Here is a 227080-nt window from a genome sequence, read left to right on the forward strand (position 1 = left end):
GTTCACCGGCTTTGTCGGCGGGAGCTACGAGTTTCTGCTGCAGCCTGGCGTTCGCTATCTGGATGCCCGCGTCCTGTTCCACTACTACGCGACGGGCATCACGCCGGCCATGGCGATAAAGCGCGTCGGCATTGGTTCGCAATATGCCGGCGCAACGACCGACAAGGACGGCAAGCCGTTCGACGGCGGCAAGACTTATAAGATTCACATGCCGCCAAACATTCCCGCAAAGGAATTCTGGTCGTTCGTGGCGTATGACAACCAGACGCGTTCGATGTTGCAGACGGACCGGCAATTCCCCAGCATCGGCAGCGACAAGAAGGACATCGTGATCAACGCGGACTCGTCGGTTGACGTCTGGTTCGGTCCGACGGCGCCGAAAGGCCATGAGGCCAACTGGGTCCAGACAGTGCCGGGCAAGGGTTGGAACGTCCTTCTTCGCCTCTACGGGCCTTTGGAGCCATGGTTCGACAAGACCTGGAAGCCAGGCGAGTTCGAACCTGTCGAGTGACGCTCAAATACGCCATGAACTCCAATGCCGGTCCGACTGGTGTGTCGGATCGGCGCGGCCGGAAAACATGAGTGCGCCGCCGGCATCAGCCGCGCCGCCTTGAGCCTTCTGGCTCGTGCGCATAGCAAGGATCAACAGGACTGCGGGAAGACGGAGCTTGATGTCAAGATCAGCGCCATCGGCACCATGGATATACGCGGGTCTCCTCGCCGCTCAGACCGCCGCGGCCCTGACCCTGTTCTGGATCGTGTTCCCCATCTTTCATGGCTTGGTCACCCACCTCGGCGAACGGCGGACGCTCGCTCTCTCGGACCAGGTGGGGTTGTTGTCAGCGCCGCGCTGCTCCATTGCTTCTACTGGATACGGTTGAAATGGGTGCCGGTCACGTCGCCGTTTCACAACGTCTTCGTGGCGCATCTGCTCTTCTTCGCCAGCCGGGTCAGCTTCTTCTTCGGCGGCGCGCTCTTCTCGGCCATCTTCTTCAGGCATCTGCCGGAACTCGACGCCTTACCGCCATTCGCTCAGGCGTGCGTGAAGAGCGTGTATGTGGCGGCGACGCTGTTCGGACTATTCTGCTACTCGCTCGAACTGGCTCGCTTCGGACAGGCCGTAGAGGATGGACCGCCAGAACGGGGCCGGTAGCTTCCACATCCGTCGTTGCGGCGACACGTTGAAAGCCGTCTCCTACGGTCCGTGTAACCGTAACATACTTCCCTTCTCACCCCCGAAAGCGCACCAGATGCGTGCGGGGGAGTTTCTCCGACGATCAATTGTTCACGATGGGGGAAGCATGTCGACCAGAACCAGACTGTTAGGAGGGGCGCTGGTCGCGTTCCTGGCGCTCAGCGGTGCGGCCCGTGCCGACACCATCAGCTTCGCCGACGCGGTGAGCACGCTCGCCAACGACTGCGGATCCGACATCAAGAAGTTCTGCAAGGGCCTGAACCTTGGAAGCGGCCGTATCCAGAACTGCCTCGAGACCCATGCCGCGAAAGTTTCGCCGACCTGTACGGCGACACTGGCGAGCGTCACCTCGTCCATCGGGCAGCGCCTTGCCGCCCAGTCGTCGTTCACCACAATCTGCAAGCACTATGTCGCGCAGTTCTGCAGCGGCGTGGTGGGGGAGGGCAACATTCTTTCCTGCCTGAACAAGGCGACGCGCGTGAACGAAGGCCAGTGCGGCCAGGCCATCACCGACGCCGGCTGGCGGTGAACGATGTTGAAGGGACACAGGATCATGAAGAGCTTTCGACTCGCAACGATGTTCGCCGCCGGGCTGCTGCTGGCAGCCGGCCACCCATTCGCCCAGGAACTGAGCGGCCCGCAGGTGGTGCGCACGCTCGACAGATTGCAGGGCGGAGCTCCGGCCATTGACCTCGCATTGCTTATGGAAGAAGCGGCGGCGAGTGCAGGCAAGGGCCTCGCCGGGCTTCCCGACTGGCAGAAGCTTTCGAAGCTGTCGCAGCTCATCGTCGAGATCGACTTCGAGAACGACTCCATCGCCATCGAACCGAAATCCTATCGCACCGTCGGCATGATCGCCGACGCCCTGCATCATCCGAACCTGCGGCGCTACAAGTTCCTTGTCGTCGGACACACGAGCTCGACGGGCGACGCCAAGCACAATCTGGACCTCAGCCAGAAGCGGGCGAACGCGATCACGGAGGCGCTGTCGACGACATTTTCCATCGCCCCGGATCGTCTGTTCGCGATCGGCGTCGGCGAGGAGTGGCCCGGAGATCCGTCGAATCCGCAGGCCGCCGACAATCGACGCGTCCAGCTCGTCAACCTCGGTCTCGTGAAGTAGCAACCAGGAGGATTCTCCATGAAACGCCATATTCGGATCGGCACAGTCGCCGTAGCCTGCCTGGTGTCGTGCGCAGGAGCGGCGTTGGCCGAAGACGCGATCACGGCACCCGCTTCCAAGACCATTGGAGCGACCGCGGCCGGGAAGATGGTGCCGTCGCTCGCCGTCCTCAATTCCGGCGGGGCGACGCTGGCCGACGGCAAGCTGACGATGACGGGGGTCACTCCGAACTCCATCGTGTTCGCCGACCGTCCAGTACGATCGGCCGGACATGTGCTCACGACCGAGTTCATCAAGGAATGGGACGAGGGCAAGGACAGCTTCGCCGTCGACCCGCCGAACGCGACGATCTCTGTCATGAGCAGCGATGGGACGGCTGTCGAAGATGCGGTCGTGGTCCTGACCAAGCCGAAGCTGGACGGCGGCACGCTGACCTTTGACGTCCAGGTTCTCGAGGGCGAACTCGCAAAGGCCAATGGCCCGGCTTCGCTTTTCATCGACATGTTCGTGGCGCGCGCCGGAATGGGGCGCGTCGGCGTGGTTGGCGTGGGTGCGGTCGGCTTCCATGGCGGCTGGTATGCGCACCCGGCGGCCCGCTACGGCGCCGCGGTCGCGACGGGCGCGGCCATCGGTGCCGCGGCGGCCTCCGCGCCATACTACTATCACCCCCCGTGCGGCTACTATCCGTATCCGCCCTGCTACTGAAATCGGAGCGGCATATCGCAATGAGGCTGGGGAGAAACAGCCGAGGCGGATGGAGGTCGGCTGCGGGCGTTCTCGCCGCCGTCCTCCTGGCCTATCTGCTCGTCTGCTACCTGGTGATGCCGGAGCTTTGGATCTTCCGTGACCGGAGTACGGTTGCCGATTTCAGCCGGATGGTCACGACCACCGGCGACGACATTCCGGGCGATCCAATCAACGTCGGGCTCGTCGGCCCGAAGCAGCAGGTGATCAGGGCCTTCGCCGCCTCGGGCTGGGATCCGGCCGACAGAGTAACATTACTCTCTTCGGTCGAAATCGGCCTGAGCGTGGTGCTCGATCGTCCGGATCTCGATGCGCCCGTCAGTCCGCTGTTCTTCGACGGTCGGAAACAGGATCTGGCATTCGAAAAGCCTGTCGGGCGAAGCGCGGACGAGCGCCACCACATACGTCTCTGGCAAACGGCGACGGTCGGCGCCGACGGCCAGCCGCTGTGGCTGGGCTCCGCCAGCTTCGACCGCGGCGTCGGCGTCAGCCACGACACCGGGCAGATCACCCACCATATCGGACCCGATCTCGACGCCGAGCGCGAGCTGGTGATCGGCGACCTCAAGGGCGCTGGGCAGATCTCCATGACCTACGAGCGCGCAGGCGTCGGTGCGACGAAAGATGGTCGCAACGGTGGCGGCGATCCGTACTTCACCGATGGTCGAATCCTTGTAGGGGTTCTGCCTGATATCGGCCGATAAGGCAGCAGCCTCCGACACTTCGATCGCCATCGTCGACGTCCCCTGCTTCCGCGTTCTTTATCCCCATGACGAGAGGATCGCGGCGACCAAAGCTGCCGGAGAATTTGAGGGCGGCAGCCGCCGGCGGTCTCGATCAGCTTGTCGCGGTCCCAGGATGTGGACGTTGCCGCGTGCGATTTAACGGCATACATGCCTCGAGAATGTGCAGCTCATTGGCGAGACCAGCCTGAACGCCGGAACTTCCTGAATCGGTGTCCGTTTCCCGGTGACCGTTATCATCAGGAGATACGAAAATGGCAACCACTTCGAGGGGCCGTGCTCAGGATCGCGCGAAGGTCGCTGGCGGACAGGATCACGAGGTTCGCTACGAGGCGAAAAAGGAAGGCGTTCCAAAGGAAACGGTCAATAGGGCCGTGAAGAAGGCTGGGAACTCTCGCAAAAAGGTCGAGGCGGAAATCGGCCGGCACTGAGCCGTGAAGCTTGCGACTTACAACGTCAATGGTGTCAACGGCCGCCTCGAAGTCTTGCTGAGGTGGCTTGATGAAGCCAAGCCGGACGTCGTCTGCCTACAGGAGCTGAAGGCCCCGCAAGAGAAGTTCCCGATCAAAGCGATCGAGGCAGCCGGCTATGGGGCGGTTGGCAGGGCCAGAAGTCCTGGAACGGCGTCGCCATCCTCACATGGGGAAGGAGCCGCATCTCACTAGAAAGGGGCTGCCCGGCGAGCCGGAGGACGAGCACAGCCGCTATATTGAAGCGATCGTCGATGGCATCGTAGTCGGTTGCCTGTACTTGCCGAACGGAAACCCCTATCCAGGCCCGAAATTCGACTACAAGCTCCGCTGGTTCCGCCGTCTCCACGACTACGCGGCCGAACTGCTCGAGCTCGGGGTGCCTGTCGTGCTCGTCGGCGACTACAACGTCATGCCCACCGAGTTGGACGTCTACAAACCCGAACGCTGGACGAACGACGCCCTCTTCCGCGTCAAGGTCCGGGAGGCCTACAAGAAGCTTGTCGGGCAGGGTTGGACGGAGGCGCTTCGCCATCTGCATCCAGGCGAGCGCATCTACACGTTCTGGGACTACTTCCGAAACGCATTCGCGCGCGACGCCGGCCTTCGCATCGACCACTTTATCCTAAGTTCGGAGGCAGCCAGACGGCTGACGAAGGCGGAGGTCGACAAGCACGTTCGCGGCTGGGACACAGCAGTGATCACGCCCCAGTATGGATCGAGCTTCAGGACGAGCTGGTCAAGAAGAAGAGGAAGACGAAGTGAGCCATGAAGATTGGTAAGGGAAGGATCCGCTGAAGCTGCCGGAGTCGTCGACAGCTTCGTGGTGAACGGCGCGAGGCAGGCTTGACGTCTTCAATGCGATCGTTGAGCAGGTGGGCCTCCTGCGCGAGGCGCTCGAACGCGATCCTGACCCGCCCGACGACGACGCCGCTCCAGGAGCCCGCAAACGATTGGCCGGGTGACGACGGGACTTGACGCCTGCTTAGTTGAAATCGCCGATCTTCCCGGTCTGGAAGAGTATGACGGGATCGCCTACCTCGCCCACCGCAGGATGTCCCTCCCGTTTCACGACGAGGGCGCCAGCGTGCGTCCTCGCAGCCTCCCTAGCTTCTTCGACAGCCCCTGCCTCTTCCCCGTGGAAAACCGTTTCCCATGCCCGGACCGGCTGCCCACTATCATCGAGATCGAATGCGAATATGCTGATCGAAGTGAACGCTCCGGGCATCGGCGAACTCACGCGGTGCCGCGTTGGGGCTTCTCGACCTGCTCGTCGATTTCCGCCTGCAGCTTCTTTCGGGCGTCGCCTTCGAACTTCGCGCGGACACGTTCCACTTCCTGGTTGGTCGCTTCGATGGGTTGGCCTGAATCGTCCGGAAGGCCGGGACCGCTCTGGGCGATTGTGGAATCCTTCGGGCGGTCATTGAGGCCGTTTGTGGTCTTTGACATCGGAAACTCCTTTCGGGAGCTTAACGACGACGAAGATCTATTGTTCGGCGAGTGACGAAAAAGCTTGCGGAAATCCGGTCTGTCGACACCACCAAAAGCGGCCTACTCTTAAGCCCGCAGAATAAGTAGCCGATGCAAGCCTAAGACGCGCATAGTTGCCGCCTCGCGTATGAGCCCTATAGACGCGACAAGCAGAATTGACTTGCAGATCATGATCGCCATCGTCAGCCATGAATGGCGCTATCGTGAAATCTTGAATGGAGGCTTGCACTCAGTTTGCTTCCGTGAACGTTTAAAACGTCGTCTGGTAGCCGTTTCATTTCACATCATTGGGGGCGCGTTTTATGGCTATGGGCAGACTTCGGATCAGCGCCCGTGTCCAAAGGAAGCTGAAAGGGAGCCTTTGGGCACCCCGCAATACGGCAAGAAGTGGATACAGATTGTCGTATGCGTTTGTGGTGTAATGCTTGAAGGAGAAGGCCATGACCAGCAAAAACGCCACTGATACCCATACCCGCCCCGATGAATGGCCGCGCGCCGGTCGCGGGCCAATCAGGTCAGCAGCGCATCGCGAACTTATGTGGTTTGCGAGGGCGAGCGCGTCGTCGGATACTACTGCCCATCGGGAGCGCTGACGGTCGCGGACGCGCCGGCAGCGATCCGGCGCAACATGCCCCACCCCGGTTCCCATGGCAGTCCTGGCCGTCTGGCTATCGATCGCAACTGGCTGGGAAAAGGAATTGGAGCCGCGCTGTTGCAGGAGGCGTGCAGCGTACCGGATAGGCAGCCCGTATCATGAGGTATCGCGGCCTTCTGGTTCACGCAATCTTCGATGAAGCCAACGCGTTCTAAGAGCATTTTGGATTTGCAGCGTCGCCCGCTTATGCCTGCAATGATCAAGCGGATCTACCCAAGGCCGGGAAACTCACTCCCACGTCCACGATCTCAGTCAGCAGCATGCACCTGAACGCCGCGGCAGAGCAGTCCCCAAGTCGGGCGTCGTTGGGCCTCCTGGGCATGAGCTTGCGTCATCGGATCGTTGCCGTCGTCTGGCTCGGGGCCGACAGGCGGCGGAGTCTCCCCAGGGTCTCGCTCAGGTTCGGGATTGCCGATCGGCGGCGCTGGCGGCGGAACGATGGGCTCGTTGGGTACGGACATGGTTTCCTCCTTGCTAACCGGGAGAACTCGCGTGTCCCTCGATTTATTCAAGAGGTGGTGGCGTGAAGAGATGCTTTTCTCGAGCAGCGAACCGATCGCCGCCGACGGGCTCGGGAAATGACCGAGTCCTCGATAGGGAACGGCAAGGGTCCGAGGTCAAAAAAACCAGCGCTCTTGCGGAGAGACGAATAAGACGATCCGAGGATCCTGCACGCAGTATGGTATCCGCGGCTCCATGGCTCGCCAATCGAGATATCGGTGAGTGAACATGGCGACGCAGCAGCGCAGGGGCTGGTCCGAAGGGCAATCGTGGTCATTCTTGGATGAAGGGGTATTTCGATGATGTCGGCGTTCCGGAATGATTCGGGGCGTTCGACTTCATCGCGAACATGTCGGCGGCCTTGTTGGCTTCAGCATGGCGGGCGAGGAGGCTGGCGAGTTTTACCCTGCCAAGGCCCAAGCTGACGCTGGCGATGCCAAGGCGCCCGAAGCGCGTTTATGTCCTCTCACTTATGCGGCCCGCGAAACGAGCTTTGGCATGCCAGGGGATCACGGAACGGTTCTTGCACGGTTACTAATATGTTTATCGTGGGGAGACCTAACGTCATGAAATGGCACAGATCCGGAGAGTTTAGTCCCTTGATGCTCGTTGTGAATGGGCCGGAAAAGTACAAACTTGTCGCAACCCTTTGGGAGGCCGCCAATATGCTGACGGCCTGCTGGCCCATCGACGATGGTGAAGAGTATCTCACGGCAATTAGGGCGTGCCGGGATGCACTTCATGGGGACGTCTCGGCCGAGGACGCACGAGAAGCGCTGATCCGTGCCGCCGACGAAGCTGGCATTCCGGTGATCACCGTCGTTCACTGAGCTTCGCTGCCGAATGAAATGAGTTCACGGGCGCCTTTCGTGACACAACCCTCTCCGTTCGCTGCATGCGCGGGGTCCATGCCGCTGAACATCACTTTCAGCCCGCGCTCGGCCAGCAGCTCTTTTGGCCTCTCCTTGGTGACAAGTGCCGGCTTCCGTTCCTTCAGTATTCCGCGTACATTCCGCCGGGTCGATGGCAGAAACGAAGGGAGCGCCTTTCCCGCAACCGCATGTTGTGCCCGCCGCATTTTACCGTGTCGCCGTCGCCGATGGTCAAAGATGCGCGGATGATCCGCCCAGCAACCATTGAACGCTATCTCCACGCTCGGCCGCCTCCCGCTTCCGCCCGAGTGCCTGTTCCTGCTCGTATGACTTGTGCGGGAAATGCTCGAAGCACCACCAGCGGGTCGCCCCGGCCGGAGAAGGACTGTTGCCCCAGCCACCCCACTCGGCGCATCCCTTTTCCTCGCAATAGTGGACATGCATTCGCGGCGCTTCCGTCAGTGGCCGTCTGTCGGTGTCGCTCATCTTTCCTCCTGGAGTTGCCAGCCGGCTTTCGGGACCGGCCACCCCTTCTGGGCCGCGCGGAAATCAGCCTCGGCTTCGGCTTTCTTCTTTGCTTCCATGATGCCCGCTGCCCAGACAGTGATGCGCATGCGGCCGGCTTTGAATACGAAGCGCCGTTCGGTCGTTTGCTTGCCTGCCGTGTATCCCGCGCGAAAGCAAGCGCGCGCGGCCGACAGACCAACGCTCTCGCGGAAAGCCCGCGGCTGCGACGACCACCAGTCCCGCAGAGCGGTTTCGAATGACACGGACGTTGGTTGGGGACGGTCAAGCATAGGTGTCAGCCCTGGTCTCGGGTTCGACACCGCGGATCGGCCATCGCAGTCGCTTTCGCTCATGGGTGATCTTGGGCATATCAGTCTCGATGGTAGCTCGGTCGCCAGCCGCGGGCCATGCCCCGGCTCATGGCGCCTTCGGTCAATGCCAACTGCCGGCGAAGGTGACGGATATCTTCCAGAAGGGTGTCTATGGCCGCGTGCGTATCGCCTCTGTGGTAGGCAATCACCTTTGCACGCTCATCGTCTTCCACGGCTTCGCCGATCGGCCGCTCTCGCATATCCGTGCTCCGTACTTCGGTTTTCAGAAGGGCTGCCGCGGCGCCTTATGTTCTTATTATGTTCTCATCTCCCTGCGAGTCAATAATCAATCTGGGTCAATTGAGTTTTCGCGCGCATTTAGACGGCGGCGACCATCTCTCTCACGGTGCCGACAACCCGACTATGATCATATGGCTTGCTGAAGAACCGGCCTTCGACTGGCAGGACCTCGTCATTTAGGTCATGGTGCCCTGATGTCACGATGATCTTGACAGGGGGCCATCGGTCCCGTACCGCCGCGGCGAGTTTAAGACCATCCATCGATCCTGGCATGTCTATATCGGTGAACATCAGCCGGATCTCTGCGTGGACATTCAGTATTTCTATCGCAGCGTCCGCGTCAGAGGCCTCGAAGACCGTGAACCCCTCATCCTCGAGCGATATCACAATGGCCAGGCGGACGAGAACCTCGTCCTCAACAACAAGAACCGCCGCGCCGATATCAGACACCTCAACGCTCTCCGTTCCGGCCGCCAGCATCTCTGGCATGGCCTCGAGCACGGTAACACTTGGGCGGCGGGAAGGATCCATCCTCCGCTGAAAATCGCCGATAACCCTCAAACGCTCTTCGAATACGCAGCCGCGATGCCGGACCCTTGGCGCTGCACTGAAAGCCTGATGCGGCGAACGCGATGTTCGGCGCCGTGCCTAATAACGAGACCAGTGCTGAGCCCACATAGCGTGTTCCATATCCCTGACGCGTCGGTGGCCGCACCGGCGGGCGCCGCCCGGATATTCTACGGAAGGTGGCCACGCCCAAACGAAAAACTCCCTCTGTTGTCAACACCGGATTATAAGGATTGAATGAAATCCTCCGCAGCGGCCTTCCCGCGTCCAATTATATATGCTTCAGGGCGCTCGGGGATCCGGCAAGACGACTGCTGCACCGCGGTTTTTGCGCGCCGGTGTCGAAGTGGCCGAAAGCTGCGTCTACGTGGCGCTGTCGCAGACGGCCGCCGAACTCAACGCCATCGCCTTGTCCCATGGCTGGACGCTTGATGGCATTCGTGTCGAAGAACTCGCGAGGCCTGGCTCGGTCGATGAGGCTGATGAGCGGAGCATCTTCATGACTTCCGATCTCAGGCTGAATGAGAGGCTGCCATCGAGGAACACAAGCCCCGCCGTCTCGTCTATGACTGTGCTTGAAATTCGGTTCATCTCTGGAGATTCGCCCCGCTGCCGCCGCGAACTTATTGCCTTCAAGGCACACCAGGCTCAGGCTTGAAGATCCAACTTACCGTTCCCAGATTGTCGGGATCAAAAAGCTTAGAAAGGAGACAGCGATGACAAGCACATTGTTTGACAGACCGCTCTTCGTTAAGCGGGGCCACCACATTCAGGAAGTGGCAAGCCTGGAAGACTTATTCGACCTGCTTGATGAATGGCCGGCGGAAAGACGAGGCATGACCTACGAGGTGCTGGTGAAAGCCTGCCGACTGGCAGCACAAGGGATTTTCCCGTTGAACTCCCTTCGTGAAAATGTTCGGCGGTATCTCATCAAGGAACGGGCTCTCGCAAACATTGACGAACTCCCCCTGGCCAAAGAGGGGGTCTTGCCCCGCAGCTTAACCTCCTAGACAGCGGCAATGCACAAATGTCGGGCCCCGGGAATCCAGGTAGGTCCTCGTTTACTTGTTGACAGGCTGGGGCTGGCTATCGTTGGCCAGCACGAGATTTGGCGGTATGTCCGGCCCCTCGTTTCCCGATAGGATGGCGGAGATGTAATTTAACGCGTTTTTCATGCCGTTCATCGTGTAGGGCTTTTCGATCGCGCCAAGCGCATCCACGAAATCGGGCGGCAATCGCTTGATGTTGCCTGTAACGAAGACGTAGGGAATGCCTGCAGCGGCTAAAGAGCGGCCGACTTCGATTCCCGTCGGTCCGTCCATCAGTTGAACGTCGACGAAAGCGAAATCCGGTTTTTGCGCAGCCAGCAGATCGTGCGCTTGTCTGCTATTCATCGCGATGCCCGCGACCTCGTGTCCGGCTGCTTCCACCTCGATTTCAAGCTCCATGGCGAGCAGCATCTCGTCCTCGACGATCATGACTTTCAATTCTCGTTCTCCTGATGTTCGTCGATCAGCAGCATGACCTCGACCACTGTCTTGTCGCCTTCGATCTTGCGTTCGACACTGGCTGCGAGTTGACGGGCCGATGCTTCCAGGAGAAGCCGCCCGAACTCGGCGGCTTCCGCGTCCGGCTCGACGGGAGTCGTCGTGTCCTCGACCCGGATCACAAAGTGGCCGTGCATCCGTTTTACGACGACGTGGATCGCGCCGCCGCCGTCGCTGAGACCCCTGTTGACCGCGTCCACCACGAGCTCGTTGACGATCAGCGACAGGGGTGTCGCCTTGACGGCCGGAACGAGGAGCGGCGCTAGGTCGAGCGTCAGCCGGATGTCATTCCGTCCGACGCCGCTGACAAGGTCGGTGACCAGCTCGCGGATGAAGTCCGCGACGTCGAATCGGGCAATGTCGTCGAGGGTGAAAAGTTTTCGCTGCACGGTACTCAGTGCTTCTACCCTGTTGAGCACCGACATCAGCGTCTGCTTCTTGACCGTGTCCTGCGTGAACCGCGCCTGCAGTTTGACGATCGACGCCATGGTCAGGAGATTGTTTTTGACCCGATGGTCGACTTCGTGGATGAGAAGGGTCTTTGCCAAAAGGGCTGATTTCAGTTCCGCCATATTCCTTGCAACTGCCTCTTCCGCTTGATGTCGGGCCAATGCAAGTTCCGCTTCACGGCTTTTGACGGTTGTGAAATCCAGCTGCGAGGCGAAAAAATAGATGATCCTTCCCTCGTCATCGCGCACCGGACTGATGAAAAGCGCGTTCCAAAAGGTGCTGCCGTCTTTTCGGTAATTGAGGATGTCGACGGAGATGTCTTGGCCTCGCGCGACGCTGTCGCGAATGTAACCTACCCTCCGCCTGTCTGTCTCCGGCCCCTGGAGCAGGCGGCAGTTGCGGCCGATGAGCTCATCATTCGAGTAGCCCGTCATTTTTTCGAAAGCCGCGTTGCAGAAGATGATGGGATTATCATGCTGAGCGGGATCAGTGACGATCATCGGCATGCGCGTCGCCTTGAATGCCGCCGCGAAGGGGTCTTCCTTCACGTGCCTAGCAATCAGCCGGTCGCCGGCGCGGCGAGCCTCTTTGTGATATCGATCGGTATCCTGCATGCGATGTTGATCTAGGTTTGGGAGACTTGACCTAGCGCTTTCCCCCACGGAGTCTAGTGGATTCGCCTCGATTTTTTTTAAGTCGATCTCAATCCGCGATCGCGTCAAGCGACATGTCTCCTGGCCGGTCTTGCTCCCTTTCCACCGTTGACTTGCCGCCCGCGAACTTTCAAGAATGACGAAAAGACCGAGGCCCGTTTCATGCACGAAAGTAATCCCGCTGTGCCCCATCAGGGCGAATTGGCCGCGCTCATCCTCCGCTATGATTGGGCAAACACCAGCCTCGGGCCGGTTTCGTCGTGGCCGATCCAGCTCAGATGCGCGGTTGATATAGCGCTTCCCTCGCGTGCCCAGATCGTCATGTTCTGCGGCCCAGAACTCATCGCCATATACAATGACGCCTATGCACCGACGATTGGAGCAAAGCATCCGGCGGCGCTGGGAAAGCCGGCAAAGGAAAACTGGGCCGAGCTGTGGGATGATCTGGAGCCGCTGCTGCGCAAGGTTTTGGAGACCGGCGAGACTGTCTTCGCCAAGGACAGGCCTTTCTATATCGAGAGGCATCACAAGCCGGAAACGGTTTATTTCGATATTTCCTATTCGCCGGTATTCGATGAAAACGGCAGGGTCCTGGCGGTCTTTTGCATCGTCAGCGAAACGACGGGTCGGGTCGGCTACGAGGCTAAGCTCAAACGCCTGGCATCGATCATTTCCTCCTCTGAAGACGCAATCCTCGGTATCGATCTCGCCATGATGGTGACCGACTGGAACGATGGAGCCGAAAAGCTCTACGGCTATTCATCCAGCGAAATTCTCGGCCGGTCGGTGACGGTTCTTATTCCAGATAATCGCGTGGACGAGGAGGCGCGCATCATCGCGCGCATCAAGGCCGGGGAGCGTATCGAGACCCATGAGACGATCAGGCGCCATAGGAGCGGAAAACTCTTGGACGTCTCCCTTACGGTATCTCCGATCTATGACGTAGAGGGACGCATCGTTGGCGCCTCGAAAATCGCGAGAGATATTACGGCGCGCAAGGAAGCGGAGCGGGTGCAGGAGGTTCTGATCGCCGAGTTGAACCATAGGGTCAAGAATATCTTGGCGACGGTTGCGGCGATCGCTCGTCAGACATTCGCGGGAGCGCCGGATGCCGAGGCGGCGAGGGCAGCTTTCGACGCCAGGCTCCAAAGCCTGGCGAGAGCGCATGATTTGCTCACCCATGGCAATTGGGAGGCGGCAAGCCTTGGAAATGTGGTTTCCGAGGCGCTGTCAGCGTATCCGGCGGAGCGTCTCGACATTAGCGGGCCGGATCTCAATATCTCGCCCAAAGCAGTGGTCGCGCTGGCGCTCATTGTACATGAGCTGGCCACCAATGCCGCGAAATACGGTGCCTTATCAGCCGAGTCGGGAAAAATCGCAGTGTCATGGAAGTTGGAAGGTTCACCCGACCCGTCGCTCATACTGCTGTGGAGTGAAAGCGGCGGCCCCCCAGTTAAGCCTCCCTCAAGGCGGGGGTTCGGGTCGCGCTTGATCGAGGCGATGTCCTCGGGACAGCTCAAGGGCCGTGCAGAACTTGCTTACGACGACGGTGGCCTGCGTTGCCTGATCAGCGCGCCTCTGGATGTGGAATGGGCAGACACCGATCACGAGGTTGCTGCCTCTGCTTAAAAACGGGCGTCCGGTGGCCAGGGGTCCCGGTTGCCGTTGACTGGGACTGGCGCGTATCGCGCCTCGGGCTTCACGCCGCCTTCAGATCCCGACCGGGCGCAATCGGCAGCTTCGCGCGCAGGGGTCGAATTTGGGGCAGGGACAATGACCTCGAACTGCTGTTCCCGCAAAAGCGCTGCGAACTGTCTTTGGAGTGGGCCTCTCGAATCTTCTCTTTTGCCACCTGCCATGGCATGCCGCCCGAGAACATAGCGAACCCCAATCAAGGACCGGATGCTGCTTCGCTTTCCAACCCAACAGGCTGCCGAGTTCTGCGGGCTAGGACCAAGGTCTGAGGAGGCCCGGTCTGAAGTCCTACTTCTGGAACACTTCCTCCATCCTGCGGTTTGGTCCCCAGCGGAATCAAACATACAAGGAGGAAAACAGATGAAGATCAAGGCACTAGGAATTGCCGCGAGCATCCTGTTGGCATCGACTTCTGCCTTTGCGCAGTCTTCGACGGTGACAGGTGCAGCAGGTGGTGCCGCAACGGGTGCCGTCGTCGGCGGCCCGGTGGGTGCTGCTGTCGGCGGCATCGTTGGCGGTGTGGCGGGTAGCGTCATCGATCCGCCGCCGCAGAAGGTGGTGACCTATGTTCAACAGGCTCCCGCCCCGACCGAGCGCGTCGTGGTGAAGGAGAAAGTCGTCGTCGGACAGCCTCTGCCGGAAACCGTGGTCGTCACGCCCATTCCCGATGACCCGAAGTACGCATACGCTATCGTTAACGATCAGCGTGTGATCGTCGAACCTTCCTCTCGGAAGGTCATCCAGGTCATTCAGTGACCTTCCGGGCGGCTTTGGCCGCCGCTTAACAATCAGGGCAAGCATGCGACGCATGAGAATGCGGGGCGGCATCGCGTGCCCAAACTTTGGAGATTGATCATGAAAAGCAACCATCTCGCCATGCTCGTGGCAGCGCTGTCCCTCAGCGTGTCGCCACTGGCCACGTTGCCAGCAGCAGCCCAGCAGGACACCAAGAGCGGCAGCCAGGCTCAGTCCGGTTCTCAGACGGGCACGGACGCCACTTCGCAGGCCGGCTCCAAGGCCACCGGAACTGGCACCGACTGCACGCCCGACGCGTCGGGTGCCTGCCCGCAAGGCAAGGGCCAATCTTCGCAGCAGAAATCGGACCAGGGTTCGGACATGAAAAAGAGCGCCGAGCAGCCTTCGACCGATAGTTCGACGAGCGGAAGTTCCTCCGGCAAGTCTTCGACGGAAGCCAAGCCCGGATCCCAAGACGCCAGCGGTGGCACCACGACCGAACAGACCCCGGCCGCCAAGTCCGGCAGCACCGATACCAGCGGCTCGGCTAAAGCAGGCACGAAGAGCAGCGCCGAAACCAAGCCCGCGGAGGGCACCGGCAAGGGCGCCACCACGCAAAGCGGCGATGCGTCCAAGCAGTCGACCGACCAGAACACGTCGACGACCAACAAAAGCTCTTCCGAAACCAACGTCAACAACAACGCCACGACGAACAATCAGACGTCCAACACCAAGACCAACGTCAACATTTCCGTTGAACAGCAGACCGAAATTCGCCAGGTGGTGAAAGAGGTTCATGTCGAACCAGTGAAGGAAGCGAACTTCACGGTTTCCGTTGGAACGACGATCCCGAAGAAGGTTCGTCTCGAACCGCTGCCGCCCCGCATCGTGAAGATCGTTCCGCAATACGAAAGCTACCGCTTCTTCATCCTTGCGGATGGCCGGATCGTTATTGTCGATCCCGATGCTCTCACGATCGTCTACATCATCGAGGCCTAACACGCGCTTCCCGGCGGCGTCCTTGCGCCGCCGGGGGCCGCAGGAGGGATCAATGATCCACCATGAAGACAAGGGATCGGGACCACCTTTCCCATAGTCGTCATCCTGGTTGCCATTGTCGCCCTTATCGGCGGCCTGGTTCTGTCTTCAGGCCATCAGCCGCCGGCACGAGTTTGAGTCCCCGCCAGTTCGACAGGTCGGTGATCTCATCTCACATGACGGAGGCGACGGCTTGCCGGTGTCTTTTCGCATTTGCGCGCGAGACCGAGCGTCGTGCTCAGCAATCCACTGGCACATCATCTTGTGAAGTAGACCATAGGGTTTAAGGGGCGGCGTCATTCTCGCGACTGCCGAACTGCCAATACCGACGCTGGCGCGCTTCGAGGAATCAAGCATCCAGCCCGTTCCGACTATTTATCGTGGTCCTTGCCGGCCAGGTTTATTCGATGATCTGGCAAAAACGCTGGACCTGAACAGGCAACAGGGCTTTGTGGCAAGGACCGCGGGCGATTTCGCGGAGAATGCCATGCCTGAATGCGTGGGGAAATATGTCAGGGAAGGATATGTCCAGACAGAGACCCATGGGGTGAAGGCGGAACTCATCCCAAACCGCTTGAACGACGCCTAACGGCGCAGAGTTGCTGCCACCAAATCGAAAGTCCACCCGACAACGCGCGAGTGGCACACCGCTTCGTTGCACTTCATCTAGCTTTGCATCAGAGTCATCTGAGTACATGATGAAGCCGTCAAGATAGGGGCGACTCATGAAGTGCATCTCTGAACTTTTGATGGGATTGGCGGGAGCGACCTTGGTCGTCATTAGCGCAGTTCAACCGGCGGAAGCTAACAGTGACAATGGCGAAGACCCATCTTGTGAAATCGTCAACCTTGCATACGCGGCAACCATGAACGCTACCCGGTCGAGCGTGACGGCTTATGCCGAGCAGGACGATGGATCTTTAGTGTTTATTGCCGATTTGCGAACCCAGTTAGGTACTAATTATCTGAAAGATTCAACGCGAAAGCAATGGATCCGTTACCCACAGACAAAGTGGGTTCCAGCGGACCGATTTGGTCCAAAAATAACTCACTGTGTATTGAAGGGTGATGAAAGTCACCTGGATCTCGCGGCAAAGCACTATTCAGTTATCCGTCATGAGGCACCGCATGTCTCTAAAGTGGATTTTTGGATTACGCATGACGATGGACGAATTGTAAAAATGCGAATTGGGCCGTGGGGAGTCAAGCTTAAGTCCGGACTAGGAGTAATTGAAATCCGGAAGTTCGATGATGAGGCATTGACCCCTCCGCTTTGATCCGCAGCCGCAACAGAGTTGCGCTTCCATTCGAACGGTATGTCCGATGCTTTTGTCGAAATCCTGAAGCGGAATTACATGCGCATATCAGTTCCACAGGACGTTGAAACAGCGCTCCAATCGCGCCGACGTCCAGTTTCCGTGAAAACCTTAAACCGCTGCGCCGGCACGTCTGAACTGGTGCTATGTGTAAATCATGTAATCGTCATATGTCGAAGCCCCGTTCGGCAACAACATCAACAATCACACGCTGTTCCAGAAGGTGGGGCCATAACGCCGCTTGCGTGCAACCCAACTCCCTCGACAGCGTTGGAGGTAACTATTTCTGCCTTCGAAACCTGTGGCATTTGCTACATTCCGTGAATATTTTCCGTCGGCACTGTCGATTTTCGCCTTGGCCGATCGTCCTTATCACAATGTGCTGGCACCGCGGTCGTGGCTTCAGCACGTCGTCGGGCAACAGAAGGAGCAATTGTCATGGATAATCAGCATCTCGTACCTGCCGCCGTGCTTGCGGCCAAGAACGGCGTCCGGTTCCCCAATGAGAGCGAGGCGTATCGCAGCGCCCGCGACGCGCTGCTGGCCGAAGAGATCGAATTGCGCCGGCACATCGAGCGCGTGGCAAGACAGCGCCGGGCGCTGCCGCCGGGCGGCGAGGTGACGAAAGACTACCGCTTCGAAGGCAGCGACGGGCCGATCTCCTTTAGCGAACTCTTCGCCGACAAGGAGACGCTGATCGTCTACAGCTACATGTTCGGTCCGCAACGCGAGCGCCCGTGCCCGATGTGCACTTCGCTGCTATCGTCCTGGGACGGCGAGGTGCCCGACATTCAGCAGCGCGCAGCCTTGGCCGTCGTCGCCCGCTCGCCGATTGAAAAGCTGCTCGCCTTCAAGAAGGAGCGTGGCTGGCATCACCTGCCGCTTTATTCCGACATGACGGACGATTACAGCCGCGACTATCACGCAATCGGCCAGGATGGCGGCGACGACGCGGCCTTCAACGTTTTCACGCGGCGCGACGGCACCATCCGCCATTTCTGGAGCCAGGAGATGGGCGGGGTGACGGCCGATCCCGGTGAGGATCCGCGCGGGGCGCCCGACCTGATGCCGCTCTGGACCGTCATCGATTCGACGCCCGAAGGCCGGCCGGCCGACTGGTATCCCAAGCTGTCTTATTAAGATCAGCCGCGTCCTACGCCGCCCGTCAGCCGGTGGAGCGGTTTCTGGAGGGCTCGGCCCATTCGATGCTGGTGACCGTGTCATCCGGCAGCGGCGGCGGATCGATGTCGTAGACATAGCCGGAGATCATGTCGGCGGCGCGTTCCGTCGCCTTGATCTTCGCCTCGGTTTCGGCGACCGCCTTGGAGATCGCTTCGATGCGGGCGCGGAACATGTGGGCAAGCACATCGCGGCCTGACTGTTTTTCGAGCCGTTCCAGATGCAGGCCGATTCGCGAGGCGTGGCGCTCGAGCTCGCTCTTGCTGAAACGCGCCTTGCGCAGTTCTTCGGAAAGGCTGTCCTGCATGACGGCGACGGGATCGAAACTTCCGGGCGCGCGCTCGTCGAGCACCGCGTCGGTGACGAGCTTCTCGATCATCACCAGCGCCTGCAATTCGGCCGCGTCGGCGAATTCGACGTCGTAGCCGGTGTCGTCGTAGACCTTGCGCCGTACCGGATCGAGAAGCAGCCCGTAGGCTTTCTGCAGATGGGCGAAGGCGTCCGAATCACCGCCCGAATCGGGATGGGCAACTTTTGCCAGGCGCCGATAGGCGGCCTTCAACTGCGCCTCGTCCGCATCGCGTTCAACGCCGAGAATATCGTATGGATCCGTCACGCCTGCTCCCTTGCTCCCCGCCACGTTGCGGGCAGTCTAGGTCTTCTTCCGCATCACAAGGGCGAAGTTTAGACCGAAACGAGGAATGACGTCCATGGCCCGAGATGGCGATGGTTTATGCCAATGCTTCGCCAAATCCTAGATTATTTAATGTTTTCAACTCGTTGTTCGAAGATCAGCCTGCGGTGATCGAAGCGAGATAACATGTGGCTTTGCCATCGATTTTTAGCACGGTGGCAGTCGCGTCCTCGATCAGCAGCGCATCGCCGGCCGCGAGCGCGCCGGTCTCGCCGCCCCGGCGGAATGAGAGTGCGCCGAAATGGCAAAGCAACAGGCATGTCGAGGGCGAAAGCGGCACGGACTTGCCGCCATCGACGTCGATGCGGATCAGCGTATGGGTAAGCCCGTTGCGGCGCGTCATCACGTTGAGATCGGTGATGGCTCCGTCCTCGAGCCTGGCCGCGACCGGGATATCCGCCGTGAAGGCCAGCGGATCGCTTGCCATTGTCAGAACCACGGGCTTGCTGCCTGCGACATCGAGCACCATGCCGTTGCCATCAAGGATTGCCAGCGTGCGGTCGATGCCAGGAAAGATCGAAAACGGGCCATCCTCTGCGACCGTTGCCATGCTGATGCGCCAGTCGAAGTCATTGATCGACGCGCCGGGCGGAAAGACGGCGATCTCCACCGTCTCTCCCTTGCCGTTTTTCCAGGGCATGCGTTTGTGATCGCCGGCGCGCAGGATCCTCACCGGGCTCAGTTCCCGAGAATGCCGGGCAGGCGCAGGCCCTTTTCCTTGGCGCAGTCGATGGCGATCTCGTAACCGGCATCGGCGTGGCGCATGACACCGGTCGCCGGGTCGTTCCAGAGCACGCGCTCGAGGCGTCTTGCGGCATCGTCCGTGCCATCGGCGCAAATGACCATGCCGGAATGCTGCGAGAAGCCCATGCCGACGCCGCCGCCGTGATGCAGCGACACCCAGGTGGCGCCCGACGCCGTGTTGAGCAGGGCGTTGAGCAGCGGCCAATCGGAGACGGCGTCGGAACCGTCCTTCATCGCTTCGGTCTCGCGGTTCGGCGAAGCGACGGAGCCGGAGTCCAGATGATCGCGACCGATGACGATCGGGGCGGAGAGCTCGCCTGTTCTCACCATCTCGTTGAAGGCGAGGCCGAGCTTGTGGCGGTCGCCCAAGCCCACCCAGCAGATGCGCGCCGGCAGGCCCTGGAAGGCGATGCGCTCCCTGGCCATGTCGAGCCAATGATGCAGGTGCTTGTTGTCAGGCAGCAGCTCCTTCACCTTGGCATCGGTCTTGTAGATATCCTCCGGATCGCCCGAAAGGGCCGCCCAGCGGAAGGGGCCGATGCCGCGGCAAAACAGCGGCCGGATATAGGCCGGCACGAAGCCAGGGAAGGCAAAGGCGTTTTCGAGGCCTTCATCCTTGGCGACCTGGCGGATATTGTTGCCATAATCGAGGGTCGGCACGCCGGCGTTCCAGAAGGCGATCATCGCTTCGACATGCTCGCGCATCGAGGCGCGCGCCGCTTTTTCCACGGCCTTCGGATCGGTTTCGCGCTTTGCCTTCCATTCGCCCATCGTCCAGCCCTTCGGCAGGTAGCCGTTGATCGGGTCGTGCGCCGAGGTCTGGTCGGTGACGATATCGGGGCGGATGCCGCGGCGGACCATCTCCGGCAGGATTTCGGCGGCGTTGCCGAGCAGGCCGACGGATTTCGCCTCGCCGGCCTTGGTCCAGCGGTCGATCATCTCAAGCGCTTCATCGAGCGTCTCGGCCTTGGCGTCGACATAGCGGGTGCGCAGGCGGAAATCGATCGAATCGGGATTGCATTCGACGGCAAGGCAGCAGGCGCCGGCCATGACGGCGGCGAGCGGCTGGGCGCCGCCCATGCCGCCGAGCCCGCCGGTCAGGATCCATTTGCCCTTGAGATTGCCGCCGTAGTGCTGGCGGCCGGCCTCGACGAATGTCTCGTAGGTGCCCTGCACGATGCCCTGGGTGCCGATATAGATCCATGAGCCGGCCGTCATCTGGCCGTACATGGCAAGGCCCTTCTTATCCAACTCGTTGAAATGATCCCAGGTCGCCCAATGCGGCACGAGGTTGGAATTGGCGATCAGCACCCGCGGCGCATCCTTGTGGGTGCGGAACACGCCGACCGGCTTGCCGGATTGCACGACCAGCGTTTCTTCTTCCGTCAGCGTCTTCAGCGTCGCGACGATGCGGTCGAAATCCTCCCAGGTGCGGGCGGCGCGGCCGATACCGCCATAGACGACGAGCTCGTTCGGATTTTCGGCGACGTCGGGGTCGAGATTGTTCATCAGCATGCGCAGTGGCGCTTCGGTCATCCAGCTCTTGGCATTGAGATCGTTGCCGCGGGGCGCGCGGATTTCGCGGATATTGTGGCGTGGATTGCTCATGGCGGTTCCCCTGTCGAGAGATCGTTATCGTTTCAGGCCTGGCGCAATCTGTTCGATGCGCACCAGAATGTTCTTGAGATGGACGCGAAGTCTGTCCGCCTTGGCGGCGTCATAGGCAAAGGGCGCCGCCTCGCTCTGCAGATGCGTCGATTGCGCGAGCTCCATCTGGATCGCGTGCACGCCGGTTTCGGGGCGACCATAGTGGCGTGTCGTCCAGCCGCCCTTGAAACGACCGTTGAGCACGCTGTCGTAACCCTCAGCGGCTTCGACGACGGTAAGCGTCGCCTGCTCGATGGCGCTGTCGCACGACTTGCCCATATCGGTGCCGATATTGAAATCCGGCAGCTTGCCTTCGAAGAGGAAGGGAATGTGGGAGCGGATCGAGTGGCAGTCGTAGAGGATCGCGACACCATGGATTGCTCTCACGCGCTCGATCTCGGCGGCAAGGGCGGCATGATAGGGAGCATGAAAGTCGCGCAGCCGCGCCGCGATATCGGCCTCGTCGGGAGCGGCGCCTTCCTTCCAGATCGCCTTGCCGTCGAAATCCGTTTCCGGCACGAGGCCGGTGGTGTTCTGGCCGGGGTAGAGACTGACGCCGGCCGGATCGCGGTTGGCGTCGATCACGTAGCGGTGGAAGGTGGCGCGCACGGTGGTGACATTGTCGAGCAGGCCGTCATAGAGCTGGTCAATGTGCCAGTCGGTGTCGGCCAGCATCCTGCCATTGTCGTTGAGCCGGTCGGCGATCTCGGGCGGCACCTCGGTGCCGGTATGGGGGAAGCCGAGGATGACGGGGGAGGTGCCTTGGCGACTTTCGCATGGGGCGGAGACTTTTTCCTTCATCATCATCTCAGCTCTCCAGAACCGGCAATATCCCAGAGGAAACCGAGGCGTTCAGCGCACCCGTCGCCACCAGTTCGGCGGCGGCGGCGAGGTCGTTTGCCATGTAGCGATCGACGTCGAGGCTCGCCACCTTGGTGCGGATGGCCGTGATCGCCTTGCCAAGCTCCGGGCTGGTCGACAGCGGCGCGCGCAGTTCGACGCCTTGGGCGGCGGTCAGCGCCTCGATGCCGATGATGCCGAACAGGTTCTCTGTCATGGCGAGCAGGCGGCGGGCGCCGTGGCAGGCCATGGAGACATGGTCTTCCTGATTGGCCGAAGTCGGGGTCGAGTCGACCGAGGCCGGGTGCGACATCTGCTTGTTCTCGGACATCAGCGCCGCTGACGTCACCTCGGCGATCATCAGGCCGGAGTTCAGGCCCGGCTTCTTGGCGAGAAAGGCCGGCAGGCCGTAGGAGAGAGTCGGATCGACGAGCAGCGCGATGCGGCGCTGCGAAATCGCGCCGATCTCGCAGACGGCGATCGCGATCTGGTCGGCGGCGAAGGCGACGGGTTCGGCGTGGAAATTGCCGCCGGAGACGACGGAATTGTCCGAGAGCACCAGCGGATTGTCGGTGACCGCATTGGCTTCGATCTCAAGCGTGCGGGCAACCGAACGCAACAGATCGAGGCAGGCGCCGTCGACCTGCGGCTGGCAGCGGATGCAATAAGGATCCTGCACGCGCTCGTCGCCCTCGATGTGGCTCTGGCGAATGATGGAGTTTTCGAGCAACGCGCGAAGTGCGGCCGCCGTGTCGATCTGGCCCTTATGGCCACGTAATGTATGAATATCCGGATGGAAGGGCGCCGACGAGCCCATGGCGGCATCGGTGGACATGGCGCCGGTAATCAGCGCGGCCTGCGCGGCGCGATGGGCGCGAAAGAGGCCGGCAAGCGCCAGCGCCGTCGAGGTCTGGGTGCCGTTGATGAGCGCCAGGCCCTCCTTGGCGGCGAGCACAACCGGTTTCAGCCCGGCCTTTTCGAGGGCTTGCGCCCCTGAAAGCCGTTCGCCGGCGAAGAAGGCTTCGGCCTCGCCCATCATCACCGCCGCCATATGGGCAAGGGGCGCAAGATCGCCGGAGGCACCGACCGAGCCCTTTTCCGGGATCAGTGGAGTGACGCCCTTTTCCAGCATGCCTTCGATCAGCCGCACCAGCTCCAGCCGCACGCCGGAGGCGCCGCGCCCGAGCGAGACCAGCTTGAGCGCCATGATCAGCCGCACGATGTTGTCGGGCAGTGGCGCGCCGACGCCGCAGCAATGCGACAGGATGAGATTGCGCTGCAAGGTGGTCACATCGGCGCTGTCGATCTTGATCGAGGCGAGTTTGCCGAAGCCGGTATTGATGCCGTAGACCGGCGCGTTACCGGCGGCGATCTCGGCGATGCGGGCAGCGGCCTTGGCGATCCCGGCATCGAAGGCGGGATCGAGCCTTGCCGGCGCACCGGTCCAGTAGATGGTTTCGAGATCCTTGAGCGAGACGGAGCCCGGGTGGAGCGTGATGGTCATCGACCGTTCCTTTCGCCCTTGAAGACGCGTGCGTGAAGCGGATTGAAGCCGATGCGGTAGACGAGCTCGGCGAGGCTTTCGATATTCCAGACGGCGAGATCGGCGGATTTGCCGGGTTCGAGTGTTCCCGTCTGGTCGAGCAGGCCAAGGGCGCGGGCGCCTTCGCGGGTGGCGCCGGCGATGCATTCCTCGACGGTGAGGCCGAAAAGCGTGGCCGACATGTTCATGGTGAGCAACATCGAGGTGAGCGGCGAGGTGCCGGGATTGCAATCGGTGGCGATCGCAATCGGCACGCCTGCCCGCCGCAGCGCCTCCACCGGCGGCTTCTGCTTTTCATGGATGGCGTAGAAGGCGCCGGGGAGCAGCACGGCAACGGTGCCGGCCGCGGCCATCGCCGCAACGCCATCTTCGTCGAGATATTCGAGGTGATCGGCTGACAATGCGCCATAGGAGGCGGCGAGCCTGGCGCCGCCAAGATTGGAGAGCTGCTCGGCATGCAGCTTGACCGGCAGGCCGAGCGCTTTGGCCCTGTCGAAGACGCGGGCGATCTCGGTGGTCGAAAAAGCGATGCCCTCGCAGAAGCCGTCGACGGCATCGGCAAGACCGAGGCCATGCATGTCGTCGAGACCGGGCAGGACGACATCATCGAGATAATCGCCGTTGCGACCCTTATATTCCACAGGCGTCGCATGGGCGCCGAGATAGCTGGTGGCGACGCGGACCGGACGGACATGGCCGAGCAGGCGAGCGCTCTGCAGCATCTTCACTTCACCGGTCCGGTTCAGCCCGTAGCCGGACTTGATCTCGATCGTCGTGACGCCTTCGGCAAGCAGCGTGTCGAGCCGCGGCAGAGCCTGCGCGACGAGCTCCTCGACCGATAGCGCATTGGTTGCCTTCACCGAGGAAACGATGCCGCCGCCAGCGCGTGCGATCTCCTCATAAGTCGCGCCTGCCAGGCGCATTTCGAACTCGCGGGCGCGATTGCCGCCGTGGACGATATGGGTGTGGCAGTCGACGAGACCGGGCGTTACCCAGCGGCCTTCGAGATCGACGATTTCGGAATGTTCGATGGCCGATGCCGGCAGGTCGCTTTCGGCGCCTGCAAAGGCGATGCGGCCGTTTTCGATCAGCACGGCGCCCTTTTCAACGATGCCGAGCCCTTCCTTGCCAGGCGCCAGCGTGGCCAGCCGCGCATTGCGCCAAAGCACTGGGCGGGTGTCGGCGGATGGGGCTTCGTCTGAAAAAATGTTCCCGGTCATCAGCTTTGCGCCTTTCCTTATGCCAAAACATGTATATACATAATCGACAGGTGACAAGAGAAATTTTGCGCGCTTTTCTGGAAAAGAAAGATCGGCGGCACGGCAAGAGGAGAGGGAAGGTCATGACCATACTTCACGCAGACACGGCGCTGACGCCGCAGGGTTGGCAGAAGGATGTGCGGCTGACGCTTAAGGCCGGGCGCATCGCGCGGGTCGAAATCGGCACTTCTCCCGAGCCCGGCGACGAGTGCCATGCTCTCCTCGTTCCCGCCATGGCAAACCTGCATAGCCACGCCTTCCAGCGGGCGATGGCCGGCCTTGCCGAAGTGCGCGGCCCGGCCAATGACAGCTTCTGGAGCTGGCGCACCGTCATGTACAAGTTTGCCCTGGCGATGACGCCTGATCATGTCGAGGCGGTCGCGGCCAAGCTTTATGCGGAAATGCTGGAGGCCGGTTTTTCCCGTGTCGGCGAGTTCCACTATCTCCACCACGACAGGGATGGGGGCACTTACGCCAATATCGCCGAGCTTGCCGAACGCATTGGCGCGGCAAGTCAAGAGACCGGTATCGGCCTGACACTGCTGCCGGTCTTCTATGCCCATTCCGGCTTCGGCGGCGCTGCCCCGATCGACGGCCAGCGGCGTTTCATCAATTCGCTCGAAAGCTTCGAAAGGCTGATGGAGGGATGCCGGGCAGTCACCGGCCGGCTCGACGGCGCCGAGCTTGGGCTCGCACCGCACAGCCTGCGGGCGGCGACACCGGAGGAGCTCACAAGGCTGGTGCCGATGGCCGGCGACGGTCCCATCCATATCCATGTCGCCGAGCAGGTGAAGGAGGTCGAGGACTGTATTGCCTGGTCCGGCGCGCGGCCTGTGCAATGGCTGCTCGATCATGCGCCTATGGATGAGCGCTGGTGCCTGATCCATGCGACGCACATGACCGAGGACGAAACGCGGCGGATGGCGAAAAGCGGCGCGATCGCCGGCCTTTGCCCGATCACCGAAGCCAATCTCGGCGACGGCGCCTTCGCCGCGCCGCTTTTCCTCGAAGAGGGCGGGCGTTACGGCATCGGTTCGGATTCCAACGTGCTGATCTCCGTGCCGGAGGAACTGCGCCAGCTCGAATATTCGCAGCGCCTGGCGCTTCGCGCTCGCAACGTCGTCGCGGCACCCCGCGGTTCGACGGCGCTTTCGCTGTTCACACATGCGCTTGCCGGCGGCGGTGCCGCATTGAAAACACCGGCAGGTCTCGTTGAGGGCCATCACGCCGATATCGTTTCGCTCGATGCCACGGCCGTTCCCTATCTCGCAGGCGACCAGATCCTCGACCATTGGGTGTTCGCAGGCGGCGTTTCCGTCGATTGCGTCTGGGCGCATGGCCGCAAGCAGGTGGAAGGTGGTCGCCATCTCAAGCGTAATGCCATCGACCGGCGCTTCGTGGCTGTCATGGGTGAACTGCTGGCCGTTTGAAAAAGAGCTTTTCCTGTCCAGGCATTCGAATTAGAGCAATTCCAGCAAGTGTGGAGCGGTTCGCGTCCGGGATTGCGTGAAAACAAAGAGATAGCGGGAGACCAAACGGAACGTGGCGATGAACCAAAGCAAGGATCCCACCTTGCACCAGCGCATCCTTAGCGACATCGAGGGCCGTATCGTCTCAGGCGATTGGCCGCCGGGGCACCGCATTCCCTTCGAGATCGATCTCGCCACGCAGTATGACTGCTCGCGCATGACGGTGAACAAGGTGCTGACCCAGCTTGCCAAGGCCGGCCTGATCGAGCGCCGCAAGAAGTCCGGCAGCTTCGTCACCCAGCCGCAGGCGCAATCGGCCATTCTTGAAATCCACGATATCAAGGCCGAGGTGCGGTCGCTGAACCTGCCCTATTCCTATGCGGTTTCGAAGAAGACGAGCCGCAAGGCCAAGGTGGACGACAGTCGAAGGCTGGAACTGCCTGTGGCGTCCTCCGTCGTCGAAGTCGTCTGCATCCACAATGCCGGCGCGCGGCCCTTTTGCCTGGAGGAGCGGCTGATCAGTCTTGCGACGGTTCCAGAAGCTGCCAATGCCGATTTCCTGACGACGGCGCCAGGCCCCTGGCTGCTGAACCAAGTGCCGTGGAGCACGGCCGAACATCGGATCCATGCCGTCTCGGCCAATGCCGAAGTGGCCGCAGTCCTGGACATCGCGCGCAATACCGCCTGTCTCGTCGTCGAACGCCGCACCTGGAGCAATGCTGGCCCGGTAACGCATGTGCGGTTCACCTATCCGGGCGATCGCCACGCGTTGGTGGCGCGTTTCACGCCGGCATCGTGATAGAGAGCGCGATCCAACCGGCTGGTGCCCGGTGACGAACCAGCTGGATCCGCCCATGGCCGGCTGTCGGAACTGCTGGGCATGAGGCCCGCCGGCAGCGTCACCGTCCGCCATGTGATCAGCAAGACCCCTTAAAATCAGTGGTACGTCGCGGAGGCGGCCAAAGTCATGCGTTCCTTCCGCCGGGAACGCGATCGGCCGCTGTTGGGTGGCTTGCGCCTCAAGCTCTGGCTGGGCTGGGTGATAATTTGCCGGGATTAGCTGACCGCGGCGGCGGTATCGAGGCGAATGGTCGAGCACAGCGCGGGAGACTGCTCAAAGCATACCGTGAAGGGGATTTCCGTTTGGATGGACGGGAAGTACCGACGACCGCGTCGTCGTCTCGATCAGCCGCTCGTACTCCTGCTCCGGCACCCCGTAGCAGCCGTGGGCGATCTCAATCAGCTTGTCGCGATCCAGGATGCGGACGTTGCCGCGTGTCGATTTGATGGCGTAGATGCCCTCAAGGATGTGCAGCTCATCGGTGACGCCCGCCCGCCTGACGCCAAGCATCAGCGCCAGGAATTCGTGCGTCAGTGGCAGATCATTGCCGTCGATGCGGTCGTGACACATGAGCAGCCAGCGCGCCAGCCGCTGATGCACGTTGAATTTGGCGGCGGCCAGCGCGCTGTGGGCAAGCTGCAATTCGCAAGTGTGGACATAACGCAGCAACAGTTGCCGCACCTCTGGGCGTTCAAGGATCGGAACAAAATGCTCCGTGGCCACCTGAAGCCCGTGGCCCGGCACCTGCATGAAGGTACTGTTCGGGGTTCGGTCGACGCCCAGCACAATGGGATAACCGGCAATCCCCTCGCGCCCGATGTGGCGGATTTCAACGCTTTTGCCGTCCGAGCTTTCCGCAACCATCGAGGCGAGGCCGCTTTCAAGAAAGCAGACATGCTCGATCGGCTTGCGCGGCAGCACGAGCGCGTGCTTGACCGGAAGATCGACGGGTTCCAGGAACGGCGCCAGACGCCCGAAGGCTTCCTCCGGAAACCGGCGCAGCAACCTATTCTTAGTCCCGCTCTGCCTGATTATTGTCATGATAGCACCGCTTTGGTGACCAACGCGACGCCACTCCTATGGTTCAGAGAGTTCACGCTCTGTCTGATTTTGACAATAAGGCGGCTTTTCAGCATCGACGCCGATGGACCTAGTTCAACTGAACCGCCGACCGGAAAGGAACGGTTGCGACCAACGAGCCGTCTTCGGTCCTGATCTCGAAAGTGTCTCCGTCCGTGGGATCGCCCATGCGGATCCTTTCCGCGACGATTTCGCGGGCGGCGGCCGTTGCTTCCTCGAACGCCAGCTCGGGCGTGGCTAGGTCAATGCCTTCCAGATCTTCATTGAAGACATCGTTCCTGCGGACGTGGAAAAAATACTTCGGCATCGTTTGCTCCATCAAGAAGGACCCCCTAGCCTCTCAAGCGGGAAGTTGTTCCTCCCGAACCGCGTCAGCGGGCCAAGGAGGTGTGCGGGAGTGGGTCGCGCGAACAAGGGAACGGTTGCTCGCTTTGTCGATAGCGGCGACGCTTGCTCCCTCGCCGATAGAATTTCGACTCAGGAGGCCGCGCAGAGCGTCACCCAAGGCGTTAGGTCAGAGGAACACCAAATACCTTGTCTCGGCGCGGCCAACCCCTGGGAGGGGTAGATCGCAAGAGTATTAGGGCGGCTGAGACTCGCGAATGAGTCTCCTTCTCTCGCGCTCCGACTTCCAAACCGCGCGCGCGCGATAGCGGTTCCCGTACCATTCCGCACCAATCGTTTCGCCGGGCTCCATGGGCGTGCAACCCCTTCGCGTAGCCGGCTCGGGCGAATATCCCTTCACTGGAAAACCTGATTACCTGCGACAAGGTGTTCTTGAGAGACCACTGTCTCGCTCCTGCCTGCACGGGGACATCAGACATGGCGCGGTACTTCTCCAATGTTCATGACGGCACCTTCTTGACGCGGTGAATGCCCGCATGCCGGCCGAACTCCGGCTCGGGGGTTCGGAGCACCCGGACCTCCCCATCGTCCGCGGCAAGCCGTCGATCGGCCACATAGCCAAGCCAATGGTATGCATGGGTTTCGAGCAGGGCCGAAAAGCTCTTTAGACCACGCGGCGGGAGCTCTTTTCATCCGGCGACACTTATAGAGGTGACAAGAAGCCCGGGATGCGGGCCACCAAGGATCAGCATGAGGTAACTCAAGAACACCGCATTGTCGCCGTTCACACGTGGCTGGATGGCCAGGTGCGCACCGACGGAAAACTCGACCCTTAAGGGTTATATCCCGTCGCCGAATGGCACGGGCTTACCACGCGCCGCGGTCATGGTGAACGAGAAGGCCAGCCCGATCCTTTAAGGAATGGATGCGGCCGCTGCTGATCCTAATTTCTTTATTGTCGCAACTTCCATATACAAGATGCTGGGCGTTCTTCATTCCTCGGACATCTTGCCGCTGCGCGCTTCCAGCCGATAACGGTGGCCGGGATAGACGAGGCGGGCGGTCGAGACCACCTGTTTTGCCGACCATGTGCGCCGGCGGATCGTCAGGCAAGGTTCAGTCTTCATGATGGTCAGGAGCTTGCATTCCCAGGCCTGCGGCATCGCCGCCTCGACAACGTGCTCGGAGCCGCTGAGCGGGGCTGCGGCCGTAAGATAGGCGTTCGGCGTCAGCGTCGAAAAATCCTGGTCGAGATATTCAGGCGCGGCCTCCGGATGGACGAAACGGTCCTCGATCTGCACGGGAACGCCGTTTTCGCTGTGGACGATCAGCGAGTGGAAAACGGCCGCGCCTATCGCAAGTTCGAGCGCGTCGGCAACCTCGGGAGAGGCGGCTTCCTGGGCGAGAACAACGACGGAGGCCTCGTGGACATGACCGCGTTCGGCGATTTCCTCGGCGATGTTGCGGACCTCGAACAGTGCCGAATAGCCCTTGCGTTCGGCGACGAAGGAGCCGACGCCCTGGATGCGGACGAGTTCGCCCTCATTTGCAAGTTCGCGCAGCGCCCGATTGGCGGTCATCTTGCTGACGCCGAGCTCGACGACCAGCTCGTTTTCCGACGGCACCCGGTATTTCGGCGGCCACTCGCCGCTCTGGATGCGGTCGAGGATCACCTGCTTGACGCCGGCATAGAGCGGGGTGCTATCATTTTCCGCCAGTTCGCGCTTCATCTCGCCGGGACGTTTCATTGCCTATTCCTTTTGCACGAATGCAATTCGCCACATAAAGCGACTTTCCCTCTTGCATAACACAAAATATCTCATATGGTACCATATACAACCTCCCAATCGGTCCTTGAAACAGAAATAGGACGGGAAAGGGCAAGCCGGCGAAGATCGGCCGTGGTGCCGCAAGGTCTGTTTCAACTCCAGAGGAGAATTGATCAATGAAATTCAGCGCAATCCTGTTTTGCGGCGTGGCGGCTTTTTCCGCCTTCACCGCCCCTGCCTTTTCCAAGGACTGGACAAAGGCGACCATTACACTTGAAGGTGCTTACGCGCCCTGGAACCTCACCAATGCCGACGGCACGCTTGGCGGCTTCGAACCCGAACTCGCAAAGGTGCTCTGCGAGCGCGCCAAGATCGAGTGCACGCTGGTCGCCTCCGATTGGGATGGCATGATCCCGGCGCTTAACGCCGGCAAATTCGACGTCATCATGGATGCGCTGTCGATCACCGAGGAGCGCAAGCAGGTGATCGGCTTCACCATTCCTTATGCCGCTACTCCTGCTGCCTTCGCCACCGCCAAGGACAGCCCGCTGGCAAAGGCCGCCGGCACCGGCGCCACGATCAAGATGACGCCCGGCCAGACCGGCGTGAAGGAGATCGACGCGCTGAAGACCGCCTTCAAGGGCAAGACCATCGGCATCCAGGCTGCGACCGTCTACGCCAAGTTCGTCTATGATAATTTCGGCGATATTGCCGAGATCCGCGAATACAAGACCGGCGCCGACCGCGACCTCGACCTGCAGAACGGTCGCATCGACCTCGGCTTCGACGACGCCGTCTATTTCGCCAACGCGTTTAAGGCGGCCAACGACACGCTCGACTTCACCGGCCCCGAGATCGTCGGCTCGATCTGGGGCGAGGGCGAAGGCCTTGGCGTCCGCAAGGCCGATACCGACCTGCGCGACAAGTTCAACGAGGCGATCAAGTCGACGCTTGCCGACGGAACCGTCAAGAACCTGTCGATGAAGTGGTTCAAGGTCGACGTCAGCCCGCAGGAATAAGCGTTTCGGCCGCATAAACCTGTCTCCGGCTTTATCGCCGGAGACAGCATGCTCGAACAGGATGTTTAGGCTGGGTCGGCCAAAATCTGAATCCTCTTCTAAAGAAAAGAGTTAGAGCATGATGTCGTCCGAAAGCCGCTCACACTTTTCGGCATCATGCTCTGGTGTCAATCCGCAAAACACTGCCACGGACGGGGAACGGACGATATGGCAAGCTTGGAACTGCTCGGCTTCGGCTCGACCGGATGGGGCGCGCTGCTCATTGCCGCCGCCTTGATGACGCTGGCCGTCACGGCCACAGCGCTGGCAATCGGCGCGGTGCTCGGCGCGATCGTCGCTGCGGCAAAACTCTCCGGTAATCTTGTCCTCGTCACGCTCGGCAATGTCTATACGACCGTGTTTCGCGGCGTGCCCGAGCTGCTGATCATCTATCTCATCTATTTCGGCGGCTCCTCGGCGGTCACCTCGATCGGCCAGGCGATGGGTTACGAAGGTTTCCTCGGCCTGCCCTCCTTTATCGCCGGCGCGCTTGCCGTCGGCATCATCTCCGGCGCCTATCAGGCGGAGGTGTTCCGCGGCGCTTTTCTCGCGATCTCCAAGGGCGAGCTTGAGGCAGCCTCGGCGATCGGCATGCATCGCGGCATGCGCCTTCGCCGCATCATCATGCCGCAGGTGTTTCGCCTCGCCATTCCCGGCTTAGGCAATGTCTGGCAGCTCAGTCTCAAGGATTCGGCGCTGATCTCCGTCACCGGCCTTGCCGAACTGATGCGCACCAGCCAGGTGGCGGCGGGTTCAACGCGGCAATATTTCCTGTTCTTCATCGCCGGCGGCTGCCTCTATTTGCTCCTGACCAGCCTTTCTGACCGCATCTTCAACGGGGCGGAGCGCCGCGCCAATCGCAGCATGCCGGCATCCGCCATGGGCCAGGCGTAAGGAGGCGACAATGGATTTCACCTTCATCGCCTCGACCTTGGTCACCCTGCTCAAGGCCGTACCGACGACGCTCATCCTGTTTTCGTTGTCGATTATCACCGGTGGCCTGCTGGCGCTCGTCATCGTCTGGATGCGGACCAGCGGCAACCCGGTGCTGTCAAGCTTCGCCAAGGGTTACATCTTCATCTTCCGCGGCTCGCCGCTGCTGATCCAGATGTTCCTGGTATTCTACGGCCTCGGCCAGTTCGGCTTCATCCGTTATTCCTTCCTCTGGCCATTCCTGCGCGAGCCGATGGTCTGCGCCGTGCTGTCGCTGGCGCTCTGCACCGCCGGCTACACGGCGGAGATCTTCCGCGGCGGCATTCGCGCCGTCTCGCCGAAAGAGATCGAGGCGGCGCGCTCGATCGGCATGTCCGGCTTCCTGCTGGTCCGCCGTATCCTGGCGCCGATCGCTTTTCGCCACGCGCTGCCGGCCTATTCCACCGAGATCGTGCTGATGATGAAGTCGACGGCGCTCGCAAGCCTCGTCACCGTCTGGGAGGTCACCGGCGTCGCCCAGCGGCTGATCTCACAGACCTACCGCACGATGGAAGTCTTTCTGTGTGCGGCGATCATCTATCTCGTCCTCAACTTCATCATCCTGCAGGGCATGGCTCTGCTCGAATATTCGCTCTCGCGACATCGCCGCGCGGCCCCGCAGGCGCTGAAGGCGTAAGCATTTTGACCCGATTGGAGCACCCATGCCAGGCGTAACCCGACTATCGGTCCGCAATATCCGCAAGAGCTTCGGTACGCACGAGGTGCTGCGCGGCATTTCCCTCGATGCTGAAGACGGCGATGTGATTTCGCTGCTCGGCGCCTCCGGTTCCGGCAAGTCGACCTTTCTGCGCTGCATCAACATGCTCGAAACCGCAAGCGACGGCGAAATCTGGGTCGACGGCGAGGAGATCCGCATGGTGCACAAGAACGGCCGGAGCAAGCCGGCCAGCCAGAAGCAGGTGGACCATATCCGCTCTGAACTCGGCATGGTGTTCCAGTCCTTCAATCTCTGGTCCCACATGACGATCCTGCAGAACGTCATCGAGGGCCCGATCCATGTGCTGAAGCGGCCGCGGGCCGACTGCATCGCCGAGGCCGAAGCGCTGCTCGAAAAGGTCGGTATCGCCGATAAGCGCCACGCCTATCCGGCCCACCTCTCCGGCGGCCAGCAGCAGCGTGCGGCGATTGCCCGGGCGTTGGCAATGAAGCCGAAGGTGATGCTCTTCGACGAGCCGACTTCGGCGCTCGATCCGGAGCTTGTCGGCGAGGTGCTGCGCGTCATGCGCGCGCTTGCCGAGGAGGGCATGACCATGCTCGTCGTCACCCACGAGATGAGCTTTGCCCGCAACGTCTCGAACCGTGTCGTCTTCATGCGCGAAGGGCTGATCGAAAGCAGCGGCAAGCCGGAGGAAATGTTCACCGGCGGCGCGACCCCCGCCTTCCGCCAGTTCATCGGCCATTTCGGAAGCGGTCAATGACGGTCACCATCGATGCAGGGCTCACCTGGCGCGAAGTCGCGCGCGTTGCGGCCGGGGAAGAGCTTGCGCTGTCGCCCGCCGCCTTTGCACGTGTCGAGCAGGCAAGCCGCATCGTTGCGCGCATCGTCGAGACCGGTGTGCGCGCCTATGGCATCAACACCGGCGTCGGGGCGCTGGCCGATACGGTGGTTGATCGCGCCTCGCAGAGCCTGTTGTCGCGCAGCATCGTGCTCAGCCATGCCTGCGGCGTTGGGCCGTTGCTTGCCGCCCGCGAGGTGCGCGCCATCATCGGCGCTGAGATCGCCAATTTCGCTCATGGCCATTCCGGGGTGCGGCGCGAGATCGTCGAGCATCTCACAGCCCTGTTGGAACATGATTGCATACCGGATGTGCCGTCCAAGGGCTCTGCCGGTTATCTCGTCCACAATGCCCATATTGCCCTTGTTCTGATCGGCGAAGGCAGCGCTCACCTGGACGGTCGGCGCATGAGCGGCCGAGAGACGCTTGCCGCGATCGGCCTCGAGCCCTTGGTGCTCGGCGCCAAGGAGGGCTTGAGCCTTGTCAACGGCACAGCCTGCGCCACCGGCCTGACCACTGTCGCGCTATCGCGCGCCGAACGGCTGCTCGACTGGGCCGATGCGATCGCGGCCCTGACGCTGGAAGCGGCGGGCTGTCAGATCGGCGCCTTCGACGAAGCCGTGCTGGCGCTGCGCCCATCGGCGGGAATAAAAAAAGTCGGAGCGAGCCTGCGCGCGCGGCTTCAGGGCAGCGGTCTTGTCGCCGCCGGCCTCGGCCGGCGCACGCAGGATGCGCTCAGCCTTCGTTCGGTGCCGCATGCCCATGGCGCCGCCCGCGATGTCTTCGACAATTCCGCCCGGGTCGTCGACCAGGAGCTTGCCTCGGTGACGGATAATCCGGCTGTCTCAGGCACGCCGGAGCAGCCGATCGTCTCCTCCGAGGCCCATGCGGTTGCCCCGGCGCTCGGGCAGGCGGCCGATAGCCTGGCGATTGCGCTCGCGCAGATCGGCGCGATCAGCGAGCGGCGCATGGACCGGCTGGTCAATCCGCTGGTGAGCGGCCTGCCGCCCTTTTTGGCGAGCGATGCCGGCAGCCATTCCGGCTTCATGATTGCTCAGTATACCGCCGCCGCCCTCAGCAACGAGAACCGCCGCCTTGCCGCACCGGCGGCCATGGACGGCGGGCTGACCTCCGGCCTGCAGGAAGATTTTCTCGCGCATCCGACAGCTGCCGCCGGCAAGCTGCTCGCGGTCATCGACAACGCCGAATATATCCTGGCGATCGAGCTGATGGCGGCCGCCCAGGCGCATGATTTCCTGGCGACGACGGCGCCGCGAGCCGCAGGCACGGATCTCGTCTATCAAGCCGTGCGGGAACGTGTTTCCCATTATGGTGACGAACGGCCACTCAACGGCGATATCGAGGCTGTCCGCAGCCTGATCCGCGAGACTGCGCCGCCGCTATAGTTGGCTGTCAGAACGGCTGAGTTTCGGAATTCTTCTTTGGCTTTTCGCCGGCCTCGAGACGCTTGAGGCACTGGAGATAAGTCGGGTAAAGCTGCTCCACCCGCGAGAGCGGCAGCATCCAGTCGCCTTCGTCGCCGGCGAATGTGATCTGCACGTCAGGCATTCCGGCAAAGGAATTCTTGATGATCTTCTTCAGCCCGGCGCTCCCCTTGCTGGCCGGGCCCCAGAGGCGAAGCGTGTTCTTGTCGAAGAAATCGGCAGCGATTACTTTCGTCACCGTACGATCGGTCAGCGTCACCTCGGTCTTCGTGCCGGCCGGAATGTCCCATGTGGTCTTTGCGACCAGCCAGAATGTCTCGGTCGCGCTCTGGCGGAATTCCATGGTCTTGCCGATCTCGCTGTCCCACAGCAGGCGGCAATAGGGATGCGGGCTCTCGTTGGAAAAGCCGACCGACCATTGTCTTGCGCCGCCCATCCATTCGGTCTCGCCGAAGGCAGAGACCGGCTGCAACAGGGCCGCCATCAGAACCATCACTGTCGGAATTTTCATCGCCGAACCATCTCCAACGCAATCGGCTCCAGCAATAGCAAAAGAAGGTTGAGCTTTTGCTACTACAGCGCCGCGGGTCTTTTCAGACACGCAAGGACGCTGTAGCAGTTTCAACTGCTGTTCCTGCTTGCCGCGTCTTGCTGTGAGTCGGATAGGATTCGGCTGAACGCCGCGGCGAACTGAACTGAACCGAACTGGCTATGATGTCTTGGCCATGGGCGGATGTTTCCACGTGCCGTCGAGCGCCTCGTTTTTTGGCCAGTAGAGGCGCATCGCGACGAAGAAGGGGCCTTTGGGCGCTGGCAGCCAATTCGGCTCCTTGTCCTTGCCCGGCGACCCATTCTGCACATAGAAGGTGTAGCCTCCATCGGAATCCTTCACGAATTGCGGCAGCATCGGCTTGTTGAGCAGGTATCGGTCGATCGGATTGGCGACCAGCAGGCTCGCCGGGAGATCATACATCGTCAGCGACCAGAAGGCGTGAACCGGCGGCATCTTGTCGGCTGCGAAGTGGACGGTGTAGCGGTTGGCGCCGTCGAGCTTCTGCCCCTCAGTGTCAATGGCGTAGACCGGGTACATCGCCTCCTGCTTTGAATTTCCGTAAATTCCGAGAACGGCCGCCGCCATGCGATACAGATAGTTGTTCTTGAGGTATTCGCGCGTGCCGAACATATCGCCCGAGGTCACCGTGCCGGCGTCGATCTGCTTATTCAATATCCCAAGATCGGCCCAGGCGTCGGCCATGCCCTGTTCCATGGCGGTCTTCATCCCGGGCGAGAGCGCAGCAACGTCTATTGTCTTGCCTGCACCGATCCCGATCTTGGCAAAACGCGCCATCAACTCGGTCTCGGATGGATTGAGCGAGCAGAACCGCAGGACGAAATTCAGGATGTTGAAAAACTCGAGCGACTTGCGCTCGTCGTCCGGCGAAACCGGCTTGATAAAGTCGATTGCGGGAGCGGCCGCAGGTGCGGGCTTGCCGAGAAACGACGAAAGCGGCTCAGCCTTGTAGCCATCCTGGATCTTTTTCACATTGTCCAAGTCGTCGGTGTTGAACAACTGCGTGCGATAAGCCCCAATAACGAGATCGGTCTCCGCGCGAAACACATTCTTGATGCCCGCAGGCATCTCGCCTTTCCACTCTGGGCCCGCGACCAGGAAGCTGCCGCCGTCGTTGCCGGTCGTGCGGCTGCCGGCATAGTCGAAGTTAAACGTATAAGCGTCGATGAGCTGAATGCTGAAATACCGGTCCTTCTCGATCACTGGCACGGTAAGGACCATCGGTTCAGCGCGCAGGTCCAGGCCAATCATGGAATAGGGCGTGTCGGAATTGGGCGTCTGGATTGCCGTATCTGCGGGCGTGTAGACGCGGGGGATGTTCTTGAGGTGGTTCCACGGAGCCTTGTATTCCGGGTTCTTGTCGTCGACGAAATAGGCGTATTGGATCCGGTAGCTGTCCACCGCTGGGAAGCCGTAGATATAAGCCTCCTTGGCGATTGCGCGAGCCTCCTCTGCCGTTACATCGTCGGCTGCGGCACCAGTGGAGCGAAGTCCCAAAAGACCTGCCGCTAACAATGAAGCCCTCGTGAAGTCGCGTCTGGTCAGCTGCATGACATCCTCCATCTGTTGAGATAGCCTACAACTGCGCACATCTTTTCAGACGCGCAAATATGGTTTTAACGCTTTGAATTTCTGTAGAATTTTGTTCTTAAATCGATTCCGATTTAAGAAACCATGCACTAGCGTGTCAGTTGCGGGGCGACGTTCGGTTGAATTCTCTAAACCACAGCCCGAGATAGGTACGCTACTGTACATTAGATTATTATAAATTACATCACATAAGGAGCGAGTGTCCGCCTTAAATAGCGGCCGTAGCTTAGGGCGGGGTCGAGCCTTCGCAGCATCATTGGCAAACGGCAGCTTATGGCGGCTTTGAGACTTTGGTCTAAATCTCATAATGGCGGGAAGTTGCCGTTCGTCGCCTATCCCGCAATCAATGGCTGTTGGCAGTTGATGCCAGATTAATAGGTCCTGACCCCAGAGCAAATTTCGCGATGGACGCCAGACAAGCCTATATTCACGAAGATTGGTAGATCCGAGCTCCAAGACGTTTGGGCGGAGCGCGTCGTCGGCTGCGGATTCACTTAGGAAAGAGGGACGTGACCGCGACGCGGAAGCCCAGTCCTTCCGGGCCATTGTCTGGAGCAGCCGCCCAATATCGTATGCCCGCCGTCAGGCTGATTGGCTGTTTGTCGATGGTGATCAGCTTGGCGACTGCGAAGTTGATCGGCACCGACCAGTCGTTTGCTTCCCAGTCATAGGTGGACTCGGTATTGAGCGAGAAAGTCCAGGCGTCCTTGGTGGTGTAGGAGATGAAGGGTTGCATGAACGTCGAACTCACGTCCCGACGATCACTCTGACCGGCAAATGACCAGATATGGTTGCCGAGCATGCCGTAGGTCCAGGGACCGTCCTGCTTGAGGACGACCGCGGTCGGACCCGCTCCCCATTTACCGCTTCCGAGAAGCTCATCCGTGCCCGTAGGAAGAAGGAACACGGGTCCTGCACCCCAGACCACGCCACTCTCGGTCGGCTTTGAAGGAGAGAGGAAGAAGCTCTGCACTGTGTCGCCGAGGCCGAATTGCGTGCCGGAGGGTCCGGCGATGTCGTTCTGCCATGTGACCGGCAGGATGGTCCTCGAAATGAGATTCCAGTCCTCGTTCAGAGAAAACGGAATGACAGGCTGGATGTTCATCGTTGCCTTGTCGCCGTCTTCGGGACCATAGCCGTGGTCGTAGTTGAACTGGAACGGCACGCTGATCAGCGAGGCGATTGGATTCGACAACTTCTTCGCAAGCTCTTCGCTCGACTGAGCGCTTGCCGTACCTGCCCAGAGACTGAGTGCCGCGACAACCAGTGCCATCCGAGAAGCGACGTTCGTCATCAATGCCTCCATGATCCGATTGAATTCAGCCCTGCGTTCTGCGAAGTGAAACGATATCCCCAGGATCGAGCCTTGCTGGAGACCGAACTGTGAGCCGCTGTCTTTTCACGGCAGCTCTCTGCTTCCTGGGGGACGTCGTTGTTCCGGCTCCTGGAGAACATCAGGTCTTTAATGGCGAGCATATCGGATGGATAATCGCCAACAGCACGAAGTTCGCCAGTCCGGGCGTTAGAACCGAATGGCGACCCCGAAGATCGGCCCCTGCTGGACGACGTCGAAGACGAACCCGTCATTGTCGTAATTGACGCCGAGTGCGCGATATCCGGCGACCGCCGAGATGCTGTCGTTGAACTTGTAGCCGAGGCCCAATGCCACGTCCCAGTCGAGGTCGGCGCCGCCGGCACCCACCAGACCCCATCCGGTGAGATAGATTTCCGGCGTGAAGAAGTAGTTTCCTCTGACGCCGGCGACGGCATCAACCCATGTGGCGCTGTCTTCGACATCCACTCCGGCCAGAATGCCGCCATTGAAGGAAATCTCGGTTTTGGCCGACCAGACCTTCATGCCGCCGACCACGTCGAGATGGCCATTTTGGTCTTCGAGCACGGCGTAACCGACGCCAAGAAATCCCGCGAAGGTCTTCGACGTCACATCGACGCTCTCGGCAAGGATGCCGGCAGGTGTGTCGGCGTCGGCACCGAGCTTGGTGTAGATCACGTCACCGACGATGCTGAAGCGATCATATCTTGCTTCGCCTGCCGCCATGAAAGCGAAGTCGAGGTTCTGGAGGATATCGCCGAAGTCCGCGTCGACATGAACTTCCGGAAGCCCGAACTGCCCAATGTCGCCGGATAAGCCGGCAGCCCAGAAATATGGAGCGAAGGTGAATTCCCAGCCGCTCTGGCTCTCGACTATTTTTGCTTCCGGCGTGAGCGGCGTGATATCGGCGGCGTTGCCGCCCGACGCTGCAGAAATGCCCGCCAGTAACAGAATGGCACGCAAGTATATGGCCTTCATGAGAATCCCCCGATCCCGTTTGTCGCCTCGGCACTGCTGTCCCGAGTCGGCACTGTGCAGCGAGAAGTAGATTTGGACAAGCTAAAATACCTATTTCCCGTTGATCGCCTGCTTCAGCTGCCCGATGAGGCCTGAAATCTGCGGGTCCTGAGGCCTCAATCGCGCCAGATCCTCCGCGTGTTTCAGCGCCTCCGGCAGCCGTCGAAGCTTGAGACTGTATTGGAGCGCCAGGCCAATGATGTCGGGATCTCCGCCCGTGGCCCAGCCGCCAAGCCTGTCCAGGGCGTCTCCCGTTCGGCCAGCGGAATCGAGGGCGACGGCAAAGGTCGTTTTGTACCGAGAGTTTGGCGGATCGAGCCGCACCGCTTCTTCGAGTTCGGCTATCGCCTCGGGCAATGCCTGCTTGCGTACCAGGGACAGCGCATGTCCGTAGCGCAGATCCGCGCGGTCGGGCGCCATCTGGATCGCTTCGGCATAAGTCTGCTCCGACCTCTCGTTTCGGCCGGTGGCGCGGTAGAACTCGGCGAGATTGATGCGCATTGTTACCAGCGTCGGGTCGAGCGAGATCGCCCGCCGGAAGGCGGCTTCGGCCTCGGCCGTCGCCTGCCGGGCGAACAGGAAGAAGCCATAATTGCTTTGTGTTTCCGCGACGTCGGCGTTCGTTTCGACATAGGCGCGCAGGTCCGCGACAGCGGCTTCGAAATTGCCTTGCTGATTGCCGAAGAGGTGCGGAGGAGTGCCGGCGAGTGCATTGGCGGCAGCAACGCGCACCGCACGCGTTTCATCGCCGAGCAGGGTGCCGATCGCATCCAGCCTCTGCTCCGGCGGAATATTGCCTGCCGCTTCCGCTGCACCGAGCCTGACAAGCGGATCTGCATCGGTTGCGGCTGTTCGAATGTCGGCGGTGACGTCGATGCCGCCAGTTCGGCTCATTGCGGCGATGGCGCTGCCCCTGACAATTCCTGCTTGGTTTTGGTCAATGACAAGGGCGCGCAGAGCCTCCGCCGCGGCTTGATCACGGTTCGCAGCTCCGGCGAAGGCATGGGCGATCGACGCGCGTTTGCGCCATTGCGTTCCGTACCATTTGTCCATCGTATCGGCTGCCCAATCATCGGTTTTGCCGACATGGCAGGTCGTGCATGCATTCGGCGTTCCAAGCGTTGCCGACAGGTCGGGCCGTGGGATGACGAAGGAGTGGTCGCGGCGCGGGTCGACCTTCATGTAGGTGCGTTCGGTCATGTGGCAGTTGGCGCATTGTGCTCCAGTCGAACCGGCCTGATGGCGGGTGTGCGCGGGAGTGTCGAACAGCCCGCTCGGATCCTGGTTGACGAAGCGCTCCGGCTTCGTCTCGGTATGGCATTGCGTGCACAGGGCATTGCCCTCCGCCTTGAGGCCGGCCTCGTGCGGCCGATGACAATCGAGACAGGTCACGCCCGCCCTTGCCATCTTGCTTTGCTGAAACGAGCCATATTCGAAGACCTCGTCGAGTATCTGTCCGTCCGGGAAATAAAGATCCTGCCGGAGCAGGGCAGGGGAGAAATAATCAAGAAAGGGCTTTCCCGGTTGATAGCCGTCCAGCAGTTTGGTGCGCCTGGCATGGCAGGCCAAACAGATGCCCGCATCGACTTTCGGCAGACCTGTATCCGGCTTGACCGAGGATGATGCGTTGCCCGATCGCGCCAAAGCCACGTGTTTTGCGCCCGGGCCGTGACAGGATTGACAGCCGATGCTGGTGGCGACGTAGGTCGACTTGTATTCGTTCGTCTGCGGTTGAAACCCCGCTTGGGGATCGGTCGAATGGCAATCGATACAGGTGCGGTTCCAGCGGTAGAAAGGACCTGTCCAATGATAGGTCGATCCGGGTTTGGCCGGGGTGCCGTTTCCGAGCCAGAACCACTGCCGTCTGGCTGTATCCCAGGCGATGTCGAGAGCCTGCAGCCGCCCTCCTCCAATGTCGACGAGGTATTGCTGCAGTGGTTCGTAGGCAAAGGTATATTTGACTTCGAACTCGGCCTGGCCGCCGTCCGCTCCCTCGGTGTTAACGAAGAAGCGGCCGGCGCGGCGGGTGAAGGTCGTGACGACGCCGTCATGTTCGAACCTGCTATTGTCGAAATCGCCACGCACCGTTCCGTTGTCGGCCAGTGCCATGGCCTTTGCATGGTGGGATTTCGAAAAAGCCGCCGCCTGATCGGCGTGGCAGGATGCGCACGTCCTTTCGTCCACGAAACCTTCGTGGATAGATATCTGCGGATCGGAGGCGGGTATCGAAATGTCGTCACTCGCAAGGCTGCGCCCGGCAAAGGCGAGCAACAGGAAGAACAGGAGGTGTGTTCCTCTCACCGCTGCTGATCGAACAGACGCTGCCACTCAATCACTCCCATATGACGTTTTGCAAGGTCCCGCCGCAGGTTGAACTCTCTGGCGTGAGGGCGCAGTCCTAGTCCTTGAAGACCTGCTTCCAGTCGGCCTTCATATCGACGACGGTCCAGCCGGTGATCGCGGCTGCATCGAGCGCCTTGTCGAGGCGGCCGAACTCTGTATCTCGGTCGTAGGCGTATTCACGCTCCGCATCGGTATGATGGATCAGCACGCCCAGCCTAGCAGGTGCGCCCGCCATGGTCGTCCATTGCAGCATTTGGAGATCTCCGTCGGAATTGCCGAAGGCGGCAATCGGCCGCCGGCCGATCTGCTGGTTGATTCCGACGGGTTTACCGGCCTTGTCGTCGATGAAATTGACTTCGGGGAGGCGAAAGAGGGTCGGCGTGTCGTCCTGCATCCTGAATTCGGTCTTGATCGACGAGCCGATAACCTGCTCCGGCGGGACACCGTAGACCTTCTCCACCCATGGCCGCATGAACTCGATGCCTCCGCCTGACACGATGAAGGTCTTGAAGCCGTTGGCGCGGAGATAGGCGAGAAGCTCGACCATCGGCTGATAGACGAGTTCGGTGTATGGCCGCTTGAATTTAGGGTCGCGCGCCGAAGCGAGCCAATCAGTGACGACCTTCTGGAAATCGTCGCTGGTCATTCCGGCATGCGTGGCCATGATAAGCTCGACGAGGCCCTTTTCGCCGGATGCCGCGAGCGTCTTCATATCGCCTTCGAGCACGGCCTTGAACGGCTGCGTTTGCTTCCATTCCGGATGCTGCGGAGCAAGCCCCTTCACTCGGTCCAGGGCGAACGCCAGCTGCGTATACATCGGATGCTCGACCCACAGGGTTCCATCATTGTCGAAAACGGCGATACGCGCCGCTTCCGGGACGAACTCGGCTGAACCCGGTTTTGTCACCTTCTCAACGAAGGAGATAATCGCTTGCTTCGGCGCAGTATCATTCCACGAAGGCAGTGCGTCCGTCTGAGCGACCGCCGCCGCCGCGGCAAAAAGCCATACTGCAGCGGCGAGCGCGACGCCGCGGGAAAAATACCGGAAATTACGTGCCGAAATCATCGCAAATCCTCCACGACTAGCTTGCAGCAATCTAAAACTCGGAACTATACGGCAGCCCCGGATCGCTCCGGGGCTGCCAAAGACTTAGTTTCCGGTCGGCATAGGAATGCTCACGCCTTCCTTTGCCAACGATTCTCGGATCCACTGAAAACGACTGTAGTCCGATAGCGTGATGGGACCATTGTAGGTCAGGCTCTGGGGTTTGCGAGGTGGGTACTCCACGTAGGTGGCCATGATCTTCTTCAATTCTTCGCCCATGACGACGCCCATCCAGGTCCGCTCGGTGAAGTTGTTCATGAAAATGTCGTAGCGTTCCTGCGGGTCCTGCCACAGATCGAACACCTGGGGCACGGTGGCGACATACTTCTCCTCACCCTTCCAGCCGAGGTTGGTGTCGACCGCCAGCCCGCCCGTCGAGGCTCCGTTATCCCCGCGGATATTAAACGCGAACTTGTAGTTGTTGACGCGTATCGCACCGGGCGAGAGCTCGTTTTCGGTAAAGTAGAACCATGACTTGCGTTCCGATTTACCGGTGCCGAGCAAGATCGGCGACATGTCGTAGCTATCGAATATGATCGGTTTATCTTCGCGATCCTTGTCGGGTAGCGGAACCGCGCCGACGGCGGCGAATGTCGCCATTAGATCGAGACCACCGACGATGTCGTGGTTCTTGGTGCGGGGTTTGATCTTTCCGGGCCACACCGCAATCGCAGGAACACGGTTGCCACCCTCTCGCAAGGTGCCTTTGGTTCCGCGGAACGGGGTGTATCCGGCGTCCGGATAGACGTCCTGCCACGCCCCATTATCGGTGGTGTAGAAAACCAGCGTGTTGCGGTCCATCCCGGTTTCCCGCAACTTGTCCATGATTCGGCCAATGCGGGTGTCGAGTTCCACGATCGAGTCCGCATACTTCGACTTCGACATGGACTTGTGCTCGAACTCCGGGGCCGGCATGTTCGGCTGGTGGACCTTCATGAAGTTCACGTTGATGAAGAAGGGTTCGTCCGGTGCTTTGGCAGCCTCGTCCAGAAAGCCCAGTGCCGCTTTCTCTACGTAGCCGTCGAAGAACGGAATGCCGACAACGCCCTCCTTACCGTCGATCATGGGTGTGTCGACGTATTGGCCATTGACCTTGAATTCTTCGGTCACTGGTCCTCCTGCCTTGGCGGACAAAGCCCCCTTGGTCACCTTCTGGAACATCTCCCGCAGCTTCGGATCCATGTCCGGGAACCAGGTGGGATCGGCATACGTATAGGCATTCAGATGGTAGAGGCCGGCGTACCGCATCTCATCATAACCCTGCGCAGTCGGTAGGGCGTAGTCCGCTTCGCCGAGATGCCATTTGCCGGTGAAATAGGTGTGATAGCCGCCACGTTTCAGCACGGATGCAAGTGTCCATTCGGCCGCGGGCAAGCCACCGCCCTGACCTTGAAAGGCGACAGTCGTCATGCCGCTGCGGTTTGGTATTCGCCCCGTCTGCATGGCCGCACGGCCGGGCGTGCAACTCGGCTGGGCGTAGAAGGAGAAGAAGGTCATGCCGTCTTCAGCAAGCTTGTCGATGTTCGGGGTCGGCATCCCGCGACCTTCACCTCCGCCATAGGGGCCGAGATCACCGTAGCCGGTATCATCCGAAACGATGAACAGGATGTTGGGTTTTCGTTGGGAGTCCTGCGCTTGCAGGGGCGAGGCCGCACACCAAAGAATGGTGGATGAAGCCAGTGCTCCGATGCAGCGGATAAGGATTCTGCTGTTCATTTCAAATCCCTCCGTTGACGTTCTTGAATGACGAAGCCGCGCGGCAAAGGCCTGCGATTGCATCGTCGATTCAACTAGACTGCTTTGAAAACGAAGATCCTGCCGGAACTGTCTCCGGCGGGTTGCGAAGCCGGCGCATCTCTGCCCCGGCGTGCTGAACCCTAGCGAATGCTGCCTTCGCTCGATATTGTACTTTAGGGAATCTTCATGTGTGGCAATCGACAGTAGTGATGCGCAGATGACGACGCAGCGGGAAGCTGTTATTGTCGCCCGGCTTTGGGGGGAAAGCGGATGGGCTTGGGCGAATGGTCAGGTCGATTATGCTGCGCTGCCTTTTTGTTGGCGGTCGTCGCCATGAGTGTGCCCAGTCGCCAGGCCGCAGCCTCCGACACCTCTATTGCCATCATTGACCGGGTTCCCCGCGTCCTCGTCCTCTATCCCTATGACGAGAGGATCGCGGCGACGACCGCTGCTGGAGAGGCGCTGCGGACCCGTTTGCTGGAGGCGACAAACGGCAAGATCGACCTGTTTTCCGAGTTCCTGGATCTCTCGCGGTTTCCGGAAGGTGACCACGTCGCGCGCATGGCACGCTATCTGGGCGAGAAATACGCGGCGCGCCGCCCCGACGTGGTCGTGGCCCTCGGCCGGGAATCGACGAGCTTCTTCGTCGCGAACCGCGGCACGATCGCTCCAGGCGCAAAAATCGTCGCCGCCGGTTTCGGCACCGCCACCGCCGAGAAGATCGACTTGCCCGATGACGTTATCGGAGCCTTCTCGACCTTCGACATTCTGAAGACGGCTGAGATGGCCCGCGGCCTGCAGCCCGATGCCCGCCACCTCTACGTCGTCGGTGGCTCGTCCGACTTCGACCGGAGCTGGCTGACGACGGCCCGCGTGGATTTGAAACAGTTCTCCAAATCCTATGATACGACGACCTATCTGGAAGATCTGACGATCGACGAATTGGTCGAACGTGCTTCCCGCGTACCGCCCGACAGCATCATCCTGGCATTGACGGTCTTTAAGGATCGGGCAGGGCGCAACTTCATTCCGCGCGACGCGATCAGACAGATCGCGTCGACGGCCAGCGCGCCTGTCTACGGCCCTTATCAGACCTACATCGATCATGGCGTCGTCGGCGGCAATACCGTCACATTCGAAGCGCTCGGCCGGACCGTCGGTGACCTCGTCATCGATGCGATTGCCGGCAAGCCGGTATCCGATCTCGAAGCGCCACAGACCTATGTCGCCGATGCCCGGCAGCTCAAGCGCTGGGGGCTCGCCGAAAAGGATCTGCCGCCGGGCACGATCCAGATGCACAAGGAGAGGAGTCTCTGGGAGGAACATTGGATCGTGTTGGTGGCGGGGGGCGGCCTCGTGCTGGCGCAGGCCAGCATCATCTCGGTGCTTCTGCTCGAGAGGAGGCGCCGCCGCGACGCCGAGCGCAGCTCGCAGCTTCACCTGCTTGAAGCTGTCCATCTCAACCAGTCCGCGACGGCCGGCGCACTATCCTCGTCGATCGCTCACGAACTGAACCAGCCGCTATCGGCCATCCGAAACAACGCTGAGGCTGCCTCGGTGCTGCTGCGGAGTGCAAACCCGGATCACGGGCTGATCCAGCAGATTCTTCTCGACATCCAGGAGGACGATCAACGCGCAGGCGATATTATCAGCCGGATGAGAGGGTTGCTCAAGAAGAGAAGCGAGATCGATTGGCAGGAGTTCGATCTGAACGATGTCACATCGAGCGCAATCCACATCATTCACGGCGAGGCGGAACGGCGCGGAATTACGCTGACCTCAACCCAGCCGCCCGGTGAACTGCCGGTGCGTGCCGACAAGGTTCACGTGCAGCAGGTCATTCTCAATCTGGCGACCAACGCGATGGACGCCATGCTGGACGCCGTTCCGGCCGGGAGAACTCTTACCTTCGCGACGGGACTGGCGAACGAAAAGGCGGAGCTGCGGGTCTCCGACACCGGAGACGGCATTCCGGAAGAGAGGCTGATCCGCATATTCGAACCGTTCTATACCACCAAGCAGGCGGGGACGGGGCTGGGTCTGTCCATAGCCCGCGCCATTCTCGAGACCTATGGCGGTACCATCCGTGCCGACAACCGCCCCGAGGGAGGCGCGGTCTTTCGCGTGGCCCTGCCTCTCGCCCACAGGGAGGAGCAATCGAGATGAAACCGGTTGTCCATATCGTCGATGACGACAAATCCTACCGGACGGCGACCGCAAGGCTGCTTTCCGCAAACGGCCTTAGGGTCGAAGCTTATGAATCCGGGGATCAGTTTCTTTCCCGACTTTCCGCTTGCGAGCCGGGCTGCGTTCTTCTCGACCTCCAGATGCCTGGCCAATCCGGCCTGCAGATCCAACGCCGGCTGTGCGAGCTGGCGCCGCTATTTCCGGTCGTGTTCCTGACGGGGGAAGGAGACATCAAGGCAAGCGTCGAGGCGATGAAGGCGGGCGCCAAGGATTTTCTGGAGAAAAGTTCTACCGCAGCGACATTGATGGGGGCGATCGATCGCGCTCTTATCCAATATGAAAGACAGCGGGCCGAACACGACCGTCTCCAGGGCCAGCGGTCGCTGGTGGCGGGGCTTAGCCCGCGCGAGGCCGAAGTGTTCCGGTTCCTCATTCGCGGCCGTCTCAACAAGCAGATCGCTCATGCGCTCGGCATCTCGGAGCGAACGGTGAAGGTGCATCGCCATCAGGTCATGGAAAAGCTTGGGGTACGTTCGCTGGCCGAGGCCGTGTCGATCGCCGCGAATATCGGTCTCATCGATCAGGATACGGCATCGTCAGCGGGTTGATCCGATATCCTTCCCCTTAGGACAATATCAATCGACCTCTAAGCGGCCTAATTTGACCGGCAACCGTTAGTCTCTCATAGGTTCGAAAGAGGGGGCATGAGGTGGAGAACCTTCGCCGCACGGTCGCTGTCGTCGACGATGACGCAAGCCTGCGGCGCAGCCTGGGGCGGCTGCTCAACGCCTACGGTTTTCTGGCCATGGAGTTTGCATCCGCCGAGGCCTTTCTCGCTCGCGATCCCAAAGCGGCGATAGACTGTCTTGTCCTTGATATCGACCTCGGTGGCATGTCCGGCATCGATCTGCAACGCAGGCTGAAGGCCGACGGGACGACCCTTCCAGTGATTTTCATCACGGCACTGGAAACCGCCTCCGTGAAGGCAGAGGCGGAAAAGGTGGGATGCGTTGCTTATCTGCAGAAGCAGTTTTCCGGAGCCGCGCTGATTGCGGCCATCAACAAAGCATTGGGATTGTGACCTGAGAGCCGGAGACCATGCGCTCCCCAGCACGGCGGTCGGCGTCGCATCGGCGGCAGCTTTGCCGACCTTATAATTTATAAAATACGATTATAATCAATAAGTTAACATGCTAAAATCAAGAAAATTGCCGATGTTGATTGCCGATCTTTGTAATTTGCAATTTGAATCTTTAGACATCTATGATGCAGCCGCCCGTGAATTTACAGGCGGCCATTGAGCGGGCTGACAGCTTGGCGCCTAAAGTGCCCTGCTCAGGGCAAAGCACACCGACCCTCCCTTAAGTGCAATAGCGCGGGACCGTATTTGCGCTAAATTTTTGGAAGCAGCCAAACAGCCGATAACGTGAACGGGAGCGCCACGATGAGCAGCAAGAGCAACCGGCAAGGTTACAACGCCACCCGTCGCCAAATCCTGCTGGCCGGCGGTTCGGCAATCGCTTTAACGGCATTCTGTCCGATCGCCAGCATCCCGGCGCTTGCCCAGGCAGGAGCAAAGAAACCGAACATCCTTGTGATCTTCGGCGATGACATCGGCTGGTGGAACACCAGCGCTTACAATCGCGGGCAGATGGGATACCAGACGCCAAATATCGACCGTATCGCCGACGAAGGTGCGATGTTCACCGATCTCTACGCTCAGCAATCCTGCACGGCGGGGCGGGCGGCCTTCATCACAGGCCAAAGCTGTTTTCGCACGGGGCTGCTAAAAGTCGGGCTTCCCGGAGCCAAGGAGGGTCTGTCTGAGAAGGATCCGACAATCGCCGAACTGCTCAAGCCACAAGGGTACGTTACCGGCCAGTTCGGCAAGAACCATCTCGGCGATCGCAACGAATTTCTGCCAACGGTCCATGGCTTCGATGAATTCTTTGGCAACCTCTATCACCTCAATGCCGAAGAAGAACCGGAGAACCCCGATTACCCGAAGGATCCACAGTTTCTCGCAAAATTCGGACCGCGTGGCGTGCTGAAATGCAAAGCAAGCGAGACAGACGATCCGACCGAGGATCCGCGTTTCGGAAGAGTGGGCAAGCAGACGATTGAGGATACGGGACCGCTCAATAGAAAACGCATGGAAACCGTTGATGAGGAATTCCTAGGCGCTGCCAAGGACTTCATCGACCGCAGCGCCAAAGCCGACAAACCGTTCTTTTGCTGGTTCAACTCGACCCGGATGCATATCTACACGCATCTTAAGGCTGAGTCGGAAGGCAAAACGGGGTTGGGGATCGTTGCCGACGGCATGGCCGAATTTGACGGTATGGTTGGCCAGCTGCTCGACCAGCTCGATGATCTTGGAATCGCCGAAAACACCATTGTTGTCTGGACGACCGATAACGGTGCAGAGGTGTTCTCCTGGCCTGACGGGGGCACAACGCCGTTCCATGGCGAAAAGAATACAAATTGGGAGGGGGGCTACCGCGTGCCCGGGATGGTGCGCTGGCCGGGCGTTGTCAAACCGGGAACCGAGATCAACGAGATTGTCTCCCACGAAGACTGGCTTCCGACCTTGGTTGCGGCAGCCGGCGAGCCGGACATCGCAGCCAAGCTTCTGAACGGCTATGAAGCGGCCGGCAAGACATTCAACGTGCATCTTGACGGCTACAATCAACGCAAACTGCTTGATGGCACAGGGCCTGGGGCGCGCAAGGAGTATTTTTACTGGACTGATGACGGAAGCCTGGCCGGATTGCGCTACGACCGCTGGAAGCTGGTGTTCATGGAACAACGAGCAGAGGGGTTGGACGTGTGGCAGGATCCTCTGATCACACTGAGATTTCCGAAGTTAATCGACCTGCGCGCCGATCCGTTCGAAATTGCCCAGCATGCAGCGGGAGACTATGCAAGATGGCGTGTAGAACATGCCTTCGCGCTGGTTCCGGCCCAGGCATATGTGGCCAAACATCTTCAAACCTATGTAAAATATCCGCCCCGCCAGGCGCCGGGAAGCTTCTCGATGGACCATGTGCTTGAGAAACTCCAGCGGGGTGGCGGACAGTGATCACGCTTTGACGAAAGGCAAGGATGCGCCGTTAATTTTCGGATCGGAAAAGATCAATGATCGCGAATGAGAACAGGCAAACAACGACCATTCTCCAGCGAGCGAGGCACGAGATAAAGGAGTATGCCTTCCTCTGCGCCTATCTCTATGTCTGTTTCGCGGCTATCCTCCTCTACAAAATGGCAGTGCTCGGTGGTCAGGGTGTGGAATTTCTTGTGTTCGGTATACCCGCGCTCAAGGCCCTCATTCTCGGAAAGTTCATCCTGCTCGGTCATACGATCCGGCTGGGAGAGAGGTCCGGCGGTTCGAGACTCGTCGGCGTCGTGGCATATAAGGCGGCACTCTATCTTTCGCTGATCCTCGTCATGTCGCTCGCCGAAGAGTGCGTCGTTGGGTTCCTCCATGGCCGGACGCTCTCGGTTGTGATCACAGGTATGGCCGGCAGGTTACCCGAACTCCTGGCCATGAGCGCGATCATGCTACTGATCTTGATCCCTTATCTGGCTTCGAGGGAACTCGGAGTGGCGCTCGGCAAAGGAAGGCTTTGGGGTCTGTTCTTTGAGCATCGCGAGGTGCGGTAGGTGCAAACAACGATTGGCGAAGACGAATTCTCGTCCGTGTTGATGAAGGCACACAGCACGGCGGCGATCGAGTGAAGGTCTCCGCGAATGAATGATAAGTGAAGGTCGAACGCAAGGCGACGCCATGGTGGAACCACGGATTGCGAAAGCTCCTCCGAGCGGCGGTATGTCATGGATCCCCGGCGGCGATTTCCTGATGGGCTCGGATCGCCACTATGCGGAGGAAGCCCCGGCACACAGGGTTCGCGTCGACGGTTTCTGGATGGACACATGCCCGGTGACGAACTGGGCGTTTTCCGCCTTTGTCGAGGCGACCGGCTATGTCACCACGGCGGAGCGGCCGGCCAACCCGGCGGATTATCCGGGTGCGATCATGGAGATGCTGGCACCAGCATCGGTCGTTTTCATCAAGCCGAAGTCGCCCGTTGATCTCACGAACCACTACAACTGGTGGAAATATGTGCGCGGAGCGAACTGGCGCCATCCGCGGGGACCGGCAAGCACGATCAAGGGGCTATTGGAGCACCCGGTTGTCCACGTCGCGTTCGAGGACGCGAAAGCCTATGCGGCCTGGGCCGGCAAGGAACTGCCGACCGAAGCGGAATGGGAGTTCGCCGCACGCGGCGGGCTTGAGGCGGCGGACTATGTCTGGGGCGGGGAAATGTTACCCGGCGGCCGGCATATGGCCAACACCTGGCAGGGCGAGTTTCCCCTCCAGAACAGTCGGGAAGACGGTTTCGAGGGGACATCTCCCGTGGGAAGTTTTCCGGCCAACGGCTATGGTTTGTTCGATATGGCCGGCAATGTCTGGGAATGGACGACCGACTGGTATCAAGAGCATGGCATGATCGACAGCCCGTGCTGCACAATCTCGAATCCCGTCGGCGCTGAACTCTCCAACAGCCATGATCCGCGCCAACCGCAAATCAGCATTCCACGCAAGGTCATGAAAGGCGGTTCACATCTTTGCGCACCCAATTATTGCCGCCGCTACCGGCCGGCCGCGCGCATGGCGCAACCCGTCGACACAGCAACTTGCCATCTGGGCTTCCGATGTATTGCCCGCGGATGATTCATAAACATTCTGCCGGATGATGTCCAAGTAGCGCATCCAGGCTCTCAGCCGAAGCGGGACGGGGTATCGTCGAGGCAGGCCGCGCGAGATTCAAGTGGCAACAGAAGCCAGGCCAAAATGAGATGGCGGCCGAACCTCGAAAGGTTCAATCCTCGCCTTTCAAATCCGCCCTCAGCTTGACCTCCACGAGTGAGCGCCGGAGCTTTCCGCGTCGATCCCCGATGGCGGGTGCGGCCCAAGGCGCTCGATTAGGTTCTGGAGGAGCGTGTCTCGAGCGGAGTGCTGAACGAGATCGATGGCAAGGGTCAGGGCGCGGCGGCCCTCGTTGCTATCGATCTCACAGTGGTTCTTCGTGCACCACCGCCGAACCGCGGTGATGACGATATCAATGTCTTGATCGGACAAGGTAATGAGGGACTGAAGCATTTCGATGCCTCCAAAATCCGATAGGAGCAGCCCTGCGGTCATGCCAAGGGATGAAATCGAATTCGCTAGTGATGAGCAGTGGACGTCGCCGCGTTGATCTTCAGCGAAAGAGGGCTGTCAAACTTCATGATCAGCAGCGTGACCAGTTCCTCCGGCGTCCTGTGCCCTTGGCTAAAGAGATCGACAGCCGCGCTGCAGAGCAATTCCGTTGCTCGTTCCGTCGGCGTGACGCGGTTATGCCGGTACCAGGTTCGAACCGCCTCCGTAAGCACGTTCACGTCTTTCGTCTGGAGCGAGAGATTGAGATCGATCATATCATCCTCCTACGCGTCGCCGCTCCAGATTAATCTTGAGTTGAAGCTCGCGTTGAAAACTTAATCCATTGGTACCTCGCCGCCAACCATCAGTGCGGTTGCGCACAGTGGCCGTAAGGACATCGGCGCCGATGACGAAGGCGGGCCCAATGCTGTTGATCTGAACGCCGCGGACCGGCAAGATAGGCGACTTGTCCTTCCAGGCTTTGAAGGATTTCGAATGCCACGCTTTTACTTCAACATTCTGTCTGAAGCAGGATCGCTCGACGACTGGGAAGGAACCGAGCTTGCCGATTTGGATGCCGCTCGCGTTGAAGCGGTGCGTGATGCGCGCGCATTGATGAGCAGTGCCGTGCTGCTTGGATATGACATTTCGTCAAGAAGCGTCGAGATCAGAAACGAAACAGGCGATATCCTGCTCGTGTTGCCCTTTGCGGAAGCGGTGAAGCCAATGGGCTAAATCTATCTGGGGCGGAGCGGAAGACCCAGCAACCTCTCATATTCGCGCTCCGGCACTCCATAACAGCCACCGGCAATTTCGATCAATTTTTCCCTGTCCAGAATTCTAACGTTTCCGCGGGTCGATCGGATGGCGTGGACGCCCTCAAGGACGTGTAGTTCGTTGGTGACGCCCGAACGGCGGACGCCGAGCATCAATGCCAGAAATTCATGGGTAATGGCCAGGTCATTGCCTTCGAGGCGGTCGTGACACATCAGGATCCATCGAGCCAGCCGCTCATGCACATTGTAGCGGGCGTTGGCGAGCGCCGAATGGGCGAGCTGCAGCACGGTTGTGTGAACATAGCGAAGGAAGAAATCCTTCATCTCGGGATCATCGGCGAGCGCGCGCTGAAATGTCTCCATCGGCACCATAATTCCGGACCCCGCGACTTGCATGAACGTGCGCGTGGGGGTGGTCTCTACCGCCAGGACGACGTGCATGCCGGATGCGCCTTCGCGCCCGATGTGGCCAATTTCCACAACTTCTTCGTCGATGCTGCTGACAACCATGGATGCCAGGCCCCTTTCCAGGAAACAAACATGCGTGGTCGGCACGTCGCTGGCGACAAGAGCATGCCGTAATGGCAGGTCGATGCGCTCCATCGCTCCCGACAGGCGTGCGAAGCGGTCCGCGCTCAACTTTTTCAGCAGGGTATTTCCAACGGTCGATTGGTCGAAGTGGGGCATGGCAGCTCCGCATAGGGAGCTTGGATGTCAAGCCAAACGCCTGTGGGTGTGGTGAAAAACTACGGGACGGCCGTCGGTTTGACCAGAGGTCCCGAGGAAGTGTGCGTTTATGACAAAACCGCACATAAGCCACTGAAATCCTTGATGTGCAGTGGCGATAGGCCGGCAACGATGTTTGGTGCCGACCAACAGACCATAGCACATTTCGCCTCGGCATGCGCGCTCATTGCGAAAGGATTAATGATGGAAACATTTTGCCTCTTTCAGACCGCCGATAGCCATCAAACTAGGATCGTCATAGGTAGCGAAGGCGGGGACACGTCCATGGGCGTACCGGGATGACGCCTTGATAAGGTCGGTCACCGCGTTGAGCGTGCCGCTCACGCCATTCCAAGGCGTCGACGCCTTCTAGGCCGCGGGCCGAGCCAGCGTCGATGAATCATGGACGGCGGCGACGCCGGGCGTAAAAACGTGCTTCAGGGACGTTTCGAATGCAGCGGTGTCTTGAATCCCGAGGTCGCGTTGCCGATTTGCGCGAGGACCGACATGATGCAATGGGAGCTCGACGGTGGCATGACCGAGGTTCAACGACGAGGTTTTCTGACGAGGCTAACGGCCTATGAGCCGCTGACGCTGATTATGCTGGCATCCATCGCGGGAGGCTTGTTCGTGCTGCAGCGATTGACGAGCGAGGTTCTTGAGGGCGAGACGTTCCGCTTCGATGACGCGATCCTGCTGGCGTTGCGACGGCCTGGCGAACTTGCCGTGCCGATCGGGCCCGGCTGGCTGACGCATGCCATCGGCGACATAACCAGCCTCGGCGGCATTACCGTTCTCTCGCTGATGACGGTTCTCGTGACCGTCTATCTTCTGCTCGACCGGCGCTGGCCGATCGCGATCTTCGTCTTTTCCTCGGTGCTGACCGGCTGGCTGGCGAGCACGCTCTTGAAGATCCTCGTCGCCCGGCCGCGCCCCGATATCGTGCCGCACCTGGTCGAGGTGAGCGATCTCAGCTTTCCCTCCGGACACGCGATGGTCTCGGCGGTGACCTATCTGACGCTTGGGGCGCTGCTGGCCCGGACACAGCGCTACCGGTCGACGCGGATCTTCGTCATGGGCGTCGGCGTCTTCCTCGCCGTCATCATCGGTTTGAGCCGGATCTACCTCGGCGTCCACTATCCCACGGACGTCTTGGCTGGATGGTGCGCCGGTGCACTCTGGGCGCTCGGCTGCTGGCTGATTTCGAAGCGATTCGTTCCGAGCCGCGCTCCAGATGATGTTGGCGAAGCCGGAAAATGTAAGAGGGGACAGCAGTTCAGGCTGATACGTGATTTCCGCCGACATAACGGACAAGAACCATGACAACTTTGACAACGATCACCTCGACGGTCACGGCCGCGTTTCTCGGCTCCTTCGTCGAGGTCGTTGAAGCCTTCACCATCATCCTCGCCGTCGGCGTCACGCAGAGCTGGCGTCCGGCCTTCATCGGCACCGGTCTTGCACTCGCCCTTCTCGCTCTTCTCGTGCTGGCTCTAGGTCCGCTGCTCGGCCTCATTCCGATCGAGCTGATGCAGTTCGTCATCGGAACGTTGCTCGTTCTTTTCGGCCTGCGCTGGTTGCGCAAGGCGATCTTGCGGGCCTCGGGCTTCATCGCGCTGCACGACGAAGAGAAGGCCTTTGCGGCCGAGACCGACAGCCTGCGGCGCCAATCCGCCGAGCGCCGTGCCAATTTCCTGGCAGGGATCGCGGCTTTCAAGGCGGTTCTGCTCGAGGGGATCGAAGTGGTGTTCATCGTCATCGCCACCGGCGCCGGACACGGCATGATGGGTTATGCCAGCCTTGGGGCCGCCGCCGCCTTCCTGCTAGTGCTGATCATCGGCATCTTCGTGCACAAACCGCTCTCGGCGGTTCCAGAGAACAGCCTCAAATTCGTCGTCGGGCTGCTGCTCAGCGCCTTCGGCATATTCTGGATTGGCGAGGGCGTTGGCGCCGACTGGCCGGGCGCCGATCTTTCGCTTCTGGCGATCCTTGCCGTGCTCGCCGTCTTTTCCTTCGCCGCAGTCCGGATGCTGCGCCGCTATTCCAACACCCATGCCGAGGTCGCCGCATGATGAATATTCTTAAAGTCGTCTTCAGGGAGTTCTTCGGCATGTTCATCGACGACGGCGCGCTGGCGCTGTTGGCGCTGCTATTGATCGCCGCCGTCGGCGTGCTGGTGAAATTCGCGCATGTCGACGCGCTGCTCGGCGCTGCTCTGCTTCTCGTCGGCTGTCTGATGGTCCTCGCCGAGAGCGTGGCACGCGCGGCGCGGAAGAGGTTTCAGCGGAAATAGCCTCGGAACGCTATTGCGGCACCTTGAACAGGTGGCTGATGCGCGTCACCAGCCGAGGAGGTGCGCAAGCTAAGGTTCATTAGGCAGTCTCGCCGGTCACTCCTATGCTCTTCGACCGCGATAGGTCGTTGGAGGCGGAAGCGCTTCGTGGGCTTGAGCCAGTGTTTCGAGCCACGTTGCCAGAACATTCGGAATTTCTTCGTTGCCGGCCTCCATTGATTCAATCCACGACAGCTCGCATTGCAGTGCCGAGGCAATGTTGATTGGCGTCCACCGGATATGCAGCAGGCACTCGGAGAAACGTTCTGAGGTCATGATGAGCCCGTCAATTGTCGCCGGCGTCAGTGTGCCACAGAATGGTGACGGGACCAAACCCCGCACCGAACTGTGAGAACGGAGTTTGGCGGGCGCTCTCAAGAAGGCCTTTTGGACCTCGATCGGCGGAGCAACGTCGCACGGCGACCCTCAATTTTCCTCTATTCAGCCGTCCGCCTTCCGCGTCGTTCTCTCGCGGGAGCGCCTCCTCAAGAGCTTGGATCGGATACGCAACTGGCCAACGGGTGTCAGGCTCTCGCCGAGAACGACATGGGCGTTGAACTCAGGCATCAGAATGAAGCGCCGTCTGGATCAACGACATCCGGATCCTCCTGTGCCGTCTTACCCTTGGCCCTCTGCCTGCGCAGCGTAGTCGCAAAAGACCGTCCGCGACGTGGCTGGCGTTCGGCGGTCAACGCCAGACCCAGATCGTCTTTCCGGATGTCGACCAGGTCGGCCAACCGGTCGACGAGGCCAAGCACAACGAGAACATCGGCGAGCGTGCCTATCCCGACACCAGGATCTCCCTTTTCCAAGCGCGCGACGGTGCTCGGCGACGTGCCCGCCCGCACCGCCAGATCGACCACGGCCATGCTGCGCCGCAAACGAGCGCCGCGGACGTCGTGTCCGAGCCTTTGGAGGGCAGGTTTCGATTTGGGCGATCCCATGGCAGTCATCCCAGATATGGCCGATAAAGTTACTTATAATGTCATATATGATGAGTTGATTGTTTCTACAAGCGCGTTGCGCGATAGACGTCCTGTCAACTACCAGCCCGATAGTCCATGGCTTCTAAAAGGGGTGAGCGCTCAAGATGAGTCCAACCGAAGGGGTCCCCGCTTTTTCTCAGTGAGGCGCCTAGCGCCTTGCCAACCTCCTGCCGGGCCGCTCTGGGCGAAACGTAGCAAGCCATCAGCTCCTCGTTCGCCGGGACGGAGCGTACCTCATTCTCGGGGTTCGCATTGAAGCGGATATGATCCCAGCTGTAAAAGGCCTCGCGCGACCATTGCCCTGGAACGCTACTGCGGCACCTGGAACAGATGACGGATGCGCGTCACCAGCGAGCCAACCGAGCCGCCGTTCAGCGTGGCGCCGTCGGCCGCGAAGGAATGCTGGCCGGTTTCGATGCGGCGCGACAAAGTGGCGGCAAGCTCTTCGGCGATGCCGGGCCGGTCGTGCAGCAGCGGCGTCAGGCTTGCCTGGGCAATCTCGTAGACGACGACGAAGGTCAACGCCCGCAGGCTGGCCGGCCTCGCCGACGCCAATCAGCAGCCCGCTTTCGCCGAAATAATCGCCCGGCGCCAGCCGGCCGAGTTCGATTTCCTTGTGGCCTTCCCTCCGTGTGGCGACGAGGGCGCCGCTGCGCACGATCATCAGCGATGCGACCGTATCGCCCTGCTCGATGAGGATGGTATCCTTCTTGTAGGTCCGCCGCGTCATCGAGGCTGCGAGCGTTTCCTTCTCGTCCTCGGTCAGTGAGGAAAACAGCGGGATGGCGTCGAGAAGCTTGAGCGGCGTCGGCCGGTGCGGCTTTGCCATCTCCTCGGGCTGCAATTGCTCGGGCGGTGGGCCGGCGGCGTCGAGCGGTCGCGCCAAGGTGAGACCCGCGGCTTTGACATGGCGGTAGATCAGGTCGAATATTTCGTTTTTCGCCGGCCCCGCCTGGCCGATATCCCGGACGCGGAAGGAGAGCTCCACCTCGATTGCGTCCGACGTCAGTGATTTGATCTGCACGCCGGGTTTCGGCTCAGTCAGGATCGAGTCGCTGCTCAAGAGCACGGCGCGCATGACGTCGATGATCGCCGACGGCCCGATTGTCGGCACGACGCGGACCGTCAGCGTCGCGCCGTGACTGCGGTCAGGACTACTGAGATTGGTCAGCCCGACCTTGGCCAGAAAACTGTTGGGCAGGACGACGAGGTCGTTCGAGCCGTTCAGCAGATGGGTGGAGCGCCAGTTGGTTTCGACGACACGGCCTTCGACGCCGTCATTCAGCACGATCCAGTCGCCGATCGCGTAGGGCCGGCCGAGATTGAGCGCTATGCCGGAAAAGACGTCGCTCAGGGTGCTCTGCATCGCCAGACCGAGAATGACGGCAAGGACGCCAGACGTGGCGATCAGCGTGCCGACGGGAAAGCTGAAGACATAGGCGACCACCGAGAGGATCGCGCCGAGATAGATCAGGCCGATGACCAGATCCTGAACGAGGCGGCCTTCGCGCGGTTGGCGCTCGAAGATCAGGAAGACGCGGACGAAGGCGATCAACGCCCAGGCCGCGTTGATCCACCAGACAACCTTGGCAAGGGCGATGAAGACTCGTTCGAAGGTCGATGCCGTTGTCGGCCCGACCTGATAGGGCACGATGTCATGATAGAGTAGCAGGACGGTCAGCGCCGCGAAGAAGAACACCTGGCCGGCGAGCCTCCAGCTCGGGAAGGGCCGAAGCGCTATGCGCGTGACGATCGCGCCGACCACGGCCAGCGTCCCGGCCTGGACGACAGGATCGGCAAGCACTCCGGACCATGTGAGAGTTTCAAGCATCGATTGTCCACTTGCCAGAGCATGATGCCGAAAAGGGTGAGCGAATTTCGGACGACATCATGCCTCACTATCGAATTCTACACGCGTCATGATCTATCAGATTCGCTTATTGACGAAACGCCGGGTACGCGGCGGTTGGGTGACATCCCTGTGACGTCGGGACCGATTTCGTAAGATGTAACATCTGTGATGATGCGTGTATCCATTAACGAGCTGAAGCCGGGAGCGGCACCGCCTGCCTCTCGACTGGCTGCTTGAAGCAATCCATACCGGTGCATTTTTAACGATCTGCGCGGAGAGGGATTAACCAGCTATTCAACCAGGGCTTGCGATGGTGCGCAGGATTCGCACTTGATGGCCTATGCCGACCCACCGCTCATTTTCGCCCAGATATACAACCAAGAACGGGCCCGCCCACGGTTCACGATGGAGGCATTCTATCTCGCGATTATCGGAGCAGGGGTCGCCGGATACCTTGGCGTCGAAGCAGCGGGTGCTTCATTCGCCAACCATGGCGTCGGCTGTACGATCAAAGGCAATGTGAGCATCGGCAGCCACGAGCGCATCTACCATCTGCCAGGCCAAGAGTACTACGAGAAAACCAACATTTCCCCTCGGTATGGGGAGAGGTGGTTTTGCTCGGAGGCTGAAGCCCGCGCTGCAGGCTGGCGTCGCGCAAGAAGATAAGCGTCGGCGAAATTGCGTCGAAATATTCTTCGCAGAGTGTCAGGCGGGCAATAATTCTTCCGACAAGCGTAGCTCCAACATGCCAACCTGCTGCGCGACGCGGTCGCAGGCGGTGCCAGCCAAGTCATCCGCGAAGCGATGCGCGACTGGTCCGCCAAATGGTAGAAGCGCAGTGGAGACATCGAGCTGCGTGGGATGTGGGCCGAGGGCAAGGCAAGCGAACTGCCTCGCCAGTCGATTTCGACGAGGCACTCGGCAGGAACTGGAGGCTTGCCCGCGGACATGGCGGTAAAGCTTCTCTAGACGCCGAAGGCATAAGGCAATCGGATGATGGCGCCCCATTGCTTGGGGCGCCACAAGCGCTTGCCTGCTAAGTGCGCGGCTTCAGATTTTCTGGGTCATAGATCGGCTTGTATCCGACGCCGACGACCTCGACCGGATAAGTCTCGGCGAAATACTCGACATTTAGCCTGCGTCCGACCTGGCAATGCGACCAGGGCAGATAGGCTAGCGCAATGTTCTTTCCGACCGTCGGGCCGTAGGCGACCGAGGTCGTGTAGGACCGACGGCCAAGCTCGTCGACCAGGACCTCGCCCGTGGCGGGATCGACAACCGGCATGTTGCCGACGGGATAACGCTTCACGCCCGACTTGTCGGTATTCTCGGTCATCACAAGCGTGCAGAGCATGGCCGGCTGGTGTTCGCGCGCCTTGTATTCCAGGTGCTTTGCCTTGCCGCGGAAATCGGCTTCTTTGACTTTCGGACGGGCGAGATCGGCTTCGATCAGGTTGTACTGGGTCAGGAGGTCGCCGTTCTGCAGGCGCAGGCTCTTTTCCATGCGGCGCGAGTTCGCATAGGTCTCTACGCCGAAGGCCATCACGCCGGTCGCGCGCAGCGCGTCCCAGACGGCGAGGCCGTCTTCGTACTTCATGTGCAGTTCCCAGCCCTGCTCGCCGACATAGGAGATGCGGAAGGCGGTGACGGGCTTGCCGGCGATTTCGATCGGCTTGATCGCCGCGAAGGCGAAGTTTTCCTGATCGAGCCCGGCCGGATCGGCGACAGTCTTCTTCAGCGTGTCGCGCGCGTTCGGACCCCAGATGCCGATCGTCACGAATTTTTCCGAGACGTCGGTGATGATCACGTCGAGGCCGCGGTCTTCGGCGACCCGCTTCATGTAGTGAAGGTCGCGCGGGCCGGCATCGGCGCCGTTGACGAGGCGGCACCGGTCGGCCATGCGGAAGACGGTGAAGTCAGCGCGCACCATGCCTTCGTCGTCGAGAAAGTGGGTGTAAATGCCCTTGCCGATGTTTGCATCGCCGCCGATCTTGGCGGCGCACAGCCATTCCATCAGTTCGACATGGTCAGGTCCCTCGATATCGACCATGTGGAAGTGGCTGAGATTGACGATGCCGCAATCCTCGCTCATCGCCAGGTGCTCGGCATTCGACACGCGCCAGAAATGGCGACTGTCCCATTCGTTCTCGCGGACCGGGACGCGGTCGGCGTATTTCTCCAGAAGGTGCTCGTTGGCGGCGTAGCCGTGCGCACGCTCCCAGCCGCCGAGTTCCATGAAGTAGCCGCCGAGCTCCTTTTCGCGCTCGTAGAAGGGCGAGCGCTTGGCGTTGCGGCCGGATGCATAGGGTTCGCGGGTGTGAACAGCCGGGAAATAGATCTTCTGGGCGGCTTCGTAGCAGCGGCCCTCGATGAACTCTTCCGTCAGCTGATGCGGATAGAAGCGGGCATAGTCGATGCTGTTGTGATCGATTTCAGTCCGGCCATCGGTCATCCAGTCGGCGATCAGCTTGCCGTAGCCCGGGCCGTCCTTGACCCAGATGGCAACGCAGTACCAGAGACCGCGCACCTTCTGGCTCTCGCCGCAGGATGCGCCGCCGCCTGCCGATACTTGCAGCAGGCCGTTGAAGGAGTGACCTTCGTTATAGCCGAGCTCGCCGAGGATCGGCGTCAGTTCCATGGCGCGCTCGAGCGGCTCGATGATCTGTTCCATCTCGAGGTCGCGCTGCGAAGGCGACAGGCGCGCCTCGTGTTTTTCGAGAATGTCGCGCGGGTGGCACATGCGCGGATTGGTGGCTTCGTAATAGCCCCACTCGATCTGGCCGCCCTCCGTCGTCGCCGGGTCGCCGGTATCGCGCATATAGGCGGAGTTGCCCTGATCGCGCAGCAGCGGGAAGCCGATTTCCTTACCGGTGCCTTCGAATTCGTTATACGGACCGAAAAAGGTGAGCGGGTGGTCGACCGGCATGACCGGCAGGTCTTCGCCGACCATCTCCGCGATCAGGCGCCCCCAGAGGCCGGCACAGACGATGACGTGGTCGGCCATGATCGTGCCGCGATGGGTGACCACACCCTTGATGCGACCGCCTTCGACGATCAGCGACTTGGCCGGCGTGTTGCCGAACACCTTAAGCTTGCCGGCCTTTTCGGCGGCATCGACCAGCTTGCCGGCAACGGTTTGCGAGCGCGGAATGACGAGGCCGGCATCCGGATCGTAAAGGCCGCCCATCACCTGATCTTCCTCGATCAGCGGGAACTTCTCCTTGATCTCGGAAGGGCTGACATAATGAGCGCGGGTGCCGAAAGCGCGTGCCGAGGATAGCTTGCGCTTGATTTCCTCCATCCAGGCATCGTCGCCGGTGCGGGCCACTTCGAGGCCGCCAATGCGGGCGTAATGGCCCATCTTCTCGTAGAAATCGATCGAATATTGCGTCGTCCAGACCGACAGATAGTCGTGGCTCGTGGTGTAACAGAAGTCCGAGGCATGGGCTGTCGAGCCGATATCGGTCGGTATGCCCGACTTATCGATGCCGACAATATCGTCCCATCCCCGCTCGACGAGATGATGGGCGATGGAGGCGCCGACGATGCCGCCGAGACCGATGATGACGACCTTTGCCTTTTCCGGAAATGCTGCCACGTGCTGTTCCTTCTATTTATCGCACGAATCAAAATACCCTACCCGCGCTTGACGTACGCTTCGCGCGTGAGATGCAGGAGCCATGCCAGCCTCGTAAGAGGTGTCACATTTGCCGAAGCAGCGGAACCCCCTGACCGCTCAGCATGGAAGCTGCGATGAGGGTATTATGCATAAGGCTCATGATCGTCAGTGGTCCTACGCCGCCTAGTAACGGCGTAATTGCGCCAGTGCGCATCGAGGCGGCGAGGCAACCGCCAAACAGCGCCGGCGCCCCGGCGATCCGTCCCGCATCGAACGATCTGAAAAAGACTGGTGAGCATCGGATATGGCTGGCCATTGCAGACAGCCTATCCGCTCGCACGCCCCGGGGTCACGGCGCTGAAATAGCTGCAAGCCGGTCGATGTCGACCAGCACGATGTCCTCGGAAACAGGCTCGCGATTGTGCAGCCGGAACCATTCGGCAGCTTCCCGCACCCGATCTCCATGCGGCGACGGATAGGCGCCAAGTCCGAGAACCCATTCCCGTACGGTCTCGCGCTCCATCCGCCCGGCCCGGTATCGATCGCAGACGGTTTTCGCCGATGCGACCAGATCGTTGATGCTCTTCACGGAATATCCCTCAATGCACGGACGGCTCTTCATCCTCGAGAAACGATCGAATGCCGTCGCGGGCGACGACGGCCAGGAATTCGTCGAAGGCATCCCTGTCGGTCGGAAATGGCTCGTCCCAGCGGATCAGATCTTCCCCTTGCGTGACCACTTCCATCGTCCAGTCTTCATTGCTGCCCGATGTGCGGAAGATATCGACGAGCACGGTGATCCCGTCGTCGGTGAATTCTCCCGCCAGTTCGGAGTGTTCGAGCTTTTCTTTTTTTGCCATCATTCAGCCACCCGCACCGGGCGGTGCGTCGTTTTCGAGATATTCTTCATATTGAACCGTCTCGGTCTCATTCGTGTCGATCGAGGCATCAGCGCGTTTTGCCAGGCGAACGCCTGCACCCCCGCCATTTTCGGGGATGAAAATTACACCCGCGCCTTCCAGGGCGTGCTTCATATCCTGAAGCGTTCGTTCGTAGGGAGAGCGCTTTGCCGCCTCGAAATTAGCGATCGTCGCCTTGGCGACTTTCGACGCCGACGAGAGATCGTCCTGAGACCACGCCAAAAGGGCACGAGCAGCGCGACATTGAGCGGACGATAGGCACAAAACGATAACCTTGCATCAAAAGTGTGATTCTGCCTCGGGCAGATTATATTAAACACGCAATCTCGACACAAGCGATGATGAGTGCCAGGTCCATGGCGGGCGTATTCCGCGTCTGGAAATAGATCCCTGTGCCATTCTTTTGACCGTAAATCCTCCACGCTCGTTCTCGCGAACGACAAGGTTGATTGACTGAATATTATTAAAGTCTAATTTAGCTTACCTTTATCACGCACCCGGGAGGTAACAATGCGTGAGCCGGATATGCAAAAACTCGATGCGCTTGTCGGTCGTCTTGTTGGCGACGTCGGCGCCGCCATGTCAGGTGCCTTGGTCGTGCTTGGCGACCAGGTCGGAATCTACAAGGCGATGGCCGACGGAACGCCGATGAGCGTCCAGGATCTTGCCAAGAAGACGGGGATCAAGGAGCGCTATCTCAGGGAATGGCTGAGCGCCCAGGCGGCGGCCGACTATGTCGCTTACGATGAAAAGACCGATCGTTTCAGCCTGACGCCGGAGCAGGCGATGGTCTTTGGCGAGGAAAACAGCCCGGCCTTCTTCGTCGGCGCCTTCGAGGTCGTGCAATCCATGTGGATGGACGAGCCCAAGGTCGCCGACGCCTTCCGCACGGGGAAGGGTCTCGGCTGGCATGAGCACAGCACCTGCCTGTTTCGGGGAACCGAGCGGTTCTTTCGTCCGGGCTATAACAGCCATCTCGTCAATGAATGGATTCCGGCCCTTGGCGGGGTCGAAGAAAAGCTCAAGGCCGGCGCCAGTGTCGCCGATGTCGGCTGCGGTCATGGGGCATCGACCATCCTGATGGCGCAGGCCTATCCCGCCTCCCGCTTCACCGGCTTCGACTATCACGGCCCGTCGATCGAAAGGGCAAACGCCGCCGCCAAGGAAGCGGGTGTTTCCGACCGTGTGACCTTCGAGCAGGGCTCGGCGGCGGAATTTCCGGGGCGCGGCTACGACATGGTCGCCATGTTCGATTGCCTTCACGACATGGGCGATCCGGTCGGCGCCGGCCGGCATGTCAAAGACACGCTTGGGCCGAACGGCACGTGGCTCATCGTCGAGCCCTTTGCCCATGACCATCTCAAGGACAATCTCAATCCGGTCGGCCGCGTCTATTACGGCGCGTCGACGATGATCTGCACGCCGGCATCGCTTTCCCAGGAGGTCGGGCTCGGGCTCGGCGCCCAGGCGGGAGAAATGAAGCTTCGAAAGGTCGCGCTCGACGCCGGGTTCACGCATTTCCGTCGCGCCACGGAAACGCCGTTCAACATGGTGTTCGAAGTCCGGGCCTGAAGCCAGGTCCCGCCGATCGGGACGAGCAGCTATCTCAGTTTTCCGATGCTGGCATACATGCCGGTCGTGCGGAATTCGGTCGGGTTTGTGCCGTAGACGCGGCGGAAGACCTTGGAAAAATAGTTGGGGTCCTCGAAGCCGCACATGATGGCGACTTCCTTGACCGGCAGAAAGTCGGCCTTGGTCAGAAGCTTGACGGCGCGCTGCAGGCGTTGCTGCAGCACGAATTCGGCCGGCGGCATGCCCTCGCTCTCGGCAAAGCTGCGCGAGAAATGGGCGCGGCTGAGGCCGACGATGCCGGCAAGCTCGCTGACCGGCAGCGGCTTTTCGAGATTGGTGTTGATATGGTCGATCACCGGCTGCATCAGGCTGAGCTCGGCGGCGAAGGCCGGCGAACCGAAGACGTCGTCGTAAAGCGCCATCGCCGCTTCATAGGCAATCGCCGAGGCGGCACCCGGCGACGTTGCGCCCTTGACCAGGCGCAGGCTGCAATCGGCGAGATGATCGATGGTCGAGGGCTGGAGCTTCAGCACCGGCCCGGCGGTCGACAGCACCATCTGGTGGATGCGCAGCGTTTCCTCGCCATTCATCGAGATCCAGAAATATTCCCATCGGTCGCCCTTCTCCAGCCAGTAGCGATGATTGTGCGGCACGAGAACGAGCAGCGTGTCGCCGCCTTGAAGGCGATAGTTGCGGTGCTGGTAGCGTAGCTGGCCGCTACCGCTGATCGTGTGCTGCAGCACGGTGAAGGGGGTTTGACCGCGCCGGCGGCCGTCCCAGTCATAGCTCTCGTTCTCGCGCACTTCGTAGCCGGCGCTGGTCGGCATGGCGTGCAATCGCTGGCGGCCCCGGGGTAGCGAAACCGTCCTCATCGACTGTCCGTTGGCGATCAAATCCTGCAGCACAAAATTACCCCTGAAAGCATAATCCTTCTCTGGTCGCCCTGTCGATTTCGGGCATAATCCCGGCCGACAAGAGGAAGAGACCACGGCCGACAGAGCGGCCGGGAGGAAAAAGGCAGATTTTACGGTGTTTTCAGCCACATGCGTCAGCATGCGGCCTGATCCTCCATAACCTTCTTTTCCTTAGCATTCGATTGGATCGAGGTGAAGATCATGAGTTTCAAAATCGCTATCATCGGTGCGGGCAGCGTCGGTTTCACCAAGAAGCTGTTTACCGATATCTTGTGCGTTCCCGAGTTTCGCGACGTCGAATTCGCGCTGACAGATCTCAGCGAACATAATCTGGAAATGATCAAGGCGATCCTCGACCGCGTCGTCGAGGCGAACGGGCTGCCGACGAAGGTGACGGCGACCACCAACCGGCGCCAGGCGCTGGAAGGCGCGCGTTATATTATCAGCTGCGTGCGGGTCGGTGGGCTCGAAGCCTACGCCGACGATATCAGAATCCCGCTGAAATACGGCATCGACCAGTGTGTCGGCGATACGATCTGTGCCGGCGGCATCCTCTATGGCCAGCGCAACATCCCGGTCATTCTCGACTTCTGCAAGGATATCCGCGAGGTCGCCGAGCCCGGCGCGAAATTCCTGAACTATGCCAACCCGATGGCGATGAACACCTGGGCGGCGATCGAATACGGCCAGGTCGATACCGTCGGTCTCTGCCACGGCGTCCAGCATGGCGCCGAACAGATCGCCGAGGTGCTCGGCGCCAAGTCGCTGAGCGAGCTCGACTATATCTGCTCCGGCATCAACCACCAGACCTGGTTCATCGACCTGCGCCTCAACGGTCGCAGGATCGGCAAGGACGAACTGATCGCCGCCTTCGAGGCGCATCCGGTCTATTCGCAGCAGGAGAAATTGCGCATCGACGTGCTGAAGCGTTTCGGCGTCTATTCGACGGAAAGCAACGGCCATCTCTCGGAATACCTGCCCTGGTACCGCAAGCGGCCGGACGAAATCACCCGCTGGATCGACATGTCCGACTGGATCCACGGCGAGACCGGCGGCTACCTTCGTCATTCGACCGAAACGCGCAACTGGTTCGAGACGGAATATCCGCAATTCCTGGAATCCGCCGCAAAGCCGATCGATCCCGCCAAGCGCTCGAACGAACATGCAAGCCATATCCTCGAGGCGCTGGAGACGAACCGGGTCTATCGCGGTCATTTCAACGTCAAGAACAATGGCGTCATCACCAACCTGCCGTCCGATGCGATCATCGAATCGCCGGGCTTCGTTGATCGCTTCGGCATCAACATGGTCTCGGGCGTCACCCTGCCGGAAGCTTGCGCGGCCACCTGCATCGCCTCGATCAACGTCCAGCGCATGTCGGTGCACGCGGCGATATCGGGCGACATCGACCTTCTGAAGCTTGCCGTGCTGCACGACCCGCTGGTCGGCGCCGTCTCGACGCCGGAAGAGGTCTGGCAGATGGTCGACGAGATGGTCGTTGCCCAGGCGCGCTGGCTGCCGCAATATGCGCATGCCGTGCCGGCCGCCAAGGAGCGGCTGTCGAAATCGAAGGTGCAGACCCGCGACTGGGCGGGGGCCGCACGCCGCAACGTTCGCTCGATCGAGGAGCTGCGCGCGGAAAAGGCGGCGCTGAAACAGGCCGTCTGATTTTCGTGAAAGATGGGTCGTCATGGGTTTCCGGGAGGGAAATCCATGACGTCAGGCCCGCTTTCATGTCGTTCGAGGAAAAAGGAGCCGCGTGAGCCGTGCTCCGGAACAAGAGGGAGAAACGATGATGAATTTCCGTAACGCAGGCATTCTGGCCGGACTGGCGCTCGGCGTCTCAGCCGCGGCGCTGAATGCATATGCCTCCGAGCCAACCGTTCCGCCGGCGCCGGCGGACTTTCCGGCCGAAGGCAAGATCAACTATGTGGCGCGTGACTCCATTCTGGAGTTCAAGGCGCTGCCCGAATATCACGAGCCCGACTGGGTCACGAAGAATTTCGTCGCCACCGGCAAGCTGCCGCCGGTCAAGGATCGCCTGCCGAAGGAGCCGATGGTCTTCAAGACAGGCAATATGCCCGACGGCATCGGCGTCTACGGCGATACGATGCGTCACGTCATTGGCGGCCGGCCGGAAGGCTGGAACTATGGCGCCGGCCAGACGCAGGGCTGGGGCGGCATCGATATCGGTCTCTCCGAATGCCTGACGCGCACCGCGCCGCTGTTCCAGGTGCAGGCCTCCGACACCGAGCCGCTGCCCAACCTCGCCAAGAGCTGGGATTGGTCGCAAGACGGCCATAAGCTGACCATGCACCTGGTCGAAGGCGCCAAATGGTCCGACGGCGCGCCGTTCAACGCCGACGACATCATGTTCTACTGGGACGACGAAGTCGTCGACCCGAACGTCTCGCCACTCGGCGGCGGCGCCTCGCCGGAAGCTTTCGGTGTGGGAACGACGCTGAAGAAGGTCGACGATTACACCGTCGAATGGACCTTCAAGGAGGCGTTCCCGAAGCAATATCTCTATACGATGTCCTACCCGAACTTCTGCCCGGGTCCGTCGCATATCCTGAAGCCGAAGCATCCGAAATATTCGAAGAACACCTACGACCAGTTCAAGAACGCTTTCCCGCCGGAGTTCATGAACATGCCGGTCATGGGCGCCTGGGTGCCGGTGGAATATCGCTCCGACGATATCATCGTCATGCGCCGCAACCCTTACTACTGGAAGGTGGACGAGAAGGGCGATCAGTTGCCCTATCTGAATGAGCTGCACTACAAGCTCTCGACCTGGGCCGACCGCGACGTTCAGGCCGTGGCGGGATCCGCCGATTTCTCCAACCTCGAGCAGCCCGAGAATTTCGTTGCCTCGCTGAAGCGTGCCGCGGAAAAGACCGCACCCGCCCGTCTTGCCTTCGGCCCGCGCCTCATCGGCTACAATCTTCGCATGAACTTCTCCGCCAACGGCTGGGGCAACCCGGACGAGCGCGGTGAGGCGATCCGCGAGCTCAACCGCAACGAAGATTTCCGCAAGGCCGTCACCATGGCGCTCGACCGCAAGGCGATCGGCGACTCGCTGGTCAAGGGGCCGTTCACCGCGATCTATCCCGGCGGGCTCTCCTCCGGCACCAGCTTCTACGACCGCAACTCGACCGTCTACTATCCCTTCGATCTTAAGGGCGCCAAGGAGGAACTCGCCAAGGCCGGCCTCAAGGACACCGACGGCAACGGCGTCGTGAACTTCCCGGCCGGGACGCTCGGCGGCAAGGATGTCGAAATCGTCATGCTGATCAACAATCAGTACACGACCGACAAGAGCCTCGCCGAAGGTGTCGTCGGCCAGATGGAGAAGCTTGGTCTGAAGATCGTCATCAACGCGCTCGACGGCGCCAAGCGTGACGACGCCCACTATGCCGGCCGCTTCGACTGGCTGATCCAGCGCAACACGACGGAACTGTCGTCGGTGGTGCAGAACACCGAACAGCTTGCCCCTGTCGGTCCGCGCACCAGCTGGCACCATCGCGCCGGCAAGGATGATCAGCTTGATCTGATGCCGTTCGAGAAGGAGCTTGTCGATGTCGTCAACAAGTTCAGGACGAGCCAAAGCAACGACGAGCGCGTCGATCTGATGAAGCAGTATCAGAAGATCTCGACGGAGCACGTCAACACCGTTGGCCTGACGGAATATCCGGGCGCCCTGATCGTCAACAAGCGGTTCTCTAACGTGCCCCAGGGTACCCCGATCATGATGTTCAACTGGGCTGAAGATTCGGTTATCCGCGAACGCCTGTGGGTGGCCGCCGACAAGCAGGGCAAATACGAGCTGTTCCCCGAACAGCTGCCTGGCAAGCCCGGCGACAAGGGTCCCATAAACTAGAGCTCCCTCCCAGCTGAAGTGAGCTTCCGGCCGCGCGTGCAGCGCGCGGCCGGGCAAGACCAACAAGCCGGCCGCGCTGACGAGGAGCGACTGGCGGCAAGGAGAAGCGAACCGTCTAATGTTACGATTCCTGCTCGTGCGCATAGCCTCCGCGATCCCCGTTCTCTTCATTCTGAGCGTGGTGACTTTCGCGATCATCCAGGCCCCGCCTGGCGACTACGCCGACTACATCCGCTCCCAGCTGATCAACCAGGGCGGCGCGTCCTATGCGCAGGCCGAAGAGCAGGCGCAGGCTTACCGCGTCGAACACGGCCTCGATAAGCCGCTGGTCGTCCAATACGTCAACTGGATCGGCGGCATCGTGACGCGCGGCGATTTCGGATACAGCATGTTCTATAACAAGCCGGTCGCCGATGTCGTTGGCGAACGCCTGCCGAGGACCCTGCTCCTGGCGCTCGTCTGCCACATCTTCGCCTCGGTGCTCGGCATCGGTTTCGGCATCTGGGCGGCAACGCGACAGTACAGCTGGATCGACAGCCTACTATCGGGGATTTCCTTCCTCGGCATGACGGTGCCGCGCTTCCTGATGGCGCTGATCATCGTCTATCTCCTGGTCTTCCAGCTCAATGTTTCCGAGATCGGTAGCTTCTTTTCGCCGCAGTATGGCGGCGCGCCATGGTCCTGGGCGAAATTCGTCGATCTCGTCCACCACGTCTGGCCAGTCGTCGCTATCGCCACCTTCGGCGGGCTCGCCTACAATATGCGTGTCATGCGCGGTAATCTGCTCGATACGCTGAACGCCCAATATGTCGAGACGGCAAAGGCCAAGGGGCTTTCCGGCGCAGCCGTGGTGATGCGCCATGCGGTGCCGAACGCGCTGCACCCGCTGGTGATGTATCAGGGCGTCGTGCTGCCTTACATGCTGACCGGCGAGATCGAGACCGCCATCATCTTCGCATTGCCGACTGTCGGTCCGGCCATCGTCGGCTCGATGGCGGTCGGCGACGTCTATGTCACCGCCACTTTCATGATGGTGCTGTCGGCCACCCTGATCATCGGCAATATCATCGCCGACATGCTGCTCGCGCTTCTCGATCCGCGTGTCCGCCAATATGGAGGAGCCTGAGATGCTTGCTTTCGACTCTTCCGCGACGCCACCGACAACCGACATCGTGACCAAGCCATCGCGTGGGCATGAAAGCTATATCGCCCTTGTCTGGCGTCGGTTGAGGCGCTCCTGGACCGGCATGGCCGGGCTCGTGCTCGTCGTGCTCTTGATCCTCATGGCGATCTTTGCCGATTTCTTCGCGCCGATGGATCCGAAGGCGACTGATGTCGGCTTCGCGCCGCCACAGGTGATGAGCTTCCACGACAAGGACGGCAATTTCGTCTTCCAGCCGCGCGTCTACGCTCTGTCGGATTCCGAAGAGCTCGATCCGGTCACCTTCCAGCCGATCGTCGGCATCGACTACGACAATCCGCGGCTGCTCAGCTTCTTCGTCAAGGGCGCCGAATACCGGCTTTTCGGCCTGATCCCGGCCAGCCGGCACTTCTTCGGCTCGACCGACGGCCAGCCGGTGCATTTCCTCGGCACCGACAAGTTCGGCCGCGACGTGCTGTCGCGCGCCATCATCGGCTCGCGCATTTCGCTGACGATTGCCCTGACGGTTGTCTTCATCGTCACCATCATCGGCACGACCGTCGGCATGGTGTCGGGTTACTTCGGCGGCACCTTCGATGTCTGGCTGCAGCGTTTCGTCGACCTGGTGCTCGCCTTCCCGCAATTGCCGCTCTATCTGGCGCTGACCTCGTTGATCCCGGTGACGGCGCCGACCAACGTCTTCCTTGCCTTCGTCATCGTCGTGATGTCGGCGCTCGGCTGGGCGCAGATGTCGCGCGAGGTGCGCGGCAAGACCTTGGCACTTGCCCGCATCGATTATGTCCGGGCAGCCATGGCCGTTGGCGCCACCGACACGCGCATCATCATGCAGCACATCTTCCCGAATGTGATGAGCCACGTCATCGTCGCGGTGACGCTGCATATACCGAGCGTCGTGCTCTTGGAATCCTTCCTCGGTTTCCTCGGTTTCGCCGTCAAGCCGCCGCTGATCTCCTGGGGGCTGATGCTGCAGGATACGGCGACCTATTCGGTCATCGGCTCCTATCCCTGGATTCTCGCTCCTGTCGGCTTCGTGCTCGTCACCGTCTTCGCGTTCAACGCGCTCGGCGACGGATTGCGCGACGCGGTCGATCCTTATTGAGGAGATTGATATGGCGCTTGCACTGGTCAATTCCTTCGCCCCGCCCGTCCGCCACGATCATGATGGCCGTTCGGACACGCCTGTTATCGACGCCCGCAACGTCGCGGTGAATTTCAAGGTCGAAGACGGCATGGTCGAAGCCGTCAAGGACGTCTCCTTCCAGCTCTATCGCGGCGAGACTATTGCGATCGTCGGCGAATCCGGTTCCGGCAAATCGGTGACGGCGCGAACGGTGATGGGGCTGTTGTCGAAGCGCGCCGTCGTCTCCGAGAAATCGACGGTCGCCTATGACGGCAGCAACATCCTGAAATTTTCCGAGCGGGAGCGCCGCAAGCTGCGCGGCGACCGCATTTCGATGATCTTCCAGGAACCGATGAGCTCGCTGAACCCGATCTATACGATCGGCAGCCAGATCGTCGAAGCGATCCGCGTGCATCGCCGGATCAGCAAGCGGGATGCGCAAAAGCGCGCGCTCGAACTGCTGGAGCATGTGCAGATCCCCGATCCCGCCGCGCGGCTGATGCAATATCCGCATCAGCTTTCGGGCGGCCAGCGCCAGCGCGTGATGATCGCCATGGCGCTTGCCAACGATCCCGACGTGCTGATCGCCGACGAGCCGACGACGGCGCTCGACGTCACCGTGCAGGCGCAGATCCTGAACCTGATCCGCAACCTGCAGAAGGAACTGGGGATGGCCGTCATCCTCATCACCCACGACCTGACCGTGGTGCGACAGTTTTCCGATTACGTCTATGTGATGCAGTACGGCGAAGTGCGCGAGCACAACACCACCGAAGCCCTGTTTGCCAATCCGAAGGACGCCTATACCAAGCATCTGCTTGCCTCCGAGCCGCGGGGCGAGGCCAATCCACTGCCCGAAGGGTCGGATGTCATCCTCGATGCCAAGGGCGTGCGCGTCTCCTTCATGATGCGTCACGGTACCTTTCTTAAGCCGGCGATGCGTGAGCTTGTCGCCGTCGACAGCCTCGACCTGACGCTGCGCCGTCACGAGACGCTGGGGCTGGTGGGCGAATCCGGTTCTGGCAAGACGACGTTCGGCCAGGCGATCCTGCGACTGAACACGCCCGACAGCGGCGAGATCCGCTTCGACAATCAGCCGATCCATGGCCTATCCCGGGCCGAGATGCGGCCCTTGCGCGCCCGCATGCAGGTGGTGTTCCAGGACCCGTTCTCATCGCTCAATCCGCGCATGACGATCGGCCAGATCATCGAGGAGGGGCTGGTCGTCAACCGGCTGGGCGCGACCAAGGCCGAACGGCAGGACCGGGTGCGCGAAGCGCTTGTCGCCGCCGGCATGCCCGGCAATATCCTGTCGCGATTCCCGCACGAATTTTCCGGCGGCCAGCGCCAGCGCATCGCCATTGCCCGCGCCATTGCGCTGGAGCCGGAATTTATCCTGCTCGACGAGCCGACATCGGCGCTCGATCTTTCCGTCCAGGCGCAGATCATCGAACTCTTGCGCAAGCTGCAGGACGAACGTGGCCTGAGCTACCTCTTCATCTCCCACGACCTCAAGGTCGTGCGCGCGCTCTGCCATCGCGTCATCGTCATGCAGCATGGCAAGATCGTCGAAGAGGGTCCCGTCAACGAAGTTTTGTCCCATCCCAAGACCGCTTACACCGAACGGCTCGTCAAGGCCGCTTTCGAGGTAGCATGATTGCCGAATGCCGGAGGTTATAATGGCAAGAAATCCCAAAATCACTTTCATCGGAGCTGGCTCCACCGTCTTCATGAAGAACATCGTCGGTGACGTGCTGCAGCGTCCGGCCCTGTCAGGCGCGACGATCGCCTTGATGGATCTCAACCCGCAGCGGCTGGAAGAAAGCGCCATCGTCGTCAACAAGCTGATCTCGACGCTCGGCGTCAAGGCGAAGGCCGAGACCTATTCTGACCAGCGCAAGGCGCTTTCGGGCGCCGATTTCGTCGTCGTCGCCTTCCAGATCGGCGGCTATGAACCCTGCACGGTCACCGATTTCGAAGTGCCGAAGAAATATGGCCTTCGCCAGACGATCGCCGATACGCTCGGCGTCGGCGGCATCATGCGCGGGCTTCGCACCGTGCCGCATCTCTGGAAGGTCTGCGAGGACATGCTCGCCGTCTGCCCCGAGGCGATCATGTTGCAATATGTCAACCCGATGGCGATCAACACCTGGGCGATATCGGAGAAGTATCCGACCATTCGCCAAGTCGGCCTTTGCCATTCGGTGCAGGGCACGGCGATGGAACTGGCCCACGACCTCGATATTCCCTACGAGGAAATCCGTTACCGGGCGGCCGGCATCAACCACATGGCCTTCTATCTCAAATTCGAGCATCGCCAGGCCGACGGTTCTTACCGCGACCTCTATCCCGATCTCGTGCGCGCCTATCGCGAGGGCAGGGCGCCGAAGCCTGGCTGGAACCCGCGCTGCCCGAACAAGGTGCGCTACGAGATGCTGACGCGGCTCGGCTATTTCGTCACCGAGAGCTCGGAGCATTTCGCCGAATACACGCCCTATTTCATCAAGGAGGGCCGCGACGACCTGATCGAGAAATTCGGCATTCCGCTCGATGAATATCCGAAACGCTGCATCGAGCAGATCGAGCGCTGGAAAGGCCAGGCGGAGGCCTATCGTTCGGCCGACAAGATCGAGGTCAAGCCGTCGAAGGAATATGCCTCCTCGATCATCAACTCGGTCTGGACCGGCGAGCCCTCGGTGATCTACGGCAATGTCCGCAACAATGGCTGCATCACCTCGCTGCCCGCCAATTGCGCCGCCGAGGTGCCCTGCCTCGTCGATGCCTCCGGCATCCAGCCGACCTTCATCGGCGACCTGCCGCCGCAGCTGACGGCGCTGATCCGCACCAATATCAACGTGCAGGAACTGACGGTGCAGGCGCTGATGACGGAAAATCGCGAGCATATCTATCACGCCGCGATGATGGACCCGCATACGGCAGCCGAACTCGACCTCGACCAGATCTGGTCGCTGGTCGACGATCTGCTCGCCACCCACGGCGACTGGCTGCCCGAATGGGCACGCACCGCCCGCAAGGTACAGGCCGCCTGAGCCCCTCTCCCGGGTGAGGCGTCAAGAAGCCCCGCGGTCGCAACAACCGCGGGGCTTTTTCGTGGGATCAGGCGTTAACGGGTCATTCGTTTGTCAGGCTTCTGCTGCATTCCAGAATGCACTTTCCCCAACGTCTTGAGCCCGAAGCGTAAGCCAGTGGCGCCGACATTATCCGCGCGTCGGGTTCTGCAAATTATGGTACTTGAAAGTACTTAAAATGTCCCTATAGTTGAGTCCATGGAGAAAATCGGCCAATGGACTTCGCACTCCTTTTCAACATGTTCCGGAAGGCCAGGCAGGCCAACGTCACAGACGTCACACTCTGGCACAAGCACGAGACACTCCTGCCGGTGCCACTCGTCGACGCCGCCTCCCGAAACCCGTCGGGACAAATATGGCGCCGGCTGAACGGTGTGCAATGGGAATATAAGCAGGACCCCGAAACGATTGAAGAATTCGATGCTCGACAATATTGAGACCTAGAGCCCCAGCCGTCGCGGATAAATCTGCCCCGGTGCAGTTGCAAAGGACAGTGCCGCGATAGAGACAGGAGATTCTCCAAGCCGTCGAGGAGAACCATTCCCTATCATTTCGCTGCGGCTTTGGCCTTGTCGAACATCGGCGTGACCTTGTCACCTTTTGACATCTTTTTCACTTCGCCGTTGTAGATGTCTCCGTCGTACTGGTCATCGCCGGAAATGTTCTTAGTCCAAATCTGCTTGCCGACCCGCCACCAACCCTTGCACGGGCTGTAGACGAATTTGGTCTCGCCACTCTTGCCTTTCCAATTCGAAGTAAAGCAAAAGGTGTTGCCGGTGCCTGTCCACGTGCCTTCCGCATAGCCATACTCACCTTTCTTTTTGCCAACTTTGACGCCTTTGAGCGTCCCATCGGCAAACCAGGTGTAATAGACCAAGCCGTCGCCGACGTCGTACTTGACGGTATGGCCGAGGTATAGATCCTTGACTTCCTGCTCGGACAATTCGACCGCGCTCTTCGGCAATTTCCCTTCATTCTTCGCAAAAGCCGGCGCTGAAAAGACCAACGCCATTGAGATCACAACGGCAGTAGCGAACTTTTTCACGGCTGATCCTCCTTGCTTGTGATTGAAAACTGCGCCCATTTTGCCCCCGTGTAAATTCGCCCAACGGAGTTAGCGGCGTCTCGGCAGGCCTTGGCATCGGCTTTGCGCCGGAATGGACCGAGGGACTGCCGAACCGGGCCTTTTCGAGCTGAAGGTGGTCAGGGGCATCGATTTCCGGATTGGGCTGGCGTCGCCTGGAACAAAGAGGATCCGACTGCCTCGCGTGACGACATCGTCGATATCGCGAGATCGTTGGCGCGACCGGGCAGGCGAGTCGAGGGAGGGGCACCACGGGTACACCCAAAGCAGAACGGCTTGCCGGGGGCAGTCGGTCCCGGGTTCCGCTCGTTGCGAGCGGCGCTCCGCTAACCCTCCTGCGGCTGCCCTTTTAACCGGTCAAGCCCTGCGCGAACTGGCGCCGGCGCGGACGCGCCTTTGCCTGGTATGCTCATTGTTTGGAGGAGGCGTGCCTGCCGTGGCAGGCACGATCTCGAGAACAAGAAGGGCTGACGGTCGCAAGTTCGAATTTGGTTCACGACGTACACGCTATAAACATCGAGCTGTCATTCATGGACGTCTATTCCACACGCGTCGCGTGGCGAGTTTTCGCGAAGCCTAGATTCCTGGTTGCCGAGCGCTTTCAATCATTCCTCATGGCGCGACGTCGGAGAACTGGTTTCGGAAGCGGCCGGCTAGATGGTGGTTTGCAGGCCGAGTTCCACCACCCGCCCGGTGGGCAGCCCGAAATAATCCGTGGCGTTGCTGGCGTTGCGCGAAAGGGCGATGAACAGCCGGTCCTGCCAGAAGGGCAGGCCGCCCTTCCTTGATGGAAGTATCGTCCGGCGGGAGAGGAAGAACGAGGTCGACATGATGTCGAATTTCAGGCCGAGCTTTCGCGCCAGGACAAGCGCGCGCGGGATGTTGGGCGTCTCCATGTAGCCGAAGGTGACGACGATCCGGCTGAACAGCGGATTGAAACTTTCGAGAAAGATCTTCTCGGTGTCGGGAACGAACGGCGTGGTGGCGGTGACGACGCTCAGGATGACGTTCCGCTCGTGAAGCACCTTGTAGTGCTTCAGACTGTGAAGGAGCGCCGTCGGCGCGCCCTCGACGTCGCTTGTCAGGAAGATAGCGGTTCCTGGCACCGTCGGTGGCTTCTTGCGGGCCAGGTTGTCGATGATCGTCGCGAGCGGAATTTCGTCGGCCTTGGTGCGACTGATGAGGAGCCGTCGCCCTGCCGTCCAGGTCTGCATGATGAGCGCCATGGTGGCGGCGACGGCCACCGGGACCCAGCCGCCGTCGGCGAACTTGGCGATGTTGGCCGCGAGGAAACCGGCGTCGATCAGGGATATCGGGATGATGACGGCGAGGGTCGTTGCCAGTTTCCAACTCCAGATCCGCCGCATGACGACGAACAGCAGTACGGACGTGATCAGCATCTCGCCGGTGACGGCGATGCCATAGGCGGCCGACAGTCCGCTGGAACTGCGGAAAAACAGGACCAGGGCCGCCACGAAGACGAAGAGCAGCGTGTTCACCCGCGGCATGTAGATCTGCCCCGAATGGGTCTCGGACGTGTGCAGTATCTGCAGGCGGGGAAGCAGGTTGAGATGGATCGCCTGGCGCACGAGCGAGTATGCTCCCGATATCACCGCCTGGCTGGCGATGACCGTCGCCGCCGTCGCGAGGCAGACCATGGGGATCCTGGCCCATTCTGGATGCATGTTGAAGAACGGATGGGCGGCCATCGTGGGATTTGCGAGCACGAAGGCTCCCTGTCCGAAGTAGTTCAGGAGCAGGCTCGGGAAGACGAGCGCGAACCACGCCACGACGATCGGCCGCCGGCCAAAGTGTCCAAGGTCGACATAAAGCGCCTCGGCGCCCGTCACCGCGAGGAAGACCGCGCCGAAGACCGCGACGGCGGATGCGATGTTGTAGGCGACGTACCAAACGGCGTGGACCGGGTTGATCGCGCCGAGGACCGATGGATCGTCGAGGATGTGGATCGCCCCGCTGACGCCCAGGACGACGAACCACAGCGCCGTTATCGGCCCGAAGACGGCCGCCACGCCACCCGTGCCGAAGCGCTGGACGAAGAACAGCGCGGCGATGATCGTCAGCGTGATCGGCACCACCCAGTTCGTAAGCGCGGGCGCCACCACCTGAATGCCCTCGACCGCCGAGAGAACGGAAATCGCCGGCGTGATGATGGCGTCGCCGAGAAACAGCGACGCGCCCGTCACGCCGAGGACAAGCACCCATTTGGGTCGTCCTCTTAGGCTCTCCCGCGCGAGGCTCATCAAAGACAGCGTTCCGCCTTCGCCCCGGTTATCCGCCTTCAGCACGAAGGTCACGTATTTCAGGGTGACGACGATGGTGAGAGCCCAGATGATCAATGAAAGGATGCCGAGGACGTTCTCTTGGTGGGCTCCCGACCCGCCCGTGGCGTGGAGAGCCTCCCTGAACGCGTAGAGCGGGCTCGTCCCGATGTCGCCATAGACGACGCCCAGCGCGGCGAGGACGAGCGAAGGTAGGCCGCCTCTGGTTTCCTCTCCGAGTTCCGGATCCTCGGATCGCATCTGGGTGGAGGTCAAAAGTCATGTCCTGTTTGGTTGCCGTGACTCTCGCGAGCTTCGGCTATTCAATTCCATCCCTACGATGATCGATATGGGAATGGCACTGGTCGGCAGGCCAACGCTAACACGCCGGCGGGATGCGCGCATCCAGACCCTGGAGGTTATCCCGTGTCAGTGTAACGCCGCGCGGTTCCCCGGGCAGGTTCGCCGAACACCAGCCGCTCAACCGCCAGAGCGAACGCTATGCCCCGCGGGGGCATCCACGTGAGTTGATCGTAGTCCCGGTCCTCTTGCGAAGGCACTTTGCTGGGCACACCCGCGCCGCAAGTTCTTCGCGCTGGCCGACGTCGCTGCACATGTGGAAGGAACGCCGCTCTGTTCTCGCCAATTGCCGTGGAAGCGACGAAGCCTCCGCGCAGCGCCGAATTTCCTGTTCGACTAACAGCTGGCCGAGCGGGTGGTTTGTCAGACAGCTGACGGATCGAAACCGATCGAATGCCGGGCTTGGCGAGGATCTTTCCTTGCCGGCCAAGCGTACCGATTTGATCGTACCCATCAGAGGCTACCACAGACACTGCCATTCCGGAAGCTCGAGGAATTCGCCAGTAGCTGGTCGCGCGCAGGTGTGTCATTGGCCGGCGCCAAGGCTGGCTAGACCAGCCAATCAAGGGACTTTCGCAGTCGCGCAGGAGCGTCTTGATCGATGTATCGTCCATGGCTGAAGATCACCAGCTTCGGCTCCAGCGCCACCAGCCGCCGGGCCGCCGCCTTCGCGGGCTCGCCTCTCAACTGGACCACGGCTCGAAGGTAGATTGGCGCTCTCTCCCGCGCGCCGACAAGCGATGAGAAGAGCCGCATCCATGGGGATTGCTGGTGATCATCGAGGTTTTGGATCAGGTCGGTAACCACCAGGGCCTGGCTGTTCCGGTGAAAGAGGCAGACCTCGCTGAACCCACCGATGCCCGGCACCTCGATTTGATCGATATCCGCGGTCCAGTGAGCTTGGGATGCGTCGCCAAGATCGCCGTGCCATGGAATACGCGCCTTCTTGACCTGGCGACGTTGCCTCAAGCCGGGCGCTGCCCAGACAAGGGCTTCAGGGACGCGTCCCTTCCAGTCCTTCACGAAACTCCAGTGCGCGCTGTTTGGCGCGACGATATGCCGGATGGGGCCAACTCGTTCGATCTCCAGTCGGAGGGCTTGGTCGAAGCGGGTGGGCGAGTGGAGGAGCGTGCTGCCGTCGGACAGCTGCATGATCGTCATTCGGACCGGCAAGGGGATGACGCCACCAGCGTGAAGGGGGCCGCTGTCAACGATCCAGATGCCCTGGCCGATAGGCTTCAGGATATCGAGAGGCGGGTAAGTCGTCATGCGATCCTCGGACGGTCATAAAAACGAACGCGATTAAATTCCGCGTCGATATCGCCTTTGTATGCGACGGCTGTTTCGGTTGTAGGTATTCGCAACAGCGAGAAGGCCGAGCCCGACCGCTACCGTCGCCGCCACCGCTCCCAACGCCACCCGTTGCGTGCGTGATCGCAAACCGCCATCGATACCGCCTGGTCGCGTTGATGGAGCGAAGAGGTTGCCATCCGTCATAGGCCCGGAGTCAGCCTGTCTGAAGTAGGTCGTCATGAACCAGTTCATGAGCCGTGCGCTCAAGCGTGGAGCGAAAAAATGTCCGACGCGTATCAGGTCAGCGGTTGCACCGACCGTCGTTGTCACTTTTGGATGCCGGGAAACCCTGACGACCGCCTCGGCGACCTTGCGTGCGTCGTAGACCGGCGGCGGCGCCGATAACTTCCGACCCGTGTAGTTGGCGCCATGGCTGATCCCAGGTGTATCCATGAAAGCCGGATAGATATCGCAAATATGTATATTGGGATGGTTCGCCAGTTCGCCCCTGAGCGCCTCTGAAAATCCTTTCAAACCGAATTTACTGGCACTGTAGGCGGTGGCGTAAGGGGCTCCTGCGAAACCGCCCAGCGAGATCATGTTGATGAACACGCCGTGGTCCTGGTCGAGAAAAATCGGCAGCACGGCGTGGGCGTCGTTCATGTGACCGATCAGATTGGCACGGATCACCTGCTCGTGCGCCTCGATCGGGGTGTCCTGGAACTTGCCGACGGCGCCGACGCCGACGTTGCTCACCCACACGTCGATTGGGCCAACGCCAAGCGCTGCTTCGGCGAGCGCCTTTACCTGTTGGGCATCGGTGACATCTGTGGGAACGACGATAACATCGGCGCCCAGTTCACGACAGGTGTTGGCCACGGCCTGAAGTGCTACTGCGTTTCGGGCGGCAATCACGAGATTGGCGCCCTCTCGCGCGAAAGCCTCAGCAGTCGCTTGCCCGATGCCGCTGGAGGCTCCGGTGATCACCACCACTTTCTTTTGGGTCTTCATTTGGATCTCCACCTTCTTCATCATCGAACGTGACGTTCAGGCCAAGGGCGCCGAGACGATCGTGCATGATCGCGGCCTAGTATAGAGGAAGGCTTCGATGCCATATTTGGCTTCGAAATCGTGGCATGCGTCCTTGAGAGTTGCGGCATCAGCGTCCATGATCTAATGCGGCCAATACGACCTTTAGGCCGATGTCGTGGTCGGCGGTTGCCTTGAGCATCGTCGGTATGAAGCGCATGACTTCCCTCCCGTATCCCTCTCTGGCCTTTGCAAAGCTTTAACACGAGGCGTTGGTTCCCGTTTCTGAAGAAGCGGGCCTTTGGGCCCGGCGGCTTTTGGTCCCTTAAATCGCGATGGCAGATCACCTCGCCGCGACGGCTCCCGCGGCTGTAGTTTCCCCCAAAGTCGCGATCACCGCGGCCCGTCCACGCGCAATGCGGCTCTTGATCGTTCCGAGTCCACATCCGCATGCCCCGGCGATGTCCTTATAGCTTTCGCCACTTATCGCCATCAGCGACACCCGGCGCTTGTCAACGTCGAGAGCTGAAATGGCTTTGTCGACCTCGCCCTTCGTAAAGACCATTCCTGAGTGGACTGTACTGCCTGTCCGGAACCAGCTACTTCCATGTCGGCATGGAGCGTATATCTCCGGCGCATCCTGTATTTCGTGCAGTAGGTGTTGCGGGCAATCGTGAACAACCAGGATTTTAGGTTGGTCCCGGGCTGAAATTGATCGACATGGGCCAGCGCCTTGACCATCGTATCCTGCGTCAGATCGTCCGCATCTGTCGCGGACCGCTCCAACCTCATCGCGAACCGGCGCACAGCCGGCATCAACGCGACAATATCCTGTTCGAGGGTGGCACCTGTTCCAGTCAGTCCGCTCATGTTCTCTCTCCTTGGGGCTCAGGAAGAATGTGCATGGCAGCTACGCGTTCCGACGCTCCCGGGAACAGTGCGGTAACGTACAGGCCGTTCGCGGGCGGGAATGCGTGCATTCACCAAGAGCGGCTAATGAGGATGCCTGTGTCTGCCATTCTGTCACTTCTAAAGCCTCAGACGACCAGACGCTCTCCACATCATGACCGATCCGCGGATCCCGCCCGTTTCAAGAGCAGAGGCCAGGGCGTCAGGTCGCCGATCGCATTCGGGAGAACCTTGCTCATGCGGCTCGGAATCAAATGGCGCCCCCCGTTCGCCGATTGGGGCCGAATGCGCTTCGGCACTCGACTTGCCAGGGCGAAATGGCAAGAACGCGGCTCACCCTTACAATCGCGTCAAGGGAACAACAGTCCGCGCGGAGGGTTTGGCCTTCTCAACCAGCAAATGGAGGACGACATGGTAACGATGGTAGGCAACGAATCCGACATCAAGGGTCTGGTTAAGGATCTAATCTATCTCGAGTATGATGCGATCGCCGCGTATGATTCCTGCATAGAGCGTCTCGATGACAAGCAGTTCGCGACAAAGATCACCAGCTTCAAGCAGGACCACCTGCAGCATCTCGAAGTGCTAAACGAGATGGCGCGCGAACTTGGGATCCAGGCACCGACGCGGGGCGACATGAAGGAGATGCTGACGACCGGCAAGATCGCCCTCGCCGATCTGATGGGGGATGCCGCCATTCTCAAGGCGATGAAAACGAATGAAGATGATACCGTGACCGCCTACGAGCGAGCATCACGTCACGAAGACGCCATCCCCGCCTCGAAAGCGTTTTTCATGAAGGCGCACCAGGACGAGGAACGGCATCGTGCCTGGATGGACACGACCGCGAAGGCGTTGTGACCCGGCAAAGCTTCAGCGCGATGAAAACCGGTGCCACGACCAGCAACGCCATGTACTACCGTGGGCTCTATATTGAGATGAGGGCGCGAGGAGATTTCCTCCGCGCTCCACGAGTTCAATTCCCTTTCTGTACGAATTACCGAAGTCTTTCATGAAACCATTGCAGCAAGGAGACCTGTTTGCCGCATCGGAAGTGGAGCTTCCTGAAGGCTTCCGCTACGAAGCCGCCGTTGTTCCGGACTTCGAACAGTCTCGCCTCGTCGAGTATGTCTCTTCGCTGCCGCTTAAGCCTTTCGATTTCCACGGCTTCGAGGGCAAAAGAAGGGTCGTCTCCTTCGGCTGGAAGTACGACTTCGAGACGGAACGGATGAGGCCGGCCGAGGATATCCCAGATTTCCTTCTTCCTGTCCGTGCGCTCGCCGCCGGTTTCGCCGGGATCGAGGCCAACCAGCTGCAGCAAGCCTTGATCACCGAATATGCCCAAGGCGCGCCGATTGGATGGCATAGGGACAAAAAGGTATTTGGCAGAGTTGTCGGTGTGTCGCTGTTGGCCCCATGCACCTTCAGATTGAGACGGCGGGCTGGCGCCAAGTGGGAGCGCTTCTCGCTCAGGGTAGAGCCCGGGTCGGCATATCTCCTGTCGGGGCCGGCCCGAAACGAGTGGGAGCACTCCATTCCGCCGGTCGACACACTTCGCTATTCGATCACCTTCAGGGAAATAGGCTGATCGATGTTGAGTTGCGACCGACAAAAGGCAACCGACACGACAGCAAGCCCAAGCAATATCCATATCTCGTCGTGGTCGTTGCCTTGCGCACCTGGTTTGGTTATTTAAGCCGCCGCGCGTTCCGGGGCGCGTCGAACCATGGCATCAGCGCGGGAAGGTGCCTACCTCCGCGTCGAAGCGCGCTAACGCAAGCCGGAGTAAGGCCAGCGCCAAACAGAGCCAGCATGTAACTTCCGTCTACTTAATTAGGAGCCCCAATAGCGATAAAGTGCCGCCTTCGCCGCCATTGTCCGCCCGCAGCAGGAACAAGAGGGGGCTCGACGCAGGCCAGATTATCGCCATGACGGGGTTAGCTTCGAGTTGTCCTTTTCAATATTGGACTTGGGAAGGCAAGGAAGTCATCATTCGCGATTAGTGGAGTCGCGAGAGCGTCGGCATGAACAGAAGAGCACCAATCGTGGAGGACGAGCCGCTTCCGCTGATGATGGTGATCGATATGGTCGAAGACGCTGGTCCGACGGTTGAGGCTTGAAGCGCGGACGAGGCAATTCGTCTTCCTCGGGAAGTCCCTGATATCAGGATCATGTCGACGGACATCACACGCCAGGCTCGATGGACGGACTGAAGCTTGCACCCGCGGTGCGCGATCGCTGGCCTCCGATCGAATTCGTCGTTGTTTCCGGGGTGAAGGATCCTGACCTCGGTGACTGCCCGAAAGGGCGTCTCCTATCCGAAGCCTTACAACGCGCGGCGGATCACAGACCCTGCGACGGATGGCGTCGTAGTCGTCAGTTCTTCTTCACGATGCTGATGTTGCCGCTGACTTCGAGGATTGCGAACTTGATGTCCTTCACGGACTCGATGCCCTGGCTGCGGGCCGCCTCCATCACGTCCTCGCTGTCAAGACGGCATCCCCCAAGCGCTTCGCGATCGTAAACGCCATCCGTCACGAGGATGGTAGGCACGCCGTCGATCACATGGCCCGCTTGTTTCCACCAACGTTTGACGTAGGACAGGCCGATGTCGGTGGTGAACAGAGTAAGGATCAGCAGGACGGCGTTAGTGATGGAAAAGTCGTCGCCGAGCATCGCCTGCTGCGTGGTCTCGGATATGACAAGGACGATCACCAGGTCGAACGGCGTCATCTGCGCGAGCGTGCGGCGTCCTGACAGCCGGATAATGATCAGCAGCGTGAAGTAAATCGCGAGCCCGCGAAAGACGGCGTCCATGAAGCCTCCCTAAGGCAGAATTAAACTTGTCCGCTCGGACACATCGTTGCCGATACCAGCGAAGTAGGACCGCAGTCCGACCTGCTCGGTGTGTAGGCGGAAGACGATTTTCGCGGGCGCCGACGGATCGGCCGCGAAAACGTAGCCGATACGGCCATTCCGCTGCACTGTGGCCTTTTGCGGCGGGTCAACGCCCTCAATCGAAAAGACCTCGAGAAAGCGTGCATCGACGAAGAGCGTCTGGTCTCCCGGCGAAGGAGCGAGCGTCACCCGCATTTCGTCAGGAGCGTTCCACCTGGAGATCGCCGGGAGTTCCAGCGTCCCGGCTGGAAGCGCGATCCGATGCCTTGAGAAGGGGCCTCCTCGGCCAAGCAGGCCGAGGAGGCAGGCGAGCAATATCAACGCGAAGACCAACCAGGCGATCCTTTGCGCCGCCCAAAAGCGGCGCTGAAAAGGACCGTGATCCTGTACGCCCTCGGGTAAGGCGGGTTTTGCCGGCGCACGTGCTGATTTTGCAGCTTTCAAGACTAACCTTCATCCTTGGCATCTTAGAATGAGCGCGACTTGGGTGCTGATGGCGGTCGCGTGAATTCTCCGGCACGGCGGTAGTGCCGCCCTCGGTTGCAGAGTCACGAAACAATGCCCTCCAGACCCATTTGTTCCAGCCTAGAATATTCGGTGGGGACCTCGAGCTCTCGGGGCTTGACGCCCCACGCACGCCCGTTGACGAAGCGCCACATAACAACTGAGGGCGTCCTCGTCGCGGACGATGTGCGTCGTGCCGACGGCACCACCGATCCAGGCGGCGATCGCACCGAGGGGCGAGAGCGATGACCGCGAGGATCGCCCGACTCACCGGTGCGGTTCCAGTATCGGCCGAACGCCACCTCGGATCGTAGATGCGCGGCGAGTGCAATTCGCGTTGAACACGATGAACTGATTTTGTCGGGAAAAGTGCGGAGCTCAGTGGCGCCGATGGGCTAGTAACCGCCAATATCGCCGCGAATTGGGCCAATCCCCTGCGGCTGTGCATAGGTCGTGTTGTCTGATCCACTCGTCGCGCATCCCGAGAGTGTCATGAAGACGATTGCTGCTGCGGCCAAAATATTTTTCAGAGGCACGGCGTTCTCCGATCATGGCAGGCTGCCCAGGCCTCGAGGGCCACGCCGAGAACTCTCCTTTAAATCATCTACAATGGCAAGCGCGCTGGTGAACTGGCGGTAAGTAGCGTCACTGCCTCTTCAAGCGTCTCCCTGCAAGATCGACATCAGCGGTGGGCCGGAGACGCAGGGCGCGGCCGCGGATCGAAGGGGAGGAGCAGGTCGCCTATTGAACAGATCCTTATGAACCGCAAAATCCGGGAGGCCAGCTTCCGGCGGAAGGTCTGCGACGCCTACGACAGCCGATGCGCGATCACCGGACTGCGGATCGTCAATGGCGGCGGCAAGTCCGAAGCGCAGGCTGCACACATATGCCGGTTAAAGAAGGCGGCCCGGATGTCGTCCAGAACGAACGTCGCGCTTTCCGCCGCCGTGCACCGGCTCTTCGATAGGCATCTGATTTCGCTGACCGACGACTATCGGATCCTCGTTTCGCACACCAAGGTGCCGTCGGAGCTCAAGACACTTTTCGCGAGGCAGATGGACCGGATCCTTTTGCCTAGGAACGCGAGGCTGTCGTATGTGGCGAAGCATAGTGCCATAGCGATCCCGCGTCAGGTGTCCCAGCTTGCAAGTCGAGTGATCGCATCGCTATCTTGAGCTGATAACGACGCCACAAGAACAAGATGCCGCTTCGGTGCGTTTCAGGCGACGGCGACGAACTATCGTTTGAGCACGATAGCGCGTCCTGGGCCGCTCTGCCAAGACCGTCTAATTCGCGATCGACAGCATCGACGTCAGCGTCCGGGTGGAACTCCTCTGATCTTTACGGCGGACGACAAGAACATCCTCGGTGACGGTTGGAGGCTCCAACCCGCGAATGAGCAATTCATGTGATGCTCCATGGCTCTGACCGGCCCCTGAACACCGTTTGCCGCTAAATCCCGGAGCGCGCGGCGGCTATGCCTGTCTTGTTCGAGGACCGCCGGGTACGAATCTTGCGCGCGGTCGTCACCAATGATGGTGGTGCATCGGCGAGTGCCTCGCGGGCAGCCGAGGTCAAGGTTGTGGCAACGAAATCTGCCTCCCCAAGCGCGGGCGGTTGCCTTTCCTTCTGGTTTTCCGCCCAAAGGACCGCGCCGACGCGAATGGCTGGGTATATGCGCTTGAACCGACGAACAAGTATGGTGGCGTGCCTTGTCGAGTCCTCATTGAGGAAACAAACTACGATGGCGTTCGATTGTTTCGGAACGAGGCTCATGGCGCGGCGATTGGGGATGTCGGAATGCCTCGCTGCGACCACCTCGGCTCCCTGTACCTGAAGTATCTGGGCAAGCATCGCAGCCGACGCGTCGTCGAGCGGGCCCCTGCCTCCGACGCAAAAGACGGTCTTGCCCCGTCCGTCAGGTAGTTCGCTTTCATCGCCATTCCCTTCCTTGGGGGGGCTGGGCCGACCTGCCGCTTCCTTCTGTTCCTCTTCCTCTTCCTCTTCCTGCTCTTCTTCCTGCGCGATTTCCGCGAGATTCGAGACCAGCGTGATGGCGGTCCCGAACACCTGTTCCATCTGCTCCGCGGTCAAGACGCCTCGACGCCTATCCTTCTCCGCGAGTAGAAGGGCGGGAATGGCAACCTTGCCATAGTAATCCTCCAGATAGTCCTCCTCGAGGAATTCCTCAGCGTAATCGGTCGCCTCATCGGGATCGCCGGCAAGAAGCCGCTGGTATAGCCGCTCCTTGGGATCGAGCACAGGGTCACTACCAAAAACGACCTCAAGGAACTCGAACTGCGGGACATACCGGCCCAACACTGCGAGACACACGGTCAGCGGCGTGGACAGCACAAGACCGACTGGTCCCCACAGCCACGCCCAAAAAATCGCCGCGACGATGATTGCCAGCGGAGAGAGGCCGGTACGAGAACCATAGAGCCAGGGCTCGATGACGTTGTTGCTGGTCAATTCCAGCACAAGGAAGATGGCCCCAACCCAGAGAACAAGGCTCCAGCCAGGGTCAACTGCAAAGGCCAGGAACAGCGGCAGAACCGTCGCGATTACAGGCCCGATATAAGGGACAAATCGAAGGACGATGGCTAGCATCCCCCAGAGCGCTGGATTTGGAATGCCAACCGCCCATAGTCCGAGCGCCAATGGGACACCGTAGGCGCAGTTGACCACCAGCTGCATAAGAAGATACTGCGCGACGCGGCTACCTGCCTCCTGGATGGCTTCTGTTGTGCGATGCAGATCGCCATAGCCAACGAGCCGGATAAAGCGATCGCGAAGCTCTTCCCGCTCTAAAAGCATGAATATTACGACGACGATGATCAAGCCCAATGAAGCGATGGGGCCAAGCAGAGGACCAATCAGGCTAGTAAGCGTTTCAATTGGTCTACTAGGCGCGAATATCTCAACGAGCACGGGCTCCCTTGGTCTTGATCCGGTACCTGGAGCACCTGGGCGCTGCTCAGCGTTGCTGAGCTCACGACCGACGCTCTCAACGACTGATGTCAGGCGCCGCACAATACCGCTATCCGTTCCACTTTCCTGGAGAGACCGAATTTTTGCTATGATGTTGCCTTGGTAGGCAGGAAGGTTCTGGGCGACTTCGGCTACGTGTCCCGCTACGACAAGCCCGAACAGGACGAGAACAAGAAAAGCGATCACGACGGTGACGATTACCGCCGGAATACGCGGCATCCCAAGTTTTCGAAGACGAGAGGAGATGGGAGCCAACGCGAACGTCAACAGGACTGCGATTGCTAGAGGAAGAAGTACTTCCTTGCCGAAATACAGAATGGCAATAACAGCGAGTACACTCGCGAAGGCAGGCATGCGTGAAGGGGCGGATGGCGAGGTCGAATAGACGCGGCGGGGACCGAGGTCATTTTCCAATTCCGCCTCCGTGATCTTGGCGTCGCTCGAAGACATCGATGTGTCGGTCGCTCTCGCCAAGACTTTGGAAATTAGGGCGCAGATCGGCCTCGGCAATGGTGTGACGGACCTCCTTCGACGGTCTTTAGGGCATACGCTCCGAAAAACAGCCCCGCGTCGTTGGGCTATGTTGCTGATCGCACCTTGCTGCGGGCCAGTTCCTTTTAGCCACTCGTGCTGTTGCGTGCGCTTCTACCGCTGCAGGCAATGGGCGCAGCACCATTCCTGCAATCCCGCTCCGAGCCATTGGGACCTTTTACGGTAGAACACTCGGCATCGCCCGGCTATAAGGTTCAAGCCACGTTGGCCTTTTAGCGGTAACCGATGCCAAATCCTCCCGAATCTTCCGGCGAAAGCCTTGGCAACTCCAGCACGGGTCGCATTCAGCCAGCAGATTCAGCGACGCAAGCGGCCGCCCCGGATCCGCCAGGAACCACCCAAGGCGACAACCCGCAATTCCCCCACGGAACCTTCGTGCAAACTCGACAGGCTGCGAGCAATCTATTACGCGCGCTACGCCACGATTTGGCGGCAAGTTCTGCTTTGGCGAAGACCAAGACGATGGCTTCGTTTTTGACAACGAAGCTAAGGCGGTCGATGCGGCTGGAAACCATATCAGCTCCCGCCAAATGGATGACGACTGCTCTGGCCAAAGCCGGGCGCGGCATTCGCGATCGGGGTTCCAAGCCGCGCGAAAGTCGCCGACGCCGATGGCTTCCGGCGAACTGGTGGAAATTCGCTATGGGGTCGGCCTTGCTTGTCTGCCTCCTCGTATGCAGCGTGCTGTTGTGGGCCCTCAAGGACGTGCCCTGGAGCGAAATCCGGGATGGAACGTTGAAGCCGATCGTGGTGCTGGAAACCGCCGACGGCGCGCCGTTGGTGAGGCAGGGGCCTTACCAAGGGCCCTATGCTCGATACGACCAGTTTCCGCCCAATCTGATCGATGCGGTCCTTTCCATCGAGGATCGCCGATTCATGGATCATTTTGGCATCGATCCCATGGGCATCGGGAGGGCGCTTCTGCGCAACCTGGAGGCTGGCTCGGTGGTGGAGGGGGGCAGCACGATCACCCAGCAACTCATCAAGCTGCAATACCTCGACAGTGATCGAACAATAAAGCGCAAGGTACAGGAGGTTGTGATCGCGGTCTGGCTGGAGTGGAAGCTCGGCAAGCGGGAAATCCTGACGCGCTATCTCAACAGCGTCTATCTTGGCGCCGGCGCCACCGGAATGCCCGCCGCCGCGCGCATCTATTTCAACAAGGATATTGGGGGCCTCACCCTGTCGGAGTCGGCCATGCTGGCTGGCTTGCTGCGGGCGCCGAGCCAATGGAATCCCATCGACAATTTCGAAGGCGCCCGGCAACGCAGCATGGTCGTTCTCGACGCGATGGCGGCCAATGGCAAGATCACCACGCCACAATTGGAGGAGGCCAAGACGAGCTTCGCCAGGCTGCAACCCACGACGCCCACGCCACGCTCCGGAAGCTGGTTTGCCGATTGGATCTCACCCCAAGCAAGCGAAATCGCCGGCTCCTCGCCCGGTTCGACTGCGGTGCGCACAACGCTGGTGCCCCGGTTGCAGCAAATCGCCGAAAAGGTCGTGAAACGAGCCCTCGACAGTGAAGGAAAGACGGTCGGAGCATCGCAGGCCGCTTTGGTCGCGATGACGCCCGACGGCGCGGTCGTCGCGATGGTTGGCGGCCACGACTACAAGGCGAGTCAGTTCAACCGCGCCGTCACCGCGATGCGCCAGCCGGGTTCCACCTTCAAGCTATTCGTCTATTACGCGGCATTGAAGGCCGGGCTCACCTTGTCCGACCGGGTTCTTGACGCGCCAATCGACATCGACGGCTGGGCACCGGAAAATTCCGGTGGCAACTATCGCGGCTGGGTAACGCTTGCCGAGGCGTTCGCGCGATCGCTCAATGCCGCGTCGGTGGCGCTTGCCGAAGAGGTCGGTCTGGACAATGTGATTGCCGCGGCGCGCGAACTCGGCATCGATGCGCCGCTGCCCAACACACCGTCTCTGGCGCTTGGCACGTCCGAGGTCAATCTGCTCAACCTCACCAGCGCCTATGCGTCCGTCCAACTCGGCAGGGCACCTGTCAGGCCCTGGGGCATCATCGACTTTCAAGCGGCAGGGCAGCCCAAGGCGTTTCGAGTTGGCTCACAAGCAAAGCCGAATGTCGATCTTTCGCCCTACCAGTCGGATCTCATCGGCCTCCTGCAGTTGGTGGTCGAGCGCGGTACTGGACGTGGAGCGGATCCTGGCACGTTCGCGGCCGGCAAGACCGGCACGAGCCAGAACAACCGTGATGCCTGGTTCGTCGGCTTCACGCAAGCGCTGGTCGTTGGGGTCTGGGTTGGCAATGATGATGACACGCCGATGAAGGGCGTGACGGGCGGCACCCTGCCAGCGCATGTTTGGCGGGACTTCATGCGCGAGGCGACGGCCGAATCCGCGCTGAGTGGAGTGCAATCGACGGAAGACGCAAACAATGGTCAAGGTGCGCCGCCGTCCTGCAACATCACCGCCTGCTCGCGCGCCTACCGCTCCTTTCGGCCGTCCGATTGTACCTACCAGCCATATTCCGGAGGCCGACGGCTTTGCGAAAAGTGATGCATAGCGAAGCGCTTCCTCGAAAGATTCCTGGACGCCGAGGTCGTTGGCCGATTCCACGAATATCACCCTGTCGGCGGTACACTCGGCCGCTTGCGGTTGAAAGCTGTCCCGCCCCAACATGGGATGGATCTGGGGAATGACGATGACCGAGCATGAGATTGACCGATATCACCCGAGCGGCGTCGACCGACGCCACGTCGCCCTTCGGCTGGAGCAGCTTCTGTGTGAGAAGCTTAGAGGAACCACGATGGAGAGGTCCGAGCCACCGCATTTCCGCGCTGCCGCTGCGGATATTCTCCAGTTCGGCGAAAAACGTCACGGTGGATCGGGGGAGGAAGGGGACGTCAACGACGCTTCGCGAACACCGTGTTGACGTGCTCCGACAAGCTTTTGAACCGATGGTTCACACTTGTAAACTCGTCACAGCAGTAGCGGAACCGCCGGACCGGTGGCTTCGAACTGAATACGGCATCGAGCAATGCACGTGCTAGCCCGCGGCATTGGATATCCTTTTCCTGCGGGGCGAGGGCGCTGTTTGACGAAGGTCGCTGGCATTTTCTTTCGGAGAAGACCGAAAACCTGGTCGCTCATTAGTGTCTTCAATGGACTGACGACGATGGTCATGCCCCGGAGCAGAAGTGCAGGAAGCTGAAACATAATGACTTTCCAGAACACACCGGCGGATATTTTCCGCACGGCGCCCGATGATTGGGCGCCGCAGATTAAGATGGCGCGAGGTGTGGGTTCGACTATTTGACCGCTCGACCTAGATTTGGTCGCGCAAAGGCTTGAAAGCTGCCCGCAGCTCCGAGGTAAACAGCTCCGGCTGTTCCCAGGCTGCGAAGTGCCCACCCTTAGGCAGTCGATTGTAGTGGATCAGCTTTGGATATGCTTTTTCGGCCCAGCTTTGCGGCGCCTGGTAGATCTCGTCCGGAAAAGCACTCACGGCGACCGGAATTTTGATGCCACGCGGATCAAAGAAACCGCCAGACGGGAAATGCGCGTTGGCCCAATAGAGGCGCGCTGACGAAATCGCAGTGTTGGTAAGCCAATAAAGGGTGATATTGTCGAGGACGTCGTCCGGCGTAAGGCCTTCATGTTCGCCATCGAAAGACCTTGCGATCATTCGGTAGCTCCGGATATCATGATCCAGCATCCAAGCCGCGAGCCCAATCGGCGAGTCTACGATTCCGTAGAGGGTCTGTGGGCGGTTGTTCATCTCAATCGCGTAGCCAAGCCCATTCTTGTTGAAATCGTCGAGCTGGTCGTAGGCCCGCTTCTCGTCTGCTGTGAGAGTGGAAGGTGGAGTGCCGGCGGCAAGCGCCTTGGTTATTTCGGCAGGGACGGTAGCCGCCATGTTGGTATGGATACCGAGGAGCCCCGCGGGCTCCTGCACCGCCATCAGTTCTGTGACGGCATTCCCCCAATCGCCACCTTGGGCCACATACTTGGCATAACCGAGGCGCTGCATCAGTACAGCCCATGCTTTGGCAATTCGGGGCGGCGTCCACTTGGCATCCCTAGGTTTGGCGGAGAATCCATAGCCCGGCAGGGAAGGAATGACCACATGAAAGGCGTCAGCTTCGGTGCCACCGAAGGCGGTCGGATCGGTGAGGGGTTTTATGATTTTCATCTGTTCGATAACTGATCCGGGCCAGCCATGGGTGATGATGATCGGCAGCGCATTGTCGTGCTTCGATCTGACATGGATGAAGTGGATGTCGAGGCCGTCGATCTCCGTGAGGAACTGCGGGAGGGAATTGATCCGATCCTCGACCTTTCGCCAGTCGTGGGTCTTCCAATGGTTGGCGAGCTTCTTAATTGTCAATCGGCATCGTAACGGGACCCCTTATCGGCTCCCAAAAGGGACCCCTGCCTCTGGTTGCATAGGGTCAGCGCGCGTAGGCCCGGAGCTCTCCATTTAGCGCAGGGGCCTGCGGGCGCGGGTTGTTTGTCTTTTCGGCTTTAGCTTTGAGAGCGGTTTTTGAAGCGCCAGGATTCATTCCCGGTCTCAACGATTTCGCAATGGTGGGTTAGCCTGTCGAGGAGGGCGGCGGTCATCTTGGCGTCGCCGAAGACGGCCGGCCACTCGCCGAACGCCAGGTTCGTCGTGACGATGATCGAGGTCCGCTCGTAGAGCCTGCTGATCAGATGGAAGAGGAGCTGGCCGCCGGCCTGAGCGAATGGGAGGTAGCCGAGTTCGTCCATGATGACGAAGTCGAGCCTGGTGATGAAGTCGGCCAGCCGCCCCTGCTTTCCGCTACGTGCCTCCGTCTCGAGCCGATTGACGAGGTCGACGACGTTGAAGAAGCGGCCGCGTGCGCCGTTGCGGATTAGGGCGCGTGCGAGCGCGATGGACAAATGGGACTTCCCCGTGCCGGTTCCGCCGACCAGAACGATATTGTGCTGCTCGGCGAGGAAGGCTCCTGTCGCAAGCTGGCGCACGAGCCCTTCGTTGACCGGCGTGTCGGTGAAGTCGAAGTCGTCGATGTCCTTGGCCAGCGGCAGCTTGGCGACGGTGATCTGGTATTTGATGGAGCGCGCCTGCTTCTCGGCGATCTCCGACTGAAGTAGGTCGCCGACGATGCGTGGCGGTTCGTGCTGCCGCTTGATGCCGGAGGCCATGATCTCGTCATAGGCGCTGCGCATGCCGAACAGCTTCAGCGTGCCCATCATGTTAAGGATTTGGGATCGTTCCATATCAGCTTGCCCTCCTAAGGCTGTCGTAACGGGCGCAATCGGCCAGAGGCTCGTGGGTCAGGCGAAGCGCGTCGGGAATGGAAAGGATGGCGGCCGGCTGCGGATCACGCTTGCGGGCCAGGATGTTGATGATGACGGCAGCCGAGAATACGCCCTGATCGAGCGCCTCCTGGCAGGCCGCTTCGACGGCGGGGAGTCCGTCCAGGCCCACACATTCGAGGATCGACACCATCTGCCGGTCGCCGTCATGCATGGCCTTCAGCCGGCGGCGCACCTTCTCCATGGCGGCGGGCAAAACCCAGTCGTGGAATGGCGCACCGTTGCGCAGCGCTCCCGGTTTGCGGGTCAGGACCGGCACGTAATGCCAGGGATTATAGATCGTCTCGCCACGGCCGAAGCAGCGATCGTGTTGGCCGATCTCCACGCCATCCTGCCGGATGACGATGCGATCGGCATAGGCATGTATCTCGGCCGGGCGGCCGACTGCCGTGGACAGCACCGAGTATTTGTTGTTGTCGAAACGCACGAGGCAGGTCTTGCCGATCGAGGCCTGCACTGCGTGGAAGCCGTCGAACTTGCCGGGATAGCCGACCAGGTGCGGCCGTTCCGCATCGAACACCTCCCAGATCGTGCGCTCCGTTTGATCGACATGCTTATGGGCGCGGGCATAGCTGATGCACTTGTCCAGCAACCAGCCATTCAGCTCATCGTAGGATTTGAAGCGCAGCCGCGGCGTGAAGAAGCGTTCCCGCACCAGATTGACCTGGTTCTCGACCTGGCCCTTCTCCCACCCCGACGCCGGCGTGCAGGCCACCGGCTCGATCAGGTAATGGCTGCACATCTGCAGGAAGCGGCGATTGTACTGCCGTTCCTTGCCGACGAAGACCGTCTCCACCGCGGTCTTCATGTTATCGTAGATGCCGCGCGTGCAGGCCCCGCCGAAGAACGCGAATGCCCGGTCATGGGCATCGAAGACCATCTCCTGCGTCTCGCGCGGATAGGCTCTCACATACATCATCCGGCTGTGACAGAGCCGGACATGCGCCACCTTTACCGTCGTCGTCACGCCGTTCAGCACGACGATCTCGTGGCTCCAGTCAAACTGGTAAGCCTCGCCCGGCGCATAATAGAGCGGCACGTAGGCTTCCGCCGTTACGGAGCCGCGTTCCTTCGCCCAGGTTCGGGCGTAGCGCCGGACTGTGTCGTAACCGCCCTCGTAGCCGAGGTCGCGCAAGTCCTCGAATATCCGGATCAGTGTCAGCCGTTCGCGAGAGGATTTGGCCTCATTGGCGAGCAGCATTCCATCGAGCTGATCGCGCCAGGGGCCGAGCTTCGGCTGAGGTTGACGGGTCCGCTCATATTTGAACTCCGTCTCATCGCTGCGCAGAACCTTCCGCACCACTTTCCGCGATATGCCAAGCTCCCGGCAGATCGCCTTGATCGACTTGCCCTGCACACGGGAAAGTCGACGTATCTTTAGAATTGTCTCCACAACAAGCATCCAAATAAAAAGCCTCCGATGAAACCGGAGGCTGTTGTAACCCCATCGCAGATGGGGGTCCCGTTTGGACGCCGATCACCCCAAATGCGGGGTCCTTATTCCATGCCTAATCACACTTAATCGTGTCGAGCCTGACGCCCTGGCCGTCGTCTGTGACGTTTTCCTCGTCCGGCCAGCGGGTGGCGGCAACGCGTCGATTGAGATCGGCGAGCTGATCCTTGGACGCGGTGAACTTGAAGGGTCGCAGCCCGGATTCGGTACCGGTCGCTGCGAACGCTTTGGGAAAGACTCCGATGGCGCTGGCGGACGCGGCGATCGTAAGCAGTGTTCGACGGGTGACTTTTGGCTCTACTCGGGACATGGCGTCCTCCTTGCTCGTGAGCTGTTATTTGACGAGGAGGAAATTCGCAGTGAAGGAGTTCTGCAACAATTGGACCAAGGTATGGCCGACACCTTGGTATCGGGTGGTTCCTCCGACCGCTCGACTGCCGTGCGGCGATGGACAGGATCACAGCTAGTGCCTGAGCTGAGCAACGGGCCAGGTTTTCAGTGCGAGGCTGCCGTGATGCTTGCCTCTTCGGCCGACGGTACGGAGAAGTGCATGGTGACGCCCGGCCCCTGGTTAGGCTCAGCCCAAAGGCGACCACCATGACTCTCGATGATGGAACGACAGACTGAAAGACCGATCCCCATCCCATTGTTCTTCGTCGTGTAGAAGGCTTCGAAGATCCGCGTCCCTCCGTCTGGGTCGAGACCAATTCCATTGTCGCTAACCGCGACGCTTATCTGCCCATCACCGCCGAGCTGGGTTCGGATCTCGACTAATCTCAGCCGATCCTTCACGCCAGATACCGCGTCAATGGCGTTGCGAAGCAAGTTGTTGATCACTTGTTGAAGTTGGACTCGGTCGCCGTTGACGGGGGGAAGGGAGGTGGCGAAGTGCGTTCGAATAGCGACGCCGTTGCGTCTCTGATCACCTGCAGACAAGGCGACTACCTCACTCACCGCCTCGTTTATATCGACGTCTTCGAATTCGATGTTGCGCTTACTGAATAACGCCCGCAGTCTGGCGATTACCTCGGTGGCACGATTGCCGTCCCTGATCGTGCGCCGCGCCGTCTGAAGGGCCGTTTCTATGTCGGGCGGTGTGGCTGCAAGCATCCGCAGACAGGTGTTCGCGTTCGTGATGATGCCTGACAGTGGCTGGTTCACCTCGTGCGCGATCGCCGCCGACATCTGGCCGAGGCTGAGGATGCTGGTCACTCGCGCAAGCTCTGTGCGCAACCGATCGCGCGCTTCCTCCGTCAAGCGCCTTTGTGTCACGTCCTGGATCGCTCCAAGGCATTCCCGATTTCCATTCCGGTGAATTATAACCTCGCCGATGACGCGAACGTACTTTATGTCGCCGTTGCGGGCGAGAACGCGGACCTCGTATTCCGAGTCCTCGTCGCCTTCGCGTACGGCGCCGATCTTCCCGGCAAAGAGCGCAACGTCGTCCGGGTGGATCCGCTCCGTTATCCGGTCAAACGTCACGACTTCGTCCTTTTCGAATTCAAGGATTCGAAGCCATTCGTCAGACAATATCAGCTCGTCGGTTTCGACATGCCAGGAGAACGTGCCCGTCCTGATCAAGCGTTGGCCTGCAACGAGCAGGGCCTGACTTCTACGCAGTTCATCCTCGGCCTGCTTGCGATCGTCGATGTCAGTCAGTAGTCCATACCATCGGACGATCTTGCCCTCTGCGTCACGGAGTGGCTGTCCTCGTACCTGGAACCATCGGAACACACCGTCGTGTCTTCGATAACGGCTTTGGTAGTCGTAAGGATTGCCGCTCTTGAGTGCGCCCAGGAAGGTATCGATATTGACTTGCACGTCATCGGGGTGAGTTATGCCGTTCGTTGACCAGTCTTGCACCTCGTCGAGAGAGATTCCGAAGTAGTCCAGTAGCTGTTGGTTGCTCCCGTCGAGGGTTCCATCAGGCTGCGAAAGTATGATCATGCCCGGAACCATGTTGACGATATGGCGGAATTCCCTCTCGCTGTTTGCAAGCGCCACTTCGGCGTGCTTGCGGTCGTCGATATCATTCAGCAGGAAGTACCATCGGACAACGAGGCCCTCGTGGTCGCGCACGGGAGTGCCCCGCACTTGGAACCAGCGATATACCCCGTCGTGCCGACGGAGCCTTTCCACTACCTCGTACGATTGACCAGAGACGACCGCCTCGGCGAACCTGGCCACGCCCCGGTCACGATCGTCAGGATGAATGATATCGTTGGTCTGCCACTTTTGATGCTCGTTGAAATCATAGCCGAAATATCGCAAGGACTGATCGTTCACGCTCTCCACAGCCCCGTCGGGCCGGAGCACAATGATCAGGCCTGGAATCGAGTTTACGATCAATTGCAGCTCAATTTCGCGCTCGCGCAATGCCTCCACCGCCTTGCGTCGATCATCGATATCAGTCAGTAGGCCATACCAGCGAACGACCGTGCCACTATCATCTTTGACCGGGTGACCGCGGAGCTGGAACCAGCGAAATTCGCCATCATGGCGACGGAAGCGCGTCTCGTAGTCATACGGCTCTCCCGTTTTAAGCGACGCCGTAAATGTCTCGACACAGTGCTGCAGGTCGTCGGGATGTGTAATGCCGTTGGTCGCCCAGTTCGCAACATCCTCGAGGGGCAGTTGAAAGTAGTCAAGAAGCTGTTGATTTGCGCCATTCAACTGACCTTCGGGCGTAAAGAGCGCGACCATTCCTGCGATAGTGCCGACAATCAAGCGAGACTCTCGTTCACTGTTTGCAAGAGCTACCTCGGCACGTTTTCGGTCATCGATGTCTATCAAAAGATGCAGCCACCGCTGAATCGCACCCGACTGGTCCCGCAGCGGTAGACCAAGTACATTGTGCCACCGATACATGCCGTCGGCGCGAAGATGGCGGCTCTCAACGTTATAAGACGTGCCCGCCATGTGAGCGGCGATCTGGGCTTCGATGGTTTCCTTCAAGTCATCCGGGTGCACGACCTCCGAAGCCTTCCAGTCCTTTAGATCCGAGAGGCTTAGCCCAAAATAGGAGAGGGTCAGTTGGTTGAGGCCTTCGACTTCCCCAGCAGGTGTTGTCACGGCCACGGGTATCGGGATGCTATCGACGACGAGCTGGAAATCGAGTGCGGCCTGTGACCTTTCCCGTTTTTGAACGACGGGTTCAATATCGGTCGCTACCCCGCACCACTTCACTACGCCGTGGGGAACGTCTTCCAAAGGTGCCCACTGGATAAGGAAATGGTGAAATTCGCCTGCAGCGTTCCGAAGCCGCGCTTCGATCGTTCCCTGTGTCTCTGCGTGCCTAACGCTCTGCAGATGGGCGGTGACCGCGCCAACGTCGGCCGGGTGCACCGCATCCTCCCAGCGCCAAGACTCTCCGGACGCCGGTCGCAGCCCCGTGAACTCTACCCAGCTTCGGTTGACGAAATCGACTTGGCCATCCTCCAGCATGGTCCATGCCATGCCGGGCAGCGCATCGAAGAATCGAAAGACGTTTATCCCCATCGCCCACTCAAAGCCCACTTTCCGGGCGAGAGCCTACAATATCGATCCTTTGACGGCTACTGCGCGGCACTAGACACTTTAGTACCTACGCGTATGCCGGATTGCGGGGCATCCTACGTCCGCGCCAGCCCCTCTATATCAGTCTATCAATGATGCGAGCCGCAACGCATCCTGAAGGTCGTCGGCGCTGAAGGGCTTGAACAGACAGTCGCAAGCCCCCTCACGTATCAACCTCGACCGCACGTCCTCATCCTTGATCGCCGTTATGAAAATGATTGAAATCCGTCGGCCTCTCCGGTCGAGTTCCTGCTGAAGCTCCGGCCCGGTCATGCCAGGCATTGCCACGTCAAGAATCATGCCGTCGCTGGTTTGTAACGACTTAGAATTCAAAAACGCCTCAGCGGACGAAAAAGCTTCCACGGACAAACCGAACGAGCGGAGAAGATCTGGGAGGGCTTCTCGGACGGATTCGTCGTCGTCGACGACCGAGACATGTCTTTTGCGGCTAGTCATAAATTCCTCTGCATGTCACTTGCCGTCTGGACCGCTGACGGACCGATACTTTCCCCATCGCCGCTCGCAGACGTCGGGACCGAAAATCCTACGGTAGCACCATGGTCAGCGTTTGGTTCGGCCCACAGCCGGCCATGATGATTCTCAATAATCGAACGACTGACAGAGAGGCCGATTCCCATGCCGTCTGGCTTCGTCGTGTAAAAAGCGTCGTAAATTCGGTCCACCCCCTGGGGGTCAAAGCCTACGCCGGTATCCTCGATGTAGAGCCGGATTTCTCGAAGGCCTCCCTCTGTCTTCAAACGAATTCGTCGCGGCCGATCTCCCGCGGCCGGCATCGCCTCGATCGAATTTCGAAGGAGGTTCATGATAACTTGCTGAAGCTGCACCCGAGCGCCGGTCACGCGCGGCAAATCGTTTGCGAAGTCGGCCGTCAATGACGTTTTCGCATGCTGCAGATCGCTCGATATCAGTGCGATGACTTCCTCGGCAATCTCATTAACGTCGACTGCCTCGAGGTTCGGCGGTTTGCGGCTAAACAATTCCCAAAGACGGGCGATCACGTCGGCAGCGCGGTTGGCGTCGCGGATCGTTCGCCGTGCCGTGTCCTTCGCGATATCGAGATTTGGAGGATTCGAAGCCAGAACTCGCAGACAAGTCTCCGCATTGGTCACCAGGCCAGCTAGCGGTTGATTCACCTCGTGAGCAATTGACGCGGTCAACACGCCGAGGCTCGTAACGCGAGTTACGTAGGACAGTTCTGATCGCGCCCGATTGAGCGCATCTTCCGCCTTCCGGCTCTCGGTAACGTCCTGCACGGCGCCGATCAATTCCTGATCCCCATCCCTGTTCCGCTCACTATGCGCAAGCACCCGTACGTATTTTGGCGAGTGGCTCGGCGTTATCAGGGTTATGTCGTAGTCGAAGTCGCCGGCCCCTCTGTTGGCTTGATCGATAACCTGCTCCACGGTAGCTAGACTATCAGGATCCAGACGGGACAGGACGATGTCGAGCGTCACCGGCGTCGTCGGATCGACTTCGAAGATACGATAGGTTTCCGCTGACCAGGTGACTTCGCTTGTGCCAAGATTAAGCAAGAAGCTCCCTGTCTTGCTGAGGCGTTGGGCGTCCGCTAGAAACGCCTCGCTTCTGCGCAGCTTCTCCTCGGCTCGCTTTCGGTGGTCAATATCCGTCAATAGTCCATACCACCGGACGATCTCGCCTTCGGCGTCGCGAAGGGGGAGCCCCCGAAGCTGGAACCATCTCCACGTGCCGTCGTGCCGGAGAAAGCGGGTTTCGTAATCGTATGGTTCTCCCGTGGCGATGGAGCCCATGAAGCTATCGATGCAGGTCTGCAGATCGTCGGGGTGCGTGATACCGTTGCTCGACCAGTCATTCAATTCCGACAGCGGACGCTCGAAATAGTCGAGGATCTGCTGATTGCCGTCGATCAACTGGGCGTCTGGCGAGAAGATTGCTATCATTCCTGCGATGCCGTCGACGATCAAACGAGACTCACGCTCTCGTTCGGCCAGCGCTCGTTCCGCGCGCTTCCGGTCTTCGATGTCGATGTGGGTGCCGTACCACTTGATGATCTTGCCGTCTTCACCCAGGAGCGGCGTCGCGCGAAAGAGAAACCACCTGTATCCGCCATCGGCTCCACGCATTCTTGCTTCGAAATCAGCAGGACGACCCGAAGCGAGAGAAGCGTTCCAGGACTTTGCGAGATGGCTCGCATCCTCCGGGTGAACGACGGATTCCCAACCGGAACCTTCTGCTTGTTCGGCATTCAATCCTGCATACTCCAGCCATCTATCGTTGACGAAGTCGCAGTAGCCATCGGGGCGGCTCGTCCACACGGTGAGTGGCATCGCGTTGACGATGTTCCGAAGCTCCAGTTCGTTGGATCGTAGCGCGTCCTCGGCCTTCCGCCGATCATCGACATCTATATGGAGCGCGTACCAGCGGGCGATGCCGCCGTTTTCATCCGCGAGGGGATAACCGACGATTTGGAACCATCGATATTCGCCGTCGGCGCGCCGGAGCCGTACCTCGGCCTCGTAGGCCGTGCCTTTGTCGACCGCCTGTTGAATGGCTTTGGTTAACCCCTGCATGTCATCGGGATGGACGACATCACTTCGACCCCAGGAGCGTAGTTCATCAAGCGACCGACCATAGTATTGCAGGAGGTGGCCGTTGATCGCCTCGACGTTTCCGTTCGAATCGAGAACTCCTATGCCGGCCGGAATACTTTCCAAGATAGTCTGATTATCCAATGCCTTCGCGGCGGCGCCCTCTCGTATCTCTGGTCGCGATGCAATGTGCGCCCCCTCGGTCGCCAAGCCGTACCACCTCTCCACCCGGTCGTTTTCGATCAATGGCTTGCAGCGAACATGCAATTCCTGCAACGCGGCGGTGGGGTGACCTATAGGCAATGTGATTTCGAAAGGCTCGCGTCCGGACAGCAGCGCGTCCCACTGCTGTCTCGTGTTCCGCAGGTCTGCGGGAGAGCCGGCTAATGGCCAAACCGTCACCGCTTCGCCAAGCCCGAGGAAATCAACCAAATTGGCGTTCATGAAATCGATGCTGCCGTCCGGTAGGGCGGTAAAAGCCATTCCTGGCAACGCTTCCAGAACCCGAACGAGTTCCACGCTCATATCTATCCTTTTCGCGGGATTGCACCCTCAGGATATCGTGCGTTTTAATCAACCTGCCGTATATTATCCTATGGTATCGGTTGTGCCGTTGTCGCCGGGTTCTAGCAAGTTGTGCCGCGCGCCGATCGAGGCTTTACGCTTCAGTGAATTTCGGGTGGCTCCTCCAGCCGAAGGCGCGCGGCCATGTTCACGAGGTCGGGAAGAGTTCGGGCGCACATCTTCCGCATGACTTGGCCGCGATGCGCCTTGACGGTGATCTCGCTGATATCCAACTCGTATGCCACTTGCTTGTTGAGAAGTCCTTTGACCACGCGCACCATGACCTCTCGTTCGCGCTTGGTAAGCGCCTCGTAACACCCTTGCAGCGCAAGCAGGTTGCTCTCGTCACGCAACATGGCCGCGCTCTGTTCCAACGCCGAGCTCACGGCCTCCAGGAACGCAACCGTCTCGATCGGTTTGGTAAGGAAATCCAACGCGCCTCCTTTGAGAGCTTTCACGGTCGTCGGGACGTCGCCGAAACCGGACACGAATATGATCGGCATCCTGCTCCGGCTTATCGTAATCATGCTCTGGAGATCGAGGCCGTTCAGTCCTGGCATATTCACGTCAAGAACCAGGCAGCAGGGAGAGGCCAGAACCGGTGCTTCGAGAAAACTATGCGCGGAGTCAAAAAGCAGGGGTCGCCACCCGGCGGAGCCAATCAGCAGCTCCAGCGATTCTCGCACTGAGATGTCGTCATCAACGACGAAGACTGTCGGTCGATCCTGATCGCCTAGGTTCGAAGTCGTCACCGTGGAGGTCATCCGGTACATGTGCTCTCCCAAAGAGCTGTCCAGGTCGTCGCCAACTTCCCGAAAAATGGTATCACAAAATGTGCGCTTGGCGATAAAATCATCAACTCGCTTAGCAAGCCTGGACAGAATGATCGGTCCAGCGGGGAAGTCCATTGTACGATGGTATCGGGCCTGAAGGGTCGCGCGTCACCTGCTTGTTGGGTAGATGGCCCGTCACCGGCAACTTCGCGCGGCTCGCCGGCGCCTAAAGCGGTCAGGAGCAGATAATGGATCGTATCGATGCAATGAAGGTCTTCGTCACTGCGGTTGAAGAAGGAAGCCTGGCGGGCGCCGCTCGTAGGCTGAAGCGGTCCCCGACTGCGATCAGTCGGGCATTGGGTCTGCTTGAGCAACATGTTGGCGTGGAACTCCTTCACCGAACGACAAGGAGTCTAAAGCTCAGCGAAGCGGGCCAGAGATATGTCGAAGCATGTCGCAGGGTGCTTGTCGATCTCGAGGAGGCGGACATGATCGCCGGCTCAGAGCGATCCTCTCCGCGAGGAACGCTGACAATTTCGGCGCCGCCCATCCTGGGCGAAGAGGTGCTCCGGCCGATCCTCGACAGCTTCCTTCTTGAGAACGCCAACGTCTCCGTTCGGCTTTTGATGCTCGATCGCTTCGTGAACCTGGTCGACGAGGGAGTGGACGTCGCCCTGAGGATCGGAAATCTCGCCGACTCGACCCACATGTCCACGCGCATTGGCGGAGATGTTCGCCGCGTCGTGGTCGCCGCGCCGCAATATCTCGACAGTCGAGCCGCAATCACTGAGCCGTCCGATCTCTCCCGCCACGACTTGATCGCCTTCTCGAACTTCGGCCTCGAATCCTGGAGCTTCGCGCCGGCCAAAGGCACTTCCGTCCCAAGAACCGTTCACTTCACCCCACGCTATCTGGTCAACAGCGTCCGAGCGGCTGCGGCATCGGCCGCCGAAGGAATGGGCGTGACCCGGCTCTATTCGTATCACGTCGCAGAATATGTCCGCGACGGTCGCCTCAGGGTCGTTCTTCATCAGGCGGAGCCACCTGCGCTGCCAGTTCACATCCTGGCCCCTCAAGGACGCGCAGCCGTTCCGAAAGTTCGAACCTTCATCGACTTTGCAGTGCCGCGTCTACGTTCGGAACTTGGACGCATCGCCGCCGAATCCGGAAGCCTCGAATAATTGTGCCGAAACGCGGTTGGCTGTCTGCAGGCAAGCGACGGTTCTCCGCGACGCGCTTCCCAGCTAACCTCCCAGTCACGGTGATGAGCTCGGTACCGGCTCGGTGCTCGTCAACCGAGGCCGACGGACGAGTGTCGCCGGTAGCCAGCGGGAACGCCGGCACGAGAGGACCGGCGTTCTTGCGCAATGGTCGGGGCGGAGATGGTTGCCTGGGGCGCAGGCTTTCGTTCAGGAGGTCACGTCGGCAGGGTTTGGCCAGACTGCTCTTTGACCAGATAGTCGGCGTACCATTCTGGCCACGCCTCGTCGTGCTTGCCGCCGTCGCGCTTCTCATGCTCGCCATGGGCGGCCGCGGCCCTGCGCAGCGCCTCTGCGAGGTCGCCCGCGGATGTGAACGCTGCACCTTTGGTGTCGATGCGACCAGGAAGTCTCGCCGTGACTTCCTGTAGGAGCCAGCCGTTTCCGTCCGGGTCGGAGAAGGAGGCGAAAGAACCGTAGCTCGACCGGGAGGGATGTGGTCCTGGCAGCCGCTGGTCGGCACCCTTGTGATGGAAGACGCCGCCGGCGTCGTGAAAGACGCCGCTCATCTCGGCGCCGCGGGAGGCAAGAGCCGCGTGCGCCATCTCGATGTCGGTAACGACCAAGTGGAGGCCTTGAGCGGAACCGGGTGAGGCGGCCGCCACATTCGATCCGAAAATCATGGAGCAAGGCGATCCTGGAGGGGTCACCTGCACGACGCGAAAACCGTCCTTGCCAGAGACGTCGGCGTCGAGCCTCCAGCCAAGGCCGGTGTAGAAGGACTTGGCGCGATCGACGTCGGACACGGGAATGACGACGACTTCGAGCTTCATGTCGATGTGATCCGCGCGCGCGGATTTGGTTGGGGTGGGTTCTTGGATAGCCATCTCGATCTCCCTGTTAATCGCGGTCACTTTCACCGCGATCGGCACGATGCGCCGTCGCTGTCCCCGATGTCCATTGTCCCAAGGTGTCGATGCGTCGAGCAACGTCGGTAACCGATCCATTGGTATCGCCGATACCTTCGAACAATATCCTCGCCAGCCCTGCCGGACGATCCCTAAGACGCATTCCAACCATTCAGTTTCAACGGAGGACGTCATGTCAGCAAGAGTAGAAACGAGAACCGCACTATCGACGACGCGGCGCCAACTGCTTGCAGTCACAGCCGCGACCGCCGCACTCAGCATTCTCCCCAAGCCCGTCAGGGCGGCGACGGAGGGCGATGCTATCCGCCCCTTCAAGTGCGCAATCCCGCAGGAGGAGGTCGATGAGCTGCGCCGCCGTGTCCGTGCGACACGTTGGCCTGGCAAGGAGACGGTTTCCGACCGTTCGCAAGGCGCGCAGCTTCAAAAGCTAAAGCCGCTCGTGGAGTACTGGGGCAAGGAATACGACTGGCGGCGCGGCGAGAAGAAGCTAAACGCGCATACGCAGTTCATGACCAGGATCGACGGCCTCGACATTCACTTCATTCACGTCAAGTCCAAGCACGCGGACGCCCTGCCGCTGATCATGACGCACGGCTGGCCTGGATCGGTGCTCGAACTCGTCAAGACGATCGGGCCGCTCACCGATCCGACCGCGCACGGCGGCGCCGCGGAGGACGCCTTCCACGTCGTCATACCGTCGATGCCCGGCTACGGCTTCTCGGAAGTCCCAAGCGAAACCGGATGGGGCCCGGACCGCATCGGGCGGGCGTGGCACGTGCTGATGAAGCGGCTCGGCTACGACCGTTATGTGTCGCAGGGCGGGGACTGGGGCGCTGTCGTATCCGACAAGATGGCGGCGCAGGCACCGGACGGACTGCTCGGCATTCACACGAACATGCCGGCGACCGTTCCGCCCGACATTGCAAAGGCGCTCGCCGATGGCGAACCCGCGCCGGCCGGGCTTTCCGAAGACGAGAAGGCCGCCTACGAGCAGATGAACGCGCTGTACACGAAGGGCGCGGGCTACGCTTTGATGATGGTCACGCGGCCGCAGACGCTGGGCTATGCGTTGACCGATTCACCGGTCGGTCTCGCCGCCTGGTACTACGACAAGTTCGCCGACTGGACCTATAGCGGCGGCGATCCGGAGAAGTCGCTGAGCAAGGACGAGATGCTCGACGACATCTCTCTCTACTGGTTCACCGGGACGGCCACGTCTGGCGCGCGGCTCTACTGGGAGAACAACGCCAACAACTTCAACGCCGTCGACATCAAGATTCCGGCCGCGATCACCGTCTTTCCCGGCGAGATCTACCAGGCGCCGAAAAGCTGGGCCGAGAAGGCGTACCACAACCTCATCTACTACAGCAAAGTCGACAAGGGCGGGCACTTCGCCGCCTGGGAGCAACCGGAGCTTTTCGCATCGGAGCTGCGTGCGGCGTTCAGAACGCTTCGCTGACAAGCATTCCGAATTCACCTCAATCAAGGAGAACCACAATGACAAACTTTCCAAGAGGCACTGCGCTGATCACCGGTGGATCGTCGGGTATCGGCGCGCTCTACGCCGACAGGCTAGCCCGCCGCGGCTACGACCTGATACTGGTGGCGCGCAGCCAGGATGCGCTCGCCCGGATCAGCAAGGATATCGCAAGTTCGACCGGTCGGAACGTAAAGACCGTCCGGGCCGACCTTGGCCAACGGGACGACCTGCTGAAGGTTGAAGGAATCCTTCGGAGCGACCCGTCGATCACCATGCTCGTCAACAATGCCGGGGTCGGCGCGGTCGAACCGTTGCTCATGTCCGACGTCGAGGCGATGGAAAAAATGATTGCGATCAACGTGACGGCTCTGACTCGTCTCGTCTATGCCGTCGCGCCGTCCTTCGTCGCACGTGAGCACGGCACGATCGTCAACATGGCCTCCGCGTTGGGCGTGGCCCCCGAAATCCTCAACGGGGTCTACGGCGCAACGAAGGCGTTCGTCATCGCTTTGACGTTCTCTCTGCAGAAGGAGCTGGCGGAAAAGAACATCCGGATTCAGGCCGTACTTCCCGGCGCGGTGGAGACGCCTTTCTGGGAGGCATCGGGCGGCTCGCTCGACCGCCTGCCCGACCAGATCGTCATGAAGGCCGAAGATGCGGTCGATGCTGCACTCGCCGGTCTCGACATGGGCGAACTGATGACCCTTCCTTCGGTACCCAACATCGACGACTGGAACGCATACGAGGCGGCTCGTCAGAAGCTGATGCCGAACCTTTCTCGCAACGTTCCTGCCCCGCGCTACCGGACGCCGGCGCTAGCGTCCTGACACCGGTACGACAACACTCAAGAAGCGAGGCAGAGATGTCCGACTGGGATCTTTTGAACCGGTTTCCGCGCGTACGCCTGGTGAACGGACCGACGCCGATCCAGCGGCTGGATCGTCTGGAGCAAGTGCTCGGCGAGAGCCGACGAGGCGTCTCGATCTGGGCGAAGAGAGACGATCTGATGGAACTCGGGGGCGGGGGCAACAAGCTCCGCAAGCTTGAATTCCTCATCGGCCACGCCCGGTCGAAAGGCTGCGATACCCTCGTCGTAACCGGCGGCGTGCAGTCAAATTTCGCCCGTCTGGCCGCGGCCGCCTGCGCCAGAACCGGACTGGCATGCGAGGTCGTTCTGACTCAAATGGTGCCCCGCGGGACCGAGATCTACCAGGCCAACGGCAACGTCTTGTTGGACCGGGTCTTTGGCGCCCGCGTCCACCTCCTCGGCACCGGCGACGATGCGAGCGCGTTCGCCACGGCCCGCGCGTCGGAGATCGCCGCGGCCGGAGGGAAGGCTTTCGTGGGCACGCTTGGCGGTTCGACGCCGGTCGGAGCTCTGGGCTACGTCGACTGCGCATTCGAAATCGCAGCGCAATCGACTGAGATCGGCATCGCGTTCGACCACGTCGTCATCCCGAACGGTAGTGGCGGCATGCACGCCGGTCTGGCCGTGGGAGATGCCCTGGTCGGAAAAAATCCTTCCAGGATCAGAGCATACACCGTGCTCTCGCCAGCGGAGACATGCGTCGCCGCGACGGTGGAGAAGGTCAATGCGGTCTTCGACCTCCTCGGGAAGAAGGACCGAATTCGAGCTGAGGAGCTGGCGATAGACGGCGCGAAGCTCGGTGGCGGCTACGGCGTGCCGACGTGCGAAATGATTGAAGCGATCAGGCTCGTCGGCCGCTCTGAAGGCCTGCTTCTGGATCCCGTCTACGGAGGGAAAGCCTTTGCCGGCCTGCTGTCCGATATCGAAAACGAAGTCATCGCGCCAGGATCGAACGTCCTGTTCGTCATGACGGGAGGTTCTCCTGGGCTTTATGCCTATGCAGACGCCCTGAGTAGCGACTGATCCTCTCCCAGAGGGTCATTATCATCAACCCGACATAAAATTAGGAATGCCATGCCTACGAAACCTAAGATCGCCATCATCATCGGCTCCACCCGACCGACCCGTTTCGCCGACAAGCCCGCACAGTGGATACTGAAGCAGGCTCAGGCCCGCGACGACATCGACGTCGAAATCGTCGATCTGCGTGACCATCCCCTGCCGTTCTTCGACGAGGTGGCGTCGAACGCCTACGCACCCAGCCAGAGTGCCGAAGCCGTTCGTTGGCAGCACACCGTCGCCCGCTACGACGGGTACATCTTCGTTGTCGCGGAATACAATCGCTCGATCACCGGCGTGCTGAAGAACGCCCTCGACCAGTCCTATGTGGAATGGGCGCGCAAGCCGTTCACTGCGATCGCCTACGGCACCGCGGGCGGGTCGCGCGCACTTGAGCATCTTCGCGGAATCGGCGTCGAGCTGCAGATGGTTTCCACGCATGCGGCCGTTCATATCGGCGGCAGCGACTTCTTCACCGTTTTCTCGATGGGCGGCAACAAGCCGATCGAAGAGATCGAAGCAAACCTCCTGCCATCGGCGAAGACTGCGCTGGACGAGCTGGTCTGGTGGGCGAAGGCCACGATGGCTGCGAAGGCTTCAGAGGTCTAACCTCTGCAAGACAAGGAGCGGGGGCGTGAGCCGCCCCCCTCCAGTTTTTATCTTCTACGCGCGAGGGGCGGCCTTAACATCCTTGAGTGGGGCTGGAAGCAGGCCGACCGGAAAGTCCTGGTAGGAGACTGGGCGCAGGAAACGATAGATCGCCAATGTGCCGACCGACGTCGATCTTCCGTCCGACGTCGCCGGATAAGGTCCGCCATGGACCATCGCCGGGGAGACTTCGACGCCCGTCCCGAAGCCGTTGACGAGGAGCCGGCCGGCGAGAAGTTCCAACTGCGGGATCATCTGCGAGGCCGCATCGACGTCCTTGGCATCCACGTGTAGCGCGATCGTCAACTGTCCTTCCAAGGATTCGACCACTTTACGGAGGTCGTCGTCGTCGTGGCAACGAACGATCAGCCCCGCCGCGCCGAACACCTCTTCCTGGAGCTCTGGATTGGCGAGAAAGTCAGCCGCCGTCGTCTCGAAAAGCGCGGCAGACGCTTGATGAGCCGTTCCGTTTTTCCCCGCAGAGACCTGCGAGACGGGCGGTGAAGACGACAGCCTTGCCACGCCCTTTCGATACGCCTCGCAGATGCCGCCTGTCAGCATGGTCTGAGCCGGCGCTTCGGCCAACGCCGCCGCTGCGCTCTCGATGAAAGCGTCGAGGCCCGCTCCCTCGATGGCGATGATCAAACCAGGATTCGTGCAGAATTGACCGGCGCCGAGGGTCAGCGAAGCCGCGAACGATCTCCCGATTTCCGCGCCCCGGCCCAGCAGTGCGTTTGGATAGAGGATTACGGGGTTGATGCTGCTCATTTCGGCGTAGACGGGTATCGGCTGCTTCCGCTCCGACGCGATCTTCATCAACGCGGTGCCGCCGCGGCGCGAGCCGGTGAAGCCAACTGCGCGTACCCGGTGGTCGGCGACCAGGGTCTGGCCGACCTCGAAGCCTGCGTCGAACAACAGCGCGAAAGTCCCCGACGGGAGCCCGCATGCAGCGACGGCGTCGACGACGGCCTTGCCAACCAGTGCAGAGGTTCCGGGATGGGCGGAGTGCGCCTTGACGATCACCGGACAGCCGGCCGCGAGGGCGGAGGCAGTGTCGCCGCCAGCGACGGAAAAGGCTAGGGGGAAGTTCGACGCCCCGAACACTACGACCGGTCCGAGAGCGATGTTGCGGAGCCGAAGATCAGGCTTCGCCACCGGCTTGCGGTCGGCGTCGGCGGGATCGAAACGCAGTTCCTGGAAAACGCCGTCGCGGACTTCCTTGGCGAAGAGCCGAAGCTGTCCGACCGTTCGGGCGCGCTCTCCTTCGATGCGGCCGCGCGGCAGTCCCGTCTCGTCGATTGCTCGCAGGACGAGTTCGTCCCCGATGGCCAGAATTCCTTCCGCGATCGCTTCCAGGAAGCGGGCCCGATCCTCGAGCGATGTTTCCTTGTAGACCGGGAAGGCGTCCCAAGCCAAAGACGCGGCTTGCTCGACCTGCTCCCTGGTCGCGCCCGCAAAGCTCGGCTCCATGGAGCTGCCGCTGGCTGGGTTGATCGCGGAGAATGTCGCGGCCGCGCCGCGCATGCTCGCGCCGCCGATGAGGAGGTCGCCGGAGAGTGTCATCGTGGATCCTTTCGAAACGAAGAGCCGATACTGTCCTCCACTCATGTGGGAGGCTCGACGCTAACCGTTGGCAGTTGGCTTTGACCTCAAATAGGCGTCGACGCGAGGCCTGCCAACCCTCGGCATGCAAATAGTATTACTTTTCAAATGGAGCTGCATCCGGCAAGCTTGATGCCCCCCGAATGCAAGTAGCCCGTAAAATGGCTGCCTACGCCTCCTGGGTGAGGGCGATCGCCGCCACGGTTTCCTTGGTGTCGATGATGGCGCTGGCATAGCTGGGCAGATTGACCTCCAGTGCCGCATGCATCATTTCCGGCGAATAGTCGGCGACCGCATCCTTAACGACGGTCACGTCGTAGCCAAGTTCGGCGGCGTACCGGACGGTTGCTTCGATGCAGGTGTGGGCCACCAATCCGATCACGATGACACGCTGGATGCCATGCCGCTTCAGCTCGAGATCGAGATCGGTGTTGGCAAAGCCGCTCGAGCACCAATGCTCGGATGCGACGACCTCGCCGGCCACGGGCACGAACTCGGCTCTAAACTCACCGCCCCACGTGCCGAACTCGAAGCTCTTGCGGTGCCAGGCCGCACGCTGGATCGGCGCCACATACTTCCAATTCTCGTAGTCTCCGGCCCGATAGCGATGATGCATCGCGAAAAAGACCCGGAGCTTGGCTTCGCGGGCGGCGGTTAGCACTTCGAGCATGTGCGGCACGCAGTTGTTCGCCTCGGCGACCTCCTTGATCCGGGGCCAGATCTTGCCGCCCTCCGAGATGAAGTCGTTGTAGGGGTCGACCACCAGCAGGCCAGTGTTATTCCGATCAAAGGAAAGTTCTGTCATGATGTTTTCCTTCGGCTCAAGCCGCTTTCGTGGCCGAATTCTTCAGGGCCGCGCGCTCAATGCTCGCCGCGAACAGCGGCGTCTCGCCCTTGTTGTGAGCAATCGACATCGGCTGTCGCTGCGTGCGGAAGAGTTCGAACGGGATGCCCTGGCGATCAAGGAAGGCCATCATCTCGTCGGTCGCGTAGGATTGGACGCGGTTGGTGAATTCGCAGCGGTTCGCATCGAGCTTCTTCACACTCAGTTCCCAGGTGACGTGGATGGTGACCCGGCCGTTCGGCGTAAAGACGTCGGAATCGGAGTCGAGGATGAGATGATCCTTTTCGCCGAGTGTTTCGTGGTAATGCTGGACCATCAGACTGCCGCCGATTGTCTCGACATTTATCGACATCCGCGTGCCGTCGTCCGCTGTCGTGAAGCCCGCTGCGATGTGGGCAGGCGAGCATCCCTGGTATTCCTCTTCCGGCAGGTTAAAACACCATGTCGGAATATCGATCGTCTCGATCGGGGCGTTGATGATGGCCGAAAAGCTGGAATCGACGATCTGGTTTTCAAGGCTGTGCATGAGACTTCTCCTTTGTGGTTGAGTGCGTTGAAGGACGTTGATGCCCGCGCGACCTGCCGAGTCCTTGCGCGGGCACCGCCTCGGCCTACTCGTCGGCCAGAGTTTGCGTGTAGTGTCCGAGCCTGGCCTCGATGTCCGGGTCCTTCTGCAGGCCCATGTCCATCAGGCGTCCGATGTTCTTCTGCGCCGCCGGACGCTGGACCGACGTAATGAAGGCGTCCCAGCCTGCGGCGATCTCGGGGTCGCTCGGAAGGCTCGCGAAGTCGACCAGGCGTTTGGTGTCGGCGATCGCCTGGCGATCAAAGCCAGAGATCCGGGTAGCGAGAGCGTCGACGAACGGATCGAGCTTGTCGTCGTCGAAGGCGCGATTAACGTATCCGTACTTCTCAGCGAGATCGCCATTGATGTCGTCGGAGCCAAGCAGGACCTCCAGCGCTCGACCGCGCCCCATCAGCCGCGGTAGCCGCGCCATCGGGCCACCGCCGGGGACGAGTGCCGCGCCGACCTCCCACTGAGAGAGAATTGCTTTCTGACGGCTCGCGAAGCGCATGTCGCTGGCGAGAGCAAGCTCGCTTCCGACCCCCGTCGCGCGGCCGCGGATCAGCGCGATCGAGACGACTGGCGACTTGCTGATACGGACCAGCATGTCGGGCAGGGGGTGCAAACCGGTCGGGCCAGAAGGGAGGCTGGTGGATTCGGCGAGAGGCGGCGTAAAGTTGTAGTGGGTGAGGAAGAACCCCGGCACAGCGCTGTCGAAGACGACGACTCGAAGATTAGGATCGCTCTCGATTTCGGCCACCACTTTCTCCATCTGGGGGATCGTCTCCGGTCCGAAGATGTTGAAGGGCGGGTTGTCGAAGGTGACGCGCCAGTAGGCGGGCGTCCGCTTATCCACCTTGATCTGTGCATGTTCCCGACCTGGGTCGGCCTTGACCTCTGCAGCACGATCCACTTTCTCGGCGACCTTCGTCTGACCGGAAAGGGCGAGCGCTGGAAGCAGCAGTAGCGCCGCGGCGGTAAGGGCTTTCGACGACATCGCGATGGCGCTTGTCCTGGTTGGTTGTCTGACCTTCATGGTTGGCTCCGTTCTTGAGTTTGTGAGACGAATGCTGGCCCGATCTCGAAGACCAGTTCGACCTCGACGGGCATTCCAACCGGTATGCTGGAAACGCCGAGGACGACACGGGGAGGGAGCCGGGCGGGACCGAACACATCGAGCAACAGCTCTGACGCTCCATCGGCGACTTTGGGGTGTTCATGGAAATCGGCGGGGCAGGCGATGTAGACTCCCAGCTTGGCGACCGATCGGATCCTGTCCAGCGTTCCTAGCTGCGACTGCGCGGCGGCTAGACCACTAAGGCAGGCCGCCCGCGCCGCGTCGTAGCCTTCGGCGACGGACAGCTCGCGGCCGACGAGGCCCGTATAGAGTGGCAAATGTCCGGCGACCGGTAGCATGCCGCTTAGGAAAAGCAGCGAGCCGCTTTGGAACGCTTCGACATACGCGCCGAATGGCGTGGGCGCCTTCGGGAGGCATATCGCCAGTTCCTTGATGCGCGCCTCAGCGCTCGCGACTACCATTTGCCCAGATGTGCGCCGTTGTCGACGTGCAGCACCTCCCCGGTGATGTTGGAGGATTCCGTCAGATAGACGACGCCGTCGACGATTTCCTGAACCGCCGTGATAGTCCCCATCGGCGACAAGGATTCGAGGAAGGACCGCGGGTTTTTCGCATGGAGAGGAGTGTCGACCACCCCCGGAGACAGGGCGTTGACGCGGATGTTGTCCTTGGCGAACTCCAGCGCCAGGCTCTTGGTGACGGCGTTGAGGCCGCCCTTGGTGACCATTGGAAGCGATGCGGTCACGCCGGCAATCGGATGGTCCGTCAGCGACGACGTGATCGTCACGACGCTCCCGCCGGACTTCTGGCGCAGCATTTGTCCGATCGCGCGCTGCGTGAAATGGAGGAATCCCTCGACGTTCGTCGCGCACAGGCGCCGGAAATCGTCGATGGTGTATTCGAGGAACGGTTTGGTGAAGAACACTCCGGCATTGTTCACGAGTGCGTCGATCGAGCCGAACTGCTCAATCGCCGCCGCCGCCGCCCGCTCGGCGGTTTTCGGATCCGCGACGTCGCCGCTGATCAGTTCCAATCGCCCCGCACGGTCGAAAAGCGTGCTCTCGCTGATGTTCCGAGACGTTCCGACGACGTTCCAGCCCTTGTCCAGGAACGTCTTGACGAGTCCGGCTCCGATCCCTTGCGACGCGCCTGTGATGATAACAGTCTTATGCACGCTCATGCCTGCCTCCGTTGTGGCGACGCGGGTACCCTTCGTCCGCCAGGTGGCGGTCGGTCGCTTTGTTCCTCGTGTGATGCGTTGATCCAGCCATCGGCCGGGAGCTTCCCGGCGGTCGCGCCGTCGTCCGCTCTGCCACGACAATCGCGCCGAAAATCGGGCCCCGATATTGTACCAAGGTGTTCCCGATACCTTCGGATTGGGTCGCTCTTCAGGACACCAAGGTCCAATAGACGCGGGTCGTGGCCGGAGGTATCAGCGTTGCAACGTCACGCATGACAAGGAGTCCACATGACCCGCTGGCCGGATCGCCGAATTCTCGACCTGTTTGGAATCGAGCTTCCCATCATCCAGGCGCCGATGGCCGGAGCCACGACGGTCGAAATGGTCGTCGCCGCGGCCAAGGCCGGCGGTCTGGGGTCTCTCCCAAGCGCTCAGTTAAACGTCGAGGGGCTGCGTCAGGCCCTCCATGAGATCCGCGGCGCTACCCACGCGCCTGTGAACGTGAACTTCTTCTCACATGTTTCCCCCGCCGAAGATGTGGCAGCGCAGATGCGATGGAGAGCCCTGCTCGCGCCCTACTTCGTAGACGCAGGACTTGACCCCGCCGCGCCGATCGCCGCGGCGGGCCGTGCACCATTCGACTCTTCGTTTTGCGAGGTGGTCGAGGAGTTGAAACCGGAGGTCGTGAGCTTTCATTTCGGGTTGCCCGAAAAGTCACTGGTGCAGCGTGTGAAGGCGACAGGCGCGAAGATCATATCATCCGCCACGACCGTGGCCGAGGCCGTCTGGCTCGAAAAAAACGGCGTCGACGCGGTCATCGCCATGGGTTTCGAGGCCGGCGGACATCGCGGGAATTTTTTGAGCCAGGACATGACGACACAGGTTGGAATCATGGCGCTCCTGCCCCAGGTGGTCGACGCGGTGCGGGTGCCGGTCATCGCCGCCGGCGGGATCGCCGACGGGAGAGGTGTCGCCGCCGCCCTGATGCTAGGAGCTTCCGCCGTCCAGGTCGGGACAGCCTACCTGTTCTGCCCTGAGGCGAGGATTCCCGCAGTTCAGGCAGAGGCGCTGGCTTCGGCCCGAGACGACAGCACCGCGATAACGAACGTTTTTACCGGCCGTCCAGCGAGAGGCATCGTAAACCGTCTGATGCGCGATCTAGGTCCAATCTCAGATGCCGTGCCCGCATTTCCAACTGCCGGAGGAGCTCTCGTTCCCATCAGAGCAAAAGCCGAGGCGGAGTCGAGGAACGATTTTACGAACCTCTGGTCGGGGCAGGCCTCCCGTCTTGCTTTGAAAGTTGGTGCCGAGGAATTGACGCGAGAGCTCTACCAATCCGCGTTGGACGTTATCGCACGCCGCAGTCCTACCTGACGGCATCCCGCAGATCCTTCCGGATCCCGGCAGACAGCCTGCCGCAGACTGACGGTTCACGCAGACCTCGACCAATCTACCTGAAGGGGAGCAGCCGTCGCGCGAATTCGTGGCGACATATCTCCAATCGAACAAAGGACAGCGTCATGTCTAAACACAGCCCCAGCCCATATGTGGTCGTGCTCGCGGGATCGGCGTCCCTCGCCATCGCCATGGGCGTCGGTCGGTTCGCATTCACTCCAATTCTGCCGATGATGCTACACGACGGCGTCGTTGATCTTTCGCGAGCCGGAGGACTCGCGACTGCCAACTACGTCGGCTACCTGGTCGGTGCATTGGCAGCGATGGCAGTACCCAAGAGGTGGGACCATACCTTCGTCATACGCCTGACACTGGTGGCCACGGTTCTGCTTACGGCTCTGATGTCAGTGCCCTATGCCGAGGCCTGGGTCGCTCTTCGGTTCTTGGCGGGCGTCGCTTCGGCGATCGGATTCGTCTTCACCTCCGGCTGGTGTCTCGCCCAGCTTTCGGGAACCGGCAGCTCGATCGGAAGCGCCATATTCACGGGACCCGGCGCAGGCATCGCCGTGTCCGGGCTGGCCGCCAGCGGGATGACCATTCTCGGGCTGTCCGGCCACACCGCCTGGCTGATATTCGCCGCGATCTCCGCCACGATCAGCGGGATCATCTGGAAGACCTTCGGCGAGAGCGCGAAGCCATCCGACGCCTATTCGGTGGGGGCGCCGACGCGCGCCTCCGGCAAGGTGCCGAAATCGGAAATGCCTCTATTTGCGATCGCATACGGGCTGGCCGGCTTCGGCTACATCGTCACGGCGACCTATCTTCCGGTGATCGCGAAGAACAGCATTCCTGGTTCACCCTTGCTCACCGTCTTCTGGCCGCTTTTCGGGGTCGCGGCAGTCGTCGGATCGCTGCTGGCGGCGCGCGTTCCGCATAGCGCCGACGTGCGGCTCCATCTGATTGCCGCATACCTCGTGCAGGCGGTCGGGGTGGGGCTGTCGGTTATCTGGCAGGACGCTTTCGGTCTTGCACTCAGCAGCGTTCTCGTAGGCCTGCCGTTCACTGCGATCAGCTTCTTCGCCATGAACGAAGTTAGGCGGATCAGATCGAGCCACCACGCGCGTTACATGGGACTGCTGACGGCGGTGTTCGCGATCGGACAGATCATGGGGCCGCCTGCCGTAGGAGTGATCATGAGGCATGTGGTGAACGTAGACGCCGGGTTCGATCTCGCGCTTGCCGGCGCCAGCATCGCGCTCGTAGTCGGCGCCGCGATCTATGTTGCGATGATCCTGCTGTTTCCAAGCGAGCGGAATGCGAGGACCGCAGGGCGCTCGGTCCGTCCCACTTGAAAATCACGCGCTTCTATCTTCTCCGATGCGATCGTCGCGTATCTCCAAATTTATGCTCGACACCATCGTACAATAGAAGGGTTGGTATCGATTGCGCATGCTGCCCTGACGTAGAGACGGGTAAACCAAGTTGGCCAGTACGAGGAGAGTTACATGCTTTCCAAGTGCGTCAGCCACCTTTGAGGAAGTACGGAGAAAATCAATGGACCGGCATCTCACAGAAGTTAACGGCGGCGAGACGGCGCAGGACGATGGAACCGCCTTGGATGCTTTGATACGATTCTATCGAGCCTTCAACGCTGGCGATCTCAAAGGGCTGGAACAGGTCTGGCTCGGCGGCTCGGATCCCAGCATGGACAATCCGATCGGCGGCATCCGCCGCGGTTGGGACCAGATCGCCGACGGGTATTCAAAGCTCTTCAAGGGAAAAACGAAGGTTCAGGTGACCTTCCACGACTTTACGAGCCAGGGCGGCGACGAGTGGCACCTGTTCGTCGGCCGCGAACGCGGAGTATGTCAGACGGCGACAGAGACGCTTGATGTCGCCTTCCGGACGACCCGGTGGTTTGTACGCAAGGACGGCGGTTGGCGACAGCTTCACCATCATGGGTCCGTCGAGGATCCGCAGATGCTGGCTGCCTATCGGAAACTGATCTTCGGTTGAAGAGATGGGGCGCCGGCAAACGTCGGCGCTCCGCGCGACGCGCACCCGCTAGTCGCGAAGCTGTCCACGCACCAAAGGCGCGACGTCGGTTCCCAGCAGCTCGATCGAACGACGCATCGCTTCCGCGTCGAGCGCGGCGGTGCTCATCTGAAAGGTGATGCGAGCAATTCCTCCCAACGTTCTGTTAACATGGGATATCTTGGCAGCCACCGTCTGGGGGCTGCCGACGAGGAACGCGCCACCCGGCCCGCACATATGCTCGAACTGAGCCTGCGTCGGCGGCGGCCAGCCGCGCTCTCTTCCGGCGTCCGTGAACATTTGGAACCAGCCGGGGAAAAACGCTTTCTTTGCGGCCACGTCGGTCTCTCCGACAAAGCCAAGAGCGTGGACGCCTATCCGCTGGTTTTCAGCGGGATGCCCGGCGACGAGCCATGCTCGACGATAGAGCTCGACCAGGGGCAGAAAGCGCTCGAAGCTCCCTCCGATGATGGCCACCATCAGCGGGAGGCCGAGAGTCCCTGCGCGGACGAAGGATTCGGGCGTGCCGCCAGCGCCAAGCCAGATTGGCAATTTGGGCTGATGCGGACGAGGGAAGACACCCTCGCCATTCATCGCAGGACGAAACCGGCCCTGCCACTTGATGTTGGGCTGCTCCCTGATCTTGAGCAGTAGGTCCAGCTTTTCCGCAAACAGCGCATCGTAGTCCCTCAGGTCGAAGCCAAACAGGGGATAGGCCTCCACGGAAGAGCCACGACCGACCACGATCTCCGCTCGTCCGCGGGATATCAGGTCCAGCGTTGCGAACTCCTGGAAAAGCCGGACGGGATCGGAGGCGCTAAGGACGGCGACGGCGCTCGTCAGCCTTATCGACTTGGTGCGCGCCGCCGCTGCGGCAAGTATCACGGCGGGCGCGGAATCAAGCGCGTTTTTCCTGTGGTGTTCGCCCATTCCGAAGACGTCCAGACCGACCTGGTCCGCCAGCTCCACCTCGGAAAGTACGCTCTCCATTCGATCGACGGCCGACTGCAGGCGACCCGTGTCAGAGTCGGGCAGGAGCATCGCAAAACTATCAATACCGATTTCCAAAGTTGAATCCTTTCAAGGAGCTCGCACCCGGAGCCACGGCGTTCTGACGCCTTCCCGGCGGAAGCGCTTCCCATCTCACGACTAGGCGATGCCTCGCCAGTGTGGTTTTTCGGATGGAGATCATCGATTTTTTCGATAATTGAGCGCGTCGGGACCCCGGTTGCTCACGCCCAGGAATCGACATCTCTTACCGCCTTGGCGAACGCCTCGGGCGCCTCCTGCGGCAAATTGTGGCCGATCCCGCCCGCCGCGAGACGGTGTTCGTATTTCGCCTTGAACTTTGCGGCGTAGGCGTTGGGATCCGGATGAGGCGCTCCGTTGGCGTCGCCCTCCATCGTGATCGTCGGCACATGGATCTCGGGACCGGCCGCAAGCCTGGTCTCGAATTCGTCGAACCGTTTTTCACCTTCCGTCAGGCCCAGCCGCCAGCGGTAGTTATGAACGACGATCGAGACGTGATCGGGATTGGTAAATGCTTCTGCACTCCGATCGAAGGTCGTGTCGTCGAACTTCCACTGCGGCGAGGCGAGACGCCAGATCAGCTTGGCGAAGTCGTTCGTATATTTTTCATAGCCGTCGCGACCGCGGTCCGTGGCGAAGTAGAACTGATACCACCACTGAACCTCCGCGGCTGGGGGCAGGGGCGCCTTTCCAGCAGCTTGGTTCCCTATGAGATAGCCGCTGACGGATACCAAACCCCTGCATCGTTCTGGCCAGAGCGCTGCGACGATGTCGGCGGTCCGCGCACCCCAGTCGAACCCGGCGACCGTCGCCTTTTCAATCTTCAAGGCGTCCATCAGCTTGAGGGCGTCGACAGCAAGCGCCGACTGTTGGCCGTTCCGCATAGTGTCATCGGACAGGAATCTAGTGCTGCCGTATCCGCGCAGATGCGGCACGATCACACGATGACCACGCTCCGCGAGCAAAGGCGCCACCCCGGCGAAGGCGTTGATGTCGTAGGGCCAGCCGTGGAACAGCATAACGGGCGAGCCGTCTTCAGGACCGAGCTCGGCGTATCCGACATTCAGGTCTCCCGCGTCGATACGCTTGTCGGCAACCAGGCACATACCCTTGTGCCGTACCGGCCCTTTGATCTGTTCGGCACCTTCGACGCGCCCTGCGAGGATTCCTGCGGCCGTCAGCCCGAGTGCCACTCCGCCAAAGGAGCGGCGTGTCCAGGTCGCGTTGTTTGAGTTGCTCATGGCTGTGTCTCCAAAGATCGCTTGTTGAATGCCTGCCGCACGACAGGCCCTTGCGAGTCCATTTCAGACAGGTGGCAGAAATGCGCTACTGTCCAATGGTGTCGGGTCAGCTACGGCTCGTGCTTAAACACGGAGGCGCTGCGGCGCCTCAGAACGCCGAAAGTTCGTTCGCGACGGAGCCTGACGCGGGGCCGAGCCTTGCGGCCATATACAAAAGGTCAGGAAGTGTTCTGGCGTTCATCTTTCTCATTAGCCGGCCACGATGAGCTTTGACGGTGATCTCGCTAATGTTCAACTTGAAGGCCACCTGCTTGTTCAGCAAGCCTTCCACCACGAACTTCATGACTTGCCGTTCTCGCGGTGTCAGCGTGAGAAAATAGGCTTCCAAACGGTTCGCCTCGTTGAACGCACGAATAGATGCGTTTACCTCCTCCGCAATTACGGCGGGATCATCCTGCTTGGGGAGGAAGGTCACCCGGAATCTGGTTGTGGCAACAGACGTGGCCGGACTGCCGCTAGGGGTGACGACGATGATTGGGCAGTGCACGGCGTAAGAACAAATCAATCGCGCTAGATCTGCAACCGGCAGATCGGCCATGCTTGCGTCAACAAGGATGCAGTTGAAGCGTCCAGATTGGGCACCGCTGAGCAAGTCGTGCGCTGAGGTGAACCGTTGTAGTCGCCGGCCCATGCTCGAAATATGTAGATGCAAATTGGGATCGAATTCGGTGCCGTTATCCAATACGGCGACCAAAGCATCGCTGTAGAGTGTTGTCGCCATTGTCGAGAGATCAGTCGGTTTTTTTGTGGGGAACATGCCATTCGTCCTCATCGATCGTGCACGCGACGTGCTGCGGCTGGGAGATTGTTATGAATGCTTCACGCTGCCTCGTAATGAAGGTGCTCCGCGATTTTTAAACCAGCACGCATGCGTTCGCGACTTAAGTGGTGTGAGAGATCCTGAAAAAAGCTGAAGTATTCCCTTATCAGTTGTTGAAGTGCCCTTGGCGCAATCTGCCCCTCTGTGATTTTATCGATGCGGTTGAACCAGATAGATTCGGGTCGCTTTGGGACAGATTGAGATAGGCCTCTTCGAGCACTCCGGATGGGAGCTTGATCTCGAAAAGCGAGAGCTGCGTGCGATGGGCGCTCCGGTACCGCTCGGCAGTCGCGCGTTCGAAATCCTCGAAACACTTGCAGTTTCTTCGGGTAGGATCGTCACGAAAGACGAGCTGATGAAGCGCGTCTGGCCTGGAATGGTCGTCGAGGACAACACCCTCCAGGTTCATATCTCTGCAATAAGGCGCGCGCTTGGAAAGGACCGAGACTTGCTGCGTACCGTGTCCGGTCGCGGATATCGACTACTCGGCGAGTGGACGGAACCCGAAAAGCGGTTTGCCGATCCGACGTCCGCCACGCTCGTGCGGTCGAGCGAACGAGAGGATTTTGTTACTAACATCCCCTCGGCAGCGTCCGAGCTGATCGGCCGTCAGGCTGCAATTTCTCATATCGTGACGCTCATGTCGGCCTATCGAATTGTAACCCTGACGGGACCCGGTGGGATAGGGAAAACCGTGCTCGCGTCCGAAGTCGCCCGCCGCCTGCAGCCGACGATCGATGGGGATGCATTTTTTGTGGAGCTGGTTTCCCTCTCGGATCCAAATCTTGTTCCCACTACACTTGCACAGGCTCTCGATCTGCGCCTTCAAGGCGACGACGTCTCTGCCGAGCTCGTTGCGCGGGCAATTGGTAACCGGAAAATGTTGCTTCTAATCGACAATTGCGAACATGTTGTCGATGCAGCTGCCGAGATGGTCGAGGCGATGCTGCGCGCCTGCCCGAACGTTTCGGTTCTCGCAACGAGTCGGGAACTTCTCAGGATCGAGGGGGAGTTTACATATCGTGTTCCCCCGCTTGATGTGCCCGCGAACGAAAAGGTTGGTGATCCGTTAACGCACAGTGCGGTTCAGTTGTTTGTCGCCCGAACGAGGGCGTTGCAGTCCGACTTTACGACGAGCAGGGACAGGGTCTCGATTATCGCGGGTATTTGCCGGCATCTGGATGGAATTCCCCTGGCCATAGAGTTCGCCGCCGCGCGTGCTGCCACGTTGGGGCTTCAACAGATCGCCGGCCGATTGGATGACCGTTTCGTTCTTCTGACCGGCGGACGCCGTACTGCCTTGCCTCGACACCGCACGCTTCGGGCCGCGCTCGATTGGAGCTATGAACTATTGCCCGAAGGAGAGCGTCGCCTTCTGCACAGTCTCTCCGTATATCCCGCAGGGTTTACCTTGGAGGCCGCGATGGCCGCCAGCGGGGAGGACGAGGAAGAGACCGCACTCGGGCTCTCGAACCTCGTCACGAAATCGTTGGTGACCTTCGACGGAACGGAGGCAGCCCCGCGGTGGCGTCTTCTGGAGACGGTGCGGGTCTATTCGCTGGAAAAGCTTGGAGGGGGCACCGACTATCGAATGACGATGAGGCGGACCACGGCCTTCTTCCATTCGTTATTTCAGCCATTTTCGAGTGAAGACTCGCTGCAGTTGGCAATCGATGGTCTGGGGCCGTATCGCCGAGAGATCGATAATCTCCGAGCCGCTTTGACCTGGGCGCTTTCTCCAGAGGGCGATGGAAAGCTCGGAGCAGGCCTCGCCGCAATTGCCTCCGATTTCTGGACCGCGACCTCGCTCGTGTCCGAGTCAGGCGAATGGGCTAAAAAGGCGCTCTCCTGCCTCGAAGGAGAGGAGGGGGGGCGTACGGAACTGGTCCTACAGTGCGCCCTGGGCTTCGCGATGATTTATACGCAGGGTATGAGCGAGCAAGGTAGAGCGGTGCTCGCACGCGCCCTAACACTCGCTGAAACGTTGGATGACCAGGACTACCGGCAACGCGTTACTTGCGCCCTCTGGCTTTTTAGCGCTCGATCGGTGGAGTTGGATGATGCGCTTGTTTACGCGCAAGAATACGGGAAAGGCGCTGGCGGAGGCGATGCGAGGTCACGCGCCACGGCAGCTTGGCTGTCGGGCATCCCGCAGACCTATCAGGCTCACCACGTGGAAGCTCATGACCGGCTTGATTGGGCGGCGAGGAATTCGCCGCCCAACAATCGTCGTACCGATATGCTTAGGCTCGGGGCGGACATTCGGACGTCCTCAATGGCTCATGACACCGTCAACTTGATCTCGTTGGGCCGATTGGAGGTGGCTTCTCAAGCATCCGAAGACTCAGTCGATGAAGCCCGTGCAACCAAGCAACCATTCGTATTTTGCGTCGCGTTGGCCTGGGCGTCCGCCTTCGTGTCACTCAGTCTGGACAACGAAGCGCGAGCACGCCACTGGGGCGAAGAACTCACTGCACATGCACTACAGCATGGTCTGAAACCGTTCTACGCAGTTGGCATATGCGTCCGAGGCAGCCTGGCGTCGCGTTCAGGCTCGCCCGCGGAGGGGATCGACGCTCTTCAAGCCGGCATTCGAGACATGCAAGAATCCTCGTATCTACTGTTCTATCCGTTTTTCATGTGTGAACTCGCAGCCGCGTTGCAGGCGGCCGGACGTCTGGACGAGGCGCTCTTGGAGATCGACAGAGCACAGAAATTTTCAGTGGAAAAAAGCTACCGCTGGATAATGCCCGAACTTCTACGAAAGAAAGGCGAGATCATCGCAGCACAAGGTGCGAACGAGAGCTTAGCCGTAGACCTCTTTCGGGAGGCTGGCCTAAGAGCATCCGCTCAAGGCGGTTTGTATTGGGAACTTACAGCGGGCATGAGCTACGCGGAATATCTGGCCAGCCGCGGTGATCTTCGAGCGGCACAAGAAATCCTTCGTCCCGTCTACGAGCGGTTCCGCGAAGGACTGTCTACCCCTCGACTTTTGCAGGCGAAGAGGTTGCTCGGCGCGAAGCAATGAGCTTCGTAGATCTTTGACTGATGCTTCGACGCGGCTTCGAAACTGCACGGCCACGTTGTTGCCCGCTCGCTGACGAAGCCTGGGAATACGAAAGTATTGGCAATACCTATGTGCAACAGCTTCCCTCTCTGCTGGTTGCCATAGTGGGCTCCTAGCCAGGCCGTTTGTCGGCGGGTGTCAGGAGAACACTATGTCTCACAGGAACCGCAAGCCGTCGGGCAGTATCTTCCCAGGCGTCGCAATCTTATTCGCAATGGCAGCTCTGGTTGGCGCCCTGGTGTCGATACAGCGGCCAGCGGCTCCGATCCGCGTCTGGGTACCTGCCCAGTCCGGTGAATCCCGTTTAGGCGGGGAAAAATCGCTCTCTACGAGCTCACCAGTGTGGGCCGGCTGCAATCCGTCGAATCCTGTATAACCTATAGTATCAAGGGCGCCGATATGATGAAGCTGCATTACAGCATGTGCGGGGCAGTGCTAAGCTCGGAGCACGTGTCCATGATGCGTGGTCTGCTCAAGGAGCATTGCGAGAACCGACAGTACGATAGACAAAGCCCCGAAGCCGAGGATGCGGCGAGGGGCCTTCTTTGGTGGTACCAGAACGGAGTGACCGAGCAAGAGAGGCTCAGGCACCTACTCGCGATCAGCGTGGTTCGCGGGTCTTGAGGCAGCCTACAAACTGACGCCTCCAGCCGTCTCGGTGTTTGTCAATCTGCGAGTTTCACCCTGACTGGCACTCCCTTGTAGGACGGCGTACCGGACTGGCGATCGAAGTGTCGGAGCGAGATGACGACGTTCATCTCTGGATAGTAGCCCGCGATGGAACCCTTCGGAATGTCGTAGGCTACCGCCGTGAAACCGCTAACGAGATGGTTGTCATCAACCTCGCCAATGAGCCCTCGGACCTCGATGCGATCGCCGTCCTTAAGGCCTCGACCCGCGAGATCTTCCGCATTCATAAAAACCACGTCGCGCCGACCGAATACGCCGCGATAACGATCGTCCAATCCGTAGATGGTGGTGTTATATTGATCGTGACTTCGAATAGTCGTCAGCATCAAGGCGCCTTCGCTCTCGGCGGGCGTATCCTCGGAGAGACCGGGAGACGGGAGGAACTTCGCCTTTCGCTCAGGCGTGTTCCACCGGCGAAATGAAGCAGCGACGTCAAGTCTAAAGCCGCCCGGTTTGCGCACGCGAGTATTGAATTCGTAGAAGTCGGGAAACACCTCCTCGATCTTGTCGCGGATGTGGTCGTAGTCCGCTACCATGCCCTCCCAGTCTATGCCATATCGGTCACCAAGCGTAGCTCTTGCAATCCCTCCGATGATTGCCGGCTCGGATCGGACAAGTTCGCCAGGTGGGTGAAGAAACCCTCGCGAAGCGTGAACCATGGACATCGAATCCTCGACAGTGACCGCCTGGCGGCCGGATGCCTGGATATCGAGGTCCGTCCGTCCTAGACACGGCAGAACGAGAGTGGTCTTCGCGGTCAGCAGATGGGAACGGTTGAGCTTCGTTGCGATATGGACGGCCAGATCGAGGTTCCGCATTCCCGAAAATGTGGCCCCGGAATCGGACATCGCGACCGCGAGGTTGCCGCCAAGACAGATCATGGCCTTCGCTCGGCCATCGATGGCGGCCTCAACGGCCTCGATCGCGTTGTGACCTTTGTCGCTCGGAGGGCGAAAACCAAAGGCGCGTTCCATGCCATCGAGTAGCGCCTTGTTGGGAATTTCGGTTATTCCTACCGTCCGATCTCCTTGAACATTGGAGTGGCCTCGGATGGGCGCGATTCCCGCACCCTCTCGACCAATGTTTCCTCGCAGCATCAGGAGGTTCGCGATGTGCTGGACGTTGTACGTGCCCTTGGCGTGCTGTGTGATGCCCATGCCATAACAGACAATTACGTTCCTCGCGTTCGCGTAGACGTCGGCAGCGCTCTCGATGGCCTGCCGGGTTAGGCCACTGATCGCGACTATCTCTTGCCAACTGGTCGCATCGATATCGGCACGTAGGATGTCGAAGCCAGAGGTATGTTCTTCGATGAAGGGCCGATCAAGTATGCCAATGCCGCCTGCAGCGAGACTTGCCGCGTCGCGTTCGAGCACCGCCTTCATCATACCTTTCAAAACGGCCAAATCCCCGCCGACACGGACTTGGTGGTAGGCCGAAGCGATCGGCGTTGAGGACATGGTGACCATCTCTACCGGATCTTGAGGCGCGGCGAACCGCTCAAGCGCGCGCTCCTTCAAGGGGTTGAAGACGATGATTGGAACGCCTCGGCGCGCCGCCTCATGCAATGTCGTCATCATGCGCGGATGGTTCGTGCCCGGATTGTGCCCAAAGCTGAAGATCGCGTCCGCATGATCGAAGTCTTCGAGCGTGACGGTTCCCTTGCCGACGCCGATGGATTTCGGAAGCCCCACGCTGGTGGCTTCGTGACACATGTTTGAGCAGTCGGGAAAATTGTTGGTGCCATAGGCGCGGACGAATAGCTGATAGAGGAACGCTGCTTCGTTCGAGGCACGGCCGGAGGTGTAGAACTCGGCCTGGTCCGGATCGTCGAGCTTGTTCAACTCGGCTGCGATCAGCGCAAATGCCGCATCCCACGCGATCTGTTCGAAGTGATCGGTGCCTTGGTCGTACCACAACGGCAGAGTCAGGCGGCCGGCGTCTTCGAGCTCATGATCCGTCCACGTCCAAAGCTCGGACCGGCTATGCTGCCTGAAGAACTCGGCGTCGGTTCGCTTCGCGGTGGATTCCCACGTAATCGCCTTGGCGCCGTTTTCGCAGAATTCGAACGACGACGTGTGCTTGGGGTCGGGCCATGCGCAGCCTGGGCAGTCGAATCCCTCCGGCTGGTTGGCCTTGAGTAGAGTTTTGCTGCCTTGCGCGACGATCTGCTGGTGGGCCAGCGTCTTCACGACGGCCTTAAGCGCGTCCCAGCCGCCAGCCGGGTGGTCGTAACGTTCGATTCCATCCGGACGGTTGTTCTTCATGACAGTTCCTTCATCGCTGGTGGTTTGTCTGATAGATATTGGTCGCCAGATCCGCGTGAGCGCACGCGACGCCTGCTTAGGAAGTTCGACTTCAAAAAAAGGCCGTCTCCGGGCGGGTGGAGACGGCCTTGGCGGAGCCTTGGAGGATCCGCGCGCTCCAACAGAGGGGAGGAGTGCTGGAGCGCTGTGCTCCTGAGAGCTTCTCGCCCTGGAGGGGTGGGGCGATGAGTAAAGCTAACTCGTTCACGCAGCCCGCATAAGTGCACTTTGGTATTGGACGTTCGCTGCCTCAAGCGACGGTCGTGAATGCTCGGACAGCTTTACGAGGGACGTTGCTCTGGGTCACGTGCCATTTCGTGCTGGTAAGCAAACCAGCCTGTGGCTTCCCTGTTTCTGACCTTGGTGCGAAGAGCCTCGATCGCGAGGCCGAGGTGTCTGCCTCGTTCGTGCAGTTCTCCTGCGGTGCTGAGTGGAGGCTCGGACGGTTCGGCTATTATTTTCGTGTTTGACATTTGTCTCGCCTGTTCTTGCGGTGCCGCGTTGGGTTTCGTCGCAGCCCTTTGGCGCTACGCAGGGAGGCTTATGATGAATCCCTCGGCTCGACGGGGCTACGGTACGATGGTGTCGTACATCCAACCTACGGCGTCCTGGCCGCTTCCAAGCCGTCGATACCTAAGTGCAATGGCAGGCGTGGTGCGAGTTCATAAGCTTGGGACGCGTGTCGCCACCTTTAGGATCCGTCGGCGACCATCTCAAAGGAGCACTGATATGGATAGCGAACTGAGACCATCCAGCAAGGAAGCCCCGCAGTCCCTCTCGGGAGTTGCGATGACACTCGAGCTTGCGGTGATCGCCGTCTCCGACGTCGACCGAAGCAAACTTTTTTATGCAGCTCTCGGATGGCGTTTCGATATTGATTTTCAAGGCGACGACTACCGCATCGTGCAGTTCACTCCGCCTGGATCTGGATGCTCCGTGATGTTCGGGCAGAATATAATTACGGCCCCCTCTGGTTCATCGCGGGGATTGCACCTGGTCGTTTCGGATCTGCCGGCAGCACGTAGCGATCTCCTATCTCGAGGCGTCGAAACGAGCGAGCCATTTCATGACGTCGGCGGAATTTTTCATCATTCCAACGGCGTGGGCATCACGGCTGGACTAAATCCGGAGCGGAAAAGCTACGCATCGTATTTCATTTTTCATGACCCGGATGGAAACGAGTGGACTGTTCAGGAGATCACGACCCGCCTGCCGGGGCGCAAGGGAGATACCGCATTTACGAAGGAGCTAACTAAGGCGGTGTGGGGATAGCGAGCTGGTCCACGGCCGCCGACGAGCGCGCTAACAATTATGCCGAAAAACGGTTCAGTGACTGCCGCTGCCTGGCAATTCTCCCGATGGTCGACAGCATCTAAATCAATAGCACCGACGCCGAGGGCGACGGGCGGCCCGACAAGGACCGATGCAATTGAAAGGATGTATATCATGAGCAATCAGCAGAAGGTCGCCGTCATCACCGGTGCATCGCAGGGCATTGGTGAAGGTCTGGTCCGCGCCTACCGCGCGCGGAACTACCACGTCGTCGCTACCTCTCGTTCAATCAAACAAGGGTCCGACGATGGCGTACATGCCGTGGCGGGCGACATCTCCAACTCCGAGACCGCAGAGCGCGTCATCCGCGAGGCGATTGACCGTTTCGGTCGGATCGACACGTTGGTGAACAATGCCGGCGTCTTCACTGCCAAGCCGTTCGTCGACTTCACTCAGGAAGATTATGATCTGAACTTCGGCGTGAACGTTTCGGGCTTCTTCCACATTACGCAGCGGGCTGCGAGGGAGATGCTCAAGCAGGGCTCCGGCCACATTGTCAGCATCACGACCAGCCTCGTAAACCAGCCGGTGTCGAGCGTCCCCACGGCCCTTGCTTCGCTCACGAAGGGCGGTCTTAACGCCGTCACGAAGGAACTGGCGATCGAGTTCGCCAAGACGGGCGTCCGGGTGAATGCCGTGTCTCCTGGCATCATCAAGACCCCGATGCATGCTCCGGAGACCCACGAATTCCTCTCCGCGCTGCATCCCGTCGGCCACATGGGCGAGATCAGCGACATTGTCGACGCTGTGATCTACCTCGAAGACGCAAGCTTCGTCACTGGAGAGATCCTCCATGTCGACGGTGGCCAGAACGCCGGCCGCTGGTAGGTCTCGAATATCACGCGGGCGCGTGGCGTGGATACGCCGCGCGTTCTGCATGCGAGTGAAAGGAAAGACAATGGAACTTGTACTAGCCGCCGATCCGATGTGCTCGTGGTGCTATGGATTCGGCAAACAGATGGGGCTGCTGCTTGAGCGGCGTCCGGACCTATCCCTGAAGATCCTCCTCGGTGGATTGCGCGCGGGCGCGACCGACGTTCTCGATGACGCGGGCAAACAGTTCAGACTGCACCACTGGGCCAAGGTCGAGGAAGCCAGCGGCGTACCGTTCAACCGAGAAGGCCTTCTTGCCAGACAGGGCTTCGTCTACGACACCGAACCCGTGTGCCGTGCGGTGGTGGCCGCCCGCATTATTAGGCCGGAAGCCGATCTTCTGAGCGTCTTCCGGGCATTCCAGCATGCCTTCTACGTCGACGCGCTCGACACGACGGACGGAGCCACATTGGCTGAGACCGGTTCTCGCGCGCTCGCTGAACTCGGTCATCCCGTCAGCTCGGAGGAATTCCTGGCAGAATGGAATAAGCGTAGCACGATCGAAGAAGCCGCAACGGACTTCGCGACGGTGCGAGGAATGGGTGTTTCAAGCTTCCCGACCTTGTTCTTGAACAAGGCTGGAACTCTCAGCAAGGTCGGCGCTGGGTATGCGCATGTCGACGAACTTGAGAAGCACCTCGCTGCAATGGCCGCCTAGCAGATCGACGAAGTCATCGAACAAGGAGAATAGCAAATGCCCATAGTCACCGTGCAAGTAACCCGTGAGGGCACGACCCCAGATCGCGCGTCGGTAACTCCCGAGGAGAAAGCCGCAATCATCGCTGGCGTCAGCCAGGTCATGCTCGACGTCCTCAACAAGCCGCTGGAGTCGACTTACGTGGTGATCGAGGAAGTCGACTTGGACAACTGGGGCTGGGGCGGCCTTCCAACCGTCCAATATCGGAAGAAGAAGGCTGAAGGCAAAGCCTGACCTCACGGTATTCCAGAGGAAGAATATGCACGCCGCCGGTGATCACCGGCGGCGTGTGCGTTTTTCGCTGCCGGCCGGATCTAACTGAACGCAAGGAGCCGAAGCTCTCAGCTCGGCAAACAGGATGCGGAGCATGCTGCGAGCGAAGTGGGTTCATCCCAGCCAGCCGGCGTGCCTGGTGCTGCGGCAAGGATCCGCCATCGCTTCTCCGTGCCGTCGAGGCGTCGGAAATACCATCGTGCAATAGCCTTGGCCCCCTAGCAGGAGGACAGTTCTCAGCGACACTGTTTTCGGCAATTTTGGAGACACCAATGCCTCTCGTCAAAATCCATATCCTGAAAGGTCGTTCGCCACAGGAGGTCGACGTGCTGCTTGATACCATTCACGACGTCGTCGTGGAGACTTTCGGAGTTCCGCGGAGAGACAGATACCAGATCCTTCAAGAGCACGAGGCGTCGAATATTCGCGCGCTTGACACTGGGCTCGACATCACCCGGACCGAGAAGTTCCTACTGCTCGAAATAACCAGCCGCCCGAGGTCTCGAGATGCCAAGGTGGCCTTCTATTCAAGCCTCACGCGTGCGCTCCAGGCTCGCTGCGACGTGGCGCCATCTGACGTGATGGTCTCTCTGCATATCAACTCGGACGAGGACTGGTCGTTCGGCATGGGCAGCGCGCAGTTCCTGACGGGCGAGCTCTGATAGGCACACACGTCTCGGTCTGGTAGGCCCACCAATACCAAGGTATCGGCGATACTAACGTGCACATGCAAATCCGGCTGATCCAAGACATGCTTCCAGTCGTGCAGCCGATCGGCTGCAAATTCAGAAAAGTGGAAGGAGCCTAAGCATGAAGATCCTCATGGTATTCACCTCGCACGACACCCTCGGAAGTACAGGGCGCAAGACTGGTTTTTGGCTGGAGGAGGGCGCCGCACCGTATTACGTCTTCCGCGATGCAGGCGTCGACTTGACACTCGTGTCCCCCAAAGGCGGTCAACCTCCGATCGATCCGAAGAGCGATCTGCCGGAAAATCAGACGCCCGCCATGACGCGGTTCAAGGCCGACGAGGCCGCGCAGAAGGTTTTTGCGAGCACCAAGAAGCTGAGCGAAGCCCGTTCCGAAGATTTCGACGCCGTCTTTTATCCCGGTGGGCACGGTCCCATGTGGGATCTCGTGGACAACCCGGAGTCCATCAAGCTAATCGAGTCCTTTTACAACTCCAGCAAGCCGGTGGCGGCAGTCTGCCACGCGCCGGCCGTGCTTCACCGCGTCACCTATAGAGGCGCTCCGATCGTCAAGGGAAAGCGGGTGACAGGCTTTACCAATGGCGAGGAGGAGGAAGTGCAACTGACGAAGGTCGTTCCTTTCCTTGTTGAGGACGAGCTCAAACGTCTCGGCGGTCTCTATGAGAAGAAGGCGAACTGGGAGAGCTTCGCTATCACCGACGGCATGTTGATCACTGGGCAGAACCCGGCATCTTCCACCGCGGGGGCGCAGGCCCTCATCAAGCTTCTCACCAGTTTGAAAGCCGGCGCCGTCGTCGCCTAGGCTGATCATCGGTAAGCGAAAAAGAGGTCGCCAGATGGTGTATCTGCGGCCTCTTTGTGGGCTCGTGGAGGAACAAGTGGAACGGCCAATTCAGGTTTCTGACAAGGTGGCCGGCTTTGGTTTTGAGAAATGCGCGGCCGGCCTGTTGCGTTGCGCCTGTTGGTCGCCAGCGCACGAGTTTGGACGAGCTCTTGAATGCCTGGCCGAGCATGTGAATTGTCGTCACCCTGCTGGGGGCGCTGAGAGGTCGCTCCACGGGTGCGCCCCAAGCGGAACGGCTTGCCGGGGGCAGTCGGTCCTCGTTGCGAGCGGCGCTCCGCTAACCCTCTTGCGGCTACCCTTTTAACCGGTCAAGCCGTGCGCGAACTGGCGCCGGCGCGGACGCGCCTTCGCCTGGTATGCTCATTGTTTGGAGGGGCGCCTTGCCGTGGCCGGCACGGCCGCGCGTTAAGCTTGGGCCTGCGGCAGCGACCGCCCGCCACGATGCTGTTACGGATTTTTGGCGCCACGTGGCCGATCGCGAGCCATTTCGCTCGGTCGCCGGACAAGTGTTTTCGGACCAACAACGATCGACCATCACCGGCGCGGCTTTGAAAAGGACCGCAGATTGGCCGCGATCTGCCGTGGGCGCGAGCATTTCGTGTATGTTTGGAAAAGATCTCGATTAACCGTATGGCTCGATTAGTATCGGCGAAGGAAACGGACGCTGGACCACGTACAACCGCTGCGATATCCAGTTCAGCAGCATCATTTGGTAAACAAACCACTAAAGGTTTCGCGTGCGCTTTGAAGCATTGAACAGGCTCTGGGAGGGCGTTCGGGAATCCAGCCACGACTTTCGTGCCTCGACCGACATCTTCCCTTCGCTCGATATTGACAAGACCAGTTCCACGCTCGATCTGCGGGCAAAGGGTGCCGAGAACGGCAAGCTTAATCGGCCCGCGCCAAGCGCCGCGTCGCCGGACGAGGTCGAGCAGCGGATAGTCTCTCGGATCGAGGAGGAGAAGGCCGCCTCCTATCAGGTCCTCGAGGATCAATTTCAGACCTTCGAGGGTCGCCTGCGCAATCTCGACTTCGAGGGGCAGTTCGGACTGATCCGGCAAGCCAACGCGTCGAGCGTATCCGACTTCAAGGCCGAGGTGGCAAGTGGCGTCGACGAACTGCACGGGCTGCGCCGCGACCTGAAGGCCGCCGAGGACGAGATGTCATCCTTCAAGGCGAAACACAATCTCGACCGCGCCGCGAAGGTTTCGACCGCCGCCGCGCAGGCGTTCAAGATCGCCCTGATCGTTTTCCTCGTGCTCTTCGAGATGATCATGAATGGAAGCTTTCTCGCCAAGGGAAGCGAGCAGGGGATCGTCGGCGGCGTGACGGAGGCGATCGCGTTCGCCGTCCTCAACATCGGATCGGCTCTGCTGTTCTCGGTTTATTGCGTTCGCTTCCTCGTCCATCGATCCCTGTTTTTCAAGCTGCTCGGGTTCTGTGGGCTGGTCGCCTATATCTGCATCGCCCTGGGCATCAATTTAGCCCTGGCGCATTATCGCGAGGTGTCATCGACCGTTCTTTCCGGAGCCGGCGCGGAAGTCATATCGCGGCTCGGAAACGCGCCGCTGGAGCTTGCCGAACTGAATTCCTGGATGCTCTTCGCCGTCGGACTGCTTTTTTCGATCCTGGCCTTCATCGACGGCTGCTACCTCACGGATCCCTATCCGGGTTTTGCCGGCGTGAGGAAGCGGTTGGACAGCGCGCGTGCGAACTACATCGACCGGAAGCTCGAGCTCATCGACAACCTCCGTGACATAAGAGACGATCACAACGCCAAGATCGAGGAGATCGTGCGCGATCTCAGCGGGCGGCGCCAGGAATGCGCGGCCATCATCGCTCACCGGACGCGGACCGTGGGACTGTTTGCGGAGCATCAGAGCAATCTCGAGCGCGCCGCCAACGCGCTGCTGACGATCTATCGCGACGCGAACCGCGCGGGACGGACGGAACCCGAGCCCGGTTATTTTTCCCATCCCTACAAGCTCGAGCGCCTGGCACCGGTGCTGCGCACCAGCGAGGATTGGGATGACGCGGTCTTGAGCGGTCGAATTCAGGCGGCTCAGGCGGAACTGTCGGAGCAGATTCGCAGGATCGGTGCCGAGTTCGAAGCCGCTGTCGAAAATTATCACAAGCTGGACAACATATTCCCGGAGGCCGGCCTTGGCGCGATCCAGCAGGCGTAGCCGTAGGCGGGGTGGCAATTCCGTCGGACTGATTGTCGGCGCCATCGCCCTTGGCTTGGTGTCTGTCGCCATTATCGGCGCGTTCGGGTGGCTCAAATACAGGGCAAGCAGCACCGTGGCGGTCGACAAGGCCTCCCTTTGCCCGGTCACCGGCGCGACGTCCGAAACCGCCATCCTGCTTGACGTCACCGATCCCATTTCCGACACGACGGCGCTTGATCTCAAGAACCAGTTTCAGCAAATCGTGGCCAGAGTTCCAGTCGGCGGTGCCATCGATATCTATTCGCTGACCGAGAAGGAAGGCGAGCCGGAGCGTACGTTCCACGGCTGCAATCCGGGCAGCGGCGACCTCGCCGATGAATGGACCAGCAATCCACGACTGATCCAGGACCGTTGGGAAAAGGGCTTTCAAAAGCCCCTCGAGGAAATAGCTGGCAGGCTGGCGTCCGGCAAGGCGGGCGATGCCTCGCCGATCATGGCCGGAATCCAGCGGATCAACCTCGAGGTGTTCTCGAGCCTCCCCGCCGGAACGCCCAGGGCCCTGTTCGTCGCCTCCGACATGATCGAACACACGCCGGCGTTTTCGAACTACCGCGACGGTGTCGCCTATTCGAAATTTCAGAAAAGCGAGGCGCGTGATAAGTTCAGGACATCTCTCGACGGGGTGTCGGTGAAGATCCTCGCGTTTCAGCGTCCTAACCTGAAATTCTCCGCCGAGGAACTGGCCGAATTCTGGAAAGAGTGGATCACAAAGAATAACGGCTACTTCGACGGTTTCATCCGTCTGGAAGGAAAACGCTGATGGCCTCGAGAGAGGTGACAAGATCCGCGATCCGCGACTACGGGCCGCTGGTGCTGTTTGCGCTCACAACCATCGGCGGCATGGTGTTCATCTGGACGGCCAAGCTATGGGGATGGTCGACGGCGGTCGTCACCGTCGTCCCGTTGCTGCTGATGGCGACCTACTTTCTAGCTTCCCTGCTATTGGCGGGCTTCCGGCTGCATAACGAGCAGGCCGGCGACAATCTCTACTACATGGGCTTTCTGTTCACGCTCTCGAGCCTCGGGGTGTCGCTCTATCTATTTGCCGGTGAGACCTCCATCGACACGATCGTGCGAAACTTCGGTATCGCGGTGACGTCGACGATTGCCGGGGTGACGCTCCGGATCCTGTTCAACCAGATGCGTCGCGATCCGTTGGACATCGAGCGCAGTGCCAGGCACGAGCTTGCCGAGATGACCAGGCGCGTCAGAACCGAGCTCGATTCCTCGGCCCGGGAGTTTTCGAACTACCGCAGGGTCAGCAACCAGATGCTGTCGGAGGGGTTCGACGAGATCGCCCGCCAGGCCGAGAAGAACGGCGAAGATATTCGCAAGGCGATCGAATCCCTGTCGAAAGAGGCGATCAAGCCCATTCAGGAGGCGGCGCAGCAGCTTTCGGCCATTATCGAATCCCACAATAAGACCATCAATGACAGCAACAACAACGCGGCGGCGAAACTGACCGAAACCACCGGCCAGCTTTCGACGATCATCGATAAGTTCGGCGGCGCGGTGGAAAGCGTCGGGACACGGCTTGGGGAGATACGTGCCCCGGAAGATGTCATCAAGATCGAACTCACGCCGGTCATCGAGTCCATCAGGGAGATGACCGAGGCCCATTTGAAGCGCATGGAGGCGGATACCGAGCGAGGGCGTTCCTATATCGAGCAGACCAAGGAAGCGCTGCAGCCGCTGCAGACCCTTGAAGAAAAGCTCGACCGTATCGCCAACGCTCTTGAGAAGCCCCCGACACCGTTGCCGCCTGAAGCAGGCCCGAGCCCGAGCACGTACGCTGACCGTCCTGAGCCGGCCGTTCCGACGGGGGCTGGTTCGGTCTCTGAGGAAACCGCGATCGACTTGGCCAGTCTTGAAGCCTCGCCAGCCAAACCGGTTGAAGTCGATGATAAGCCGCGACCTGCATCAGCGATCGAGCGTAAGAGGTGGTTCAATTGGCAGCGCACATAGCCGAGACCCCGAAGCTCGAGCATAAGGGCTACAATCGCGGCCTCATTCTGGGCCTGACCATGGCCGAATCCATGCTGCTGCTCGTCTTTTGTCTCCTGCTGGTGGCCGCCGCGCTAGTGACCGCCGAAAGGAAAAAGCGATATGAGGCCGAACGGGTGCTGCGGGTCACCGAGCAAAAGCTGGCGGAGCTCAAGAAGGACAATTTCTACGCGACCGCCCGGGTGGTCGAACTTCAGGCCAGGCTTGGAGCCGGCAACCTCTCACCCGTCGATCGGGAGAAGTTCGAGAAGGAATGGCGCGAACTGATTTCGGCCCGCCAGGCCGTTGATCGCTTGCAGAAAAGCGGGGTCGAGATGTCGGAGCTCGAAAAACTGGCCGCGTTGCGGAAAGTCCTGAACGACAACGGCATAGATGTCGACGCCGCTCCCGCGGAGATCAAAAGGCTTGTCACCGCCAACGCGGCGGCGAAAAGCCCACACGAGTGGCCGCCCATCATCAATCTCAGCGAAGCGGGCGGCTATTATTTCAGGTCAGGCAGCGCCGAGCTGACAAACGAATTTCAGCAGAAACTGGGCACGTCCATCTCCGACCAGATCGCGGATAACCTGTCTCGCTATCAGGTCGACGTCATCGAGGTCATTGGCCATACCGACGAGCAGCCGCTGGCCCGGACAAATTCCAATCTCGACAAAACCTTCATCGATGTCCTGGACAGTAAATTGCCAATCACTGCCCTTGAGCCGGCCGACAACGCCGGTCTGGGACTGGCCCGGGCGATCGCCGTCGCGAATATCCTCAAGGCGAATCCAAAACTGGGGCAAGCAACGGTGCTTCCCATGTCGGCGGCGCAATTGATACTTCCGGGCGATACCGTCACCGTAGGGCAGGCAGGAAATGTCGAGGCCCGGCGACGCATCGAAATCAGGATCCGGAGACGGGCTCAGTCCCTGTCTCCGTGATCAATGGCCCCATTGCGGCGCCCGCCATCCGGCTTTCAGCGCCTGGGCTTCATCACAAAACCAGCGCTCGCCTTTCTTGGTATCGACCTTGGTGCGGTCGTACCAAGGAGACCAAGGCGCATGGTAGATATGGCCGTTTTCGGAGATGTTGCCTTTGATCGGGCAGCCCTTAGGCGCTTGTTGCTCGGCCACGTTCCATCTGTCGGCGCGATATTCCCACGCGGGGATCGTGGAAGCCTGCCAAATCCCCAGGTGTTCGCTGTGGGCCTTTTCCTCGAGTGTGACGTAGTCGGTGGAGTATTTTCGGAATGCCCAGGCGTTGCCCGACGCGACCATTTCGGCATTGATCTCACGCTTTCCGACACGACATACACCCAGCTGTCGTTGATAGATGTCCACTCCGCGATCATCGCAGACGACGTCTCCCGATGCCACCAGTTCCTCCATCGCCGCGATGGCGACCTTGCCGCAGGGCCAATCCCGTCCGGAGAGAGAAGCGCATTTCTGTCCGGCCTCGGGTGCGTCGATTCCGTCGAGCCGAACCGTGATTTGGTCAACAAGGATGGTGTCCCCGTCTATGACCCGCACCGTGGCCGCCGTCGATTCCAGTGGGAATGCCCCGATCGCGAATAGGATGATGACGATCATCCAGCCCGTGTGTCTGAACTTCGTGTTCGCCAATAAGGAGTTGCCTTCTCTGTTCTTCAAAAACGCGTCGCGAGGCGCCCACTTCCTAATTCGCACGCGAAACCCTCATGCCGGCTTAACGCGGGTTTGCCTTCCCGGGAAAGATCAGGAATTCTCCGAGCGTGGCCGATATTTACGCAATGCGAGACATCGCCCATCCCGCTTCAACTCGCGGCGCGACAACGTGAGAACGGGCTCGTTATCCGAGGAAGCCCGTGAAGGGCAAATCCACACCCGCTTGTCACATTGTCCTTGAGCGCGATTTTTTCAGATCCCCGACCCGTCGAGGTTCCGGTCATCGTCGCCCTCCCAGGGTGGGGGTATCGACGTGCGACCAAGGTTGGCCGAAGGCATTGGCATCCAACATTTCAGTTCCGGATCGGCGTATTCGATGATCTGCCCCGGCGAGGAGTCGGATGCCCGCCAGCCTTCTCCCGCGAACTGATCGCCATTCGACCAGTACGCGAGATCGACCTCCGCCGGCCCCTGCTCGGATGGCCGGATCGTGACCAGGATCCGACTACCGTCTTTCGGTGCGCTTGCCATATGGCGCCAACGGTCTGCCTCGTCCATCGTTTCTTCCTCCTGCCTCGCTACAGGAGAATGTCACCTCCCCATCGAAAACGGTCAACTGAAACTTTGCCGAAGCGAGCCATTGACCTGTATGGAAAACAGCGGCCGATCCCGTCGCGGAAACGGGCATTGCCGAGGCCGGAGCAAGGTGACATCGCTGGAGGGTTCGGCGACGCGATTTTGGAGAACGCATCGGATTGCCGTTTTCATGCTCACCGCTGTCGCGGCGACATTGTTCCCCGTTCCACGGATAAGCTGCTGTCGCGCTTCACCATCGCCGCGGCATCCTTGGATCGGATGCCGCGCGAGCGATGTTGGCGACACGTCGTCAGCCCACGGGTGCGAGTGTGGTCGGTTTGAGCTGACGACGTCGGCACGCGTCGAAACGAGGACCAGCCGATGACCCGGCGGCCCTTTCTTCCGAGGCAAGCAACAGCAGCCGCCTTAACCGTGCTTAGCCAAAGAACGCGCGCAGTTGAGCGAAAAACCCACTTGGTTTGGAACCTGACATCTTCCGCAAACGGCGAGCGACGACTGCCGCGCTGACGCGTTCACCGAAATGGCAGAAGCACACGAGATCATGCAATTGCTCGTCGCTGAGTTCGAAGAACCGTTTGGCTTCTCCATAGCTGTCATTTTCCATTCCCGCCGCCCGCAGAATGGGATCAGCGAACGCGACGGAGATGGGCGTGCCGTCATCGCGCAGGGCAAGCCGATCTGAAATCGGCTGATATTCGGTTTCGTGAAGTGTCTTGAGAAACGGTCTGGGGCTGCGTTCGAGACTTTCGGCCCACCGTTCAAGCCGTTCGCGCCGCGTTATTTCGAGGCGCTTGCAGGTCGGGCTGACCGTTGCGATGGTTTTCAACTGATCGAGTGCGTACTGTTCCATTTCGGCCTCCTATCTCCGGAAAAATAGATGGTCCGCCTCCCGAAAACAGCGTCGCTCAGGTCGCGGCCGATGTCCAATCACGATTGAAAACGGACATGTCGTTGACGTTTCCGTAATCACTGGAGGCGCCTTTACTTGCGGGGCGGCTCTTTTCTCATAGGGTTTCCGCGCCATGTCATGCCAAGGCAACCAGGCAGTGTTCGGTATGGACGAAATTTTCGAGCAGCTTCTGCACCTTTCTGGACGCACAGAGACGCTCATTGCCGTCTACGATGGTCATGACCGGCTGCGGTACGCCAACAGAGCCTTTCGTTCTGTCTATTTCATCGAGCCCGATGAAACTCCACTCTGGCCTGATCTCATGCGGCGCAATTTCGAGCTCGCGCGAGGCACTGTCATTCGGACGAGCAATTTCGACGAGTGGCTGCGCTCGACGCAGTCACGCCGCGGCAAGATCGGCTATCGAGCTTTCGAGACGGACCTGTGCGATGGCCGGTGGTTTTGGATGACCGAGGCGGTCCAGAAGAACGGTTGGATGTTGTGCATTGCGAGCGACATCACCAGTTTACGAGTACATGGCAGGACTGTCCGGCAGGATCGGGACCAGGCGATCAAGGCTTCTTACACCGACGAACTCACGGGTGTCGCCAACCGCCGCTTTGTGATGGCACGCGTCGACGACATGCTGACAGCCGCCCGGCACGGAAACAACGGATGCCTTGCCGTATTCGACATCGACAATTTCAAGCACATCAACGATAGGCTTGGTCACCATGCCGGAGATGTCGTCCTGCGCGATTTTGCTCATCGCATTCATCAGAATGTTCGCCGCAACGATTGTTTTGGACGGATCGGCGGAGAAGAGTTCCTTCTCGTGATGCCGGCAACCGGGCCGGAAGACGCCATTGCCATGGTCGAGTGCATGCTGACGGTGATCCGCTTCTCCCGGCCTCTGCCTGAATCACCCGACTTCAGCTACACCTGCTCCGCCGGTATCGCCGCTTGCGCCTCGTCAGACAGCGCTTCGGAGCTTTATCGACGCGCCGATCAAGCGCTCTACGCTGCCAAGTTGAGCGGACGCGACAGGGTGCGCGCGGCGTAGGGACATGGGCTACGCTTGAAGCTCTGTTTGGCCTGTCTTGCACGTCAGTCGCTCGGCCGGGGCAATGGCGATCGTCGGGCCGGCCGGGCAAGCCATCGCCGTCGCGTGCAGCCGTGACGTGAGCGACATGATCCCGGATCGCGGATCTGCCATGTCTGCCTCCGGCTAAACCTCCCCCTTTCGATTGCGGCCATCGCGTCCTGCCCCGGCTTTTGGTCCTGCCAGGCTCGCGCCGCCGGCAACGGCTTTGCCGTCCTCCACTTCGTTGCGGCCCTGCGGGGTGCAGGCAGCGCTTGCAGCCCGGCTTTCGGACCGCCGTAGCAGGTCGCGATGGCCGCGACCTCGAAACGGAGGTTCCAACATGAGCAGGCAGCAATCCAACCAACGAACCGATATCCACAGCCGCATCACCAACACGATCATCGCCGATCTCGAACGGGGCGTGCGGCCATGGACCAAACCCTGGACGACGGGACATGCGGCAAGTGAGGTCGGCCGGCCACTGCGCCACAACGGCCAACCCTACACCGGGATCAACGTCTTGCTGCTCTGGTCGCAAGCCTTCGCCCGCGGCTTTGCCTCATCACGCTGGATGACGTTTCGCCAGGCAATCGAGCTCGGCGGCGCCGTGCGCAAGGGCGAAACCGGCACAACCGTCGTCTTTGCCAGTTCGTTCGTCCGCACCGAGACGACAGACACGGGCAGCGAGATCGAACAGGATGTTCCATTCCTCAAGGCCTACACGGTGTTCAACACCGATCAGATCGCCGGTCTTAACGGCCGCTTTGATGAGATCGCACCTCACCAGGATCCGATGAGCCGCATCGGCGATGCCGGCCGCTTCTTTGCCAATACCGGCGCGCTGATCCGGCACGGAGGATCGGCTGCCTATTATGCCGCTCAGCGTGATTACATCCAGATGCCATGCCTGGATGCCTTCCGGGACGATGCTTCCTATGTCGCCGTCCTCAGCCACGAGATCACGCACTGGACCGCCGCACCGCGACGGCTGGATCGCGATCTCAGCCGCTACGCGAAAGACAGGAGCGAACGTGCCCGCGAGGAGCTGATTGCCGAACTCGGCAGCGCGTTTCTCTGCGCCGATCTCGGCATCGTCCCAGAGCTCGAACCGCGCCCCGACCACGCACGCTATCTCGATGGCTGGCTGAAGGTTCTCGACCACGACAAGCGCGCCATCTTCTCGGCGGCAGCACATGCGCAGCGCGCCGTCGACTATCTGCATTCCCTGCAGCCGGAGCGCAACGAGGAGGAGGCGGCGTAAGCCGTCTCTTCTTCACTCAACTGTCTCTTCCTTCGCTCAGGCATGCGAGACGCGGATGTCGATCACTGCAGCGGAAGGTAGCCTCTCGATCGCTTCCTGCGCAAAAGGCTGAGCAGGAGATCGACGGCTTTTGCCTCGCTGTCGAAGACATGGATCTTCTGCTGCCCGCGGCTGCCGATGCGTCCCCAGCTGCGCACCAGCGAGGTCTCGCCGAAGAGGTTCGGCTCGATCGACAGCGCATAAAAGCGGGCCATGTTCTTCGATGGATCGATGCGTTCGATGTAGAGACGATAGGGCTGAACTGTCATGCCGGCAGAATCGCAAACACCAGTTGCTCGCGTTCAACGACATTTGTGAATCGATGAGGCCCGATCGATTCATCGGGGTGATGGGACCGCCTGGCTCATCTCTCCTGGTTGACAAACAATCCGGAAAATTCCGGATCGGCATAATAGCGCGACTTCATCGCAACGATCGGCGAGCGTCAGCAGCGGGCGGGCGACACGCTGCTCGGCAATTTCCGACACAGTGCCGCCGCGTGTTGAACACCACGGTCTCCTGGCCAGGCAAATTGGAGGCGGCCCTATCCGTTGAGGCTAAGGCGCCTGACGATGATCTCTAAACATATCGTTAGCTCTAATATGATCCGTAAACAGATCTATTTTCGTTGACAACGGAGACAAGAAGATATCTATACGTATCAGTCCAATGTCGAATGAAACGCGCAGGTATCATCATGATCCCAGATTCGGCGGCTTTGCTCGAAATCGGGCGGTTATTGAAGAAGGCACGACAGGCCTCGGCAATGACCCAGGAACGGGTCGCCGATTTGGCTGGCATTTCGCGCCCTCGTTATCGCGACATCGAGACGGGGGTCGCCGCGGCTCGCGCGACGACTTTGCTGAATGTCGCCCGCGCGCTCGGCCTGGAAATGATGATGATCCCCCAAGCAATGGTTCCCGCGGTCGAGGCCTTGCTGCGCCCACATGACGACGATGATCTCCCGGCTTTCATCTCCCGCCCCGACGATAACGATCATGGCTAAGATGTTTCAGGCTCCCAACGCCATTCCTTCGCTTGAGGTGCTGCTGAACGATCTGAAGGTCGGCACACTCGTCAGGACGCCTGGAGATTTCAATGCGTTCAGCTTCGATGAAGCTTATCGCGCGACGGGTGGGTTCCCAGTCCTTAGCCTGTCATTCCGGGCGGCGACGGGAGGGTTGCGCAAGGATCCCAAGCCAATTGCCGGCGCCTTGCCGGCGTTCTTCGCCAATCTTCTTCCTGAAGACAAATTGCGCGAGGCGATGGAAAAGCACCACGCAGGTCATGTGCGCGCGGGCAACGATTTTGATCTACTGGCCGCACTCGGTCAGGACCTGCCGGGCGCTGTCCGCGTTGTACCGAGCGGTGGCACGACGGCGGTGATCGAGGACGCGTCGAGGGGCAAGCCGAAAGCCCGGTTTTCACTCGCGGGTGTGCAGATGAAACTCTCGGTGATGAAGAACACTGGCAGGGGTGGTGGCCTAACCTTGCCGATGGGTGACGAGCAGGGCCATTACATCGCAAAGCTTCCTTCGACATCGTTTCCTGGTGTCTCTGAAAACGAGTACGCCAACCTTGCATTGGCTGCAGCGATCGGCATGGAAGTGCCAGAACGCGAGCTTGTCGAGAAGTCCGATTTCGAAGGGATCCCCGAGGAGTTCGACACGCTGTCGGACGGAAAGGTCCTCCTGGTCAAACGCTTCGATCGGGGCGCCGGCGCTGAACGCATCCATATCGAGGATTTCGCCCAGGTCTTCGGCATTTATCCCTCGCGCAAATACGAGGCCGCGGCATACCACGATATAGCCTCCGCCCTCGGTGTCGCCATCTCGCCGACGGCCGCCCTCGAGTTCGTACGCCGTCTGGCCCTGACGGCAATAACCGGCAATGGCGACATGCACCTCAAAAACTGGTCGCTGATCTATCGTGGCAATGGCGACAAGCCGGAGCTCGCGCCGATCTACGATGTCCTGTCGACCGTGCCCTATATTCCCGCCGACGCGATGGCGCTGTCGCTCGGCGGCGAGCGCTCCTTCAAGGCGCTCGTCGCGCAGCGATGGAAGATCTTCGCCAACCGCGCGAGGCTGCCGGAGCCGGCTGTGCTCAAGGCGGTCATCGATGTCGTTGAACGCGTCAACAGGCATTGGTGGAGCCTTCCGGAACGGGCCGTCGTCCCGGAAAAAGTGCTCGAGCGGATCGATGAGCACGTGAAGGTGATGACGCCGGTACTCAGCAGTTGCGCCAATCAATAAGGCTGGAATCACAAGCACGCTGTCATGACGGATCTTCCGCTGCCGCGACTGCGAATGCGTCCAAGACGCGCGCCGATCGGTTCATCGGGGTGATGTGAACCGCCTGGTTCATCTCTCCTGCCTTATCTGTCCTGCTTGCCAAACAATCCGACGAATTCCGGATCGGCATAATAGCGCAACTTCGTCGCAACGATCGGCCGCTGGCCGGCAGGCCACTGCCCGCCTTGGTGAGCGGCGCAATCTCTCTTCGGCCGGCAAAGCGCGCAGACCCATGCGTGTCGTCCGCCGCCGATCCAAAATGCGTGATCAACGGAACCGACAACAGCCGAATGAGCAGCACGATGGCAAAGGCCATCACCACCCAATCGCCGATATGCCAGATGACGTCACCCCTGTGGCCGCCGAGCATCACGCGTCTGAGGTAGTCGATCCCGAAGTAGACGGTGAACACGACAAGCAAATAGCCAAATGCACCCATGACAAACGACTTGGCATATCGCAGCGGAAAGGTGATGAACGCGACGATCGCCCAGAGCGGATCGCGGGCCTCCATGCGCATCATGTTCCGGAGAGCGATTTTGATCTGGTTAGCATGGATCATGATGCCGCGCTCCCGTTGCCGATATTGCCGAGCGACGGGTCGTGCGGCCGTGGTTCGAGCAGATCTTCGAACAGATCCCGATCGCCATCGCGGGTGAGGAATTTTGGCAGTTCCGATCTGAGCCAGGCTGCCAGTCCGCCGCCGATCTGCACATCGCGGTCATTCGCCAGCCGATGCAGCGCCAGTGCGCCGATCAGCACCTTGCGGCGCGTGTCGATGGCGCGCTCCTGTTTGCCGAGCCGGATCTGCAATGTCTTGCGCTGCGCTTCCAACTGGGCGAGCCGCTCGCCGATGGTTTTGCGCGCCATGATGATCTTCTCCCTTGTTCCTGTTCAGCCATTGGCCGCGGCGATGAACGGATGATCAGAGCCGCCGGCGTGCCTCGATCGAAGTTGTCTCGAAGAGCGGCGCTTCGAAACCCGCAAATCTGCGCGTGGAAGCGACCGGGTGAACGGCTTACGAGGTCATTGGGAGATTGCCGCGTGCTCCCACCAGTGCCCGAAGGCGCGAAGCGACGAAGGCACAAGGGCGCACTTACGAGTTGCCGGGCAACTCAAAGCGCGGGCCGGCAGCCCGCTAACAAAGGGATGGCGATGGCGATCTATCATCTCAGCATGAAGCCGATCGCCCGCAGCGCTGGCCGCAGCGCTGTCGCGTCCGCCGCCTATCGTGCGGCCGAGCGGCTGACGAACGAGCGTGATGGGCTGACCCATGATTTTAGCAACAGGAAAGGTGTCGAGCATGCCGAGATCGTCTTGCCGACTGGGTCTTCCGCCTATTGGGCGATGAAGCGATCCGCCTTGTGGAATGCCGCCGAGCGTGCCGAGAAACGCAGCGACGCCCGTATTGCCCGGGAATTCGAAGTCGCCCTGCCGCATGAACTGACGCCGGATCAACGCCTGGTGCTGACGCGGGCCTTTGCCGAAGATCTGGCCAATCGTTATGGCGCTGCCGTCGACTTCGCGATCCATCGGCCGGGTGAGGGAAGTGACATCAGAAACAGCCATGCGCATCTGATGATGACGACGCGTGAGATGAGGGAAACCGGTCTTGGCGACAAGACGTTGCTTGAGCGGGAGAACAGATGGCTTCTCGCCAATCACCTGCCGCCATCGCAACTGCAGCTGAAGGATCTCAGACAGGCCTGGGAGCATCTTGCCAACACGCACCTTGAGAGGGCCGGCCTCGATATCCGTATCGACAACCGCTCGCATCTGGAGGCCGGGATCACGATCGAGCCGAGCGAACATGTCGGTGTGCATGCCACTCAGATCAATCGGCAGGGTGGGGCAGTCTCGCGCGTCCGCATCTCACCGCAATCGGCCGATCGCAATGCCGAGATCATCCGCCGGCGCCCTGAAGAGATATTGAAGCTCATCACCAACGAGAAGAGCGTCTTCAACCGTTATGATATCGCCAGGGCTCTGCATCGCACCATCAATGACGATGCGCAGACATTCCAGAATGCTTTTGCCGCGGTGATGGCGTCGAAGGCACTTGTCGAGTTGAGGCCCGACAGTTCAAGCCTTCGCGGCCGTGACGGCGAGGCACGTTATTCGACGGTCGAGATGGTGGCAATCGAAGGGGCGATGGCAACAGCCACTGTTGCGATGAAGACGCGCCAAAACCACGCTGTGGCGAAGCGCAATGTCGATGCGGCAATCGCCGAACAGGACAGATCGATCCAGGCGGGAAATCCTTCACCGGGGCAGGGGCTGTCGGCTGAACAGCGCCAGGCGATCGAGCATGTCACCGGCGCCTCGCAGATCGCTGTGGTGATCGGTTTTGCCGGTGCCGGCAAGAGCACGATGCTGGCGGCTGCCCGGCAGGCCTGGGAAGCGCAAGGTTATCGCGTTCATGGCGCGGCGTTGGCCGGCAAGGCCGCGGAAGGCCTGGAGCAATCGTCCGGCATATCGAGCCGCACCTTGGCGTCCTGGGAGTACTCCTGGCAAGCTGATCGCGGTCGGCTCAATGCTCGTGACGTCTTCGTTATCGACGAGGGTGGCATGGTCGGCAGTCGTCAGCTCGCCCGCTTCGTCGACGAGGTCAAACGGGCCGGCGCCAAGCTCGTCCTGGTCGGTGACCATGAACAGCTTCAGGCGATCGGAGCGGGCGCGCCGTTTCGGGCGATCGCCGAAGCCGTCGGCCATGCGCAACTGTCGGAAGTGCGCCGGCAAAAGGCCGATTGGCAAAAGCAGGCATCGATCGACTTTGCCTCGCATCGGACTGCCGACGGGCTTGCTGCCTACCAAGCACATGGCAACATCCAGCTGAAAGCAAACCGCGACGACGTGCTGAAGGCGATCATTGCCGATTACGTCGCTGACCGATCGGCCAATCCCAACGACACGCGCATTGCGATGGCCCATCGGCGCGACGACGTCCGTGCCATCAATGCCGGCATTCGCTCTCGGTTGCAGGAGCGCGGTGAGCTCTCAAGAAGCACCGGCACCTCGGATGATCGTGGTGAGGAACTCACCTACCAGACCAGCAATGGGAAGCGATCTTTTGCGCGCGGCGACCGCATCGTCTTCCTGGAGAACGATCGTGATCTCGGCGTCAAGAATGGCATGCTGGGCGAGGTGATCGCCGTCCAACCGGACGCAATACAGGTTCGGCTTGACGGCAAGGCGCAGACGCAAGATGGGCAACGCCAGGTGATCATTCCGGTGAACAGTTACCAGGCCTTTGATCACGGCTACGCGACGACGATCCACAAGACGCAAGGTGCCACCGTCGACCGGAGTTTTGTCCTGGCGTCGACGACGATGGACCGGCATCTGACCTATGTGGCGATGACCCGTCATCGTGAAGAGGTGCAGCTTTATGCGGGGCTCGATGCGTTCAAGACGGAGCGCTCCCTGACAGAGACACTGAGCCGGTCAGGCGTGAAGGAGACGACGCTCGACTATACGCATGACTTTGCCAATCGGCGCGGCATGGAGGATCGCCGGGGGCAGGGCGAGAGCGAGGTCGCATCTCACGAAATCAGCAAAGGGATACAGCCCATCCCGGACACGGCGGTTCCCAAGCCACTGCAAGAGCCGCGGCCGCCTACACCGCTCGCGGCCCGCAGCATCGCCGATGGCGGCTCTTCGCACCAGGATCCCACTGGCGATGAACGTCGCGATGAACGCGAGGATGAACGCCGCGTGCTCGTTGCGGCGGTTAAGACCTATGCGATGAGCGTCGAAGAGGTCGGACGGTCAAGGGCGATGCCGGCATTCGAACGAGATTGGGCCGCGGCAAAGCAGCTCGCGCCGCAGGTGTTCAAGGACGCGCCAGCGGCAATGGACGTGTTGCGCGGCCGGATCCTGGATGAGAACGCAGATCCGGTCGCGCTCGCCAACCAACTCAGCACTTTGCCCGAGACGATCGGTGCGCTCGCCGGCAAGACCGGCCTGTTCGGAGACAACGCTGAACGCAAACACGCGCTTTTGCGGATCGATGCGCTGGCTTCACATGTTCGCCAATCCGCCAACACCTGGCAGCGTCGCCTTGCGGCTGAATGCGGCTCCGAACGCTGGAAGCGGGAAAAGCAGGACGTGGTCGAGGTTCTGGGCCTGAGCCGCCGGAGTGAGGCGCTGCTGCGCAATCTCGACGATCTCCCCTATAGCGACAAGGCAAAGTTCGTCGAACGACTGGCCGGGACACCGGAGGGCCGTCGAGCGCTTGCCGAGGCAAAGGACATCGTTACTGCGATCGAAACGCGCTTCGGTCGCGCCGATCCCTCAGATCTCGCGGATCAGCTGAAGCGAGTGGGACCGGATCGGGATGGTGACGTCGAGCGTATCCGCCAGGTTGCTCGCCTTGCCGATCGTAGTCATCGTGCGGAGCTCACCCAGCAGATGGAGTTGAAGCGGTCGCTGAAGCGGGGCAAGTCCTTGGGGCTTGGGATGTAGATGTTTGGGTCGGACCACAGGCGATTGGCTGCAATAAGTCGAGGATCGACGGAAGATAATCATGCACGGAATGCGGGGCTTGGCTATCGGCCTGCCTCTGTCATTCCTTTGTCCTTCACACAATAAAATTCAATCAACTGCTCCGAGGTCATTGGCCGTGCCAGAGCGTAACCTTGCAATATATGGCAACCGAGATCCTTCAGGATCTTCGCATGGTCCATTGTCTCCACGCCCTCTGCAACGATGTCGATGTTCTGCGATCGGCCGATTTCGATAATGGAGGAGACCAGGCGGCGCTGAGATGGAGACGCGACAATCGGCTTGATAATTTCGCGATCGATCTTCAGTCGTCGCGGCTCAAATCGAAGCAAACTGACAATGCTGGCATGTTCGGTGCCGAAGTCATCGATCTCGATTTCGATGCCAAGCTTTTTGACGGCTGGAATGATCTCTTTGAGAACAGGTTGAAGATCATTGAAGGAGATTGTCTCGAGCAGCTCGAAACACAGGCGACCTTTCGCTATGGGAAGTTCGGACAGCTCGGCAAGCAGATTTGGCTGCGCCAATCGACGCGCTGAAATGTTGACAGAGACACGTGGAATTTGCATTCCCAGACTGTCCCATCTTGTCAGCTCGAATAGGGCCTTTTGCAGGATCAGCCTATCCATGTCGCCGGTGCGCCCCAGTTTTTCCGCAACGTCCAGAAATTTGTCCGGGGCGAGCAGACCTTTTTGCGGGTGATCCCAACGGGCAAGTGTCTCGACGCCGGCAAGGTCCAACGTATTTGCATCGAACTGCGGTTGAAAGAACGCAACGAGTTCATCGCGATCTAGCGCTTGCTTGAATTCGTCCGCCAATTCTTTCGAGTGGATCGCGGCGCTGCGAAGCTCTTCCGTAAAAACCGCCGCGCGGCCGCGACCCGCCTTCTTTGCCTCGTACAAAGCCAAATCGGCATTGAGAAGCAATTGGCCGAGGTCCGGACCGAGAGCACGTTCAGTCTCCCAGGCGACGCCGACGCTTGCACCGACAACACACGCCGCATCGTCGATGATGAGGGGCTGATCGAGCGTATCGACAATTTGTCGTGCCAATGCGGTTGCCTTCGGCTCCGGATCGGCACTCCAACTGGCGAAGATGAACTCATCTCCACCGATCCGAGCCGCCACGTCGTTTGGACCAACCAAATCGGCAAGGCGAGAAGCCGTTGCTTGCAAGACCGCGTCACCGCCAGCATGCCCTCTCGTATCGTTGATCTCCTTAAATCGATCCAGGTCGATGTGAATGAATATCAGACAATCTTGTGGACGGGGTCTCGGCGGTTGCGAGATCATCCGGTCGACAAATCGTCGATTGGGAAGCCCCGTCAATGCGTCATGCAATGAGAGATGCTCCAGCCTCTGTCGTGCTCGAACGAGCTTTTTCTTGTGAAGGCGAAGCTTTTCGATCGTTCTTTGGCGTGATCCGGTCAGAAAGCCGATCCAGACAATCGGTGCAACGACACATAATGCCAACAGGCTGGCGTAGAACTCAAAAATACCGATCCCATTATTTTGGCCCCATCGCGGTCTTGGGAGTGCGGCGAGGGTCCATCGGCCATAAACCATGTCAACGGATGTCTGAACCGGTTTGCTTGAAAAAGTTGCCAGGCTGCCGAAAAAAACCTGTTTGGGCGAATTCGGCTCCGGTACGGTGCTGATGGCGATCTCAAGCTCGGTCGAAGCAAGGCCACTTTCCTGGTAAAGCTTCGGTATGTCGACTATTCCGGAAAGCAGGCCCCAAAAGACCTGGCTTGTTCCGTTATTGATGTAGACCGGGCACCTGACGACAAAAGCGGTTCCACCTTGGACAAGCTCCACTGGGCCTGTCAGAACGATATTGTGGGTGTTGCGCGCCAGCATCGCGGCAGCCCGTTGCTTCTCATTGTTTCGGTAGTCGAGCCCGATGGCCTTTTCGTTTCCGTTCTCCGGATAAACCCAGCTGACCACCATGTCGGGCGCGGCAGCGAAGCTTCGCAATTGCGAGTCGGGTTGCAGGATCTGCGCGGCAAGTTTGGAAAATCCGTTTTGGCCCATCTCTGGATTGACTGCGATGCCGGCCGCCAGCCCCTGCAACAGCTTCACATTGCTATTGAGGTTCGTCTGAAGCCGGGAGGATATGGTAGCAAGCTCGCCGGCAACGATCGAGCGCTCATCGGCAAGCGATCGCTCCAGCCGCCAGTTCGTTGCTACCCAAACGACGATTGCTGCAATAATTGCGGCAAATATTGCGGGAGCGAATGCGCTGGTATGACTTACTGCAGAGCGAGCGAGATTTCTTCGAAACTTCATCGGGTTGCCGGCGTGGATGACAGACCCTCATCCTTGCACGGTTTCTTTAAGGCAACGCTAAACTTGCCAGCGTCCTATAGAGGGAAGCTGCCTATTCGTGCTGGATCCGGTTAACAGACGTAGCATTGCCCGCATCTCCCCGCGCCGCTCACTGTGCCGGGCTGAAATCGGCGGCAAGGACCGCGTCCTTCAGCGCCCGCGAATACTCATGCTGGGGATCATCCAGCACGGCCCGCGCCTGTCCGCGTTCGACGATTTCGCCTTTGCGCATGATGATGATGTTGTCGCTGATGTAATAGGCGGTGGCGAGGTCGTGGGTGATGTAGACGATCGAAAGACCGAGCTCGTTTTTCAGACGGCCAAAGAGATTGACGATCGCCATGCGCAGCGATGCGTCGACCATCGATACCGGTTCATCGGCCACCAGCAGCCGGGGTTGCGGGATCAGCGCCCGGGCGATGGCGACGCGCTGAAGCTGGCCGCCCGACAATTCGTGGGGGAACCGGCCTTTCACTTCTTCAAGGGTCAGGCCGACATGGACGAGGGCTGCATCCGCCATCTTCTCCGCCTGCTCTCGGTCCGGCCGATTTCCCGAGAATGAAAAATTGCGGGCGGTCTCGAAGAGATAACGGTCGACACGTTTCAGCGGATTGAAGGCTTCGAAGGGGTTTTGCAGAACCGGCTGGACCTCTTTCATGAAAGCCTTGCGTTCGGATCGGCTATGGATGGCGACGGTCCTGCCGCTGAATTGAAGCTCGCCTTCCGTTGGTTCGGTCTGGCCGAGGATCATCGCCGCGATCGTCGATTTTCCCGAGCCGGATTCTCCAACGATCGACAGGATCTCCGGCTCCGCTCCCAATTCGAAGCTGACGTCCTTGACCGCCGTGATCAGCCGCCGGCCGAGCATGCCGCCCTGCCGGTAGACCTTCGTGACGTGCGATAGGCTAAGAAGAGCGCTCAAACCTGATCTCCCGTAACGGCAAAACACGCCACGCGCCGCTGCGGCTCGACAGTGACGAGCGGCGGAACCTTCTGCGAGCAGATCTCCATGCGCTTGGGACAGCGCGGATGAAACCGGCAGCCTTCCGGCGGCATGGCGAGGTTAGGCGGACGCCCCTCCAGCGAAGGGCGGGCCGTCGCATCGCCGATGCGCGGCAGGCTGCCGACGAGGTGCTGCGTATAGGGGTGGAGCGGTTTGTTGAAGAGTTTGGCGGTCGGCGCTTCCTCGACAAGACGCCCGGCATAGACAATGCCGATGCGGTCGGAGACCGTCGCGTGAACCCCCATATCATGGGTGACGAACAGGAAGGACGAGCCCATCTCGCGCTGGATCTCGCGGATCATCGACAGCACGTCGCGCTGAACGATGACGTCGAGCGCGGTCGTCGGTTCGTCGGCGATGATAAATTCCGGCGTCAGGATGGTGGCCAGCGCAATGGTCATGCGCTGGCGCATGCCGCCGGAGAGTTCGTGGGGATAGGCATCGAGCAGATGCGGATCCAGCTTCAGCCGCTGCAGATGGGTGGCGACCCTTTCGAGAAAGACCGGGCCGCTGACCTTCATGTGGCGAAAGGCGAAATCGGTGAAGGAATGACGGATCCGGCGCACCGGATTGAGCACATTCATTGAGCCCTGCATGATATAGGACAGATGCTTCCAGCGCAGCGCCAGCCGATCCTCCGGCTTCATCGCATAGATATCCTGGGTGCCGCCGTCGAAATGGAATGTCACTTTCCCGGACACGACCCTCAGCGGCGGCCGGATCGCGCCGGCAATGGTCTTGATCAAGGTCGTCTTGCCGCTGCTCGATTCACCGGCGACGCCATAGACCTCGCCGCGGGCGATGGTCAGGCTGATATCGTCGACGGCGCGCACCTCGCGATCGACGCCGTAGAGGAAGGCACGGTAATAGGCTTTCAGATTCTCAATTTCGACCAAAGGATCCATACTAACTTCCCATCCGGTTCAGCCGGCTGCGCGGATCGTTGTATTCGTTCATCGACATGGACAGCAGGAAGAGCGCCAGGAAGAGGACGACGATGACGGCGACGGGGGCGGCCACCCACCACCAAATGCCTGATATCAGCGCCGAATGCGCATTGGCCCAATAGATCATCATGCCCATGGTCGGCGTCTCGATATCGGTGAAGCCGAGCACCGACAGGGTGATCTCCATGCCGATCGACCAGATCATGTTGTTCATCGTGGTGGCAAAGACGATCGGCAGAACATAGGGCAGGTGCTCCTCGACGAGGATCTTGCGCATGCTCATGCCGGAATAGACGCTCTGGGTGGTGAAGGATCTCGTCTTCAGGCTGATCGCCACCGAACGGATGAGGCGTGCATCATAGGACCAGCCGAGCGCGGCCATGATGAGGATCAGCGCCGTCCAGGTCATGCTGTCCTTCAGCACGAAGTAGAACAGGATCAGCAGCGGAAATTGCGGGATGACCATGACGCTGTCGTTGATGGCCATCAGCACCCGGTCGACCGCGCCGCCGGCATAGCCGGCGACGAGGCCGACGACCAGCGAGATGATGCGTGAAATGAAGGCGACGCCGATGCCAAAAAACAGGGTGTTCCTGAGCGCGGTTGTCAGCTGCCAGAAAACGTCCTGGCCGCGCGACGTCGTGCCGAGCCAATATTCTCCATCGGGCGGCATATCGGGCGGCAGAAGATAGATGTCGGTCGCGCCGTAAGGCGAGAAATAGGACACCACTATCAATGCGACGATGACGGCAAAGAGCAGCAGGCCGCAGAGGAATTCCATATTCTGGCGCGCGAGGTCGCGGACGATCGTAAACATGCTCTATTCCACCTTGATGCGCGGGTCGATCAGCGGGCTCAGAATGTCGATGATGAAGACGGCGGCGGCGACGCCGACGATCGACAATGCGCTGAGGCCGAGCACCAGGCTATAGTCGCCGGCATGCACCGCTTCGATCAGCAGGTTGCCAATGCCCGGATAGCCGAAGACGATTTCGGTGATGACCGTGCCGTTGAAGATCGCGCCGAGCGACATGGCAAGCCCGGTGAACTGCGGCACCATGGCATTGCGGGCGATGTAGGAGCGCAGGATCTTTCGCTTCGGAACGCCGCCAAGCTCGGCGAAGACGACGTAATCCTCGGTGATGATGTTGGAAACGAGCGCGCGCATCCCGATCAGCCAGCTGCCGGCACCGACCATGATCAGCGACAAGGCCGGCAGGATCGAGTGTTTCAGGATATCGAAGACCAGGGCAAAGGAGAGGTCCAGATTGGCGTTCATCTCGTAGCCGCCATTGATCGGCAGCACCGGCCAGAGATAGCCGAACACAATCAGAAGCACGAAGGCGAGGATGTAATAGGGAATGGGAAGCAGGGCGATGAAGACGAGGCTGACCGCCTTCAGCACCATGTCCTTGCGGTAATAGCCGGCGAGCGCGCCGATCGCATTGCCGAGCACGAAGGTGATCAGCGTCGATACCGTCATCAGTCCGATTGTCCAGGGCAGGGATCGCAGGATGATGGTGGAAACGGGCGTGGGGAAAGCCGATAGCGAGGGACCGAGATCACCGGTCGCAAGCCGCAGCCAGAAATGCAGGTATTGCTGCCAGATCGAGCCCTCCATGCCGTAAAGCTCGCGAAGCGACTGGCGCATCAGTTCGATCGCATTCGGATCGGACTGCCCCATCTGGGTGATGGCGCCTATGCTTTCTTCGACCGGATCGATCGGGGTCAGGTGGGTGACGAAGAATGTGATGGTCACGCCAAGAAATACAACGAGCAGAAACTGACCGAACCGCTTCAGCACAAAGATCAGATAGGACGTCATAGGGCGGTGATTCCTCTCTGGTTCCCTTCATCAAGTGGAAAGGATCGACGGACATGCCACATGCCCGTCGATTAGGGGGCCGGCGCGCAACACTCGCGCCGGCGTTGGGAGGATTATTTCGGTTGTGCCGGCTTCAGCTTGACCATCATCAGCCTGGAGTTGGCCCAATTCGGCACCGGATCGGTATAGGGATCAGCGATCGTCGGATAACCGGTCCAATAGGTCGTATCCATCGAGGTGAAGACGTTATACGACATCAGCGGGATCGTCGGCATTTCGCGGGCGACCAGCTTCAGATAATCCTTGCCGAGCTCGACGCCCTTCGGATCGTCGGCGCTGATGCCGCGAATGCTTTCGATGATCTTGTCGAGCTCCGGATTGCTCCAGCGCTGCCAGTTGCGCGGCGGCTGATTGTCACCCTTCTTGGCCACGAACTGCGAATGCCAGCTGTCCAGGAAGAACGACAGGTCGGGATCGCCGCCCCAGGTCTCGACGCTCCAGGCGATCGCAACCTGGAAATCGCCGGGCTGTAGCGCCGTCTGCCAAAGTTTCGCGGCCGGCACGGCTTTGGCGTCGATGCCGAATGCGGCCCATTGCTGTGCGATCAACGTCCCGGCGCGGGTGAAGACCGAGCGTGTGTCGCCTTCCACCGTCATCCGGATCTTGAAGGGCTGTCCATCAGGGGTCAGCCATTTGCCGCCGGATTTCTTGAAGCCTGCCTTCTCCAGCAGTTCGCCGGCAGCCTTCGGATCCGGTTTCCACCAGCCATAGCCGAAGGCACCGCTGATCGCCTCCGGGTCGGTCGGGATCTGGTCCTTGAACTTCGGCTGCTTGCGCAGGATATCGGCGATCTGTTGCCCGACCGTCGGGTCATAAGGCTTGATCTTGCTCTTGCCGGTATCGATCTCGAAATTCTTCAGCCAATCCTGCATCGGCGCCTGATAGTCCTTCATCGTGGCCGCCGTCGGCGGCACGCCGAGCGCCGAAAGCGTCGCTGCACCGCGATAGCTCGCCATATCCACCGCCTTGATGTCGATCAGCAGGGCAAGCGCCCAGCGTACATCGGCATTGTCGAAGGGCGGATTCTGGGTGTTGAAGATCACGGCCGGAAGCGTCGGGTCCGGATGGGCGAAGGGGAAACCCGGGAACCAGGTTTCGATCGTCTTGGATTTTTCCTTCAGCGTGAACATGCCCTCGGGCGTGTTGTCGTGAATGATATCGAGATTGTGCTCGAGCTGAGCGATGGTGCGTTTATCCGGCGGGCCGGGATCGGCATAGGTCACATATTTCGGAGCCGGCTCGCCGAAGCGGGCAAGCGATGTCCGCTGCCAGTCGTCGCGCTTCTCCCAGGTATACCACTTGCCCTGGGGGTCGTAGGACTTGAGCTTGTAGGCGCCGAGCGAAACGGGATTGGCGAAATCATAACGAAGCGGATCTTCGACTTTCTCGAAAACATGCTTGGGCATGATCCAGGCGCCGTTCCAGCGAACGGTGAAGATGGCATGGAAGCGCGAATTGGGCTTCTTTAGCTTGAACACCACAGTCGAGGGGTCGGTCGCCTCGACGCTTGCCACCTGCACCGAGAAGGCAGCACTCCAGACCATGCCGGGGTGATCCATCTGCGTCTTCACGGTATAGACCACGTCGTCTGCCGTGAACTCCACGCCGTCGCTCCAGAAGAGCCCCTTGCGCAGTTTCACGGTCATCTCGGTAAAGTCGGCATTGTATTGCGGCTTGTCGGCAGCCAGAGAATTGTCCCAGGTCGCGCCGCCAAGCCCTTGTTCGGGGTCGATATACCAGAGCGTATCCATGGTCAGCTGCTGCAGGCCGGTCGATACGCCGCCGCCGCCATTGACCCAGATGTTGAACCAGCCGGGATTTTTGATCGTCCCTTCCGGATTTTCGACGATGAGCGTCTCCTTGCGCGGCAAGGAGGTGTAGTCATCGGCCTTGGCCGTCGCTGTCAGGCCGAGTGCGGCCAGCGCGACGCCAAATGCGAGCCTCTTCCACTGTTGCATGAACTCCTCCCTAGAAAGCGACGATACGGCGGCCGAAAAGGCACGCATGGGCACGTCGCGGTTGTCGGTTCGCAGAAGCGTCAGGACTTGAACAATCAGGTCCGGGACCTCAGTGAACCATCTCTCCGGCTCCCTGCCTCCTCGCAGCGAGCCGAATATTTTCAGCCGGGGCGTGCCCCCAATGGGCTACCCGGCGGTAGCTGTCACACCGACAGCCGGATGACGTTGTAGGAGAACGGTTTCAGCGCCGCCCGCAGGCGTCCATCCTCGATCTTTCCACTCTCGACGTTGACGGGGGCGACCGTCTTCGGCCGCACCGCCGTATTGACGGCTTCCAGGTCGCCGTGGGTCATCTCCACCTGCTCGACCACCCGGGCATTTCCGAAGCCTTCCAGCCGCACATCGAGATCGAGCGCCGTGCTCGGATGGCGGTTGACGGCAAAGAAGGTCAGCGTCTTGCCGTCTTCGGAATGGACTGCCGATACGTCGAGATAGGGGACGTCGTTCTCCTCGTCGCTGTCATAGGTCGGGCCATCGACGACCAGCTGCAGTGCCGTTCCACGGCCATATCTGGAGGCGTAATAGAACGGGTAATAGATGGTCTGGCGCCACGCCGCACCGCCGTCCTCGGTCATGATCGGGGCAATGACGTTGACGAGCTGCGCGATGCAGGCGATGCGCACCCGGTCGGAACGGCGGATGAAGGTGTTGAGGATGCCGCCGACCTGCAGCACGTCTTCGAAATTATAGATGTCTTCCAAGAGATGCGGCGCATCCGGCCATTCGTCGCGCGCCAGGATCTCCTTGTCCTGCTGGTTGGAATGATACCAGACATTCCATTCGTCGAAGGAAATGCCGATCGTCTTCTTCGAGCGTTTTTTCGCCTTGATGTAGTCGATCACGCCGCCGATCGTGGTGATGTAGCGGTCGAGCTTCGTCGCGCGGGCAAGATAGTTGAGGGTATTTTTCTCGCGGTTGGCAAAATACATATGCAGCGAGATATGGTCGGCGCTGTCATAGCACTGCTCGAGGACCTGGGCTTCCCACTCGGGATAAGTCTTCATGTCGGAATTGGACGAGCCGCAGACCACGAGCTCAAGCGACTTGTCGAAGCCGCGCATGGCTTTGGCCGTCTCATCCGCCAGCCGGCCATATTCATAGGCCGACTTGTGGCCGACCTGCCAGGGGCCATCCATCTCGTTGCCGAGGCACCACAATTTGACATCGTGCGGATTAGACCAGCCGTGCTTGCGGCGCAGATCCGACCAGTAGGTGCCGCCGGGATGATTGCAATATTCGAGGAAATTGCGAGCCGCATCCAGGCCGCGTGATCCGAGATTGACGGCGAGCATCGGCTTGGTATTTGCCTTCTTGCACCAGTCGACGAATTCATTGACGCCGATCTGGTTGGCTTCGCGGGTGCGCCAGGCAAGGTCGAGGCGCACCGGGCGCTCGGCACGCGGGCCGACGCCGTCTTCCCAATTATAGGCCGAGACGAAGTTGCCGCCAGGATAGCGGCAATAGGGCGTGTCGAGATCACGCACCAGATCGAGGACATCCTGGCGGAATCCGTCCTCATCAGCGGTCGGGTGTCCGGGCTCATAAATGCCCCCGTAGATCGCCCTGCCGAGATGCTCGAGAAATGAACTGTAGAGCCTGGAATCAATGGTCGCGATGCGGAAATCGCGGTGAACCACAACGTTCGTCTTCAACGGATCCTCCCGTTTATGTATCAGATATTTTGTTTTCTTGCCTCTAACTTGATATCAGGAATGTTGTTGTGTCAACCAAGTTGCGACTTTAATCATACTAATATGGAGTTCAGAAAAAATTGTTTAATTACAGCTATTTGGGCGCCTTTATCGGCCACCGGAACCGGAAAGAATCGTAATATTTAAATCAAGATTTCCGATTTTTATTTTTCAGACATGCAGTCGCATGATGATATCGCGCCCGTGATTTCCGAAGCTACGCCCGAAAATATTCACGCCGCCAGTATGACCGGCATTTTCGGCGATGCCGACCCGCAGCCGGATCGAGGAGTGCTGGGCAAGCGCGAGGTCGCTGAGCGTGACATTCGAGGCGGCGATACCGTCGATGAAGGTCCCGCGGGTGGAAATCCGCCAGGTCTTCATCATCCCATATTGCGAGCCTTCGAGCTTCCACCATGCCGGCGTGAAGGCGCCGCGCTTGTCGCCGTAGTCGCCGGGCGACGTCCAGGTGCCGATGGCCATGCCGTTGACCCAGAGCGTTATGTCGGACGGCCAGTCCGGATTGGTGCCAGGCACCTCAGACGACAACTCCAGCGAAAACTCGATGGCGCGGATATCCTTGTTTAACACCTTAGCATTGTTGGGGAATTTATATTCCACATAACCCCGGCCGAACCAGACGAGCCCGGCCTGCATGCGCTGCGGGTCGAGAAAATAGTCGGGAACATCGAGCGGGCCGATGACGCTCTCGGTGGAGCAAAGACCACACGGCGCATGGACGTCACAGCTGGTGTAGAGCCCGACCGGCATCTCGACTTCGATGATATTGTTGGCCCTTTGGGCCGCGCTTTCCTCGAAACTGATCAGAATTTCGCTGTAGATCGCCGAGCAGATCTTCTGGTTTCCCTTGCGGGCCTTCGTCAACTGCGAATCGACAAGCCGGGCGTCTTCCAAAATCTGGATCCCGGTGGCGACAGTCGATTGAGGAAGAGAAAGGGCACGTGCGATATCGTTGATATTCATCGGCCCTTTGGCGCAAAGCAACTTGAGCATCTCGAGTCGCGCCGGTGCCGAAAGCGCGCGTATCGCATCATTATTCTCGCCAGCGGCAATCGTCAAAAACGAGCGTTCCATCATTCCTCCACTATTTCCGCTGAAGTGATGTATATCGGAAATTATGATACATCAAGTGGGAGTGCTTGGGTCTCGGCTGATTTTAGATGGTTCAGAATTCTGCGATGCGAGGGACTTAGAGATCCTTCCACGGATTGATGATCTGCAAGCCGAGTCCCTCGAAATCAGACGCATTGCGCGTTGTGAGTGCGCCGCGCGAGACGGCGACGGCTGCGTTCCGCGCATCGAACTGGCGTTGCGGGGTGCGGGGAGCCCGAGGGAAGCCGAGATTGCGGTGGCTCACCGGCGCAGCAGCGGCCGCAACGCGGCCTGTGTTTCCTTCAGCAGCGGCAGATAGCGCTCCTTCATCTCGGCCGCCGGGACGAGGGCGGCCGGCGCGCCGATATTGATCGCCGCGACCGTTTCGCCGCGGTCGTTGTCGACAGGCACCGCGATAGAGCAGAGGCCGATCTCCAGCTCCTGATCGATGATGGCGTAACCGTCAGTGCGGACCCGGCGGAATTCGGTGATGAGGTCCTCCGGATCGGTCTTCGTATTCGGCGTGTTTTGCTTCAGCTCGCTGCGGGCGAGGATGGCGCGCGCCTCGCTCTCGCTAAGGGCTGCGAGCAGCACGCGCCCCATCGAGGCGCAGTAGGCGGGCAGGCGGCTGCCGGGGGTGAGGTTGATCGACATGACGCGGCGTTGCGAGGCGCGGGCGATATAGACGATGTCGGTGCCATCGAGAACCGAGGCCGAGGCGCTCTGGCCGGCCTTTTCCGAGAGAAGATCGAGATGCGGCTGCAGCAGCGCCGGCAGCGGCGTCGCTGCGAGATAGGCATGGCCAAGCCGCAGGATCTTCGGCGTCAGCGTGAAGAACTTGCCGTCATAATCGGCATATCCGAGCTCGGCGAGCGTCAGCAGCGAGCGGCGCACAGTGGCGCGGTCGAGCTCCGTCAGCTTGGCGGCCTCGGCGATGGAAAGCCGCTGTCGCGTTTCGCCGAAAGCTTCGATCACCTTCAGGCCGCGGGCAAAGCCACTGACGAAATCCGTTTCGCGCATGGGTCCAGTCTCCAATGGATTCATCTCAATTTGTGCGATATATGAACAAATGTCAAATATCGCACAAATACGTTGCCGCTTGGCCCGCGGCACTTTATGTCTACGCCAGAGGACGGGATGGGAGTTCCCCGACCGAGTAGCCAAGGAGAGGTCACGCATGGACAAGACAGTCGGGAGCACGGCGGAAGCCGTCTCTGAGATCGGTGATGGCGCGACCGTCATGATCGGTGGTTTTGGTGGCTCGGGCGCCCCGATCGAGCTCATTCATGCCTTGATCGACAAGGGCTCCAAGAACCTCACCGTGATCAACAACAATGCCGGCAACGGGCGCATCGGCATTGCAGCGATGATCGATGCCGGCATGGTCAGAAAGATGATCTGCTCATTCCCGCGTTCGTCGGATCCGCGCGCCTTCACGGATAAATATCTAGCCGGCGAAATTGAGCTCGAGCTGGTGCCGCAGGGAACGCTTGCCGAGCGCATCCGCGCCGGCGGAGCCGGCATCCCGGCTTTCTATACGCCGACCGCCTACGGCACCGAACTGGCCAACGGCAAGGTCATCGCCGAATTCGATGGCCGCTACTATGTGCAGGAGCGCTGGCTGAAGGCCGACTTCGCGATCGTCAAGGCTGCGATCGGCGATATCCAGGGCAACCTCACCTACAACAAGGCCGGCCGCAACTTCAATCCGCTGATGTGCATGGCAGCTGCGAAGACCATCGTCCAGGTGTCATCGATCGTGCCGGCCGGCGGCATCGATCCCGAGCAGGTGGTGACACCAGGCATCTTCGTCGACCGCGTCGTCACTGTTTCCAATCCCCAGCAGGAAGAAGAGCTCATTCGAGCCGGAGTGGCCTACGTATGACCATCAACACCCGCCCCATCAACACCCGCGAAGACATCAAGCTTTCCAATGCGCAGATCGCCTGGCGCGCCGCGCAGGATATTGCTGACGGCGCCTATGTGAACCTCGGCATCGGCTTTCCCGAAATGGTCGCCCGCTATCAGCCCCCCGGCCGTCAGGCGATCTTCCACACCGAAAACGGCATCCTGAACTTCGGCGAGCCGCCGGCGGCAGGCGAGGAGGATTGGGACCTGATCAATGCTGGCAAGAAGGCGGTAACGCTGAAGCCGGGTGCCGCCTTCTTCCATCACGCCGACAGCTTCGCCATGGTGCGCGGCGGCCATCTCGACGTCGCGATCCTCGGCGCCTATCAGGTTGCCCAGAGCGGCGACCTTGCCAACTGGCGGGTGGGCAGCAAAGGCGTGCCGGCCGTCGGCGGCGCCATGGACCTGGTGCACGGCGCCAAGCAGGTCTGCGTCATTACCGAGCACGTCACTAAGACAGGCGAGCCGAAACTGGTGGAGACATGCACCTTCCCGCTGACCGGCGTTGCCTGCATCACCCGCGTCTATACCAGCCACGCCGTCGTCGACATCGTCAACGGACGTTTCGTCCTGCGCGAGAAACTGGCCGCGATGTCGCAGGAGGAATTGCAGGCGATGACCGGTGCGCCGCTGCACGTCGAAGGGCCGGTTGCCGACCTTGTCGTCCCGAAACTCTGAGGAAAAGCCATGACCGAAGCCTTTATCTGCGACTATATCAGAACGCCGATCGGCCGTTTCGCCGGCTCGCTCTCCCAGGTGCGGGCCGACGATCTAGGTGCCATCCCGCTGAAGGCGCTGATGCAACGAAATGCCGCCGTCGATTGGGAAGCCGTCGACGATGTGATCTTCGGCTGCGCCAACCAGGCGGGTGAGGACAACCGCAATGTCGCGCGCATGTCGGCTCTGCTCGCCGGCCTGCCGATCGCCGTCCCCGGCACGACGATCAACCGGCTCTGCGGCTCCGGCATGGATGCGGTGATCACGGCCGCACGCGCCATCCGCGCGGGCGAAGCCGAGCTGATGATCGCTGGTGGCGTCGAGAGCATGTCACGCGCGCCGTTCGTCATGCCGAAGGCCGAGACGGCCTTTTCACGGGCCGCCGAAATCCATGACACGACGATCGGCTGGCGCTTCGTCAACCCGCTGATGAAGAAGCAGTACGGCGTCGATTCCATGCCGGAGACTGGCGAGAATGTCGCCGAGGACTATCATGTCAGCCGCGAGGATCAGGATGCCTTCGCGGTGCGAAGCCAGGCGAAGGCCGCCGCCGCCCAGGCGAACGGACGGTTGGCGAAGGAGATCACCCCGGTGACCATCTCGCAGCGCAAGGGCGATCCTGTTATCGTCGACAAGGACGAGCATCCGCGCGCAACCACGATCGAAACGCTGGCGAAACTCGCGACACCTTTCAAAAAAGAAGGCGGCACGGTGACGGCGGGCAATGCCTCCGGCGTCAATGACGGGGCGGCGGCGCTGATCGTCGCTTCGGAAGCGGCGGCGCGGAAATACGGCCTGACGCCGATCGCCCGCATCCTCGGCGGCGCGGCTGCCGCCGTTCCGCCAAGGGTGATGGGCGTCGGGCCGATCCCGGCCTCGCGCAAGCTGATGGCACGGCTCGGCATGACCGCGGATCAGTTCGACGTGATCGAACTCAACGAGGCCTTTGCCAGCCAGGGGCTGGCGGTGCTGCGCGCGCTCGGCATTGCCGATGATGATGCGCGGGTGAACCGCAATGGCGGCGCGATCGCGCTCGGCCATCCGCTTGGCATGTCGGGTGCACGCATCACCGGCACGGCTGCCCTCGAGCTTTTGCAGACCGGCGGACAATATTCGCTGTCGACCATGTGCATCGGCGTCGGGCAGGGGATTGCGATAGCACTTGAAAGGGTTTGAGGCCGGGACGCTTCCAGCTTTTGCCGGAGGCTGCCGACCCGTTGCGCGGCGTGCCCGGTTTCGTTAGAGATCGGGCATGCTGATCCGACCCGCGGACAAGAACGATCGAAGCGCCATCTGGAGGATCATCGGTCCGACGATCCGCGCCGGCGAAACCTATGCGCTCGATCGCGATTTGAGCGAAGCTGATGCGCTGGCCTACTGGATGGGACCGGACCGCGAGACCTTCGTCGCCGAAGCGGATGGCGTGATCCTCGGCACCTATTACATCAAGGCCAATCAGGCAGGTGGCGGCCGGCATGTCTGCAACTGCGGTTACATGACCGATGCTGCAGCAAGCGGCCGTGGCGTCGCCCGGCTGATGCATGAGCATTCCCTGGACCATGCCCGCTTGCGTGGCTTTCGCGCCATGCAGTTCAATTTCGTCGTCAGCAGCAACGAACGCGCGGTCGCGCTGTGGCAATCTCTCGGGTTCGATATCGTCGGCCGGCTCCCGGGCGTCTTTCTTCATCCGACGCAGGGCTATGTCGACGCATTGGTGATGTTTCGCACGCTTTGATCACGCAGTTTCAGGAAGCGAGAATTCGGGCAACGCCAACAACGGCATCGAACCACGCACCAAACGCAGGAAATCGCGGACCGGAGATTTTTCGAGCGCGCGCGGAAAGTAGATTGCGCCCGATTCCTGTACGCGGCCGTGGTCCTGGAACATCACCGGTCTGATCCCGAACCCATCGAACAATTTCGCAAAGCCGCTGGAGGCGGCCATCACCAGCGGCGAACCCTGCATGATCAACAGAGCCTGCAACATGGAGTCCACACGAACCGCAAAATCCCGGGTCTGACGCTCGAGTTGACCAGGCCCTTCATCATCTCCGTAACCGGGGCTGATCCAGCGCTGACGCAGAAGATCATCGAGGGTGACGGTCGCCGCTTTGGCCAGGTGATGATCCTTGTGGCAGTAGATGTAGGTCGCCTGTCTTGCCAGCGTTTCGAACTCGACTTGCATGACGGCTTCATATTTGTAGGAGAGCGTTCCGAAGACGAGATCGTAGACGCCGTGCCGCATCCCTTCGAAACGTGTACCGTCATCGGCGATCTCGACGTGGACGACGACACCCGGATGCGTCCGGCTGAAGGCTTTTATGATCCCCGGCAATATGACGAGCCCCCAAAGATCGCCGGTGGCTATGCGAATAACGGCCTTGGCGCGGCCCTGAAGATGTTCGATCTCTTCTTTCGCTTCATCGAGCGCCGGCAATATCCGCACCGCCCGGCTATAAAGGGCTGAACCGTAAACGCTCAATTCGACGCCGGCGCCGGTCCTATTGAACAGCGGTACGCCGTAGCTGTCTTCGAGTTGCCGGATAGCCCGGGAAAGCGCCGGCTGCGAAATATTCAGCTTCTTGGCGGCACGCGAGATCGATCGCTGGTTTGCCACTTCGACGAATTGGCGTAGCTCCCGCATCCGTCTCCCTCCCTATGCGACTTATGCATAACATATAGCATGTTTGCATTTGACCTCAGCACCATCTGCGCCACATTGTACACAACAATAGTAGACTAATTCGAGCGTGCCAAGAGCTGCGAAAGCCCCTCATGAAAGGGAATTTCGCGCCGATGAGCACGTTCTCGACGGACGCTCTACACAGAAGAATAAGCCTTCGACAAGGAAATCGGGGCGCGGGATGGGGATAGAAGGAGGAGGAACCGATGTTTAAAAATGGCATAGGCCGGCAGTTGATTTTCGCCGCGACGACGGCGGCGTCGATGATTTTTGCAATCGCTCCATCGGCGGCGCAGGACAAGGTCCAGCTGACGTTTCGTCAATTCGATCCCCCGACCGAAATTCAAGGCCTGATTGCCGCCGTCGAGGCCTGGAACTCTAGTCATCCCGATGTCCAGGTCAAATTGGAGACGATGTCGGGCGGCGACACGCTTGCCCAGTTGGCGCGCGAAATTCCCGCCGGTGCGGGACCGGATGTTCAGCAGCTGGCTTTCGTGTGGACGCGTGATCTCGCGCGATCAAAGCTGCTCCTCGATCTTAGCCCTCTCATCCAATCGAATGCGCCGGGAGCCGGCACCGACGATTTTCTGGCTCTCGACCTCGCCACCCTCGATGGCAAAATCTTCGGCCTGCCATGGACGGCGGATACATTCTCGATGGCCTATCGCCCGGATCTCCTGCAGGCAGCAGGTGTCTCGAACTTTCCCGATAGCTGGGACGATCTTGCGGCAGCTGCCAAGAAGTTGACCACCGAAGGTAGTGGGACCGAACAATACGGTTTCTGCTTCCCCGCAGGCAGCGCACCCGACAGCGGCATGTGGACGCTGGTAAATTATTACCTCTGGAGCAACGGCTCGACCTTGGTCACGGAGGAAAGCCCGGGGAAATGGAAGGTGGCGGTGACGCCGGAGCAACTGGCGGCGGCGATGAACTATTTCAACCAGTTTTTCGTGGACGGAACGGCGCCCGAAAACCTCATCACCGTGAATGCCTGGGGCGATCCCGAGCTGATCGGCGGGCTCGGCCGAGGCGACTGCGCGATCACTTTCTTTCCGCCGCAAACCTTCAGGGCCGCCGAGAAACAATCTGAAAAGCCGCTGCTGACCGCACCGATCCCGAAAGGGACGGAAAAGCGCATCTCCCATCTTGGCGGACGTGCGCTGGGCATCAATCCCAACACCAAGCATCAGAAGGAGGCCTGGGAGTTCGTCAAATATCTGGTCGGCCCCGAGACCTTCAAAACCTACAACCAATATCCCTCGCAGAAGTCGCTGCTTTCACAGCTCCAGTTTCCGCCGGCCGAACAGGGCTATGTAACGATGCTTCCGTTGGCGCAGACCTTCGAGCGCTACATCTCGTCCCCGATCAAGGTGTCGAGCATGACAGCGCTCATCAATCGTGAGTTCGGCGCCGTATTCTCCGGGCAGCGCAATCCTGATGAGGCTGCGGATGTCATCATCAAGGAGCTCAACGACTTGCTTGCCCGCGGCAAGGGCTGATGATGTCTGTTTCCGCAAACCCGGACGGCGCGCTGGCCAAGCGCGCCGAAAGACGAGGATCATTCCGGAGTTGGCATTTCGAGCCTTATGGCCTGGTCATGCCGGCGATGCTCATCCTGGCAATCTTTTTTGCCGGCCCGGCATTCTATAATATCGCGCTCAGCTTTCAGGATCTTAGCCTTTTCGATCTGGGAAAGGAGGGTCGGTGGGTCGGCTTTGCCAACTTCGCCGCCGTCCTCAAGGATGATGGAATTGGCGGCGCCTTATTCAACACCGCTTTCCTGCTGACATTCGTGACGGTCGTCATTCGATTGGCACTCGGACTTGCGCTGGCGATCCTTCTCAACGCCGAGGTCTTCGCCAGATGGCGCATCGGCTGGCTCGTCCGGTCGCTGGTGCTTGTCCCCTTCGTAACGCCGCCGGTCGTCGCCGTCGCCGCCTGGAAGTGGCTGCTCGATCCCCGCTATGGCGCGGTCAACCAGTTTCTCCTGTCGACGGGGCTCATCGACAGGGGAATTCCGTTCCTTTCCAGGACGTCGACGGTCTGGGGCGCGGTCGAAACGATGTTGATCTGGCGCGAGCTTCCTTTCGTCATCATCACCTTTCTCGCGGCGCTGCAGTCGATTCCGAGGGAACTCAGGGAAGCGGCCCGCATCGACGGCGCGTCCGAGTTTCAGATCCATTTGCGCATCATCCTGCCGATGCTGAAGCCCGTGATCGCGGTCGTCGCGCTGCTGACGACGATCTGGACCTTCAACAATTTCGTCTACGTCTGGCTCGCCACCCGAGGAGGACCGGGCGACTACACCCAGGTTCTGGCAACGAAAATGTATACGGTCTCGTTTGTCGACTATCGCGTCGGCGAGGGTGCCGCCATCGGCGTTCTCATGAGCCTGATGATGTTCGCCTTCGCGCTCGTCTATCTCGGGATTCTCTCCCGCGGGAAACGGGGAGCGTCGTCATGAATGTTTCGATGACGCATAAAGCGCGGCATATCAGGTTCGCCAGGGACCTGATCACCGTCATTCTGGGTATCGGCCTGCTGCTGATTTTGGCGTTCCCCTTCATTTGGGTGGTTCTGATTTCCTTCCGCCCGGACAAGGAAATCTTCACCCGGACGTTTCAGCTATTCACCAGCGTCACCCTGGAAAACTACTACACCCTCCTTCAGAATTCGCCGTTCCCGAACTACCTCAGAAACAGCCTCGTCGTCTGCACAATCTCGACTGTCGCGGCCGTGACCATCGCGCTGATCACCGCCTATGGTTTTTCGCGCAACCGCGATTTCCGCGGCCGCGGCCTGTTGCTGATCCTGGTGATCTGCACGCAGCTATTTCCCTACGTGATCCTGATCACGCCGCTTTATTCGATGTTTTTCGCCGTCGGGCTGATCAACAATCCGCTGAGCCTGGTTCTGTCCTATACGGCCATGAACCTGCCATTCGCCATCTATCTGCTTCTCGGCTACCTCGACACAATTCCCCAGGATCTCGACGAGGCAGCCAAGCTCGACGGCGCCTCCACGATCCAGATCATCTTCAAGGTCATTTTGCCGATCGCCTGGCCGGGTGTGGTGACGGTCGCGGTCAACGCCTTCGTGTCGGGGTGGGATGAATTTCTGTTTGCCCTGACACTGATGACAGCGGACGAAAACAAGACCGTGCCGGTCGGGCTGGCCGGCTTCTTCGGCGAATACACCACCCAATGGAATCTGGTGATGACGGCATCGGTGATTTCGACGCTGCCCACGCTTGTCCTTTTCATGCTGCTTCAACGAAAGCTGGTCTCCGATCTCGCGGCCGGTGCGGTGAAGCTGTAGCGGCGTGAAAGCCTCGAACGAACATCGAAGGTCCTTCCATGAACATCATCCTCGTGCTTATCGACAGCGTTAACCGCAATGCTCTTTCGGCCTATGGCGGAACTGAGTTTGCGACACCGAACCTTCAGTCATTTGCGCAAAAGGCCTGGCGTTTTGACAATCACTTCGTCGGCAGCCTGCCCTGCATGCCGGCGCGGCGTGAGATTTTTGCCGGCTTCAGCGGCATGCAATGGCGTCCTTGGGGCCCGCTCGAACCCTTCGACCTTCGTCTGCCGAAACTGCTGGAGAGTGCGGGCTACACCACCGCGATCGTCACCGATCACTATCACTACTGGGAGGAGTCGGCGAACGGCTACATCCAGAGCTTCCAAGGCGCGGAATTCATTCGAGGGCACGAGCTGGATTTCTGGGAACCGCTTGTGCCGGAGGCGGATCTGCCGCGATGGGCGCACAATATCGAGAAATGGCGTCCGGGCTATGGCCATCGCTACTTCTCCAATGTCGCGAACTTCAACGATGAGGCCGATTTCTTTCCCGCCAAGGTGATGACATCAGCCAGCGAATGGCTGGCCAAACCGAAAACCGGAAAGCCGTTTTTTCTGCAGGTCGAGTCCTTCGACGTGCATGAACCCTTCGATGTGCCGGAGCCCTATGCATCGATGTACGGTGACGGTGCGGCGCGCGACCGCTTCACGCTGTGGCCGCCCTATCAGGATGCGGCGCGTCAGGCGGAGTTCATGAGCCAGGCGAGCCCCGAGGAACTGGCTTTCGTTCGCTCCCAGTATGGCGCCAAGCTGACGATGACGGACCGGTGGCTGGGCAAGCTGTTCACAACCCTGGACGAACTTGAGCTCTGGGACGACACGGCTGTTATCGTCACCACCGATCACGGACACGACCTCGGCGAACGCGGCGGCTATGGCAAACAATTCCCGCATTTCGACAGCCACGCAAACATCCCGCTGCTCGTCTGGCACCCCGGCTTCCAAGCCAATGGTGGCGCGATAAAAAATCTGACGTCGACCGTCGACCTCTTCGCGTCGATCCTGGCTATGGCCGGCGTCGAGCCGCCACGACAGACGCATTCGCATTCATTTCTGCCGCTTCTCAAAGGCGAGACCAGCAACGCGCGGAACGCCGTCATATACGGGACATTCGGGCAAGGCATCTGCTGCACCGATGGCGAATGGACGCTGATCCAGCCGCCGGATCGCGAAAAGCCGCTTTACGCCTACTCGACCATGGTGCCCACCACCATCGAGCCGCAGGACAGGCCGGTCGATCATGGCTATTACATTCCCGGTATCGACATGCCGCAATGGAAAATTCCCATCACCCCCGACGGCCCCGGAGACCGGCGGAACCTGGACAGCCAGCCGCTGCTATTTGATCGACGCAATGATCCAGGCCAAAAGCGCGACCTCTGGCAGGATCGGCGCGAAGAGCGAGAACGAATGCTGCATCTTATGCGGCAAGTCGTCGAGCAGTATGGCGCGCCGACCGAACTGTTTCAGAGACTGGGATTGGACTAGTTTCGAGGATCAGAGCGCATTGCCGATAGGGCCATTGCCGGTTCGACACTTAAAAAAGATGTGAGTGCGCTGTCGAAATCGCGGCGGTTCAAACGTCTTGAGATCGCAGGCGCGAAATGCGGTAGGCTTGCCGCATGCGCCGCGATCACTCTGTCGGCATGGAGGTTATGTAGCCATGAGTGTTTCCTATCGTTGGGTCATCGTCGCTGCGGGCGCATTGATGACATGCGTTGCGCTCGGCGCGATGTTCTCGTTGGCGATCTTTCAGGAGCCGATTGCAACGGCGACCGGCTGGTCGCATGTCGGCATAGCAAGCGCGATGACGCTGAACTTCATCGTCATGGGTTTCGGCGGCTTCTTCTGGGGGGCGGCAAGCGACCGCTTCGGCCCGCGCATCGTCGTGATGATCGGGTCCGTGCTGCTCGGCTTGGCGCTGGTCCTGGCGAGCCGGGCCGAAACGCTGCTGCAGTTCCAGCTAACCTACGGCATCCTCGTCGGGCTGGCCGCCAGCACGTTCTTCGCGCCGATGATCGCGGCGACGACCGCCTGGTTCGACGAAAACCGCGGGCTTGCGGTGTCGCTGGTCTCGGCTGGCATGGGCGTCGCGCCGATGACGATCTCACCTTTCGCGCGTTGGTTGATCTCAACCTATGAATGGCGGCCGGCCATGCTGATCATCGGCGTTGCGGCCTGGGTGCTGCTCGTGCCGGCTGCGTTTCTCGTCAGGCGTCCGCCCGCCGAGACTACTGACACCGGAACCGAGTTCGCGGCCGACGGCGCCCGGCCGCAACTGTCGAAGGTCTTTCGATCGCCGCAATTCATCGTGCTTGGCCTGACCTTTTTTGCCTGCTGTGCGGCACATTCCGGGCCGATCTTCCACATGGTGAACTATGCGACGATCTGCGGCGTCGCACCGATGGCGGCCGTCAGCATCTACAGCGTCGAGGGTCTGGCGGGATTGGGCGGCCGGCTGCTCTATGGCAGCCTTGCCGACAGGATCGGGGTGAAGCCGGTGCTGGTCGCCGGCCTGCTCGTGCAGGCGGCGGCCCTTGCGACCTATCTCCTCGTCAGCCAGCTCGGTGAATTCTACGCGCTCGCCATCGTCTTCGGCAGCGCCTATGGGGGTGTGATGCCGCTTTATGCCGTGCTGGCGCGGGAATATTTCGGGCCGCGCATCATCGGCACGGTCTTCGGCGCGGCGACGATGCTCTCCAGCCTCGGCATGGCCTTCGGCCCTCTCATCGGCGGCTGGATATTCGACACCTTCGCCAATTATTCCTGGCTGTTCATCGGCTCCGCGATGGTCGGGCTGGGGGCCGCGGCGATAGCGCTCGCGTTCCCGCCTCTCGCCCGCCAGAAACCACAACCTGCCTTCGGCATGGCGCCGTAACCGGCGCCTTAAAGCCCTCACGAGCAGTATCGAGAGTGGACGTCGGTGAACGCCCACTCAAGGTTTTCGCATCGTCGCGACTTTTGCCGCCAGATCGCCAACACCGCAGGCGGCACATTCGCCTCCACCGTAAAAAATGGACGAGGACCAGCCGGACCGCGATCATTCACATCCGCTGGCTTGTGTGCCATTCTGGATTGCGAAAGAACAAAGCGTTGCAAGGCAAGGAATATACTTGATTCACGCAAAAGTCGAGTTCGTATTGGTGTAGTAGCGGACGATACGGCGACGCGCTCTGCTAGGGCGGTAACGGGTAAGACGCACCAATCCTTAAATATTCACTTGAGGAACCCTCAGTTCTTCGGCAGTATACTCTTTATTAACTTTTGGCTGGGGGCCATGCTGCATCAATGAGGGTAATAGGGATTGCTCTGGCATGTATCATGTTGCTGTCGCAGCCGGCTCTGGCGCAGTCTCCACTCGACATCATCAGGAGCTTGACCGACGGCGTCACACGTGATGCCGCGCCGCCAGATGCTGGTAGCCCACCGTCTAAACCGATACCGACTCTTCAATCACAGCTGACAAGATCGCAAGTGCAACGCCTGCAGCGTGCCCTGGAAGCGCTCGGTTACTATCATGGTCCGATCGACGGAAATGCCGGGGTCGAGACGTGGAGTTCGGTGGTAGCGTGGGCACGCGACCGGGGATGGGAGGCTCCAACAACCCTCCGTGTCGCGCATCTCAATTCTCTTGAAGCTGAACGCGCGCAGGGACAGGTCGCAGAACAGGATCGTCCAGGCTCTGGTCCAGAAGATGGGACTGTTCGTCGCGTTCAATCGGCCCTCTCACGGCTCGGCTACTATTCGGGGCCGGTGAATGGCCAGACAGACCAAGCGACCATGGCTGCCATGGCGGCCTGGGCAGCCGATCGGAGCTGGGAGGCGCCGGCATCGATCCGCGAGGCACATGCCGTCAACATGGAGGAGGAGCTTTCCCATGGGACAGGCCCGGTTGTCGGCGATGCGGCCTTGCCACCGTGGCAGCCGGACGACACGGGGATAGGCAGCAAAATCTGCGCCTCCACCGGCTACAGCAAAGTCTGCCTTCGTCTTGCCTGCGATGCCGAAGCCGGTGTGGTCCTTGATTTCGAAGAGGTAGCGGGCTACTCGACACCGTCGGTCTCGAGCGCGGGACTGACGGTGGATCGGGGCCCTGAGGCAACGCTTCCCCTCGATGGCATCCGCAAGAGACCGGTCCTCGATGCCGGTCGCGATGCAGCGCTCATCGCCCGCCTTTCCTCCGGGCGGTCGCTGAACCTCAAGTTGGGGACATGGTCGATGTCCTTCGGTCTCGCGCAATTCGGCCCCGAGTACGACCGGGTTGGAAAGGCATGTGCTACCCTCCTCGCCAGGCTTCGTAGCGGCCAGGATCCCTTCCCTGGCCAGTTCTCCCGTCTTGCCGACGAACTGGCCGAGGCCACCGTGTCCGAAGGAACCTGGACCTCGCAGCCGAATACGGATCTTGGCGGCGATGACATTCGACATGGGCTGACCGATCCGCTTCTGCGTGGCCTGAAGGAAGGCGAATGTATCGCGATCTGCTCCGAAACCGACATGTGCCGAGCCTATACGTTCAACCCGAGCGGCGGGGTATGTTTCCTGAAGTCCGCAAAGGGCTCGCCGAAACCCTACGCAGCCGCAAAGAGCGGCGTTTTCGATGGCCGGAAAGCGGGTTTAGCACCTCCACCCACCCGCGGTCCGGGACCGATCGTGGATGGAGCGGTCGGGTGGCACGAGGGCGAGCCGCTGGAAGGCTTCCAGGCCCGCGTGAAGCAAGCTGCTCGCAGGCTCGGCGGGTCATGCGACGAGGAGAAGGAGACGCTCCGGCGCCTGGCCGAAAAATTCCAATGGACACTGCCGCATCAGGGACCGCTCCGCGCCGGAAACAGCTTTGCGATCGAGTGGTCGGGCAACACGCTCGAAGATCGCATACCGGTTTGGTTCATGGTCAAAGCAGAACAGCCCGTCCGTTTTAAAGGCAAGGGGCATGTCGCGTTGGGTCCTGATGCACCCAATCCGTTCGCGATCAAAACCGGTCTCGGCAAGACACGCGCCATGGTCGCTCTGGCGACGCGCGGCGCCGCGGCGAGTGGTTCAGTTTCAGCCATTCCGCTGCAAGCCGGGCCTTTGAACCTATCCGTCTCATTGGTGGGTTATCTGCGCGCCTGCGAGGAGGAGATCGTTCTGAAGGAAGGGTCCGAGCGGCTCGACATCGCACCGGCGCCCGCCGAGATCGTCCTCAACACCGCCGAGGGCCGCGCGGCGTTCACACATAGCATCGATATCCCTAAATTCTCCCGCCGCATCCTCCTCAACGATACCCGCTTTCTTCTGCTGGATGCGGCAAGCGGGACGGAAATCGTCGAGCGGGCAGGCACACACCTGCAGATCTCGCCAACCCACCGCTTCATCGGCGTCGAGCATAATGGCCGGCTCGACATCGTCGACATGGTCGATGGGCATACGGCCGCGACAGCGGACGCCGGCGACCTTCGCTGGGCGCTCGGCGACAGTGTCGTCTTCACCACACTCGCGCCTTGGGCGGAGGTGAATTTTACCTCCACCTTCGGCGATCACTTGCGCATACGGGAACAGATTACCGGGCCGTCTTGCTGCACCGCAGAACGCGGTCAAACCCGCGTGGCGATCGATCTGGAGAATGCTGCCTACGCCATCTGGGGTGGCGCCGGCTACCGCGTTGGTGCGCTCCAGAACCCGGATTACGCCTCGATCGCGAATTCTTCGGGCGCTTACAGTTCCGAAGGTGGCGAGACAATTCCCCTTCATTTTCATATGTTCTGGTCGCTTGGCATGGTGTCGCCCGTCAGTGTCGCTCGGGAATTCGATGTTGCCGGCGGCTTCAAGACGACCAGTACCTGGGAAGACTGGGAGGTCGCGGAAGCCGACAGCCGCCGCCCCCGCGATTTTACGGAGAGCCTGTCGCGCACGTTGGCCAAAATTGAGCTTCAGGCAGTCATGATCGATACCGCTGTGGCATCGAACGACCAAGGCTCCACCAGAGCCGGCAACGACACGCCTCTCGCCGCTGCCTTGCCCGAACAACTCTTGCGCCTCGGCGTCGCGCTCGATCCAATGGTCGACGGTGAACGCCTCCTCGCGTCCTACGCCGCGGGTGAAAACAACGCCCTTCACGCGCTTGATCGCGACCAGCGGCTGAAACGATCCGCAGAGGCGATGGGGCGCTTCCGCCGCGAGGCGGAGCGTGCGGGCTGGCGATTCGACTGGGCTCTGCCCGTCGGGGAGGAGGGTCCCATCTCCGACTGTGAACATCTTCTGCTCGGAGAATCCTCAAGCTCGGGGGGCATGGGCTCGCTGTCGGCGCCTCGCGATGTTGTCGAGGTCTCGACCGTCCGCACGTCTCGCGGGGCGGTATGGGTGGCGCGTGCGGAGTGTGTCGCGGGGGCGACGTTCGGGAGCCTCAGGCCCTATGCTGCCCTTTACGTCATGGATATCGCGCGCCCCGCGCCGGCGGCGAGTGCGGCACTTCAGGCGGAAGGCGCATTTTTCTTCGAAAACAATGCCCATCGTCTGTGGTACCAGCACGCTTTTCGTATCAAAGCCAATGACGACCTGCTGCTGACCTATGCGCCCGGCAACGGCGTCATTACCGTGCGTGACCGCGCAACACAGAAGTTCCTCTGGATCGGCGAGAATCTTCCGAATGGCGACCTCCTCGTCGACGCCTGGTTGACGAAAGACCGTCGCCATGCGGTGCAACTTAATTCTGACGGCAACTTCTATATTCACGCCATTCTGGACGATAGGCAGTCGCTTCTGTCCGGGCGCATCGCCGACGACGAGATCGCGGTCTGGACCAGGGACTACTTTTACGACGCGACAGCCGAGGCCGCCGCCCTCATCGATCTGAAGTTTCCCGGTAGGGTTGGACAGTATAGTCTCGACCGGTTCGGCATAGCGCGCCAGGTCCCAGATCTGGCGCGCGCCGTTCTTGATCGAGGGCAGACGCCGCAGGCCGTCGCCGAGGTGGGCGTACCGCCGTCGTTGACAGGCGAGATTGCGCTCGAGGAAAACGGCAGTCGCGTAAGAGCCGTATTGCACTTCGACCCGGCTGAGACGGTGCATATGTCCGTTTTTCAGGACGGTGTTCTGACCGGAACGGTTGATGCAGCCACCATCGGAAATGCAGTGTCGATCGAGAGGCTCAAGGACGCGCGTTGGGTGTCGGTCATCGGATTCAATTCTGCGGGCCTGGCGAGCCTCCCGGTATCGGCTGATCTCGGCGAGCCGCTTGCGCGCCGTGCGGTCACCCGCGCGCTCGTCATCGGCGTGAACACTTACGAGGATGAGCGCCTCCGTTCGCTCAATTACCCTCTGCGCGATGCAGGCACGGTGCTCGAAACGCTGACCGAGCCGCTTGGTAAAGAGCCACCGTTCCGCGGCGAGGCAGGGCCGAAGGACAGGCGTGCCACACCCGAGGCCATACTGGAGGCGACGGCGCGACTGCTGGACGGGCTGGTCCGTGGGGACCACGCGGTCCTGTTTCTGGCCGGCCATGGCATGCAGGATCGCAATGGGCGTTTCTATTTCGCGACGTCTGCCACCGATCCAACGGATCTCGAACACACAGCCTTGCCTTTCGACCGGCTGGCCGCGCTGTTCGAAAGGACCGAGGCGCGCATCACCATCCTTCTTGACGCCTGCCACTCCGGCGCCGCGGGGACCGGGGCTTTCACCACCAACGACGATCTCGCCAACAGCCTCGTCGCCCTTAAATCCAATCTCACCATTCTCGCCGCTGCGAAGGGGCGACAGGAGTCGCTTGGGCGGCGGGAGGTCGGCGGCCTGTTCACCAACGCGATCGTTACCGTCCTTGGAAAGGAACGCGATCGTTATGACCACAATCACAATGGTCGCATCGAGGCCTCCGAACTGTATCGCGGCGTCAAGACGCTGGTTTTCGCGGCGAGCGACGGCAAGCAGACACCCTGGATCATCAACAGCCGACTGGTGGGAGACTATGCCCTCTTTTAGATTTCGCGACGCGTATAAAACGGTTGCGGCCCTGGCAGCTGCCATGCTGCTTCTCGCACCTGCCGCCGCCATGCTGCTTCTCGCACCTGCCGCCGCCGGCGCCGCGTGCCTCATTTGTGACGAGGTCGTCGAGCTGGATGAGGTAAGGGCAAAATGCTTCCGTCAGGACTATGAAAAGTTTCTTTCAACCGCCCGGAGCGCGGAAACGAGCAATGCGGAGGTCGATCTCTCCGCCTGCGCCGGGGACGACGGACGCGAACGCCGCGGTCTTGATCGGATGCCCGGGCTATTACCGCCCGGAGGTGAATCCACAGCACGGAACCAGCGCGAGCTACGCTCCGTCTACATCTTCGATGAGGCAGGCCTTGTTTGCCTGAAGCGGTTGCTGGATGGTCACGAAGGCACGATCGATCCGTCGGTGCGGTTCGATCTGGTCGAGAACTGCAAGCCATGAGCCAGCCATCATCCAGGCGGCCGGCCGGCCTCTCTTTCTTCTACGTTTCCGATGCCGGCTGGTCGCTTCTGAGCAGCATTATCACCGTTGTGACCTTCGTCGGCGCGGTGGGGGGAATCTTTTGGGCAGTCTTCGAGTACCGCGAGAACCAGGAGACCGAACGGACGAAATATACGCTCACCCTCATTGAGACCTGGGAAACGCAGGGCTATCGGCAAGCCTATGGTGAACTTCGTGAGTTCTACACGGCGTTCATCGCGACGGTCCCGCCCGCCGACAGGAAGACGGCTGAGACGAGCGGACACGCCAGGGACAACCTGCTGCAGTCCTTCAACCGTCGGATCGCGCAGGAGCCCGCACGCCAGGAGCAGGTCAGGGAGGTCGTCTATTTCTTCAACCGGCTTGGTCTTTGCGTGAGTGCGTCGCTCTGCTCCAAGGAGACAACCGCGGTCTTCTTCAATGATACCGTGCAGTCTTTCCTCGATGCCTATGGTCCTTATATCGAAAGCAGCAAGGAAACATTGCCAGGCCGGGGCGCGACACTTGTCGATCTCTCTCGGGAACTCAATCCCGCTGGTCGGGACTAGGCACCCTGCGAATCTCTCCCTTTCGTGCATTGCCCTTCGCCGATTTCCCCTGATAAGACTTCTCCTAGTCGTTTCATCACCTATGTCCTTGGTTATTCGGGAGGCAATCGTCGCCATGGTCGAACTTGCGCAATCGCTCGCATCCATCAAGCTGCCGGACCTGTCCGGCAAGGCCGTGCTGATCACCGGCGCCTCGACCGGGATCGGCGCGGCGCTGGCCCGCGCCTTTGCGGCTCAAGGGGCCAAGGTCGGCGTGCATTACAATGCCAGCCGCGAACCGGCGGAGAAGCTTGCAGACGAGATCCGGTCTGCCGGCGGCACCGTGCACCTGATCCAGGGCGACGTGTCGAGGGAAGGCGAGACCGAGCGTGTCGTCGAGGAGACGGCGAAGACCTTCGGTCATCTCGACGGGCTCATCAACAATGCCGGCGGCATGCTGGGGCGCAAGCCGACCTCGGAATATACCGACGCCCATTATGCCGCGGTCATGGACCTCAACGCCCGCTCGGTGCTGGCGGCAACACGTGCGGCGCATCCTTGGCTGAAGAAGCAGGGTGGATTCATCATCAACACCACCTCGATCGCTGCGCGCAATGGCGGCGGCAATGGTGCGATCCTCTATGCGGCGTCCAAGGGCTTCGTTTCGACGATCACGCGCGGCCATGCCAAGGAATTCGTCCCCGACCGGATCCGAGTCAACGCAGTGGCGCCGGGCGTTATCGCCACGCCCTTCCACGAGCGTTATACCAATGACGAGCAGATGGAGCTGCAGCGCAAGTCGATCCCGATGGGCTTCGTCGGCACGTCGGAAGATTGCGTCGGCGCCTATCTCTTCCTCGCCTCGCCGACGCTGTCGGGCTACATCACCGGCCAGATCATCGAGGTCAATGGCGGCCAGCTGATGCCGTGAACGCCTCGATCGGCGGGCAAGATCCTCGCTTTCCCTTTTTAAAAAAGGGAACTTTCGAACCGCCGTGACGTTTCCCGCTTGTTCTTTTCACCAAGCGGGGCACCATGAGCTTTTCATTTTCGGAACTCGACTTCCTCAAGCCGGAGCTGGGAGCGGAGTATACGGGTTCTGGCACCCATTTCGCGGTATTCTCCGCCCATGCGGAACAGATGGAGCTCTGCCTCTTCTCGCCTGACGGAAAGAACGAGATTGCCCGGCTGCCGTTGCCGAAGCGCGAAGGCGACATCTGGTCGGGCTATATCGCCGGCGTCGGCCCGGGCACGGTCTACGGTTATCGCGCCCACGGCCCCTATGACCCACAAGCCGGCCATCGCTTCAATCCGAACAAGCTCCTGCTCGACCCCTATGCCAAACAAGTGACGGGCGAGCTTAAATGGGATGACGCGCTGTTCGGTTACCAGATCGGCGAGGACGACCTTTCCTTCGACGAGCGTGACAGCGCCCCCTTCATGGTCAAGGGCGTGGTGCAGGATCCGGACTTCGATTGGGCGGGTGAAGAGGCGATCCGCCGTCCCTGGCCCGACACCATCATCTACGAGGCGCATGTGCGCGGCCTGACGATGATCCATCCGAAGGTGCCAGACCGGCTACGCGGCACCTTTCTCGGCATGTGCAGCGATCCGATCATCGACCATCTCGTCAAGCTCGGCATCTCGGCGATCGAGCTACTGCCGATCCAGTATTTCCTCGACGATCGTTATCTCCTGGAAAAAAACCTACGCAATTATTGGGGCTATCAGACACTCGGCTTCTTCGCGCCGCAATCGCGCTACTTGTCCGGCGACAAGATCACCGAAATCAAGACCATGGTGAAGAAGTTCCATGCCGCCGGCATCGAAGTCATCATGGACGTGGTCTATAACCATACCGCCGAAGGCAGCGAGAAAGGGCCGACGCTGTCCTTCCGCGGGCTCGACAATGCGAGCTATTACATTCTCTCCCCCGACGATCCGCGCCACACCTTCGATACCACGGGGACCGGAAACACCCTGAATGCCGCCAATCCCATGGTGATGCGCATGGTGCTCGACAGCCTGCGCTACTGGGTCGGCGTCATGCATATCGACGGCTTCCGTTTCGACCTTGCCAGCACGCTCGGCCGCCAGGATATGGAATTCGATCGGCAGGGCCTGTTCTTCGGCGCAATCCGCCAGGATCCGATCCTTGCCGGTGTCAAGCTGATCGCCGAGCCCTGGGACGTGGGCGATGGCGGTTATCAGGTTGGCGGCTTTCCACATCCCTTCCGTGAGTGGAACGACAAGTTTCGTGACGACGTGCGTCGCTTTTGGAAGGGCGATGGCGGCATGGTCTCGGAGATCTCGCAACGCATCACCGGCTCGGCGGTACAGTTCAACCACTCGGACCGGGGCGCGACGTCATCGATCAATCTGCTGTCGGCCCATGACGGCTTCACGTTGATGGACACGGTTTCCTTCGACGACAAGCACAATGACGCGAACGGCGAGGAGAACAGGGACGGACATTCGGACAATCATTCGGACAATATGGGTGCCGAAGGCGTGACGGATAACGGGGACATCAACAGCCTTCGGGCGCGGCGGCGCCGCAATCTGATGGCGACGCTGATGCTCTCCCAGGGCGTTCCGATGATCCTTGCCGGCGACGAGCTGGGCAACAGCCAAGGCGGCAACAACAACGCCTATTGCCAGGACAACGAGATCGGCTGGACGGATTGGTCGGGGCTCGACGACCCCTTCCTCGATTTCTGCCGGCAGGCCGTCGCCTTCCGCAAGGCCCATCCCGTCTTGCGGCAGGAGCGGTTCCTGACCGGAGAGACAGCCGACGACGGACGCATCGAGATCGCCTGGTACAAGCCAGATGGCGGTTTCATGGACGATGGGGCCTGGAACGACGACGGTTTGCAGGTACTCGGCGTCTACGTCTCGAGGAGCGTGCATGCACCGGACACCGAGGAGATGGACGACCTGTTCCTCGTCTTCAATGCAGGTGGCGACTGCGAGGTTCACCTACCCGTGGTGAATGGGCTGAAACAGTGGTCGAGGGTTCTCGACACGGGCTCGGAGACGGGTTCTTTCGAGGTGCGCGAACCAGAGAATCCGGTCATCGTCTATGCCCAGAGCGTGGCGGTCTTCGCGCCGAAGGGACAAACCGAGCCGCCGAAAGGCGCGACAAAAGCCGAGCGTCGCCGCTGGTTCCAGTTCGGCCGCAGGAGCAAGTAACGGGTCGCAGAGAACATGAATGCCGAAGCCATCACCGACCTTGGTCTTGTCTATGTCAGCGACACCGAACCAGGCATCCGCAGGCGAAGGAAGGGTAAGGGCTTCAGCTATGTGATGCCCGACGGTACGACGCTTGCCGACGAATTGCAGCGGGCGCGCATAGGCGCGCTCGGTCTGCCCCCAGCCTATGAGAATGTCTGGATCTGCCTCTACGACAACGGCCATTTGCAGGCGACAGGCTTCGATGCGCGCGGGCGCAAGCAATACCGCTACCATAAGGAATGGCAATCCTTCCGAAGTGCGGGAAAATTCCATCAATTGATCGAGTTCGGCCGGGCGCTGCCTCGAATACGCCGCACCGTGCTGCGCCATCTCGATACCGGTGCAGAGGATGTCAATGGCGTGCTTGCGGCCTTGACGACGCTGCTCGACGAGGCGCACCTACGCGTCGGCAATCAGGCCTATGTCAGGGAGAACGGCACCTATGGCGCAACGACGCTGCTAAAACGCCACCTGAAGATCGTCGACGGGCAGATCGAACTGAAATTCCGTGCGAAAGGTGGCAAGCGCGTCCAGCGCAGTCTCAAGCATCCCAGGCTGCAGAAGATCCTGGAGGAGATAGCCGACCTGCCAGGCCGCCAACTCTTCGTCTGGAAGGACGAAAGCGGGACGCTGAAGCCAATCGATTCCGGGCGATTGAACGCCTATCTGGCCGAGATATCGGGCATTCCGATTTCGGCGAAGACCTTTCGCACCTGGGCCGGATCGCTGGCGGCTTTCGGAGCGGCGCGCGAGACGATCCTCGGTGGCGGCCGGCCGACCGTGAAGCAGATGTCGGAGGCCGCGGCCGAGGCGCTACACAACACACCGGCGATCTCGCGCTCGAGCTATATCCATCCCGCGATCATCGCGCTCGCCGGCAACGATCATCCGCTGATCGAGACTGGCAACGAGCCGCTGCGGGGCTTGCGGGCCGAGGAAAACAGGCTACTTGATTTCCTCACAAGCGAGATCGAAGAATGAGCCCCAGACATACGCCGGCATCGGACGTATCCTTGACGCATCCCGACCGGCTCTACTGGCCGGACGAGGGCGTGACCAAGCAGGCGCTGGCGGATTACTACGCGGCGGTCTGGCCATTCATGGCGCCTTATGTCGTCAACCGGCCCTTGGCATTGTTGCGTTTGCCGGACGGCATAAAGGGCCAACAGCGATTTTTCCAGAAACATGCCTGGAAGGGCATGAATCCGCACATCGAGGAGATCGCCGACCCGCAGGATGCGGACGGCGAAAATTTGCTGCGCATCGGCGATTTCAACGGTCTCGTGGCGCTGGTGCAGTCGGCCGTGCTCGAAATTCATCCCTGGGGGGCAACGGCCGACAATTGGGAAAGACCCGATATGGTCACCATGGACCTCGATCCCGGCGAAGACGTGACCTGGAGCGCGGTGATAGCAGCAGCGCTTGAATTGAAGTCGCGGCTGGAAGCCCGCGGCCTGGCTGCCTTCGTCAAGACGTCGGGCGGCAAGGGGCTGCATGTGGTGACGCCGCTTTCGCCGAAGGCCGGCTGGGCCGAGGTGAAGGATTTCGCCCATTCACTGGCCGAAAGCATGTCGGCCGATGCGCCGGACAAATATCTGGCAACCGCGACAAAGGCAAAACGCGGTGGACATATCTACATCGATTATCTCCGCAACGGCCGCGGCAACACGGCGGTCGCGGCCTATTCGACGCGGGCACGATCGGGCGCGCCGGTTTCCATGCCGCTGGATTGGTCAGAATTGAACGAGGTGAGCGGTCCGGCCGCTTTCACGCTCGCCAACGTGCCGCAACGGTTGGAGACCCGGCCGAAGGATCCATGGGGAAATTTCTTCGATGCGGCCGTTCCGCTGGAATGAACGGCTTTTAGTTCGGCTTTAACGGAAGCGCAGAAGCCGCTCTATCCTTTTACTTTTACGCAGTCCCGGCAAAACCGCTTCGCGCTTTGCCTGGCGAAAACCGCTTCGCACTTTTCCTGAAATTTCTCTTGTCTCAGCCGGCACCGTCCAGCTCAGGATAATGCCTGAAAATCCCTTCCTCGTTGAAGGCGAGGCGGCGGGCGGAGGCGAGATAGCTGGCGATGTTCGGACGCTTCGCGACCGCGTCATGCAGAGCCAAGAGGCAGGGATATTCCGCCTTGCGCTTCGTCATGGCTTTCGGAAAGGCGTAATTCAGGCCCTCGATTACCTGGAAGAGCGAGAGGTCGACATAGGTCAGCGCATCGCCGACCAGATGGTTGGGGCCTTTCGGGTTCTGTCGCAGCACCCGCTCGAAATAACCGAGGAATTTCGGAATGCGGTCGCGGATGAAGGCGGCCGAGCGGGCTTTTGCCTCTGGCTTCTGGTCCTCGTAATAAAGCGACATGTCGATCGGGTGATGCGTATCATGCGCTTCGGCGACGAAATCGGTGACGGTCAGCTGCAGGCCGTTGACGACATGGCGAAGGCCGTCATCCTCAGGCGCAAGGCCGAGTTTCGGTCCGAGATAAAACAGGATGTTGGCGACATGCGGTATAATAAGGTCGCCGTCCTTCAGGAACGGTGGCGCAAAGGGAATGTGCGTTTCGCTTTCGCTCTCCATCACGTCCATCATGGCGCCGGTGCCGCGCCCGGGCTGGCGGGTAACGTCGATATATGCGGCGCCGACTTCTTCCAGCGCCAACCGCACGAATTCGCCACGGCCTTGAATGCCGTCCCAATAATAAAGCTCGTATGCCATGGCTGCTCAATCCTTCGGTTTACGACCAAAGTCTTTTCGCAGTTCGTCCTTGGCCTTTTCAAGGGTTCCGCGCCGCTTTTTCGTCAGTTGGTCGCCCGCGCGGTTAATGTAGAAGGTCAGCATCGACATGGCAGCGCGATAAGGGCTCGACTTGCGGCGATCACTCTCCTCGGCGGAGTGCTTGACGGAACGGGCAATCTTCCTCGGATCGTCCGATTTGAACACGCCTTCCTTCAGGTCCATCGCATCGCTGCGTTCGGTGACGTCCTGAGACCATTTCTTTTTCGATTTGGCCATGGGTCTAAAACTCCCCGTGTGGCTGGCGGAAAGCCTCCGCTGCCGCATCCTAGTCAATGGTGGCTGTGGTGTTCGTTACGCTTGCGCGTCGCCGCGGCCTTCTTCGCGGAAGCGGAACGTTCCTCCTTCGAGCGTGCGGCGGATGCCGCACCGCCGACGCGGCCGCCCTTTTCGGAGGATTCATGCGTATCCTTCTTGCCGCGGCCGGAACCGGATTTGTTGCCGCCGCCGCTTTCCTTGTTGACGGTCGCCCAAGCACGCCGTTCGGCTTCCTTCTCGGAGACGCCGCGATCCTCGTAGCCCTCCTCGATGTGCTCGGCTTTGCGCTTCTGCTTGTCGGTATAGTCGGATTTATCACCTCTCGGCATCTCGGCCTCCTGTGGTTTGCAAAGGGACTGAACCGGTACGGAGCCCAAAAGTTCCCGCCCAGGTCATTGGGCCGAATTCGGAACAAAAGCCGGGTTTGTCAGGTTTCCGATGTGCATAAGAAGCAGCCGAGAACATGGAAAAACACATCGTCAAAGCCGATGGAAACGGTGCGATTGACGTGAACGGCCAGGTATCACCGGTCATCTATACCGTCAGCCTCAAGCACGGGAAGGGGCGTGCCTATGAGGTCGACATCCGTTTGATGGCGCCGCGTGACTGGCTGCTACGGAGGGGCTTCGAGCGTGATGCCGTGCTGGTCAGTCAGAGCGGTGCGCGCATTCCCGTCTATCACGACGATGGCAGTTTTCACGATGGCGGCAGCCATCACGATGATGGCCGTCTCGACCCTGCCGACACGATCTCGATCGAGCTGATGGCGCGCGACGAAAGTTGCACCAGCGAGGTGGATCTGATGCGGAAATATCCTGAGCTCGACGGCGCCGACGCATAAAGCAAAAGTTGTAGCATATCGTGACTGGCCTACACGCCAGGCCGTTGTTGGACGGCGTTCTTGACCGCCTGGTCGAGCGCTATGCTGCTGAAAGGTTTCGACAGCAGCACCGAGCCGGGGAGATGATTTGCATCCGGCAGGCTGCTGTTGCCGGTGGCAAAGACCAGTCCGACCGAAGGAAAGGCCTCACGCGCCTTCGCGGCAAAGGCCTGACCCGACATGCCGGGCAGGCCGACATCGGCGACGATGATGTCGACGATGGTATGTCGGAGGATTTCCACGCCCCGTTCGCCACTATCAGCCTCGATGACGTCATAGCCGAGATCCTGCAAAAGCTCGGCGGTATCCATGCGGATGAAGGCGTCGTCTTCCACCAGCAACAGCTTCAGCTTTTCACGGGCGACCTCGGGATGTTTGGGAGCGGCCACCGCGGCATCGCTCGCCCCTTGGCGGCGTTGCGTCCTGATGGTAAGCACGTGGCGGATCTTGCGGGCGAGTTCCTCGCGCGTATAGGGTTTGGAGAGCAGTTCGAGGCCGGGATCGAGCCTGCCGCCATGGACGATCGAATTTTCGGTATAGCCCGAGGTGTAGAGCACGGCGATGTCAGGCAGACGCTCGCGTGCCATGCGCGCAAGCTCCGGGCTCCGCAACGGCCCGGGCATGACGACATCGGTAAAGAGCAGGTCGATATGGGCGCCGCTTTCGATCACGGTGAGCGCGCTTTGCGCATCCTTGGCCTTCAACACGTAGTAGCCGAGATCCGTCAGCATCTCGACGACAGTCGTGCGCACACCCTCGTCATCCTCGGCGACGAGGATGGTTTCCGTGCCCCCGGTCGCCGGCACGCTGTCGACATTGGTGATGCGATCCTCGCTCTGGAACGAGCGGGGCAGATAGAGCTTGACGGTCGTGCCTTCGCCGATCTCGCTGTAGATCTTCACGTGGCCACCGGACTGCTTGACGAAGCCATAGACCATCGACAGGCCAAGACCGGTACCCTTGCCTTCCGGCTTGGTCGAGAAGAAAGGCTCGAAGGCCTGTTCTATGACCTCCTGCATCATGCCGGATCCGGTATCGGTAACCGCCAGCACGACATATTGGCCGGCGGTGACTTCAGGATGGGTGCGGCTGTAGGTGTCGTCGAGGAAGGCGTTGCCGACCTCGATCGTCAGCTTACCGGGGCCAGCCATCGCGTCTCGGGAGTTGATCGCAAGGTTGAGCAGTGCGTTCTCGATCTGGGTCGGATCGGCAAAGCTGTTCCAGAGCCCACCGGAGACCATGGTCTCGACTTCGATCTCCTCGCCGAGCGCGCGGCGCAGCATGTCGTCCATGCCGGTGACGAGACGGCCAATATTGACGACCTTCGGCTCCAACGGTTGCCGGCGGCCGAAGGCGAGCAACTGGCTTGCCAGCCGCGAGCCGCGTTCGACGGCGGCAAGCGCGTTGGAAATGCGTTCCTTGGCCCGACCGCTCTCTGCCACGTCCTTGCCCAGAAGCTGCAGGTTGCCTGAGATCACCTGCAGCAGATTGTTGAAATCATGGGCAACGCCGCCGGTGAGCTTGCCGATCGATTCCATCTTCTGCGACTGCTGGAGCGCTGCTTCGGCCTGCTGGCGCTCGGCAATCTCGGCCGCGACGCGGACCTCGAGCATTTCATTAAGTTTCCGCAGCTGATCTTCCATATTGCGGCGCTGGTCGATTTCGATTTTGGCGGCACGGAAAAGCCGGATATTGTCGATCGCGACGGCCGATTGGCCGGCGAGACTGACGAGGCTCGCCTCGGCCGCTTGGGAAAAACGGCCGGGCTGGCCGTGGCCGAAGAACAAGCCGCCGATGACGCCGCCGTCGCGTGATTTCACCGGCACGGCAAGATAGCTCCTGACGGGAAGATGGCCCTTCGGCATGCCAGCATGCGGCGCATTCTGCCCGTAGCGCGGGTCGAGCAGGATGTCGTCGGAGCGCATAATGCCTTCGCCGTTGAAGGTCGGCGCGAAGACCTTGGTATTGCGCGGCATCGGGAATTTCTCGAAGTTCTTCCGATCGACACCGGAGAGGGCATAGAGCATGTAGCTGCCACCCTCGCCATCATCGACATTGTAGAAAAAGGCGCCGAATTCCGCGCCGGTCAGCGTCACGCCGGCATCGACGACAATCTGGGTGAGGCGTTCGACACTGGGCTCGGCGGTGATCGCCGCACCCGCCCGGTTGACAACCGCAAGTGCCTCCGATTTTGCACGCAGTTCTTCCAGCGCGCTTTGTTCGCCGCGCTTGGCCGACACCTGGTCGGTAACATCAAGGGCCGCGCAGAGGATGCCGGCGACCCTGCCGTCATCGTCGCGCAGCGGCGTGTATGAGAAGGTGAACCAGGTGTCTTCGGTACGGCCGTCGCGGCGCATCGGGATAAGCAGCTCTTTGAAGAGCTGCGAACTGCCTTCGAGCGTGCTGGTGACGATCGGCGAGAACTGTTCCCAGATATCTGCCCAGACCTCGCGGAAGGGTCGTCCGAGGGCATCGGGATGCCGCTCGGGGAAAACGGGCACATAGGCTTCATTGTAGAGAAAAGCGAGATCCGGACCCCAGGCGACGAATTTGGGCTGGCGGGAATTCAACACCATTTCGGCGACGTGCTTGAGAGAGGCAGGCCAGCTTTCGACCGGACCGAGACCGACGGCGTGGAAATCCGGATGCCGTAACAATTCGCCGATTTCGCCTCCACCTCTCGGCCAGCCGTCCCCGACGCTTCTCATTCAAAATCGCTTCCTTGTCGTCTGCCGCACCGATGTGATCGGTCGGCTCGGGGTCCAGCCCTTCCAAAGCTTCAACATAGAGGCTAACGATGGGAGGAAAAGGGCGCGATCGAAATATCCCTGACTGCCGGGTGTTCAACGCTTTTCGCGGTTTGCGGCGGTGCCCGGGAGGTTATTTTTGATTGAGCTTTTGTGAAGCGACCAAAGCGCGGCCGATGTGGAAGAAGGGCAACTGCGCGGGCGCACGGGGATCGCGGAAAACCAGTCCGACGAGGTTATCGACGACAAGGATGAAGCCAAGGGCGAGACCGAGGTAGAGCAGCGCGGCGACGATGAGGAGCGACATCTCCATCCCTCACACGATCGCGGTCGAAGCGCGGCTGCTGGCTAAAAAGAGGATTTCGGTATGACTGTCCTTCATGGCAACTTCCTCGTTGCGCCATAAACAATCATCGCACCTTCTTGTTCCCGGTTATCGGACGAAGATTCAACTTTTTTCGGAAGCCTCAAAGCTTGCAGCGTCATTCGGCCTCTGTTCACCCCCGCATGGAAGCCCATCGTGGAATCCCTAAAGCAAAACTAATTCAGGCATATGACAAAACGAGATCAAAGGGCGTCGCGACGACGCCCTTTTTAATAGACTTGCTCGGTAATCCAGTGTTCAGGACGCCGTCTTGCGGCTTGCAGCCCGCTTCGGTGCCGGTGTCACGACGCCGTTGGCCTTGCTGCCCGTCACGCTGCGCTTCGCCTTGGGTTTGGCTTCCTTGCCGTTGGAAGACGCAGCAGAGCCCTCGAGCGCGTCGCGCTCGTCTCGTGCCTGTTCCCAATGAATGGAATCTCGCCCTGTCGGATATCCCTCTTCTTCCCAGAGGGTGTATGCACGTTTTTTGATCCACTCTTCCCGAGTTTCTGCCATCGCTGATCTCCAGTCACATGATGCCGTCGTTCGAACGCGATACTGCTCGGATGGTTCCAGAGGAGGGGAGCTCTTTCAAGCGAAATCGCGCCGCAACCGGAAATATTTCGCATCGCAGCATATTAGGGTTGAGAATCGACGTTTACCGGGGCCGAAACTCCGCGGCCTTGTGCAGATCTGACACGAAATCCCGGCGCTGCTGGTCTCGGTCCGCCTCGTTACGGATGCGCAAGAGATAGGAGGGGTGGATGGTGACCAGAACAGGCGGATGGTTTGTCGGATGCAGGATATGGCCGCGCTCCGGCGTCAGCTTTGCTTTCGGGCCAAGCAACGCATACAGCGCACTTGCACCGAGCGTCACGACGAGCTTCGGCTGCAGGATGTTGAGCTCTGCGCCGAGCCACCAGGCGCACCGCCTGATCTCGCCGGCATTCGGTTTTGCATGCAGCCGCCGTTTGCCGCGCGGCGTGAACTTGAAGTGCTTGACCGCATTGGTGACATAACAGCGTTGACGATCGAGACCGGCCTCTTCGAGGCAGCGATCGAGCAGCCGCCCGGCGGGGCCGACAAAGGGCCTGCCGGTCAAATCCTCCTGGTCCCCCGGCTGCTCGCCAATGAGGACGATCTCGGCTTTCCCGGAGCCTTCGCCGAAGACGATTTGCGTGGCATTCCTGTAGAGATCACAACGGGTGCAGTCTTCGGCCTGATGCCAAAGTTCGGCAATGCTGTCGGCATTCGCCACTTCAAGCGCCCAGGCGGGACCGACATTTGCGGCTATGGTCATGATGGCGACCCTCATCTCCTCGGGATCAATCGATCTGTGCCGGCATTGTTCCCGCGGTGAAGCGGGCGGCGGCGGTAAAATGGTCACGGCAAAAAATTTCGCGTCATGAGAGAACAGCGTTGTGATTGATCGCCGGCGTTTCGCGGCTATATTCGCCAGCGATGTTCTATCTCCTGTCGACCTACTGGCCGCATATCCTCTTTGTCGTTTCGATCGCCATGGGGGCTGCCGCGGCGATCCATGCCGCGATGACCAAGGAGGAGGTGCGCGCCGCGATTGGCTGGGTCGGCGTCATCATTCTGTCTCCGATCATCGGCGCGGTGCTCTATGCGATTGCCGGCATCAACCGCATCCGCCGCAAATCGTTGAGCGTGCGGCGCGACGCGCTGCTGCTTGCGGCCGAATTCGACGAACTCGAGACCTTCGATGCCGAGGCCGAGACGGTGATCAGCCAGTTCGGCCGCCGCTTCGCGGCGCTGCAGACGCTCGGCGACCGGGTGACGCGCAATCCGCTGACTTCAGGCAATACGATCGATGTGCTGGAAACCGGCGACGAGGCCTATGCGGCGATGAAGACCGCCATCGACGAGGCGGCGCGCAGCATCCTGCTCGAAACCTATATTTTCGACCGCGATGCGGTCGGCCTTCGCATCGCCGATGCGCTGATTGCGGCGGCCAGCCGTGGTGTGGAAGTCCGGGTGCTGATCGACGCGGTCGGCGCGCGTTATTCGGTGCCGAGCATTCTCGGCCATCTGAGGGAAGGCGGCGTCACCGTTGCCGTCTTCAACGGCAATGTCATCATGGGTTTACGGCTGCCCTATGCCAATCTGCGCACCCACCGCAAGATCCTGATCGTCGACGGGAAAATCGCGCTGACGGGCGGGATGAACATCAGGGCGGGCTTCAGCGAGGAGGCAACAGGCGAGAGCTTTGCCCACGACACGCACTTCAGCGTCACCGGCCCCGTCGTGGCCGACCTTTTCGACCTCGCCGCCGAAGACTGGCGCTTCTCGACGCAGGAGTTGTTGAACGACGAGCCCTGGCGCATCGAACCGCCGGAGCGCAGTCCTGGCGATCCCATCCTGATGCGCGTCGTCGCCTCCGGCCCGGATCGCAGCGTCGAGACCAACCACAAGATGCTGATGGGCGCCTTTTCCGTGGCGCGCCAGTCGATCCGCATCATGTCGCCCTATTTCCTGCCGGACCGCGAACTCATCAGCGCCCTGGTGACGGCGGCGCGGCGCGGCGTCGAAGTCGATATCGTCGTGCCCGCGCTCAACAACCTCGTGCTGGTCGACCGGGCGATGACGGCGCAGTTCGATCAGATCCTCAAGAATTACTGCCGCATCTGGCGCTCCACCGGCAGCTTCAGCCATTCGAAACTGCTGACGATCGACGGTACCTGGGCCTATGTCGGCTCTTCCAATCTCGATCCGCGGTCGCTGCGGCTGAATTTCGAGGTCGATCTCGAAGTGCTGAACGAGGGCTTCGCCGCCGAGATCGACGAGCACATCGAGGAAACCTTGAAAACCGCGACGCCCGTGACGCTTGAGGGGCTGCAGGCGCGACCCTTCCCGGTGCGGCTGCTTGAGAAGGTGCTGTGGCTAGGGTCGCCCTATCTCTGAAGGATTTTTTGTGATCGGACGTGGCAAGTCCGGCTTGCCCGCCTATACTGTTGAGACAAGCCTTTTCGATCAACGGAACAAGTGCGCCTGCCGATGCACGCCAGAAAAGACAGCCTTCCCGCCAGCATTCTCGCCTCGATCAGGAGCAGGAAAAAGCGGCTCGATGCAGCCTATACGGAGGCAAGGCCGCCCAGTGCGGGGACGCTGATCGCCTCCTACAACGTGCACAAGTGCATCGGCACCGACCGCCGCTTCGATCCGGAGCGCACCAGCCGCGTCATCCACGAAATCGGCGCCGACGTGATAGCATTGCAGGAGGCCGATACGCGCTTTGGCGAGCGCACCGGCATTCTCGATCTCGGGCGGCTGGAGCGGGAAACGGGACTGATCGCGGTCCCGATTGCCGGCATGGCGAAGGCGCATGGCTGGCACGGCAATGTCGTGCTCTTCAAGAAGGGGCTGGTGCATGACGTGCATCAGGTCAAGCTGCCGGGGCTGGAACCGCGCGGCGCGCTGGTTGCCGAGATCGAACTCGAGAAGGGCGGGGTGCTGCGCATCATCGCCGCGCATTTCGGGCTGCTGCGCCATAGCAGAGCCCAGCAGGCGCGCATGCTGGTCGAACTGATCAACGACAGGCACGAGATGCCGACCATCCTGCTCGGCGACCTCAACGAATGGCGGCTCGGCGACCGGTCTTCGCTCAACACCTTTCAATCCGCCTTCGGACCGCTGCCGCCCGCCGTCCCGAGTTTCCCCGCCGGCCTGCCGCTTCTGGCGCTCGACCGCATCATCGCCAACCGCAAGGGGATCATCTCGGAGGTGGAAGCACATGATACGCCGCTCGCGCGTATCGCCTCCGACCACCTGCCGATCAAGGCGCTGATCGATCTGGAACCGGTTGCGGGTTGATGTCATGGCGACAGCGGGTGCTGTCGCCGTTGTCACTTCGGCCGGCGCTTTCACTCAGCCATGGCTGAAACGTCACAAGCCGGATGGCGTTCAACATGATCTCGAATATCCGCTTGCGCATCGATATCTCTCCTTCGCAATCATATGCCGCCCCTTGCCTCGCGCCTTCAAACGAGCTTATCGTCGGCCTCGAATGACTTGAGGTTATGGATGAAGCGCGGACGCCTGCCATTGACCGCTTTGCGGAGTTTCGAGGTCGCCGGCCGCCTCGAGAGCTTCACGCGGGCGGCGCAGGAGCTGTTCATCTCGCAGGCGGCGGTCAGCCGGCAGATCCGCGAGCTGGAGACGTTGCTGGGCGAAGCGCTCTTCGAGCGCCGCCATCGCGGCGTCCATCTGACCGCCTCGGGCAACAAGCTGCTGGCGATCCTGACGTCATCCTTCGACCGGATCGACGAATCCCTGGAAGAAATCCGCAGCCGACCGGCGAGGGCAGCGCTGACGATCAGCGTGGAACCTTCCTTCGCGGCGTGCTGGCTCGTTCCCCGCCTGCCGGAGTTTCGCGAACGGCATCCTGAGATCGACGTGACGATCGACGCCGATTCACGCCTGGTCGAGTTCCGAGGCGGACAGGCCGAGATCGCCATCCGCCACAGCGCCAGCGTGACCGCCTGGCCGAGGACGGAGAGCGGGCATCTCGCCGATGTCAGGATGGTGCCGGTCGCGGCACCTGCGCTGCTCAAGGGAGGGCCTGCGATCGACCGCCCGGAAGACATGCTCTGTCATACGCTGTTGCATGAGGAGACCCGCGACGTGTGGTTCCGCTGGTTCGAGACGGCAGGCATCGCCATGCCGGAAATCGCGCGGGGGCCGGTCTATGCCGATGGCGGGCTGGTCATGCAGGCGGTCCTGCGCGGGCAGGGCATAGCACTGATGGACGATATCTTCGCCGAGGAAGAGATCAGGGCGGGCCGGTTGCTTCGCCTGTCCGACCTTGCCGTTGCCCACGGCGCCTACTGGCTGGTCGCGCGCAGTTTTGAACGTCTCGCTCCGCCTGCCTCGTTCTTTGTCCGCTGGATCAACTCCCGGATCGAAACCTTCTGAAGGCGGCCTATCTGCCGTGACGCTCGACCTCGGTCAGCACCGTGATGAAGGCCCGCAAACCCCGCGGCACGTGACGGTGGCCGGGATAATAGAGACAGAGGCCCGGAATGGCAGGACACCAGTCGTCCAGCACCGTGACGAGCGCGCCGCTTTCGAGAAACGGCCGGGCGGTGCGATCCGAGACATAGGCGATGCCGAGCCCCTTTGCCGCCGCCTGCGCCATCAGCTCGACATGGTCGAGCGTCAGCACGCCCGGAACGTCGACGGCAAGCTCGTGGCCGTGTTTTTCGAACTCCCAGCGGAAGAGCTTGCCGCTTGGCAGCCGGAAGCGGATGCAGGCGTGGGTCTTTAATGCGTCCGGTGTCTGCGGCGCCGGATGCGCTGCCAGATAGGCCGGCGAAGCGACGGCAACAAAGCGGGTATCTCCGCCGAATTCCACCGCGATCATATCGAGCGGCACCGCCTCGCGAAGTCTTATGCCGGCATCGAAACCGTCGGCAACGACATCGACGAGCCGATTGTCGGTGACGAGATCGAGCGACATGTCGGGATAGCGGGTGAGAAAGGTCGGGACGGCGGCATCGAGCAGCACCCGCGCGGCGATCTCGCTGGTATTGACCCGCAACGTGCCGCTGGGATGGCCGCGGAATTCGTTGACCTCCTCGAGCGCCAGATCGAAATCCCTGAACAGTGGCGTCAGACGGGTAACGAGGCGCTCGCCGGCCTCCGTCGCCGCCACGCTGCGGGTCGTCCGGTGGAGAAGCCGAACGCCCATATTGGCTTCGAGCGAACGCATCATATGGCTGAGCGTCGAAGGCGACAGGCCCAACTCGTCGGCAGCCTTGCGGAAGCTGCGATGGTTGACGATAGCAGACAAGGCTCTCAGATCGGCAAGGCCCGGCTTGTAATTCATGGCTAGAATTCACCAACTCATGCAGCATTCGACGGATGGAAGCAGGAATAGGCTTATCTATCTTTACCTTCAAGAGCAGCCGCAATGCCGCGGCATGAAAGGTAAAGACAATGGGAAAGACATGGATGATTACTGGCGCCTCCTCCGGTTTCGGGCGCATCATGACCGAAAAATTGCTGGCGCGCGGCGATCGCGTCGCGGCGACAGTGCGCAAGCCGGCAGCGCTCGATGATTTGAAGTCGCATTACGGCGACAACCTCTGGATCGCGACGCTTGACGTCAGCAATGATGGGACGGTGCGCTCGGTCGTCGACGCCGCTTTTGGAGCGATGGGCCGGATCGACGTCGTCGTCAGCAATGCCGGCTACGGCCTGTTCGGTGCTGCCGAAGAGGTCAGCGACGAACAGATCCGCCATCAGATCGATACCAACCTGGTCGGCTCGATCCAGGTGATCCGGGCAGCACTGCCGCATATGCGGGCGCAGGGCGGCGGCCGCATCCTGCAGGTGTCTTCGGAAGGCGGGCAAATCGCCTATCCGAATTTCAGCCTCTATCACGCGACCAAGTGGGGCATCGAAGGCTTCATCGAAGCCGTTTCGCAGGAGGTCGCCCCCTTCGGCATCGAATTCATCATCGCCGAGCCAGGTCCGGCGCGGACCGATTTTGGCCGCGGGCTGGTCGCGCCGCGGCCGATGAAAGCCTATGACGCGACGCCGGCCGGCGACATCCGCCGCGCTATCGCCGACGGCAGGTTCGAGGCCAAGGGTGACCCCGTCAAGATGGCGCAGGCGATGATCGAGGCTGCCGAACAACACTTGGCTCCGAAGCGGCTGGCGCTTGGCGCCGGCAGCTATGCCTCGATCCGCAAGGCGCTGGTCGAGCGGTTGGCTGAACTCGACGCCTTCAAGGAGGTGACGATTTCAGCCGATGTCGATGCCTGATCGGGACCAGCAAATGCGCCGCCGGTGCCGGTTGGTCGATGTCGTCAGGCGCCGTATGTCCCATCCTGCAAATCTCGTTAGAGAGCGCCCGCCGCCTGCAGCAGCTTGCGATCGAGATCGACTGACACGCGGGACTGCTTGTCGAGAACCATGGTCGCCGGCTTGTCGGTTGTGTAGGCCGGCCAGTCGGGCAAGCCCTCGGCGCTCGGCTTGCCGTTGCGCGCGAAGTTGACCCAGGCCTGGCTCACCTTCCTGGAAAGCGCCAGGGCGTCGCTCCCACCACCGGTCGACGTCTTGACCAGAGCGGCGTTCGCAAACACGTAGGGCAGTTCCGAGCAATGCCAGGCCATGGCAATCCCATCCAGGACCGGTGACTCGTAGGCGAACATGTAGGAGTAGACCGGAGCCCCGTTCTGCTTCGCCTTCAGGTCGAGATCACGGATGGCTCCCGGCCGGAAGCGCAGATCCAGGAAATAGGCGTCGGCGATCTTTTTCTCGGGGTAGGCCGCCATGAATGCCTTGCCGACCGCGTCGGATTTGTCGGCGAAGCGCTCCTTCAGCTTGGCCTCGGACTTGTCTTCGTCCCAGTTGTTCTTGTTGTCGGCAAGAAGCTCGCCCGCCTTGTGATTGATCACCGTCTCGAACTCGTTGAGGGTGTTTCCGACCATCAGCGGAATGTCCTTGGCCTGGTCAACCCACTCTGTCCCGACGGGGTTCACCGGAATGTAGTCCCCGTCCTGAACAGGTGCGTAGCGGGCGTCTTTTGCGCCTTGGGCGGTCGCGTCCTTGATGGCCTTGTCGGCCGCGGCAAGGAGATCGTAGTAGTCGACGTCGGCAAGCTTGTCGATTTCCTCAGCCTTGAGACCGAGGTTGGCAAGCGTCAGTTCGGCCACCTTCCGCGAGGATGCCTGATCGACGACGGAATCGCTCCGGGAGCCGCTCTGAACGATGGCCTTCTGGAAGAGGCCCTTCGCCGAAGGCGTCCCCATCAAGGCGCGCACCTTGTAGCCGCCGCCGGACTGGCCGAAAATCGTCACGTTGCCGGGATCGCCGCCGAAGGCCGCGGCATTGTCGTGGACCCACTTCAGCGCGGCGACGAGATCGGTGACGCTGGCATTGCCCGTCCGTTTGTATTTCTCTCCGTAAGCGGAAAGATCGAGGAAGCCGAGCACGTTGAGCCGGTGGTTGAGGGTGACGACGACGACATCACCGTCCTTGCTCAGATTGTGGCCGTCATACGAGGTCAGTTCGATGCCTGAACCATTGGTGAAGCCGCCCCCATGGATCCAGACCATGACCGGCCGTTTCTTTCCGTCGTTGATCGCCGGCGTCCAGATGTTCAGGAACTGGCAGGCTTCGCTCATCGGCAGATAGCGGTGCGGATTGAAGAGTTCGTCGCCGGCCACTTCCTTCATGCGGGGGATAAAGCAGTTCTCGCCATAGGTGACCGCGGGGCGGATGCCTTTCCAGGGCGCGACCTCTTCCGCCGGCATGAAGCGGTCGGCATGTGCATAGGGGACGCCAAGATAGCTAAAGATGCCATCGTCGAGTGCGCCGACGAGACTGCCCTTGTTGGTTTCGACGACCGTCTTGCTCTGCGAAGCAACAAACTCTTCGGCGAGAGCGGGCGCGCCGACAATAGAAGCCGTCATCGCCGATAGCGCGGATATCAAAGTGCAATAATATAGAAACGTCCTTTTCATCAACTTATCCTCTTGTCGTTGATTGTAAGTTCAAAAGTCCGACGGCCGCCATCCCCGGCCGTCGGTGACTAACTAGGTCGGCGCCGACGCTTTTTCACGCCACGGTCAGACTGTTTGCCGGAGAGAGGATCATGCCGGAGGGTTGGACGAGTCTTTCTTGCCGACCGGCCACCAATGAACAGGAGATCTGACGCCGGGCGGGCCGCTTCCACGCGGTTTGGTCCCGCCGGACGTCGAGCGTCTCGAGCATGCCTGACGGAACACCATCGGCGCCTGGGTGGTGGCGATTGGGCAACATTATCCGCACAGGTGATCACACGGCGAGATAAGCCGAGATCCCGCCGCTTGCCAGGACCGCGCTAGCATCCGCCACTTGTCAAAAAGATGACGAAGGGACCACGCCGATCGTTGGGACGGGTGGTTTGTGCTCCGGCATCTTGTTTCCTTGCTCGTCGCCGGCGCTCAGGGCCTCGCGCACTTCATCCTCTTCCCAACCCGCCTCGACGGCGGAAGCCACGAGCGTTTCAATTTTCTCGGTTTCCGAGTTGTGCGATATCTCATCGAGGCGGCGTCTGGCGGTCTCGAGACACTGACGAAGGTTCGAAGCGCGGCTGGCGTCGTTACGGTCGTAGCTTGGCGATGCGACGTAGGTCATTTGAAAGCTCCCTGCTGATCGACAGGAACACCTGAAGAGAGAGGCGGTTCCACTGCGTGCCCGCGGTAAGCGCCGCGCTGAAACCATTTCGGAGGTGCAAAGGGAATTGTGGAGCGGCCGGCCGACCAACAAACGCCCCTTGACGTCTTTCCATCTTTGAGAAATGCTAAGATGTCAGACCAATTACAGAGGTCGGCTGCCTGACAAGAAAATGGGGAACCATGAAGGCAAATAGCAGCGACAGGCCGGTGATCCGGCCGCTTCCAGTCATGGACCGCGCGCGTCAGGTGACCGATGCGCTAGCGGATTATGTCGAGGAAGCCAGGTTGAAGGCGGGCGATAGGCTTCCGGCCGAGCGCGAGTTGATGGCAGCCCTTGCCGTCGGCCGCTCGACCATTCGCGAGGCGATACGCCACTTCCAGGCGCTCGGCGTCATCGAGACGCGCAAGGGCAGCGGTACCTATCTGCTGAAACCGGTTTCCAGGGCGACGATCCACATGCCGCTGTCTTTCGACACGGTTCATCTGCGCGACGTGCTGCTGCAGACGCTGGAGGTTCGACGCGGCATCGAATGCGAGGCGGGCATGGTCGCGGCCCGGCGGCGCACGAACACAGACCTCGTCGTCATCGAGGAAAAGCTGGACGCGATGGAGCGGGTGCACTTGGAGAAGGGTACCTCCGGGCCGGAGGATCTGGCCTTCCATCTCGCCGTCTACGACGCCACCCACAATCCGCTGTTTCGCCAGCTTCTCGAGCAGATGCGCGAGACCTTCGAGCGCTTCTGGGAGCATCCGTTCGACCGCCAGGATTTCGCGCGCCGGTCCTTTCCCTTTCACCGCACCCTTTTCGATGCGATCGCTGCCGGGGATCCCGAGGCGGCGCGCGCCGAAACGTTGAAAATTCTCGATATCGTCGAGGAAGACATCAAGGAAATGTCCAAATGAGCAACGGCTCTGAACCGTTCGATCTTGCTTCCCTCATCACGGCGCACGACGAAGGCAACTTCGCCGACGCCGTCGTGCCGCCGATTTTCCAGACCTCGCTTTTCACCTTTTCCGATTATGACGACATGATCGCCTCTTATCGCGGCGAGAGGGTGCGGCCGATCTATACGCGCGGCCTGAACCCGACGGTGCGTGCCTTCGAAGAAATGCTCGCCAAGCTCGAAGGTGCCGAGGATGCGCTGGGTTTTGCAAGCGGCATGGCGGCGATCTCATCGGCGGTCCTAAGCTTCGTCGAGCCGGGCGACCGCATCGTTGCCGTCAAGCATGTCTATCCCGATGCCTTTCGCCTGTTCGGCACCATCCTGAAGCGGATGAAGATCGAGGTGACCTATGTCGACGGACGCGACGAGGAGGCGGTCGCCAAGGCGCTGCCCGGCGCCAAACTCTTCTACATGGAAAGCCCGACGAGCTGGGTGATGGAGGCGCATGACGTCGGCGCGCTCGCAGCACTCGCCAGACAACATGGCGCCGTCTCGATGATCGACAACAGCTGGGCAAGCCCGTTCTTCCAGCGGCCGCTGACGCTCGGCGTCGATCTCGTCATCCATTCAGCCTCGAAATATCTCGGCGGCCACAGCGATGTGGTGGCCGGCGTCATCGCCGGCTCGAAGGCGATGATCGCGCGTGTCAAGGCCGAGGCCTATCCCTATCTCGGCGGCAAGCTTTCGCCGTTCGACGCCTGGCTGCTGATCCGCGGGTTGCGCACGCTGCCGCTGCGCATGAAAGCCCACGAGGCATCGGCGCTTGAAATCGCCAGGCGCCTTCAGAAGCTCGGCGTGGTGGAGACGGTCTGCCATCCGGGGCTCGCCAACCGTCTGCCCACTGGCCTCATCGGCACCTCGGGCCTGTTTTCCTTCATATTCCGCGACGGCGTGGATATCCGTGCCTTCGCCGATCACCTCAAGCTCTTCAAACTGGGCGTAAGCTGGGGTGGACATGAAAGCCTGATCGTACCGGGCGAGGTGGTGCTCCAGCAGAAAGCACAGCCGAATTCCGCACATGCCTTCGGCATCCATGCGCGATCCGTACGTCTCCATGTCGGCCTCGAAGGAACCGAGGCTTTGTGGAGAGACATCGAGGAGGCGCTCGCCGCCGCCTCACAATCCTGAAACCCGAGAGAAACCTAATAAGGGGGAACTGAGCCATGAAAAAACTAATAATCTCGACGATCTTTGCTTCGATGATGGCGGGCACGGCCTTTGCCGATACGACGCTCAAGCTTGTCGAAGTCATCACCAGCCCGGAGCGCACCGAAACGCTGAAATCGATCGTCGGCAAGTTCGAAGCCGCCAATCCCGGCACCAAGGTCGACATCATCTCGCTGCCCTGGAACGAAGCGTTCCAGAAGTTCGCGACCATGGTGTCTGCCGGCGACGTGCCCGATGTGATGGAAATGCCCGATACCTGGCTGTCGCTCTATGCCAATAACGGCATGCTCGAGAGCCTGGAGCCCTACCTTGCAAAGTGGGAGCACACCAAGGAGCTGACGCCGCGCGCGCTCGAACTCGGCCGCGACGTCAAGAACACCGCCTATATGCTGCCCTACGGATTCTATCTCAGGGCGATGTTCTACAACAAGAAGCTGCTTGCGGAAGCCGGCGTCGCCGCGCCGCCGAAGACGATGGAAGAATTCACCGCCGCTTCGGAGAAGGTTTCCAAACTGTCCGGCAAATACGGCTACTGCATGCGCGGCGGAGCGGGCGGCCTAAACGGCTGGATGATCTTCGCCGCCTCGATGGCCGGCTCGAACAAGTATTTCAACGACGACGGCACCTCGACGATGAACAGCCCCGGCTGGGCCAAGGGCATCGAATGGATGGTCGATCTCTACAAGAAGGGCTATGCGCCCAAGGACAGCGTCAACTGGGGCTTCAACGAGGTCGTCGCCGGCTTCTATTCTGGCACCTGCGCATTCCTCGATCAGGATCCGGATGCGTTGATCGCCATTGCCGAACGCATGAAGAAGGAGGATTTCGGCGTCATGCCGCTGCCGAAGGGGCCTGACGGCAAGTCCTTCCCGACGATCGGCTATGGCGGCTGGTCGATGTTCACCACCAGCGGCAACAAGGATCTCTCCTGGAAGCTGATCGCCACGCTCGAAGGGCCGGAAGGCAATATCGAGTGGAACAAGCGCATCGGCGCCCTGCCGGCCTATACGGCGGCCGAGAAGGATCCCTTCTACTCCGGTGACCAGTTCAAGGGCTGGTTCGAGGAACTGGCCGACCCGAACACGGTACCAACAGTCATGCCGACCTATCTCGAGGAATTCGCCTTCTTCAAGGATTCGCTGGCGATCAAGACCTCGCAACAGGCGATGCTCGGCGATATCTCGGCGAAGGATCTGGCCGACCAGTGGGCGGAATACCTCACCAAGGCGCAGCAGAAGTTCCTCGCCAAGAAATAAGCGACGGACTGACGGCGGCGGCCTCGAAACAGGCCGCCGCCGCTTTTTTGATGACACAGACGGCGCAGAACGCCGCGAACGGGACCTTTTGGCTGATGACCATTTCCGCCGATACGCTCGACATGCGTCGCGACCGCAGACCATGGCTGCGTCGCGTTGCCGATGCTTCGGAGCCCTATCTCTACAGCGCGCCGTCGCTGATCCTGATCATTGCGGTGATGCTGGTGCCGCTGACGGTGGGCATTTCCTACGCCTTCCGCGATATCCAGCTGCTCAATCCGTTTTCCGGCGGCTTCGTCGGGCTCGATCATTTCCGCGAGCTTTCAGGCGACGCCGCCTTCTACGGGGCGCTGCGAAACACGCTATGGTGGACCGGCGCCTCCGTCGTCCTGCAGTTCGTTTTCGGGCTGATCCTGGCGCTGCTGCTTGACAAGCCGTTCAAGGGCCGGGCAATCGCCCAGGCGCTGGTCTTCCTGCCCTGGGCCGTGCCGTCCTTTCTTGCCGGCCTCAACTGGGCCTGGCTGTTCAATCCCGTCATCGGGCCGATCCCGCACTGGCTCTTCGCCCTTGGGCTGATGCATGAGCCGGGCAATATCCTCTCCGATCCCAATTATGCGATGTGGGGGCCGATCGTCGCCAATGTCTGGTGGGGCATTCCCTTCTTCGCCATTACCCTGCTCGCCGCCTTGCAGGCGATCCCGCGCGATCTCTATGAGGCGGCGTCGATCGACGGCGCCGGCTGGTTCCAGCGGTTCCGCTCGATCACCCTGCCGTTTCTGGCGCCAACGATCGCCATCACCGTGCTGCTGCGCACCGTGTGGATTTCCAATTTCGCCGATCTCATCGTCGTCATGACCAATGGCGGGCCGGCAGACCGAACGCAGATCGTCGCCAGCTATATCTTCACGACAGCCTTCAGGCGGCTCGATTTCGGTTATGCCTCGGCGATCGCGCTGGTGCTGCTCGTACTGCTGCTTGCCTATTCGATGCTGATCATCCTGCTCCGGCAGACGCTGCTGAACAAGGATTGAGATCATGAGACGATCCGTCATTCCCACCATCGCACACCGTCTGGCGATCCTCTGCTACATCGCCTTCGCGCTCTTTCCGCTGTTCTGGCTGCTCAAGGTCTCGGTGACGCCGAACGACCTCCTCTATAGCGAGGGCGTGCGCATGTGGCCGTCGCGCACGACTTGGGATCATTATGCCTTTGTCCTGCGGCACAGCGCCTTTCCGACCTTCTTCAAGAACAGCCTGATCGTCTCGGCCTCGACGGCCATCACCGTGACCATCTGCGCCTCGCTGTCGGGGTATGCGCTTTCCCGCTTCAATTTCCGGGCAAAATACTGGATTGTCGCTCTGATGCTGCTGACCCAGATGTTCCCGCTGGTCATGCTGGTCGCGCCGATCTTCAAGATCCTGTCGCCGCTGCATCTGACCAACAGCCTGACCGGGCTCGTCATCGTCTACACCGCCTTCAACGTGCCTTTCGCCACGTTCCTGATGCAGTCTTTCTTCGACGGCATCCCAAGGGATCTCGAAGAGGCGGCGAAGATCGACGGCGCGACGCAGTTCACGGCATTTCGCCAGATCATCCTGCCGCTGACGCTGCCGGGGATCGCCGCCACACTCGGTTTCGTCTTCACCGCCGCCTGGAGCGAGCTGCTCTTCGCGCTGATGCTGATCAACGGTAATGACGCGGCGACCTTCCCCGTCGGCCTTCTTACCTTCGTTTCGAAATTCTCGGTGGATTTCGGGCAGATGATGGCGGCGGGCGTCATGGCGCTCATTCCGGCCGGCCTCTTCTTCCTGCTCATCCAGCGCTATCTCGTCCAGGGCCTGACGGCCGGCGCGGTCAAGGGTTAAACAAATGGCATCGATCGATATCCGGAATATCCGCAAAGCCTATGGCCATGTGCAGGTGCTGCACGGCGTCAACCTGGAAATCCAGGACGGCGAATTCGTCGTGCTCGTCGGTCCGTCCGGCTGCGGCAAGTCCACGCTGCTGCGGATGATCGCCGGGCTTGAGGAGGTCACATCAGGCGAGATCCGCATCGCCGGCAATAGGGTCAACGAGTTGCATCCCAAGGACCGCGACATCGCCATGGTGTTCCAGTCCTACGCGCTTTACCCGCATATGAATGTCGCCGGCAATATGAGCTACAGCCTCAGGCTGCGGAAGGTGGCGAAGGAGAAGATTGCAGGCGCGGTCGCCGCGGCTGCCGCAAAGCTCGGCCTCGATCCGTTGCTCGAACGCAGGCCGAAGGCGCTTTCCGGTGGCCAGCGACAGCGCGTCGCCATGGGCCGCGCCATCGTGCGCCAGCCCAAGGCCTTCCTGTTCGATGAACCGCTGTCCAACCTCGATGCGCGCCTGCGCGAACAGATGCGCGCCGAAATCAAGAAACTGCATGGCGACCTGAAGGCGACCTCGATCTACGTGACCCACGACCAGATCGAGGCAATGACGCTGGCGGACCGGATTGTCGCCATGCATGGCGGAGTGGTCCAGCAGGTCGGCGGTCCCCTGGAACTCTACGACCGCCCCGCCAATCTCTTCGTTGCCGGCTTCATCGGCTCGCCTGGGATGAATTTCCTCGAGGCCACCTACGATGCCGGCGGCGTGAAGCTGAAGGACGGCACGATCGTGCCGCTTGCAAAGCCTTTGCCGCTTTCAGACGGCGCAAAGGTGACGCTCGGCATCCGGCCGGAGCATGTGCTGATGAGTGACGGCGGGGCGGGGCTTGCCGCGGATGTGGAACTCGTCGAACCGACAGGCTTCGGCATCATCCTGCACCTTGCCCTGCATGGTCTGCCGTTCAAGATCTTCACGCTGAACCGCGAAGCGCTGAAGGCAGGTCCCAAGGTCAATGTGGCCTTCCCGGCTCAATATCTGCATGTGTTCGACGGCGAGGGAAAACGCGTCGATTGAACGGTTAGGCCGGTAGCCCGATGCTGTCGGTTTCGGCATAGTGTCTCCGGCAGGGGCGGGGAGGCAGAACATGCTCGTTGCGCAGATTTCCGATATCCATGCGGGGCCAGACCTTTCGTCGCTGCGGACGCTGGAGCGAGCGATAGGCTGGCTGAAATCGTTCCGCCCGGATGTGCTTGTTGTCACCGGAGATCTGGTAAACGACCGATGGCGGCACGGCTATCGCCTTGTCGCCGAAAACCTGCGGTCGCTGGACTGCCCCGTCCATCTGTTGCCGGGCAACGGTGACGATGTGCAATTGATGCGCTCCGAACTTGTCGCTGTCGGCACGTGGATCAATGCGACGGGACCGATGCATTTCCGGACAGCCGTCGATGGGCTGACCCTCTTCGGTGTCGATGTGACCGTTGCCGGTCAGAGTTACGGCGACGTCCTGCCGCACCTGCCGTGGCTGGCGAGCGCGCTTGCGGATGTGACGACGCCCTCCCTTCTCTTCATGCATCAGCCGCCGTTGCGGATCGGCATCGAGGTGCTGTGACCAGGTCGGATGCAGAAACGGCAGTGCGCTTCTCAGCACCCTGGAGACGATCGACAGGCTACCACTGGCGATTCTCTGCGGCCATGTTCACCGATCCGCTTTTGGCCGGCTGGGATCGATGACTGTCCAGACCTGCGGCTCCCTTTGCCCGCCCAATCCGCTTCTGCTGGACGGCCGTGCCGATCTTTCGGTGATCGACGCTCCGTCCTTCCTCATGCATGAGGTCAGCGACGGCAGGCTGGTTTCACACGTGGTCTCGGTTCCGATATTAGACAGGGGCGCATGAAAGGGATTGCACGATCATTCCTCACGTGCTGCGAGCGGAAAAATCTTTTTCCGCATCGCCCATGAGGGCTATATCGTCCGTGTGATCTTGCTGGATTGGATGCCATGACCGACACTGTTCTCGACCGCTTTCTCCGTTATGTCGTTATCGACACGCAATCGGACCCCGCCTCGTCGACGCAGCCGACCACCGGCAAGCAGAAGGATCTCGGCCGCGTTCTGGTCGATGAACTGCTGAAGATCGGCCTTGCGGACGCGCATCTCGATGAACACGGCTATGTCTACGCGACCATTCCGGCCAATAGCGACAAGACGGTGCCGGTCATCTGTTTCTGCTCGCACATGGATACGGCACCCGATTTCAGCGGCACTGATGTCAAGCCGCAGATCATCAGGAATTTTGCCGGCGGCGATATCAAGCTTGCCGGCGACACCGGCCGGGTGATCCGCGTCAGCGATCATCCCGAACTGCAGAACCAGATTGGCAATGATATCGTCACGACCGATGGAACGACATTGCTCGGCGCCGACGACAAGGCCGGACTGGCCGAAATCATGACCGCGGCTCAGATACTCGTCGGCAATCCAGATATCAGGCACGGGACGATCAAGATCCTGTTCACGCCCGACGAGGAAGTCGGGCGCGGCGTCAACAAGGTCGACCTGAAGAAACTCGGTGCCGACTTCGCCTATACGATGGACGGCGAGACGGCCGGCCATATCGAGGATGAGACGTTTTCGGCCGACGGCGTCGAGATCAGCATATCAGGTGTGGCGATCCATCCCGGCTTTGCCAAGGACCGCATGGAAAACGCCATCAAAATCGCTGGCGCCATCATCGATCGGCTGCCGAGGGATATTGCCCCCGAGACCACGGAAGGCCAGCAGGGCTTCATCCATCCCACAGGCGTGACCGGTTCGATGGAGAAGGCGTCGCTGAGCTTTATCATCCGTGATTTCACCGACAAGGGTCTCACGGAAAAGGAATCGATGCTCGAAGGCATCGTCAAGGACGTGATGGCTGTCTATCCCGGCTCGACCTATCATTTTGAGGTGAAGGAGCAGTATCGCAACATGAAGGTGGTGCTCGATCGTCACCCGGAGATCGTCGACAACGCGATCGAAGCGGTGCGCCGGGCCGGCATGACGCCGGTGCGCGGCAGCATCCGCGGCGGCACCGATGGGTCGCGTCTTTCCTTCATGGGGCTGCCGTGCCCGAACATCTTCGCCGGCGGCCACGCCTTCCACTCGCCGCTCGAATGGGTGAGCCGCCAGGACATGGAAAAGGCGGTGAAGACGATCGTGGAACTGGCGAGGGTTTGGGAAGAGCGCGCCTAAAACAAGTCCAGCAAAAGCGCGCTTCCATCTAACTCATACCGGAACGGCGGCTGGTTTAACCGCCGTTCGCTGGAAGGCTTTCACGCAGCATCACGCTGTCATAGGCGGGCCGGGGGATAGGGATCGCAATGGGCATTCCCGGCTCGGGCTCGACCGATGTTACCGGGGATATTTCCGGCGCGGTCACCGGCGCCGTGATCCGCATCTGCCCCGTGCTCGCCGTCGCCATGGGGTCTGGAGCCGGGAGAGGAACGGGAACCGCCGAGGGTATCAGGGCCTCGAATTGCGGCGGCAGCATGCTTTCGCCGGGCACATAGTTCATCGCCACCTCGTAGGAGGGCAGCGGCGGCGGCGTTTCAAGCATGCCGTTGGAGTCGCGCTTCTCGTAGAAGGCGTTGCCGCCGGCAACCGTCACATAGTGCATGTTGTCGTACGGGAATTTCAGCCCATCGGTGTGGAAGAACATCGCGTCCTTCACCGCAGGATGGCGTGCGCCTTTAACAAGGATTGCATCGGCCGCGCTGGCAAGCTCGGTTTCCGCCTGCGGCTTGACTTCGCGCGTCATCACGCCGGGCGCGAACTGCCGTTTCTGGGCCACCACGCCGCAGATCGACGTCGGATAGGCGCCGGAGGTGAGCCTGTTCATGACCACGGTCCCGACAGCCATGTAGCCGTCCTTGTCCGAATGCAGCGATTCGAAATACATCGCGCGCTGCAGGCACTCGCGGTCTTTGGCCGTATAATTGAACGTGACTTTCGCCGCTTGGCCCGGCTTCGTCTTGGTGTTCGCCGCCGTTGCCGCCGGTTTCGATGTCGTTGTGCAGCTTGCAGCTGCCAGTCCCACGAACAAAATCCCGATCAGGGATTTTCCAAAGGAAATCTCCGCCCTCAACGCCAGGTGCCTCCTATGGGATTAGTCCAGCCCTTAATGGTTAAGCGTAAACGTTTTACTCGTCATATGACTGAAATACAAACAACCTTAGATAACAAAAACCTTAAGGGACTCTCGCCAAATACGATTCCGGCGATGGCCTTCTGCATAATCCCCTAAATCGGAATCGATTTAGGGATAAATGGTTCAGGAATTCAAGGTGTTAGCGTCACCAATCCCCATCAGCTGCGGAACAGTTTCCAGCGGGTCGGCTTGAAGGCTACCCGGTTGCGGTCAAGCCTGTCGGCCTCGCTCGGTGGCAATTCGATCTCGATATGCGGGCGATCATTGCCGATATCCAATTCGATATGGCGGGTGCCTGCCACGCGGCGGCTGGAGACCGGCTGGCCGGCGATACAGTTTTCAGCTGATTCGCAAAGCCTGACGTCGTGCGGGCGGAAATAGAGCTGCGCCGTGCCATCCGGCTCGCCTTCGGCATTGAGGCCGAGCGAGCGACCTTCGAAGCGAATGTCGCCGTCTGATATCTCGACCTGCAGGCAGTTCGACTGGCCGATGAAGCCGAAGACGAAGGGAGAATTGGGATTGTCGTAAACCTGGTCCGGCGTGCCCACTTGTTCGATCGCGCCCTGGCTCATGACGACGACGCGGTCGGCAAGCTCCAGCGCCTCATCCTGGTCGTGGGTGACGAAGACTGTGGTATGTCCGGTGCGATCGTGGATATCGCGCAGCCATTTGCGCAGGTCCTTGCGCACCTGGGCGTCGAGCGCGCCGAAGGGTTCGTCGAGCAGCAGCACGTTCGGCTCGACGGCCATGGCGCGGGCGAGCGCCACACGCTGGCGCTGGCCGCCGGAAAGCTGGGCTGGGTAGCGTTTTTCGAGACCCGAAAGCTGGACAAGGTCGAGCAGTTCCAGCGCCCGCCTGCGGATATCGGCCTTCGGCGGCCGCCGCGCACTGTTTCTGACCTTCAGGCCGAAGGAGACGTTTTCGAGCACCGTCATGTAGCGGAAGAGAGCATAGTGCTGGAAGACGAAGCCGATATTGCGCTGCTGCACTGATTTCTTCGAGGCATCCTCGTCGCCGAAGAAGATCAGCCCCTCCGTCGGGCTTTCGAGGCCGGCGATCAGCCGCAGCAATGTCGTCTTGCCGGAGCCCGATGGACCGAGCAGTGCGATCAGCTCGCCGGAGCGGATGTCGAGCGAGACATCGTGCAGCGCCGGAAAACGATCGAATTCCTTGCGAATGTTTTGAACGCGTACTTCCATTCCAAATCCTTCAGTGCCGCCGGCTGGCGGCGATTTCTGCGCTATAGCGCATTTCCAGCAGCGTCTTCAAAACAAGAGTTACGAGCGCGAGCAAGGCCAAAAGCGTGGCGACCGCAAAAGCGCCGGTGAAATTATACTCGTTGTAGAGAATTTCTACCTGCAGCGGCATGGTGTTCGTCTGGCCGCGGATGTGGCCGGATACCACCGAGACGGCGCCGAATTCGCCCATGGCGCGGGCGTTGCAGAGAAGCACGCCGTAGAGCAGTCCCCATTTAATGTTCGGCAGCGTCACGTGCCAGAAGGTCTGCCAGCCGCTGGCGCCGAGCGAAAGCGCTGCCTCCTCGTCGGCCGTTCCCTGTTCCTGCATCAGCGGGATCAGCTCGCGGGCGACGAAGGGGAAGGTGACGAACATGGTGGCGAGGATCAACCCCGGCACGGCGAATAGGATCTTGATGTCGTGAGCGCTGAACCACTGGCCGAGCCAGGTATTGGCGCCGAACAGCAGAACGAAGACCAGGCCCGATATGACGGGCGAGACCGAGAAGGGCAGGTCGATCAGCGTCGTCAGGAACGCCTTGCCCTTGAACTCGAACTTGGCGATCGCCCAGGCGGCAGCAACCCCGAAGACGAGGTTGAGCGGCACGCTGACGCCGGCAACGATCAGTGTCAGGCGGATCGCCGAGAAGGTCTCGGCGTCCGCGAGCGCCTGGAGGAACGGGCCGGCCCCCTTGCGGAAGGCCTCGACGAAGACGGCTGCGAGCGGCAGAAGCAGGATCAGCAGCAGGAAGACGAGCGAGAGGATGATCAGGCTGAAGCGCGCGATCCTGTTTTCGGTGGTCACCGAACGCAGCTTCGTTGGTTGAGCGGTCGCATCAAGCGCCATAGCCGTACCTCCGCCTGCTCCAGCTCTGGATGAGATTGATGACGAGCAGCATGGCGAACGAGATGATCAGCATGATCGCCGCAATGCCGGTCGCTGCCGCATAATTATACTCTTCGAGCTTGATGATGATCAGCAGCGGCGCGATCTCCGATTTGAACGGCAGGTTGCCGGCGATGAAGATGACCGAGCCGTATTCGCCGACGCCGCGGGCAAAGGCCAGCGCAAAGCCGGTGAGCACGGCGGGCGCCAGCCCCGGCAGCAACACGCGGAAAATCGTCTGGAAGCGATTGGCGCCGAGCGTTGCCGCGGCCTCCTCCACTTCCTTGTCGATCTCCTCCATGACCGGCTGCACGGTACGCACCACGAAGGGCAGGCCGACGAAGATCAGCGCCACGACGATGCCGGTAGGCGTAAAGGCGATCTTGATGCCGAGCGGCGTCAGGAACTGGCCGATCCAGCCGTTCGGCGCATAGAGCGTCGTCAGTGCGATGCCGGCAACGGCGGTCGGCAGCGCGAAGGGCAGGTCGACCATGGCATCGATGATGCGCTTGCCGGGGAAGCGGTAACGCACCAGCACCCAGGCGAGAATGATGCCGAAGACGGCATTGACGATCGCGGCGATGAAGGCGCTGCCGAAGCTTATGCGCAACGCGTTCAGCGTGCGCGGATCGAGCGCGATCGACCAGAATTTCTCCCAGCCGAGCGCGCTCGAGCGGACGGCAAGGCCCGAGAGCGGGATGAGGATCAGAAGGGTGAGCCAGGTCAAGGTAAAGCCGAGCGCCATTCCGAAACCCGGAATGACGCTCGGCCGTTTGAACCGCCACCGCGTGGGGCTATGTGCTTTCATGAAGTCTATTATTGGGCCGGCTTGTAGATTTGGTCAAATACGCCGCCGTCGCCGAAGAATTTAGGCTGTGCGTCCTTCCAGCCGCCGAAGTCGTCGATGGTCGCCAGCGTCAGCTTCGGGAAGCGGGCGATGTCAGCCGGATCGGCGGCTTCCGGCTTGGTCGGCCGATAGTAGTGCTTGGCGGCGATCTTCTGGCCTTCGTCCGAATAGAGGTAGTTGAGATAGGCTTCGGCGACCTTGCGCGTGCCCTTCTTGTCGACATTGCCGTCGACGACGGCGACCGGCGGATCGGCGCGGATGGAGAAGGTCGGTGTTACGATCTCGAACTGGTCGGGACCGAGCTCTTCGAGCGAAAGATAGGCTTCGTTTTCCCAGGCGAGCAGCACATCGCCGAGGCCGCGCTGGACAAAGGTGGTCGTGGCGCCGCGAGCGCCGGTGTCGAGAACCGGGACGTGCTGCAGCAGTTTCGCAACGTATTCCTGCGCCTTGGCTTCGTCGCCGCCATTTGACTGCTTGGCCCATGCCCATGCGGCAAGGAAGTTCCAGCGCGCGCCGCCCGATGTCTTAGGATTCGGGGTGATCACCTGCACGTCGTCCTTGACCAGGTCTCCCCAATCCTTGATGCCTTTCGGGTTGCCCTTGCGCACGAGGAAGACGATCGTCGACGTATAAGGCGTCGAATTGTTGGGGAACTTGGTCTTCCAGTCGGCCGGGATCTTGCCGGTCGCCTTGGCGATGGCGTCGATATCGCCTTCGAGGGCAAGTGTCACGACATCGGCGTCGAGACCGTCGATGACCGAGCGGGCCTGGGCGCCGGAACCGCCATGCGAAGCCTGGATCGTCAGGGTTTCACCATTGTCCTTTTGCCACTTGGCGGCAAAGGCGGCATTGAAATCCTTGTACAATTCGCGGGTCGGATCGTAGGAAACGTTAAGAAGCGTCTGATCTGCGAATGCCGGAGCAATGCTTCCGATCGCGAAGCTGCCTGCCATGACCGCAGCTGCGATGAGCCGGGTGAGCCGTTGTGTCTGCATGGGGAACCCTCCTGTTTTCTGCCTTAACTCTATCAACTCGGTCGTATAATGAAACAAAGGTTCTTCCGGTTCCGGCATGGCTGTTAGAATGCCATTCCATTTAAGCGGCAATTTGGAAATGGACGTGCCGAAGTTGGCCGCGGCCAATTGGTCACCGGGCGCTGCCTGCCGCAGGGCCGTGTTTTTTTGGCCACAGTTCCTCCACGAAAACGACATGGTGATGCAGATTTTTGCCAAGATTTTGCCGCGATGACACTTGCGGATTCCTATATGGCTCCCGTGCGGTCGTATTCGCCGACTGCTACGCGGGGGTACCCTTGAAGTGCGCCTCGCATTCCAAACCTGTTAGGGCCATTCAAAATGAATATCAGAACTATCCTTTTTGCCTCCGTTGCCGCCCTTGCCGCGGCCTCCGGAGCCCGCGCAGCCGACGCCATCGTGGCGGCGGAACCCGAGCCCGTGGAATATGTTCGCGTTTGCGACGCCTACGGTACCGGCTATTTTTATATTCCGGGGACGGAAACATGCCTTTCGATCGGCGGTTATATCCGTACCGAAGTGCGCTTCGGTCAGCAGATATCCGGCGATTCCGACGTAGACTTCTGGACTCGTGGTCAGGTCACCTTCCAGACCAAGAACGACACCGAGTACGGTACGCTCACCGGCGTCATCACACTGCGTTACAATGCCGACGATGCCTCCGATCAGGAAGCATTGCTCGATGAAGGCTATCTCGACATTGCCGGTTTCCGCGCCGGTAAGCTGTACAGCTGGTGGGATGACGACATGAGCGGCGAGACCGATACGCTCGCCAGCAACGAGACGACCCACAACTCGATCCGTTATCAGTACGAGAATGGCGCTTTCGCGGCCGGCATCTCGGTCGAAGTCTACGCCACCAAGCCGGGCGACGGCCCGAACAACTTTGGTGTCGCAGGCCAGGTCTCCTACAAGGCCGGCGCCATCAGCGCTTACCTGCTTGCCGGTTACGACACCGACACCAGCGAAGTCGCTGTCCGCGGTATCGTTTATGCCGACATCGGCCCGGGCACGCTCGGCATTGCCGGCGTATGGGCAAGCGGCGCCAACTACTACTACGAAGAGTCCGAATGGACGATCGCAGCAGAGTATGCCTTGAAGATCAACGACAAGTGGTCGGTCACCCCGGGCTTCCAGTACTTCGAGAACATCGCTCTCGAGGCTGACGGCAACGGTTTCACCGGCGGCAGCGCCTACACGACCGGTGTCACCATCGACTACCAGATCGTCGAAGACCTGCGTTCGAAGCTCAGCGTGCAATATCACGATGAGGACGAAGGCGACGACGAAGTGTTCGGCTTCCTGCGCTTCCAGCGCGATTTCTAAGATAGTCTGATTGCAGACGAGCGGGCGCGGCCTTCGGGCCGCGCCTTTTTTATGATGCCGAAACGTGTGAGCGGTTTTCGGACGACATCATGCTCCCGCTATTCAATTTGGACGTCATACCCGTGAATCGGCGATGAAATCGGAATAGTATTCGTCGACCGTTCGTGCCTTGCGCATGGCGACAAGCGTGCCGTCCGATTGCAGCCGCCTGGCGATCGCAGAAAGCACGTTCAGATATTCGCCGCGATTGTTTTCCCCGAAGAGCAGCACGAAGGCGATATCCGTCGGGATATCGTCGATCGCCTCGAAATCCAGCGGATGGGCAAAGCGGAGGAGAAGGCCGCGCGGGCTGGTCATGCCGTCGATTGCCGCATGCGGGATGGCGATGCCGTTGCCGATCCCCGTCGAGCCGAGCTTCTCACGCGCTTCGAGCGCCTTCAGGATGGTCTGGCCGTCGACGGAGAAAGCCTTGGCGGCCTTGTCGGCGATGGTCTGCAGCGCGCGCCATTTCGTCGGCGCCGACACGCCGATGAAGGTGTGTTCCGGGCGGATGATGTTGGGAAGGTTCATGTCATTCTCGATACTGTTCGGCTCGATACTGTTCGGCTCGATAGTGTTCCGGCAGCGGGAGGGAAGGGAGTTCAATCCGGTTCCCTGAGCCGGTAGCCAACGCCGGTCTCGGTGGTGATATAGTGCGGCTGGTCGGGAATCTGCTCGACCTTTTGCCGCAGCTGCCGGACATAGACGCGCAGATACTGCACATCCGCCGCCGGCCCCCATACCTGCTTTAGAAGAAACTGGTGTGTCAGCACCTTGCCGGCATGCTGGGCGAGCACGCGCAGGATGTCGTATTCCTTCGGCGACAGCTTTATTTCCGCGCCTTCGACCTTGACGATGCGCTTGACGAGATCGATCGACAGCCCGCCGGTCTGGAAGATCGCCTTTTCGCCCTGTTGCTGCAGGCGGTGGCGCAGCGCCACGCGGATGCGGGCGCCGAGTTCGTTGATGCCGAAGGGCTTGGTGACGTAATCGTCGGCGCCGCTTTCCAGCGCCTTGACGATACCGGCCTCGTCGGTGCGGCTGGACAGAATGACGACGGGCATGGAAAGCCCTTCGTCGCGCCACACCTGCAGCAAGTCGTGGCCTGATGTGTCGGGCAGGCCGAGGTCGAGCACGATGAGGTCGGGCATGTCGTCGGCGACCGACTGACGGGCGGCGGCGGCGTTCGGCGCCTCGCGCACCTCGTAGCCCTGCGCGGTCAGGCCGACGCGGAGCAGCTTGCGGATCGGAGGCTCGTCGTCGACGACGAGGATCTTGACGGCTGAACCGGTCATCGGAGTTCATCCACTTTCGGAATGTCGTTGGGTTTCGGCAGGCGGATGGTGAAGACGGCGCCCGGACGGCCCGTCCGGTTGCCGGCGGTGATCGTGCCGCCCATCGCCTCGATGAAGCCGCGGCAGATGGAAAGGCCAAGCCCGGTGCCGGCGCGCACCTGATCGCCCTTGCGCACGCGGTAGAAGGTGTCAAAGACGCGGGTGAGATCGGTCGGCGGAATGCCTGGGCCTTCGTCCGAAATCTGCACGACGACGTTGTCGGCATCGGCCCAGCCCTCGATATGGATCACCGATTGCTCGGGCGCATATTTCGCGGCATTGTCGAGCAGGTTGAAGATCACCTGCTCAAACAGGACGGGGTCGACGCGCACCATCGGCAAGTCGGCGGGAATACTCATCTCTGTCTTGTGGCCGTCGAGGATCTTTGCGGCACGGCGAAGTGCGCTGCCGACGATATCGCCGGCATAATGCAGTGCCGAGTTCGGTTCCATCGCGCCGGATTCGATCTTGGTCATGTCGAGCAGATTGGCGATGAAGCGGTTGAGGCGTTCGGATTCGTCGACGACGGTCGACAGCAGATCGCTGCGATCCTCCTCCGGCATCGAGGCGAAATAGTCGCGCAGCGTGCCGGCGGCGCCGAGGATGGCGGCAAGCGGTGTCTTCAGGTCGTGCGAGATCGATGTCAGCAGCGCAGAGCGCAACCGATCGGCTTCGGCCCCAAGTCTTGCCCGGTCGACATCGGCGACGAGCTGCACACGTTCGATGGCAAGGGCCGCCTGGTCGTCGAGCGCATCGAGCAGCCGCTGTTGCTCCGGCGTCAGCAGCGGCCCGTCGCGGCGGTCGCTGTCGAGGCCGATGACGCCGACGGCGGTGCGCCCGGTTCTCAGCGGCACATAGAGGCGCTTGGCGCCGGGCAGGGTATCGGCGCCGCGGCCGGCGGCGTGGTTGTGCTCCCAGGCCCAGCGGGCGGCGGCAATATCCGCGTCATCGAGCGTATCATCAGGCGGATAACCGGCCTTGACGGCGATGCTGCCCTCTTCCGGCAGCAGCAGCACGACGCGGACCTTCAGCATCGAGGCAAGCTGGAAGGCGGTTGCCCAGAGCACGTCATCGAGCGTGCCGGTGCCGGCGAGCTTTTTCGAGAAGAGATAGAGATCTTCGGTCGTGCGCGCCCGCTGGCGGGCGGCGGCGGCCTGGCGCTGCACGGTCGCCGTCAGGTTGCTGGCGATGATGGCGACGCCCAGGAAGAAGAAGAGCGCAAGCACGCTTTCCGGATCGCTGATCGTCAGCGTGTAGCGCGGCGGCAGGAAGAAGAAGTTGAAGGACAGCGCGCTGAGGATGCAACTGTAAAGGGCCGGCCGCAGGCCGTGGAGGACGGCTGAGGTCAGCACGGCCATCAGAAAGACGAGGGCGAGGTTGCGCACGTCGAGCACCTGGTCGAGCACGACGCCGACGGCGAGCGCGATGGCGACATAACCGGTCGCCAGCAGATAGGCCCTGAGATCCAGTGGCGGCGGGGTGGCCGCCGCCCTCACGCCGCGCGCGGTGGTGCCGTCCTTCTCATTGCCGGAAATGACATGGACGCTGATCTCGCCGGCCCTGCGGATCAGCTCGTCGGTGATCGAGCGGCCCCACCAGTCCCGCCATGTCGGCTTCTTCGGGGCGCCGATGACGATATGGGTGACGTTGTTGGCAGTGGCGTGGCCGACGAGCTCTTCAGCCACCTCGCGACCGGGAAGGGTAATCGCCTCGCCACCGAGCTGCTCGGCGAGGCGCAGCGTCGCGGCGACGGTATCGCGTTCGGCTTCGGTCAGATTGATCGAGCGGTTGGTCTCGATATAGACGGCGGCCCATGGCGCACGCAGCCGCGAGGCCATGCGGGCGGCGTAACGCACCAGCGAAGCGGAACGTGAATGGTGGTCGACCGAGACGAGCACCCGCTCGCCCGCCGCCCATGGGCCGGAAATTGCATGGGCCTGCATATGGGAAAGCAACTGGTCGTCGACGCGCTGGGCGGTCTTGCGCAGCGCAAGTTCTCTGAGCGCCGTCAGGTTGCCTGGCGTGAAATAGTTGGTCAGCGCCCGCTCGGCGGTGCGCGGCATGTAGACCTTGCCGTCATGCAGGCGCTTAATCAGATCATCCGGCGTCAGGTCGATGATCTCGATGTCGTCGGCAAGATCGATGATCGAGTCCGGCACCGTCTCGCGCACACGGATGCGGGTGATCTGCGAGACGACGTCGTTCAGGCTTTCGACATGCTGGATGTTCAGCGTCGTATAGACATCGATGCCGCGATCGAGCAATTCCTTGACGTCGAGATAGCGCTTCGGATGGCGGCTGCCCTCGGCATTGGTATGGGCGAGTTCGTCGACCAGCACGAGATCAGGCCGGCGGGCGAGGATACCGTCGAGGTCCATTTCCTCGAGCGGCCGGCCCTTGTAGCTGATTTCGACGCGAGGGATGATTTCGAAGCCGGCGATAAGCGCTTCGGTCTCCTTGCGGCCGTGGGTCTCGACGACGCCGATGACGACATCGAGACCGTCGGCGATCTTGGCACGGCCGGAGACGAGCATCTCGTAGGTCTTGCCGACGCCGGGGGCGGCTCCGAGAAAGATCTTCAGACGGCCGCGCGTTTCAGCCCGGGCTTTTTCGAGAAGCGCATCGGGCGAGGGCCTGCCGGCCTGGTCGCGATTGTCGTCTGGCATGCGTATGGTCTTTCTGCAGATGACTGCCGAGGACGGGCGACATCTCCCTGTCCCTCCTCCCTGTGACGGGCACAGGGAGGAGGGATGGAAAGGGCGCCCAGCCTGCCAGGGTCACTGAGTCATAGAAGCATCAAGGCTCTGATTCAACGCCAGAACATTGACTGTGGGTTCGCCGAGAATGCCGAGTTCGCGGCCTTGGACGGCGCCGTCGACCAGCGCCTTGACCTTGGCCTCATCAAGGCTTCGCGCCTTGGCAACACGCGCCACCTGGAAATAGGCAGCCTCCGGCGAGATATCGGGATCGAGGCCGCTGCCCGAAGCGGTGACAAGGTCGGCAGGCACGTCAGCCGTCGGGTTTGCCGCCTTGGCGGTGTTATAGTCGCCCTTGACGCGGTCGATCAGCTTCTGGCTGGTCGGGCCGAGGTTCGAGCCGCTGGAGGCGGCCGCATTGTAGCCGTCGCCGGCGGCCGAGGGACGGCCGTGGAAATACTTGTCGCTGGTGAAGGCCTGGCCGATCAGCGTCGAGCCGATCACCTGGCCGTTGTTCTCGATCAGGCTGCCGTTCGCCTGGGCCGGGAAGAGGGCCTGGGCGGCACCCGTCATGGCGAGCGGATAAAGCAGGCCGGTAATGGCGGTGGTGGCGACGATCATGACGACCGCCGGACGAAGTTCTTTCAACATTGTCTTACTCCTTGGAGTGCTTTCAGGCTTCCGTTACGCAAGGCCGAGGGCTGCGACAGCCATGTCGATCGCCTTGATGCCGATGAAGGGGACGATGATGCCGCCGGCGCCGTAGATCAGCAGGTTGCGCGACAACAGCGCACCGGCGCCGATCGGACGGTAGCGGACACCCTTCAACGACAGCGGGATCAGCGCGATGATGATCAGTGCATTGAAGATGATTGCCGAGAGTATGGCGCTTTGCGGCGTCGACAATCCCATGATGTTCAAGACGCCGAGCTGCGGGTAGAAGGTCAGGAACATCGCCGGGATGATGGCGAAGTACTTGGCGATGTCGTTGGCGATCGAAAACGTCGTCAGCGCGCCGCGCGTCATCAACAGTTGCTTGCCGATCTCGACGATCTCGATGAGCTTCGTCGGGTCTGAGTCGAGATCGACCATGTTTCCGGCCTCGCGGGCGGCGACCGTGCCGGTGTTCATGGCGACGCCGACATCGGCCTGGGCGAGCGCCGGCGCATCGTTGGTGCCGTCGCCGCACATGGCGACGAGCTTGCCCTTCGACTGTTCCTTGCGCATCAGCGCCAGCTTCATCTCTGGCGTGGCTTGGGCGAGGAAGTCGTCGACGCCGGCCTCGGCGGCGATGGCCGCTGCCGTCAGCGGGTTGTCGCCTGTTATCATCACGGTGCGGATGCCCATGCGGCGAAGCTCGGTGAAACGCTCGCGGATGCCGCCCTTGACGATATCCTTCAGCTGGATGACGCCGAGCAGCCTGCCGTCGCGGGCAACGGCGAGCGGCGTGCCGCCGGATTTGGCGACCTCGTCGGAGATCGATTGCAGTTCGCGGACGATCTCGCTGCCGTTTTTCGAGGATGCATCGCCGTTGACATGAGCCAGCACCGCATCGACCGCACCCTTGCGGATCGAGGAACCGTCGAGATCGACACCGCTCATGCGGGTCTGGGCGGTGAAGGGCACGAAGGTTGCCTTCAGGCTTGCCATGTCGCGGCCGCGGATCGCGTATTTCTCCTTGGCGAGCACGACGATGGAGCGGCCTTCCGGCGTTTCGTCGGCAAGCGAGGCGAGCTGGGCGGCATCGGCGAGATCTTGTTCGGACACGCCGCGGACCGGACGGAAGGTCGTCGCCTGGCGATTGCCGAGGGTGATCGTGCCGGTCTTGTCGAGCAGGAGTGTATCGACGTCGCCGGCGGCTTCGACCGCGCGGCCGGACATGGCGAGCACGTTGAAGCGGACGAGGCGGTCCATGCCGGCAATGCCGATTGCCGACAGCAGCGCGCCGATCGTCGTCGGGATCAGCGTGACGAAGAGGGCGACGAGCACGATGATCGGGATCGAGCCACCGGCATAGATGGCAAAGCTCGGGATCGTCGCGGTGGCAAGCACGAAGATCAGCGTCATGCCGGCAAGCAGGATGTTGAGCGCGATCTCGTTCGGGGTCTTCTGGCGTTCGGCACCTTCGACGAGCGCGATCATCCGGTCGAGGAAGGTCGAGCCGGCCGCCGCGGTGATGCGCACGCGGATCCAGTCGGAAAGCACCTGCGTGCCACCGGTGACGGCCGAGCGATCGCCGCCGGATTCACGGATGACAGGGGCGGATTCGCCTGTTATCGCCGCTTCGTTGACGGAGGCGACACCTTCGATGACTTCGCCGTCCGAGGGGATGATGTCGCCGGCCTCGACGAGCACGAGGTCGCCGACCTTGAGGCTGGTGCCCGGCACCATGCGGTAGCCGCTGCCATTGTTGGCGGTGAGCAGTTTGGCCTGGGTTTCGGTGCGCGCCTTGCGCAGCGAATCTGCCTGCGCCTTGCCGCGGCCTTCGGCGACGGCTTCGGCGAAATTGGCAAACAGCACGGTGAACCAGAGCCAGATATTGATCTGGAACGAGAAGCCGAGATTGCCGTTGCCCGCCACCAGATCGCGCAGGAAAAGAACGGTGGTCAGTACCGAGACCGTTGCCACGACAAACATGACCGGGTTTCTGGCAAGCGCCCGCGGGTTGAGCTTCTTGAAAGCGGCCCCCACGGCGGGAATGAGGATGCGAGAGTCCATGACGCTCGCGGATTTTGCCTGGCTCATAAGAGACTCCAGCTTTGAAACGAGGATGGCGAACCGGAAGCCGGTCAGCCCTGTAAGATTTTGAAGATGGCGGCGATGACGAGGAGGCCTGCCATCATCACCAGGATGATGTCGGAGGCTTGGGGTCTCGGGCCATTCCCTCGTCCCGGCGCACCGGGACGAGGGTGGAAGGCGTTGCGAAGCCTGTGACGGAGGATCATGGCACCACCTCAGAAGGTCTGGCCGGCGATCATGACCAGGTGCTCGACGACAGGGCCAAGCGCCAGCGCCGGGAAGAAGGTCAGGCCGCCGACGATCAGGATCGTGCCGACGAGCAGGCCGACGAACAGCGGACCATCCGTCGGGAAGGTGCCTGCCGAGGCTGGAACCGACTTCTTGGCGATCAGCGAACCGGCAATGGCAAGCGCCGGGATGATGACCAGGAAGCGGCCCATCAGCATGCCGAGGCCAAGGGTGATGTTGTACCAGGGCGTATTGCCGGTGAGGCCGCCGAAAGCCGAGCCGTTATTGGCCGCAGCCGAGCTATAGGCATAGAGGATTTCGGAGAAGCCGTGCGGACCGGCGGTCCCGACCGATGCAACCGCACTCGGAAGGACGCTTGCGATTGCGGTGAAGACCAGCATGGCGAGGGGCAGGCAGAGGATGGCGAGAACGGCCATTTTCATTTCTTTCGCCTCGATTTTCTTGCCGAGATATTCCGGCGTGCGGCCAACCATCAGGCCGGCGACGAAGACTGCGACGATGATGAAGAGCAGGATGCCGTAGAAACCCGCGCCGACACCGCCGACGATGACTTCGCCGAGCTGCATGTTGATCAGTGGGATGAGGCCGCCGAGTGCGGTGAAGCTGCCATGCATCGCATTGACGGCGCCGCACGAGGCCGCGGTGGTGATGACCGCAAAGAGCGAGGACAGGGCGACGCCGAAGCGGACTTCCTTGCCTTCCATGTTGCCGCCGCCAAGACCGAAAGCATGCATAAGCGGGTTGCCGGCAGCTTCCGCCCAATAGGTGACACCGACACCGGCGATGAACAGGATGCCCATCGTGGCAAGGATCGCCCAGCCCTGGCGCTGGTTGCCGACCATGCGGCCGAAGACGTTGGTCAAAGCCGCGCCGATCGCGAAGATCGAGACCATCTGGATGAGATTGGAGATCGCGTCGGGATTTTCGAACGGATGGGCGGAATTGGCATTGAAGAAGCCGCCGCCATTGGTGCCGAGCATCTTGATCGCAAGCTGCGAGGCGACAGGCCCTACCGCAATCGTCTGCTGCGCACCTTCGAGCGTGGTGGCATTGACATAAGCGCCAAGCGTCTGCGGCACGCCGAGGTAGACGTAGACCAGTGTCAGCACGATGCAGATCGGCAGCAGCACATAGAAGGTTGCCCTCGTCATATCGACCCAGAAATTGCCGACGACCTTGCCCGAAGCGCGCGAGAAGGCGCGGATGAAGGCGAGCGCGATGGCGATGCCCGTCGCCGCAGAGACGAAGTTCTGGACGGTGAAGCCGGCCATCTGGGTCAGATAGGACATCGTGCTTTCGCCGCCGTAGTTCTGCCAGTTGGTGTTGCTGACGAAGCTGACGGCGGTGTTGAAGGAAAGCTCGGGCGGGACGGCTGCCATGCCGGCCGGATTATAGGGAAGGCCGGCCTGCAGGCGTTGCAGCGCGTAAAGTATGATGACACCAAGCAGGCTGAAGAGCAGCACGGCGAAGGCATAAGAGGTCCAATGCTGTTCCTCGCCTTCGCTGGTGCCGGCAAGGCGGTAAAGCCCCCGTTCGATCGGAACGAGGACCGGTGACAGGAAAGTGCGCTCGCCGCTGAAGACACGCGTCATGTAACCGCCGAGCGGTTTGACGAGCACGAGGACGATCCCGCAGTAAAGCAGGATCTGAAGCCATCCGTTGAGGGTCATGGAGGTAAACTTTCAATACCCGGCTGCCTCTCGGTCGCGCATGCGCGACCGCAGAAGTGCCAGTTCTCTTCAAAAGCGTTCTGGGCGAAGGAGAGCGTAGGTGAGGTAGACGGTGAGAAACACGGTCACGGCACCGCTCAAGACATAATCGAGGGTCATCGTCGTTTCTCCGGTCAAAGCCTGTCGCAGGCTCGGGTGTAGGCAAAGCACAGCGCGAAGAATATGATCGCGGTGCTAAGTAAAGTGATATCCATCATGATCGTGACTCCTGTTGTTCTTCTTGGAGTCAGACAAGACAAAGGGCGCTGGGAGGCTGCCTTTCATGCTTTCTGGCGTGGAGATGATCTTCCGACCTCTCGCACATCAATATGGAGCCGAAGCGCATAAGGGTTCGAGACGGACGACGGGCCATCAATATAAAAATCTTATAAATGCCCTTACGGGGCCGCTCGCCATCGGACCAGCCTGGTGCGGTTTTCGGACGGGCCGCTGCCGGTGCCGAGCCGCGGCAGATCTGCGTGAGCAGTTTTTCATTTGTTGAGCAAAAGCCTTCTCAATCTGGTTGAATTGGGAAGGCTTCGGGCTTTATAGTCGGCTTCAACGCTGCCCGATGAAACCATGGGCAAGCCACTAGGGAAGGAAACCGACGATGACCAAAGTCCGTGCGCTTGTCCTCGAGCGCCAGCATGAGCTTGCGCTCCGCGATATCGATCTGCCGCTCGAAACCGGCCCCGGCGAGGTAAAGATCAGGATCCACACGGTCGGCGTCTGCGGTTCAGACGTGCATTATTACACGCACGGCAAGATCGGCCCCTTCATCGTCAACGCGCCGATGGTGCTCGGCCATGAGGCGGCGGGCACGGTGGTCGAGGTCGGCGCCGGCGTCACGCATCTGAAAGTCGGCGACCGCGTCTGCATGGAGCCCGGCATTCCCGATCCGAATTCCAAGGCAAGCCGGCTCGGCATGTACAATATCGACCCGGCCGTGACCTTCTGGGCGACCCCGCCGATCCACGGCGTGCTGACGCCGGAGGTCGTGCATCCCGCCAACTACACCTTCAAGCTGCCCGACAATGTCAGCTTCGCCGAAGGCGCCATGGTCGAGCCCTTCGCCGTCGGCATGCAGGCGGCCACCAAGGCGAAGATTACGCCTGGTGATACTGCCGTCGTCCTCGGCGCCGGGCCGATCGGCACGATGGTGGCGATCGCGGCGCTTGCCGGCGGCTGCGCCCGCGCGATCGTCGCCGATCTTGCCCAGCCGAAGCTCGATATCGCCGCGCAGTACCAGGGCGTCATTCCGGTCAATATCCGCGAGAAGAACCTGGCCGAAGAGGTTGCCCGGCTGACCGACGGCTGGGGCGCCGATGTCGTCTTCGAATGCTCCGGCTCGCCGAAGGCCTGGGAGACGATCATGGCGCTGCCGCGCCCAGGCGGCGTCATCGTCGTCGTCGGCCTGCCGGTCAACCCGATCGGCTTCGACGTCTCGACGGCATCCACCAAGGAAATCCGCATCGAGACAGTGTTCCGCTACGCGCATCAGTATGAGCGCTCGATCGCGCTGCTCGGCTCGGGACGCGTGGATCTGAAGCCGCTGATATCAGAGACCTTTAAGTTCGAAGATTCGATCAAGGCGTTTGATCGCGCCGTCGAGGCCCGGCCAAGCGACGTGAAGCTGCAGATCGTGATGGACTAGAGCATGATGATGCCGAAAAGTGTGATCGGTTTTCGGACAACAACATGCTCCAACTATATAATTTAGAACAAGATTCGGGTTTTAGGCCGACCCGGCCTAAAATCATCCTGTTCTAGGACGTCATACCGCTATGAGTGCCTGGCGCTCAGTTTCATCTTGCGAAAGACAAGGGCCGCGGCTGCGACGACAGCCGCGGCTCCGATTGCAATCAGCAGATGACGGTGCAGCGGAAGGTGGCCCAATGTCTGTTGGATGCCGTGCCCGAAGAGATAGCCGAGCGCCGTGAAAAGCTGCCCCCACGCAAACGCGGCCACGGCATTCAGGATGATGAATTTTCCGGTCGCTATTCGCGTTGTCCCGATGACGATCGGGCTGATCGTCCGCAATCCCACCAGGAAACGAAACGCAAGGATGAAGCCGGTCGGATATCTTTCCAGAAGGCGGGTGGCGCGCGCCAGCGCCGGCCTTTCCATCAGCCGGCGCACGAGACCCCATCGAGCCGCATAACGGCCGGCGAAGAACCAGAACTGATCGCCGGCGAAGGATCCTGCCGTTGCCGCGAGCGACGCCGACCAATAGGTCAGCAGTCCGCGGTGGGAAATGACGCCGCCGAGGAAGGCGGCTGTTTCGCCTTCGAAGGCCGCGCCCAGAAATATCGCCAACAGGCCGTAGTGCTCGATCAGCAGTTCGATAGACACTCAGCCCGCCTCCAGCTGTCGATTTCGAAGCATCAATTCATCGCTAAACCGGCTTCAAATCCCCAAGCAGCGTCGGGATCAGCTCCGACACCGTCGGATGGATAGGCACCGACCATTGCAATGCGGGATAGGTCGTTCCTGCATTCATCGCATCGATGATGCCGTGGATCACCTCGTCGCCCTCGATGCCGAGTATCGCCGCGCCGAGGATTTTTTTGGTCTCGGCGTCGGCGATCACCTTCATGAATCCCTTGGTCTCGCCGCGCTCGTTGGCGCGGCCGACGCGGCTCATCGGCCGGGTCGAGATCAGGATCTTGTGTCCCGAGGCGCGCGCCTGCTTCTCCGTCATGCCGACACGGCCAAGCGGCGGGTCGATATAGAGCGCATAGGCCAGGATGCGGCTCGAGAGTTTGCGGTCGTCGCTGTCGAGCAGATTGGCGGCGGCGATCTCGAAATCATTGTAGGAGGTGTGAGTGAAGGCGCCGTGGCCGTTACAGTCGCCGAGCGCCCAGATGCCGTCGACATTGGTGGCAAGCTTGTCGTCGACGGTAATGAAGCCGCGTCCGTCGGTGATGACGCCGGCGGCATCGAGGCCGAGATCGTCGGTGTTCGGTTTGCGGCCGGTGGCAATCAGCACATGGCTCGCATCGATCCTCGCTGAATCGGTGGCGACCGTTATTCCGTCGCTGCTCTTGGAAAAGGCGATCTCGCTGGCGCCGGTATGAATGTCGATGCCCTCCGAGCGCAGGACGTCGGCGATCGCGTCGGATATATCCTCGTCCTCGCGCGATGCGAGCTTCGGACCATGCTCGATAACGCTGACTTCGGCGCCGAAACGGCGATACATCTGCGCGAATTCCAGCCCGATATAACTGCCGCCGATGACGGCCAGATGCCGTGGCAGGGAGTCGAGATCGATGATCGAAGTGCTGGTGAGGTAATCGATATCGTTGATCCCGGGCAGATCGGGGATGACTGGCCGTGCTCCGACATTGAGAAAGATGCGCGGTGCGGTCAGTGTTTCGCCGTTGACGCTGACGGTCTTCGGGTCCTCGAAACGGGCGTGGCCATAGATAACGGTCATGCCGTCCATGCCGGCGAACCAGCCGATCAGGCCGTTGCGGGCGTTCATGGTCACGGTTTCGGCGCGCGCCCTGACCACCTTCATGTCGATGGCGATCTGGCCTGGGATATTGACGCCGTAGGTGGCGCCGTTTCTTGCGACATGGGCGGCGCGGGCGCTGGCGACCAGCGTTTTCGTCGGCATGCAGCCGGCGTTGACGCAGGTGCCGCCGAGGAACTTGCGCTCGATCAGCGCCACCTTCATGCCCTTTTCGACCATCCTTGCGGCAAGAAACGGGCCGGCCTGGCCGGCGCCGATAACGATGGCGTCGAAGCTTTTCATGCGACGGCCCCCACGATCAGCACCGCGCCGATGACGGCGACGGCATCCTCGATGAGAGCGGCCGGCAGATCCTTGCCGAAGGACGCGGCAAGTCTGCCGCGGACGGCGGCGCCACCATATGTGCCGATGACGGCGCCGATCACGCCGGCAATCAGCCCGCCGAAAAGCAGGCTGCTGGCGGCGCCGATCGTGGCGCCGGCCAGCGCGCCGGAGACGATGCGGGCGCCGAACTGCATCGGCACCTTGCGCGACGGCGTGGTCGGCAACTGGTCAGCGATCAGTTCGACGATGGCGAGAAGCGTGAAGATCCACGGCGTCCACTGGTAACCCATGAAGGCAAGCGGCGTCTGCGAGACATCAAACCATCCAAGCGCCGCGCCCCAGGCAACGGCGGCAGGCGCGGTCATCGTGCGAAGCCCGGCAATGACACCAATCAGTAATGCAAGAAGCAGAAACATGCATGATCCCCTTTTTGCCGGCTCTTGCCGTCGTCAGGGAAGGTTGCACATTGTCAGGCGCGTGGCAATTCGCCCTTTCGCGTCAAAGGCTAAGCGCGTCGCGTCAAACCGGAATCATGCGACGCGCTTAGGTCTCTGTTTTATGCACACCGTTGTCCCAAAACCGCTGCACACTTTTGGGCGGCATGTATTAGTTCGCAAAGGCGGCAATGCCGGTGATCGCCCGGCCGATGATCAGCGCGTGGATGTCGTGCGTGCCCTCATAGGTGTTGACCACTTCGAGGTTGACGAGATGACGGGCGATGCCGAATTCGTCGGAGATGCCGTTGCCGCCGAGCATGTCGCGGGCCGCCCGCGCAATCTCCAGCGCCTTGCCGCAGCTGTTGCGCTTCAAGATCGAGGTCAGCTCCACCGGCGGATGGCCTTCCTCCTTCATGCGGCCAAGCCGCAGGCAGCCTTGAAGGCCGAGCGAGATCTCCGCCGCCATGTCGGCGAGCTTCTTCTGGATCAGCTGGTTGGCGGCAAGCGGCCGGCCGAACTGCTTGCGCTCGAGCGTATATTGCCGGGCTCTGGCATAACAATCCTCGGCAGCACCAAGTGCGCCCCAGGCGATGCCGAAACGGGCCGAGTTGAGGCAGGTGAATGGTCCCTTGAGGCCGGTGACATCAGGCAGAAGGTTTTCCTCCGGCACGAAGACCCCGTCCATCACCACTTCGCCTGTTATCGAGGCGCGCAAGCCCACCTTGCCGTGGATGGCGGGAGCCGAAAGCCCTTTCCAGCCCTTTTCGAGGATGAAGCCACGGATGAGGCCGTCCTCGGTCTTTGCCCAGACGACGAAGACATCGGCGATCGGCGCGTTGGAGATCCAGGTCTTCGAGCCGGTGAGGCTGTAGCCGCCGTCGACCTTCTTGGCGCGTGTCGCCATCGAGCCGGGGTCGGAGCCATGATCGGGTTCGGTCAGGCCGAAGCAGCCGATCCATTCGCCGGTGGCGAGTTTCGGCAGGTATTTCAGCTTCTGCGCCTCAGACCCGAAGGTTTCGATCGGCACCATCACCAGTGAGGACTGGACGCTCATCATCGAGCGGTAACCGCTGTCGACCTTTTCGACCTCGCGGGCGATCAGGCCGTAGGCGACGTAACCGAGACCGGCGCCGCCATAATCCGGCGAGATGGTCGGGCCGAGCAGCCCGAGTTCACCCATTTCGCGGAAGATCTCAGGATCGGTCTTTTCATTGCGGAAGGCGTCGAGAACGCGGGGAGCAAGCTTTTCCTGCGCATAGGCATGGGCGGTGTCCTGCACCATGCGCTCTTCGCTGGTCAGTTGCTCTACCAGGCGGAACGGATCGGCCCAGTCGAAAACTTCGCGCGTATGCTGCATGGCGGTGTCTCCTCAGCTTGCCTCGCTCAAGTTGGCCATAGACCCGCCAGCCGACCGCGTCAACAGACGGCGGTCGCGTCGAAAAGACAGGCCCGGCCATCTTTTCAAAAGCGTCGGCATGATCCACTTTGCCCACGATCGATTCTGGAACGAGGAGGCGGAAATGTCGTCAAGCGATCTGTTCGTATCGGCCGAAGGCGCCGAATGGGTCAATCCCGAGCCCGGCGTCGTCAGGCGCATCATGACCTATCTGCCCGAGATGATGCTGGTGGAAGTGGTCTTCGAAAGCGGCGCCGTGGGTGCGGCCCATTCTCATCCGCACATCCAGGCCAGCTACGTCGCCGAAGGCAGTTTCGAAGTGACGATCGACGACCGGACCGAAGTGCTGAAACAGGGCGGCAGCTTCATCGTGCCCCCCAATCTGGTCCACGGCGTCAAGGCGCTGGAAAAGGGCCGGCTGATCGATGCTTTCACCCCGCATCGGACTGAATTCCTGAAGTAGTCAGGTTTCCACCTTTGCCCGGCGCGCCGGGCCGGCAGCGGTGACATAGGGCGGCACGAAGCGCGCATCCTCGCCGCGCACCGCCTCGCGCAGGAAGTCGATGACGGCGCGCACGCGCGGCGCCTGTTTGAGGTCGCGATGACAGGTGATCCAGTAATGGCGCTTGAGGTCGATCTCGTCTGGCAGCACGCGCACGAGTTCGGGATAACGGCTGGCGAAGAAATAAGGCAGGATGCAAAGGCCGAGACCGTTTCTGGTTGCAGTAAGCTGTGCGAAGATGCTGGAGCTCTGGAACTGCGGCTTGATGCGCGGGTGCACATCGCCCAGATAATCCAGGCCCGGCGCGAAAATCATCTCCTCGATATAGCTGACGAAGGGATGGCCGAGCAGGTCTTCACGGCAGCTGATCGGTGCGGCCTTCGCCAGATAGTCGCGCGAGCCATAGATCTGCAGATGATAGTCGGTCAGCTTCTCGGCAAAATACGGCCCGCCCTTCGGCTCATCGAGCACGACGGAAAGATCGGCCTCCTTGCGCGACAGC

General features: G+C 60.6%; 207 protein-coding genes and 6 pseudogenes (2 of these 213 only partly in view). 105 read left to right on the plus strand and 108 right to left on the minus strand.

Going from position 1 to position 227080, the window contains the following annotated elements:
• The 8 genes and pseudogenes from AC244Q_RS29510 to xth form a co-directional block, all read left to right on the plus strand.
• Positions 1–511 carry the 3' end of a DUF1254 domain-containing protein gene (locus AC244Q_RS29510; RefSeq protein ID WP_128405709.1) on the plus strand. It extends 1007 nt beyond the left edge of the window, so 511 of the gene's 1518 nt are visible here — the last part of the coding sequence; its start codon lies off the left edge, out of view; the stop codon is at positions 509–511.
• A 24-nt stretch (positions 512–535) separates the two neighbouring features.
• Positions 536–1153 carry a hypothetical protein gene (locus AC244Q_RS29515; RefSeq protein ID WP_245460409.1) on the plus strand — a complete coding sequence of 206 codons (618 nt, stop codon included), beginning with the start codon at positions 536–538 and terminating at the stop codon, positions 1151–1153.
• Between the two features lie 148 nt (positions 1154–1301).
• Positions 1302–1724 (plus strand): cysteine rich repeat-containing protein, encoded by a 423-nt coding sequence (locus tag AC244Q_RS29520; protein WP_003554280.1) that lies wholly within the window; start codon positions 1302–1304, stop codon positions 1722–1724.
• Positions 1725–1748: 24 nt separating this feature from the next.
• Positions 1749–2318, plus strand: coding sequence for an OmpA family protein (locus AC244Q_RS29525; protein WP_003554276.1), 570 nt, complete (start codon positions 1749–1751; stop codon positions 2316–2318).
• Between the two features lie 18 nt (positions 2319–2336).
• The gene (locus tag AC244Q_RS29530) at positions 2337–3023 is read left to right on the plus strand and encodes a hypothetical protein (protein ID WP_003554274.1); all 687 of its coding nucleotides are present in this window, start codon (positions 2337–2339) and stop codon (positions 3021–3023) included.
• Between the two features lie 20 nt (positions 3024–3043).
• Positions 3044–3766: an LssY C-terminal domain-containing protein gene (locus AC244Q_RS29535; protein ID WP_012763435.1), complete on the plus strand. Its 723-nt coding sequence runs from the start codon at positions 3044–3046 to the stop codon at positions 3764–3766.
• A gap of 293 nt (positions 3767–4059) precedes the next feature.
• Positions 4060–4236 carry a DUF3606 domain-containing protein gene (locus AC244Q_RS29540; RefSeq protein ID WP_003554271.1) on the plus strand — a complete coding sequence of 59 codons (177 nt, stop codon included), beginning with the start codon at positions 4060–4062 and terminating at the stop codon, positions 4234–4236.
• 3 nt (positions 4237–4239) lie between these two features.
• Positions 4240–5040, plus strand: a pseudogene (gene xth / locus AC244Q_RS29545) (exodeoxyribonuclease III).
• Between the two features lie 471 nt (positions 5041–5511).
• On the opposite strand, the gene AC244Q_RS29550 reads toward xth, so the two are convergent.
• Entirely contained in the window at positions 5512–5724 is a 213-nt protein-coding gene (locus AC244Q_RS29550) for a hypothetical protein (RefSeq protein WP_003554263.1), read from the minus strand.
• A 202-nt stretch (positions 5725–5926) separates the two neighbouring features.
• Between AC244Q_RS29550 and AC244Q_RS29555 the strand changes: the two genes are divergently transcribed.
• On the plus strand, positions 5927–6229 hold the full coding sequence (locus tag AC244Q_RS29555; protein ID WP_128405710.1) for a hypothetical protein: 303 nt from the start codon (positions 5927–5929) through the stop codon (positions 6227–6229).
• A 21-nt stretch (positions 6230–6250) separates the two neighbouring features.
• Positions 6251–6523 (plus strand): GNAT family N-acetyltransferase, encoded by a 273-nt coding sequence (locus tag AC244Q_RS29560; protein ID WP_348630277.1) that lies wholly within the window; start codon positions 6251–6253, stop codon positions 6521–6523.
• Positions 6524–6669: 146 nt separating this feature from the next.
• On the opposite strand, the gene AC244Q_RS29565 is transcribed toward AC244Q_RS29560, so the two are convergent.
• Positions 6670–6882, minus strand: coding sequence for a hypothetical protein (locus AC244Q_RS29565; protein ID WP_012763433.1), 213 nt, complete (start codon positions 6880–6882; stop codon positions 6670–6672).
• Positions 6883–7488: 606 nt separating this feature from the next.
• Between AC244Q_RS29565 and AC244Q_RS29570 the strand changes: the two genes are divergently transcribed.
• Positions 7489–7752 (plus strand): DUF982 domain-containing protein, encoded by a 264-nt coding sequence (locus AC244Q_RS29570; RefSeq protein ID WP_003554259.1) that lies wholly within the window; start codon positions 7489–7491, stop codon positions 7750–7752.
• A 273-nt stretch (positions 7753–8025) separates the two neighbouring features.
• Here AC244Q_RS29570 and AC244Q_RS29575 read toward each other — a convergent pair whose 3' ends face one another.
• The 4 genes from AC244Q_RS29575 to AC244Q_RS29590 form a co-directional block, all read right to left on the minus strand.
• Entirely contained in the window at positions 8026–8280 is a 255-nt protein-coding gene (locus AC244Q_RS29575) for a hypothetical protein (protein WP_003554257.1), read from the minus strand.
• On the minus strand, positions 8277–8591 hold the full coding sequence (locus AC244Q_RS29580) for a hypothetical protein (RefSeq protein WP_003554255.1): 315 nt from the start codon (positions 8589–8591) through the stop codon (positions 8277–8279). Before AC244Q_RS29580 ends, AC244Q_RS29575 begins: the two co-directional genes overlap by 4 nt.
• An 80-nt stretch (positions 8592–8671) precedes the next feature.
• Positions 8672–8872, minus strand: coding sequence for a hypothetical protein (locus AC244Q_RS29585; protein WP_003554253.1), 201 nt, complete (start codon positions 8870–8872; stop codon positions 8672–8674).
• Between the two features lie 118 nt (positions 8873–8990).
• A complete protein-coding gene (locus AC244Q_RS29590) occupies positions 8991–9392 on the minus strand; it encodes a response regulator (protein ID WP_164902263.1) in 402 nt (133 codons plus the stop codon).
• Between the two features lie 320 nt (positions 9393–9712).
• Here AC244Q_RS29590 and AC244Q_RS29595 point away from each other — a divergent pair.
• Together AC244Q_RS29595 and AC244Q_RS29600 are read left to right on the plus strand one after the other, a co-directional pair.
• Positions 9713–10131: pseudogene (locus AC244Q_RS29595) on the plus strand (ATPase domain-containing protein); the annotation flags it as partial.
• A gap of 64 nt (positions 10132–10195) precedes the next feature.
• The gene (locus AC244Q_RS29600) at positions 10196–10489 is read left to right on the plus strand and encodes a DUF982 domain-containing protein (protein WP_128405713.1); all 294 of its coding nucleotides are present in this window, start codon (positions 10196–10198) and stop codon (positions 10487–10489) included.
• 51 nt (positions 10490–10540) lie between these two features.
• On the opposite strand, the gene AC244Q_RS29605 is transcribed toward AC244Q_RS29600, so the two are convergent.
• Both AC244Q_RS29605 and AC244Q_RS29610 read right to left on the minus strand, forming a co-directional pair.
• Positions 10541–10966: a response regulator gene (locus AC244Q_RS29605; RefSeq protein WP_003554248.1), complete on the minus strand. Its 426-nt coding sequence runs from the start codon at positions 10964–10966 to the stop codon at positions 10541–10543.
• The gene (locus AC244Q_RS29610) at positions 10963–12090 is read right to left on the minus strand and encodes a PAS domain-containing protein (protein WP_128405720.1); all 1128 of its coding nucleotides are present in this window, start codon (positions 12088–12090) and stop codon (positions 10963–10965) included. Before AC244Q_RS29610 ends, AC244Q_RS29605 begins: the two co-directional genes overlap by 4 nt.
• Positions 12091–12291: 201 nt before the next feature.
• On the opposite strand from AC244Q_RS29610, the gene AC244Q_RS29615 reads away from it, so the two are divergent.
• From AC244Q_RS29615 to AC244Q_RS29635, 5 genes are all read left to right on the plus strand, one after another.
• Entirely contained in the window at positions 12292–13758 is a 1467-nt protein-coding gene (locus AC244Q_RS29615; RefSeq protein WP_128405714.1) for a PAS domain S-box protein, read from the plus strand.
• A gap of 426 nt (positions 13759–14184) precedes the next feature.
• Positions 14185–14580 (plus strand): DUF1236 domain-containing protein, encoded by a 396-nt coding sequence (locus AC244Q_RS29620; protein WP_003554242.1) that lies wholly within the window; start codon positions 14185–14187, stop codon positions 14578–14580.
• Positions 14581–14679: 99 nt separating this feature from the next.
• Complete coding sequence (locus AC244Q_RS29625; RefSeq protein WP_128405715.1) at positions 14680–15558, plus strand: DUF1236 domain-containing protein; 879 nt, start codon at positions 14680–14682, stop codon at positions 15556–15558.
• 764 nt (positions 15559–16322) lie between these two features.
• Entirely contained in the window at positions 16323–16874 is a 552-nt protein-coding gene (locus AC244Q_RS29630) for a hypothetical protein (protein ID WP_128405716.1), read from the plus strand.
• Positions 16875–17351: 477 nt separating this feature from the next.
• Positions 17352–18053: a DUF899 family protein gene (locus AC244Q_RS29635; protein WP_003554235.1), complete on the plus strand. Its 702-nt coding sequence runs from the start codon at positions 17352–17354 to the stop codon at positions 18051–18053.
• 25 nt (positions 18054–18078) lie between these two features.
• Here the strand turns inward: AC244Q_RS29635 and AC244Q_RS29640 are convergent, their stop codons facing one another.
• The 6 genes from AC244Q_RS29640 to hutI form a co-directional block, all read right to left on the minus strand.
• Positions 18079–18708, minus strand: coding sequence for a J domain-containing protein (locus AC244Q_RS29640; RefSeq protein ID WP_003554233.1), 630 nt, complete (start codon positions 18706–18708; stop codon positions 18079–18081).
• Positions 18709–18883: 175 nt separating this feature from the next.
• Positions 18884–19459, minus strand: coding sequence for a HutD/Ves family protein (locus AC244Q_RS29645; RefSeq protein WP_128407419.1), 576 nt, complete (start codon positions 19457–19459; stop codon positions 18884–18886).
• 5 nt (positions 19460–19464) lie between these two features.
• Positions 19465–21138, minus strand: coding sequence for a urocanate hydratase (gene hutU, locus AC244Q_RS29650; RefSeq protein ID WP_003554229.1), 1674 nt, complete (start codon positions 21136–21138; stop codon positions 19465–19467).
• Between the two features lie 24 nt (positions 21139–21162).
• Positions 21163–21984: an N-formylglutamate deformylase gene (gene hutG / locus AC244Q_RS29655; protein WP_128407420.1), complete on the minus strand. Its 822-nt coding sequence runs from the start codon at positions 21982–21984 to the stop codon at positions 21163–21165.
• A 1-nt stretch (position 21985) separates the two neighbouring features.
• Positions 21986–23521 (minus strand): histidine ammonia-lyase, encoded by a 1536-nt coding sequence (gene hutH / locus AC244Q_RS29660; protein ID WP_128407421.1) that lies wholly within the window; start codon positions 23519–23521, stop codon positions 21986–21988.
• Positions 23518–24780: an imidazolonepropionase gene (gene hutI / locus AC244Q_RS29665; RefSeq protein WP_128407422.1), complete on the minus strand. Its 1263-nt coding sequence runs from the start codon at positions 24778–24780 to the stop codon at positions 23518–23520. Before hutI ends, hutH begins: the two co-directional genes overlap by 4 nt.
• Before the next feature lie 122 nt (positions 24781–24902).
• On the opposite strand from hutI, the gene AC244Q_RS29670 reads away from it, so the two are divergent.
• Both AC244Q_RS29670 and hutC (AC244Q_RS29675) read left to right on the plus strand, forming a co-directional pair.
• Positions 24903–26249, plus strand: coding sequence for a formimidoylglutamate deiminase (locus tag AC244Q_RS29670; protein WP_128407423.1), 1347 nt, complete (start codon positions 24903–24905; stop codon positions 26247–26249).
• Positions 26250–26367: 118 nt separating this feature from the next.
• A complete protein-coding gene (gene hutC, locus AC244Q_RS29675) occupies positions 26368–27087 on the plus strand; it encodes a histidine utilization transcriptional repressor HutC (protein WP_128407424.1) in 720 nt (239 codons plus the stop codon).
• Positions 27088–27402: 315 nt separating this feature from the next.
• On the opposite strand, the gene AC244Q_RS29680 is transcribed toward hutC (AC244Q_RS29675), so the two are convergent.
• From AC244Q_RS29680 to hutC (AC244Q_RS29690), 3 genes are all read right to left on the minus strand, one after another.
• Positions 27403–28170 (minus strand): Crp/Fnr family transcriptional regulator, encoded by a 768-nt coding sequence (locus AC244Q_RS29680; protein WP_128407425.1) that lies wholly within the window; start codon positions 28168–28170, stop codon positions 27403–27405.
• 109 nt (positions 28171–28279) lie between these two features.
• Positions 28280–28516 carry a DUF6894 family protein gene (locus tag AC244Q_RS29685; protein ID WP_012763419.1) on the minus strand — a complete coding sequence of 79 codons (237 nt, stop codon included), beginning with the start codon at positions 28514–28516 and terminating at the stop codon, positions 28280–28282.
• Positions 28517–29546: 1030 nt separating this feature from the next.
• The gene (hutC, locus tag AC244Q_RS29690; RefSeq protein WP_128407426.1) at positions 29547–30302 is read right to left on the minus strand and encodes a histidine utilization transcriptional repressor HutC; all 756 of its coding nucleotides are present in this window, start codon (positions 30300–30302) and stop codon (positions 29547–29549) included.
• 197 nt (positions 30303–30499) lie between these two features.
• Here hutC (AC244Q_RS29690) and AC244Q_RS29695 point away from each other — a divergent pair, with 197 nt between their 5' ends.
• The 5 genes from AC244Q_RS29695 to AC244Q_RS29715 all read left to right on the plus strand — a co-directional run bounded on the left by AC244Q_RS29695 (position 30500) and on the right by AC244Q_RS29715 (position 35276).
• Positions 30500–31342 carry a transporter substrate-binding domain-containing protein gene (locus AC244Q_RS29695; RefSeq protein ID WP_128407427.1) on the plus strand — a complete coding sequence of 281 codons (843 nt, stop codon included), beginning with the start codon at positions 30500–30502 and terminating at the stop codon, positions 31340–31342.
• Positions 31343–31549: 207 nt separating this feature from the next.
• Positions 31550–32275 (plus strand): ABC transporter permease, encoded by a 726-nt coding sequence (locus AC244Q_RS29700; protein ID WP_003554213.1) that lies wholly within the window; start codon positions 31550–31552, stop codon positions 32273–32275.
• Positions 32276–32285: 10 nt separating this feature from the next.
• Positions 32286–32990 (plus strand): ABC transporter permease, encoded by a 705-nt coding sequence (locus tag AC244Q_RS29705; protein ID WP_065283870.1) that lies wholly within the window; start codon positions 32286–32288, stop codon positions 32988–32990.
• A 25-nt stretch (positions 32991–33015) separates the two neighbouring features.
• On the plus strand, positions 33016–33792 hold the full coding sequence (locus AC244Q_RS29710) for an ABC transporter ATP-binding protein (RefSeq protein ID WP_128407428.1): 777 nt from the start codon (positions 33016–33018) through the stop codon (positions 33790–33792).
• Positions 33789–35276 (plus strand): HAL/PAL/TAL family ammonia-lyase, encoded by a 1488-nt coding sequence (locus AC244Q_RS29715; protein WP_128407429.1) that lies wholly within the window; start codon positions 33789–33791, stop codon positions 35274–35276. The genes AC244Q_RS29710 and AC244Q_RS29715 overlap by 4 nt, the downstream gene beginning before the upstream one ends.
• A gap of 7 nt (positions 35277–35283) precedes the next feature.
• Here AC244Q_RS29715 and AC244Q_RS29720 read toward each other — a convergent pair whose 3' ends face one another.
• From AC244Q_RS29720 to AC244Q_RS29750, 7 genes are all read right to left on the minus strand, one after another.
• On the minus strand, positions 35284–35826 hold the full coding sequence (locus AC244Q_RS29720) for a hypothetical protein (RefSeq protein ID WP_012763414.1): 543 nt from the start codon (positions 35824–35826) through the stop codon (positions 35284–35286).
• Positions 35827–36024: 198 nt separating this feature from the next.
• On the minus strand, positions 36025–37437 hold the full coding sequence (locus AC244Q_RS29725; protein WP_128407430.1) for a DUF1254 domain-containing protein: 1413 nt from the start codon (positions 37435–37437) through the stop codon (positions 36025–36027).
• Between the two features lie 529 nt (positions 37438–37966).
• Positions 37967–38782, minus strand: coding sequence for a transporter (locus AC244Q_RS29730; protein WP_128407431.1), 816 nt, complete (start codon positions 38780–38782; stop codon positions 37967–37969).
• A gap of 216 nt (positions 38783–38998) precedes the next feature.
• Complete coding sequence (locus tag AC244Q_RS29735; RefSeq protein WP_128407432.1) at positions 38999–39787, minus strand: DUF481 domain-containing protein; 789 nt, start codon at positions 39785–39787, stop codon at positions 38999–39001.
• A 90-nt stretch (positions 39788–39877) separates the two neighbouring features.
• The gene (locus tag AC244Q_RS29740) at positions 39878–42154 is read right to left on the minus strand and encodes a tetratricopeptide repeat protein (RefSeq protein ID WP_128407433.1); all 2277 of its coding nucleotides are present in this window, start codon (positions 42152–42154) and stop codon (positions 39878–39880) included.
• Between the two features lie 70 nt (positions 42155–42224).
• Entirely contained in the window at positions 42225–43235 is a 1011-nt protein-coding gene (locus AC244Q_RS29745; protein WP_128407434.1) for an HAD family hydrolase, read from the minus strand.
• An 84-nt stretch (positions 43236–43319) separates the two neighbouring features.
• Complete coding sequence (locus tag AC244Q_RS29750; RefSeq protein WP_012763409.1) at positions 43320–44990, minus strand: arylsulfatase; 1671 nt, start codon at positions 44988–44990, stop codon at positions 43320–43322.
• Positions 44991–45281: 291 nt separating this feature from the next.
• On the opposite strand from AC244Q_RS29750, the gene AC244Q_RS29755 reads away from it, so the two are divergent.
• The 6 genes from AC244Q_RS29755 to AC244Q_RS29780 all read left to right on the plus strand — a co-directional run bounded on the left by AC244Q_RS29755 (position 45282) and on the right by AC244Q_RS29780 (position 51933).
• Positions 45282–47177, plus strand: coding sequence for a sensor histidine kinase (locus AC244Q_RS29755; protein ID WP_012763408.1), 1896 nt, complete (start codon positions 45282–45284; stop codon positions 47175–47177).
• Complete coding sequence (locus AC244Q_RS29760; RefSeq protein ID WP_003554191.1) at positions 47174–47806, plus strand: response regulator transcription factor; 633 nt, start codon at positions 47174–47176, stop codon at positions 47804–47806. The genes AC244Q_RS29755 and AC244Q_RS29760 overlap by 4 nt, the downstream gene beginning before the upstream one ends.
• A 101-nt stretch (positions 47807–47907) precedes the next feature.
• Positions 47908–48279: a response regulator transcription factor gene (locus AC244Q_RS29765; RefSeq protein ID WP_003554188.1), complete on the plus strand. Its 372-nt coding sequence runs from the start codon at positions 47908–47910 to the stop codon at positions 48277–48279.
• 363 nt (positions 48280–48642) lie between these two features.
• Positions 48643–50280: an arylsulfatase gene (locus tag AC244Q_RS29770; protein WP_003554185.1), complete on the plus strand. Its 1638-nt coding sequence runs from the start codon at positions 48643–48645 to the stop codon at positions 50278–50280.
• A 56-nt stretch (positions 50281–50336) separates the two neighbouring features.
• Positions 50337–50861, plus strand: a complete 525-nt coding sequence (locus tag AC244Q_RS29775; RefSeq protein WP_012763406.1) for a hypothetical protein — start codon at positions 50337–50339, stop codon at positions 50859–50861.
• A gap of 166 nt (positions 50862–51027) precedes the next feature.
• Positions 51028–51933 carry a formylglycine-generating enzyme family protein gene (locus tag AC244Q_RS29780; RefSeq protein WP_012763405.1) on the plus strand — a complete coding sequence of 302 codons (906 nt, stop codon included), beginning with the start codon at positions 51028–51030 and terminating at the stop codon, positions 51931–51933.
• A 174-nt stretch (positions 51934–52107) separates the two neighbouring features.
• Here AC244Q_RS29780 and AC244Q_RS29785 read toward each other — a convergent pair whose 3' ends face one another.
• Together AC244Q_RS29785 and AC244Q_RS29790 are read right to left on the minus strand one after the other, a co-directional pair.
• Positions 52108–52362, minus strand: a complete 255-nt coding sequence (locus AC244Q_RS29785) for a hypothetical protein (RefSeq protein ID WP_012763404.1) — start codon at positions 52360–52362, stop codon at positions 52108–52110.
• 65 nt (positions 52363–52427) lie between these two features.
• The gene (locus tag AC244Q_RS29790; protein WP_012763403.1) at positions 52428–52676 is read right to left on the minus strand and encodes a hypothetical protein; all 249 of its coding nucleotides are present in this window, start codon (positions 52674–52676) and stop codon (positions 52428–52430) included.
• Positions 52677–52896: 220 nt separating this feature from the next.
• Here AC244Q_RS29790 and AC244Q_RS29795 point away from each other — a divergent pair, with 220 nt between their 5' ends.
• Positions 52897–53136 (plus strand): DUF6894 family protein, encoded by a 240-nt coding sequence (locus tag AC244Q_RS29795; protein WP_003554701.1) that lies wholly within the window; start codon positions 52897–52899, stop codon positions 53134–53136.
• 2 nt (positions 53137–53138) lie between these two features.
• On the opposite strand, the gene AC244Q_RS29800 is transcribed toward AC244Q_RS29795, so the two are convergent.
• A complete protein-coding gene (locus tag AC244Q_RS29800) occupies positions 53139–53864 on the minus strand; it encodes a Crp/Fnr family transcriptional regulator (RefSeq protein ID WP_128408314.1) in 726 nt (241 codons plus the stop codon).
• 573 nt (positions 53865–54437) lie between these two features.
• On the opposite strand from AC244Q_RS29800, the gene AC244Q_RS29805 reads away from it, so the two are divergent.
• The 3 genes from AC244Q_RS29805 to AC244Q_RS29815 are packed head-to-tail and all read left to right on the plus strand — an operon-like array spanning position 54438 to position 56196.
• Positions 54438–55226: a phosphatase PAP2 family protein gene (locus tag AC244Q_RS29805; protein WP_245460694.1), complete on the plus strand. Its 789-nt coding sequence runs from the start codon at positions 54438–54440 to the stop codon at positions 55224–55226.
• A complete protein-coding gene (locus tag AC244Q_RS29810; RefSeq protein WP_128407988.1) occupies positions 55223–55975 on the plus strand; it encodes a COG4280 domain-containing protein in 753 nt (250 codons plus the stop codon). Before AC244Q_RS29805 ends, AC244Q_RS29810 begins: the two co-directional genes overlap by 4 nt.
• Positions 55972–56196 carry a hypothetical protein gene (locus AC244Q_RS29815; RefSeq protein ID WP_003554166.1) on the plus strand — a complete coding sequence of 75 codons (225 nt, stop codon included), beginning with the start codon at positions 55972–55974 and terminating at the stop codon, positions 56194–56196. The genes AC244Q_RS29810 and AC244Q_RS29815 overlap by 4 nt, the downstream gene beginning before the upstream one ends.
• 102 nt (positions 56197–56298) lie before the next feature.
• Here AC244Q_RS29815 and AC244Q_RS29820 read toward each other — a convergent pair whose 3' ends face one another.
• The 3 genes and pseudogenes from AC244Q_RS29820 to AC244Q_RS29830 form a co-directional block, all read right to left on the minus strand.
• Positions 56299–56511: a hypothetical protein gene (locus AC244Q_RS29820; RefSeq protein ID WP_003554164.1), complete on the minus strand. Its 213-nt coding sequence runs from the start codon at positions 56509–56511 to the stop codon at positions 56299–56301.
• Between the two features lie 290 nt (positions 56512–56801).
• Entirely contained in the window at positions 56802–57179 is a 378-nt protein-coding gene (locus AC244Q_RS29825; RefSeq protein WP_012763398.1) for a helix-turn-helix domain-containing protein, read from the minus strand.
• 351 nt (positions 57180–57530) lie between these two features.
• A pseudogene (locus AC244Q_RS29830) lies at positions 57531–59052 on the minus strand (mechanosensitive ion channel family protein).
• 354 nt (positions 59053–59406) lie between these two features.
• Here AC244Q_RS29830 and AC244Q_RS29835 point away from each other — a divergent pair.
• Positions 59407–59739: a sunset domain-containing protein gene (locus AC244Q_RS29835; RefSeq protein ID WP_348630302.1), complete on the plus strand. Its 333-nt coding sequence runs from the start codon at positions 59407–59409 to the stop codon at positions 59737–59739.
• A gap of 370 nt (positions 59740–60109) precedes the next feature.
• Here AC244Q_RS29835 and AC244Q_RS29840 read toward each other — a convergent pair whose 3' ends face one another.
• The 5 genes from AC244Q_RS29840 to AC244Q_RS29860 all read right to left on the minus strand — a co-directional run bounded on the left by AC244Q_RS29840 (position 60110) and on the right by AC244Q_RS29860 (position 63876).
• Positions 60110–62671, minus strand: a complete 2562-nt coding sequence (locus AC244Q_RS29840) for a GcvT family protein (RefSeq protein ID WP_003554153.1) — start codon at positions 62669–62671, stop codon at positions 60110–60112.
• Positions 62672–62774: 103 nt separating this feature from the next.
• Positions 62775–63008, minus strand: a complete 234-nt coding sequence (locus AC244Q_RS29845; protein WP_017996572.1) for a hypothetical protein — start codon at positions 63006–63008, stop codon at positions 62775–62777.
• Positions 63009–63041: 33 nt separating this feature from the next.
• Complete coding sequence (locus AC244Q_RS29850; protein ID WP_003554151.1) at positions 63042–63281, minus strand: hypothetical protein; 240 nt, start codon at positions 63279–63281, stop codon at positions 63042–63044.
• Positions 63282–63291: 10 nt separating this feature from the next.
• Positions 63292–63552 carry a hypothetical protein gene (locus tag AC244Q_RS29855; RefSeq protein WP_003554145.1) on the minus strand — a complete coding sequence of 87 codons (261 nt, stop codon included), beginning with the start codon at positions 63550–63552 and terminating at the stop codon, positions 63292–63294.
• 3 nt (positions 63553–63555) lie between these two features.
• Positions 63556–63876 (minus strand): helix-turn-helix domain-containing protein, encoded by a 321-nt coding sequence (locus tag AC244Q_RS29860; protein ID WP_003554144.1) that lies wholly within the window; start codon positions 63874–63876, stop codon positions 63556–63558.
• A gap of 246 nt (positions 63877–64122) precedes the next feature.
• Here AC244Q_RS29860 and AC244Q_RS29865 point away from each other — a divergent pair, with 246 nt between their 5' ends.
• Entirely contained in the window at positions 64123–65184 is a 1062-nt protein-coding gene (locus AC244Q_RS29865) for a class I SAM-dependent methyltransferase (RefSeq protein ID WP_128407989.1), read from the plus strand.
• 29 nt (positions 65185–65213) lie between these two features.
• On the opposite strand, the gene AC244Q_RS29870 is transcribed toward AC244Q_RS29865, so the two are convergent.
• Positions 65214–66239 carry an AraC family transcriptional regulator gene (locus AC244Q_RS29870; RefSeq protein ID WP_171815733.1) on the minus strand — a complete coding sequence of 342 codons (1026 nt, stop codon included), beginning with the start codon at positions 66237–66239 and terminating at the stop codon, positions 65214–65216.
• A gap of 60 nt (positions 66240–66299) precedes the next feature.
• Here AC244Q_RS29870 and melA (AC244Q_RS29875) point away from each other — a divergent pair, with 60 nt between their 5' ends.
• The 7 genes from melA (AC244Q_RS29875) to AC244Q_RS29905 all read left to right on the plus strand — a co-directional run bounded on the left by melA (AC244Q_RS29875) (position 66300) and on the right by AC244Q_RS29905 (position 75786).
• Positions 66300–67766, plus strand: coding sequence for an alpha-glucosidase/alpha-galactosidase (gene melA / locus AC244Q_RS29875; protein WP_128407990.1), 1467 nt, complete (start codon positions 66300–66302; stop codon positions 67764–67766).
• Positions 67767–67890: 124 nt separating this feature from the next.
• Positions 67891–69978, plus strand: coding sequence for an ABC transporter substrate-binding protein (locus tag AC244Q_RS29880; RefSeq protein WP_128407991.1), 2088 nt, complete (start codon positions 67891–67893; stop codon positions 69976–69978).
• A 118-nt stretch (positions 69979–70096) separates the two neighbouring features.
• Positions 70097–71104, plus strand: coding sequence for an ABC transporter permease (locus AC244Q_RS29885; protein ID WP_003554132.1), 1008 nt, complete (start codon positions 70097–70099; stop codon positions 71102–71104).
• Position 71105: 1 nt separating this feature from the next.
• Positions 71106–72239, plus strand: a complete 1134-nt coding sequence (locus AC244Q_RS29890; RefSeq protein ID WP_017996567.1) for an ABC transporter permease — start codon at positions 71106–71108, stop codon at positions 72237–72239.
• Positions 72240–72249: 10 nt separating this feature from the next.
• Positions 72250–73917 carry an ABC transporter ATP-binding protein gene (locus tag AC244Q_RS29895; protein ID WP_003554127.1) on the plus strand — a complete coding sequence of 556 codons (1668 nt, stop codon included), beginning with the start codon at positions 72250–72252 and terminating at the stop codon, positions 73915–73917.
• A gap of 22 nt (positions 73918–73939) precedes the next feature.
• On the plus strand, positions 73940–75310 hold the full coding sequence (gene melA, locus AC244Q_RS29900) for an alpha-glucosidase/alpha-galactosidase (protein WP_128407992.1): 1371 nt from the start codon (positions 73940–73942) through the stop codon (positions 75308–75310).
• 254 nt (positions 75311–75564) lie between these two features.
• Positions 75565–75786, plus strand: coding sequence for a hypothetical protein (locus tag AC244Q_RS29905; protein WP_128407993.1), 222 nt, complete (start codon positions 75565–75567; stop codon positions 75784–75786).
• 110 nt (positions 75787–75896) lie between these two features.
• Here AC244Q_RS29905 and AC244Q_RS29910 read toward each other — a convergent pair whose 3' ends face one another.
• Positions 75897–76394: a DUF995 domain-containing protein gene (locus AC244Q_RS29910; RefSeq protein ID WP_012763382.1), complete on the minus strand. Its 498-nt coding sequence runs from the start codon at positions 76392–76394 to the stop codon at positions 75897–75899.
• 68 nt (positions 76395–76462) lie between these two features.
• On the opposite strand from AC244Q_RS29910, the pseudogene AC244Q_RS29915 reads away from it, so the two are divergent.
• Positions 76463–76664: pseudogene (locus tag AC244Q_RS29915) on the plus strand (LysR family transcriptional regulator); the annotation flags it as partial.
• Positions 76665–77086: 422 nt separating this feature from the next.
• Here the strand turns inward: AC244Q_RS29915 and AC244Q_RS29920 are convergent.
• From AC244Q_RS29920 to AC244Q_RS29940, 5 genes are all read right to left on the minus strand, one after another.
• Positions 77087–78973: a potassium transporter Kup gene (locus tag AC244Q_RS29920; RefSeq protein ID WP_432431733.1), complete on the minus strand. Its 1887-nt coding sequence runs from the start codon at positions 78971–78973 to the stop codon at positions 77087–77089.
• A gap of 648 nt (positions 78974–79621) precedes the next feature.
• Positions 79622–80341, minus strand: a complete 720-nt coding sequence (locus tag AC244Q_RS29925) for a DUF4336 domain-containing protein (RefSeq protein ID WP_012763380.1) — start codon at positions 80339–80341, stop codon at positions 79622–79624.
• A 33-nt stretch (positions 80342–80374) separates the two neighbouring features.
• Positions 80375–81376 carry an SDR family oxidoreductase gene (locus tag AC244Q_RS29930; RefSeq protein ID WP_012763379.1) on the minus strand — a complete coding sequence of 334 codons (1002 nt, stop codon included), beginning with the start codon at positions 81374–81376 and terminating at the stop codon, positions 80375–80377.
• Positions 81377–81737: 361 nt separating this feature from the next.
• Entirely contained in the window at positions 81738–81959 is a 222-nt protein-coding gene (locus AC244Q_RS29935) for a sigma factor-like helix-turn-helix DNA-binding protein (RefSeq protein ID WP_348630303.1), read from the minus strand.
• On the minus strand, positions 81887–82264 hold the full coding sequence (locus tag AC244Q_RS29940; protein WP_245460691.1) for a sigma-70 family RNA polymerase sigma factor: 378 nt from the start codon (positions 82262–82264) through the stop codon (positions 81887–81889). Before AC244Q_RS29940 ends, AC244Q_RS29935 begins: the two co-directional genes overlap by 73 nt.
• Positions 82265–82714: 450 nt before the next feature.
• Between AC244Q_RS29940 and AC244Q_RS29945 the strand changes: the two genes are divergently transcribed.
• Complete coding sequence (locus tag AC244Q_RS29945; protein ID WP_012763377.1) at positions 82715–83164, plus strand: DUF2383 domain-containing protein; 450 nt, start codon at positions 82715–82717, stop codon at positions 83162–83164.
• Between the two features lie 151 nt (positions 83165–83315).
• Positions 83316–83891 carry an alpha-ketoglutarate-dependent dioxygenase AlkB gene (locus AC244Q_RS29950; RefSeq protein ID WP_012763376.1) on the plus strand — a complete coding sequence of 192 codons (576 nt, stop codon included), beginning with the start codon at positions 83316–83318 and terminating at the stop codon, positions 83889–83891.
• Between the two features lie 788 nt (positions 83892–84679).
• On the opposite strand, the gene AC244Q_RS29955 is transcribed toward AC244Q_RS29950, so the two are convergent.
• Together AC244Q_RS29955 and AC244Q_RS29960 are read right to left on the minus strand one after the other, a co-directional pair.
• Complete coding sequence (locus AC244Q_RS29955; RefSeq protein ID WP_012763375.1) at positions 84680–85120, minus strand: DUF421 domain-containing protein; 441 nt, start codon at positions 85118–85120, stop codon at positions 84680–84682.
• Positions 85121–85129: 9 nt separating this feature from the next.
• A complete protein-coding gene (locus tag AC244Q_RS29960) occupies positions 85130–85396 on the minus strand; it encodes a hypothetical protein (RefSeq protein WP_050786659.1) in 267 nt (88 codons plus the stop codon).
• A gap of 1067 nt (positions 85397–86463) precedes the next feature.
• Between AC244Q_RS29960 and AC244Q_RS29965 the strand changes: the two genes are divergently transcribed.
• Positions 86464–86880: an HNH endonuclease gene (locus AC244Q_RS29965; protein ID WP_244432288.1), complete on the plus strand. Its 417-nt coding sequence runs from the start codon at positions 86464–86466 to the stop codon at positions 86878–86880.
• Between the two features lie 277 nt (positions 86881–87157).
• Here the strand turns inward: AC244Q_RS29965 and AC244Q_RS29970 are convergent, their stop codons facing one another.
• A complete protein-coding gene (locus AC244Q_RS29970) occupies positions 87158–89146 on the minus strand; it encodes an AI-2E family transporter (RefSeq protein ID WP_012763374.1) in 1989 nt (662 codons plus the stop codon).
• A 327-nt stretch (positions 89147–89473) separates the two neighbouring features.
• Between AC244Q_RS29970 and AC244Q_RS29975 the strand changes: the two genes are divergently transcribed.
• Positions 89474–91771: a PBP1A family penicillin-binding protein gene (locus tag AC244Q_RS29975; RefSeq protein ID WP_128408059.1), complete on the plus strand. Its 2298-nt coding sequence runs from the start codon at positions 89474–89476 to the stop codon at positions 91769–91771.
• Positions 91772–92540: 769 nt separating this feature from the next.
• On the opposite strand, the gene AC244Q_RS29980 is transcribed toward AC244Q_RS29975, so the two are convergent.
• The 8 genes from AC244Q_RS29980 to AC244Q_RS30015 all read right to left on the minus strand — a co-directional run bounded on the left by AC244Q_RS29980 (position 92541) and on the right by AC244Q_RS30015 (position 103506).
• A complete protein-coding gene (locus AC244Q_RS29980; protein WP_487764161.1) occupies positions 92541–93602 on the minus strand; it encodes an epoxide hydrolase family protein in 1062 nt (353 codons plus the stop codon).
• A gap of 137 nt (positions 93603–93739) precedes the next feature.
• A complete protein-coding gene (istB, locus tag AC244Q_RS29985) occupies positions 93740–94474 on the minus strand; it encodes an IS21-like element helper ATPase IstB (RefSeq protein WP_128408307.1) in 735 nt (244 codons plus the stop codon).
• A 1-nt stretch (position 94475) separates the two neighbouring features.
• Positions 94476–95975 (minus strand): IS21 family transposase, encoded by a 1500-nt coding sequence (istA, locus tag AC244Q_RS29990; protein WP_113341084.1) that lies wholly within the window; start codon positions 95973–95975, stop codon positions 94476–94478.
• 106 nt (positions 95976–96081) lie between these two features.
• Entirely contained in the window at positions 96082–96336 is a 255-nt protein-coding gene (locus AC244Q_RS29995; RefSeq protein WP_487764162.1) for an epoxide hydrolase N-terminal domain-containing protein, read from the minus strand.
• 185 nt (positions 96337–96521) lie between these two features.
• Positions 96522–99524, minus strand: a complete 3003-nt coding sequence (locus tag AC244Q_RS30000) for a PAS domain-containing protein (RefSeq protein WP_128408060.1) — start codon at positions 99522–99524, stop codon at positions 96522–96524.
• A 138-nt stretch (positions 99525–99662) separates the two neighbouring features.
• On the minus strand, positions 99663–100037 hold the full coding sequence (locus tag AC244Q_RS30005; protein WP_012763370.1) for a response regulator: 375 nt from the start codon (positions 100035–100037) through the stop codon (positions 99663–99665).
• Positions 100034–102694, minus strand: a complete 2661-nt coding sequence (locus AC244Q_RS30010; protein WP_128408061.1) for a PAS domain-containing sensor histidine kinase — start codon at positions 102692–102694, stop codon at positions 100034–100036. Before AC244Q_RS30010 ends, AC244Q_RS30005 begins: the two co-directional genes overlap by 4 nt.
• A 140-nt stretch (positions 102695–102834) precedes the next feature.
• Positions 102835–103506 (minus strand): response regulator transcription factor, encoded by a 672-nt coding sequence (locus AC244Q_RS30015; RefSeq protein WP_012763368.1) that lies wholly within the window; start codon positions 103504–103506, stop codon positions 102835–102837.
• 248 nt (positions 103507–103754) lie between these two features.
• Between AC244Q_RS30015 and AC244Q_RS30020 the strand changes: the two genes are divergently transcribed.
• Positions 103755–104687, plus strand: a complete 933-nt coding sequence (locus AC244Q_RS30020; protein WP_017996550.1) for a LysR family transcriptional regulator — start codon at positions 103755–103757, stop codon at positions 104685–104687.
• A 236-nt stretch (positions 104688–104923) separates the two neighbouring features.
• On the opposite strand, the gene AC244Q_RS30025 is transcribed toward AC244Q_RS30020, so the two are convergent.
• The gene (locus tag AC244Q_RS30025; protein ID WP_017996549.1) at positions 104924–105592 is read right to left on the minus strand and encodes a VOC family protein; all 669 of its coding nucleotides are present in this window, start codon (positions 105590–105592) and stop codon (positions 104924–104926) included.
• Between the two features lie 214 nt (positions 105593–105806).
• Here AC244Q_RS30025 and AC244Q_RS30030 point away from each other — a divergent pair, with 214 nt between their 5' ends.
• The 4 genes from AC244Q_RS30030 to AC244Q_RS30045 are packed head-to-tail and all read left to right on the plus strand — an operon-like array spanning position 105807 to position 109650.
• Complete coding sequence (locus AC244Q_RS30030; protein WP_128438599.1) at positions 105807–107093, plus strand: epoxide hydrolase family protein; 1287 nt, start codon at positions 105807–105809, stop codon at positions 107091–107093.
• A 38-nt stretch (positions 107094–107131) separates the two neighbouring features.
• A complete protein-coding gene (locus tag AC244Q_RS30035) occupies positions 107132–107941 on the plus strand; it encodes an SDR family NAD(P)-dependent oxidoreductase (RefSeq protein ID WP_012763364.1) in 810 nt (269 codons plus the stop codon).
• Between the two features lie 35 nt (positions 107942–107976).
• The gene (locus AC244Q_RS30040) at positions 107977–109005 is read left to right on the plus strand and encodes a D-cysteine desulfhydrase family protein (protein ID WP_128407878.1); all 1029 of its coding nucleotides are present in this window, start codon (positions 107977–107979) and stop codon (positions 109003–109005) included.
• Between the two features lie 51 nt (positions 109006–109056).
• Positions 109057–109650: an NADPH-dependent FMN reductase gene (locus AC244Q_RS30045; protein WP_017996547.1), complete on the plus strand. Its 594-nt coding sequence runs from the start codon at positions 109057–109059 to the stop codon at positions 109648–109650.
• Positions 109651–109704: 54 nt separating this feature from the next.
• On the opposite strand, the gene AC244Q_RS30050 is transcribed toward AC244Q_RS30045, so the two are convergent.
• From AC244Q_RS30050 to AC244Q_RS30075, 6 genes are all read right to left on the minus strand, one after another.
• A complete protein-coding gene (locus AC244Q_RS30050; RefSeq protein WP_012763361.1) occupies positions 109705–111252 on the minus strand; it encodes an aldehyde dehydrogenase (NADP(+)) in 1548 nt (515 codons plus the stop codon).
• Between the two features lie 208 nt (positions 111253–111460).
• On the minus strand, positions 111461–112096 hold the full coding sequence (locus tag AC244Q_RS30055; protein ID WP_012763360.1) for a cysteine hydrolase family protein: 636 nt from the start codon (positions 112094–112096) through the stop codon (positions 111461–111463).
• A 16-nt stretch (positions 112097–112112) separates the two neighbouring features.
• Positions 112113–112661: a hypothetical protein gene (locus AC244Q_RS30060; RefSeq protein ID WP_012763359.1), complete on the minus strand. Its 549-nt coding sequence runs from the start codon at positions 112659–112661 to the stop codon at positions 112113–112115.
• Between the two features lie 85 nt (positions 112662–112746).
• Positions 112747–113736: an enoyl-CoA hydratase/isomerase family protein gene (locus AC244Q_RS30065; protein ID WP_017996546.1), complete on the minus strand. Its 990-nt coding sequence runs from the start codon at positions 113734–113736 to the stop codon at positions 112747–112749.
• Positions 113733–114239 carry a RidA family protein gene (locus AC244Q_RS30070; RefSeq protein WP_128407879.1) on the minus strand — a complete coding sequence of 169 codons (507 nt, stop codon included), beginning with the start codon at positions 114237–114239 and terminating at the stop codon, positions 113733–113735. The genes AC244Q_RS30065 and AC244Q_RS30070 overlap by 4 nt, the downstream gene beginning before the upstream one ends.
• Positions 114233–114958, minus strand: a complete 726-nt coding sequence (locus AC244Q_RS30075; protein ID WP_012763356.1) for an SDR family NAD(P)-dependent oxidoreductase — start codon at positions 114956–114958, stop codon at positions 114233–114235. Before AC244Q_RS30075 ends, AC244Q_RS30070 begins: the two co-directional genes overlap by 7 nt.
• A 288-nt stretch (positions 114959–115246) precedes the next feature.
• Here AC244Q_RS30075 and AC244Q_RS30080 point away from each other — a divergent pair, with 288 nt between their 5' ends.
• The 3 genes from AC244Q_RS30080 to AC244Q_RS30090 all read left to right on the plus strand — a co-directional run bounded on the left by AC244Q_RS30080 (position 115247) and on the right by AC244Q_RS30090 (position 118369).
• The gene (locus AC244Q_RS30080; protein WP_017996544.1) at positions 115247–116332 is read left to right on the plus strand and encodes an NAD(P)H-dependent flavin oxidoreductase; all 1086 of its coding nucleotides are present in this window, start codon (positions 115247–115249) and stop codon (positions 116330–116332) included.
• Positions 116333–116478: 146 nt separating this feature from the next.
• Complete coding sequence (locus AC244Q_RS30085) at positions 116479–117705, plus strand: YbfB/YjiJ family MFS transporter (protein WP_128407880.1); 1227 nt, start codon at positions 116479–116481, stop codon at positions 117703–117705.
• Positions 117706–117907: 202 nt separating this feature from the next.
• Positions 117908–118369: a YybH family protein gene (locus tag AC244Q_RS30090; RefSeq protein ID WP_128407881.1), complete on the plus strand. Its 462-nt coding sequence runs from the start codon at positions 117908–117910 to the stop codon at positions 118367–118369.
• A gap of 48 nt (positions 118370–118417) precedes the next feature.
• On the opposite strand, the gene AC244Q_RS30095 is transcribed toward AC244Q_RS30090, so the two are convergent.
• The 3 genes from AC244Q_RS30095 to AC244Q_RS30105 form a co-directional block, all read right to left on the minus strand.
• Positions 118418–119455: an LLM class flavin-dependent oxidoreductase gene (locus AC244Q_RS30095; protein ID WP_128407882.1), complete on the minus strand. Its 1038-nt coding sequence runs from the start codon at positions 119453–119455 to the stop codon at positions 118418–118420.
• A gap of 164 nt (positions 119456–119619) precedes the next feature.
• Entirely contained in the window at positions 119620–120657 is a 1038-nt protein-coding gene (locus AC244Q_RS30100) for an alpha/beta fold hydrolase (RefSeq protein ID WP_017996540.1), read from the minus strand.
• A gap of 148 nt (positions 120658–120805) precedes the next feature.
• On the minus strand, positions 120806–121474 hold the full coding sequence (locus tag AC244Q_RS30105) for a response regulator transcription factor (protein ID WP_128407883.1): 669 nt from the start codon (positions 121472–121474) through the stop codon (positions 120806–120808).
• A gap of 250 nt (positions 121475–121724) precedes the next feature.
• On the opposite strand from AC244Q_RS30105, the gene AC244Q_RS30110 reads away from it, so the two are divergent.
• Positions 121725–124565 (plus strand): ATP-binding protein, encoded by a 2841-nt coding sequence (locus AC244Q_RS30110; protein WP_128407884.1) that lies wholly within the window; start codon positions 121725–121727, stop codon positions 124563–124565.
• A 704-nt stretch (positions 124566–125269) separates the two neighbouring features.
• Here the strand turns inward: AC244Q_RS30110 and AC244Q_RS30115 are convergent.
• Entirely contained in the window at positions 125270–127561 is a 2292-nt protein-coding gene (locus AC244Q_RS30115; RefSeq protein ID WP_128407886.1) for an FdhF/YdeP family oxidoreductase, read from the minus strand.
• 768 nt (positions 127562–128329) lie between these two features.
• Between AC244Q_RS30115 and AC244Q_RS30120 the strand changes: the two genes are divergently transcribed.
• The 10 genes from AC244Q_RS30120 to AC244Q_RS30165 all read left to right on the plus strand — a co-directional run bounded on the left by AC244Q_RS30120 (position 128330) and on the right by AC244Q_RS30165 (position 137481).
• A complete protein-coding gene (locus AC244Q_RS30120) occupies positions 128330–128872 on the plus strand; it encodes a VOC family protein (RefSeq protein ID WP_017996534.1) in 543 nt (180 codons plus the stop codon).
• A gap of 174 nt (positions 128873–129046) precedes the next feature.
• Positions 129047–129760: an SDR family NAD(P)-dependent oxidoreductase gene (locus tag AC244Q_RS30125; RefSeq protein ID WP_012763344.1), complete on the plus strand. Its 714-nt coding sequence runs from the start codon at positions 129047–129049 to the stop codon at positions 129758–129760.
• Positions 129761–129830: 70 nt separating this feature from the next.
• A complete protein-coding gene (locus tag AC244Q_RS30130; protein ID WP_017996532.1) occupies positions 129831–130463 on the plus strand; it encodes a DsbA family protein in 633 nt (210 codons plus the stop codon).
• A 36-nt stretch (positions 130464–130499) separates the two neighbouring features.
• The gene (locus tag AC244Q_RS30135) at positions 130500–130736 is read left to right on the plus strand and encodes a tautomerase family protein (RefSeq protein ID WP_012763342.1); all 237 of its coding nucleotides are present in this window, start codon (positions 130500–130502) and stop codon (positions 130734–130736) included.
• Between the two features lie 311 nt (positions 130737–131047).
• On the plus strand, positions 131048–131437 hold the full coding sequence (locus AC244Q_RS30140) for a tautomerase family protein (RefSeq protein ID WP_012763341.1): 390 nt from the start codon (positions 131048–131050) through the stop codon (positions 131435–131437).
• A 148-nt stretch (positions 131438–131585) separates the two neighbouring features.
• Positions 131586–132287 carry a type 1 glutamine amidotransferase domain-containing protein gene (locus AC244Q_RS30145; protein WP_012763340.1) on the plus strand — a complete coding sequence of 234 codons (702 nt, stop codon included), beginning with the start codon at positions 131586–131588 and terminating at the stop codon, positions 132285–132287.
• Positions 132288–133066: 779 nt separating this feature from the next.
• On the plus strand, positions 133067–134515 hold the full coding sequence (locus AC244Q_RS30150; RefSeq protein WP_128407887.1) for a hypothetical protein: 1449 nt from the start codon (positions 133067–133069) through the stop codon (positions 134513–134515).
• Positions 134493–135317 (plus strand): hypothetical protein, encoded by an 825-nt coding sequence (locus tag AC244Q_RS30155; RefSeq protein ID WP_003554102.1) that lies wholly within the window; start codon positions 134493–134495, stop codon positions 135315–135317. Before AC244Q_RS30150 ends, AC244Q_RS30155 begins: the two co-directional genes overlap by 23 nt.
• The gene (locus AC244Q_RS30160) at positions 135317–136522 is read left to right on the plus strand and encodes a hypothetical protein (protein ID WP_003554101.1); all 1206 of its coding nucleotides are present in this window, start codon (positions 135317–135319) and stop codon (positions 136520–136522) included. The genes AC244Q_RS30155 and AC244Q_RS30160 overlap by 1 nt, the downstream gene beginning before the upstream one ends.
• Entirely contained in the window at positions 136507–137481 is a 975-nt protein-coding gene (locus AC244Q_RS30165) for an OmpA family protein (RefSeq protein ID WP_128407888.1), read from the plus strand. The genes AC244Q_RS30160 and AC244Q_RS30165 overlap by 16 nt, the downstream gene beginning before the upstream one ends.
• Here the strand turns inward: AC244Q_RS30165 and AC244Q_RS30170 are convergent, their stop codons facing one another.
• The 3 genes from AC244Q_RS30170 to AC244Q_RS30180 form a co-directional block, all read right to left on the minus strand.
• Complete coding sequence (locus tag AC244Q_RS30170; RefSeq protein WP_128407889.1) at positions 137482–138225, minus strand: thermonuclease family protein; 744 nt, start codon at positions 138223–138225, stop codon at positions 137482–137484.
• Between the two features lie 210 nt (positions 138226–138435).
• Positions 138436–138741, minus strand: coding sequence for a hypothetical protein (locus AC244Q_RS30175; protein WP_003548855.1), 306 nt, complete (start codon positions 138739–138741; stop codon positions 138436–138438).
• 454 nt (positions 138742–139195) lie between these two features.
• A complete protein-coding gene (locus tag AC244Q_RS30180) occupies positions 139196–139630 on the minus strand; it encodes a hypothetical protein (RefSeq protein ID WP_012763335.1) in 435 nt (144 codons plus the stop codon).
• A 205-nt stretch (positions 139631–139835) separates the two neighbouring features.
• Between AC244Q_RS30180 and AC244Q_RS30185 the strand changes: the two genes are divergently transcribed.
• Positions 139836–140732: a GGDEF domain-containing protein gene (locus AC244Q_RS30185; RefSeq protein ID WP_128407890.1), complete on the plus strand. Its 897-nt coding sequence runs from the start codon at positions 139836–139838 to the stop codon at positions 140730–140732.
• Between the two features lie 9 nt (positions 140733–140741).
• Here the strand turns inward: AC244Q_RS30185 and AC244Q_RS30190 are convergent, their stop codons facing one another.
• Positions 140742–140885 carry a hypothetical protein gene (locus AC244Q_RS30190; RefSeq protein WP_164902389.1) on the minus strand — a complete coding sequence of 48 codons (144 nt, stop codon included), beginning with the start codon at positions 140883–140885 and terminating at the stop codon, positions 140742–140744.
• A 208-nt stretch (positions 140886–141093) separates the two neighbouring features.
• Between AC244Q_RS30190 and AC244Q_RS30195 the strand changes: the two genes are divergently transcribed.
• Positions 141094–142014, plus strand: a complete 921-nt coding sequence (locus AC244Q_RS30195) for an ArdC family protein (RefSeq protein ID WP_487764157.1) — start codon at positions 141094–141096, stop codon at positions 142012–142014.
• Between the two features lie 62 nt (positions 142015–142076).
• On the opposite strand, the gene AC244Q_RS30200 is transcribed toward AC244Q_RS30195, so the two are convergent.
• Entirely contained in the window at positions 142077–142322 is a 246-nt protein-coding gene (locus AC244Q_RS30200) for a WGR domain-containing protein (RefSeq protein WP_012755368.1), read from the minus strand.
• A 407-nt stretch (positions 142323–142729) separates the two neighbouring features.
• On the opposite strand from AC244Q_RS30200, the gene AC244Q_RS30205 reads away from it, so the two are divergent.
• Together AC244Q_RS30205 and AC244Q_RS30210 are read left to right on the plus strand one after the other, a co-directional pair.
• Positions 142730–143059 (plus strand): helix-turn-helix domain-containing protein, encoded by a 330-nt coding sequence (locus tag AC244Q_RS30205; protein ID WP_128408281.1) that lies wholly within the window; start codon positions 142730–142732, stop codon positions 143057–143059.
• The gene (locus AC244Q_RS30210; protein WP_128408279.1) at positions 143052–144308 is read left to right on the plus strand and encodes a type II toxin-antitoxin system HipA family toxin; all 1257 of its coding nucleotides are present in this window, start codon (positions 143052–143054) and stop codon (positions 144306–144308) included. The genes AC244Q_RS30205 and AC244Q_RS30210 overlap by 8 nt, the downstream gene beginning before the upstream one ends.
• Positions 144309–144492: 184 nt before the next feature.
• Here the strand turns inward: AC244Q_RS30210 and AC244Q_RS30215 are convergent.
• Positions 144493–144909, minus strand: a pseudogene (locus tag AC244Q_RS30215) (hypothetical protein); the annotation flags it as partial.
• On the minus strand, positions 144906–145217 hold the full coding sequence (locus AC244Q_RS30220) for a mobilization protein (RefSeq protein WP_487764158.1): 312 nt from the start codon (positions 145215–145217) through the stop codon (positions 144906–144908). The pseudogene AC244Q_RS30215 and the gene AC244Q_RS30220, both read right to left, overlap by 4 nt.
• 285 nt (positions 145218–145502) lie before the next feature.
• Here AC244Q_RS30220 and traA point away from each other — a divergent pair, with 285 nt between their 5' ends.
• Entirely contained in the window at positions 145503–148811 is a 3309-nt protein-coding gene (traA, locus tag AC244Q_RS30225) for a Ti-type conjugative transfer relaxase TraA (protein WP_128408302.1), read from the plus strand.
• 83 nt (positions 148812–148894) lie between these two features.
• Here the strand turns inward: traA and AC244Q_RS30230 are convergent, their stop codons facing one another.
• From AC244Q_RS30230 to AC244Q_RS30270, 9 genes are all read right to left on the minus strand, one after another.
• Entirely contained in the window at positions 148895–151138 is a 2244-nt protein-coding gene (locus AC244Q_RS30230) for a bifunctional diguanylate cyclase/phosphodiesterase (protein WP_128407603.1), read from the minus strand.
• Positions 151139–151286: 148 nt separating this feature from the next.
• Positions 151287–152099 (minus strand): ABC transporter ATP-binding protein, encoded by an 813-nt coding sequence (locus AC244Q_RS30235; RefSeq protein ID WP_128407604.1) that lies wholly within the window; start codon positions 152097–152099, stop codon positions 151287–151289.
• On the minus strand, positions 152096–153085 hold the full coding sequence (locus AC244Q_RS30240) for an ABC transporter ATP-binding protein (RefSeq protein WP_003554069.1): 990 nt from the start codon (positions 153083–153085) through the stop codon (positions 152096–152098). The genes AC244Q_RS30235 and AC244Q_RS30240 overlap by 4 nt, the downstream gene beginning before the upstream one ends.
• A 1-nt stretch (position 153086) precedes the next feature.
• Positions 153087–153944, minus strand: coding sequence for an ABC transporter permease (locus AC244Q_RS30245; RefSeq protein WP_003554066.1), 858 nt, complete (start codon positions 153942–153944; stop codon positions 153087–153089).
• A gap of 3 nt (positions 153945–153947) precedes the next feature.
• Positions 153948–154952 (minus strand): ABC transporter permease, encoded by a 1005-nt coding sequence (locus AC244Q_RS30250; protein ID WP_003554064.1) that lies wholly within the window; start codon positions 154950–154952, stop codon positions 153948–153950.
• A 113-nt stretch (positions 154953–155065) separates the two neighbouring features.
• Positions 155066–156970 carry an ABC transporter substrate-binding protein gene (locus tag AC244Q_RS30255; protein WP_017996517.1) on the minus strand — a complete coding sequence of 635 codons (1905 nt, stop codon included), beginning with the start codon at positions 156968–156970 and terminating at the stop codon, positions 155066–155068.
• A 203-nt stretch (positions 156971–157173) separates the two neighbouring features.
• Positions 157174–158682: an arabinosylfuranosidase ArfA gene (gene arfA, locus AC244Q_RS30260; RefSeq protein WP_003554061.1), complete on the minus strand. Its 1509-nt coding sequence runs from the start codon at positions 158680–158682 to the stop codon at positions 157174–157176.
• A gap of 210 nt (positions 158683–158892) precedes the next feature.
• On the minus strand, positions 158893–159819 hold the full coding sequence (locus tag AC244Q_RS30265; RefSeq protein ID WP_017996516.1) for an ArsR/SmtB family transcription factor: 927 nt from the start codon (positions 159817–159819) through the stop codon (positions 158893–158895).
• Positions 159820–160095: 276 nt separating this feature from the next.
• Complete coding sequence (locus AC244Q_RS30270; RefSeq protein ID WP_003554058.1) at positions 160096–160854, minus strand: IclR family transcriptional regulator; 759 nt, start codon at positions 160852–160854, stop codon at positions 160096–160098.
• A 157-nt stretch (positions 160855–161011) separates the two neighbouring features.
• Here AC244Q_RS30270 and AC244Q_RS30275 point away from each other — a divergent pair, with 157 nt between their 5' ends.
• The 4 genes from AC244Q_RS30275 to AC244Q_RS30290 all read left to right on the plus strand — a co-directional run bounded on the left by AC244Q_RS30275 (position 161012) and on the right by AC244Q_RS30290 (position 164194).
• A complete protein-coding gene (locus AC244Q_RS30275) occupies positions 161012–161719 on the plus strand; it encodes a 3-oxoacid CoA-transferase subunit A (protein ID WP_128407605.1) in 708 nt (235 codons plus the stop codon).
• Positions 161716–162420 (plus strand): 3-oxoacid CoA-transferase subunit B, encoded by a 705-nt coding sequence (locus AC244Q_RS30280; RefSeq protein WP_003554054.1) that lies wholly within the window; start codon positions 161716–161718, stop codon positions 162418–162420. Before AC244Q_RS30275 ends, AC244Q_RS30280 begins: the two co-directional genes overlap by 4 nt.
• Before the next feature lie 9 nt (positions 162421–162429).
• Complete coding sequence (pcaF, locus tag AC244Q_RS30285; protein ID WP_128407606.1) at positions 162430–163635, plus strand: 3-oxoadipyl-CoA thiolase; 1206 nt, start codon at positions 162430–162432, stop codon at positions 163633–163635.
• A gap of 76 nt (positions 163636–163711) precedes the next feature.
• A complete protein-coding gene (locus tag AC244Q_RS30290; protein ID WP_128407607.1) occupies positions 163712–164194 on the plus strand; it encodes a GNAT family N-acetyltransferase in 483 nt (160 codons plus the stop codon).
• Here the strand turns inward: AC244Q_RS30290 and AC244Q_RS30295 are convergent, their stop codons facing one another.
• Positions 164195–165103 (minus strand): LysR family transcriptional regulator, encoded by a 909-nt coding sequence (locus AC244Q_RS30295; RefSeq protein ID WP_003554047.1) that lies wholly within the window; start codon positions 165101–165103, stop codon positions 164195–164197.
• A 245-nt stretch (positions 165104–165348) separates the two neighbouring features.
• Between AC244Q_RS30295 and AC244Q_RS30300 the strand changes: the two genes are divergently transcribed.
• The 12 genes from AC244Q_RS30300 to ligD all read left to right on the plus strand — a co-directional run bounded on the left by AC244Q_RS30300 (position 165349) and on the right by ligD (position 182567).
• Positions 165349–166641 (plus strand): ABC transporter substrate-binding protein, encoded by a 1293-nt coding sequence (locus AC244Q_RS30300; RefSeq protein WP_128407608.1) that lies wholly within the window; start codon positions 165349–165351, stop codon positions 166639–166641.
• Entirely contained in the window at positions 166641–167606 is a 966-nt protein-coding gene (locus AC244Q_RS30305; RefSeq protein ID WP_245460643.1) for a carbohydrate ABC transporter permease, read from the plus strand. The genes AC244Q_RS30300 and AC244Q_RS30305 overlap by 1 nt, the downstream gene beginning before the upstream one ends.
• Positions 167603–168460 (plus strand): carbohydrate ABC transporter permease, encoded by an 858-nt coding sequence (locus AC244Q_RS30310; protein ID WP_003554040.1) that lies wholly within the window; start codon positions 167603–167605, stop codon positions 168458–168460. Before AC244Q_RS30305 ends, AC244Q_RS30310 begins: the two co-directional genes overlap by 4 nt.
• Before the next feature lie 38 nt (positions 168461–168498).
• Positions 168499–169992, plus strand: coding sequence for a sulfatase (locus AC244Q_RS30315; protein WP_003554037.1), 1494 nt, complete (start codon positions 168499–168501; stop codon positions 169990–169992).
• Between the two features lie 175 nt (positions 169993–170167).
• Positions 170168–171382, plus strand: a complete 1215-nt coding sequence (locus AC244Q_RS30320; RefSeq protein ID WP_003554035.1) for an MFS transporter — start codon at positions 170168–170170, stop codon at positions 171380–171382.
• 443 nt (positions 171383–171825) lie between these two features.
• Entirely contained in the window at positions 171826–176457 is a 4632-nt protein-coding gene (locus AC244Q_RS30325) for a caspase family protein (RefSeq protein WP_245460645.1), read from the plus strand.
• On the plus strand, positions 176444–176911 hold the full coding sequence (locus AC244Q_RS30330; RefSeq protein ID WP_026157616.1) for a hypothetical protein: 468 nt from the start codon (positions 176444–176446) through the stop codon (positions 176909–176911). Before AC244Q_RS30325 ends, AC244Q_RS30330 begins: the two co-directional genes overlap by 14 nt.
• A complete protein-coding gene (locus AC244Q_RS30335; protein WP_017996506.1) occupies positions 176908–177498 on the plus strand; it encodes a DUF4760 domain-containing protein in 591 nt (196 codons plus the stop codon). Before AC244Q_RS30330 ends, AC244Q_RS30335 begins: the two co-directional genes overlap by 4 nt.
• A gap of 115 nt (positions 177499–177613) precedes the next feature.
• Positions 177614–178408, plus strand: coding sequence for an SDR family NAD(P)-dependent oxidoreductase (locus tag AC244Q_RS30340; RefSeq protein ID WP_128407611.1), 795 nt, complete (start codon positions 177614–177616; stop codon positions 178406–178408).
• A 104-nt stretch (positions 178409–178512) separates the two neighbouring features.
• On the plus strand, positions 178513–180669 hold the full coding sequence (gene glgX, locus AC244Q_RS30345; RefSeq protein WP_017996504.1) for a glycogen debranching protein GlgX: 2157 nt from the start codon (positions 178513–178515) through the stop codon (positions 180667–180669).
• A gap of 15 nt (positions 180670–180684) precedes the next feature.
• Positions 180685–181692: a DNA topoisomerase IB gene (locus tag AC244Q_RS30350; protein WP_003554023.1), complete on the plus strand. Its 1008-nt coding sequence runs from the start codon at positions 180685–180687 to the stop codon at positions 181690–181692.
• Positions 181689–182567, plus strand: coding sequence for a non-homologous end-joining DNA ligase (gene ligD / locus AC244Q_RS30355; protein WP_128407612.1), 879 nt, complete (start codon positions 181689–181691; stop codon positions 182565–182567). The genes AC244Q_RS30350 and ligD overlap by 4 nt, the downstream gene beginning before the upstream one ends.
• Positions 182568–182700: 133 nt before the next feature.
• Here the strand turns inward: ligD and AC244Q_RS30360 are convergent, their stop codons facing one another.
• Genes AC244Q_RS30360 through AC244Q_RS30370 form a run of 3 tightly spaced genes read right to left on the minus strand, consistent with a single transcriptional unit; the run spans position 182701 to position 184091 of the window.
• Positions 182701–183426, minus strand: a complete 726-nt coding sequence (locus AC244Q_RS30360) for a glutathione S-transferase (RefSeq protein ID WP_003554018.1) — start codon at positions 183424–183426, stop codon at positions 182701–182703.
• A gap of 6 nt (positions 183427–183432) precedes the next feature.
• Positions 183433–183723 (minus strand): DUF3175 domain-containing protein, encoded by a 291-nt coding sequence (locus AC244Q_RS30365; RefSeq protein ID WP_003554016.1) that lies wholly within the window; start codon positions 183721–183723, stop codon positions 183433–183435.
• Between the two features lie 53 nt (positions 183724–183776).
• Positions 183777–184091, minus strand: a complete 315-nt coding sequence (locus tag AC244Q_RS30370) for a hypothetical protein (RefSeq protein ID WP_003554014.1) — start codon at positions 184089–184091, stop codon at positions 183777–183779.
• A 134-nt stretch (positions 184092–184225) separates the two neighbouring features.
• On the opposite strand from AC244Q_RS30370, the gene AC244Q_RS30375 reads away from it, so the two are divergent.
• On the plus strand, positions 184226–184603 hold the full coding sequence (locus AC244Q_RS30375; protein ID WP_128407613.1) for a hypothetical protein: 378 nt from the start codon (positions 184226–184228) through the stop codon (positions 184601–184603).
• 29 nt (positions 184604–184632) lie between these two features.
• Here the strand turns inward: AC244Q_RS30375 and AC244Q_RS30380 are convergent, their stop codons facing one another.
• The 4 genes from AC244Q_RS30380 to AC244Q_RS30395 all read right to left on the minus strand — a co-directional run bounded on the left by AC244Q_RS30380 (position 184633) and on the right by AC244Q_RS30395 (position 189050).
• Complete coding sequence (locus AC244Q_RS30380) at positions 184633–187350, minus strand: hybrid sensor histidine kinase/response regulator (RefSeq protein WP_128407614.1); 2718 nt, start codon at positions 187348–187350, stop codon at positions 184633–184635.
• Positions 187351–187522: 172 nt separating this feature from the next.
• On the minus strand, positions 187523–187696 hold the full coding sequence (locus AC244Q_RS30385) for a hypothetical protein (protein WP_003554009.1): 174 nt from the start codon (positions 187694–187696) through the stop codon (positions 187523–187525).
• A 315-nt stretch (positions 187697–188011) separates the two neighbouring features.
• Entirely contained in the window at positions 188012–188266 is a 255-nt protein-coding gene (locus AC244Q_RS30390; protein WP_026157615.1) for a DUF2934 domain-containing protein, read from the minus strand.
• A 142-nt stretch (positions 188267–188408) separates the two neighbouring features.
• A complete protein-coding gene (locus AC244Q_RS30395; protein ID WP_012763311.1) occupies positions 188409–189050 on the minus strand; it encodes a UdgX family uracil-DNA binding protein in 642 nt (213 codons plus the stop codon).
• A 161-nt stretch (positions 189051–189211) separates the two neighbouring features.
• Here AC244Q_RS30395 and AC244Q_RS30400 point away from each other — a divergent pair, with 161 nt between their 5' ends.
• From AC244Q_RS30400 to AC244Q_RS30410, 3 genes are all read left to right on the plus strand, one after another.
• Positions 189212–190675 (plus strand): phospholipase D-like domain-containing protein, encoded by a 1464-nt coding sequence (locus AC244Q_RS30400; RefSeq protein ID WP_128407615.1) that lies wholly within the window; start codon positions 189212–189214, stop codon positions 190673–190675.
• 93 nt (positions 190676–190768) lie between these two features.
• Positions 190769–191584, plus strand: coding sequence for an endonuclease/exonuclease/phosphatase family protein (locus AC244Q_RS30405; protein WP_017996496.1), 816 nt, complete (start codon positions 190769–190771; stop codon positions 191582–191584).
• 210 nt (positions 191585–191794) lie between these two features.
• A complete protein-coding gene (locus AC244Q_RS30410; protein WP_128407616.1) occupies positions 191795–192685 on the plus strand; it encodes a LysR substrate-binding domain-containing protein in 891 nt (296 codons plus the stop codon).
• Between the two features lie 7 nt (positions 192686–192692).
• On the opposite strand, the gene AC244Q_RS30415 is transcribed toward AC244Q_RS30410, so the two are convergent.
• Positions 192693–193598 (minus strand): LysR family transcriptional regulator, encoded by a 906-nt coding sequence (locus AC244Q_RS30415; protein WP_128407617.1) that lies wholly within the window; start codon positions 193596–193598, stop codon positions 192693–192695.
• Positions 193599–193708: 110 nt separating this feature from the next.
• Here AC244Q_RS30415 and AC244Q_RS30420 point away from each other — a divergent pair, with 110 nt between their 5' ends.
• Positions 193709–194539 (plus strand): SDR family oxidoreductase, encoded by an 831-nt coding sequence (locus tag AC244Q_RS30420; RefSeq protein ID WP_128407618.1) that lies wholly within the window; start codon positions 193709–193711, stop codon positions 194537–194539.
• A 77-nt stretch (positions 194540–194616) separates the two neighbouring features.
• Here the strand turns inward: AC244Q_RS30420 and AC244Q_RS30425 are convergent, their stop codons facing one another.
• The gene (locus tag AC244Q_RS30425) at positions 194617–196242 is read right to left on the minus strand and encodes a carboxylesterase/lipase family protein (protein WP_012763306.1); all 1626 of its coding nucleotides are present in this window, start codon (positions 196240–196242) and stop codon (positions 194617–194619) included.
• 376 nt (positions 196243–196618) lie between these two features.
• Positions 196619–196897 carry a hypothetical protein gene (locus AC244Q_RS30430; RefSeq protein ID WP_128407619.1) on the minus strand — a complete coding sequence of 93 codons (279 nt, stop codon included), beginning with the start codon at positions 196895–196897 and terminating at the stop codon, positions 196619–196621.
• A 221-nt stretch (positions 196898–197118) separates the two neighbouring features.
• On the opposite strand from AC244Q_RS30430, the gene AC244Q_RS30435 reads away from it, so the two are divergent.
• From AC244Q_RS30435 to pepT, 8 genes and pseudogenes are all read left to right on the plus strand, one after another.
• Complete coding sequence (locus AC244Q_RS30435; protein WP_003553952.1) at positions 197119–197841, plus strand: FadR/GntR family transcriptional regulator; 723 nt, start codon at positions 197119–197121, stop codon at positions 197839–197841.
• Positions 197838–199010: a PLP-dependent transferase gene (locus AC244Q_RS30440; RefSeq protein ID WP_017996491.1), complete on the plus strand. Its 1173-nt coding sequence runs from the start codon at positions 197838–197840 to the stop codon at positions 199008–199010. Before AC244Q_RS30435 ends, AC244Q_RS30440 begins: the two co-directional genes overlap by 4 nt.
• A gap of 35 nt (positions 199011–199045) precedes the next feature.
• On the plus strand, positions 199046–200305 hold the full coding sequence (locus tag AC244Q_RS30445; protein ID WP_128407620.1) for an ABC transporter substrate-binding protein: 1260 nt from the start codon (positions 199046–199048) through the stop codon (positions 200303–200305).
• A 95-nt stretch (positions 200306–200400) separates the two neighbouring features.
• Positions 200401–201336 carry a carbohydrate ABC transporter permease gene (locus tag AC244Q_RS30450; protein ID WP_026157612.1) on the plus strand — a complete coding sequence of 312 codons (936 nt, stop codon included), beginning with the start codon at positions 200401–200403 and terminating at the stop codon, positions 201334–201336.
• Between the two features lie 4 nt (positions 201337–201340).
• On the plus strand, positions 201341–202171 hold the full coding sequence (locus tag AC244Q_RS30455) for a carbohydrate ABC transporter permease (RefSeq protein WP_003553943.1): 831 nt from the start codon (positions 201341–201343) through the stop codon (positions 202169–202171).
• A 4-nt stretch (positions 202172–202175) separates the two neighbouring features.
• Positions 202176–203234: an ABC transporter ATP-binding protein gene (locus tag AC244Q_RS30460; protein WP_017996489.1), complete on the plus strand. Its 1059-nt coding sequence runs from the start codon at positions 202176–202178 to the stop codon at positions 203232–203234.
• A gap of 70 nt (positions 203235–203304) precedes the next feature.
• A pseudogene (locus AC244Q_RS30465) lies at positions 203305–204058 on the plus strand (metallophosphoesterase).
• A 104-nt stretch (positions 204059–204162) separates the two neighbouring features.
• The gene (gene pepT / locus AC244Q_RS30470; protein ID WP_128408162.1) at positions 204163–205395 is read left to right on the plus strand and encodes a peptidase T; all 1233 of its coding nucleotides are present in this window, start codon (positions 204163–204165) and stop codon (positions 205393–205395) included.
• A 55-nt stretch (positions 205396–205450) separates the two neighbouring features.
• On the opposite strand, the gene AC244Q_RS30475 is transcribed toward pepT, so the two are convergent.
• The 5 genes from AC244Q_RS30475 to AC244Q_RS30495 form a co-directional block, all read right to left on the minus strand.
• Positions 205451–206287, minus strand: coding sequence for a cell wall hydrolase (locus AC244Q_RS30475; protein ID WP_128408163.1), 837 nt, complete (start codon positions 206285–206287; stop codon positions 205451–205453).
• A gap of 221 nt (positions 206288–206508) precedes the next feature.
• The gene (locus AC244Q_RS30480; RefSeq protein WP_003553934.1) at positions 206509–207549 is read right to left on the minus strand and encodes a sulfate/molybdate ABC transporter ATP-binding protein; all 1041 of its coding nucleotides are present in this window, start codon (positions 207547–207549) and stop codon (positions 206509–206511) included.
• A gap of 10 nt (positions 207550–207559) precedes the next feature.
• Complete coding sequence (gene cysW / locus AC244Q_RS30485; RefSeq protein ID WP_012763299.1) at positions 207560–208432, minus strand: sulfate ABC transporter permease subunit CysW; 873 nt, start codon at positions 208430–208432, stop codon at positions 207560–207562.
• Complete coding sequence (cysT, locus tag AC244Q_RS30490; RefSeq protein ID WP_003553931.1) at positions 208422–209279, minus strand: sulfate ABC transporter permease subunit CysT; 858 nt, start codon at positions 209277–209279, stop codon at positions 208422–208424. The genes cysW and cysT overlap by 11 nt, the downstream gene beginning before the upstream one ends.
• Positions 209280–209287: 8 nt before the next feature.
• Positions 209288–210313: a sulfate ABC transporter substrate-binding protein gene (locus tag AC244Q_RS30495; RefSeq protein ID WP_012763298.1), complete on the minus strand. Its 1026-nt coding sequence runs from the start codon at positions 210311–210313 to the stop codon at positions 209288–209290.
• Between the two features lie 360 nt (positions 210314–210673).
• Between AC244Q_RS30495 and AC244Q_RS30500 the strand changes: the two genes are divergently transcribed.
• Entirely contained in the window at positions 210674–211678 is a 1005-nt protein-coding gene (locus tag AC244Q_RS30500) for a porin (protein ID WP_128407965.1), read from the plus strand.
• A 114-nt stretch (positions 211679–211792) separates the two neighbouring features.
• On the opposite strand, the gene AC244Q_RS30505 is transcribed toward AC244Q_RS30500, so the two are convergent.
• The 7 genes from AC244Q_RS30505 to AC244Q_RS30535 form a co-directional block, all read right to left on the minus strand.
• Positions 211793–212248 (minus strand): PTS sugar transporter subunit IIA, encoded by a 456-nt coding sequence (locus tag AC244Q_RS30505; protein WP_003553925.1) that lies wholly within the window; start codon positions 212246–212248, stop codon positions 211793–211795.
• 71 nt (positions 212249–212319) lie between these two features.
• Entirely contained in the window at positions 212320–213012 is a 693-nt protein-coding gene (locus AC244Q_RS30510) for a response regulator transcription factor (protein WP_012763295.1), read from the minus strand.
• Positions 213009–215717, minus strand: a complete 2709-nt coding sequence (locus tag AC244Q_RS30515) for a sensor histidine kinase (protein WP_128407964.1) — start codon at positions 215715–215717, stop codon at positions 213009–213011. The genes AC244Q_RS30510 and AC244Q_RS30515 overlap by 4 nt, the downstream gene beginning before the upstream one ends.
• Before the next feature lie 111 nt (positions 215718–215828).
• Positions 215829–216398 (minus strand): potassium-transporting ATPase subunit KdpC, encoded by a 570-nt coding sequence (gene kdpC, locus AC244Q_RS30520; protein WP_128407963.1) that lies wholly within the window; start codon positions 216396–216398, stop codon positions 215829–215831.
• 33 nt (positions 216399–216431) lie between these two features.
• Positions 216432–218492: a potassium-transporting ATPase subunit KdpB gene (gene kdpB, locus AC244Q_RS30525; RefSeq protein ID WP_128407962.1), complete on the minus strand. Its 2061-nt coding sequence runs from the start codon at positions 218490–218492 to the stop codon at positions 216432–216434.
• A gap of 209 nt (positions 218493–218701) precedes the next feature.
• Positions 218702–220405 carry a potassium-transporting ATPase subunit KdpA gene (gene kdpA, locus AC244Q_RS30530; RefSeq protein ID WP_128407961.1) on the minus strand — a complete coding sequence of 568 codons (1704 nt, stop codon included), beginning with the start codon at positions 220403–220405 and terminating at the stop codon, positions 218702–218704.
• 69 nt (positions 220406–220474) lie between these two features.
• Positions 220475–220564, minus strand: a complete 90-nt coding sequence (locus AC244Q_RS30535; protein WP_003547774.1) for a K(+)-transporting ATPase subunit F — start codon at positions 220562–220564, stop codon at positions 220475–220477.
• Between the two features lie 490 nt (positions 220565–221054).
• Between AC244Q_RS30535 and AC244Q_RS30540 the strand changes: the two genes are divergently transcribed.
• Positions 221055–222098 carry an NAD(P)-dependent alcohol dehydrogenase gene (locus AC244Q_RS30540; RefSeq protein ID WP_012763290.1) on the plus strand — a complete coding sequence of 348 codons (1044 nt, stop codon included), beginning with the start codon at positions 221055–221057 and terminating at the stop codon, positions 222096–222098.
• 128 nt (positions 222099–222226) lie between these two features.
• On the opposite strand, the gene AC244Q_RS30545 is transcribed toward AC244Q_RS30540, so the two are convergent.
• The 4 genes from AC244Q_RS30545 to AC244Q_RS30560 all read right to left on the minus strand — a co-directional run bounded on the left by AC244Q_RS30545 (position 222227) and on the right by AC244Q_RS30560 (position 226037).
• Complete coding sequence (locus AC244Q_RS30545; protein ID WP_003553910.1) at positions 222227–222796, minus strand: DedA family protein; 570 nt, start codon at positions 222794–222796, stop codon at positions 222227–222229.
• A 43-nt stretch (positions 222797–222839) separates the two neighbouring features.
• Positions 222840–224201 (minus strand): FAD-containing oxidoreductase, encoded by a 1362-nt coding sequence (locus tag AC244Q_RS30550; RefSeq protein WP_128407202.1) that lies wholly within the window; start codon positions 224199–224201, stop codon positions 222840–222842.
• Entirely contained in the window at positions 224198–224659 is a 462-nt protein-coding gene (locus AC244Q_RS30555; RefSeq protein WP_003553906.1) for a DUF4126 family protein, read from the minus strand. The genes AC244Q_RS30550 and AC244Q_RS30555 overlap by 4 nt, the downstream gene beginning before the upstream one ends.
• A gap of 190 nt (positions 224660–224849) precedes the next feature.
• Positions 224850–226037, minus strand: coding sequence for an acyl-CoA dehydrogenase (locus AC244Q_RS30560; RefSeq protein WP_012763286.1), 1188 nt, complete (start codon positions 226035–226037; stop codon positions 224850–224852).
• Between the two features lie 163 nt (positions 226038–226200).
• Here AC244Q_RS30560 and AC244Q_RS30565 point away from each other — a divergent pair, with 163 nt between their 5' ends.
• The gene (locus AC244Q_RS30565) at positions 226201–226539 is read left to right on the plus strand and encodes a cupin domain-containing protein (RefSeq protein WP_003553902.1); all 339 of its coding nucleotides are present in this window, start codon (positions 226201–226203) and stop codon (positions 226537–226539) included.
• On the opposite strand, the gene AC244Q_RS30570 is transcribed toward AC244Q_RS30565, so the two are convergent.
• Positions 226540–227080, minus strand: partial view of a LysR family transcriptional regulator gene (locus AC244Q_RS30570; protein ID WP_003553900.1) — the 3' portion only. Its footprint extends 413 nt past the window's final position; the window shows 541 of its 954 coding nt (coding positions 414–954); its start codon lies off the right edge, out of view; the stop codon is at positions 226540–226542. It lies immediately after the preceding gene.

It is taken from the genome of Rhizobium sp. CB2179, from assembly GCF_057653455.1.

Bases quoted from the DNA above. Each gene is read 5' to 3' on its own strand.
- AC244Q_RS29600 (WP_128405713.1), top strand. From the start codon at position 10,196: ATGACAAGCACATTGTTTGACAGACCGCTCTTCGTTAAGCGGGGCCAC.
- melA (WP_128407990.1), top strand. From the start codon at position 66,300: ATGAGTTTCAAAATCGCTATCATCGGTGCGGGCAGCGTCGGTTTCACC.
- AC244Q_RS30500 (WP_128407965.1), top strand. From the start codon at position 210,674: ATGAATATCAGAACTATCCTTTTTGCCTCCGTTGCCGCCCTTGCCGCG.
- AC244Q_RS29570 (WP_003554259.1), top strand. From the start codon at position 7,489: ATGAAATGGCACAGATCCGGAGAGTTTAGTCCCTTGATGCTCGTTGTG.
- AC244Q_RS30140 (WP_012763341.1), top strand. From the start codon at position 131,048: ATGCCTCTCGTCAAAATCCATATCCTGAAAGGTCGTTCGCCACAGGAG.
- AC244Q_RS29970 (WP_012763374.1), bottom strand. From the start codon at position 89,146: ATGTCTTCGAGCGACGCCAAGATCACGGAGGCGGAATTGGAAAATGAC.
- AC244Q_RS29885 (WP_003554132.1), top strand. From the start codon at position 70,097: ATGTTACGATTCCTGCTCGTGCGCATAGCCTCCGCGATCCCCGTTCTC.
- AC244Q_RS29820 (WP_003554164.1), bottom strand. From the start codon at position 56,511: ATGACCTCAGAACGTTTCTCCGAGTGCCTGCTGCATATCCGGTGGACG.
- AC244Q_RS30060 (WP_012763359.1), bottom strand. From the start codon at position 112,661: ATGCACAGCCTTGAAAACCAGATCGTCGATTCCAGCTTTTCGGCCATC.
- AC244Q_RS29550 (WP_003554263.1), bottom strand. From the start codon at position 5,724: ATGTCAAAGACCACAAACGGCCTCAATGACCGCCCGAAGGATTCCACA.
- AC244Q_RS30015 (WP_012763368.1), bottom strand. From the start codon at position 103,506: ATGTACCGGATGACCTCCACGGTGACGACTTCGAACCTAGGCGATCAG.
- AC244Q_RS30160 (WP_003554101.1), top strand. From the start codon at position 135,317: ATGGCCTCGAGAGAGGTGACAAGATCCGCGATCCGCGACTACGGGCCG.
- AC244Q_RS30280 (WP_003554054.1), top strand. From the start codon at position 161,716: ATGACCATCAACACCCGCCCCATCAACACCCGCGAAGACATCAAGCTT.
- AC244Q_RS29720 (WP_012763414.1), bottom strand. From the start codon at position 35,826: ATGAAAATTCCGACAGTGATGGTTCTGATGGCGGCCCTGTTGCAGCCG.
- AC244Q_RS29930 (WP_012763379.1), bottom strand. From the start codon at position 81,376: ATGAAGACCCAAAAGAAAGTGGTGGTGATCACCGGAGCCTCCAGCGGC.
- hutG (WP_128407420.1), bottom strand. From the start codon at position 21,984: ATGATGATGAAGGAAAAAGTCTCCGCCCCATGCGAAAGTCGCCAAGGC.
- AC244Q_RS30310 (WP_003554040.1), top strand. From the start codon at position 167,603: ATGAATGTTTCGATGACGCATAAAGCGCGGCATATCAGGTTCGCCAGG.
- AC244Q_RS29815 (WP_003554166.1), top strand. From the start codon at position 55,972: ATGATGAATATTCTTAAAGTCGTCTTCAGGGAGTTCTTCGGCATGTTC.
- AC244Q_RS30100 (WP_017996540.1), bottom strand. From the start codon at position 120,657: ATGAGCAACTCAAACAACGCGACCTGGACACGCCGCTCCTTTGGCGGA.
- AC244Q_RS30400 (WP_128407615.1), top strand. From the start codon at position 189,212: ATGTTCTATCTCCTGTCGACCTACTGGCCGCATATCCTCTTTGTCGTT.
- AC244Q_RS30350 (WP_003554023.1), top strand. From the start codon at position 180,685: ATGAATGCCGAAGCCATCACCGACCTTGGTCTTGTCTATGTCAGCGAC.
- AC244Q_RS30330 (WP_026157616.1), top strand. From the start codon at position 176,444: ATGCCCTCTTTTAGATTTCGCGACGCGTATAAAACGGTTGCGGCCCTG.
- AC244Q_RS29920 (WP_432431733.1), bottom strand. From the start codon at position 78,973: ATGCGATCCGAGGATCCGGAACTCGGAGAGGAAACCAGAGGCGGCCTA.
- AC244Q_RS30395 (WP_012763311.1), bottom strand. From the start codon at position 189,050: ATGACCATAGCCGCAAATGTCGGTCCCGCCTGGGCGCTTGAAGTGGCG.
- hutI (WP_128407422.1), bottom strand. From the start codon at position 24,780: ATGACCGGGAACATTTTTTCAGACGAAGCCCCATCCGCCGACACCCGC.
- AC244Q_RS30415 (WP_128407617.1), bottom strand. From the start codon at position 193,598: ATGAATTACAAGCCGGGCCTTGCCGATCTGAGAGCCTTGTCTGCTATC.
- AC244Q_RS29515 (WP_245460409.1), top strand. From the start codon at position 536: ATGCCGGTCCGACTGGTGTGTCGGATCGGCGCGGCCGGAAAACATGAG.
- melA (WP_128407992.1), top strand. From the start codon at position 73,940: ATGGCAAGAAATCCCAAAATCACTTTCATCGGAGCTGGCTCCACCGTC.
- AC244Q_RS29810 (WP_128407988.1), top strand. From the start codon at position 55,223: ATGACAACTTTGACAACGATCACCTCGACGGTCACGGCCGCGTTTCTC.
- AC244Q_RS30455 (WP_003553943.1), top strand. From the start codon at position 201,341: ATGAGACGATCCGTCATTCCCACCATCGCACACCGTCTGGCGATCCTC.
- AC244Q_RS30540 (WP_012763290.1), top strand. From the start codon at position 221,055: ATGACCAAAGTCCGTGCGCTTGTCCTCGAGCGCCAGCATGAGCTTGCG.
- AC244Q_RS30275 (WP_128407605.1), top strand. From the start codon at position 161,012: ATGGACAAGACAGTCGGGAGCACGGCGGAAGCCGTCTCTGAGATCGGT.
- AC244Q_RS30210 (WP_128408279.1), top strand. From the start codon at position 143,052: ATGGCTAAGATGTTTCAGGCTCCCAACGCCATTCCTTCGCTTGAGGTG.
- AC244Q_RS29795 (WP_003554701.1), top strand. From the start codon at position 52,897: ATGCCACGCTTTTACTTCAACATTCTGTCTGAAGCAGGATCGCTCGAC.
- hutC (WP_128407426.1), bottom strand. From the start codon at position 30,302: ATGAAACGTCCCGGCGAGATGAAGCGCGAACTGGCGGAAAATGATAGC.
- AC244Q_RS30390 (WP_026157615.1), bottom strand. From the start codon at position 188,266: ATGGCAGAAACTCGGGAAGAGTGGATCAAAAAACGTGCATACACCCTC.
- AC244Q_RS30380 (WP_128407614.1), bottom strand. From the start codon at position 187,350: ATGAGAAGCGTCGGGGACGGCTGGCCGAGAGGTGGAGGCGAAATCGGC.
- AC244Q_RS30125 (WP_012763344.1), top strand. From the start codon at position 129,047: ATGAGCAATCAGCAGAAGGTCGCCGTCATCACCGGTGCATCGCAGGGC.
- AC244Q_RS29705 (WP_065283870.1), top strand. From the start codon at position 32,286: ATGGATTTCACCTTCATCGCCTCGACCTTGGTCACCCTGCTCAAGGCC.
- AC244Q_RS30435 (WP_003553952.1), top strand. From the start codon at position 197,119: ATGAAGGCAAATAGCAGCGACAGGCCGGTGATCCGGCCGCTTCCAGTC.
- AC244Q_RS30070 (WP_128407879.1), bottom strand. From the start codon at position 114,239: ATGGTAGTCGCGAGCGCTGAGGCGCGCATCAAGGAACTGGCGATATGC.
- AC244Q_RS29925 (WP_012763380.1), bottom strand. From the start codon at position 80,341: ATGACGACTTACCCGCCTCTCGATATCCTGAAGCCTATCGGCCAGGGC.
- AC244Q_RS29995 (WP_487764162.1), bottom strand. From the start codon at position 96,336: ATGTCCCGAGTAGAGCCAAAAGTCACCCGTCGAACACTGCTTACGATC.
- AC244Q_RS29855 (WP_003554145.1), bottom strand. From the start codon at position 63,552: ATGGCAAAAAAAGAAAAGCTCGAACACTCCGAACTGGCGGGAGAATTC.
- AC244Q_RS30075 (WP_012763356.1), bottom strand. From the start codon at position 114,958: ATGAGCGTGCATAAGACTGTTATCATCACAGGCGCGTCGCAAGGGATC.
- AC244Q_RS29890 (WP_017996567.1), top strand. From the start codon at position 71,106: ATGCTTGCTTTCGACTCTTCCGCGACGCCACCGACAACCGACATCGTG.
- AC244Q_RS29940 (WP_245460691.1), bottom strand. From the start codon at position 82,264: ATGAGCGGACTGACTGGAACAGGTGCCACCCTCGAACAGGATATTGTC.
- AC244Q_RS30220 (WP_487764158.1), bottom strand. From the start codon at position 145,217: ATGGCGCGCAAAACCATCGGCGAGCGGCTCGCCCAGTTGGAAGCGCAG.
- AC244Q_RS30050 (WP_012763361.1), bottom strand. From the start codon at position 111,252: ATGACACTCTCCGGCGACCTCCTCATCGGCGGCGCGAGCATGCGCGGC.
- AC244Q_RS29630 (WP_128405716.1), top strand. From the start codon at position 16,323: ATGAAGTGCATCTCTGAACTTTTGATGGGATTGGCGGGAGCGACCTTG.
- AC244Q_RS29540 (WP_003554271.1), top strand. From the start codon at position 4,060: ATGGCAACCACTTCGAGGGGCCGTGCTCAGGATCGCGCGAAGGTCGCT.
- AC244Q_RS29800 (WP_128408314.1), bottom strand. From the start codon at position 53,864: ATGCCCCACTTCGACCAATCGACCGTTGGAAATACCCTGCTGAAAAAG.
- AC244Q_RS30175 (WP_003548855.1), bottom strand. From the start codon at position 138,741: ATGGACGAGGCAGACCGTTGGCGCCATATGGCAAGCGCACCGAAAGAC.
- istA (WP_113341084.1), bottom strand. From the start codon at position 95,975: ATGCTTGTTGTGGAGACAATTCTAAAGATACGTCGACTTTCCCGTGTG.
- AC244Q_RS30200 (WP_012755368.1), bottom strand. From the start codon at position 142,322: ATGACAGTTCAGCCCTATCGTCTCTACATCGAACGCATCGATCCATCG.
- AC244Q_RS30000 (WP_128408060.1), bottom strand. From the start codon at position 99,524: ATGGGGATAAACGTCTTTCGATTCTTCGATGCGCTGCCCGGCATGGCA.
- hutH (WP_128407421.1), bottom strand. From the start codon at position 23,521: ATGACCATCACGCTCCACCCGGGCTCCGTCTCGCTCAAGGATCTCGAA.
- cysW (WP_012763299.1), bottom strand. From the start codon at position 208,432: ATGGCGCTTGATGCGACCGCTCAACCAACGAAGCTGCGTTCGGTGACC.
- AC244Q_RS30565 (WP_003553902.1), top strand. From the start codon at position 226,201: ATGTCGTCAAGCGATCTGTTCGTATCGGCCGAAGGCGCCGAATGGGTC.
- AC244Q_RS30085 (WP_128407880.1), top strand. From the start codon at position 116,479: ATGTCTAAACACAGCCCCAGCCCATATGTGGTCGTGCTCGCGGGATCG.
- AC244Q_RS30025 (WP_017996549.1), bottom strand. From the start codon at position 105,592: ATGGCTATCCAAGAACCCACCCCAACCAAATCCGCGCGCGCGGATCAC.
- AC244Q_RS29735 (WP_128407432.1), bottom strand. From the start codon at position 39,787: ATGAAGGCCATATACTTGCGTGCCATTCTGTTACTGGCGGGCATTTCT.
- AC244Q_RS30205 (WP_128408281.1), top strand. From the start codon at position 142,730: ATGAAACGCGCAGGTATCATCATGATCCCAGATTCGGCGGCTTTGCTC.
- AC244Q_RS30090 (WP_128407881.1), top strand. From the start codon at position 117,908: ATGGACCGGCATCTCACAGAAGTTAACGGCGGCGAGACGGCGCAGGAC.
- AC244Q_RS29950 (WP_012763376.1), top strand. From the start codon at position 83,316: ATGAAACCATTGCAGCAAGGAGACCTGTTTGCCGCATCGGAAGTGGAG.
- AC244Q_RS29785 (WP_012763404.1), bottom strand. From the start codon at position 52,362: ATGCTTCAGTCCCTCATTACCTTGTCCGATCAAGACATTGATATCGTC.
- AC244Q_RS29725 (WP_128407430.1), bottom strand. From the start codon at position 37,437: ATGCAGCTGACCAGACGCGACTTCACGAGGGCTTCATTGTTAGCGGCA.
- AC244Q_RS30055 (WP_012763360.1), bottom strand. From the start codon at position 112,096: ATGACAGAACTTTCCTTTGATCGGAATAACACTGGCCTGCTGGTGGTC.
- AC244Q_RS29680 (WP_128407425.1), bottom strand. From the start codon at position 28,170: ATGACAATAATCAGGCAGAGCGGGACTAAGAATAGGTTGCTGCGCCGG.
- AC244Q_RS29590 (WP_164902263.1), bottom strand. From the start codon at position 9,392: ATGCTGGCGGCCGGAACGGAGAGCGTTGAGGTGTCTGATATCGGCGCG.
- AC244Q_RS29955 (WP_012763375.1), bottom strand. From the start codon at position 85,120: ATGGACGCCGTCTTTCGCGGGCTCGCGATTTACTTCACGCTGCTGATC.
- AC244Q_RS30480 (WP_003553934.1), bottom strand. From the start codon at position 207,549: ATGGAAGTACGCGTTCAAAACATTCGCAAGGAATTCGATCGTTTTCCG.
- pcaF (WP_128407606.1), top strand. From the start codon at position 162,430: ATGACCGAAGCCTTTATCTGCGACTATATCAGAACGCCGATCGGCCGT.
- AC244Q_RS29835 (WP_348630302.1), top strand. From the start codon at position 59,407: ATGGCCTATGCCGACCCACCGCTCATTTTCGCCCAGATATACAACCAA.
- AC244Q_RS30180 (WP_012763335.1), bottom strand. From the start codon at position 139,630: ATGGAACAGTACGCACTCGATCAGTTGAAAACCATCGCAACGGTCAGC.
- AC244Q_RS29905 (WP_128407993.1), top strand. From the start codon at position 75,565: ATGGACTTCGCACTCCTTTTCAACATGTTCCGGAAGGCCAGGCAGGCC.
- AC244Q_RS29755 (WP_012763408.1), top strand. From the start codon at position 45,282: ATGGGCTTGGGCGAATGGTCAGGTCGATTATGCTGCGCTGCCTTTTTG.
- AC244Q_RS29935 (WP_348630303.1), bottom strand. From the start codon at position 81,959: ATGGTCTTTACGAAGGGCGAGGTCGACAAAGCCATTTCAGCTCTCGAC.
- AC244Q_RS29620 (WP_003554242.1), top strand. From the start codon at position 14,185: ATGAAGATCAAGGCACTAGGAATTGCCGCGAGCATCCTGTTGGCATCG.
- AC244Q_RS30185 (WP_128407890.1), top strand. From the start codon at position 139,836: ATGGACGAAATTTTCGAGCAGCTTCTGCACCTTTCTGGACGCACAGAG.
- AC244Q_RS29520 (WP_003554280.1), top strand. From the start codon at position 1,302: ATGTCGACCAGAACCAGACTGTTAGGAGGGGCGCTGGTCGCGTTCCTG.
- AC244Q_RS30115 (WP_128407886.1), bottom strand. From the start codon at position 127,561: ATGAAGAACAACCGTCCGGATGGAATCGAACGTTACGACCACCCGGCT.
- AC244Q_RS30315 (WP_003554037.1), top strand. From the start codon at position 168,499: ATGAACATCATCCTCGTGCTTATCGACAGCGTTAACCGCAATGCTCTT.
- AC244Q_RS30560 (WP_012763286.1), bottom strand. From the start codon at position 226,037: ATGCAGCATACGCGCGAAGTTTTCGACTGGGCCGATCCGTTCCGCCTG.
- AC244Q_RS30030 (WP_128438599.1), top strand. From the start codon at position 105,807: ATGTCAGCAAGAGTAGAAACGAGAACCGCACTATCGACGACGCGGCGC.
- AC244Q_RS29585 (WP_003554253.1), bottom strand. From the start codon at position 8,872: ATGCGAGAGCGGCCGATCGGCGAAGCCGTGGAAGACGATGAGCGTGCA.
- AC244Q_RS30270 (WP_003554058.1), bottom strand. From the start codon at position 160,854: ATGCGCGAAACGGATTTCGTCAGTGGCTTTGCCCGCGGCCTGAAGGTG.
- AC244Q_RS29825 (WP_012763398.1), bottom strand. From the start codon at position 57,179: ATGGGATCGCCCAAATCGAAACCTGCCCTCCAAAGGCTCGGACACGAC.
- AC244Q_RS30450 (WP_026157612.1), top strand. From the start codon at position 200,401: ATGACCATTTCCGCCGATACGCTCGACATGCGTCGCGACCGCAGACCA.
- AC244Q_RS30445 (WP_128407620.1), top strand. From the start codon at position 199,046: ATGAAAAAACTAATAATCTCGACGATCTTTGCTTCGATGATGGCGGGC.
- AC244Q_RS30550 (WP_128407202.1), bottom strand. From the start codon at position 224,201: ATGAAAAGCTTCGACGCCATCGTTATCGGCGCCGGCCAGGCCGGCCCG.
- AC244Q_RS30255 (WP_017996517.1), bottom strand. From the start codon at position 156,970: ATGCAACAGTGGAAGAGGCTCGCATTTGGCGTCGCGCTGGCCGCACTC.
- kdpB (WP_128407962.1), bottom strand. From the start codon at position 218,492: ATGAGCCAGGCAAAATCCGCGAGCGTCATGGACTCTCGCATCCTCATT.
- AC244Q_RS30135 (WP_012763342.1), top strand. From the start codon at position 130,500: ATGCCCATAGTCACCGTGCAAGTAACCCGTGAGGGCACGACCCCAGAT.
- AC244Q_RS29525 (WP_003554276.1), top strand. From the start codon at position 1,749: ATGAAGAGCTTTCGACTCGCAACGATGTTCGCCGCCGGGCTGCTGCTG.
- traA (WP_128408302.1), top strand. From the start codon at position 145,503: ATGGCGATCTATCATCTCAGCATGAAGCCGATCGCCCGCAGCGCTGGC.
- AC244Q_RS29745 (WP_128407434.1), bottom strand. From the start codon at position 43,235: ATGATTTCGGCACGTAATTTCCGGTATTTTTCCCGCGGCGTCGCGCTC.
- AC244Q_RS29615 (WP_128405714.1), top strand. From the start codon at position 12,292: ATGCACGAAAGTAATCCCGCTGTGCCCCATCAGGGCGAATTGGCCGCG.
- AC244Q_RS30440 (WP_017996491.1), top strand. From the start codon at position 197,838: ATGAGCAACGGCTCTGAACCGTTCGATCTTGCTTCCCTCATCACGGCG.
- AC244Q_RS30360 (WP_003554018.1), bottom strand. From the start codon at position 183,426: ATGGCATACGAGCTTTATTATTGGGACGGCATTCAAGGCCGTGGCGAA.
- AC244Q_RS30020 (WP_017996550.1), top strand. From the start codon at position 103,755: ATGGATCGTATCGATGCAATGAAGGTCTTCGTCACTGCGGTTGAAGAA.
- AC244Q_RS29565 (WP_012763433.1), bottom strand. From the start codon at position 6,882: ATGTCCGTACCCAACGAGCCCATCGTTCCGCCGCCAGCGCCGCCGATC.
- AC244Q_RS29575 (WP_003554257.1), bottom strand. From the start codon at position 8,280: ATGAGCGACACCGACAGACGGCCACTGACGGAAGCGCCGCGAATGCAT.
- AC244Q_RS30295 (WP_003554047.1), bottom strand. From the start codon at position 165,103: ATGCGGGAGCTACGCCAATTCGTCGAAGTGGCAAACCAGCGATCGATC.
- AC244Q_RS30040 (WP_128407878.1), top strand. From the start codon at position 107,977: ATGTCCGACTGGGATCTTTTGAACCGGTTTCCGCGCGTACGCCTGGTG.
- AC244Q_RS30105 (WP_128407883.1), bottom strand. From the start codon at position 121,474: ATGTTCCCCACAAAAAAACCGACTGATCTCTCGACAATGGCGACAACA.
- AC244Q_RS29770 (WP_003554185.1), top strand. From the start codon at position 48,643: ATGAGCAGCAAGAGCAACCGGCAAGGTTACAACGCCACCCGTCGCCAA.
- AC244Q_RS29895 (WP_003554127.1), top strand. From the start codon at position 72,250: ATGGCGCTTGCACTGGTCAATTCCTTCGCCCCGCCCGTCCGCCACGAT.
- AC244Q_RS30120 (WP_017996534.1), top strand. From the start codon at position 128,330: ATGGATAGCGAACTGAGACCATCCAGCAAGGAAGCCCCGCAGTCCCTC.
- istB (WP_128408307.1), bottom strand. From the start codon at position 94,474: ATGGAACGATCCCAAATCCTTAACATGATGGGCACGCTGAAGCTGTTC.
- AC244Q_RS30340 (WP_128407611.1), top strand. From the start codon at position 177,614: ATGGTCGAACTTGCGCAATCGCTCGCATCCATCAAGCTGCCGGACCTG.
- AC244Q_RS30265 (WP_017996516.1), bottom strand. From the start codon at position 159,819: ATGATGGAACGCTCGTTTTTGACGATTGCCGCTGGCGAGAATAATGAT.
- AC244Q_RS30370 (WP_003554014.1), bottom strand. From the start codon at position 184,091: ATGCCGAGAGGTGATAAATCCGACTATACCGACAAGCAGAAGCGCAAA.
- AC244Q_RS30385 (WP_003554009.1), bottom strand. From the start codon at position 187,696: ATGTCGCTCCTCATCGTCGCCGCGCTGCTCTACCTCGGTCTCGCCCTT.
- cysT (WP_003553931.1), bottom strand. From the start codon at position 209,279: ATGAAAGCACATAGCCCCACGCGGTGGCGGTTCAAACGGCCGAGCGTC.
- AC244Q_RS29560 (WP_348630277.1), top strand. From the start codon at position 6,251: ATGGCCGCGCGCCGGTCGCGGGCCAATCAGGTCAGCAGCGCATCGCGA.
- AC244Q_RS30065 (WP_017996546.1), bottom strand. From the start codon at position 113,736: ATGAAGGTCAGACAACCAACCAGGACAAGCGCCATCGCGATGTCGTCG.
- AC244Q_RS29845 (WP_017996572.1), bottom strand. From the start codon at position 63,008: ATGGCCAGCCATATCCGATGCTCACCAGTCTTTTTCAGATCGTTCGAT.
- AC244Q_RS30505 (WP_003553925.1), bottom strand. From the start codon at position 212,248: ATGAACCTTCCCAACATCATCCGCCCGGAACACACCTTCATCGGCGTG.
- AC244Q_RS29865 (WP_128407989.1), top strand. From the start codon at position 64,123: ATGCGTGAGCCGGATATGCAAAAACTCGATGCGCTTGTCGGTCGTCTT.
- AC244Q_RS29625 (WP_128405715.1), top strand. From the start codon at position 14,680: ATGAAAAGCAACCATCTCGCCATGCTCGTGGCAGCGCTGTCCCTCAGC.
- AC244Q_RS29700 (WP_003554213.1), top strand. From the start codon at position 31,550: ATGGCAAGCTTGGAACTGCTCGGCTTCGGCTCGACCGGATGGGGCGCG.
- AC244Q_RS30240 (WP_003554069.1), bottom strand. From the start codon at position 153,085: ATGGATCCTTTGGTCGAAATTGAGAATCTGAAAGCCTATTACCGTGCC.
- AC244Q_RS29805 (WP_245460694.1), top strand. From the start codon at position 54,438: ATGACCGAGGTTCAACGACGAGGTTTTCTGACGAGGCTAACGGCCTAT.
- AC244Q_RS30365 (WP_003554016.1), bottom strand. From the start codon at position 183,723: ATGGCCAAATCGAAAAAGAAATGGTCTCAGGACGTCACCGAACGCAGC.
- AC244Q_RS30245 (WP_003554066.1), bottom strand. From the start codon at position 153,944: ATGTTTACGATCGTCCGCGACCTCGCGCGCCAGAATATGGAATTCCTC.
- AC244Q_RS29635 (WP_003554235.1), top strand. From the start codon at position 17,352: ATGGATAATCAGCATCTCGTACCTGCCGCCGTGCTTGCGGCCAAGAAC.
- AC244Q_RS30305 (WP_245460643.1), top strand. From the start codon at position 166,641: ATGATGTCTGTTTCCGCAAACCCGGACGGCGCGCTGGCCAAGCGCGCC.
- AC244Q_RS29965 (WP_244432288.1), top strand. From the start codon at position 86,464: ATGAACCGCAAAATCCGGGAGGCCAGCTTCCGGCGGAAGGTCTGCGAC.
- AC244Q_RS30320 (WP_003554035.1), top strand. From the start codon at position 170,168: ATGAGTGTTTCCTATCGTTGGGTCATCGTCGCTGCGGGCGCATTGATG.
- AC244Q_RS29780 (WP_012763405.1), top strand. From the start codon at position 51,028: ATGTCATGGATCCCCGGCGGCGATTTCCTGATGGGCTCGGATCGCCAC.
- AC244Q_RS29535 (WP_012763435.1), top strand. From the start codon at position 3,044: ATGAGGCTGGGGAGAAACAGCCGAGGCGGATGGAGGTCGGCTGCGGGC.
- AC244Q_RS30035 (WP_012763364.1), top strand. From the start codon at position 107,132: ATGACAAACTTTCCAAGAGGCACTGCGCTGATCACCGGTGGATCGTCG.
- AC244Q_RS30425 (WP_012763306.1), bottom strand. From the start codon at position 196,242: ATGAAAAGGACGTTTCTATATTATTGCACTTTGATATCCGCGCTATCG.
- AC244Q_RS30535 (WP_003547774.1), bottom strand. From the start codon at position 220,564: ATGACCCTCGATTATGTCTTGAGCGGTGCCGTGACCGTGTTTCTCACC.
- AC244Q_RS30555 (WP_003553906.1), bottom strand. From the start codon at position 224,659: ATGTTTCTGCTTCTTGCATTACTGATTGGTGTCATTGCCGGGCTTCGC.
- AC244Q_RS30335 (WP_017996506.1), top strand. From the start codon at position 176,908: ATGAGCCAGCCATCATCCAGGCGGCCGGCCGGCCTCTCTTTCTTCTAC.
- AC244Q_RS29715 (WP_128407429.1), top strand. From the start codon at position 33,789: ATGACGGTCACCATCGATGCAGGGCTCACCTGGCGCGAAGTCGCGCGC.
- AC244Q_RS30300 (WP_128407608.1), top strand. From the start codon at position 165,349: ATGTTTAAAAATGGCATAGGCCGGCAGTTGATTTTCGCCGCGACGACG.
- AC244Q_RS29730 (WP_128407431.1), bottom strand. From the start codon at position 38,782: ATGGAGGCATTGATGACGAACGTCGCTTCTCGGATGGCACTGGTTGTC.
- AC244Q_RS30510 (WP_012763295.1), bottom strand. From the start codon at position 213,012: ATGACCGGTTCAGCCGTCAAGATCCTCGTCGTCGACGACGAGCCTCCG.
- AC244Q_RS30430 (WP_128407619.1), bottom strand. From the start codon at position 196,897: ATGACCTACGTCGCATCGCCAAGCTACGACCGTAACGACGCCAGCCGC.
- AC244Q_RS30130 (WP_017996532.1), top strand. From the start codon at position 129,831: ATGGAACTTGTACTAGCCGCCGATCCGATGTGCTCGTGGTGCTATGGA.
- AC244Q_RS30145 (WP_012763340.1), top strand. From the start codon at position 131,586: ATGAAGATCCTCATGGTATTCACCTCGCACGACACCCTCGGAAGTACA.
- AC244Q_RS30325 (WP_245460645.1), top strand. From the start codon at position 171,826: ATGTTGCTGTCGCAGCCGGCTCTGGCGCAGTCTCCACTCGACATCATC.
- ligD (WP_128407612.1), top strand. From the start codon at position 181,689: ATGAGCCCCAGACATACGCCGGCATCGGACGTATCCTTGACGCATCCC.
- hutC (WP_128407424.1), top strand. From the start codon at position 26,368: ATGAACCAAAGCAAGGATCCCACCTTGCACCAGCGCATCCTTAGCGAC.
- AC244Q_RS29580 (WP_003554255.1), bottom strand. From the start codon at position 8,591: ATGCTTGACCGTCCCCAACCAACGTCCGTGTCATTCGAAACCGCTCTG.
- AC244Q_RS29945 (WP_012763377.1), top strand. From the start codon at position 82,715: ATGGTAACGATGGTAGGCAACGAATCCGACATCAAGGGTCTGGTTAAG.
- glgX (WP_017996504.1), top strand. From the start codon at position 178,513: ATGAGCTTTTCATTTTCGGAACTCGACTTCCTCAAGCCGGAGCTGGGA.
- AC244Q_RS30410 (WP_128407616.1), top strand. From the start codon at position 191,795: ATGAAGCGCGGACGCCTGCCATTGACCGCTTTGCGGAGTTTCGAGGTC.
- AC244Q_RS30045 (WP_017996547.1), top strand. From the start codon at position 109,057: ATGCCTACGAAACCTAAGATCGCCATCATCATCGGCTCCACCCGACCG.
- AC244Q_RS29695 (WP_128407427.1), top strand. From the start codon at position 30,500: ATGAAATTCAGCGCAATCCTGTTTTGCGGCGTGGCGGCTTTTTCCGCC.
- AC244Q_RS30005 (WP_012763370.1), bottom strand. From the start codon at position 100,037: ATGACTAGCCGCAAAAGACATGTCTCGGTCGTCGACGACGACGAATCC.
- AC244Q_RS29710 (WP_128407428.1), top strand. From the start codon at position 33,016: ATGCCAGGCGTAACCCGACTATCGGTCCGCAATATCCGCAAGAGCTTC.
- AC244Q_RS30190 (WP_164902389.1), bottom strand. From the start codon at position 140,885: ATGGCAGATCCGCGATCCGGGATCATGTCGCTCACGTCACGGCTGCAC.
- AC244Q_RS29670 (WP_128407423.1), top strand. From the start codon at position 24,903: ATGACCATACTTCACGCAGACACGGCGCTGACGCCGCAGGGTTGGCAG.
- AC244Q_RS30515 (WP_128407964.1), bottom strand. From the start codon at position 215,717: ATGCCAGACGACAATCGCGACCAGGCCGGCAGGCCCTCGCCCGATGCG.
- AC244Q_RS30250 (WP_003554064.1), bottom strand. From the start codon at position 154,952: ATGACGTCCTATCTGATCTTTGTGCTGAAGCGGTTCGGTCAGTTTCTG.
- AC244Q_RS30460 (WP_017996489.1), top strand. From the start codon at position 202,176: ATGGCATCGATCGATATCCGGAATATCCGCAAAGCCTATGGCCATGTG.
- AC244Q_RS29775 (WP_012763406.1), top strand. From the start codon at position 50,337: ATGATCGCGAATGAGAACAGGCAAACAACGACCATTCTCCAGCGAGCG.
- AC244Q_RS30290 (WP_128407607.1), top strand. From the start codon at position 163,712: ATGCTGATCCGACCCGCGGACAAGAACGATCGAAGCGCCATCTGGAGG.
- AC244Q_RS29790 (WP_012763403.1), bottom strand. From the start codon at position 52,676: ATGATCGATCTCAATCTCTCGCTCCAGACGAAAGACGTGAACGTGCTT.
- hutU (WP_003554229.1), bottom strand. From the start codon at position 21,138: ATGAGCAATCCACGCCACAATATCCGCGAAATCCGCGCGCCCCGCGGC.
- AC244Q_RS29880 (WP_128407991.1), top strand. From the start codon at position 67,891: ATGATGAATTTCCGTAACGCAGGCATTCTGGCCGGACTGGCGCTCGGC.
- AC244Q_RS29685 (WP_012763419.1), bottom strand. From the start codon at position 28,516: ATGCCGAAGTATTTTTTCCACGTCCGCAGGAACGATGTCTTCAATGAA.
- AC244Q_RS30230 (WP_128407603.1), bottom strand. From the start codon at position 151,138: ATGAAGTTTCGAAGAAATCTCGCTCGCTCTGCAGTAAGTCATACCAGC.
- kdpC (WP_128407963.1), bottom strand. From the start codon at position 216,398: ATGTTGAAAGAACTTCGTCCGGCGGTCGTCATGATCGTCGCCACCACC.
- AC244Q_RS30405 (WP_017996496.1), top strand. From the start codon at position 190,769: ATGCACGCCAGAAAAGACAGCCTTCCCGCCAGCATTCTCGCCTCGATC.
- AC244Q_RS29760 (WP_003554191.1), top strand. From the start codon at position 47,174: ATGAAACCGGTTGTCCATATCGTCGATGACGACAAATCCTACCGGACG.
- AC244Q_RS30420 (WP_128407618.1), top strand. From the start codon at position 193,709: ATGGGAAAGACATGGATGATTACTGGCGCCTCCTCCGGTTTCGGGCGC.
- kdpA (WP_128407961.1), bottom strand. From the start codon at position 220,405: ATGACCCTCAACGGATGGCTTCAGATCCTGCTTTACTGCGGGATCGTC.
- AC244Q_RS30375 (WP_128407613.1), top strand. From the start codon at position 184,226: ATGGAAAAACACATCGTCAAAGCCGATGGAAACGGTGCGATTGACGTG.
- AC244Q_RS30080 (WP_017996544.1), top strand. From the start codon at position 115,247: ATGACCCGCTGGCCGGATCGCCGAATTCTCGACCTGTTTGGAATCGAG.
- pepT (WP_128408162.1), top strand. From the start codon at position 204,163: ATGACCGACACTGTTCTCGACCGCTTTCTCCGTTATGTCGTTATCGAC.
- AC244Q_RS30195 (WP_487764157.1), top strand. From the start codon at position 141,094: ATGAGCAGGCAGCAATCCAACCAACGAACCGATATCCACAGCCGCATC.
- AC244Q_RS30010 (WP_128408061.1), bottom strand. From the start codon at position 102,694: ATGAGCGTGGAACTCGTTCGGGTTCTGGAAGCGTTGCCAGGAATGGCT.
- AC244Q_RS29530 (WP_003554274.1), top strand. From the start codon at position 2,337: ATGAAACGCCATATTCGGATCGGCACAGTCGCCGTAGCCTGCCTGGTG.
- AC244Q_RS29870 (WP_171815733.1), bottom strand. From the start codon at position 66,239: ATGCTGACGCATGTGGCTGAAAACACCGTAAAATCTGCCTTTTTCCTC.
- AC244Q_RS30495 (WP_012763298.1), bottom strand. From the start codon at position 210,313: ATGCAGACACAACGGCTCACCCGGCTCATCGCAGCTGCGGTCATGGCA.
- AC244Q_RS29750 (WP_012763409.1), bottom strand. From the start codon at position 44,990: ATGAACAGCAGAATCCTTATCCGCTGCATCGGAGCACTGGCTTCATCC.
- AC244Q_RS29975 (WP_128408059.1), top strand. From the start codon at position 89,474: ATGCCAAATCCTCCCGAATCTTCCGGCGAAAGCCTTGGCAACTCCAGC.
- AC244Q_RS29960 (WP_050786659.1), bottom strand. From the start codon at position 85,396: ATGCGGGTGACGCTCGCTCCTTCGCCGGGAGACCAGACGCTCTTCGTC.
- AC244Q_RS29610 (WP_128405720.1), bottom strand. From the start codon at position 12,090: ATGCAGGATACCGATCGATATCACAAAGAGGCTCGCCGCGCCGGCGAC.